The sequence below is a fragment of the Amycolatopsis sp. DSM 110486 genome, assembly GCF_019468465.1.
Classification (GTDB): Bacteria; Actinomycetota; Actinomycetes; order Mycobacteriales; family Pseudonocardiaceae; genus Amycolatopsis.
The window spans coordinates 3,720,600-3,948,290 of the sequence record NZ_CP080519.1; the positions used below are offsets into that span (position 1 = coordinate 3,720,600).

At 70.1% G+C, this 227,691-nt stretch carries 220 protein-coding genes, 4 tRNA genes and 1 pseudogene (1 of these 225 cut by a window edge); 149 read left to right on the top strand and 76 right to left on the bottom strand.

All coding sequences use genetic code 11. The features are described from left to right. Positions 1-497: 497 nt before the first annotated feature. The 9 genes from dnaA to K1T34_RS18045 all read left to right on the top strand — a co-directional run bounded on the left by dnaA (position 498) and on the right by K1T34_RS18045 (position 12,906). Positions 498-2,216: a chromosomal replication initiator protein DnaA gene (gene dnaA, locus K1T34_RS18005; RefSeq protein ID WP_220245405.1), complete on the top strand. Its 1,719-nt coding sequence runs from the start codon at positions 498-500 to the stop codon at positions 2,214-2,216. A gap of 1,048 nt (positions 2,217-3,264) precedes the next feature. Continuing rightward, positions 3,265-4,398, top strand: a complete 1,134-nt coding sequence (gene dnaN / locus K1T34_RS18010; protein ID WP_220245406.1) for a DNA polymerase III subunit beta — start codon at positions 3,265-3,267, stop codon at positions 4,396-4,398. A 47-nt stretch (positions 4,399-4,445) separates the two neighbouring features. Continuing rightward, entirely contained in the window at positions 4,446-5,336 is an 891-nt protein-coding gene (gene gnd, locus K1T34_RS18015; RefSeq protein ID WP_220245407.1) for a phosphogluconate dehydrogenase (NAD(+)-dependent, decarboxylating), read from the top strand. Positions 5,337-5,349: 13 nt separating this feature from the next. Further along, positions 5,350-6,504 (top strand): DNA replication/repair protein RecF, encoded by a 1,155-nt coding sequence (recF, locus tag K1T34_RS18020; protein ID WP_220245408.1) that lies wholly within the window; start codon positions 5,350-5,352, stop codon positions 6,502-6,504. Between the two features lie 208 nt (positions 6,505-6,712). Next, positions 6,713-7,246, top strand: a complete 534-nt coding sequence (locus K1T34_RS18025) for a DciA family protein (RefSeq protein WP_255638571.1) — start codon at positions 6,713-6,715, stop codon at positions 7,244-7,246. A 197-nt stretch (positions 7,247-7,443) separates the two neighbouring features. Further along, entirely contained in the window at positions 7,444-9,411 is a 1,968-nt protein-coding gene (gene gyrB, locus K1T34_RS18030; protein ID WP_220245410.1) for a DNA topoisomerase (ATP-hydrolyzing) subunit B, read from the top strand. Between the two features lie 48 nt (positions 9,412-9,459). Beyond that, positions 9,460-12,081, top strand: a complete 2,622-nt coding sequence (gyrA, locus tag K1T34_RS18035; protein ID WP_220245411.1) for a DNA gyrase subunit A — start codon at positions 9,460-9,462, stop codon at positions 12,079-12,081. Positions 12,082-12,116: 35 nt separating this feature from the next. Further along, positions 12,117-12,782 carry a DUF3566 domain-containing protein gene (locus tag K1T34_RS18040; RefSeq protein ID WP_220245412.1) on the top strand — a complete coding sequence of 222 codons (666 nt, stop codon included), beginning with the start codon at positions 12,117-12,119 and terminating at the stop codon, positions 12,780-12,782. 50 nt (positions 12,783-12,832) lie between these two features. Then, positions 12,833-12,906 (top strand) — tRNA-Ile (locus K1T34_RS18045). A 231-nt stretch (positions 12,907-13,137) separates the two neighbouring features. Here the strand turns inward: K1T34_RS18045 and K1T34_RS18050 are convergent. Then, positions 13,138-14,277 (bottom strand): hypothetical protein, encoded by a 1,140-nt coding sequence (locus K1T34_RS18050; protein ID WP_220245413.1) that lies wholly within the window; start codon positions 14,275-14,277, stop codon positions 13,138-13,140. A 132-nt stretch (positions 14,278-14,409) separates the two neighbouring features. On the opposite strand from K1T34_RS18050, the gene K1T34_RS18055 reads away from it, so the two are divergent. The 5 genes from K1T34_RS18055 (at position 14,410) to K1T34_RS18075 (ending at position 17,610) form a co-directional block, all read left to right on the top strand. After that, positions 14,410-15,876 (top strand): alpha/beta fold hydrolase, encoded by a 1,467-nt coding sequence (locus K1T34_RS18055; protein ID WP_220245414.1) that lies wholly within the window; start codon positions 14,410-14,412, stop codon positions 15,874-15,876. Between the two features lie 11 nt (positions 15,877-15,887). After that, positions 15,888-16,700 (top strand): serine protease, encoded by an 813-nt coding sequence (locus K1T34_RS18060; protein ID WP_220245415.1) that lies wholly within the window; start codon positions 15,888-15,890, stop codon positions 16,698-16,700. Positions 16,701-16,883: 183 nt separating this feature from the next. After that, positions 16,884-17,045, top strand: a complete 162-nt coding sequence (locus K1T34_RS18065; RefSeq protein ID WP_220245416.1) for a hypothetical protein — start codon at positions 16,884-16,886, stop codon at positions 17,043-17,045. Between the two features lie 283 nt (positions 17,046-17,328). Next, positions 17,329-17,502: a DLW-39 family protein gene (locus tag K1T34_RS18070; RefSeq protein ID WP_220245417.1), complete on the top strand. Its 174-nt coding sequence runs from the start codon at positions 17,329-17,331 to the stop codon at positions 17,500-17,502. 35 nt (positions 17,503-17,537) lie between these two features. Further along, a tRNA-Ala gene (locus tag K1T34_RS18075) sits at positions 17,538-17,610 on the top strand. Between the two features lie 453 nt (positions 17,611-18,063). On the opposite strand, the gene K1T34_RS54720 is transcribed toward K1T34_RS18075, so the two are convergent. From K1T34_RS54720 to K1T34_RS18095, 5 genes and pseudogenes are all read right to left on the bottom strand, one after another. After that, the gene (locus tag K1T34_RS54720) at positions 18,064-18,495 is read right to left on the bottom strand and encodes a hypothetical protein (protein ID WP_370643715.1); all 432 of its coding nucleotides are present in this window, start codon (positions 18,493-18,495) and stop codon (positions 18,064-18,066) included. A gap of 64 nt (positions 18,496-18,559) precedes the next feature. Further along, positions 18,560-20,185, bottom strand: a pseudogene (locus K1T34_RS54725) (alkaline phosphatase family protein); the annotation flags it as partial. Positions 20,186-20,198: 13 nt separating this feature from the next. After that, complete coding sequence (locus tag K1T34_RS18085; RefSeq protein WP_220245419.1) at positions 20,199-20,651, bottom strand: DUF2180 family protein; 453 nt, start codon at positions 20,649-20,651, stop codon at positions 20,199-20,201. 362 nt (positions 20,652-21,013) lie between these two features. Continuing rightward, the gene (locus K1T34_RS18090; RefSeq protein WP_220245420.1) at positions 21,014-21,694 is read right to left on the bottom strand and encodes a response regulator transcription factor; all 681 of its coding nucleotides are present in this window, start codon (positions 21,692-21,694) and stop codon (positions 21,014-21,016) included. Continuing rightward, on the bottom strand, positions 21,687-22,772 hold the full coding sequence (locus tag K1T34_RS18095) for a sensor histidine kinase (protein WP_220245421.1): 1,086 nt from the start codon (positions 22,770-22,772) through the stop codon (positions 21,687-21,689). The genes K1T34_RS18090 and K1T34_RS18095 overlap by 8 nt, the downstream gene beginning before the upstream one ends. A gap of 132 nt (positions 22,773-22,904) precedes the next feature. Between K1T34_RS18095 and K1T34_RS18100 the strand changes: the two genes are divergently transcribed. Then, complete coding sequence (locus K1T34_RS18100; RefSeq protein WP_220245422.1) at positions 22,905-23,606, top strand: hypothetical protein; 702 nt, start codon at positions 22,905-22,907, stop codon at positions 23,604-23,606. A 69-nt stretch (positions 23,607-23,675) separates the two neighbouring features. Here the strand turns inward: K1T34_RS18100 and K1T34_RS18105 are convergent, their stop codons facing one another. After that, entirely contained in the window at positions 23,676-24,593 is a 918-nt protein-coding gene (locus K1T34_RS18105) for a methyltransferase (protein ID WP_220247266.1), read from the bottom strand. 100 nt (positions 24,594-24,693) lie between these two features. Here K1T34_RS18105 and K1T34_RS18110 point away from each other — a divergent pair, with 100 nt between their 5' ends. Further along, complete coding sequence (locus K1T34_RS18110; protein WP_220245423.1) at positions 24,694-25,356, top strand: dihydrofolate reductase family protein; 663 nt, start codon at positions 24,694-24,696, stop codon at positions 25,354-25,356. Here the strand turns inward: K1T34_RS18110 and K1T34_RS18115 are convergent. Then, positions 25,335-26,744 carry an FAD-dependent oxidoreductase gene (locus K1T34_RS18115; protein WP_220245424.1) on the bottom strand — a complete coding sequence of 470 codons (1,410 nt, stop codon included), beginning with the start codon at positions 26,742-26,744 and terminating at the stop codon, positions 25,335-25,337. The genes K1T34_RS18110 and K1T34_RS18115 overlap by 22 nt on opposite strands. Before the next feature lie 73 nt (positions 26,745-26,817). Between K1T34_RS18115 and K1T34_RS18120 the strand changes: the two genes are divergently transcribed. Then, positions 26,818-27,450, top strand: coding sequence for a TetR/AcrR family transcriptional regulator (locus K1T34_RS18120; RefSeq protein ID WP_220245425.1), 633 nt, complete (start codon positions 26,818-26,820; stop codon positions 27,448-27,450). Here the strand turns inward: K1T34_RS18120 and K1T34_RS18125 are convergent. The 5 genes from K1T34_RS18125 to K1T34_RS18145 form a co-directional block, all read right to left on the bottom strand. Continuing rightward, on the bottom strand, positions 27,447-28,283 hold the full coding sequence (locus tag K1T34_RS18125) for a PHP domain-containing protein (protein ID WP_220245426.1): 837 nt from the start codon (positions 28,281-28,283) through the stop codon (positions 27,447-27,449). The two genes, K1T34_RS18120 and K1T34_RS18125, sit on opposite strands and share 4 nt — an antisense overlap. Positions 28,284-28,292: 9 nt before the next feature. Beyond that, positions 28,293-29,177: a hypothetical protein gene (locus tag K1T34_RS18130; protein ID WP_220245427.1), complete on the bottom strand. Its 885-nt coding sequence runs from the start codon at positions 29,175-29,177 to the stop codon at positions 28,293-28,295. Between the two features lie 251 nt (positions 29,178-29,428). After that, positions 29,429-30,070 (bottom strand): pyridoxal 5'-phosphate synthase, encoded by a 642-nt coding sequence (locus K1T34_RS18135; RefSeq protein WP_220245428.1) that lies wholly within the window; start codon positions 30,068-30,070, stop codon positions 29,429-29,431. 1 nt (position 30,071) lies between these two features. Then, a complete protein-coding gene (locus tag K1T34_RS53400; RefSeq protein ID WP_255638573.1) occupies positions 30,072-31,019 on the bottom strand; it encodes a hypothetical protein in 948 nt (315 codons plus the stop codon). A gap of 67 nt (positions 31,020-31,086) precedes the next feature. Further along, the gene (locus tag K1T34_RS18145; protein WP_220245429.1) at positions 31,087-31,509 is read right to left on the bottom strand and encodes a DoxX family protein; all 423 of its coding nucleotides are present in this window, start codon (positions 31,507-31,509) and stop codon (positions 31,087-31,089) included. 159 nt (positions 31,510-31,668) lie between these two features. On the opposite strand from K1T34_RS18145, the gene K1T34_RS18150 reads away from it, so the two are divergent. Both K1T34_RS18150 and K1T34_RS18155 read left to right on the top strand, forming a co-directional pair. Further along, a complete protein-coding gene (locus K1T34_RS18150; RefSeq protein WP_220245430.1) occupies positions 31,669-32,205 on the top strand; it encodes a DUF2020 domain-containing protein in 537 nt (178 codons plus the stop codon). A 139-nt stretch (positions 32,206-32,344) separates the two neighbouring features. Continuing rightward, positions 32,345-32,797, top strand: coding sequence for a hypothetical protein (locus tag K1T34_RS18155; RefSeq protein ID WP_220245431.1), 453 nt, complete (start codon positions 32,345-32,347; stop codon positions 32,795-32,797). Positions 32,798-32,862: 65 nt separating this feature from the next. Here K1T34_RS18155 and K1T34_RS18160 read toward each other — a convergent pair whose 3' ends face one another. After that, positions 32,863-33,486 carry a hypothetical protein gene (locus tag K1T34_RS18160; protein WP_220245432.1) on the bottom strand — a complete coding sequence of 208 codons (624 nt, stop codon included), beginning with the start codon at positions 33,484-33,486 and terminating at the stop codon, positions 32,863-32,865. 206 nt (positions 33,487-33,692) lie between these two features. On the opposite strand from K1T34_RS18160, the gene K1T34_RS18165 reads away from it, so the two are divergent. Continuing rightward, on the top strand, positions 33,693-34,217 hold the full coding sequence (locus tag K1T34_RS18165) for a peptidylprolyl isomerase (RefSeq protein WP_220245433.1): 525 nt from the start codon (positions 33,693-33,695) through the stop codon (positions 34,215-34,217). A gap of 202 nt (positions 34,218-34,419) precedes the next feature. Then, entirely contained in the window at positions 34,420-35,169 is a 750-nt protein-coding gene (locus K1T34_RS18170; RefSeq protein WP_360584514.1) for a rhomboid family intramembrane serine protease, read from the top strand. A 27-nt stretch (positions 35,170-35,196) separates the two neighbouring features. Here the strand turns inward: K1T34_RS18170 and K1T34_RS18175 are convergent, their stop codons facing one another. Continuing rightward, positions 35,197-35,616, bottom strand: a complete 420-nt coding sequence (locus K1T34_RS18175) for a PH domain-containing protein (RefSeq protein WP_255638574.1) — start codon at positions 35,614-35,616, stop codon at positions 35,197-35,199. Positions 35,617-35,686: 70 nt separating this feature from the next. Then, positions 35,687-35,953 (bottom strand): cell division protein CrgA, encoded by a 267-nt coding sequence (crgA, locus tag K1T34_RS18180; protein WP_220245435.1) that lies wholly within the window; start codon positions 35,951-35,953, stop codon positions 35,687-35,689. 664 nt (positions 35,954-36,617) lie between these two features. On the opposite strand from crgA, the gene K1T34_RS18185 reads away from it, so the two are divergent. From K1T34_RS18185 to K1T34_RS18195, 3 genes are read left to right on the top strand one after another with little or no spacing between them, the layout of a single operon-like run. Further along, positions 36,618-37,580, top strand: a complete 963-nt coding sequence (locus K1T34_RS18185) for a class E sortase (protein ID WP_220245436.1) — start codon at positions 36,618-36,620, stop codon at positions 37,578-37,580. Continuing rightward, a complete protein-coding gene (locus tag K1T34_RS18190) occupies positions 37,580-37,738 on the top strand; it encodes a hypothetical protein (RefSeq protein ID WP_220245437.1) in 159 nt (52 codons plus the stop codon). The genes K1T34_RS18185 and K1T34_RS18190 overlap by 1 nt, the downstream gene beginning before the upstream one ends. Beyond that, a complete protein-coding gene (locus K1T34_RS18195; RefSeq protein WP_220247268.1) occupies positions 37,735-38,763 on the top strand; it encodes an LLM class flavin-dependent oxidoreductase in 1,029 nt (342 codons plus the stop codon). The genes K1T34_RS18190 and K1T34_RS18195 overlap by 4 nt, the downstream gene beginning before the upstream one ends. Here the strand turns inward: K1T34_RS18195 and K1T34_RS18200 are convergent. From K1T34_RS18200 to K1T34_RS18210, 3 genes are all read right to left on the bottom strand, one after another. Beyond that, the gene (locus K1T34_RS18200; protein WP_220245438.1) at positions 38,732-39,124 is read right to left on the bottom strand and encodes an SCO5389 family protein; all 393 of its coding nucleotides are present in this window, start codon (positions 39,122-39,124) and stop codon (positions 38,732-38,734) included. The genes K1T34_RS18195 and K1T34_RS18200 overlap by 32 nt on opposite strands. Before the next feature lie 94 nt (positions 39,125-39,218). After that, positions 39,219-39,953 carry an ABC transporter permease gene (locus K1T34_RS18205; RefSeq protein ID WP_220247269.1) on the bottom strand — a complete coding sequence of 245 codons (735 nt, stop codon included), beginning with the start codon at positions 39,951-39,953 and terminating at the stop codon, positions 39,219-39,221. 5 nt (positions 39,954-39,958) lie between these two features. Continuing rightward, complete coding sequence (locus K1T34_RS18210) at positions 39,959-40,669, bottom strand: ABC transporter ATP-binding protein (RefSeq protein WP_220245439.1); 711 nt, start codon at positions 40,667-40,669, stop codon at positions 39,959-39,961. A gap of 169 nt (positions 40,670-40,838) precedes the next feature. Between K1T34_RS18210 and K1T34_RS18215 the strand changes: the two genes are divergently transcribed. Together K1T34_RS18215 and K1T34_RS18220 are read left to right on the top strand one after the other, a co-directional pair. Next, the gene (locus K1T34_RS18215; RefSeq protein WP_255638575.1) at positions 40,839-42,698 is read left to right on the top strand and encodes a histidine kinase; all 1,860 of its coding nucleotides are present in this window, start codon (positions 40,839-40,841) and stop codon (positions 42,696-42,698) included. Next, the gene (locus tag K1T34_RS18220) at positions 42,695-43,294 is read left to right on the top strand and encodes a response regulator transcription factor (RefSeq protein WP_255638772.1); all 600 of its coding nucleotides are present in this window, start codon (positions 42,695-42,697) and stop codon (positions 43,292-43,294) included. The genes K1T34_RS18215 and K1T34_RS18220 overlap by 4 nt, the downstream gene beginning before the upstream one ends. A 12-nt stretch (positions 43,295-43,306) precedes the next feature. On the opposite strand, the gene K1T34_RS18225 is transcribed toward K1T34_RS18220, so the two are convergent. Beyond that, positions 43,307-44,626 carry an FAD-dependent oxidoreductase gene (locus K1T34_RS18225; RefSeq protein WP_220247271.1) on the bottom strand — a complete coding sequence of 440 codons (1,320 nt, stop codon included), beginning with the start codon at positions 44,624-44,626 and terminating at the stop codon, positions 43,307-43,309. Between the two features lie 111 nt (positions 44,627-44,737). Here K1T34_RS18225 and K1T34_RS18230 point away from each other — a divergent pair, with 111 nt between their 5' ends. From K1T34_RS18230 to K1T34_RS18245, 4 genes are all read left to right on the top strand, one after another. Continuing rightward, positions 44,738-45,382 (top strand): aminodeoxychorismate/anthranilate synthase component II, encoded by a 645-nt coding sequence (locus K1T34_RS18230; protein ID WP_220245441.1) that lies wholly within the window; start codon positions 44,738-44,740, stop codon positions 45,380-45,382. An 8-nt stretch (positions 45,383-45,390) separates the two neighbouring features. Beyond that, positions 45,391-46,188 carry an ABC transporter ATP-binding protein gene (locus tag K1T34_RS18235; protein ID WP_220247272.1) on the top strand — a complete coding sequence of 266 codons (798 nt, stop codon included), beginning with the start codon at positions 45,391-45,393 and terminating at the stop codon, positions 46,186-46,188. Further along, on the top strand, positions 46,176-46,820 hold the full coding sequence (locus K1T34_RS18240) for a hypothetical protein (RefSeq protein ID WP_220245442.1): 645 nt from the start codon (positions 46,176-46,178) through the stop codon (positions 46,818-46,820). Before K1T34_RS18235 ends, K1T34_RS18240 begins: the two co-directional genes overlap by 13 nt. Before the next feature lie 382 nt (positions 46,821-47,202). Further along, positions 47,203-47,553 (top strand): hypothetical protein, encoded by a 351-nt coding sequence (locus tag K1T34_RS18245; RefSeq protein ID WP_220245443.1) that lies wholly within the window; start codon positions 47,203-47,205, stop codon positions 47,551-47,553. 80 nt (positions 47,554-47,633) lie between these two features. Here the strand turns inward: K1T34_RS18245 and pknB are convergent, their stop codons facing one another. From pknB to K1T34_RS18280, 7 genes are all read right to left on the bottom strand, one after another. Then, complete coding sequence (pknB, locus tag K1T34_RS18250) at positions 47,634-49,640, bottom strand: Stk1 family PASTA domain-containing Ser/Thr kinase (RefSeq protein ID WP_220245444.1); 2,007 nt, start codon at positions 49,638-49,640, stop codon at positions 47,634-47,636. Further along, a complete protein-coding gene (locus K1T34_RS18255; RefSeq protein ID WP_220245445.1) occupies positions 49,637-50,947 on the bottom strand; it encodes a serine/threonine-protein kinase in 1,311 nt (436 codons plus the stop codon). The genes pknB and K1T34_RS18255 overlap by 4 nt, the downstream gene beginning before the upstream one ends. Positions 50,948-50,950: 3 nt before the next feature. After that, positions 50,951-52,414 carry a penicillin-binding protein 2 gene (locus K1T34_RS18260; RefSeq protein WP_220245446.1) on the bottom strand — a complete coding sequence of 488 codons (1,464 nt, stop codon included), beginning with the start codon at positions 52,412-52,414 and terminating at the stop codon, positions 50,951-50,953. Further along, a complete protein-coding gene (locus tag K1T34_RS18265) occupies positions 52,411-53,904 on the bottom strand; it encodes an FtsW/RodA/SpoVE family cell cycle protein (RefSeq protein ID WP_220245447.1) in 1,494 nt (497 codons plus the stop codon). Before K1T34_RS18265 ends, K1T34_RS18260 begins: the two co-directional genes overlap by 4 nt. Then, positions 53,904-55,307, bottom strand: coding sequence for a PP2C family serine/threonine-protein phosphatase (locus tag K1T34_RS18270; RefSeq protein ID WP_220245448.1), 1,404 nt, complete (start codon positions 55,305-55,307; stop codon positions 53,904-53,906). The genes K1T34_RS18265 and K1T34_RS18270 overlap by 1 nt, the downstream gene beginning before the upstream one ends. Further along, positions 55,304-55,765, bottom strand: coding sequence for an FHA domain-containing protein (locus K1T34_RS18275; protein ID WP_037718919.1), 462 nt, complete (start codon positions 55,763-55,765; stop codon positions 55,304-55,306). Before K1T34_RS18275 ends, K1T34_RS18270 begins: the two co-directional genes overlap by 4 nt. A 101-nt stretch (positions 55,766-55,866) precedes the next feature. Beyond that, the gene (locus K1T34_RS18280; RefSeq protein ID WP_220245449.1) at positions 55,867-57,153 is read right to left on the bottom strand and encodes a DUF3662 and FHA domain-containing protein; all 1,287 of its coding nucleotides are present in this window, start codon (positions 57,151-57,153) and stop codon (positions 55,867-55,869) included. Positions 57,154-57,283: 130 nt separating this feature from the next. On the opposite strand from K1T34_RS18280, the gene K1T34_RS18285 reads away from it, so the two are divergent. The 20 genes from K1T34_RS18285 to K1T34_RS18380 all read left to right on the top strand — a co-directional run bounded on the left by K1T34_RS18285 (position 57,284) and on the right by K1T34_RS18380 (position 76,094). After that, positions 57,284-57,366, top strand: a tRNA-Leu gene (locus K1T34_RS18285). A 254-nt stretch (positions 57,367-57,620) separates the two neighbouring features. Then, positions 57,621-58,538, top strand: coding sequence for an ABC transporter ATP-binding protein (locus K1T34_RS18290; RefSeq protein ID WP_220245450.1), 918 nt, complete (start codon positions 57,621-57,623; stop codon positions 58,536-58,538). Beyond that, entirely contained in the window at positions 58,538-59,395 is an 858-nt protein-coding gene (locus K1T34_RS18295) for an ABC transporter permease (RefSeq protein ID WP_220245451.1), read from the top strand. The genes K1T34_RS18290 and K1T34_RS18295 overlap by 1 nt, the downstream gene beginning before the upstream one ends. 12 nt (positions 59,396-59,407) lie before the next feature. Then, positions 59,408-60,529 carry a sensor histidine kinase gene (locus K1T34_RS18300; RefSeq protein ID WP_220245452.1) on the top strand — a complete coding sequence of 374 codons (1,122 nt, stop codon included), beginning with the start codon at positions 59,408-59,410 and terminating at the stop codon, positions 60,527-60,529. After that, the gene (locus tag K1T34_RS18305) at positions 60,526-61,134 is read left to right on the top strand and encodes a response regulator transcription factor (RefSeq protein ID WP_220245453.1); all 609 of its coding nucleotides are present in this window, start codon (positions 60,526-60,528) and stop codon (positions 61,132-61,134) included. The genes K1T34_RS18300 and K1T34_RS18305 overlap by 4 nt, the downstream gene beginning before the upstream one ends. After that, complete coding sequence (locus K1T34_RS18310; protein WP_220245454.1) at positions 61,125-62,282, top strand: amidohydrolase; 1,158 nt, start codon at positions 61,125-61,127, stop codon at positions 62,280-62,282. The genes K1T34_RS18305 and K1T34_RS18310 overlap by 10 nt, the downstream gene beginning before the upstream one ends. A 296-nt stretch (positions 62,283-62,578) precedes the next feature. Next, a complete protein-coding gene (locus K1T34_RS18315; RefSeq protein ID WP_220245455.1) occupies positions 62,579-62,719 on the top strand; it encodes a hypothetical protein in 141 nt (46 codons plus the stop codon). 41 nt (positions 62,720-62,760) lie between these two features. Further along, positions 62,761-62,904, top strand: a complete 144-nt coding sequence (locus K1T34_RS18320; protein ID WP_220245456.1) for a thiocillin family RiPP — start codon at positions 62,761-62,763, stop codon at positions 62,902-62,904. Positions 62,905-62,945: 41 nt separating this feature from the next. Continuing rightward, entirely contained in the window at positions 62,946-63,104 is a 159-nt protein-coding gene (locus tag K1T34_RS18325) for a RiPP peptide (RefSeq protein ID WP_220245457.1), read from the top strand. A gap of 12 nt (positions 63,105-63,116) precedes the next feature. After that, the gene (locus K1T34_RS18330; protein ID WP_220245458.1) at positions 63,117-63,266 is read left to right on the top strand and encodes a thiocillin family RiPP; all 150 of its coding nucleotides are present in this window, start codon (positions 63,117-63,119) and stop codon (positions 63,264-63,266) included. Between the two features lie 29 nt (positions 63,267-63,295). Continuing rightward, on the top strand, positions 63,296-63,445 hold the full coding sequence (locus K1T34_RS18335; RefSeq protein WP_220245459.1) for a thiocillin family RiPP: 150 nt from the start codon (positions 63,296-63,298) through the stop codon (positions 63,443-63,445). A gap of 50 nt (positions 63,446-63,495) precedes the next feature. Further along, a complete protein-coding gene (locus K1T34_RS18340) occupies positions 63,496-63,639 on the top strand; it encodes a hypothetical protein (RefSeq protein ID WP_220245460.1) in 144 nt (47 codons plus the stop codon). Positions 63,640-63,758: 119 nt separating this feature from the next. Beyond that, positions 63,759-65,000, top strand: a complete 1,242-nt coding sequence (locus tag K1T34_RS18345; protein WP_220245461.1) for a cytochrome P450 — start codon at positions 63,759-63,761, stop codon at positions 64,998-65,000. Next, on the top strand, positions 64,997-67,120 hold the full coding sequence (locus K1T34_RS18350; RefSeq protein WP_220245462.1) for an ATP-binding cassette domain-containing protein: 2,124 nt from the start codon (positions 64,997-64,999) through the stop codon (positions 67,118-67,120). The genes K1T34_RS18345 and K1T34_RS18350 overlap by 4 nt, the downstream gene beginning before the upstream one ends. Further along, entirely contained in the window at positions 67,117-69,027 is a 1,911-nt protein-coding gene (locus K1T34_RS18355) for an ATP-binding cassette domain-containing protein (protein ID WP_220245463.1), read from the top strand. The genes K1T34_RS18350 and K1T34_RS18355 overlap by 4 nt, the downstream gene beginning before the upstream one ends. A 10-nt stretch (positions 69,028-69,037) precedes the next feature. After that, positions 69,038-71,371: a TOMM precursor leader peptide-binding protein gene (locus tag K1T34_RS18360; RefSeq protein WP_255638576.1), complete on the top strand. Its 2,334-nt coding sequence runs from the start codon at positions 69,038-69,040 to the stop codon at positions 71,369-71,371. Then, entirely contained in the window at positions 71,368-72,852 is a 1,485-nt protein-coding gene (locus tag K1T34_RS18365; protein WP_220245464.1) for a SagB family peptide dehydrogenase, read from the top strand. Before K1T34_RS18360 ends, K1T34_RS18365 begins: the two co-directional genes overlap by 4 nt. Positions 72,853-72,856: 4 nt before the next feature. Beyond that, on the top strand, positions 72,857-75,091 hold the full coding sequence (locus tag K1T34_RS18370; RefSeq protein ID WP_220245465.1) for a hypothetical protein: 2,235 nt from the start codon (positions 72,857-72,859) through the stop codon (positions 75,089-75,091). Continuing rightward, the gene (locus K1T34_RS18375) at positions 75,084-75,887 is read left to right on the top strand and encodes a thiopeptide-type bacteriocin biosynthesis protein (RefSeq protein WP_220245466.1); all 804 of its coding nucleotides are present in this window, start codon (positions 75,084-75,086) and stop codon (positions 75,885-75,887) included. Before K1T34_RS18370 ends, K1T34_RS18375 begins: the two co-directional genes overlap by 8 nt. Positions 75,888-75,926: 39 nt before the next feature. Then, positions 75,927-76,094 carry a hypothetical protein gene (locus K1T34_RS18380; protein WP_220245467.1) on the top strand — a complete coding sequence of 56 codons (168 nt, stop codon included), beginning with the start codon at positions 75,927-75,929 and terminating at the stop codon, positions 76,092-76,094. 138 nt (positions 76,095-76,232) lie between these two features. Here the strand turns inward: K1T34_RS18380 and K1T34_RS18385 are convergent, their stop codons facing one another. From K1T34_RS18385 to K1T34_RS18395, 3 genes are all read right to left on the bottom strand, one after another. Further along, positions 76,233-76,979 carry a trypsin-like serine protease gene (locus K1T34_RS18385; protein ID WP_220245468.1) on the bottom strand — a complete coding sequence of 249 codons (747 nt, stop codon included), beginning with the start codon at positions 76,977-76,979 and terminating at the stop codon, positions 76,233-76,235. Positions 76,980-77,126: 147 nt separating this feature from the next. Beyond that, positions 77,127-77,882, bottom strand: a complete 756-nt coding sequence (locus tag K1T34_RS18390; protein ID WP_220245469.1) for a trypsin-like serine protease — start codon at positions 77,880-77,882, stop codon at positions 77,127-77,129. A 129-nt stretch (positions 77,883-78,011) separates the two neighbouring features. Then, complete coding sequence (locus K1T34_RS18395; RefSeq protein WP_220245470.1) at positions 78,012-78,386, bottom strand: FKBP-type peptidyl-prolyl cis-trans isomerase; 375 nt, start codon at positions 78,384-78,386, stop codon at positions 78,012-78,014. Positions 78,387-78,535: 149 nt separating this feature from the next. On the opposite strand from K1T34_RS18395, the gene K1T34_RS18400 reads away from it, so the two are divergent. The 4 genes from K1T34_RS18400 (at position 78,536) to K1T34_RS18415 (ending at position 84,661) form a co-directional block, all read left to right on the top strand. After that, positions 78,536-81,757, top strand: a complete 3,222-nt coding sequence (locus K1T34_RS18400) for a penicillin acylase family protein (RefSeq protein ID WP_220245471.1) — start codon at positions 78,536-78,538, stop codon at positions 81,755-81,757. Between the two features lie 187 nt (positions 81,758-81,944). Next, positions 81,945-82,976, top strand: a complete 1,032-nt coding sequence (locus K1T34_RS18405) for a PLP-dependent aspartate aminotransferase family protein (RefSeq protein WP_220245472.1) — start codon at positions 81,945-81,947, stop codon at positions 82,974-82,976. A gap of 246 nt (positions 82,977-83,222) precedes the next feature. Beyond that, positions 83,223-83,963 (top strand): hypothetical protein, encoded by a 741-nt coding sequence (locus K1T34_RS18410; protein WP_220245473.1) that lies wholly within the window; start codon positions 83,223-83,225, stop codon positions 83,961-83,963. A gap of 104 nt (positions 83,964-84,067) precedes the next feature. After that, positions 84,068-84,661 carry a class F sortase gene (locus K1T34_RS18415; RefSeq protein WP_220247274.1) on the top strand — a complete coding sequence of 198 codons (594 nt, stop codon included), beginning with the start codon at positions 84,068-84,070 and terminating at the stop codon, positions 84,659-84,661. A 69-nt stretch (positions 84,662-84,730) separates the two neighbouring features. On the opposite strand, the gene K1T34_RS18420 is transcribed toward K1T34_RS18415, so the two are convergent. Continuing rightward, positions 84,731-85,471, bottom strand: coding sequence for a FadR/GntR family transcriptional regulator (locus tag K1T34_RS18420; RefSeq protein WP_220245474.1), 741 nt, complete (start codon positions 85,469-85,471; stop codon positions 84,731-84,733). 85 nt (positions 85,472-85,556) lie between these two features. Here K1T34_RS18420 and K1T34_RS18425 point away from each other — a divergent pair, with 85 nt between their 5' ends. Genes K1T34_RS18425 through K1T34_RS18460 form a run of 8 tightly spaced genes read left to right on the top strand, consistent with a single transcriptional unit; the run spans position 85,557 to position 93,908 of the window. Beyond that, positions 85,557-87,047 (top strand): ABC transporter substrate-binding protein, encoded by a 1,491-nt coding sequence (locus K1T34_RS18425; RefSeq protein WP_220245475.1) that lies wholly within the window; start codon positions 85,557-85,559, stop codon positions 87,045-87,047. Beyond that, a complete protein-coding gene (locus K1T34_RS18430; protein ID WP_220245476.1) occupies positions 87,044-87,988 on the top strand; it encodes an ABC transporter permease in 945 nt (314 codons plus the stop codon). Before K1T34_RS18425 ends, K1T34_RS18430 begins: the two co-directional genes overlap by 4 nt. Before the next feature lie 17 nt (positions 87,989-88,005). Next, positions 88,006-88,818 carry an ABC transporter permease gene (locus K1T34_RS18435; RefSeq protein WP_255638577.1) on the top strand — a complete coding sequence of 271 codons (813 nt, stop codon included), beginning with the start codon at positions 88,006-88,008 and terminating at the stop codon, positions 88,816-88,818. Beyond that, on the top strand, positions 88,815-89,549 hold the full coding sequence (locus tag K1T34_RS18440) for an ABC transporter ATP-binding protein (RefSeq protein ID WP_220245478.1): 735 nt from the start codon (positions 88,815-88,817) through the stop codon (positions 89,547-89,549). Before K1T34_RS18435 ends, K1T34_RS18440 begins: the two co-directional genes overlap by 4 nt. 5 nt (positions 89,550-89,554) lie before the next feature. After that, positions 89,555-90,340: an ATP-binding cassette domain-containing protein gene (locus K1T34_RS18445; protein WP_220245479.1), complete on the top strand. Its 786-nt coding sequence runs from the start codon at positions 89,555-89,557 to the stop codon at positions 90,338-90,340. Then, entirely contained in the window at positions 90,333-91,757 is a 1,425-nt protein-coding gene (locus K1T34_RS18450; RefSeq protein WP_220245480.1) for an aldehyde dehydrogenase family protein, read from the top strand. The genes K1T34_RS18445 and K1T34_RS18450 overlap by 8 nt, the downstream gene beginning before the upstream one ends. Further along, positions 91,754-92,512 carry an SDR family NAD(P)-dependent oxidoreductase gene (locus K1T34_RS18455; RefSeq protein WP_220245481.1) on the top strand — a complete coding sequence of 253 codons (759 nt, stop codon included), beginning with the start codon at positions 91,754-91,756 and terminating at the stop codon, positions 92,510-92,512. Before K1T34_RS18450 ends, K1T34_RS18455 begins: the two co-directional genes overlap by 4 nt. A gap of 13 nt (positions 92,513-92,525) precedes the next feature. Then, complete coding sequence (locus tag K1T34_RS18460; RefSeq protein ID WP_220245482.1) at positions 92,526-93,908, top strand: amidase; 1,383 nt, start codon at positions 92,526-92,528, stop codon at positions 93,906-93,908. A gap of 22 nt (positions 93,909-93,930) precedes the next feature. Here K1T34_RS18460 and K1T34_RS18465 read toward each other — a convergent pair whose 3' ends face one another. Continuing rightward, complete coding sequence (locus tag K1T34_RS18465; protein ID WP_220245483.1) at positions 93,931-94,788, bottom strand: CoA ester lyase; 858 nt, start codon at positions 94,786-94,788, stop codon at positions 93,931-93,933. A 434-nt stretch (positions 94,789-95,222) separates the two neighbouring features. Here K1T34_RS18465 and K1T34_RS18470 point away from each other — a divergent pair, with 434 nt between their 5' ends. From K1T34_RS18470 to K1T34_RS18480, 3 genes are read left to right on the top strand one after another with little or no spacing between them, the layout of a single operon-like run. After that, complete coding sequence (locus K1T34_RS18470) at positions 95,223-95,876, top strand: hypothetical protein (protein ID WP_220245484.1); 654 nt, start codon at positions 95,223-95,225, stop codon at positions 95,874-95,876. A gap of 41 nt (positions 95,877-95,917) precedes the next feature. Continuing rightward, positions 95,918-96,568: an NAD(P)H-binding protein gene (locus K1T34_RS18475; RefSeq protein ID WP_220245485.1), complete on the top strand. Its 651-nt coding sequence runs from the start codon at positions 95,918-95,920 to the stop codon at positions 96,566-96,568. A gap of 43 nt (positions 96,569-96,611) precedes the next feature. Next, complete coding sequence (locus K1T34_RS18480; protein WP_220245486.1) at positions 96,612-97,571, top strand: ribose-phosphate pyrophosphokinase; 960 nt, start codon at positions 96,612-96,614, stop codon at positions 97,569-97,571. A gap of 29 nt (positions 97,572-97,600) precedes the next feature. Here K1T34_RS18480 and K1T34_RS18485 read toward each other — a convergent pair whose 3' ends face one another. Further along, positions 97,601-98,905, bottom strand: coding sequence for a D-arabinono-1,4-lactone oxidase (locus tag K1T34_RS18485; protein WP_220245487.1), 1,305 nt, complete (start codon positions 98,903-98,905; stop codon positions 97,601-97,603). Between the two features lie 60 nt (positions 98,906-98,965). On the opposite strand from K1T34_RS18485, the gene K1T34_RS18490 reads away from it, so the two are divergent. Both K1T34_RS18490 and K1T34_RS18495 read left to right on the top strand, forming a co-directional pair. Continuing rightward, a complete protein-coding gene (locus K1T34_RS18490) occupies positions 98,966-100,195 on the top strand; it encodes an amino acid deaminase/aldolase (RefSeq protein WP_220245488.1) in 1,230 nt (409 codons plus the stop codon). An 81-nt stretch (positions 100,196-100,276) separates the two neighbouring features. Further along, positions 100,277-101,215: a MerR family transcriptional regulator gene (locus K1T34_RS18495; RefSeq protein ID WP_255638579.1), complete on the top strand. Its 939-nt coding sequence runs from the start codon at positions 100,277-100,279 to the stop codon at positions 101,213-101,215. Here K1T34_RS18495 and K1T34_RS18500 read toward each other — a convergent pair. Then, positions 101,188-101,814: a TetR/AcrR family transcriptional regulator gene (locus K1T34_RS18500; protein ID WP_220245489.1), complete on the bottom strand. Its 627-nt coding sequence runs from the start codon at positions 101,812-101,814 to the stop codon at positions 101,188-101,190. The genes K1T34_RS18495 and K1T34_RS18500 overlap by 28 nt on opposite strands. A 186-nt stretch (positions 101,815-102,000) precedes the next feature. On the opposite strand from K1T34_RS18500, the gene K1T34_RS18505 reads away from it, so the two are divergent. Both K1T34_RS18505 and K1T34_RS18510 read left to right on the top strand, forming a co-directional pair. Beyond that, entirely contained in the window at positions 102,001-103,323 is a 1,323-nt protein-coding gene (locus tag K1T34_RS18505; protein WP_220245490.1) for a GH1 family beta-glucosidase, read from the top strand. Further along, positions 103,316-104,581: an MFS transporter gene (locus K1T34_RS18510; protein ID WP_220245491.1), complete on the top strand. Its 1,266-nt coding sequence runs from the start codon at positions 103,316-103,318 to the stop codon at positions 104,579-104,581. The genes K1T34_RS18505 and K1T34_RS18510 overlap by 8 nt, the downstream gene beginning before the upstream one ends. A 346-nt stretch (positions 104,582-104,927) precedes the next feature. Here the strand turns inward: K1T34_RS18510 and K1T34_RS18515 are convergent, their stop codons facing one another. Together K1T34_RS18515 and K1T34_RS18520 are read right to left on the bottom strand one after the other, a co-directional pair. Further along, complete coding sequence (locus K1T34_RS18515; RefSeq protein WP_220245492.1) at positions 104,928-105,332, bottom strand: hypothetical protein; 405 nt, start codon at positions 105,330-105,332, stop codon at positions 104,928-104,930. 13 nt (positions 105,333-105,345) lie between these two features. After that, positions 105,346-105,690 (bottom strand): hypothetical protein, encoded by a 345-nt coding sequence (locus K1T34_RS18520; RefSeq protein ID WP_220245493.1) that lies wholly within the window; start codon positions 105,688-105,690, stop codon positions 105,346-105,348. 318 nt (positions 105,691-106,008) lie between these two features. Between K1T34_RS18520 and K1T34_RS18525 the strand changes: the two genes are divergently transcribed. Continuing rightward, entirely contained in the window at positions 106,009-107,397 is a 1,389-nt protein-coding gene (locus tag K1T34_RS18525) for a helix-turn-helix transcriptional regulator (protein ID WP_220245494.1), read from the top strand. Next, positions 107,357-108,286 carry a phosphotransferase family protein gene (locus K1T34_RS18530; protein ID WP_220245495.1) on the top strand — a complete coding sequence of 310 codons (930 nt, stop codon included), beginning with the start codon at positions 107,357-107,359 and terminating at the stop codon, positions 108,284-108,286. The genes K1T34_RS18525 and K1T34_RS18530 overlap by 41 nt, the downstream gene beginning before the upstream one ends. A 238-nt stretch (positions 108,287-108,524) precedes the next feature. Here K1T34_RS18530 and K1T34_RS18535 read toward each other — a convergent pair whose 3' ends face one another. The 4 genes from K1T34_RS18535 to K1T34_RS18550 form a co-directional block, all read right to left on the bottom strand. Further along, the gene (locus tag K1T34_RS18535; RefSeq protein WP_220245496.1) at positions 108,525-109,553 is read right to left on the bottom strand and encodes a copper resistance D family protein; all 1,029 of its coding nucleotides are present in this window, start codon (positions 109,551-109,553) and stop codon (positions 108,525-108,527) included. Next, on the bottom strand, positions 109,550-110,119 hold the full coding sequence (locus K1T34_RS18540; protein ID WP_220245497.1) for a copper resistance CopC family protein: 570 nt from the start codon (positions 110,117-110,119) through the stop codon (positions 109,550-109,552). The genes K1T34_RS18535 and K1T34_RS18540 overlap by 4 nt, the downstream gene beginning before the upstream one ends. Continuing rightward, positions 110,120-110,860 (bottom strand): YcnI family protein, encoded by a 741-nt coding sequence (locus K1T34_RS18545; protein ID WP_220245498.1) that lies wholly within the window; start codon positions 110,858-110,860, stop codon positions 110,120-110,122. 77 nt (positions 110,861-110,937) lie between these two features. After that, positions 110,938-111,441: a hypothetical protein gene (locus K1T34_RS18550; RefSeq protein WP_220247276.1), complete on the bottom strand. Its 504-nt coding sequence runs from the start codon at positions 111,439-111,441 to the stop codon at positions 110,938-110,940. Positions 111,442-111,786: 345 nt separating this feature from the next. On the opposite strand from K1T34_RS18550, the gene K1T34_RS18555 reads away from it, so the two are divergent. From K1T34_RS18555 to K1T34_RS18580, 6 genes are all read left to right on the top strand, one after another. Further along, positions 111,787-112,434, top strand: a complete 648-nt coding sequence (locus K1T34_RS18555; RefSeq protein ID WP_220245499.1) for an ABC transporter permease — start codon at positions 111,787-111,789, stop codon at positions 112,432-112,434. Continuing rightward, positions 112,427-113,614, top strand: coding sequence for an ABC transporter ATP-binding protein (locus K1T34_RS18560; RefSeq protein WP_220245500.1), 1,188 nt, complete (start codon positions 112,427-112,429; stop codon positions 113,612-113,614). Before K1T34_RS18555 ends, K1T34_RS18560 begins: the two co-directional genes overlap by 8 nt. Then, complete coding sequence (locus K1T34_RS18565) at positions 113,611-114,390, top strand: ABC transporter permease (RefSeq protein ID WP_220245501.1); 780 nt, start codon at positions 113,611-113,613, stop codon at positions 114,388-114,390. The genes K1T34_RS18560 and K1T34_RS18565 overlap by 4 nt, the downstream gene beginning before the upstream one ends. Beyond that, entirely contained in the window at positions 114,390-115,361 is a 972-nt protein-coding gene (locus K1T34_RS18570) for a glycine betaine ABC transporter substrate-binding protein (protein ID WP_220245502.1), read from the top strand. The genes K1T34_RS18565 and K1T34_RS18570 overlap by 1 nt, the downstream gene beginning before the upstream one ends. A 98-nt stretch (positions 115,362-115,459) precedes the next feature. Then, positions 115,460-116,029 carry an NADPH-dependent FMN reductase gene (locus K1T34_RS18575; RefSeq protein WP_220245503.1) on the top strand — a complete coding sequence of 190 codons (570 nt, stop codon included), beginning with the start codon at positions 115,460-115,462 and terminating at the stop codon, positions 116,027-116,029. A 22-nt stretch (positions 116,030-116,051) separates the two neighbouring features. Continuing rightward, on the top strand, positions 116,052-116,420 hold the full coding sequence (locus K1T34_RS18580) for a helix-turn-helix domain-containing protein (protein ID WP_220245504.1): 369 nt from the start codon (positions 116,052-116,054) through the stop codon (positions 116,418-116,420). 76 nt (positions 116,421-116,496) lie between these two features. Here the strand turns inward: K1T34_RS18580 and K1T34_RS18585 are convergent, their stop codons facing one another. Continuing rightward, entirely contained in the window at positions 116,497-116,961 is a 465-nt protein-coding gene (locus K1T34_RS18585; RefSeq protein ID WP_220245505.1) for a DUF6474 family protein, read from the bottom strand. Between the two features lie 115 nt (positions 116,962-117,076). Between K1T34_RS18585 and K1T34_RS18590 the strand changes: the two genes are divergently transcribed. The 6 genes from K1T34_RS18590 (at position 117,077) to K1T34_RS18615 (ending at position 122,915) form a co-directional block, all read left to right on the top strand. After that, the gene (locus K1T34_RS18590) at positions 117,077-118,765 is read left to right on the top strand and encodes a TM0106 family RecB-like putative nuclease (protein WP_220245506.1); all 1,689 of its coding nucleotides are present in this window, start codon (positions 117,077-117,079) and stop codon (positions 118,763-118,765) included. A 31-nt stretch (positions 118,766-118,796) separates the two neighbouring features. Continuing rightward, positions 118,797-119,642 (top strand): GNAT family N-acetyltransferase, encoded by an 846-nt coding sequence (locus tag K1T34_RS18595; RefSeq protein ID WP_220245507.1) that lies wholly within the window; start codon positions 118,797-118,799, stop codon positions 119,640-119,642. An 80-nt stretch (positions 119,643-119,722) separates the two neighbouring features. Continuing rightward, positions 119,723-120,241 (top strand): sigma-70 family RNA polymerase sigma factor, encoded by a 519-nt coding sequence (locus K1T34_RS18600; RefSeq protein ID WP_220245508.1) that lies wholly within the window; start codon positions 119,723-119,725, stop codon positions 120,239-120,241. Then, positions 120,238-121,365, top strand: a complete 1,128-nt coding sequence (locus tag K1T34_RS18605; protein ID WP_220245509.1) for a hypothetical protein — start codon at positions 120,238-120,240, stop codon at positions 121,363-121,365. Before K1T34_RS18600 ends, K1T34_RS18605 begins: the two co-directional genes overlap by 4 nt. Positions 121,366-121,428: 63 nt before the next feature. Then, complete coding sequence (locus K1T34_RS18610; RefSeq protein WP_360584438.1) at positions 121,429-122,073, top strand: PadR family transcriptional regulator; 645 nt, start codon at positions 121,429-121,431, stop codon at positions 122,071-122,073. Positions 122,074-122,234: 161 nt separating this feature from the next. Continuing rightward, a complete protein-coding gene (locus K1T34_RS18615) occupies positions 122,235-122,915 on the top strand; it encodes a class I SAM-dependent methyltransferase (RefSeq protein ID WP_220245510.1) in 681 nt (226 codons plus the stop codon). Positions 122,916-123,094: 179 nt separating this feature from the next. Here K1T34_RS18615 and K1T34_RS18620 read toward each other — a convergent pair whose 3' ends face one another. Continuing rightward, positions 123,095-123,853, bottom strand: a complete 759-nt coding sequence (locus tag K1T34_RS18620) for an SDR family NAD(P)-dependent oxidoreductase (RefSeq protein WP_220245511.1) — start codon at positions 123,851-123,853, stop codon at positions 123,095-123,097. A 181-nt stretch (positions 123,854-124,034) separates the two neighbouring features. Between K1T34_RS18620 and K1T34_RS18625 the strand changes: the two genes are divergently transcribed. Together K1T34_RS18625 and K1T34_RS18630 are read left to right on the top strand one after the other, a co-directional pair. Then, complete coding sequence (locus tag K1T34_RS18625) at positions 124,035-125,345, top strand: UDP-glucose/GDP-mannose dehydrogenase family protein (RefSeq protein ID WP_220245512.1); 1,311 nt, start codon at positions 124,035-124,037, stop codon at positions 125,343-125,345. Positions 125,346-125,437: 92 nt separating this feature from the next. Beyond that, positions 125,438-125,848, top strand: coding sequence for a VOC family protein (locus K1T34_RS18630; protein WP_255638580.1), 411 nt, complete (start codon positions 125,438-125,440; stop codon positions 125,846-125,848). On the opposite strand, the gene K1T34_RS18635 is transcribed toward K1T34_RS18630, so the two are convergent. Further along, positions 125,838-126,779: a DMT family transporter gene (locus K1T34_RS18635; RefSeq protein ID WP_220245513.1), complete on the bottom strand. Its 942-nt coding sequence runs from the start codon at positions 126,777-126,779 to the stop codon at positions 125,838-125,840. The two genes, K1T34_RS18630 and K1T34_RS18635, sit on opposite strands and share 11 nt — an antisense overlap. 100 nt (positions 126,780-126,879) lie before the next feature. Between K1T34_RS18635 and K1T34_RS18640 the strand changes: the two genes are divergently transcribed. From K1T34_RS18640 to K1T34_RS18650, 3 genes are read left to right on the top strand one after another with little or no spacing between them, the layout of a single operon-like run. Continuing rightward, positions 126,880-127,398 carry an RNA polymerase sigma factor gene (locus K1T34_RS18640; protein ID WP_220245514.1) on the top strand — a complete coding sequence of 173 codons (519 nt, stop codon included), beginning with the start codon at positions 126,880-126,882 and terminating at the stop codon, positions 127,396-127,398. Next, entirely contained in the window at positions 127,391-128,278 is an 888-nt protein-coding gene (locus tag K1T34_RS18645) for a VOC family protein (RefSeq protein ID WP_220245515.1), read from the top strand. Before K1T34_RS18640 ends, K1T34_RS18645 begins: the two co-directional genes overlap by 8 nt. Before the next feature lie 52 nt (positions 128,279-128,330). After that, the gene (locus tag K1T34_RS18650) at positions 128,331-128,726 is read left to right on the top strand and encodes a hypothetical protein (RefSeq protein ID WP_220245516.1); all 396 of its coding nucleotides are present in this window, start codon (positions 128,331-128,333) and stop codon (positions 128,724-128,726) included. 4 nt (positions 128,727-128,730) lie between these two features. Here K1T34_RS18650 and K1T34_RS18655 read toward each other — a convergent pair whose 3' ends face one another. Then, entirely contained in the window at positions 128,731-130,161 is a 1,431-nt protein-coding gene (locus K1T34_RS18655) for an MFS transporter (RefSeq protein ID WP_220245517.1), read from the bottom strand. A 102-nt stretch (positions 130,162-130,263) separates the two neighbouring features. Between K1T34_RS18655 and K1T34_RS18660 the strand changes: the two genes are divergently transcribed. The 3 genes from K1T34_RS18660 (at position 130,264) to K1T34_RS18670 (ending at position 132,969) form a co-directional block, all read left to right on the top strand. Then, positions 130,264-131,097, top strand: a complete 834-nt coding sequence (locus tag K1T34_RS18660) for a helix-turn-helix transcriptional regulator (protein ID WP_220245518.1) — start codon at positions 130,264-130,266, stop codon at positions 131,095-131,097. Between the two features lie 76 nt (positions 131,098-131,173). After that, the gene (locus tag K1T34_RS18665) at positions 131,174-132,301 is read left to right on the top strand and encodes a sensor histidine kinase (RefSeq protein WP_220245519.1); all 1,128 of its coding nucleotides are present in this window, start codon (positions 131,174-131,176) and stop codon (positions 132,299-132,301) included. Beyond that, positions 132,301-132,969 carry a response regulator transcription factor gene (locus tag K1T34_RS18670; RefSeq protein WP_220245520.1) on the top strand — a complete coding sequence of 223 codons (669 nt, stop codon included), beginning with the start codon at positions 132,301-132,303 and terminating at the stop codon, positions 132,967-132,969. Before K1T34_RS18665 ends, K1T34_RS18670 begins: the two co-directional genes overlap by 1 nt. Positions 132,970-133,046: 77 nt before the next feature. Here the strand turns inward: K1T34_RS18670 and K1T34_RS18675 are convergent, their stop codons facing one another. Further along, positions 133,047-134,606 (bottom strand): acyltransferase, encoded by a 1,560-nt coding sequence (locus K1T34_RS18675; RefSeq protein ID WP_220245521.1) that lies wholly within the window; start codon positions 134,604-134,606, stop codon positions 133,047-133,049. Between the two features lie 191 nt (positions 134,607-134,797). Here K1T34_RS18675 and K1T34_RS18680 point away from each other — a divergent pair, with 191 nt between their 5' ends. Continuing rightward, a complete protein-coding gene (locus K1T34_RS18680) occupies positions 134,798-135,949 on the top strand; it encodes a hypothetical protein (protein ID WP_220245522.1) in 1,152 nt (383 codons plus the stop codon). Between the two features lie 7 nt (positions 135,950-135,956). On the opposite strand, the gene K1T34_RS18685 is transcribed toward K1T34_RS18680, so the two are convergent. From K1T34_RS18685 to K1T34_RS18695, 3 genes are all read right to left on the bottom strand, one after another. Then, complete coding sequence (locus tag K1T34_RS18685) at positions 135,957-139,655, bottom strand: FkbM family methyltransferase (RefSeq protein ID WP_220245523.1); 3,699 nt, start codon at positions 139,653-139,655, stop codon at positions 135,957-135,959. Next, positions 139,648-140,850, bottom strand: coding sequence for a hypothetical protein (locus K1T34_RS18690; RefSeq protein WP_220245524.1), 1,203 nt, complete (start codon positions 140,848-140,850; stop codon positions 139,648-139,650). The genes K1T34_RS18685 and K1T34_RS18690 overlap by 8 nt, the downstream gene beginning before the upstream one ends. A gap of 135 nt (positions 140,851-140,985) precedes the next feature. Continuing rightward, a complete protein-coding gene (locus K1T34_RS18695) occupies positions 140,986-142,296 on the bottom strand; it encodes a hypothetical protein (protein WP_220245525.1) in 1,311 nt (436 codons plus the stop codon). Between the two features lie 114 nt (positions 142,297-142,410). Between K1T34_RS18695 and K1T34_RS18700 the strand changes: the two genes are divergently transcribed. The 4 genes from K1T34_RS18700 to K1T34_RS18715 all read left to right on the top strand — a co-directional run bounded on the left by K1T34_RS18700 (position 142,411) and on the right by K1T34_RS18715 (position 144,637). Beyond that, complete coding sequence (locus K1T34_RS18700) at positions 142,411-142,710, top strand: hypothetical protein (protein ID WP_220245526.1); 300 nt, start codon at positions 142,411-142,413, stop codon at positions 142,708-142,710. A 111-nt stretch (positions 142,711-142,821) separates the two neighbouring features. Beyond that, positions 142,822-143,427 (top strand): hypothetical protein, encoded by a 606-nt coding sequence (locus K1T34_RS18705; protein WP_220245527.1) that lies wholly within the window; start codon positions 142,822-142,824, stop codon positions 143,425-143,427. 213 nt (positions 143,428-143,640) lie between these two features. Beyond that, positions 143,641-144,150 carry a DUF2716 domain-containing protein gene (locus tag K1T34_RS18710; protein ID WP_220245528.1) on the top strand — a complete coding sequence of 170 codons (510 nt, stop codon included), beginning with the start codon at positions 143,641-143,643 and terminating at the stop codon, positions 144,148-144,150. Between the two features lie 85 nt (positions 144,151-144,235). After that, the gene (locus K1T34_RS18715; protein WP_220245529.1) at positions 144,236-144,637 is read left to right on the top strand and encodes an immunity 7 family protein; all 402 of its coding nucleotides are present in this window, start codon (positions 144,236-144,238) and stop codon (positions 144,635-144,637) included. A gap of 89 nt (positions 144,638-144,726) precedes the next feature. On the opposite strand, the gene K1T34_RS18720 is transcribed toward K1T34_RS18715, so the two are convergent. Together K1T34_RS18720 and K1T34_RS18725 are read right to left on the bottom strand one after the other, a co-directional pair. Continuing rightward, positions 144,727-146,199 (bottom strand): phosphocholine-specific phospholipase C, encoded by a 1,473-nt coding sequence (locus tag K1T34_RS18720; protein ID WP_220245530.1) that lies wholly within the window; start codon positions 146,197-146,199, stop codon positions 144,727-144,729. Positions 146,200-147,512: 1,313 nt separating this feature from the next. Next, positions 147,513-147,585: transfer RNA gene (locus tag K1T34_RS18725), tRNA-Gly, on the bottom strand. A gap of 219 nt (positions 147,586-147,804) precedes the next feature. Between K1T34_RS18725 and K1T34_RS18730 the strand changes: the two genes are divergently transcribed. From K1T34_RS18730 to K1T34_RS18780, 11 genes are all read left to right on the top strand, one after another. Continuing rightward, positions 147,805-149,415 (top strand): sigma-70 family RNA polymerase sigma factor, encoded by a 1,611-nt coding sequence (locus K1T34_RS18730; RefSeq protein ID WP_220245531.1) that lies wholly within the window; start codon positions 147,805-147,807, stop codon positions 149,413-149,415. A 108-nt stretch (positions 149,416-149,523) separates the two neighbouring features. Beyond that, positions 149,524-149,964 (top strand): DUF983 domain-containing protein, encoded by a 441-nt coding sequence (locus K1T34_RS18735; protein WP_220245532.1) that lies wholly within the window; start codon positions 149,524-149,526, stop codon positions 149,962-149,964. A 68-nt stretch (positions 149,965-150,032) separates the two neighbouring features. Then, on the top strand, positions 150,033-150,893 hold the full coding sequence (locus K1T34_RS18740) for an Fpg/Nei family DNA glycosylase (protein ID WP_220245533.1): 861 nt from the start codon (positions 150,033-150,035) through the stop codon (positions 150,891-150,893). Positions 150,894-151,105: 212 nt separating this feature from the next. After that, positions 151,106-152,407 carry a sensor histidine kinase gene (locus K1T34_RS18745; RefSeq protein WP_220245534.1) on the top strand — a complete coding sequence of 434 codons (1,302 nt, stop codon included), beginning with the start codon at positions 151,106-151,108 and terminating at the stop codon, positions 152,405-152,407. 18 nt (positions 152,408-152,425) lie between these two features. Next, positions 152,426-153,271: a S49 family peptidase gene (locus K1T34_RS18750; protein ID WP_220245535.1), complete on the top strand. Its 846-nt coding sequence runs from the start codon at positions 152,426-152,428 to the stop codon at positions 153,269-153,271. Positions 153,272-153,433: 162 nt separating this feature from the next. Beyond that, a complete protein-coding gene (locus K1T34_RS18755) occupies positions 153,434-154,267 on the top strand; it encodes a LytTR family DNA-binding domain-containing protein (protein ID WP_220245536.1) in 834 nt (277 codons plus the stop codon). Positions 154,268-154,277: 10 nt separating this feature from the next. Beyond that, a complete protein-coding gene (locus tag K1T34_RS18760; RefSeq protein WP_220245537.1) occupies positions 154,278-154,778 on the top strand; it encodes a hypothetical protein in 501 nt (166 codons plus the stop codon). A 69-nt stretch (positions 154,779-154,847) separates the two neighbouring features. Further along, positions 154,848-156,635 (top strand): cation acetate symporter, encoded by a 1,788-nt coding sequence (locus K1T34_RS18765; protein ID WP_220245538.1) that lies wholly within the window; start codon positions 154,848-154,850, stop codon positions 156,633-156,635. A gap of 119 nt (positions 156,636-156,754) precedes the next feature. Next, positions 156,755-157,072, top strand: a complete 318-nt coding sequence (locus tag K1T34_RS18770) for a DUF485 domain-containing protein (RefSeq protein ID WP_220245539.1) — start codon at positions 156,755-156,757, stop codon at positions 157,070-157,072. Positions 157,073-157,122: 50 nt separating this feature from the next. Then, the gene (locus K1T34_RS18775) at positions 157,123-157,473 is read left to right on the top strand and encodes a rhodanese-like domain-containing protein (protein ID WP_220245540.1); all 351 of its coding nucleotides are present in this window, start codon (positions 157,123-157,125) and stop codon (positions 157,471-157,473) included. A gap of 285 nt (positions 157,474-157,758) precedes the next feature. After that, the gene (locus tag K1T34_RS18780; RefSeq protein WP_370643723.1) at positions 157,759-158,856 is read left to right on the top strand and encodes a DUF4328 domain-containing protein; all 1,098 of its coding nucleotides are present in this window, start codon (positions 157,759-157,761) and stop codon (positions 158,854-158,856) included. 76 nt (positions 158,857-158,932) lie between these two features. Here K1T34_RS18780 and K1T34_RS18785 read toward each other — a convergent pair whose 3' ends face one another. After that, entirely contained in the window at positions 158,933-159,526 is a 594-nt protein-coding gene (locus K1T34_RS18785; RefSeq protein WP_220245541.1) for a TetR/AcrR family transcriptional regulator, read from the bottom strand. 99 nt (positions 159,527-159,625) lie between these two features. Between K1T34_RS18785 and mca the strand changes: the two genes are divergently transcribed. Next, a complete protein-coding gene (gene mca / locus K1T34_RS18790) occupies positions 159,626-160,423 on the top strand; it encodes a mycothiol conjugate amidase Mca (protein WP_220245542.1) in 798 nt (265 codons plus the stop codon). A 43-nt stretch (positions 160,424-160,466) separates the two neighbouring features. Here the strand turns inward: mca and K1T34_RS18795 are convergent, their stop codons facing one another. Continuing rightward, the gene (locus K1T34_RS18795) at positions 160,467-161,621 is read right to left on the bottom strand and encodes a cytochrome P450 (RefSeq protein ID WP_220245543.1); all 1,155 of its coding nucleotides are present in this window, start codon (positions 161,619-161,621) and stop codon (positions 160,467-160,469) included. 178 nt (positions 161,622-161,799) lie between these two features. Here K1T34_RS18795 and K1T34_RS18800 point away from each other — a divergent pair, with 178 nt between their 5' ends. The 4 genes from K1T34_RS18800 to K1T34_RS18815 all read left to right on the top strand — a co-directional run bounded on the left by K1T34_RS18800 (position 161,800) and on the right by K1T34_RS18815 (position 164,666). Then, entirely contained in the window at positions 161,800-162,675 is an 876-nt protein-coding gene (locus K1T34_RS18800; RefSeq protein ID WP_220245544.1) for a DUF5926 family protein, read from the top strand. 122 nt (positions 162,676-162,797) lie between these two features. Further along, positions 162,798-163,151: a DUF952 domain-containing protein gene (locus K1T34_RS18805; protein WP_220247280.1), complete on the top strand. Its 354-nt coding sequence runs from the start codon at positions 162,798-162,800 to the stop codon at positions 163,149-163,151. A 121-nt stretch (positions 163,152-163,272) separates the two neighbouring features. Further along, on the top strand, positions 163,273-163,842 hold the full coding sequence (locus tag K1T34_RS18810) for a SigE family RNA polymerase sigma factor (RefSeq protein WP_370643827.1): 570 nt from the start codon (positions 163,273-163,275) through the stop codon (positions 163,840-163,842). Then, entirely contained in the window at positions 163,839-164,666 is an 828-nt protein-coding gene (locus K1T34_RS18815) for a hypothetical protein (RefSeq protein WP_220245546.1), read from the top strand. The genes K1T34_RS18810 and K1T34_RS18815 overlap by 4 nt, the downstream gene beginning before the upstream one ends. A 412-nt stretch (positions 164,667-165,078) precedes the next feature. On the opposite strand, the gene K1T34_RS18820 is transcribed toward K1T34_RS18815, so the two are convergent. From K1T34_RS18820 to K1T34_RS18830, 3 genes are all read right to left on the bottom strand, one after another. After that, positions 165,079-165,630 (bottom strand): ferritin, encoded by a 552-nt coding sequence (locus tag K1T34_RS18820; protein ID WP_220245547.1) that lies wholly within the window; start codon positions 165,628-165,630, stop codon positions 165,079-165,081. 151 nt (positions 165,631-165,781) lie between these two features. Next, entirely contained in the window at positions 165,782-166,966 is a 1,185-nt protein-coding gene (locus tag K1T34_RS18825; protein WP_220247281.1) for an arginine deiminase, read from the bottom strand. Between the two features lie 51 nt (positions 166,967-167,017). Next, positions 167,018-167,842 (bottom strand): CPBP family intramembrane glutamic endopeptidase, encoded by an 825-nt coding sequence (locus tag K1T34_RS18830; protein ID WP_220245548.1) that lies wholly within the window; start codon positions 167,840-167,842, stop codon positions 167,018-167,020. 22 nt (positions 167,843-167,864) lie between these two features. On the opposite strand from K1T34_RS18830, the gene K1T34_RS18835 reads away from it, so the two are divergent. Next, the gene (locus K1T34_RS18835) at positions 167,865-168,332 is read left to right on the top strand and encodes a PPOX class F420-dependent oxidoreductase (RefSeq protein ID WP_220245549.1); all 468 of its coding nucleotides are present in this window, start codon (positions 167,865-167,867) and stop codon (positions 168,330-168,332) included. Positions 168,333-168,576: 244 nt separating this feature from the next. Here K1T34_RS18835 and K1T34_RS18840 read toward each other — a convergent pair whose 3' ends face one another. Further along, on the bottom strand, positions 168,577-169,377 hold the full coding sequence (locus K1T34_RS18840; RefSeq protein ID WP_220245550.1) for a DUF2470 domain-containing protein: 801 nt from the start codon (positions 169,375-169,377) through the stop codon (positions 168,577-168,579). A gap of 121 nt (positions 169,378-169,498) precedes the next feature. Here K1T34_RS18840 and K1T34_RS18845 point away from each other — a divergent pair, with 121 nt between their 5' ends. From K1T34_RS18845 to K1T34_RS18855, 3 genes are read left to right on the top strand one after another with little or no spacing between them, the layout of a single operon-like run. Next, positions 169,499-170,311, top strand: coding sequence for a hypothetical protein (locus K1T34_RS18845; protein WP_220245551.1), 813 nt, complete (start codon positions 169,499-169,501; stop codon positions 170,309-170,311). 9 nt (positions 170,312-170,320) lie between these two features. Beyond that, positions 170,321-171,301 (top strand): hypothetical protein, encoded by a 981-nt coding sequence (locus K1T34_RS18850; protein WP_220245552.1) that lies wholly within the window; start codon positions 170,321-170,323, stop codon positions 171,299-171,301. 12 nt (positions 171,302-171,313) lie between these two features. Next, positions 171,314-172,306: a hypothetical protein gene (locus tag K1T34_RS18855; RefSeq protein ID WP_220245553.1), complete on the top strand. Its 993-nt coding sequence runs from the start codon at positions 171,314-171,316 to the stop codon at positions 172,304-172,306. On the opposite strand, the gene K1T34_RS18860 is transcribed toward K1T34_RS18855, so the two are convergent. Beyond that, positions 172,264-173,439, bottom strand: a complete 1,176-nt coding sequence (locus K1T34_RS18860) for a homogentisate 1,2-dioxygenase (RefSeq protein WP_220245554.1) — start codon at positions 173,437-173,439, stop codon at positions 172,264-172,266. The two genes, K1T34_RS18855 and K1T34_RS18860, sit on opposite strands and share 43 nt — an antisense overlap. An 85-nt stretch (positions 173,440-173,524) precedes the next feature. Between K1T34_RS18860 and K1T34_RS18865 the strand changes: the two genes are divergently transcribed. From K1T34_RS18865 to K1T34_RS18875, 3 genes are all read left to right on the top strand, one after another. Beyond that, positions 173,525-174,379, top strand: coding sequence for a hypothetical protein (locus K1T34_RS18865; protein WP_266118434.1), 855 nt, complete (start codon positions 173,525-173,527; stop codon positions 174,377-174,379). Then, positions 174,376-175,014, top strand: a complete 639-nt coding sequence (locus tag K1T34_RS18870) for an IclR family transcriptional regulator (protein WP_220245555.1) — start codon at positions 174,376-174,378, stop codon at positions 175,012-175,014. Before K1T34_RS18865 ends, K1T34_RS18870 begins: the two co-directional genes overlap by 4 nt. A gap of 78 nt (positions 175,015-175,092) precedes the next feature. Further along, complete coding sequence (locus K1T34_RS18875) at positions 175,093-175,473, top strand: DUF6188 family protein (RefSeq protein ID WP_220245556.1); 381 nt, start codon at positions 175,093-175,095, stop codon at positions 175,471-175,473. Here K1T34_RS18875 and K1T34_RS18880 read toward each other — a convergent pair. Beyond that, positions 175,470-176,129: a DUF998 domain-containing protein gene (locus tag K1T34_RS18880; RefSeq protein WP_220245557.1), complete on the bottom strand. Its 660-nt coding sequence runs from the start codon at positions 176,127-176,129 to the stop codon at positions 175,470-175,472. The two genes, K1T34_RS18875 and K1T34_RS18880, sit on opposite strands and share 4 nt — an antisense overlap. A 119-nt stretch (positions 176,130-176,248) precedes the next feature. Continuing rightward, entirely contained in the window at positions 176,249-176,857 is a 609-nt protein-coding gene (locus tag K1T34_RS18885) for a TMEM165/GDT1 family protein (RefSeq protein WP_220245558.1), read from the bottom strand. Positions 176,858-177,030: 173 nt separating this feature from the next. Here K1T34_RS18885 and cutA point away from each other — a divergent pair, with 173 nt between their 5' ends. From cutA to K1T34_RS18915, 6 genes are all read left to right on the top strand, one after another. Then, a complete protein-coding gene (cutA, locus tag K1T34_RS18890; protein ID WP_220245559.1) occupies positions 177,031-177,351 on the top strand; it encodes a divalent-cation tolerance protein CutA in 321 nt (106 codons plus the stop codon). Between the two features lie 138 nt (positions 177,352-177,489). Beyond that, positions 177,490-178,986, top strand: coding sequence for a cytochrome ubiquinol oxidase subunit I (locus K1T34_RS18895; RefSeq protein WP_220245560.1), 1,497 nt, complete (start codon positions 177,490-177,492; stop codon positions 178,984-178,986). A gap of 129 nt (positions 178,987-179,115) precedes the next feature. Further along, positions 179,116-180,126 carry a cytochrome d ubiquinol oxidase subunit II gene (gene cydB / locus K1T34_RS18900; RefSeq protein WP_220245561.1) on the top strand — a complete coding sequence of 337 codons (1,011 nt, stop codon included), beginning with the start codon at positions 179,116-179,118 and terminating at the stop codon, positions 180,124-180,126. Continuing rightward, positions 180,123-183,755 (top strand): ATP-binding cassette domain-containing protein, encoded by a 3,633-nt coding sequence (locus K1T34_RS18905; protein WP_220245562.1) that lies wholly within the window; start codon positions 180,123-180,125, stop codon positions 183,753-183,755. The genes cydB and K1T34_RS18905 overlap by 4 nt, the downstream gene beginning before the upstream one ends. Positions 183,756-183,808: 53 nt before the next feature. Next, positions 183,809-184,951 (top strand): GAF domain-containing protein, encoded by a 1,143-nt coding sequence (locus tag K1T34_RS18910; protein ID WP_220245563.1) that lies wholly within the window; start codon positions 183,809-183,811, stop codon positions 184,949-184,951. Positions 184,952-185,318: 367 nt separating this feature from the next. After that, on the top strand, positions 185,319-187,487 hold the full coding sequence (locus tag K1T34_RS18915) for a tetratricopeptide repeat protein (protein ID WP_220245564.1): 2,169 nt from the start codon (positions 185,319-185,321) through the stop codon (positions 187,485-187,487). Here the strand turns inward: K1T34_RS18915 and K1T34_RS18920 are convergent, their stop codons facing one another. Continuing rightward, positions 187,488-188,975 (bottom strand): hypothetical protein, encoded by a 1,488-nt coding sequence (locus K1T34_RS18920; protein WP_220245565.1) that lies wholly within the window; start codon positions 188,973-188,975, stop codon positions 187,488-187,490. Positions 188,976-189,080: 105 nt separating this feature from the next. Then, positions 189,081-189,707 carry a response regulator transcription factor gene (locus K1T34_RS18925; protein WP_220245566.1) on the bottom strand — a complete coding sequence of 209 codons (627 nt, stop codon included), beginning with the start codon at positions 189,705-189,707 and terminating at the stop codon, positions 189,081-189,083. A gap of 141 nt (positions 189,708-189,848) precedes the next feature. On the opposite strand from K1T34_RS18925, the gene K1T34_RS18930 reads away from it, so the two are divergent. Continuing rightward, positions 189,849-190,148, top strand: coding sequence for a hypothetical protein (locus K1T34_RS18930; protein WP_220245567.1), 300 nt, complete (start codon positions 189,849-189,851; stop codon positions 190,146-190,148). Next, on the top strand, positions 190,148-190,285 hold the full coding sequence (locus K1T34_RS18935; protein ID WP_220245568.1) for a hypothetical protein: 138 nt from the start codon (positions 190,148-190,150) through the stop codon (positions 190,283-190,285). Before K1T34_RS18930 ends, K1T34_RS18935 begins: the two co-directional genes overlap by 1 nt. On the opposite strand, the gene K1T34_RS18940 is transcribed toward K1T34_RS18935, so the two are convergent. Continuing rightward, positions 190,286-190,606, bottom strand: coding sequence for a nucleotide pyrophosphohydrolase (locus tag K1T34_RS18940; protein ID WP_220245569.1), 321 nt, complete (start codon positions 190,604-190,606; stop codon positions 190,286-190,288). It abuts the gene before it with no gap. 123 nt (positions 190,607-190,729) lie between these two features. On the opposite strand from K1T34_RS18940, the gene K1T34_RS18945 reads away from it, so the two are divergent. The 3 genes from K1T34_RS18945 to K1T34_RS18955 all read left to right on the top strand — a co-directional run bounded on the left by K1T34_RS18945 (position 190,730) and on the right by K1T34_RS18955 (position 195,375). Continuing rightward, positions 190,730-191,740 carry a nitrate- and nitrite sensing domain-containing protein gene (locus K1T34_RS18945; RefSeq protein WP_220245570.1) on the top strand — a complete coding sequence of 337 codons (1,011 nt, stop codon included), beginning with the start codon at positions 190,730-190,732 and terminating at the stop codon, positions 191,738-191,740. 551 nt (positions 191,741-192,291) lie between these two features. Beyond that, positions 192,292-193,656 (top strand): hypothetical protein, encoded by a 1,365-nt coding sequence (locus K1T34_RS18950; RefSeq protein WP_255638581.1) that lies wholly within the window; start codon positions 192,292-192,294, stop codon positions 193,654-193,656. A gap of 150 nt (positions 193,657-193,806) precedes the next feature. Further along, the gene (locus tag K1T34_RS18955; protein WP_220245571.1) at positions 193,807-195,375 is read left to right on the top strand and encodes a hypothetical protein; all 1,569 of its coding nucleotides are present in this window, start codon (positions 193,807-193,809) and stop codon (positions 195,373-195,375) included. 271 nt (positions 195,376-195,646) lie between these two features. Here K1T34_RS18955 and K1T34_RS18960 read toward each other — a convergent pair whose 3' ends face one another. The 3 genes from K1T34_RS18960 to K1T34_RS18970 form a co-directional block, all read right to left on the bottom strand. Continuing rightward, positions 195,647-195,829, bottom strand: coding sequence for a hypothetical protein (locus K1T34_RS18960; RefSeq protein ID WP_220245572.1), 183 nt, complete (start codon positions 195,827-195,829; stop codon positions 195,647-195,649). 253 nt (positions 195,830-196,082) lie between these two features. Continuing rightward, the gene (coaA, locus tag K1T34_RS18965) at positions 196,083-197,015 is read right to left on the bottom strand and encodes a type I pantothenate kinase (RefSeq protein WP_220245573.1); all 933 of its coding nucleotides are present in this window, start codon (positions 197,013-197,015) and stop codon (positions 196,083-196,085) included. 138 nt (positions 197,016-197,153) lie between these two features. Then, positions 197,154-197,786, bottom strand: a complete 633-nt coding sequence (locus tag K1T34_RS18970) for a macro domain-containing protein (protein WP_220245574.1) — start codon at positions 197,784-197,786, stop codon at positions 197,154-197,156. A gap of 98 nt (positions 197,787-197,884) precedes the next feature. Here K1T34_RS18970 and pheA point away from each other — a divergent pair, with 98 nt between their 5' ends. After that, a complete protein-coding gene (gene pheA, locus K1T34_RS18975) occupies positions 197,885-198,790 on the top strand; it encodes a prephenate dehydratase (protein WP_220245575.1) in 906 nt (301 codons plus the stop codon). Then, positions 198,787-199,401, top strand: coding sequence for a histidine phosphatase family protein (locus tag K1T34_RS18980; protein WP_220245576.1), 615 nt, complete (start codon positions 198,787-198,789; stop codon positions 199,399-199,401). The genes pheA and K1T34_RS18980 overlap by 4 nt, the downstream gene beginning before the upstream one ends. A 145-nt stretch (positions 199,402-199,546) precedes the next feature. Here K1T34_RS18980 and tenA read toward each other — a convergent pair whose 3' ends face one another. Continuing rightward, positions 199,547-200,563 (bottom strand): thiaminase II, encoded by a 1,017-nt coding sequence (gene tenA / locus K1T34_RS54730; protein ID WP_370643729.1) that lies wholly within the window; start codon positions 200,561-200,563, stop codon positions 199,547-199,549. On the opposite strand from tenA, the gene K1T34_RS18990 reads away from it, so the two are divergent. After that, positions 200,556-200,987 carry a DUF4232 domain-containing protein gene (locus tag K1T34_RS18990; protein WP_370643730.1) on the top strand — a complete coding sequence of 144 codons (432 nt, stop codon included), beginning with the start codon at positions 200,556-200,558 and terminating at the stop codon, positions 200,985-200,987. The two genes, tenA and K1T34_RS18990, sit on opposite strands and share 8 nt — an antisense overlap. Positions 200,988-200,991: 4 nt before the next feature. On the opposite strand, the gene K1T34_RS18995 is transcribed toward K1T34_RS18990, so the two are convergent. The 3 genes from K1T34_RS18995 to K1T34_RS19005 all read right to left on the bottom strand — a co-directional run bounded on the left by K1T34_RS18995 (position 200,992) and on the right by K1T34_RS19005 (position 202,961). Continuing rightward, positions 200,992-201,477 carry a hypothetical protein gene (locus tag K1T34_RS18995; protein WP_220245579.1) on the bottom strand — a complete coding sequence of 162 codons (486 nt, stop codon included), beginning with the start codon at positions 201,475-201,477 and terminating at the stop codon, positions 200,992-200,994. A gap of 127 nt (positions 201,478-201,604) precedes the next feature. After that, on the bottom strand, positions 201,605-201,955 hold the full coding sequence (locus tag K1T34_RS19000; RefSeq protein ID WP_220245580.1) for a metallopeptidase family protein: 351 nt from the start codon (positions 201,953-201,955) through the stop codon (positions 201,605-201,607). Between the two features lies 1 nt (position 201,956). Then, entirely contained in the window at positions 201,957-202,961 is a 1,005-nt protein-coding gene (locus K1T34_RS19005; protein ID WP_220245581.1) for a septum formation family protein, read from the bottom strand. Between the two features lie 166 nt (positions 202,962-203,127). Here K1T34_RS19005 and K1T34_RS19010 point away from each other — a divergent pair, with 166 nt between their 5' ends. The 4 genes from K1T34_RS19010 to K1T34_RS19025 are packed head-to-tail and all read left to right on the top strand — an operon-like array spanning position 203,128 to position 206,307. Continuing rightward, positions 203,128-203,688: a hypothetical protein gene (locus K1T34_RS19010; RefSeq protein WP_220247284.1), complete on the top strand. Its 561-nt coding sequence runs from the start codon at positions 203,128-203,130 to the stop codon at positions 203,686-203,688. Next, entirely contained in the window at positions 203,689-204,855 is a 1,167-nt protein-coding gene (locus tag K1T34_RS19015; protein WP_220245582.1) for a glutathionylspermidine synthase family protein, read from the top strand. Positions 204,856-204,910: 55 nt separating this feature from the next. Next, positions 204,911-205,363: a DUF350 domain-containing protein gene (locus tag K1T34_RS19020; RefSeq protein WP_220245583.1), complete on the top strand. Its 453-nt coding sequence runs from the start codon at positions 204,911-204,913 to the stop codon at positions 205,361-205,363. Between the two features lie 38 nt (positions 205,364-205,401). Then, positions 205,402-206,307, top strand: coding sequence for a haloalkane dehalogenase (locus tag K1T34_RS19025; protein ID WP_220245584.1), 906 nt, complete (start codon positions 205,402-205,404; stop codon positions 206,305-206,307). A 121-nt stretch (positions 206,308-206,428) separates the two neighbouring features. Here K1T34_RS19025 and K1T34_RS19030 read toward each other — a convergent pair whose 3' ends face one another. Next, positions 206,429-207,721, bottom strand: a complete 1,293-nt coding sequence (locus tag K1T34_RS19030; protein ID WP_220247285.1) for an aspartate aminotransferase family protein — start codon at positions 207,719-207,721, stop codon at positions 206,429-206,431. A 179-nt stretch (positions 207,722-207,900) separates the two neighbouring features. Here K1T34_RS19030 and serS point away from each other — a divergent pair, with 179 nt between their 5' ends. Together serS and K1T34_RS19040 are read left to right on the top strand one after the other, a co-directional pair. After that, entirely contained in the window at positions 207,901-209,172 is a 1,272-nt protein-coding gene (serS, locus tag K1T34_RS19035) for a serine--tRNA ligase (protein ID WP_220245585.1), read from the top strand. Between the two features lie 114 nt (positions 209,173-209,286). Beyond that, entirely contained in the window at positions 209,287-210,294 is a 1,008-nt protein-coding gene (locus K1T34_RS19040) for a DUF3558 family protein (RefSeq protein ID WP_220245586.1), read from the top strand. A 22-nt stretch (positions 210,295-210,316) separates the two neighbouring features. Here the strand turns inward: K1T34_RS19040 and K1T34_RS19045 are convergent, their stop codons facing one another. From K1T34_RS19045 to K1T34_RS19060, 4 genes are all read right to left on the bottom strand, one after another. Beyond that, complete coding sequence (locus K1T34_RS19045) at positions 210,317-212,005, bottom strand: hypothetical protein (RefSeq protein WP_220245587.1); 1,689 nt, start codon at positions 212,003-212,005, stop codon at positions 210,317-210,319. 110 nt (positions 212,006-212,115) lie between these two features. After that, on the bottom strand, positions 212,116-213,300 hold the full coding sequence (gene lhgO / locus K1T34_RS19050; RefSeq protein WP_220245588.1) for an L-2-hydroxyglutarate oxidase: 1,185 nt from the start codon (positions 213,298-213,300) through the stop codon (positions 212,116-212,118). A 137-nt stretch (positions 213,301-213,437) separates the two neighbouring features. Then, positions 213,438-214,967: an MFS transporter gene (locus K1T34_RS19055; RefSeq protein WP_220245589.1), complete on the bottom strand. Its 1,530-nt coding sequence runs from the start codon at positions 214,965-214,967 to the stop codon at positions 213,438-213,440. Between the two features lie 103 nt (positions 214,968-215,070). After that, positions 215,071-218,184, bottom strand: coding sequence for a BTAD domain-containing putative transcriptional regulator (locus K1T34_RS19060; RefSeq protein WP_220245590.1), 3,114 nt, complete (start codon positions 218,182-218,184; stop codon positions 215,071-215,073). 136 nt (positions 218,185-218,320) lie between these two features. Here K1T34_RS19060 and K1T34_RS19065 point away from each other — a divergent pair, with 136 nt between their 5' ends. From K1T34_RS19065 to K1T34_RS19095, 7 genes are all read left to right on the top strand, one after another. Continuing rightward, positions 218,321-219,466 (top strand): DegT/DnrJ/EryC1/StrS aminotransferase family protein, encoded by a 1,146-nt coding sequence (locus K1T34_RS19065; protein WP_220245591.1) that lies wholly within the window; start codon positions 218,321-218,323, stop codon positions 219,464-219,466. A gap of 47 nt (positions 219,467-219,513) precedes the next feature. Continuing rightward, positions 219,514-220,443 carry an NAD-dependent epimerase/dehydratase family protein gene (locus K1T34_RS19070; protein WP_220245592.1) on the top strand — a complete coding sequence of 310 codons (930 nt, stop codon included), beginning with the start codon at positions 219,514-219,516 and terminating at the stop codon, positions 220,441-220,443. Between the two features lie 32 nt (positions 220,444-220,475). Further along, positions 220,476-221,672 (top strand): glycosyltransferase family 4 protein, encoded by a 1,197-nt coding sequence (locus K1T34_RS19075; protein WP_220245593.1) that lies wholly within the window; start codon positions 220,476-220,478, stop codon positions 221,670-221,672. After that, positions 221,659-222,273 (top strand): DapH/DapD/GlmU-related protein, encoded by a 615-nt coding sequence (locus tag K1T34_RS19080; RefSeq protein ID WP_220245594.1) that lies wholly within the window; start codon positions 221,659-221,661, stop codon positions 222,271-222,273. The genes K1T34_RS19075 and K1T34_RS19080 overlap by 14 nt, the downstream gene beginning before the upstream one ends. 72 nt (positions 222,274-222,345) lie before the next feature. Continuing rightward, positions 222,346-222,921, top strand: coding sequence for a Uma2 family endonuclease (locus tag K1T34_RS19085; RefSeq protein ID WP_220245595.1), 576 nt, complete (start codon positions 222,346-222,348; stop codon positions 222,919-222,921). Positions 222,922-222,980: 59 nt separating this feature from the next. Then, positions 222,981-223,490 carry a SigE family RNA polymerase sigma factor gene (locus K1T34_RS19090; RefSeq protein WP_220245596.1) on the top strand — a complete coding sequence of 170 codons (510 nt, stop codon included), beginning with the start codon at positions 222,981-222,983 and terminating at the stop codon, positions 223,488-223,490. Beyond that, positions 223,487-224,263, top strand: coding sequence for a hypothetical protein (locus K1T34_RS19095; RefSeq protein ID WP_220245597.1), 777 nt, complete (start codon positions 223,487-223,489; stop codon positions 224,261-224,263). Before K1T34_RS19090 ends, K1T34_RS19095 begins: the two co-directional genes overlap by 4 nt. Positions 224,264-224,297: 34 nt before the next feature. Here the strand turns inward: K1T34_RS19095 and K1T34_RS19100 are convergent, their stop codons facing one another. Then, positions 224,298-225,254, bottom strand: a complete 957-nt coding sequence (locus tag K1T34_RS19100; protein WP_220245598.1) for a Gfo/Idh/MocA family protein — start codon at positions 225,252-225,254, stop codon at positions 224,298-224,300. Next, positions 225,251-226,357, bottom strand: a complete 1,107-nt coding sequence (locus tag K1T34_RS19105) for a DegT/DnrJ/EryC1/StrS aminotransferase family protein (protein ID WP_220245599.1) — start codon at positions 226,355-226,357, stop codon at positions 225,251-225,253. The genes K1T34_RS19100 and K1T34_RS19105 overlap by 4 nt, the downstream gene beginning before the upstream one ends. A 201-nt stretch (positions 226,358-226,558) precedes the next feature. Between K1T34_RS19105 and K1T34_RS19110 the strand changes: the two genes are divergently transcribed. The 3 genes in view from K1T34_RS19110 to K1T34_RS19120 are tightly spaced (at most 10 nt apart) and all read left to right on the top strand, a layout consistent with a single transcriptional unit that may run on beyond the window. Next, positions 226,559-227,290 carry a UDP-N-acetylglucosamine acyltransferase gene (locus tag K1T34_RS19110; protein WP_220245600.1) on the top strand — a complete coding sequence of 244 codons (732 nt, stop codon included), beginning with the start codon at positions 226,559-226,561 and terminating at the stop codon, positions 227,288-227,290. 10 nt (positions 227,291-227,300) lie between these two features. Next, the gene (locus K1T34_RS19115; protein WP_220245601.1) at positions 227,301-227,546 is read left to right on the top strand and encodes an acyl carrier protein; all 246 of its coding nucleotides are present in this window, start codon (positions 227,301-227,303) and stop codon (positions 227,544-227,546) included. Further along, positions 227,539-227,691, top strand: partial view of an SDR family NAD(P)-dependent oxidoreductase gene (locus K1T34_RS19120; protein WP_220245602.1) — the 5' portion only. The gene runs 579 nt beyond the window's last position; only the first 153 of its 732 coding nucleotides appear in the window; the start codon lies at positions 227,539-227,541; the stop codon falls past the right edge of the window. The genes K1T34_RS19115 and K1T34_RS19120 overlap by 8 nt, the downstream gene beginning before the upstream one ends.

Here is a 227,691-nt window from a genome sequence, read left to right on the forward strand (position 1 = left end):
CCTCGTCACGACGAGCGACGACATACGTGGGCACGCGAAACGCACCCGTCGCTTACGGGAGACCTTACGAGGGTACGCACCCCGGTCGGGAGCCGTGTAGGCACCCCCTCCGCCACGCTCGGCGACCGGGCCGTGACCTCGCCTTCGCCCACGCCGGGACACCGAATGGCAACACGCCGTACACCGTGAAATGCTTGCGCACAATGGTGCCTTGTGGCAGCGGGCGAGGCTTGTTAGCGTGCCTCTTCCGGGTCGCCCGGTCTCGAGGCGCGCGGCGGTATCGCCACCGGGGTGTGGAGGCGCCCACGGCGAACGCCGAGCCCGCAGGTGGCGTGGCTGCGGGCAGCCGTACATTAGTGCACAGCTGTGGACAACTATGTGGATATTCGCTGTGCCCGCGCGCAGGTCGGTCCAAGATGACGTCCAGGGGAGTGTTTTGCGGGCGTGGTTGGGGTGATTCCGCCGTTCACGCCGACGAGGGGAGGGGAGCCAGACAGGTGTCCGAGCACCAGCACAATCTGGGCGTTATCTGGGAGCAGGTGGTACGGGAGCTGTCCGACGGCACCCTCTCGCCGCAGCAACGAGCCTGGATGCGGGTGACGAGGCCCATCGGCCTGCTCGACGGCACCGCCCTGCTGGCTGCCCCCAGTGACTTCGCGAAGGAAGCGATCGAACGCGCGCTGCGAGGTGCGATCACCGACGCCCTCTCCCGCCGGCTCGGCCGCGCCGTGTCGCTCGCCGTGAAGGTCGACAGCGCCGAGGCCATCGCGCCAGCGCCGCGCTACGTGCCCGCACCCCCTCAGGTGGAAAACGGGCACCCCGACAACGGGCGCATCGACAACGGGCGCCTGGAACCCGGTCACCTCGACCCCACGCACGTGGAGAACGGACGGCCCGACAACCGCCGTCTCGAGAACGGCCGCCTCGACAACGGTTCCGTCACGCAGCAGCGTCCGCCGATCGACGGCGCCTCCATGGCCGCCGCGCGCGCCGCCCGGCCCGAGCCGCCGCGCCAGCGCCCGGTGCCGCAGCCGGCCCCGCTCGAGGAGTCCGACGACCCGAACGAAGAAGTGGACGAGGAAGGCGAAGCGCTCGCCGCCGTCCACGAGATCTGGCCGACGTTCTCCGGCCAGCCGATCGCCGGGCAGCCCTACACCGCGCCCGCGCAGCCGCAGACGTCGAAGACGAAGCTCAACGAGAAGTACACCTTCGACACGTTCGTGATCGGCGCGTCCAACCGGTTCGCCCACGCGGCCGCGGTGGCCGTGGCCGAGGCGCCGGCCCGCGCGTACAACCCACTGTTCATCTGGGGTGAGTCCGGGCTCGGCAAGACGCACCTGCTGCACGCCGTGGGCCACTACGCGCAACGGCTGTTCCCCGGCATGCGCGTGCGCTACGTCTCGACCGAAGAGTTCACCAACGACTTCATCAACTCGCTGCGAGACGACCGCAAGGTCGCCTTCCAGCGGCGCTACCGCGACATCGACATCCTGCTCGTCGACGACATCCAGTTCCTGGAAGGCAAAGAAGGTACGCAGGAAGAGTTCTTCCACACCTTCAACACCCTCCACAACGCGAACAAGCAGATCGTCGTCAGCTCCGACCGCCCGCCCAAGCGCCTCGAGACGCTGGAGGACCGGCTGCGGACGCGGTTCGAGTGGGGCCTGATCACCGACATCCAGCCGCCCGAGCTCGAAACCCGCATCGCCATCCTGCGCAAGAAGGCCGCGCAGGACCGGCTGGCGGTCCCGGGCGAAGTACTGGAGTTCATCGCGTCGCGCGTGGAGGCGAACATCCGCGAACTCGAGGGCGCGCTGATCCGCGTGACCGCGTTCGCGTCGCTCAACCAGCAGGCCGTGGACACCTCGCTCGCCGAGATCGTGCTGCGCGACCTGATCCCCGACTCCCATGCACCGGAGATCACGGCGCCGACCATCATGGGCGTCACGGCGGAGTTCTTCGACGTGACGCTCGACGAACTGTGCGGGCCCGGCAAGACGAAGGCGCTCGCCACCGCGCGCCAGATCGCGATGTACCTGTGCCGCGAGCTCACGGACATGTCGCTGCCGAAGATCGGGCAGACGTTCGGCGGCCGCGACCACACGACCGTGATGCACGCGGACAAGAAGATCCGCAAGGAGATGGCCGAGCGCCGGCGCATCTACGACCAGGTGCAGGAGCTCACGTCGCGGATCAAGCAGCGGGCTCGGCAGTAGCTTCGGAGCTTCAAGGAGGGCGTCGCCTACGGGCGGCGCCCTCCTTTTTTATGGGCGACGTGACGACGTACTCACGACGGCGCTCGCGAGGCCCGCAATCCGGCACTGAGCCCCGCTGTCCGTCCACAGAGACTCGTCCACGCCGCACCCCGCGCTCGGCCCAGCACCCAAGCGAGCCCGGTTTCCCCTACCACACAAGACCTTCCACAAGGCCCCGGGTCCAACGTGGACGAAGCACCCGTACACAGGCGAAGCAGCGAAGCAAGCGGCGTGTGCCGTCGCCCACGTACGCACGCGTACGCAGCCATCCTCAAACCCATTGATACACAAGGAGTTTTCCCCACCCTGTGCGCAGTTTGTGCACAACTCCAGCAGATCCAGGAGCTGCGGCGACGCCGAATCGGTCCACATCCCGCCCACACGAAATCCACAGACTTTCCACAGGGCTGTCCACGGGGATTCCACAGGTTGCCCACACGTGATCCACAACGGGAGCCCGTCACTCTCCAGGGCGATTCGGACCCGTTTCCGCACCCACAGAACCTGGGTACAACTGCCCTCACACCTGGGGACAACCATGGGGACAACTGGCCCGAGATGTGGATGGATCGCGGCCGAGACGAAACCATCCACCGATCGCCCGAACCATCCACCGATCCACCACCAGGACTCTCCACACCCCGCCGCGCCCTCCGACCTGGGCAAACGAGCTCTGTCCACACAACCCACAGCCCCTATTACTGCTACTGCTCTTAGATCTTTTGAAAGAAAGAACAAAACAAAAACAGGCGATGGACGAAGTTGGGGACAAGCGGTCGAGCCTGTCTCCTTGTCGACAAAGTCAAGGGGAGGCCGAGGTGACGGGACCCCCGGTGACGGCCTAACGTGGATGCCTGCACCTGGTTCGTTCCTGCGCGCCGATCCCGGCACGCCGAAACGGGCCGGCCCGGTGGGGACTCGGTCGCGGCGTACTCGGCGCAGTACTCGTGAACCGCCAGCCGCCGACCCTTCACGAGCCGAGGGGCTCGGCTGTCGAAAGGATGCGCGCATGAAGATCCGCGTCGAGCGCGACGGGCTTGCCGACGCCGTCGCCTGGGTGGCCAGGAGCCTCCCGTCCCGGCCTCCGGTGCCGGTGCTGGGCGGTGTGCTGCTCGACGCGGGTGCGGACGGGGAGTCCGACGCGCTCACCGTGTCCGGGTTCGACTACGAGGTCTCCGCCACGGTGGGCGTCCCCGCGACGATCGCCGACGGTGGCCGCCTCCTGGTCTCCGGTCGCCTCCTCGCCGACATCACCAAGGCGCTGCCCGCGCAGCCGGTGGAGATCTCCGTCGACGGCGCCCGCGCCACCATCACGTGCGGCAGCGCGCGCTTCTCCCTGCCGACGATGCCCGTCGAGGACTACCCGCAGCTGCCGTCCCAGCCTGCCTTCGCGGGTGAGCTCACCGGCGACACGTTCGGCCAGGCCGTGACCCAGGTCGTCACCGCCGCAGGCAAGGACGACACGCTCCCGATGCTCACCGGCATGCGCCTGGAGATCTCGGGCGAGACCCTCACGCTCGTGGCCACCGACCGCTTCCGCCTCGCCATGCGCGAGTTCACGTGGAAGCCCGCGGAGGGCCTGGCCGACGCCGCGGTGCTCGTGCCCGCGCGCACGCTCGCCGAAGCCGCGAAGACGCTCGGCGGCGCCGGCAGCACCGTGCGCCTCGCGCTCGCCAGCGGCGAAGGCCTGCTCGGCCTCTCGGGCAACGGCCGCTACACCACCACCCGCCTCCTCGACGCGGAGTTCCCGCCCTACCGGCAGCTGCTGCCGGCGACGCACACGTCGCGCGCCGTGATCGAGGTGTCGGCGCTCGCCGAGTCGATCAAGCGTGTGTCGCTGGTCGCCGAACGCGGCACGCAGGTGCGGCTGGAGTTCGCCGACGGGTCGCTGCGGCTTTCCGCCGGCGGCGACGACGAGGGCAGCGCCGAAGAAGAGCTGCAGGTCGACTACGAAGGCGAACCGGTCACCATCGCCTTCAACCCCGGCTACCTCGTCGACGGGCTCGGCGCGCTGCACAGCGACCGCGCGGAGCTCACCTTCACCACCCCCAACCGGCCGGCGCTCATCAAGCCCGCCGACGCCGAGGGCAACGTCGTCCCCGGTTATCTCTATCTGCTGATGCCGGTCCGGCTCCCGGGCTGACCGGCGCGTCACAACCGCGGATTTTCGTTCCTACATAAGGGGATCTCATGGTTCAGCTCGGTCTCGTGGGCCTGGGCAAGATGGGCTTCAACATGCGCGAGCGGCTGCGTGCAGCCGGGCACGAGGTCGTGGGCTACGACCGCAACCCGGCCGTCGCCGACTCCGAGTCGCTCGCCGACCTGGTGTCCAAACTGGACGCGCCGCGCATCGTCTGGATCATGGTCCCCGCCGGCGAGCCGACGCGGCAGACCGTGGTGGAGCTCAGCCAGTCGCTGTCCGAGGGCGACCTCGTGATCGACGGCGGGAACTCGAAGTTCACCGACGACAAGCTGAACGCGGATCTGCTGGCGGCCAAGGGCATCGGCTACCTCGACTGCGGTGTCTCCGGTGGCGTGTGGGGCAAGGTCAACGGCTACGGCCTCATGGTCGGAGGCGCCGGCTCCGACGTCGCCCGTGCGATGCCGATCTTCGACACGCTGCGTCCGGAAGGCCCGCGTGAAGAAGGCTTCTCGCACGCCGGCGAGGTCGGCGCCGGCCACTACGCGAAGATGATCCACAACGGCATCGAGTACGGCATCATGCAGGCCTACGCCGAGGGCTTCGAGCTGCTCGAGGCCGCGCACGTCGTGAAGAACGTGCCCGAGGTGATCAAGGGCTGGCAGCGCGGCACCGTCGTGCGTTCCTGGCTGCTCGACCTGCTGGTGCGCGCGCTGGAGGAGGACCCGGAGCTCGACGACCTCGAGGGCTACGTCGAAGACTCGGGCGAGGGCCGGTGGACGCTGGAGGAGGCCGTGAACAACGCGGTGCCGGCGCCGGTGCTCTCGGCCGCGCTGTTCGCCCGGTTCTCCTCGCGGCAAAAGGACTCCGCCGCGATGCGCGCCGTCGCCGCGCTGCGCAACCAGTTCGGTGGTCACGCTGTGAAGAAGGCCGGGAGCTAGCCTCCCCCCGCTCGTGTATCTGCGACATCTCCAGGTCACCGACTTCCGGTCCTGGCCGCAAGCCGACCTCGCCCTCGAACCGGGCCCGGCCGTGCTCGTCGGTCAGAACGGCCGGGGGAAGACGAACCTGCTCGAAGCGATCGGCTACGTCGCGACCCTGGGTTCCCACCGGGTCGCGACGGACGCCCCGCTGATCCGGCACGGGTGCGAGCGCGCGCTCGTGCGCGTCGCCGTGGTCAACGACGACCGCGAGCTCACCGTCGAGCTCGAGATCACGGCGGGACGAGCCAACCGCGCCCGCGTGAACCGGGGTGCGGTCGGCAAGCCGCGTGACGTGCTCGGGATCCTGCGCACGGTGCTGTTCTCCCCGGAGGACCTGGCGCTCGTGCGTGGGGACCCGAGCGAGCGCCGCCGGTTCATGGACGAGCTGCTCGTGCTGCGCGCACCTCGGTACGCGGGCGTGCGCGCGGACTACGAGAAGGTGCTGAAGCAGCGCAACGCCCTGCTCAAGACCGCGGGCAAGCGCCGCACCGGCAAGGAGGACCCGTACGCGCTCTCGACGCTCGACGTCTGGGACGACCACCTGTCGGTAGCTGGCGCCCAGCTGCTGGCGGCGCGACTGAACCTCATCGCCGACCTCGGGCCGTACGCGGCGGAGGCCTACATGGGGGTCGCGCCGGACTCGCGGCCGGCGTCGATCGCGTACAAGTCGTCGCTCGGCGAAGCGCTGCCGCCGGGCTACGGCGTGGCCGGGGGCGAGCGGGCGGACGCGGAAGTGCTGCGCGAGCTGCTGCTCAAGGCGCTGGCCGACGTCCGGCGCAACGAGCTGGATCGCGGCATCAGCCTCGTCGGCCCGCACCGCGACGAGCTGGATCTGATCCTGGGCGAGGCGCCGGCGAAGGGGTACGCGAGCCACGGCGAGTCGTGGTCGTTCGCGCTGGCCCTGCGGCTCGGGAGCTACGAGCTCCTGCGTGGCGAAGCGGGCGAACCGGTGCTGCTGCTGGATGATGTGTTTGCCGAGCTCGACCGCAAACGGCGGGCGCGGCTCGCGGAGGTCGCCGCGGGTGCCGAGCAGGTGCTCATCACGGCGGCGGTGGACGAGGACGTGCCGTCAGAGCTGGCCGGGAGCCGGTTCGTGGTGGCGGATGGCGAGGTCAACCGTGCCTGAGCCCTCGACCCCAAGATCAAGTCGGCCACGGCGGGTGACCGCGGTCACAGACGTTACCCACCGATCTGGGGACAAACCTGTGGACAGTGTGGATAAACCCGGGAATGGGTTATCGCCGCGCGTGACGAAACGGCCTGATGAGGGCCTTGACACCCCCCGAACGGGCAATCACCCACGTGGGACGCGTGATTCAGGTACCGAGCGTGATGTGTCCGCTGGGCCGAACGGGAAGCCCTCCGGACGGGACTTGGCGCACGCCGCGCTCGAGGCCGCGAAGGCCAAGGCGAAGGAACGCGGTGCTCCGCCGAACCTGCGCCGCGGCCGGATCACGGGCGGCGGGGGCCAGAACCCGCGCCGTCGTCGCTGGTCAGGGCCCGGGGCCGACGCGCGCGACCCGCAACCGGTCGGCCGGCTCGTCTCGCGGCTGGTCTCCGACAGCGGCTGGCAGGACACGATGACCAACGCGCGCGTGTTCGGGCAGTGGGCTCGGCTCGTGGGCGAGGACGTCGCCGAACACGCCCAGCCGGTGAGCCTCAAGGACGGCGAGCTGACCGTCCGCGCGAGCTCCACGGCGTGGGCCACGCAGCTGCGGCTGCTGCAGAGCAAGCTCATCGCGAAGATCGCCGCGGGGGTCGGCAACGGCGTCGTGAAGCGCATGCGGATCCAGGGTCCGACGGCGCCGAGCTGGCGGAAAGGACCACGGGTCGTGCCGGGTCGCGGGCCTCGAGACACGTACGGCTGACTCCGGTTGCGCGTCGGCGGGTGAGTTCCCCGAGAACCGCTTGACAACCCGCGAGCTACGACCTGACTCGCCTTCGAGCGATTTCGCGGCTCTGTGACGCAGTGAGGGGTGTCCTTGCCGCATGTCAGCACGCGCGGGCAAGTACACTGGAGGAGTAGCGAGCGTCCGCTCGGGCGAGACGAGGAGAAACAACGCCGGTGACCGAGAACAAGAGCGAGTACAACGCGTCGTCCATCACCGTGCTCGAAGGCCTCGAAGCGGTCCGCAAGCGCCCCGGTATGTACATCGGCTCCACCGGTGAGCGCGGTCTCCACCACCTGGTTCAGGAGGTCGTGGACAACTCCGTGGACGAGGCGATGGCCGGCTTCGCCACCAAGGTCGACGTTACTCTCCTCGCCGACGGCGGGGTCCGGGTCGTCGACGACGGTCGCGGCATCCCGGTGGACATGCACCCCAAGGAGAAGAAGCCGACCCTCGAAGTCGTGCTCACCATCCTGCACGCGGGCGGCAAGTTCGACAGCGACTCCTACGCGGTGTCCGGCGGCCTGCACGGCGTCGGCGTCTCGGTGGTGAACGCGCTGTCGACGAGGCTGCTCGCGGAGATCAAGGTCGGCGGCCGCAGCTGGCGGCAGCTCTACACCGACCAGGTCGCCGGCCCGCTGGAGGACCTCGGCCCCGCCGAGGACACCGGCACCACGATCACCTTCTGGGCCGACTCGAACATCTTCGAGACCACGACGTACAACTTCGAGACGATCTCGCGTCGCCTGCAGGAGATGGCCTTCCTCAACAAGGGCCTCACCCTGTCGCTGCGCGACGAGCGCGTGGCCGACGAGGAGACCGAAGCAGACGCGGAGGGCAAGCAGGCCCGCGTCAAGGAGAAGGTCTACTGCTACCCCGGTGGGCTCGAGGACTTCGTCCGCCACATCAACGGCAGCAAGGACCCGATCCACGAGAGCGTGATCTCCTTCGACGCGAAGGGCGTCGGCCTCGAGGTCGAGGTCGCGATGCAGTGGAACAACGGCTTCACGCCGTCGGTGTACACGTTCGCCAACACGATCAACACCCACGAGGGCGGCACCCACGAAGAGGGCTTCCGCGCCGCGCTCACGCGCGTGGTCAACGCGTACGCGCGCGAGAAGAAGCTGCTCAAGGAGAAGGACGCGAACCTCACCGGCGATGACGTGCGCGAGGGTCTCGCCGCCATCGTCTCGATCAAGCTGTCCGAGCCGCAGTTCGAGGGCCAGACGAAGACGAAGCTGGGCAACAGCGAAGCCAAGACGTTCGTGCAGCAGCAGTCGAACGAGTGGCTGGCCGACTGGTTCGAGCGCAACCCCAACGAGGCGAAGACGATCATCAACAAGTCGATCTCCTCGGCGCAGGCGCGCATGGCCGCCCGCAAGGCGCGGGACCTGGTGCGCCGCAAGGGCGCGCTGGAGATCGGCGGCCTGCCGGGCAAGCTCAAGGACTGCCGCTCCAACGACCCGGGCGAGTGCGAGCTCTACATCGTGGAGGGCGACTCGGCCGGCGGCTCGGCCAAGGAAGGCCGCGATTCTATGTACCAGGCGATCTTGCCCATCCGGGGCAAGATCATCAATGTGGAGAAGGCGCGCATCGACCGCGTGCTCAAGAACACCGAGGTCCAGTCTCTGATCACGGCGCTGGGCACCGGCATCCACGACGACTTCGACCTCTCGAAGCTGCGCTACCACAAGATCGTGCTGATGGCCGACGCCGACGTCGACGGCCAGCACATCACCACGCTGCTGCTCACCCTGCTGTTCCGCTTCATGAGCCCGCTGATCGAGCACGGCCACGTGTTCCTTTCGCGGCCGCCGCTCTACAAGATCAAGTGGCCGCGGCAGGACCCGGAGTACGCGTACTCCGACAAGGAGCGCGACGCCGTGATCCAGGCGGGTGTCGAGGCCGGCCGCCGGCTGCCGAAGGACGACGCGATCCAGCGCTACAAGGGTCTCGGCGAGATGAACGCCGAAGAGCTGTGGGAGACCACGATGGACCCGGCCAACCGCCTGCTGGGCCAGGTCACCCTCGACGACGCCGCGCAGGCCGACGACCTGTTCTCCGTTCTCATGGGCGAGGACGTGGAGGCCCGGCGCTCGTTCATCACGCGCAACGCCAAGGACGTGCGCTTCCTGGACGTGTAGCCGTCCGCCACTCCAGCCAGCCCCGACTCTTTCCCCGAGAAGGAACCCATGACGGAAACCTTGCCGCCGGAACACGACCGCATCGAGCCGGTCGACATCCAGCAGGAGATGCAGCGTTCCTACATCGACTACGCCATGAGCGTGATCGTGGCGCGGGCGCTGCCGGATGTGCGCGACGGTCTCAAGCCGGTGCACCGGCGCGTGCTCTACTCGATGTTCGACTCCGGTTTCCGGCCGGACCGCGGGTACAACAAGTGCTCTCGCGTCGTCGGCGACGTCATGGGCAACTACCACCCGCACGGTGACTCGGCGATCTACGACGCCCTCGTGCGCCTGGCCCAGCCGTGGTCGATGCGTTACCCGCTCATCGACGGGCAGGGCAACTTCGGTTCGCCGGGCAACGACCCTGCCGCCGCCATGCGGTACACGGAGTCGCGCCTCGCGCCGCTGGCGATGCAGATGCTGGCGGACATCGAAGAGGACACCGTCGATTTCCGCGACAACTACGACGGCCGCACGCAAGAGCCCAACGTGCTGCCGGCGCGGTTCCCGAACCTGCTGGTCAACGGCAGTTCCGGCATCGCGGTCGGCATGGCGACCAACATCCCGCCGCACAACCTGCGCGAGGTCGCCGACGGCGTCGTGTGGGCGCTGGAGAACTACGAGGCGTCCGACGACGAGCTGCTGGCCGCGCTGCTCACGCGCATCAAGGGCCCGGACTTCCCGACCAAGGCGATGATCCTCGGCACCTCCGGGATCGAGGACGCGTACCGCACGGGCCGCGGTTCCGTGCGCATGCGTGCGGTCGTCGAGGTGGAGGAGGACGCGAAGGGGCGCACCACGCTCGTCGTGTCCGAGCTGCCGTACCAGGTGAACCCGGACAACCTCGTCGAGAACATCGCGCACCTGGTGCGCGACGGCAAGCTCACGGGCATCGCCGACATCGCCGACGAGTCCAACAGCCGTTCGGGCATGCGGATCGTGGTCACGCTCAAGCGCGACGCCGTGGCGAAGGTGGTGCTGAACAACCTGTTCAAGCACACCCAGCTGCAGCAGAACTTCGGCGTGAACATGCTGGCGATCGTCGACGACGTGCCGCGCACGCTGCGGCTCGACCAGATGATCCGCCACTACGTGAAGCACCAGGTCGAGGTCATCGTCAGGCGGACCAAGTTCCGCCTGCAGAAGGCCGAGGAGCGCGCGCACATCTTGCGCGGTCTGGTCAAGGCGCTGGATCTGCTCGACGAGGTCATCGCCCTGATCCGGCGTTCGCCCTCGGCCGACGAGGCGCGGCCGGCGCTGATGGAACTGCTGGACGTCGACGAGATCCAGGCCACGGCCATCCTCGACATGCAGCTGCGCCGGCTGGCCGCTCTGGAGCGTCAGCGCATCATCGACACGTTGGCCGAGATCGAGCTGGAGATCGCGGACCTCAAGGACATCCTCGCGAAGCCGGAGCGCCAGCGTTCGATCATCCGCGACGAGCTCATGGAGATCGTCGGCAAGTACGGCGACGACCGGCGCACGAAGATCATCCCGTTCGACGGCGAGGTGTCGGTCGAGGACCTCATCGCGGTCGAGGACGTGGTGGTCACCATCACGCGCACCGGCTACGCGAAGCGCACGAAGACCGACCTGTACCGCTCGCAGAAGCGCGGCGGCAAGGGCGTGCAGGGTGCCACGCTGAAGCAGGACGACATCGTGCAGCACTTCTTCGTGTGCTCCACGCACGACTGGATCCTGTTCTTCACGAACAAGGGCCGCGTCTACCGCACGAAGGCGTACGACCTGCCCGAGGCCAACCGCAACGCGCGCGGACAGCACGTGGCCAACCTGATGGCGTTCCAGCCCGACGAGCAGATCGCCCAGGTCATCGAGATCCCGAACTACGAGGTGGCGCCGTACCTGGTGCTGGCCACGCAGAAGGGGCTCGTGAAGAAGACGAAGCTCACCGACTTCGACTCCAACCGCGCGGGCGGCCTCATCGCCGTCAACCTGCGGGAAGGCGACGAGCTGGTGGGCGCCGTGCTGGCGGCGGCGGAGGACGACCTGCTGCTCGTGTCGGCCGGCGGCCAGTCGATCCGCTTCCACGCGACCGACGAGGCGCTGCGCCCGATGGGCCGCGCGACGTCCGGCGTGCTCGGCATGCGGTTCAACGACGGCGACGAGCTGCTCGGCATCAGCGTGGTCAAGCCCGACAAGTTCCTGCTGGTCGCGACGGACGGCGCGTACGCCAAGCGCACGCCGATCGAGGACTACCCGGTGCAGGGCCGCGGCGGCAAGGGTGTGCTGACCATTCAGCACGACACGAAACGTGGGAGGCTGGTGGGTGCACTCATCGTCGACGGGGACGACGAGCTGTTCGCCATCACCTCGAGCGGTGGGGTCATCCGCACGCCGGCGCGCGACGTGCGCAAGGCCGGTCGCCAGACCAAGGGCGTGCGGCTGATGAATCTGGCGGACGGCACGACTCTTCTCGCGGTCGCACGCAACGCGGACGAGGGTTCGGACGTCGCCAATGGTGGCGAGGACTCCGCGGAGACCACAGACGCTTCGGATACTTCGGAAGCTTCGGTGGACGAGGCTGTGGAGACCCCCGCCGTCGACGGCGAGGTGACCACCGCGCCCGAGGAAAGCACGGAAGAAGACGGCACGGCGCCGGAGCAGTGAGCGGCGCCCCACGCACGGGTAAGGACTGACTCTTCGTGACACCATCCGAGAAGGCAGACGGCACGTCGTCGAGCCCACCCTGGCAGCGCACCGCCAAGGACGGCGGCGGCGATTCGGAGGCGACGGTTTCGACCGGGATCGCCACCGAGGATGTGGTCTACTCGGATCATGAGCAGGACGGACCGCGCGTGAGCGAGACCGACTACCCCGCCGTGAGCGGCACGGCCGCGCCCCGGCTCTTCGGAGCCGAGGGCGCGCCCCCGGCCGCCGCCGACGTCCCCCCGGCCGGCCGCACCCGCCCCACCCCGAGCGCCCTGCGCCGCCCGGGCCGCGGCCCCCGCCGCGCGTCGCTGCAGATCAAGCGCTTCGACCCCTGGTCGGTGCTGAAGCTGTCGCTCGTCCTGGGCGTCGCCATGTTCTTCGTGTGGCTGGTCGCCGTCGGCGTGCTGTACACGGTCCTCGACGGCATGGGCGTCTGGGACAAACTGAACGGCACCTACTCGTCCCTGGTCGGCGGCGAGGGCGCCAATGCGTCCACCGAGCCCCTCATCAGCGCCGGCCGCGTGTTCGGCATCGCCGCCATCCTGGGCGCGATCAACATCGTGCTGGTCTCCGCCCTGGCCACCGTGAGCGCCTTCATCTACAACGTGTCCGCCGACCTGGCCGGCGGCCTCGAAGTCACCCTGTCGGAAAGGGAGTAACCCGGTTGCAGGGCCCCTCCGGGGGTCCTGTAAAGTTCCCTTCGTTCGACGGGCCCATAGCTCAGGTGGTTAGAGCGCTTCGCTGATAACGAAGAGGTCCCAGGTTCAAGTCCTGGTGGGCCCACCCAGTCAGCCCGGTCATGTTTGCGGAATACGCAAACGGTGACCGGGCGGTGTTGTATCTGGGGGCCGAGCCCCCAGACCCCCACGGTGCGATCGGTGACCATTCCTGCATGGGTGAGTTGACTGGCGACCTTGTGTTGAGTGGGTGAGTTCCGCTTGGTGAGCTGACTGCCTGGGTAAGTGGCGCGGTGGCCTTTCTGTGTTGGTGAGTTGCGGGCAACCTCGATGTAGGTCAGCGAGTCGGGTGGCTGCCGGTGCGCGTTGCTCCTCTGACGAGGGCGTGTGCTGCCTTGAGCGCAGCGGTGACGTTGGGGGCATCGAGCCAGGCAGGACGCAGGTACTCGTCCCAGGTCGCGATTTGCTGAGCGATTGTCAATGCCTGCCTGTCGTCGGTGCGCTGGAGTAGCTCGGCAAGCTGCAAGTACTGCCCGATTTGGCACCCGGCGGACGTCGCTGCCAGTGCAGCCGTGTTCTCCGCGACGCACTGACCACTTTGTGGGTAAAGCGCGGCGAGGCAGGCAAGTATGTATTGGATCGCGGGTGGCTCGATGGTCCATCGGGCCAGTAGGGCAGGCACCTGCTCGCCGACGACGCGATGCACGTCCTGTGTCCACTGCGCCGCAGCAGGGAAACGGCCCTGCGCTGCAGCGCGGTCGGCATCGCCGAGGAGGCCGGCCGCCCAGTAGTCTGCTGCCGTGATCAGCCACAGGTGAAGTTCGAGCCGCCGCGCCGCCGGTAGTGAGCCCGCGGCAGCCAGTTGACCGATGAACGGCAGCGCCGGAGCGGTCGCGGAGTAGCAGGTGCCCTGGTGAAGCAGGTCGTCGCCGAACAGTTCGTCAAGAACTGCGTCCCACTCACTGCTGTTCTGCCCGAGCGCGCGGATCAGCTCCGGGACGTCCTCGGCAGACCCGTGGGCGTGTGTCAGCTGCGCCCAATCGACGTCATCGAGTCCGGCCGGATCAATGACGCCGTCGACGATGCTGTCCGGGCCAAGGTCCAGCGCGCGTTTCGGCGGCGCCGGAGTGATGACCACATCGGGGACCGGTGGCCGTGCGCCTGGGTTGGTGTGCACGATCGGCCCGTCCTGGTACTGGTGCAGCATGTCCGGGTCGCACCGGCTTCCACCGCGGCGATACCCGCCGAAGTCGCGCGCCACCACCGCTGCGGCCAGCGCGTCAGCGCGCGCACGGTCGGGGACGACGAAATTGTGTGTGCCTGAGCCCGCCGACCAGCCGGCCATACCTGCTGTCTCCTTCGACGTCGGATGCGTCCCGGTACGACTGCCAGGTGTGCCCACCACCGCCGGTTCACAGTTGGGCACCTGGTCGTACAACAGCAACGCGGGCAGGGGCAGCTGGTTGTCGGCTGCCAACGAGCGAGTTCGCTCGGTGACGTGGTCGCGCTGGTGAGTGGCGCGTTTGGCGACACTGGGTGGTTAGGTCGTTACCGAACTGTCGAAGTGTGAGCACGGTGTGGGGACACGGCGTTTCTAGCGTCGTGAGCCATGGTCGAACTGAAGAAAGTCAGAGTTGCGGCGGTTGTGGTGGCGGTCGTGGCCGTCGGGGCTGGGGTGGTGGCGCCGGCGGGGGCGGCGGAAGAGGGTCTGAAGTGGGAGCCCTGCGCGAAGGTGGCGAACAACTGGAGCGATCCGGGCGACACGAAGTCCGAGTGTGCGATGTTGGCGGTGCCGATGGATTACGCGAAGCCGCAGGGGCGCAAGGTCAAGATCGCAGTGAGCAGGAGGAAGGCGGCGGATCCCGCGAAGCGGCGCGGGGTGCTCGTGGCCAGTCTCGGCGGGCCCGGGCTGGGCAACATCGAGGATCCCAAGGCGTTCAGCACCATGGGGCTCGGGGCGCTCGCCGCCGATTACGACGTGGTCGGGTTCGACATGCGGGGCACGGGATACAGCGACAAGATCGACTGTGAGTGGCAGGACGGCCCGGCCGTGCCGGTGACGGCGTCGGCGAAAGAAAAGGCGAAGGCCGGCTTCGACGCGTACACCGAGTACAACAAGCGGTGCACCGCGATCGACCCGGCGTTCGTCAAGCAGCTGACCACCACGAACAACGCCCGCGACCTGGATTCGCTGCGGGCCGCGCTCGGCGCACCGAAGATCAGCTTCTACGGTGTCTCCTACGGCACCGCCATCGGCACCGTGTACCGGTCGATGTTCGACAGCCACGTCGACCGGATGTGGCTCGATTCGGTGATGCCGCCGGTGATGGACCTGTCCGCCATGGACGGTTCGGTCGACGCGGTCGCGGAGAAGGGGTTCGGCCGGTTCGTCACGTGGCTGGCCCAGCACGATGCCGAATACCACTTCGGCACGACCGCGGATGCTGTCAACGCAGCGCTTTTCGCGCTCCGCGACCAACTCACGCAGCATCCGCGGGTCGTCGACGACACCACGGTGCTCGATCGCCAGTGGGCCACCGGCCAGTTCGCTTCGCCGCAGTCCATTTGGGATTCCGCGGCGGATGATCTCGCCACCGTTCGCGACGGCGGTGTCCCGGCGTCGGCGCACCCGGCGGCCGGCGCGCGCCAGGTCTTCGGTTTCGACGTGAATCCCCGCGGGCTGAACAGCGTGCAGTACAACGCGATGTTCTGCAACGAGGGGACCGGCGGCCGCGATTTCGAGCAGGCGTGGGGCGAGGTGCAGGCGCATCAGCGCGAGTACCCGGCGACGGGCGGCAAGTTCGAGATCGCCGCTTTCTGTGGTGGGTGGCCGTTTCCGGCGCAGCCGTGGAAGCCGGTGAAGGGGAGCAGTGCGTTCGAGGTGTCCGGGCACATCGATGAAGGGGAAACGCCGTATTCGTGGGCGGTCGACACGCAGAAGGCGGTCGGTGGCTCGCTGCTGACTGTCCTGGATGGACAGCACGGGTCGCTGGACAAGATTCCGTGTGCGGCCAAGGCGGTTGACTTCTTCCGCACCGGTCACACCGTTTCCGGTTCCTGCGCGGGAATCCGGTGAAGGGGGCTGTGATGCGCAGGCTCGGTGTGGCGGTGGTCGTGACGGCCATCGGACTGGTGCTCGCGGCGCCGCAAGCCGGGGCCGCGACCGTGGATTTCGCGGGCAGCCTCAACGTCGACGGATGCTCGGGGTCGCTGGTGCGGATGCCGACGTCGGCGGACGACGACAAAGCGTTCGTGCTGACCAACGGCCATTGCTACGAAGGCCCGGGGCCGGTGCCGGACGAGGTGCTGGTGGACAAGCCGTCGCAGCGGGTCGCGACGGTGCTCGACGCGGCCGGCAACGGCGTGGGTCTCGTGCAGGCGGTGAAGGCCGTGTACGTGACCATGACCGGCACCGATATTTCGCTGTACCAGCTGGACTTGTCCTACCGCCAGCTCGAGCGGAAGTTCCACGTGCGGCCGCTCACGGTGTCGGCGAAACGGCCGAGCACGGGCACGGACATCCGCGTGGTTTCGGGCGGGCTGAAGAAGATCTTCGCCTGCAGCGTCGACCAGCTCACCTATAGCGTGTTGGAAACGGGGTATGTGACGAAAGACGTGCTGCGCTACACGTCGGCGTGCCAGACCGGGCCGGGGTCGTCGGGCTCGCCCGTCGTCGACACCGCGACCGGCGAGGTCATCGGCATCAACAACACCAGCAACCGCGACGGCGGCCAGTGCACGGTCAACAACCCGTGCGAGATGGACCGCGACGGCGTCATCAGCGTGCACAAGGGCATCGCCTACGGCACGCAGACGTACTGGCTCACCACATGCATCACCCTCGGCAACCGGCTCGACCTCGGCCGGCCCGGTTGCCTGCTGCCCCGGCCAGCGCGGTGACGTGTGGCGCCGGGCGATGACTGCGTCCGGCGCCACACCGGGCGCGTGTGGCTGGGCGGGACAGCGTCGCGACGCCGGCCGACGGGCGCTGGGTCGAACGGCGGCCGCGGCGCGAGGGGAGCGTGAGCTGCTGCTGCGCGTGATGCCGGGGCGTCGCGGGCGCGCGTGGCCGAGGCGTATGGCGTGACCGAGGACCGGCCGGCGTGGGCCTGGCACCGGCTGGGGCAGTGGTTCGAGGTGACCCACGGCGTCGCGACCAGGCAGCCGGACCTGGTGGAGTCGGGCGCTCAAGGCGTCGCCGGACGCAAGTCAGCCCTGCCGGGAAGAGAAGGCCGGCAGGGCTGACATGTCTGCGGTCGGCGCGCGCACGGTCGCCTCTCGGCGAAAGGCACGACGCGGCTCCAGCCGAACGGTATTCCGCGAAGGCAAAGGTGTGAGCCCGGGGGACACGTTGGGCGCACCGACCAGGGTGTTCAACAGCCCACCCGCCGGAGGTATTCCGTTCGGCCTGTGACGCGGGCCGCCGATGGTTCCACGTGGAACCAGGCCCTGGAACCGCCGGATCCGGCGCTCGGAGCGTGCAGTAGCATCGTGGAGTACGGAAGCAAGCTGGAAAAGGGGGCTTCAGATGAAGAAGCTGTTGGCACTCGCAGTCGTCGCGGGCGGCGTTCTGTTCGTCGTCAAGCGCAACAAGGCTGCCAAGGCCGAGGCCGACCTCTGGCGCCAGGCGACCGCCCCCACGGGCCCGGTCTCCGCGAACGGCAGCACCCCGGCCAAGGCCGCGGACGCTTCCCGCAACTGACTCACCGCGCGGGTGACCCACGGGCACCCGCGCCCGGGGCTGTAGCTCAATTGGTAGAGCACCGCCTTTGCAAGGCGGGGGTCAGGGGTTCGATTCCCCTCAGCTCCACACTTCTGACCAGCGGCGCTGACCTCCGGACGCGCTTCCTGCGTCAACCTGGCCGCTGGTTGTATGTGCCCTGGCTCGACTGCCCGTGCTGTGATCCGGTCGAGGCCCGTGACGAACTGGAAGCCGCCCTGCGAGCGTTGCCGCACGACGCCCGTGCTGACCTGCGTCGGGTCTTGCTCCAGTCGATGACGAGTTCAGGCGAAGGACCCTGCCCGACCCGAAGGCGAGTTCGATCAGCCCCTGGCATGCGGCTGAGTGGTGGCGTCAGCGACTGCATGAACGGTAGAACGGTTACCCCTGCGTGACGACGATCGTCGTGCGGACATCCCGAGACGACCAGGTTGTTGTCCCGCCGCAACTGCAGCAGACCGGAATCGGTAAACAGGGCAGCACGCCATGTTGACTGAACCAGCCCAGGTCCCGCCGTGACCCGCGCGGGCGCGCACCGCTCGGCTATCGGGCTGTCGCCATCCGGAGGCCGGGGAAGAGGTCGCCGGCGGTCTCGTGGACGATGTCCAGGGCTTGGCCGCCGGTGAGGTCGGCGTCGGGCGGGATGTCGGGCACGGCCTGGCCGAGTTGCCTGGTCAGGGCCAGGTAGCCGTGGAAGAGGGCTGTGGCCAAGGGTGACACTGGGGCGTTGGCGGGCACGAGGCTTTCGCGGAACTCGGGTACCGGCTGGGGATGGACGTCGGGCCAGTCGTCGGGGGTGCGGGGCTCGTCGCGGCTGAGTATCGGCGCAAGGTCGGGCGCGGTCGCGTCTCGTGCGGTCAGGGGTGTGCCGAGGTTCCAGCGCTGCCGCAACGTCTGGATCACCGAGGTGTGGTGGTGTACGTCGGTGACGACGGTCCGCTGCGGGATCCAGGCCGAGATCGCGATCGCGGGCACGCGGACGCCGAGCCGGTCGAAGACAAAGCCCAGCTGCCCGGGCGGGCGGGGCCGGATCGGGCGGGGTCGCGGCCGGCGGCGGTACGTGGTCGTAGGTCCCGCCGTGCTCGTCGAACGTGACCATCAGCAGGGTGTTGAAGCAATTCGACCCGTCGGGGGACGACGACGCGCGGACGGCGTTGTAGATCTTCGCCAGCAGAGCTTCGCCGCCGAGCAGGGAGGAGGGCGCGTCGAACGCGATGCCCGGGGCGAGCGCGGAGATCGGGGGGTGCATGTCGTTGTGGCCGTGCCACAGGTTGGGCTCGATGAACGAGTACGCCGGCAGCGTCCCCTCCTGCGCGTCCTGCAGGAATCGGTCTGTGGTGACGAAGTGGGTAGCGAAGCGGTCGCGTAGGCGTGGCGCGTGGATGAGGCCGGTGAACGGGATCCGGCTCGGCGGATCGACGTAGACCCGCCACGACAGCCTGGCTGCCTCCAGCCGCTCGAACACCGTCGTGGCCGTGTTGTGCAGCGGGAAATTTCCGTATGGGGCGTTGACGACCAGGCCGGAGGAGGTCGCGGCGTGCAGGAACGACCGGTTGGCGAAGGTCTGGGTCGGTACCTCGGCGAACCAGTGGTCGAAGGTGGCGAACCCGCGGGCCAGCGCCGACACGACTGGCATCTGCTGCGGCGTGTAGCCCGTCATGATCTGCGCGTACTCATCGTAGCCGGGCTCGCGGCCCATCTCGGCCCGGAACGCGCTGATGTAGTCGGCGACGAAGCCGTCCATCGTGGGTGCACGCCCGTCTTCGGGCGCGTTGTAGGGCGCGACCATGTGCTCGGCCAGGGTTGCGCGGTTGCCGGGCGGATCGATCAGCCCGAACAGCTGGGTGTTGACGTGCTGGTACTCCTCGCCGGGGTCCGGATTCGGCGTGTCCATGGTCGGGGCCACCCCGTAGGGCACCACACCCCGCCCGTCGCCGTGCCCGGCCCACTCGGGAATCGGGTTTGACAGCTCCTTGCCACGCACCCCGTCGAACGCCGCGACCTCGCCCGGCTCGTACAGACGCCCGAGCAGATTGTCGAACGACCGGTTCTCGAACATGACCACGACCACGTGGTCAAGGACATCCCGCCGACCTGATCCAGGCATACACCACCGTACGACCGAGACTCGCCAACCACCGCCCCTTGTAAAAATCCCGGGCGAGGGCACCAACGCACCGCGAAGTCTCCGGTCACCCTCCAGCCGAGGCAGTCGGCACCGACCCCGTCGCCGGACCCCGTCGTCGCTTGACAAGTTCAGGGAAGCCAGCCATCCAGCTTCGGCTCGAACGCCCACGACCAGCCCGGCCGCGACGCCGGCACCTCCCGAACCGGCTGCGCCGACGACAACTGCACCGGCGGGCGCGCCGACGCCACAGCTACCCCGCACCCACGCGGCGCCGCCGGAACCCACGTGCCCAACAGCCAACGCCGGCGACGACCACCCGCCAGCAGCATTGGCTCGATGAAGCTCGGGACGCGTGCGCGGTCGGTGTCCGAGCCTCACCACCGCCTGGCCACGACGCGCAGTCAGGTCACTCCGTCGTCCACGGTAGCCCGATTGGCCCAGTGTCGCGGTGTTTGCGCAGGTTGCGGGCTGATCCCCGCTGGTGCCCCGGACGCCCACTTTCGCACCCATGCTGCCAACCGCGAGCAGGCCTTCCATGCATCCCAGGTCATTACCGGTCGATCGCAGTTGCCTTGTGCCGGGCGCGGGTTGGAGTGGTTCGGGGTTCGCCGCAGTGGGCGCAGGTGATCATGCGCCGGGCCTGGCGAGGTGCCACGACGCCCGGCGCCGAGGCCGGCAACGTCTGGATGGCCACGTGCACAAGGCAGGTGGCGGCGCCGCAGTGCACACAGACCCCGACGGCCGGTTCGCTCATGCCTTGTGTCGCGCAGTCAATGCAGATCATGGTTCTCCTTGAAAAAACGGCGGGAGAAGCCACGATAAGCAGGTCTCCGTCGGATAACGATGTTCTCGTTCGGGACCAGTGCGACATCACATCGCAGGTGCCGTCGGCGAGGCCGAGCACGTCGAGGTTCGCGATGCGGTCGAGCTCCTCAGCGGAGAGGGTGCGGCTACCCAGGTGGCTGCTTAGTTGATCAATGACAGCCATGGTGACTGCGAGCACGCGGCGGGCAGGGACATCAGAGCCAGTCCAGACAACCGTCGGATCCGTCTGACCAGTAACAGGCGGGCCTGAAGGGACGGACCCCCACTTTTGCAAGGCGGGGGTCAGGGGTTCGATTCCCCTCAGCTCCACGTCACTCGGGGCGAGTTGTGTTGGCGGAAAGCGCCAACCGGCTCGCTCCGTCGTGTCTGCTGGGGCGCAACCCCCAGACCCCCGCGGTGGTCACCTCGGTCAGTCATTGTGACGGCGAGTAATCTCACGATCGTAATGCGGAAGGCTGATCGCAAACCGGGCGTTATCCGGCGACGAGGTAACTCGTTCCAGGTTAGCGACCGCGAAGCGTGGTTGCGGCACCGGCGCGCTTACCGCTGTCCCGGCCACGTCGGGCCGGTGACCAAGCCGGATTCGTACGCGAGGATGACCAGTTGGGCGCGGTCGCGGGCGTGCAGTTTGGCCAGCAGCCGACCGACGTAGGTCTTGATCGTCGCCAGGGACAGGTGCAGGCGTTCGGCGAGCTCTGGGTTGGAGAGTCCTCGCGCGATCAGAGCCAGGACCTCGCGTTCCCTGGCGGTCAGCACGTCCAGTTCGCGGCTGAGCGGCGGGCCGGGCACGCCGATTCGGGTGAACTCCGCGATGAGGCGGCGGGTGACGACCGGCGCGAGCAACGCTTCCCCGGCCGCGACGGTCCGGATCGCGGCGCACAGATCGGCCGGCCGCGTGTCTTTGAGCAGAAACCCCGTGGCGCCGGCGCGCAGCGCGCCGAAAACGTGCGCGTCCAGGTCGAACATCGTCAGGATCAGCACGCGCGTGGCGGGCACCCGCTCGGCGAGAAGCCGAGTTGCCTCGATTCCGCCCATCTCGGGCATCCGCACATCCATGAGCACGACGTCGGGTCGGGTGGCGTCGGCGATCTGGACCGCCTCGGCGCCGGTGGCGGCTTCCCCGACCACCGTCATGTCGGGCTCGTTCTCGACGAGCAGCCGGAAACTGCCGCGCAGCAGTGCCTGGTCGTCGGCGATGACCACCCGGACCGGGTCAGACATCGCTGAGCTCCGCCGCTGCGTACCGCAGGCTCGCTTCGACCCGGAAACCCTTGCCGGGCAATGGCTTTGCCTCGAGTTTGCCCCCGAACAGCGCGGCGCGCTCGGTCATGCCCACGATGCCGTGGCCGCGACCCGCGGACGGGCGTGCCCGGGTGCCGTCGTCGGTGATCTCGATCCGGACGACGCCGTCGCCGGCACGCACCAGCACCTGGCACCGCGCGGGCGCCGCGTGTTTGATGACGTTCGTGATCGCTTCCTGCACGATGCGGTAGGCCGCCAGCGCGACCGGAGGGGGAAGCTCGACCGCGTCGATGCACAGATCCACGTCCACACCCGCCGGCCGAACCCGCTCCGCGAGCTGCGGCAAGTCGGCCAGACCCGCCGGCGATAGTGGCTCAGCCTCCTCGCGCAGCACGTCCAGCAGCCTGCGCATCTCGGAGAGTGCTTCGCGACTGGTCTCCTCGATGATCCGCAAGGCTTCGCGAGCCTCCTCCGGCCGGGAGTCGGCAACATGATTGGCAACGCCGGCCTTCACCGCGATCAGACCCATCCCGTGGGTGACCACGTCGTGCAGGTCGCGCGCGATGCGCAGTCGTTCCTCGATGAGGATCTGGTGCTGCCGCTGCCTGTCCAGGCGTGCCGCCTGTGCTCGATGGTCGCGCACCGCCCGGCCGATCGCCCAGGCGGCGGCCACGACCGGCACACCGAGCGCGAACCACCAGGCGGCGAAGCCGGCGATCGCTGCGCTTGCCGCGGCGACAGCGAGGAAGGTCGCCGAGTCCCGGCGGCTGAGCGCCACCAGGTAGAGCACCAGGGCAGAGCCCGCGAACGGATCCCACAGCACGCCGAGGAAGGCCGCGGCCACCGAGAGCGTCAGGGCGCAGGCCAGCGCCGCGATCGGCCATCGGCGCCGGAACACAACGGCCAGCGCGATCGTCAGTGCGACGCCAAAGGAAGCTCCCCACCGCCATCCGCCGTCTTCGCGCAGCATGTTCCCGCCGACTATGACGTCCGCCGTCACCAGCACGACCGCGAGCAGCACGTCGGTGACGCGGTTGCGCCAGCGGTGATCGCTCATCCCCGCACCGTATCCGGACACGGTGGATGGCACATCGGACCGCAACCGTCATCCCCAGGGCTGACTTCGCCGGCCGGGAACTGTCGTCAACGGGCCGATCCTCCGCGGCGAATTCGCTGACAGGGTCGCCGGATGACTCGCGAACCTCTCGAACGCTGGATCGGCGGCCCGGCGATGATCATCGGCCCGGTCCTGCTGCTCACCGGGATCCTGTTGCGCGCCCCGTTCCCGTTCTTCTTCCCACACCAGCTCACGGCCGCCGTCGAGCACCCCGCCCCGCTGACCGCCGCCTACACCTGCGTCCTCGCCGGCACGGTCTTGCTGTGGCCCGCCGTGCTCACGCTCGCCGCGCGGATCGCGGTGCGGCGGCCGGCCTGGGGTGCCTGGGGTGCCGTGCTGGTCGTGACCGGGCTTTTCGAGCGCACCTTCCACGCCGGATTCGACCAGGCCGCCATCGACCTCGCCCGGCGGCGCGGCGCGGACTTCGCCACCACCTTCATCGCGCAGGCCTACGGCGACCTGCACCTGTTCAGCTACCTGTCCTTCACGATCCTGCTCGGCTGGATCGTGCTCGCGATCGGAGCCTGGCGCAGCGGAACGCTCCACAAAGTACGGTGCCTGGCGCTGGCGGCGATGTCACTCATGCCGCTCGGCGTCCTGAAGGGCACGACCGTCATGTCGATAGTTGGAGCCATCGGATTGTGCGTCGCCCTGGTGCCCGCCGGGATCAGCCTGGTGTTTTCGGGGCCCCGGCCGAACGCCCGCACGATCAGGCTGACCATGGCTGCGATTCCCGCGGTCGGCTTGCTGGCCTATGTGAGCACGCTCGGATGAGTCGTCCCTGGCGGGCAGCCATGCCTGTGGCCGCGGGCCGTATCGCGTAGGTGGGAACCCGCGAGCACGCTACCTGCGGAATTCGAGCAGGCAGCGTTGCGAAGTCAGGTCCGCGACGGTGTCCAGCGTCAAGTCGTGGGCCGAGGCGAGGGCGCGGAACTCGTCGAGGTGGCGTTCGCGGCCGCCGAAGATGGTGAGCATGGCGAGGGCGCTTTCGGTGTTCGCCTGGCGGCCGGTGACGGGTTCGACGACGAGGATGCGGCCCGTCGGGCCGGCGGCTTCGGTGCAGCGGGCCAGGATCCGGTGGGCGTGGGCGTCGTCCCAGTCGTGGAGGATGTCGACGAGCAGGTAGGCGTCGGCGCCGGGTGGGAGTGGGTCGAAGAAGCTGCCGGCGGTGACCTGGGCGTGCAGGGAATGGGCGGCGAAGGTGCGGCGGGCGTCGGCGGCGGTCGGGGCCAGGTCGAGCAGGTGGCCGCGCAACCCGGGGTTCGCGGTGAGGATGGCGGCGAGGATGTCGCCCCGGCCGCCGCCGACGTCGACGATCGTCGAGAACCGCGACCAGTTGTAACCGGCGACGATCTGCGGGATTTGCTCGCGCATGCGGAAGGCCATCTGGCGGTCGAAGGATTCCCGCAGGTGGTCGGCCTCGGCGAGATCGGCCCAGAAGTCCTGGCCGTAGCGGCGTGGGTAGGCGGCTTCGCCCGTGGTGATGCTGTGGGCGAGCTCGACGAACGCCAACTCGGCGCGTCCGCCGGCGGTGTTCAGGTTCAGGAGGGTTTCGGTGAAGTCGTCGCGGAGGTTTTCGCCGTACGCGGTGGTGCGGTGGCCAGTGGGGGTGTGCTCGAGCACGCCGAGCGTCGTGAGGTGATCGAGCAGGAGACCGAGCGCGACGGGGTTCACTCCGAGCTCGGCGGCGAGTTCGGACGCCGGAGCGGGGTTGCGCAGGCGCGCGGGCAGGGCGAGGGTCACGGCGACGCGCAACGACATCGGCGTCGCGAGTCCGGCCAGGCGGCGCAGGGAGTTCGAATCGTCGTGGGTCACGAAGATCTACTGTGCCCGGCTGGTCAACCGAAAAAAGGGAGAGCCGATGCGTCCCCACGTGCTGCTGAGCGTCGCGACGAGTGTCGACGGGGCGATCGACGACACGACCTCCGACCGGCTGCTGCTGTCCAACGCCGAGGACTTCGACCGCGTCGACCAGGTGCGCGCGGAGTCCGACGCCATCCTGATCGGCGCGGGCACGATCCGCGCCGACAACCCGCGGCTGCTGGTCAACAGCGAGGAGCGCCGGGCCGAGCGGGTGCGCGCCGGCAAGCCCGCGTATCCGCTGAAGGTGACTGTGACGGCGTCGGGTGACGTTGACCCGGAGTGGAAGTTTTGGCACCACGGTGGGGAAAAGCTCGTCTACACCACCGAATCCGGCGCCCCGGCCGCCCGCGAACGGCTCGGTCAGCTCGCCGAAGTCGTCGCGCTCGGACCGGAGGTGGACTTCGGCGCGCTGCTCGACGATCTCGGGAGCCGTGGCATCCGGCGACTCATGGTCGAGGGCGGCGGCCAGATCCACACCGCGTTCCTCTCGCAGCGCCTGGCCGACGAGATCCACCTCGCCATCGCGCCGCTCGTGGTCGGCGCCGCCGCCGCGCCGCGGTTCCTGCTGCCCGCGTTGTACCCGGGCGGACGGATGAAACTGCTGGACACGCGGGCGATCGGCGACGTCGTGCTGATCCGCTACGCGCCCAAGGCCGGCTGAAAGGTCGCGCGCAGAGCGTCTTTCAAGGGGGTGTCACCGCGCCAGGCGACGGCGGCGTCGGGGCGGAGCAGCACGGCCGGCAACGCGGTGTCTGCCTTGGCGCGCACCAGGTTCACGCGCTCGGCCCAGCCGGCGGGCAGCTCGACGCCGCCGGTGAAATCGAGCAGGACGGCGCGCCCGTCGCGCAGTAGCTCGGCCACGCGGGTCGGTCCCTCGGCCGTCACGAGGTCCAGGTCGGGCAGTCGAGCGGGATCGTCCAGACCGGACATCATCCCGGCGAGGTAGCGGTTGGTTTCGGGCAGGCGCATGAGATCGGTGAAGATCTCGCTCAGCGCAAGCAGGTCCGGGTCCGGGTTCGGCACGGCGAGCACGCGTTGGGCCGACGTGTGGTGCAGCACGCGAGCGGCCTTCGGGTGGCGCTCGATCTGGTAGGTGTCGAGGAGGCTGTCCGCGGCTCCTCGCAGCGTCGCGGCGAGCTTCCAGCCGAGGTTGAAAGCGTCCTGCACGCCGAGGTTGAGTCCCTGCCCGCCGAGCGGCCCATGGATGTGGGCGGCGTCGCCGGCGAAGAAAACGCGGCCGTGGCGGTAGTTTTCGAGCTGGCGGGTGGCGTCGCTGAAGCGGGAGATCGTGAGGACCTCGGCCAGCGTGGTGGGTTCGCCGTAGATGGCGGTGAGCGCCTGCTGCACGGCTTCCGTGGTCATCGGCGGCTCGGCCTCGTCGGGCCTGCCGTAGGTGAAGCGGTAGTGGTCGCCGCCGGTCGGCACGAGCATGCCCCAGTGGTCGGCGGTGGTCCTGGTCATCGTGCTCATGTGGCCGGCCCGCGCGGGCACCAGCTCGGAGACGGCCGACAGGCGCACGTCGGTGAGCACAGCCCGATAGGTGCCGGGCCGGCCGGGGAACGGCAGGTCCAGCAGCTTGCGCACGGTGCTGTGCGCGCCGTCGCACGCGACGACGTACCGGGCGCGCAGGTCCTGGTCGGTGGTCACGGTGACGCCGGTGTCGTCGGCGTGGATCGCGGTGACGTCCTGGCCCCGCAGCACGCGCGCGCCGCGGGCGGTCGCCGCTGCCTCCAGCACCTCCTCGACCTTCCACTGTGGAATGCCGATCGGGTGCGGATGCCTGGTCTGCCAAGGCGTGCAGTCGAGCGGCACGGGCAGCCCGGCGAAGTGCCCGCCGACGGCGGCGCGCTCGAACTTCCGCTCGACGATCGCGTCGAGCAGGCCCCGCGCGTCGAGCAGCTCGGCGGTGCGTGGCTGGATCGTGCCGCCCTTCGTCTGCTCGATGCGTTCGGACAGCTTTTCCACCACTACGACCTCGGCGCCGCCGAGCGCCAGCTCGTGCGCCAGCGTCAACCCGGCCGGGCCCGCTCCGACCACGATCACGTCCATGAAGTGCTCCTCAGTGCAGAAGTATACTGAGTGCAATATAGCCCCGAGTGCACCAACGCGGTAGCCTGTTTTCGTGGACGAGCAGACCGGCCTGCGGGAGCGGAAGAAGCAGCGCACGCGCGAGGCGATCTCGAACGCCGCCCTCAAGCTGTTCTTCGAGCACGGCTTCGACCAGGTGTCGATCTCGCAGGTCGCGGAGGCCGCAGAGGTGTCGCGGCGGACGTTGTTCGCCTACTTCCAGGGGAAGGACGACCTCGTCCTGCACCGCATCGCCGACCACGAGCACGAGAGCGCGCGCGTGGTCCGGGCGCACCGCGAAGCCCCGCTTCCCGCGCTGCGTGAGCATTTCCTCGACGGCCTGCGCCGCCACGACCCGATCACCGGGCTCTGCGACCTTCCGCAGGTGCTGGCGCTGTACCGCCTGATCATGGGCACGTCGACGCTGTTGCCGAGCTTGTTGCGGTTCCGGGAAAGCGGGGAGCTGGCGCTGGCGGCCGAGCTCGGCGAGTCACCGGACCTGCCGCCGCTGACCGCGCGCCTGGCGGCCGCGCAGATCGTGTCCGTGCAGTGGCGGCTGTCGATGGAGAACCACCACCGCATGGCGAACGGCGTCTCCGCGACCGACGCGTACCCCGAGGCGGTCGCGGCGGCCGAACTGGGCTTCGACCTGCTGATGAACGGCCTCGGGACACTCGGCAAGAGTTAGCCGCGGCGGATCCACAGGTCGTGCGGAGTGCGGCCCGATCGGAACCCGCACGAAGCCGCCAACGCGGCGGCCTCGGCGAACGCGTGGCCGACGAGTTCGGGCGCGTGGGCGTCGCTGCCGAAGGAGAGGATCCGGCCACCTTCGGCGGCCCACCACAGGAGAACGTCGCGCGGCAGGGGGACTTTCGTGTTGAGCTCCAGGGCGCGCCCGCTGCCGGCCAATGTGCGCAGGACCGTGCGGAACTCCTCCTCGAAGTCCGCGGCGACGAAGGGTTTCGACGAAGGCCAGGTGCGCAGCGCGTAGTCGATGTGGGCCAGGATCTCGAAATCGGCCGTCGACTCCACCAGACCCAGCACCTCGCCCAGGTACGCACGCAGCGTCGCGACAGCCGGGCGGTCCGCGATCACGCTCAGCTCGTAGTGGTGCGACCCCTCCGGCAGCGAGTGCACCGACCCCAGCACCCGCTCGAAGCGGTGCGCCGTCAGCAACGCGTCCGCCTCCGGCCGGTGCCAGTGCGGCTCACTCAGCTCCACCCCCGACAGGATCCGCAGGTCCGGGAAGCGCTCGCGGCACTCCTGCACGCACGCGAGGTAACCCTCGACGTCGAGGGCCGGTGGCTCCAGCACGCCGTCGGTCCGCAGCCGCACGCGGAAGTGGTCGGGCAGGTGCGGCCGGATCGGCGGCGGGATGAGCCACGGCGTGAGGTCGGCGTGCTCCGTGAACGCCACCGACGGCAGCCCGAGCGCGAGCGCGCGCCGGCACGACTGGACCATCGACCCGGTGACGGTGTCCCACGACCACTCGGTGTGGACGTGGCTGTCCTGCGGCAGCACGCCCCCACACTACGAGTTGGCCCGCAGCACCGAAATCGCGCGAACGGTGGCGTAGCCGCGCCATTCGAGCGACGCCGCGGGGGAGAAGCTGGCGAAATCAACCGTCCAGCCGCCGTCTTCGAGCTGCTGGGACTCGAGGCGCTCGAGCTCGCCGGCGATCGCGGCCGGGTCGAGCACCTTGCGCGACGGGCCGGGGATCGGCGAGAAGTCCAGCGGCCGCAGGACCTCGTCCTCGCCGCCACCGGCGACGTGGAGGATGCCATTGGCCGGCAGGAACTTGCCGAGGTGGTCGAGGAGCTCGTCGGCCTCCGGGCGGGTGGCGTGCGCGGCGTCGAGGAAGCGGATGGCGAACGACAGCTCGATCGCGTGCGGCTGCTCTTCGACCCGGGCGATGGCGTCCAAGCAGGTCGACACGGCCGACGTGAGCCATGGGTGTTCCGCCACGGCCTTGTCGTGCGCCGCGACGCGCAGCGCCGTCGACGCGACGAAAGCCGTGCTCTGGAGGGAGAACTTCGTCGGGTCGGCGTCCGTCCAAAACGGAGCGCTCCCGGTGCGGTCCGCGACAGGGAAAGCGAACGGCAACCCGCCACCCGGCAGCGACACGGACTCCAGCCAGTCACACAGCTCCAGCGACAGCGGCGTGGTCTTCGGCGCGATGTCCTCGAACACTTCGAACGCGTGAAGCGCCCCACCCGGCTGGCTCTCCGGCGCGCGCAGGTCGGGCTCCAGGCCCCAGCCGTAGCCGCCGTCGGCGTTGCGATACGCCGCGACGGCCGACAGCACGGCCTCCGCATCACCTTCACCTTCGCCGAACAGCAGCTCGAACCGGCGGCGGTCGAGCACCCGCCCGTGCGTGGCGAGGAAGGACGCGGCAGCAGCGAGGTTCACAGTCATACGGTCACCGTCGCACGCTTCGGCGCGCGCGTCTTGAACAGTTCGGACACCGGGGGACCGCTCATGACCGAAGAGCTGATCCGCGCCCTCCTGCGCGACCAGCACCCTGACCCCGCCGCACTCACGGCCCGCCCGGTGGGAAGCCGACGTGGGCTGTTGCCGGGCGGGGCGTGTCGTGCCGGGCCGAGGGGTGCGCGGGCTGTGCCGCGGTCGGGGTCGTGGGGGCGGTGGCGGGCCTGGAGGGCGCCCGGTCAGGGCCAGAGGCGTTCGCGGGTCCAGGTGTCGTCGGCGTCGCGGAGGTAGCGGAGGCGGAGGTGGCGGCGGTCGTGGGAGGCTTGCCAGAACTCGACCGTCGTGGGGGTGACGAGGTAGCGCGTCCAGGTTTCTGGGGCGGTGTGGGGGTTTTCGGCGACCCAGTGGGCGGCGGCGTCGGCGGCTTCGACGAGTTTGGCGGGGTCCGGGAGGGGCTCGGACTGGTGGCCGATGAAGGCCTCGACGCGGGAGGCCGGTGGGCGGGCCAGGAAGTCTTCCGCCGAGACCTCCGGGGAGGCCGGGGCGACGGTGCCGCGGACGCGCACCTGGCGGCCGCGGCCAGGCCAGAAGAAGGTGAGAGCCGCGTGGGGGTTGGCGTCTAGCTGGTGGCCCTTGGGGCTTTCCGAGCTGGTGGCGATGGCCCAGGCGGACGGGGCGATGTCCTTGAGGATCACGACGCGGGCGTCGGGAAAGCCCTCGGAGTCCACTGTGGACAGGGTGACGGCGTGGGGAGCGAGGACGTGTTCGGCGGCTTCCGTGAGCCACTCGAGGAACAGGTCTTCCGGGGTTTCCGGGGCCGCCTCCAGGTCGAAGGACGGGAGTTCTTCGGGGAAGGATTGCCAGCCACGTAGGGAAACCATGTCACTGACCGTACGGTGGGCGGCCCGGTGGTGGGTAGTGCGGCGGCTGGGGGCCGGGTGGGCCGGCGGCCGGGGGTGGCGGGATCTGGGGTTGCCAGCCGGCTGGGATTTGTTGGCCGGGGAAGCCGCCGGGGCCTGGGTAGCCGGTGGTGGGACCGGTCGTGCCGGAGACCGCACCGGGATCACTCGACGCTGGGCCAGGGGCGCCATACGGAGCGGCGCCAGGGCCGTTGGCCGCAAGGCCTGACGCGCCGTACGGAGCCTCGCCAGGGCCGGTGGCCGCAGGGCCTGACGCGCCATAGCCCTCTGCGTAAGGAGTGTTGGCGCCATAACCGGCCGTGCCATAACCAGCCGTGCCAGGGCTGTTGGCGGCAGGGCCTGAGACGCCATAACCAGCCGCGCCAGGGCCGGCGTTGTGGCCGGCCTGCAGGGCCTGCCACTGCGCTTGCCATTGCAGCTGCTGGTAAGCCTCTGTCGGCTGAGGGAAGCAGAACAGCAGCTTCGCGTTCACCGAGCCCTGCACCGCCGCGCCCCAGACCTTGCCGCCGACCCAGGCGTAGGTCATGCCTGCGTACGGATCGACGGCGACCATGCGGGTCTCGCCGCCGAACTGGTTGGCGGTCTTCGCCGACGCGGCGGTGGCGGCGTCGGGGTGCACGCGTCCCACCAAGCCCGCGATCACGACGGAGGCGGCCGTCCAGCCGACGGTGCCCTGCACGTTGGCGCGCGCGTGCTGCGTGGCGAGGCCGGTGAACTGGAACAGTGTCTGCGCGTCGATCTCCGGGTAGGCGGCCGCGACGACGCAGTAGTTCATGGTGGACAACATGATCGGCTCGGTGAACAGCCCGACGGCCGCGGTCACGGGTCCGATCTGGACGGTGCTGAGCCGTCCGCCGCTGCGCTGGACGCGCTCGGCCACCACCTGCAGGTACTGATCCGGCGTGAACACTCGAACCCCCTGACCGTGACAACCGACCGCCCGGCGCCCATCGTCGCACGCCGGGCGGTCGGGGCGGTCAACCGGCGGTGACCGTGCCGGTGGCCGGGACCACGCGGGTCCGGCGGAACAAGTCGGTCAGTGCCCAGTGGCCGCCGCCGGTGAAGGCGAGCAGGAGGAAGGCCCAGGCGAAGATGGCGGCCTGCTCGCCGCCGTTCTCGATGGGAAGTACGGCCTTGCCGAAGTGCACGGTGAAGTACGCGAAGGCCATGGAGCCGGAGCAGATCACGGCGGCGACGCGCGTGCCGAGGCCCAGCGTCACGGCCGCGCCGCCGACGAGCTGGATCAGCGCGGCCCACCAGCCGGGCCACGTGCCGACGGCCGTGGCGTGGTGCCCCCAGAGGCCGAACACGGTCGAAGCACCGTGGCAGAAGAACAGGAAACCGAGCACGATGCGGAAGAGCGCGAGGACGTGGTCACGGCCTCTGTCGAAGAGTTTCACGGCTGTCGTCTCCCTGGCAGTCGGAAAATACGTGACTGCCAGGGTAGGTAAGCCAACCCTCAACTATCACCACAGTGAGTGAAAGATCCCTTACTCACTGGAACTTGAACCTTTCGCTCTTCACTCTCGTGTGACTGGACATGATTGACTGTGCGCGCTATGCGACGAATTCTCGCTCTCGCGCCCGCCCTGGCGTTGCTCGCCGGCTGCAGCGTGTCGACCCCCATCGCGGGCACCGCGCAGCCCGCGCCGCCGCCGACGACCACCAAGCACGCTGCTGAGCCCGGCCTGCCGCCAGATCCGCAGCCGGTCCGGGAAGCGAAGTGCCCGTACCTCTCGGCCGAGACGGTGCAGGACGCGAACGGCCAGCACGTGACGACCGTACGCGTGTCCGACGACGAGCCGCACCCGTCGTGCTTCTTCTATCGCCCCGACGGCGGGCTCCAGGTCACCGTGCAGGTGTACGTGGGCACGAAGGACGTCGCGACGAAACTCGTGAACCGGGCCGCGCCGGTCGACACGTCCAACCCCGCGAACGACCCCGCCGGATGGAAGGGCGGCTACCAGCCGGCCGGTGACGGAGTGGTGTACGCGGTCTCGAAGGGGGCAGCCGCCGTCATCGTGACGAGTAACCAACAGCAGAGCATCAAAGCACGCACAGTGGCCAAGAAGGCTATCGCGGCCCTGAAGCTCTGAGTAGTGGCCTCCACACGGGTGAGTGAAGTTGATCTTGTATTACCCTGTGCGGCACGCGCAGGCCCTGGAGCACTCGCGCGGGCGGGTGCCCGTCCGGCACCAGAAGCACTTCGCCATCTCTACGACAAGGACAAGATTCGTGGCTGACACCCTCAAGGAAATCCTGCTCGACTCCAGCCGTCGCCCGTCGGTCGTGACCGACCTCGAGGGCCTCGTGGACGCCGAGGTGTCCGACAAGGGCGGGGTCTCCGGCGCCGTCGTGAAGACCGGCTTCGCCGCTGTCAAGAAGATCAAGCCGGGCATCATCCCCTCGGCTGTCGACACCCTGCTGGACGACTTCGCTGGGGCCCTCGAGCCGTTCTACGGCGACTACAAGGCCAAGGGCGGCAACGACTTCGGTGCCTACCTGACCAGCCGCTCCGACGAGGCGTCCAACGCTCTGCTGGGTGTCACGGACAGCCGCGCCGACCGCAGCAGCCGCGACAGCATCAAGAAGGTCTACTCGAAGCTGCGCCCGAACGGCAAGAAGAACGTCGAGGAGGCCCTTCCCCGCCTCGGCCAGCTGATCGACAAGCACGCCGCGATGGCCTGATCAGCCTCAGTAGCAACGGAAGAGGGCCCCGGGACGGCGATCCCGGGGCCCTCTTCGCGTCTGATTCAGTTCTTCTTCTCGGCGGCCGGCGTGCTGGGCGCCTTGCCGTTGCTCGCCGGAGACGGCTTGGTCTCCGAAGCGGGCTTCGCCGGGGGAGCCGGCGGGGTGGCCTTCGGCGGCGCCGGGGCGACCGGCGGCTCCTGCTGGCGCGACTTCAGCACCACGGCCGTGCCGACGGCGACGGCACCCAGGCCGAGCAGCCACGGCCAGCGGCGGCGCTTGCGCGTGCCCTTGGCCGCCGACTTCGCCTCGACCAGCGCGGCGCGGAAGTCCTTCTTCGCGGCCTTGAAGTCCTTCTTGCCCCGGCGCTTCGACTCACCGGTGGACTTCGCGGCCTTGATCGCGGCCTTCTTCGCCTTGCGACCGGGCTTCTTCAGCTCGGCGATGCGGGCGAGGGCCTCCTTGCGAGCCGCGGCCGAGCTCTTCTTGAGCTCCTTGCGCGTCAGCTCGGTCTTCTTCGCGAGCTTCTTGCGTGCCCGGCGGCTCTGCTTGGCGAACTCCTCGGCGCCGGCTTCCGCGGCCTTCGCTGCCGAAGCCGCCCCCGCCTTGCCCGCTTCGGTGGCTCGCTTGCGCAGGCCGACCGCGCCGGACTTCACCGACTCGCCCACCGAATCTGCGGCCCGGGTCATGGCCTTCACCTCACCAATCGTTTTGATATCGCTCTGTTGCCCGTAACCTATCGTGCCCTTTTTCCCGGCGTGACGCTGTGTCTTCCCCCATTGGGAACCGGTGAAACCTCGGGAAATGCCCATCTTCCTGCGATCCTGCGTTCGGGTTGCCCCGTGGCGAGCCCCCTGAACCCCCCAAATGTGGGAAGGGATGGCACGATGGCGACGTGACTGAAAGCGCCCGCAAGGCCACCCTGCACACCAATCAGGGTGACATCCACGTGAACCTGCTCCCCGACCACGCGCCGAAGACGGTCGCGAACTTCGTGGGGCTGGCCGACGGCTCCAAGGAGTACACGCAGCCGAACGCGCAGGGCACGAACTCCGGCCCGTTCTACGACGGCTCGATCTTCCACCGGGTCATCGACGGCTTCATGCTCCAGGGCGGCGACCCGACCGGCACCGGTCGCGGCGGCCCCGGCTACAAGTTCGGCGACGAGTTCCACCCCGAGCTGCAGTTCAACAAGCCCTACCTGCTGGCGATGGCGAACGCCGGGCCCGGCACCAACGGCTCGCAGTTCTTCATCACCGTCGCACCGACGACCCACCTGAACTTCAAGCACACGATCTTCGGCGAGGTCGCGGACCAGGAGTCCCGCAACGTCGTCGACGCGATCGCGCGCGCGGCGACCGGACCGGCGGACCGCCCGCTGTCCGACATCGTCATCGAGAAGGTCACCATCGAGGCCTAGGGCCGTCCCGGGGGGATTTCGGTAGGTTGGAGTCATCGTGAACCAACCGCCGAATCCCCCCGCGTACCCTCCGCAGGCCGCGCTCCCCGGTTGCTGGTGGCATCCCAACCGCCCGACCGGCCTGAGCTGTGCGCGCTGCGGACGGCCGGCGTGCCCCGACTGCCTCCGGGAAGCCCCCGTCGGCTTCCAGTGCACCGACTGCGTGCACGCCGGCTCGCAGCAGACGCGGCAGCAGCACCGCGAGTACCAGAACTCCGGCAAGGGCACGCGAACGATCGCGGGAGCCCGGCCGACGAACTCCGTCGTCGTCACGATGACCTTGCTCGCCGTCAACGTCTTGGTCTACCTGATCACCGCGCTGCAGGCGAAGAGTCTCGACAACAGCAACTCGTCGATCGATCTCGCCGGTGCCATGCAGCCCGTCGCCGCGCTTGCCGACGGCCAGTGGTGGCGCATCGTCACGTCGGGCTTCGTGCACTTCGGGATCATCCACATCGCCGCGAACATGTTCTCGCTGTGGATGATCGGCCGAGCGTTGGAGCAGGTCTTCGGCAAAGTCCGCTACGCGGCGCTGTACTTCGTGGCGCTGCTCGGCTCTTCGGTCGCCGTGCTGCTCTTCGACAACCCGCTCCAGATCTCCGGCGGCGCCTCGGGCGCGTTGTTCGGCCTCATGGGCTGTTACGCCGTGATCGTGGTGAAGCTGAAGCTCAACCCGTCGGGGTTGCTGATCACGCTGGCGATCAACGCCTACATCACGTTCTCGATCCCCGGCATCTCGATCCTCGCCCACGTCGGTGGGCTCATCACGGGTGCGCTCGTGGCCGTCGCGCTGCTCTACGCGCCGGAGCGCGACCGGGTCCGCTGGCAGGTGATCGGCGTGTCGATCATCGCGGTGGCGCTGATCGGCCTCACGGTCTACCGCGCCGCCGCACTCTCGTCGCTGCTGGCCTAGAACCGGGAAGCCGGCGCCGAAGGCCGCCTAAAAAGCGCCACGCAGGACGGTGAGCGCGTCGAGGACGTCGCGCGGGTCTTCGCCGAGGTCGACGCGGCCGAAGATGTAGAGCTCGTCGTCGTGTTCCAGCTCGAGTGTCACACCGTCGCGGCCCAGCCGGCGGGTGGTGCGCAGCTGGACACTGGTCCCGTCCCACGGCAGGCGGTGCGCGCCGCCGAGTGTGCGGGCGACCAGGCCCTCGGCGTCGGCGGACAGCCGCGGGCGCACCACGCTCCAGTGCACCGCGAACGCCCCGATCGCCACGGTGGCGAGCCCCATCAGGACCGCGCCCTTGCCGTCGCCGAAGATCCCGTCGAGCACCGCGCCGACGAGCAGCAGGACCGTGACCAGCCAGGCCACTACCACAATGGCCGAACGGGGAGCCCACGAGGTGGGGTAGTTATCCACAGAGGTTATCCACACTGGGGATGAGTCACACCGGTGTAATTCGGTGTCAAGCCGCCATCCGGAGTAATGATCAGCGCCAGCGCATAGTCATGAGCAGGCCGACGATCATCGCCGCGAACCCGATGCCGAAGTTCCAGTTCCCGAGAGAAGTCAGGAACGAAATCTTGTCGCCGGCGATGTAGTTCACGATGAGCCACAGCAACCCGAGGAGCATGAGGCCGAACATGACGATCTTGTAGAACAGGTTTGACGGGCCCGCGGCCTTGACCTTCACCGGCGTCCGGCGATCAACGGGCGGGGTGTACGCGGTCTTCTTGCGGACCTTGGACTTCGGCATCGTGTTCCTCGCGTGCGGTTCTGGCTCTGGCTGGTGGCGGTGCCTGTTCGCGGGCATCCCGCTCGTCGGGTTGCGCAACCAGCGCCACGTGAACACGTTAACGTAAACGACGGCTCCAGAGCACCGGGCGGGAGCGGTCGGATTTCCGGACTGTGACAATAGCGCCACCGGCAGTTCCACCGGCGGTGTGAGAGGAGCTTGCGTGACGACGCAGGATTGGCCGGGTGAAGACGACCGCCGCCGCCCCTCGGGAGGGCCCGACGGCCAGCGGCGAAGCCAGCCGCCGCCCGGTGCCGATGGCGCCGCGAGACCACGCAGGCAGCCCCCGGAGGACCCCGCGCGGAGATCGCCGCAGCCTCCGCGCCGCGTCGCGGGTGACCCGGCGCGCAGGCAGGCCGACCAGCGCAGATCACCCGAACAGAGCAGGCAGCCGCGTCCCACTCAGCAGTACGGCACCGAGCCGGGGCGCCCGACGCCGGACGCCGGCGGCTCCCGACGGGGCGCGGGTGCGCCGGGAGAACGCGGCCGTCGCGCGAGCGCCCAAGGCGACTCGGGCAGGAGTGGTGGCGCGGGTGCCGAAGGGCCTGGGACGCCACCTCGCGGCACCGAGCGCCTGAACCTCCCGCCGCGCGCCGAGGGAACCTCGCCGCAAGGCACCCAGCGGATGGGCACTCCACCGCGAGGCACCGGGAGGCCGACGCAGCCGCCCCGCGACCCGCGGAGGCCCCGGCCCGTCGTGGCCGACCAGCCGACGGAGATCTTCGCCGCCGTCGAGGCCGGCGGAACCACCGCGGTGAAGGAGAAGCCCGAGCCCGCGCCGCTGGGCAAGGGCGGCGTCGCGATCCGCACGGCCGGGGAAATCCTCATCACGCTCGGCCTGGTCGTGCTGCTGTTCATGGTCTACGAGGTCTACGTGACCGACCTGTTCTCAGCGGAGAAGCAGTCGGTGGCGAGCGACCAGCTCCAGGGCGACTGGGCCCAGGACCGCACGCTGCACCCGGGCCTCGTCGACGGCAAGGCGTTCGCGCGCATCCACATCCCGGAGTTCGGCGCCGACTTCAACTTCACGATCCAGGAGGGCACCGGCGAGGACTCGCTCGCCATCGGCCCCGGCCACTACAAGGGCACGGCGCTGCCCGGCGAGCCCGGCAACTTCGGCGTCGCCGGCCACCGCGTGGGCAAGGGCGCGCCGTTCAACGATCTGGACAACCTCAGCTCGTGTGACCAGATCGTGATCGAGACGCAGACGGACTTCTACATCTACAAGGTCCTGCCCTACGACGACGAGATGTCCGGCTGGAGCAGCGGCAAGGGCGCGCAGCCGGAGTGCAAGGGCGTCTCGACGCTGCGCAACCCGAGCATCTCGGGCGGCGGCGCGTACGACCAGACGTTCGGCCGCAAGGTCGTGCTCCCGAGCCAGGGCGACGCCGTGAACCCGGTGCCGTACAAGCCGGCCGACGTCCTGCCGAAGGCGCAGGAGGCGTCGCTGCTCACGCTCACCACGTGCCACCCGCAGTTCTCCGCGAAGCAACGGCTGATCATCACGTCCGTGCTCACGCAGCAGGTGCCGAAGTCGCAGGTGTCGGACTACGGCAAGCTGCTGACCGAGATCGGCGGTGCTTCCTGATGTACGCGTGGATCTGGCGGCGCCTGCCGGGACCGTTCGCGGCGAAGCTGGCAATCGCCGTTGTGCTGGTGCTCGGCATCATCGCGCTGCTGATGTTCGTGGTGTTCCCGTGGCTCGACCCGCTGCTGCCGTTCAACGAAGTGTCGGTGGACAACTGAGGCACACCCGCTTCGGCGTCTTCCTCGTCTCCGGGCGGTTCCCGGGGCAGGAGGACGCCGAAGTGCTGCTCAGGACCGTGCGCGCGGCCGAGGCCGCCGAGGCGGCGGGGTTCGACGACGTCTGGCTCGCCGAGCACCATTTCCTGCCTTACGGCGTGTGCCCGTCGGCGATCACGCTCGCCGCGCACGTGCTCGGGCGCACGTCGCGGATCGCCGTCGGTACGGCGGTGAGCGTGCTGTCGACGACGCATCCGGTGGCGCTCGCGGAGCAGTGGTCGATGCTCGACGCGGTGTCCGGCGGCCGGCTGCGCCTCGGCGTCGGGCGCGGCGGGCCGTGGCAGGACCTGGAGGTGTTCGGCACCGGGCTCGAGCGGTACGAGAGCGGTTTCGAGGAGTCGCTGGACGTGCTGCTCCGCGCGGCTTCGGGCACCGCGTCCGCAGCCGGTGAGCAGTTCACCTTCCGCGAGGTGCCGCTGGTGCCGGCGCCGCGGCGGAAGCCGGAAGTGGTCGTGGCGGCCGGCGGGCCGAAGTCCGACGCCGTGCGCCTGGCCGCGGCACGTGGGCTCCCGATGCTGCTCGGGCTGCACGCCGGTGACGACGAGAAGGCGGCGACGGTCGAGGCGTACGGCGGCGAGGCCGCGCACGTGTCGACGGTGTTGTGCCAGGTCGGCGAGAGCCGCTCGGCGGCGGCCGATGTGGTGCGCAAGTCGTTGCCCGGCTGGCTTTCCGACGGCCTCGGCGCGCACGTCACGGTGGACGGGCGGCCCGGTCCGTCGCGTGATCCGCACGAGTACACCGAGCACCTGTGCGAGATCCACCCCGTCGGGGATCCCGAGTACTGCGTGGCGACGCTGGAAACGAGCCTCCGGCGCACCGGGGCCGCCCACGTGATCATGTTCGTGGAAGCGTCCGGTACGCCGGAGGGCACAGAGGAGAACATCGCGCGGATCGGCGCCGAGGTGCTGCCCGCGCTCAGGGTTTCAACAGCAGCGCTTAACAGTCACGCAGCTCCGGGCTCTGGTTGAGCAGCTGGCCGCGCACCGACACGAACGCGCGGTAGCGGTCACCGTCCAGTTCGGACGTCCGGAACACCGCCACCCGGTGGCAGTTCTGGAAAGCGAGCTTCACGCCGAAGTGGCGCTCGAGCCCGCCGCGGATGGCGTCGGAGGCCAGTGCGCGCAGCAGCTGCCCGCGGGCGGCCTCGCTCGGCGGCGGCGTCTCGTTGTCGGCGAAGCCGTCCGGCGCGCCGTCGGCCTCGGCGATCACGCCCGTGATCACTTCCCACGCGTACGGCAGCGACTCCCGCACGCAGGCGACGAACTCGGCGTCGGAGACCTCCCCGCGCTCGGCCTTTTCCAGCAGCGCGGGCGATACGTCCAGAGACAAGACAACCTCCATGGTGAGTGGTTCCCCCTCCTTGGCTACTCGCCCGGCCGAGGACCCCACAAGAGAAAACGGTATTCATCACCACTTCGGTGGATCACTCCCACCGGAACAGCCGCACGGCCAGCGCCGTCCCGCCCAGCGCGAACGCGGCCAGAGCGACGAACTGCAGCGGCTGAACGCCTGCGCCGACCCACGCGTCCTGCAGCGGCTGCGTGCCCGGCGGCACGTACGCGCCGATCCGCTGGATCACCTCCGGTAGCAGCGGCCGTGGCAGGTACACGCCGCCGAGGAACATGATCGGGAAGAACGCGATCATCGCCAGGGCCGACGCACCCTTGGCCGTACGCGCGACCGACGCCGCGACCAGGCCCAGCGCGAACACCGAGACCAGGCCGAGCACCAGCGTCAACGCGTACGTGAGCGGATGCCGGGGCAGCGGCACCTCGAACGCGACGCGCGCGGTCACCAGCATCAGCACCACGCCGGCGAGCGCCACCACGGCGTGGATCACGAGCTGCGCGAGCAGCAGGTGCGCCGGTGGCACCGGCGTCGTCGCGAGGCGGCGCAGCACACCCTGCTCGCGGTAAGTGGCCACCGATGCGGGGATCGCTTGGAGGCCAAGCGTCGCGAGCGAAACCACGACGAGCGAGGGGACCCACAGGTCGATGAAGCGGTAACCACCGGTCACGTCGCTTGGCTGCGACATGCCGGGGATCGAGCCGACGCCGAGCAGCAGCGCTGTGGGCAGCGCGACGCCGAACACCGCCCACAGCGGCGTGCGCAGGAAGAGCTTCGCCTCGGTGGCGACGAGCTTGGTGAAGGTATGCACGGTGCTCACTCCCGTCCGGTGAGGGTGACGAACGCGTCGTCCAAAGTGGATTTCCCCGTGGTGGCACGGAGTTCGGCCGGGGTGCCGGTCGCGATGATCCGGCCCGCGTCGAACACGGCCACACGGTCGCAGAGGCGTTCCGCCTCGTCCATGAAGTGGGTGACGAGCACGACGGTCACCCCGGCGTCGCGTACGGCGGTCACGACCTTCCACGTCTCGCGGCGCGAATGCGGGTCGAGGCCGGTGGTGAGCTCGTCGAGGATCGCGACCTGCGGGTCGCCCACCAGCGCGAGCGCGATCGACAGCCGCTGCCGCAGGCCGCCGGAGAGCTTGCCGAACGCCGCGTTCCGGTGGTCTTCGAGGCCGAGGCGCCGCAGCAACCCGCCGAGGTCGGCCGGCTTCGGGTAGAAGGCGGCGAACAGTTCCAGCGCCTCGGCCACCCGCAGCTTCTCGGGCAGTCGCGCGTCCTGCAGCTGCACGCCGACGAGCCGGCGCAGCCGCACCGCGTCCTTCGCCGGATCCAGGCCCAGCACGGAGATCGCGCCGGAATCGGGCCGGCGCAGGCCCTGCAGGCACTCGACCGTGGTGGTCTTGCCGGCGCCGTTGGTGCCGAGGATGCCGAAGATCTCGCCGCGCTCGACGGCGAACGAAACGCCGTCGACCGCGACCCGCTTGCCGTAGGTTTTCCGGAGCTCGGTGACTTCGATGAGTGGCATGCGAGAAACGCTAAAAGCGCGCGACGTCCGGCAGAATGACGCTGAAACCCCAGCTCAGGTGGGGTTTCGCTGACGCGGGGGTGGGGCTGGGCCCACCCCCGTACGGGAGCTTCGGCCAGTGCGTTCCAGGGTCCGGCTCGGTCAGACTGCGGGAAAGGGGGTGCGGCGAATGGAATCCGTGCGGCGAGCGGTGGTCCTCGCCGGCCTCGCGCTGCTGAGCTGGGCCGACGCGCTCGTGGAGCTGCTCGCCTTCCTGCTGCTCTGCGTCGGGCTCGTGTTCTTCTTCACCCCGGCGATCGACTGGGCACGCGGGCGCTCGGCGCGCACCCGGGAGCTCGTCGGCCGGTGGTGCGAGATCGAGGTCGCGACGCCGTACCGGCCGGCGCCGGCAGAGCCGGAACGCGAGCGGGACGGCTGGTACCGCGACGGCAACCAGCTCTACAAACGGGCGTGGTGGATCCGCTGGAACCGACGTTTCACGTGGATCATGGAGGACCCGGCCACCGGCCGCGAGCTCCGCTGGCAGCTGCTCAACCCGCCGTTCGCGCTGGTCACGGCCCTGCTTTCGCTCGTCACCGGTGCCCGGGCGCTGCGCTGGTACGGCCGGTGGACACGCTTCTGGCTCGGCCCGCGCCCGCCCGCCGGGCCCGTGCGCAAACGGTGGCTGCACCGGCACCTCGAGTCGTGCGGCCACCAGGTCGGGCTCCTCGCGCTGTCGCTGGTGCACCTGGGGTTCTCGGTGTGGCAGTTCGTGGTGATCATCGGCGCGGCCCCGGTCGCGGCGCCGCTCATCGTCTCGTGCCGGACGATCGCCGATACCCTGCGCCGCGAAGCCGGCAACTGGACGGGGGTGCGCATCACGCGGCCGTACCTGCCGCCGCCCCGGCTGCCGGTGCCGCGGCCGGACGGGCTCTACCAGGTCGGCAAGCAGCTGTACGACGAACCGTGGTGGCCGGTCCAGCGCGCCCGCACGCAGTGGATCCTGCGCGACCGCGCCACCTGGCGTGACCTCGCCGGCGGCGCGCTGATCCCGGTGGTCTCGCTGCTGCTGACCGTGCCCACGGTCGCCTTGCTCGGCTGGGGCCTGACGGGGCTGGTCATCCTCTGGGGCTGGCGGCCGTTCGTGTCCGCACCGGTCCAGTGGTTCCCACTACCCGAAGTCGCGACGCACCTCGGCGCGCTCGCCCAGACGCCGGTCGCGCTCGCGCTGATCGTCGCCGGCCTTGCGCCCACGACCTGGCTGGCTCGTGAGCAGGCGCGGTTCGCCCGGCTGTGGCTCGGGCCGACGGAAGCGATGCGGCTCGCGCAACGCGTGGCGCGACTGGACGAGTCGCGCACCCACGTCACGGTCGCCCAAGCCGCCGAGCTGCGCCGCATCGAACGCGACCTGCACGACGGCATCCAGTCTCGGCTCGTGGCCATGGGCCTGAAACTCGGCGCGATCGAGGCACTCATCGACAGCGACCCCGAATCGGCCAAACGGCTCGCAGCCGAGCTGCGCACGGCGTCGTCGGACGCGCTGACGGAGCTGCGGCTGCTGGTGCGCGGCATCCACCCGCCGGTGCTGTCCGAACGCGGCCTCGTCGACGCCGTGCACGCGGTCGCGCTCGACAGTCCGCTGAAGGTCGAGGTGACGGCCGACGTGCGCCGCCGCGTCGAGCAACCGGTGGAGGCGTGCGTCTACTTCGCCGTGTGCGAGCTTTTGGGCAATGCGGCGAAACATGGTGCGGTGAAACGGGTTTCGATCTCGCTGGTGTACTCCGACGGCGTGCTGCGCGTGGTCGTGACCGACGACGGCAGCGGCGGCGCCGAAGCCGCGCGCGGCTCGGGACTTCGCGGAATCGAGCGCAGGCTGGGGGCTTTCGACGGTACGTTGAACCTCAGCAGCCCACCGGGCGGACCGACCGAGGCGATCCTGGAGGTGCCGTGCCAGACAATCCCGGAACCGGCCCCGGAACCACTGGACCCGGCACCGGCCGGCCCAGAACCGTCATCGCCGAAGACCAGTACCTCCTCCGAGACGGCCTGACCCACCTGCTCACCGCGCACGGCTTCGACGTCGTCGCCGCGGTCGGCTCCGGCCCGGAACTCGCCGCGGCACTGCGGGAACACCGGCCGGACGTGTCCGTTGTGGACGTTCGCATGCCCCCGACGAACACCGACGAAGGCCTGCAGGTGGCGCTCGCGGCCCGCCGGGAGATGCCCGGCTTGCCGATTCTCGTGCTGTCGCAACATGTCGAGCAGCTCTACGCGCGCGAGCTGCTCGCCGACGGCACCGGCGCCGTCGGCTACCTGCTCAAGGACCGCGTGTTCAACGCCGAGCAGTTCGTGGACGCCGTGCGCCGCGTCGCCGCCGGTGGCACGGCCATGGACCCCGAGGTGATCGCGAAACTGGTCGCGGGCAACGTTTCCGACCCGCTCGCGGCCCTGACCCCGCGCGAACGCGAGGTGCTGGAGCTCATGGCCGAAGGCTGTTCCAACGCCGCGATCGCCGCGCGCCTGCACTTCAGCGAGGGCGCCGTCGGCAAGCACACAGCCAACCTCTTCGCGAAGCTCGGCATCGCCGCGTCCGACGACACCAACCGCCGCGTGCTGGCCGTGCTCGCCTACCTCGGTGCCGGCTGATCCCTTGAAACGCTAGTCCCTCGAGACGCGGATCATCTCGTCGCGCTCCACGACCTTGATCCGCTCCCGGCCGTGCGGCTCGCCCAGCGACTTCTCGTGCGCGTCGAGCTTGCCCCAGCCTTCCCAGGTGGTGAACGGAATCCCGCGCCCGGCGAGGAAGTCGAGGATCGCGTCGGGGGAGTCGTGCTTCGGCGACGCGAGCGTGTCGGCGTCGGCCAGCAGGCTCGCGACGGTCTCCGCCGCGTCGCCCTTCGTGTGGCCGATGAGGCCGATCGGGCCGCGCTTGATCCAGCCGGTGACGTAGACGCCGGGCAGCTGGTTGTCGTCGAGGTCCAGCACTCGCCCGGCCTGGTTCGGCACGACGCCCGCGACGTGGTCGAACGGGATCTCCGGCAGGTGCGACGACAGATAACCGACCGCGCGGTACACGGCCTGCACGTGCCAGTCGTGGAACTCGCCCGTTCCGCGCACGCCGCCTTCACCGTCGTACTCGGTCCGCTCGGTGCGCAGGCCGGTCACGCGGCCGTCCTCGCCGAGCACCTCGGCGGGCGAGTGGAAGAAGTGCAGGTGCAGCCGCTTGGGGCGCGTGCCCTCGTCGCGGATCGCCCACTCCTGCAAGGTCTTCACGACCATGTCGATCTGCTTCGACGCCCGCAGCGCCGTGATGCTGGCCTCGTCGAACTCCATGTCCTCGGGGTGCACGATCACCTCGACGTTCGGCGAGTGGTCGAGCTCGCGCAGCTCCAGTGGCGTGAACTTCGCCTGCGCCGGGCCGCGGCGGCCGAACACGTGCACGTCGGTGACCGGGCTGGCCTTCAGCCCTTCGTACACGTTGGCCGGGATGTCGGTGGTGAGCAGCTCGTCGGCCGTCTTCGCGAGGATGCGGGCGACGTCGAGCGCCACGTTGCCGACGCCGAGCACGGCAATGGACTTCGCGGCCAGTGGCCAGGTCCGGGGCACGTCGGGGTGACCGTCGTACCAGCTCACGAAGTCGGCGGCGCCGTGACTGCCGTCGAGGTCGGCGCCCGGGATGTCCAGCGGCCGGTCGGCCATCGCGCCCGTGGAGAAGATCACGGCGTCGTAGAACTCGCGCAGCTCGTCGAGCTTCAGGTCGGTGCCGTAGTCGACGTTGCCGAGCAGACGGATGTTCGGGCGGTCGAGCACCTTGTGCAGGGCGGTGACGATGCCCTTGATCCGCGGGTGGTCGGGCGCGACGCCGTAGCGGATCAACCCGAACGGCGCGGGCATGCGCTCGAACAGGTCGACCTGCACATCGGTGTCGGACTTGTCCAGGATGTCGGCGGCGTAGATACCGGCGGGGCCGGCGCCCACGACCGCTACGCGAAGGGATCGGCTCACGGTACCCACGCTAAGTTAGGGCTACCTAACTTTCACTGTGATCTGGCGTACGGTCCAGCAAATGGGACGCAGTAAGGTGGCCGCATGCGCGTACTCGTCGTCGACAACTACGACAGCTTCGTCTACAACCTGGTGCAGTACCTGGCGCAGCTCGGCGCCGAGTGCACGGTGTGGCGCAACGACGTGGTCGACCTCGAGCGGGTGCCCGAGTTCGACGCCGTGCTCGTCTCGCCCGGCCCGGGCACGCCCGAGCGCGCCGGCCAGAGCATCGAGGTCATCGCGAAGTGTGCCGAGACGCGCACGCCGATGCTGGGCGTCTGCCTCGGCCACCAGGCCCTCGGCGTGCACTTCGGCGCGACGGTGGACCGCGCGCCCGAGCTGCTGCACGGCAAGACGAGCCAGGTCCGCCACGAGGGCAAGGGCGTGCTCGCCGGCCTGCCCGACGGGTTCACCGCCACCCGCTACCACTCGCTGACCGTGCTGCCCGAGACGATCCGCGACGAGATCTTCGAGGTCACCGGCCACACCGAATCAGGTGTGGTCATGGGCATGCGTCACCGCGAGCTGCCGTTGGAGGGCGTGCAGTTCCACCCCGAGTCCGTGCTCACCGAAGGCGGGCACCGGATGCTGGCCACGTGGCTGGCCTCGACCGGCCACCCGGTCGACCCGAAGAAGGTCGACGAGCTGGAACGCGCCACGAAGGCGCTGCAGAAGGCCGCCGCTGCGTGACCATCCCGCTGATCCGGCTCGTGGGGGTCGGTAAGCGGTACGGCGGCGGCGAGCTGGTGCTCGACGGCGTCGACCTGACCGTGCCCGCCGCGTGCGTGGTCGGGATCCTCGGGGCCAACGGCTCCGGGAAGTCCACGCTGCTGCGGATCCTGGCGGGCGTTTCGCGCGCGAGTCTCGGCACGGTCGAGGGCACGCCGTCGATCGGGTACCTGCCCGACCGGTTCCCCGGCGGGCAGCGGCTGAGCGCGAAGTCGTACCTGCGGCACATGGCGCGCATGCGCGGACTTGCCGACTTGTCGACGATCGACCCGCTGCTGGAGCGGCTCGCACTGGTCGGCGGGCCCGACGCGCAGCTGCGCACGCTCTCGAAAGGCAACGCGCAGAAGGTCGGCCTCGCGCAGGCCGTACTGCCGCGGCCCGACCTGCTGATCCTCGATGAACCCTGGTCGGGTCTCGACGTCGGCACCCACGCGGTGCTCGGCGAGCTGGTGGCCGAGACGCGGGCGCGCGGCGCGAGCGTGGTGTTCACCGACCACCGGCCGGCCGTCGTGCGCGAGAACGCCGACGCCGTCTACCGCATCGAAGGCGGCCGGCTCCCGGCTGTCGACGGGGTGACCGAACCCGCCACGCGGATCGTGCTCGCGGGCACCGGCACCGACTGGACCGCCGAACCCGGCGTGCGCCACGCGATCGCCGAGGGTCCGCACGTGGTCCTGACCGTGGACGCGACGAGCGCCGACGCGGTCCTCCTGCGCGCGCTGTCGGGCGGCTGGTCCGTGCGGGAGGTGGCGCCGTGCTCGCCGTGAGCCGCTACTACCTCGCGCTGCTGGGCCATTCGCAGCGCTACCTGCCGGCGTTTCTGGCCTACCTCGCGCTGTCGGTGATCCTCTACTCCGACCCGCATTCGCCGGTGCTGCCGCTCTACGGCGTGAGCAGCGGCGCGCTGGTCGTCCTCGGCTGCTGGCTCACGATCGCGGTGCTCGACATCGAAGATCCGGTGCAGCGGCTCGTCACGCTCAGCCACGCACGCAGCCGCCTGCGCACCATCGGCGGCGCGGTGCTTGCCGTGTTCGGCTGCCTGGTGATGCTGACCGTGATCACGCTCGTGTGGTCGGCGATCAGGACGTGGCAGCTGCACTGGGATGCGTTCGGCGTCGGCCTGCTGGCCCTCCTGGCGAGCGGGCTGCTCGGGATCGCGATCGGCCTGCCGTGCTCGCGCCTGCTCGTCGGGCGCATCGGCTGGACGGTGCTCGCGGCCGTGCTCGTGCTCGGCCTGGTCCTGCTGGGCAAGTGGGTGCCATTGGTCCACCCGCTGATCACGGCGCTGACCAACGGCGCGCCCTACAGCGGCGCGCTCGTCCTCGCCGTGGCCACGTCGGTGGTCGCGCTGGGCGCCAGCGCCGGCGTCGTCGGGTGGCTGGCGGGCCGGCGGGCCTGAGCTCGGAGCGATTGACGCGTGCTCCGAGATAAATCTGCAAATTGCACAAAGCAATTTCTTGTTCGGATCTTCCGGAGATCACCCCGGGCACGCTAATGTCTTGCCTTCACCCACGCGGGTGGCACCGGCCAGCAGCAAAAAACTGCTGCGGAGAGAGCCCGCGGCGTCGGGAAACGCTCCGGCGCCGCGGGTGGGTCTACCGGTCCACCGGCATTCGTCGGCTGCACGACGCGCCCGTGCCGACGGCGGATGCCGGTGCCCGGCCGGAGCGATCGCACTGAGTCAGATGCAAATTGCAGTAAGCAATACAGGAAGGCGGTCTTCCTCCGCGTCAGCGCGTCGGTTACCCTCGCGCCGTCTGTTCACCCGTGAGGGGAGAGTCGTGACGGCTGGGATCGCCGCGATCACCGTGGCCGGCTCGGGTGACGAGCTGCACCAGCTCGCCTCCTGGCTGCGTTCAGAGGACGAGCTCCGCGACCGCGTCCGGCTGGCCGAGAGACCCGTGTCGGACGACGTGGCGGGTGACGCCGTGGTCGTGATGGTGAGCAGCCGCTCCGTGGGCACGCTGTGCCGCTCGCTGTTCGGCTGGCTGCGCAAGGGCCGCGGCGACGAACGCGTGCTGCTCAAGCTGAAGCGGTCCGGCGCCGTGGAAGAGCTGGACGTCGACTGCGGTTCGGGCAGCGACGTCGACGCGGTGCTCGCGAGCGTCCGCGGCTTTCTCGACCAGGACTGACTCGACCAGGACTGAACTTCTTCTCCGACAAAGCAAAGGGCCCGCACGGCGAACCGTGCGGGCCCTTTCGCGTCAGCTGATCACGGCCCCTTGATCGGCGGGAAGCCACCGCCAGGGAGACCGGGGTTGCCAGGGTTGTTGCCCGAGCTTGACGGGCTGCCGCCATCGTCCTGCTCCAGGATCGTGAGCGTGACGTTCTGCGTCGGCGAGATCGTCGTGCCGGCCTTCGGGTCGGTCTTGATGACCGTGTTGGGCTGGCCGACACCGAAGTGCACCGACTGGACCGTGACGTTTCCGGACCAGCCCTTGCCCTGCAGCGTCTGCGTGGCCTGGTCCTCGGTTTGCCCCGTCAGGTCCGGCATCGTGAAGCTCTGCGGGCCCTTGGAGACCGACAGCGTGATCGTCGAACCCGGAGCGACGGACCCGCCGTTCGGCTGCTGGTTGACGACCTGGTTCTTCGGGTCGTTCGAGTCCACGTCGTTGCGGTTCACCTTGAAGCCGAGACCCTCGAGCTGGCTCTTCGCGGCGCTGTAGTCCTTGCCGGTCGTGTCCGGCACCGACTTGAGGTTCACGCTGCCACCCACGACGATGTTCACCGCCGAGCCCTGCGGCGCGCTCGAGTTGGGCGTCGGGTCCTGTCGGATGACCTTGCCGACGTCGTCCTGGTTGTCGACGTTCTCGTTCGTGGTGTTGCCCAGCTTCAGCTTGGCGTCCGTCAGCAGCTGGCCGGCCTGGTCCGCCGTCTTTCCGGTCAGGTCCGGCACCTGGGACGAATTCGGCCGCGCGCCCACGTACAGCTGGATCTGCGTGGTCGTCGCGACGTTCTGGCCCTGGCCCGGGTCGATGCCGACGACCTTGTCGATCGAGTCGTCGCCGCAGGTGATGCTCTTGGGGTTGGTGCTCGGGTCCGCAGCGCCGCAGATCACGCTCTTGTTCGGGGCGAACGACGAGAAGCCCGCCGTTTGCAGCTCCGACTTCGCGACACTCGCCTGGTGGCCCATCACGTCCGGAATCGTCGCGGTGGTCGCCTCGGAACGGAACGCCCCGTTGAGCCACATGATCAGCAGGATCACGCCGGCCACGAGCAGCGCGGCGACGACCGCCAGGATCGTGCGGTTGCGGCGCTTGGCACGCGGGTCCTCGTCCGGCTCCTCGGCGTACTCCTCGTACCGCTGGGGCTGCCGGCGGTCCTGGTTCATCACCTGGGTGCGCTCGTCCTCCGACATCACCATCGGAGCGGACGGGCGCTGGCCCGAGAGCGTGCGCACGAGGTCCGAGCGCATCTCGGCGGCCGACTGGTACCGGTTGGCCGGGCCTTTCGCCAGCGCCTTGAGCACCACGGCGTCGAGCTCCGGCGTCACCGCCGGGTTCACCGACGACGGCGGGTTCGGGTCCTCCCGCACGTGCTGGTACGCCACGGCCACCGGCGAATCACCCGTGAACGGAGGCTCCCCGGTGATGAGCTCGTAGAGCACGCAGCCGGCCGCGTACACGTCGGAACGCGCATCGACGGCTTCACCGCGCGCCTGCTCCGGTGAGAGGTACTGCGCGGTGCCGATCACGGCGGCCGTCTGCGTCATCGCCGACTGGCCGTCGTGCATCGCGCGGGCGATGCCGAAGTCCATCACCTTGACGGCGCCGTTCTTCGTGATCATCACGTTGGCGGGCTTCACGTCGCGGTGCACGATGCCGTGGCGGTGGGAGAAGTCCAGCGCCGCGCAGACGTCGGCCATGACCTCCATGGCCCGCTTCTGCGACATCGGGCCCTCGGTCTTCACGATGTCGCGAAGCGTCCGGCCCTCGACGTACTCCATGACGATGTAAGGCAGGTTCCCGAAATCGGTGTTGGCCTCACCGGTGTCGTAGACCGCCACGATCGCGGGGTGGTTGAGAGCGGCCGCGTTCTGCGCCTCGCGGCGGAAGCGTTCCTGGAACTGGGGATCGCGGGCGAGGTCAGCACGCAGGACCTTGATCGCGACTTCCCGGCCGAGACGCACGTCGAGTCCGTGATGGACCTCGGACATGCCTCCGTAGCCGAGCGTCTCGCCCAGCTCGTACCGATTGGAGAGCAGTCTGGGTGTGCTCATCTCTGTGTGCCGTTCCATTCAGTCCAAGGTGTGGTCATGATGCCTTGCAGGCCCTGCTTCTCGCTCGCACCCGGTTCGGCGGGTCCGCCTGCGGTCGGTCCTTCTGCGCGGCTGGTCGGCTCGATCGGCGCCGGTCTGCCTGTGTCCACGCTTCTCGGTGTCTGTCCGTTGCCGGTGCCCACCACTTTGGCTATGACGAACGCCGCTGCCACGATCACGGCGACCACGATCACCGCGAGCAGCACCCACCAGCCCCACTGGCTCTTCCGCCGCGGCACGGGCGGGTGCCCGGGGTGCACCGAACCCGGCGACAGCGGCGGGAACCCGGGGTTGGAACCAGGACCGATGGGCACGTGGGGGAGCTCGCCGGCCTGCGGCATCCCGGGGGGCGGCGACGGCGGGACCTGGCCCGCCGCGTAGGCGGCGTTGACCAGGCCGAGCGGCGTCGGCAGGGGGTGCCCGGCGCGGACGGCCGCGACGGCGGCGGCGAACTCGCCACCGCTCGCGTAGCGCTGCCGGGGGTCCTTGACCAGCGTGGCCTCGATGACCGCGCGCGCACCCGGGGGCACGTCGGGCGGCAGCGGCGGCGGCAGGTCGCGGATGTGCATCATGGCGACGCTCACCGCGTTCTCCGAGAGGAACGGCCGGTGGCCCGAGAGGCATTCGTAGCCGCACACGGCGAGCGAGTAGACGTCGCTGGCCGGCTCGGCGTCGTGGCCCAGCGCCTGCTCGGGAGCGATGTAGTGGGCCGTGCCCATGACCATGCCCGACCGCGTGACCGGGGCGGCGTGCGCGGCCTTGGCCACACCGAAGTCGGTGATCTTCACCTGGCCGGCCGGCGTCACGAGGATGTTGCCCGGCTTCACGTCGCGGTGCACCAGGCCCTGCTCGTGCGCGGCCTGCAGCGCGGTGCCCGCCTGCTCCAGCAGGTCGAGGGTGTAGTCGGCCGAGAGCCGCCCGTGCTTGGCGAGGATGCCCGCGAGCGGGTCGCCCTCCACGAACTCCATGACCAGGTACGCGATGGGCAGCGCGTCTTCTTCTTTGCCGCCCTCGGTTCCGGCGAACGTCTCGCCGTAGTCGTGCACCGCCGCGATCCCGGCGTGGTTGAGCGACGCCGTCATCCGCGCCTCGGTCCGGAACCGGTGCAGGAACTCGGCGTCGCCGGAGAGCTCGGCCTTCAGCACCTTCACCGCGACGACCCGGTCGAGCCGGGTGTCGCTCGCCTGCCAGACCTCGCCCATCCCGCCGACGGCGATCCGGTTCGTCAGCTTGTAGCGCTCGGCCAGCAGCTGACCCGAGGACAGCATCGGCTACCCACCCCCGAGACGCGCGGCGATGGCGGCGCGGCCGATCTCGGCGGCGACGGAGCCACCGGTCGCGGCGAGCCCGCGGTTGCCACCGTTCTCGACGATGACCGACACGGCGATCTGCGGGTTGTCCGAGGGCGCGAACGCGGTGTACCACGCGTGCGGCGGGGTGTTCTTCGAGTCGGTGCCGTGCTCGGCGGTGCCGGTCTTCGACGCGATCTTCAGCGCCGGGTCCTTGCCCTTGCCCGCGGTGAAGCCCTCCGACGCGATCATCATCTGCGTGAGGATCTGGTCGTTCGAGGGCGAGAGCGCCGGCGTGCCGGTGAGCTGCTCCGGGTCCGTGTCCTCGATCGTCGAGAGGTCCGGCGCCAGGATCGACTGCACGAGTTCCGGCTTCATCGCCATGCCGCCGTTGGCGACGGTCGCGGCGAGCAGGCAGTCCTGCAGCGGCGTGAGCCGAACGTCGCGCTGGCCGATGCCGCTCTGGTAGAGCGCGCCCTGCGAGTCGAGCGCGCCGACGGTGGACGCGGCCACCTTCATCGGCACGGTGAGGTCGGTCTGGCCGATGCCGAAGTTGGCGGCCGTCGCCTTCATCTTGTCGGCGCCGAGCTGGCCCGCGAACGTCGCGAACGGCACGTTGCACGAGTGCGCCAGCGCGTCCTTGAACGTGTTGCCGGGACAGGTCTCACCGGCGTAGTTCTCGAGCGTGGTGTTGGTGCCCGGCAGCTTCACGTTGGGCGCGGTGTTGATCACGGTGTCGGGGCCGATGCCGGCCTCGAGCGCCGCCGACGCGGTGACCAGCTTGAACGTGGACCCCGGCGGGTAGGTCTCCGAGATCGCCCGGTTCAGCATCGGGTTCTTCGGGTCCTTGGAGTAGTTCGTCCAGGCGGTGTTCTGGTCCTTGCCGTGCGACGCCAGCGCGTTCGGGTCGTACGACGGCGTGGACACCATCGCGAGGATCCGGCCCGTCTTCGGCTCCATCGCCACCACGGCGCCGGTGTAGCCGTGCTGGGTCATCAGGTCGTACGCGGCCTTCTGGACCTTCGGGTCGATCGTGAGCTTCACGTTGCCGCCGCGCGGGTCGCGCCCGGTGACCATGTCCGAGAGGCGGCGCACGAACAGCCGCGGGTCGGAGCCGTTGAGCACGTCGTCCTCGGCGCGCTCGAGGCCGCCGGCGCCGTAGTTGATCGAGTAGAACCCGGTCACCGGCGCGTACATCGGGCCGTCGGTGTAGGTGCGCGTGAACTTGAACTTGTCGCTGGAGGCCTTCACGCCGGCCAGCACCACGCCGTCGGGTGTGACGATCTGACCGCGCTGGCGCGAGTACTCGTCGTAGAGCACGCGCTGGTTGCGCGAGTCGGTGCGGTAGTCGTCGGCCTTCACGACCTGGATGTAGGTGTCGTTCGCGAGCAGCAGCACGATCATCACGAGCATCGCCATGCCGACCTTGCGCAGGGGAGTGTTCACGCGGTCCTCCCGTCACCGTTCGGGCTGCCGCCGGCCGGCGGGCGCTGCACCAGCACGGTGTGCGCCTCGGCGATCGGGGCCTGGGGCTGCTGCGGTTTCGCGCGCTTGGCCGGCTTGCGCGCGGCGTCGGAGATGCGCAGCAACAAGGCGACGAGGATGTAGTTCGCGAGCAGCGACGAACCACCCTGGGACAGGAACGGTGCCGTGATACCGGTTTCCGGGATCAGCGCCGTGACGCCGCCGACGACCACGAAGATCTGCATCACCATCGTGAACGCGAGCCCGCCGCCGAGCAGCTTGCCGAACGTGTCGCGCACGGCCAGCGCGCTGCGCATGCCGCGCATCGCGATCAGCAGGTACAGCATCAGCACGGCGGCCAGGCCGATGAAGCCCAGCTCCTCGCCGATCGACGCGGTGATGAAGTCGGTGCCCGCCGCGGGCACGATGTCCGGCCGGCCCGCGCCGAGGCCCGTGCCGCCGACCCCGCCCGTGCCGAGGCCGAACAGGCCCTGCGCGAGCTGGTAGGAGCCGCCGAGCTCGTCGTAGCGCGGGCCCAGCGGGTTGAGCCAGTTCTCCACGCGCTGCTGCACGTGCGTGAAGAGGTTGTAGGCGATGATGCAGCCGCCGACGAAGAACGTAAGCCCGACGACGACCCAGATCACGCGCTCGGTCGCGACGTAGAGCATCACCAGGATGATGCTGAAGTACAGCAGCGACGTGCCGAGGTCCTTCTCGAACACCAGGATGCCGATGCTCGCCGCGGCCGCGATGAGGATCGGGCCCAGGTCGCGGGCGCGCGGCAACTCCACGCCGAGGACCTTCTTGCCCGCCACCATGAACAAGTCGCGTTTGGACACCAGGAACGACGCGAAGAAGATCATCAGCAGGATCTTCGCGAACTCACCGGGCTGGATCGAGAAGAACGGCAGCTTGAGCCAGACCTTCGCGCCGTTGACCTCGGACAGGCTCGACGGCAGCACCGCGGGCAGCGCCAGCGCGGCGATGCCGATCAGACCGAACGTGTAGCCGTAGCGCGTGAGGGTGCGGTGGTCGTTGACCACGACCAGCACGACCACGAACAGCGCCAGCGAGATGACCGTGAACAGCACCTGCTTGGTCACTTCGGGGCTGTACTCGCTGCCCCTCTGCGCGGCTTGCTCCGCCTCGGCCAGGTCGAGCCGGTGGATCATCACCAGCCCGATGCCGTTCAGCAGCGCGACGCACGGCAGCAGCACCGGGTCGGCGTACGGCGCCCACCGGCGCACGGCGAGGTGCGCGGCGGTCAGGACACCGAGGTAGGAGAGGCCGAGCCACAGGATCGAGAGCGTGAGCTCCTGCTCCTGGTTGGCCTCCACGAGCACGAGCGCGAGGGTGACGATGAACGCGGCGAACGCCAGCAGCAACAGCTCGGTGCCCCGGCGCTTGGGCAGCTCCCGGGGCGGATTGGTGGCGAACTGCGCCGACAACGGGTCGGCCAGGGGCTGACCCATCAGTTACCGCCTCCTGTCGGCGCCGTACTCGACGTCGAGCAGTCCCTCCCCGCAGGCTGGTTCGCCGACGAAGACGCACCGCTCGAAGGCGGCGGAACAGCGCTGCTCGACGACGCCGGCGGACCGCCGGGAGCCGTCGGTACGCCGGAAGTGGTGCCGGGGGTGACCGGCGGGCAGTCGGTCAGCTGCTTGCGAAGGCGCAGGAAGTCGTCGATGTACGTGCGGGCGTCGTCGAGGCTGTCGCGCTTCACGCCGTTCTGCACGGCGATGCGCGCGTCCTCCTGCAGGGCCGGCACGCGCAGCTTGTCGGTGCACAGCGTCCCCGGCGGGCACGAGCCCTGCTCGAAGGAGTGCAGCTGGATGCCGAGGATGCTGCCCGGCACCCCGCGGTAGATCACGACCTCCTGGTCGGGACCCTCTCCCACGTAGTACTGGCTGAGCACGAAGTAGCGGGTCGCGATCGCGGCCGCGGCCAGCACGATCAGCACCACGACCGCGCCGACGAGCCAGCGAAACCGCTTGCGGCGCTTGGCCTTCGGGTCCTCCTCGAACGCCTGCGGCTCGGGCCGCGGCTGAGGGGGCGGCTGCGTGAGCGCCCGGGCCCGCGCGGCCGGCGAGTCGCCCTGGTGCTGTTCGTCGCTGCCGTCGCCGGCGGCGCCGCCCACGATCGGGGCGTCGTCACCGAAGTCGACGTCGACCACGTCGGCGATGATCACGGTGACGTTGTCCGTGCCGCCGCCCTTGAGGGCGAGCTCGATCATCCGGTCCGCGCAGTCCTGCGGGTCCGGGATGCGGATGGCCTCGGACATCGTCTCGTCGGAGACCATGCCGGACAGACCGTCGGAACAGATGAGGTACCGGTCACCGGGACGCGCTTCGCGCACGGTGAGGCTCGGCTCGACCTCGTGCCCGGTGAGCGCCTTGAGCAGCAGCGAACGCTGCGGGTGCACCGCGGCCTCCTCGGCCGTGATGCGGCCCTGCTCCAGCAGCTCGTTGACGAAGCTGTCGTCGCGGGTGATCTGCGCGAACTGGCCGCCGCGCAACAGGTACGCGCGGGAGTCGCCGACGTGCGCGAGCCCCAGGCGGTTGCCCGCGAAGAGCACGGCGGTGAGCGTGGTGCCCATGCCGTCGAGATCGGGATCCTGGGAGACGAGCTCGGCGATGGCCGCGTTGCCGTTGGTCACGGCCTCGCGGAGCTGACCGAGCAGGTCGTCGCCCGGCTCGTCGTCGTCGAGCGGGGCGAGTGAGGCGATGACGACCTTGCTGGCCACCTCACCGGCCGCGTGGCCGCCCATACCGTCGGCGAGCGCGAGGAGGCGAGGGCCGGCGTACACAGAGTCCTGGTTGTTCGAACGAACCAGGCCCCGGTCGCTGCGGGCCGCGTAGCGGAGGACGAGAGTCATGGGCGAAGCTCGATCACCGTCTTGCCGATCCGGATGGGGACTCCGAGCGGGACCCGGAGGGGTGCAGTGACCTTAGCCCGGTCGAGGTAAGTCCCGTTCGTCGAGCCCAGATCTTCCACGTACCAGTCCTCCCCGCGCAGGGCGATGCGGGCGTGGCGGGTCGACGCGTAGTCGTCGTCGAGCACCAGCGTCGAGTCGTCGGCGCGGCCGATCAGGATCGGCCGGCCGTCGAGCGCGATGCGGGTACCCGCCAGCGCCCCGTGGGTCACCAGGAGCTGCTGCGGGGCCTTGCTGCCCCGCGGCTTCTTCTCCTTGTTCCGCCGGAACGAGGGCACCTGCACCCGCAGGCCGGACGCGGCGTAGAGATCAGAACGGACGACCCGCAGGGCGGCGAACACGAAGAGCCAGAGCAGCACGAGAAAGCCCACTCTGGTGAGTTGAACGACCAGCTCTGGCACTTGTTGTGTCCGCTCCCGACTCTGCCTGCAAGCCGCGGCGCGCGCGCACCGCGGATCCCCCCGCAAGACAATTCTGCGGGAACCCCGTTACCGGCCTCTGGTCAGCCCTGGGTTCGGAACACCAACGAAGAGTGACCCACCCGGATGACGTCCCCGTCGGCCAGCTGCCACGTCTGCACCGGAGTCCCGTTCACGGTCGTGCCGTTGGTGGACCCGATGTCGGCGAGCGTGGCGCTCTGGCCGTCCCAGGTGATCTCCAGGTGCCGGCGCGACACCCCCGTGTCGGGCAGGCGGAAGTCGGCGTCCTGGCCGCGGCCCACGACGTTCCCGCCCTGCTTCAGCGAGTACGTCCGGTTCGAGCCGTCGTCCAGCTGCAGGCTCGCCGCGAGCGCGCGGCCGGCCGCGGGAGCGGGCTGGCCGTAGCCGGGCTGCTGCTGGGCGTACGGGTCGGCCGGGGCCTGGCCGTAACCGGGCTGCTGCTGGGCGTACGGGTCCGCCGCCGGCGCCTGGCCGTAGCCGCCGCCCTGCTGGGGCTGGCCGTACTGGTCGTAGCCGCCCTGCTGGGGCTGGCCGTAGCCCTGGTCGTAACCGCCCTGCTGGGGCTGGCCGTAGGCGCCACCCTGCTGCGGCTGGCCGTACTGGTCGTAGCCGCCCTGCTGGGGCTGGCCGTAGCCCTGGTCGTAACCACCCTGCTGGTAGCCCTGGTCGTAGCCGGGCTGCTGGCCACCCTGTTCGTAGCCGGGCTGAGCGGCACCGCCGCCCTGCTGGGGCTGGCCGTACTGGTCGTAGCCGGGCTGCTGGCCGTAACCTTGCTGCTCGTAACCGCCCTGCTGGCCATAGCCCTGGTCGTACCCGGGCTGCTGGCCACCCTGCTGTCCGTAGCCGTACTGGCCCTGCTGGCCGTACGGGTCACCCTGGTCGTATTGGCCGTATCCGGGGGGCTGGCTCATTGCTGGGTCTCCTGCGTTGCTGGGTCGTGCCGACCGTGACGAGCCACCGGGTCCACTCGCGTGGGCGTCGGGATCGACGGACGAACGGGTCTTGAACTGTCCAGTATGCAGCGCCTCGTTGCGCTCGAGTGATACGACGACGTCACCATAGGTCTCCCAGCCGTGCTCGGCGAGGTGTTCGCCCACAGCTTGTGCGAGAACCGCAGTGACCCGCTGCTCGTCACCGGCCATCCGATCGTGGTCAGCCTGCCCCAAGGACACGATGTAGTGATTCGGGGCGAGCTGCCGACCTCCTGCCAGCTCACGAACGTTTTCCTCGCCTTCCCGCTCGAGCGCCACCGCCACTTCCTGCGTGACGACGTTGCCACCGAACATGCGCGCGAAGGTGTTCCCCACGAGGTTCTCGAGACGCCTGTCGAAGCGCTCTACCCGACCCACCTGGGGTGACCTCCTCGCACGTGTGCTTCCGCACCGATCCTATCCGGGAGAGGAAGCCTCGACACGACCCCCGCTGAAACCTGTGAAAACCCCCTGCTACGCTTTACTGGCTGTCAGAGAGAAGCAACTCGGGCGAGTGGCGGAATGGCAGACGCGCACGGTTCAGGTCCGTGTGTCCGAAAGGACGTGAGGGTTCAACTCCCTCCTCGCCCACCTTGGTCGAAGCCCCGTAGTGCTGGCGCACTGCGGGGCTTCTCCCGTTTGTCGGTCGTCATTGCTCCCGGGGGGCCGAGCCCCCCCGGACCCCCCACGGTGCGGTTGGTGCTGACCCAGCGTGGTCCAGACCCGTAGCGGTAGCGCTGAGCTGGGGAAATGATGTTTGTCATCTTTCTGGGGTGGGGAACGCATGGTGCGTTGGTGAGGTGTGCGTCTGGGGGTGGCGAGGGGGTGGGCGTCAGGGTGGGGGCATGGGTAGGGAAGCGGTTGTCGAGGTGGATGGGCTGAGGGTCGAGTACGGGTCCTTTGTCGCGGTTCACGGGTTGAGTTTCACGGTGCGGGCCGGTGAGGTCTTCGGGTTGCTGGGGACGAACGGTGCGGGCAAGACGTCGACGATGGATGTGTTGGAGGGGTACCGGAGGCCGAGCGCCGGGAGCGTGCGGGTGTTCGGGGTGGATCCGGCCAGTGAGCGCGAGAAGGTGGCGCCGCGGGTGGGGATCATGTTGCAGGAGGCGGGGTTCTTCGACGATCTGACGGTGGTCGAGTCCATTCGGGCGTGGCGGAGGTTCACGGCGGATGCGATGACGGTGGACGAGGCTGTCGAACTGGTGGATCTGGGGAAGGTCGCGGGTACGCGGGTCGGGAAGTTGTCGGGTGGGGAGCGGCGGCGGCTGGATCTGGCGTTGGCGGTGTTGGGGCGGCCGGAGTTGTTGTTCCTGGATGAGCCCACGACGGGGTTGGATCCGCAGGCGCGGCGGCGGACGTGGCACGTGCTGGAGAACATGGTCGCGGGCGGCATGGCGATCCTGCTGACCACGCACTACATGGAAGAGGCGCAGTACCTCGCGAACCGCGTGGCGATCATGGACCGCGGGCGGATCATGCGGCACGGGTCCGTGGACGAGGTGATCGGCGCGGACCACGGGTCGACGGTCACGTTCGTCAGTGAGGTGGCGGTGCCGGTCGAGCTGGCCGGGGTGTCGGAGGACGGCCGCCACTACGAGCTGAGCAGCACAGATCCACAGGCGGACCTGCACCGGCTGCTCGACTGGGCCGGCCGCGCCGGAGCGCGGATCTCGGACCTCGAGGTCCGGCGCAACTCGCTCGAAGACGTTTTCCTCAAGGTGGCCGACGAGGCCGCCCTCGCCACCACCGCGAAGGAGCGCTGATGACCGCCATCGCCCCCGCGTACGCCGGACCTCGTCGTTCACTCGGCTTCTGGCGCTACACCTGGTCGCAATTCCTGTTGTCGCAGAAGGTGCACTGGCGCGATCTCGGATTCGCGCTCACCGGTGTGCTCATTCCGCTCGGGCTCGGCATCGGATTGCCGGCGAGCCAGCACGGCAAGGGCGCCATCGCCGGCGTCGACGGCGGGGTCTACCTGCTGCCCGGGATGATGGGATTCGTTCTCGTCTGGATCGTCTACAACGTGGTGAACTCGGCGACCAGCCGACGCGGAAAACTGATTTACAAACGCCTTCGCGGCACGCCATTGCCGGACACCGCCATCATGACCGGCGAAGCGATGAGCGGATCGGTCACGAGCATCGCGCAGGTGGTCGTCCTGCTCGTTTTCGGGCTGACGTACCTGGGTGCGCCGGCTCCGGCAAACCCGCTGTTGCTGCTGGTCGGCGTGGTGCTGGGGGCGTTCACGTTCGCGTTGCTGGCGATCGGGGTGTCGGGTCTGCTGCCGACCAGCGAGGTGTCCACGTGGATCGTGACGCCATTCCTGTTCCTCATGATGTTCGCGTCCGGGATCGTTTTCCCGCTGTCCGAAATGCCGCACTTCCTTCAGGTGCCGGTGCAGTACCTGCCGTCGAGTTCGGTCGTGGAAATCCTGCGCACCGCGTATCTCGGCCGCGACTTCGCCTCGAATCCGGCGACGGCACAGTTGCCGCACCAGGTCGGATTCCTGGAGTCGTTCAGGGCGTGCGTTATGCCCCTGGGACTACTGTGTGCCTGGATCGGCGTTTCCCTCGGCCTGGGCAAGCGCTTCTTCAAGTGGGACCCGAAGCGGTCGGGCTGAGCAGGAGGAGACGTGGACCGGTGGAACCCCGGGACACTGGGCCGCGTCGTCGCGCTGCTGATCCTCGGGACCACCGCCGCGTTCACCGTCGAGGCGTTCTTCCTGTGGCTGAGCACCCACCCCCCAGTGCTCGACGTGCTCTTCGCGGTGCTGGCCGGCGCGGGTGTGCTGGCCAGCACCGGACGCATCGTCTGGGCGGTCGTGCGCCGCTCCGCCGCCCGCGGCGAGCACCTGGTGGACGTGGCGATCGCCACGAGCCTGGCGTTCGCGCTGCTGCTGGCCTTCGGGCCGGCGTGGCTGGCGCTGCCTTCCCTGGTCGCCGGTGTCTCCGCGATCAGCCTCACGGGGCTCAAGCGCTGGATCTTCCCGCTGGTCGTGCTCGTCGTCACGGCCGCTCTCGCCCTCTTGATGCAGGTGCCGGCGTACGCGGTGGCCGAGGTGCTGCTGCGGTCGCTGGTGACGATCGTGGTGCTGGCGGGGATGGGGCTGCTCGTGACCTACGCGGCCGAAGTCCACGCCAACCGCGACGAGCTGGCCCGCATGGCGGTGGTCGAGGAGCGGCTGCGGTTCGCCCGTGACCTGCACGACGTGCTCGGCCGTGGCCTGTCGGTGGTGCGATTGAAGGCCGAGCTGGGCGTGCGGCTGATGGACACCGACCACGAAGCCGCCCGCGCGCAGCTGGTGCAGATCGCGGAGCTGGCCGGCGGGTCCGTGACCGAGCTGCGCAAGGTGATCGCCGGCTACCGCCAGCCGAGCCTGGCCGAGGAGCTGCGCGGCACGTCGTCGATCCTCAGCCTCGCCGGTGTCCGCGTGGTCGCCGATCCGGTGCCCGAGGGACTGCCCGGGCCCGTCGCGGAGGCGATCGGCTCGGCCATCCGCGAAGGCGGCACCAACATCCTGCGGCACAGCGCCGCCGAGAACTGCCGCGTCGAGTTCGTGCGGGACCCCTCGTGCGTCCTCCTGCGGATCCGCAACGACCGTCCGCACGCCGGCGGCACCCGGGCCGGCCACGGCCTCACCGGCCTGGCCGAGCGGCTGGCCGCCGTGCGCGGCACGCTGGAGCACGGCGAGGTCGACGGCGATTTCGTGCTCACCGCCCGCGTGCCCCTTGACCTGCCGAGGAAGAGCTCATGACCTTGCGGATCGTGCTGGCCGAGGACCACGCCCTGCTGCGCGAATCGCTGCGCACGGTGTTCAGCCTCGCCGAGGACATCGACGTCGTGGAAGCCGTGGACAACGGCGCCGACGCGCTGGAGGCCATCCGCCGCGAGCGCCCCGACGGCGCCATGGTGGACATCGACATGCCGCGGATGTCCGGGCTCGAGGTGGCCGAGGCCGTGCGCGCCGAGGGGCTGGACTGCGGGCTGCTCGTGGTCACCAGCTACGGCAGACCCGGCTACCTGCACCGCGCGATGCGGGCCGGGGTGCGCGGGTTCGTCACCAAGAACATCTCGCCGGACGACCTGATCACCGCCGTGCGCAAGGTCTGCACGGGCGGCCGGCACGTGGACCCGGAGATCGCCGCGGACGCGCTGGCCGTCGGGGAGACGCCGCTGACCGAGCGGGAGCTGGACGTGCTGCGCCTGTCCGGCGCGGGGCTGCGGCCCGCCGAAATCGGCGCGCGGCTGTCGCTGGCCGAGGGCACAGTGCGTAACTACCTGTCGAGCACGCTGACGAAGCTGCAGGTGGACAACCGCGTGGCCGCGTACCGCGTCGCCGAGGAAGCGGGATGGCTGTGACCGACCTGCTTGAGCTGTACCGGGACCTGCACGCGCACCCCGAGCTGGCCGGCGCGGAGAAGCGGACGGCGGACGTGCTCGCGCGCGAGCTGACCGCGCTGGGGTTCACCGTGCGTAGCGGAATCGGCGGCAACGGTGTGGTCGCGGCGTTCGAAAACGGCGCCGGACCGACGGTCGCGATGCGGACCGAGCTGGACGCGTTGCCGCTCGCCGAACGCACCGGGCTGCCGTACGCGGCCGACGGTTCCGCCATGCACGCCTGCGGGCACGACCTGCACTTGACCGCCGTGGTCGGCGCCGCTCGCGAGCTCGTGGCGACGCGCGCGGAGTGGCGCGGCCGGGTCGTGGTGCTCGGGCAGCCGGCCGAGGAGACGCTCGAAGGCGCGCTGGCGATGGTGGCCGACGGGGTGCACGACGTGTTCGGCGCGCCCGATGCGTTGCTGGCGCAGCACGCGGTGCCCGGCCCGGTCGGTCGGGTGGGCCATTCGCCGGGGCAGATCACCGCGCCGTGTGCCGAGCTGGCGATCACCGTGCACGGCCGGGGTGGCCACGCGGCCGTGCCGCACCTCGCCGTGGACCCCGTCGTGCTGGCCGCGCACCTCGTGGTGCGCCTTCAGTCGGTGGTGGCGCGGGAGACGAATCCGGCCGATCCGGTCGTGGTCACCGTCGGCTCGGTGCACGCGGGCGACGCGGCGAACGTGATCCCGGACCGCGTGGAGCTCGGCGTGAGCGTGCGCGCGGCGAGCGACGGGGCGCTGGCCCGGGCGCTGGCCGCGATCGAGCGCGTGTGCCGGGCGGAGGCCGCCGCGTCCGGCGCGCCGGTGGAGCCCGAGGTCGTGACGGTGCGCTCGGCACCGGCGACCACGAACGACCGGCAGCTCGTGCTGGCCGTGCGCGCAGCGCACCTGTCGGGGCTGGGGGCGGACCGCGTCGGCTGGACGCCGCCCGTGGCCGCGGCCGAGGACTTCGGCCACCTGGCCGCTCTGCCGGACGGCGGGACTGTGCCGCTGTGTTACTGGACGCTCGGCGTCGGCACCCGCGGCACCAACCACTCACCTGACTTCGCTCCGGAGCCGGCGGCGCTCACGGACGGGTGGCGGGCTCTTGTCCTCGCCGCGCGGGCGGTACTCGCTGTAGCCGAGGAGTAGTCGCTCCGGCACCCATAGTTGATCTACCTTAAGGGAACCCTAGGAGAAGCCTAAGATAGCTGTCAGCTAACTACTCCACCTGGGTGACATCGGTGATTTTTACTCCACCTACGGCCGGATTGGGTTTAGCGTCACAGCCGTGCGAATCGCTCAGCGCGAATAGCACAAAACTGGGGAATCAAAAGCCTGGGGGGGCTTGCGTGATGAGAACTGTCATGGTTGCCGCTATCATAGTTGTGTCCATTTTATCTGGTATTTCCGCTGCTGAAGCCAGTGTCCCGGCGCCCCTGAGATGCGTGCCCAGCACGCAGTACGCGTACGTCGGCTTCGAGCTGGCGAAATGGGATTACGTCGGTGTCGACGGCGGGGAATACCGGTACCGGTACAGCTTCAACGGCTGGAATCAGGGCACTGTCACCTGCAAACCCAAGGCGTGAATTCCATTCGCTTTCTACACCTCTGAAGGGAGGTGAAGGGAATGCAGGAAAACACGACCGCCGTGGACGCGGTGGAGGAGCTGCAGGTCGAGGAGCTGGTGGAAACCACCGCGGCCGGCACCGCCTTCTGCATCGGCAGCGCGGGCTGCCCGTCCAGCGCCGGCACGGCGTCCAGCTTCGGCTGAGCAGTCCCACACCACTGATCCACAAACCCGAGGAGATCGAGATGAACGAGTTCGACAACCAGGTCGAGCAGGCGTTCGCCGACGACATCACGGTGGAGGAGCTCGGCGAGGTCGCCGGCGCCGGTACCACCAACACCGGCGGCACCATCAGCTCCACCACCTGCCCGGCGTGCATCGGCACCGCCTTCAGCTGGTCCTGAGAGGAAACGGTCATGGAAACGCAGGAAACGCAGGACTTCACCGAGGAACTGACCGTCGAAGAGCTGTCCGACGCCACCGGCGCCGGCTGGTGCGTCGGGTCGGCCGGCACGTTCGGCTGCCCCTCCAGCGCCGGCAGCTACGGCACCGTCAGCTCGCACTGACGCACTGAACTGAGCAGGGAGGAAAAGAAATGAACGAGGAAATCTTCGAGCCGGCCACGACCGAGCTCACCATCGAGCAGCTTTCCGACGCGCAGGCCGGCAGCTTCTGCCTCGGCAGCGTGGGCACCGCGGGGTGCCCGAGCTCGGCGGGCACGGTCGGCACCGCGAGCTCGAGCTGACAATCCCCCAGGACATCCGCGGCGAAACGAACCTCTGAAGGGAGGTTGTCATGGAGAACGTTACCACGCAGGCCCCACAGGTCGAGGAGCTCGTGATCGAGGAGCTCGCCGAGGCCGGTGCCGGCAACTGCTTCGGAACGGCGGGCAGCATCGGCTGCCCGGTGTGCTTCGGCACCTACGGCTGCGCCACCTGATCCCAGGTGTGTTAGGTCAGCTATTCCACCCACACCGCGTGGTCGCCGTCGAAAAATGATTCATGAATGAGCGGCGACCACGCGGTGCGGGAAAACACGTGCTCTGAAAGGACTGGGGGATGTCGGAAATCGTCCAGCGGTTGTGGCGGCACTTCGCACGCCTGGAGCCGTTCGGAATGCAGGCTCCGGATTTCTTCGCGGAGCTGGTGGAACAGGCGCCGGTGGTGCGCTTCGATGGAATGTGGGTCATTTCCGGATACGAGTTGGTGACCGGCCTGTGCACCCACCCCGGCTTCCCCATGGCGGCCCCCGTCTTCACCGACGTGGTCCACCGAGATAACCCACAGTTTGTTCGCTTCTTCGGCAGCACCATGTCGGTGCGGGCCGCCGAGGAGCACACGCGGCTACGCGGTGTGCTCACCGGGGCGTTTTCCGGCCGCCGGCTGGCCGGTCTGCGCGACCGCATCGACGACGTCGTCGCCGATCTGCTGGCCGAACCCCTGCGTCGCGGCGAGGCGGAGTTCGTCTCCGAGCTGGCGACGCCGCTGCCGGCCGCCGTCACCGCCGTGCTGCTGGGCGTGCCGCCCGCCGACCGCGACTTCGTCACGGCGCGGGCCACCGGGATGATGAGCCAGCTCGCCGCCGGTTTCCTCACCGAGTCACACCCCGAGGCGGGGACCCCGATCACCGCCGCCGAGTTCGCCGAGCTGCGCGACTACGTCGCCGGGCTGCTGGCCCGGCGCCGCGCCGAGCCGGCCGAAGACCTGATCGGGCACCTCGCCCAGGCGCAGGCGGCGGGCAAGCTGACCGCCGACGAAGCCGTGGACATGGTGCTGCTGCTGTTCATGACCGGGCTCGACACCGTCACGGCCGCGCTGGCCAACACGCTCGTCGTGCTGTCCGAGCAGCCCGACGTCGCCGCGGCCCTGGCCGCCGACCCGGGGTGCGGCGACCGCGTGTTCGCCGAGGCCATCCGCCTGCGCACGCCGGTCGCGTTCGGCTCGCGCCAGGTCGCGCACGACCTGTCCGTCGGCAAGCTCGACTTCAAAGCCGGCGACACCGTGATCCTCGCCTTCGCCGCGGCCAACCTCGACCCCCGCAAGTTCGACGCGCCGCTCGAGTTCCGCTGGGACCGGCCGATGACCGGCAACGTCGCGTTCGGCCACGGCAGTTACTACTGCCTCGGCAGCGCGCTCGCCGCGATGACCGCGCAGTCGCTGCTGACGGCGGTGCACGACCGGCTGCCGACCCCGAGCCGTCCGCTGGCCGAGCTGCCCTGGCGCGCGTCGCTCGCTTTCCCGACGCCGCGCGTGCTGCCGGTGACCTTCGCGCCCGCGCTGGCGGAAAGCGGTGCGCGGTGAGCACGCGCTACCGGTCTCGTGCCGGAGCCGAGTTCCGCCAAGTCGAGGAGTCCGACTGCGGTGCGGCCTGCCTCGGCATCCTGCTCGCCGGATTCGGCAAGTACCTGTCGTGGCCGGTCCTCTCGCAGGCCTGCGGCGGTGGCCGCGACGGCATCAGCGCCGCGACACTCGCCCGGCGCGGCCAGCAGTTCGGGCTGACGGTGAGCGCCAAGCGCGTGCGGCTGTCCGGGGCTGAGGCCGACGTCGCCACGCTGCGCGGGCTGGCCGCGCCCGGCGTGGTCTTCGTGGACAACCGGCATTTCGCGGTGCTGGAACGCGTCGGTCGCGGGGGCAAAGTGCGGCTGCACGACCCCGCGGCAGGGCGGCACACGCTGTCGATCGACGAGTTCCGCGAGCGGTTTTCGGGGCTGTACCTGGGTTTCCGGCCGGGTGCCGGGTTCGAGCCGAGTGGTGCGCCGCAGCGGGTGCTGCCGCGCGCGCTGCGTTGGCTGGGTGCCGGGCTGCCGGTGGTCCTCGGCGCGGTGGCGGCCGGGGTGGTCACGGCCGGGCTGACCGTGGTGGCCGCGTTGCTGGCCCGATCGCTGGTCACGGCGACCGCCGGGCCCGGGGCGACGTGGTGGCTGGCCGCGGTGGCCGCGGGTGTCGCGCTCGCGGGCTGGGCGCAGCAGCGGCTGGTTTCGGCCGCGTTGCTGCGCACCTCGCTGAAGCGCTCCACCGAACTGGTCGGGCACCTGCTTCGGTTGCCCGGCAGCTACTTCCACCGCCGTTTCACGGGCGGCGTCGCGGCGCGGGTGCAGATCGCCGACACGATCGCGCAGCAGCTGACCACGGTGGTGCTGCCGGTCGCGGTGAGCCTGGCGGCCGTCGTCGGGCTGCTCACGGTGCTGGCCGTGCTCGCTCCACCGGCCGCCGCGCTGCTGGCCGGGAGCACGGTGCTGACCGCGTTGTTCGTGCGGTTCGGCCGGCGGTCCGGGACCGAGCGGCAGTCGGCGCTGATGGTCGAGCAGTCGGCGCGGGACGGGCTTTCGCTCAACGTGCTGTCGGCCATCGACACGGTGAAGGCCGAAGGCAGCGGGCGCCAGGCGTTCGGCCGCTGGTCTTCGGCGCAGCGCAAGGTGCTGGCCGCGCAACGGCGGGCGGCGCTGGGCGAGCACGGGATCGGGCTGGGCGTCACGGCGTTGCACGCGCTCGGGTACGCCGCCTGTCTCGCGCTGACCGCGCTGGTCGCGCCCGGCGAGGTGATCACCGTGGCCGTGCTGGCCGGCGTGTGGCAGCTGCACGCGGGTGGGCTCGTCACGGGGCTGCACCGGATCGGCGGCCTGCGCAGCAGCTTCGCGGCGTACGACGACGTGGCCGGCGCCGAGACCGATCCGTCCGATGTGGACGAACCCGTCGCCGTCGGGCCGGGTCGGCTCACCGTGCGCGGCCTGCGCTACGGCTACGACACCAACACCGAGCCGCTGTTCGTTTCGCTCGACCTCGACGTGCCGCCCGGCGGCCGGATGACGCTGGTCGGCCCGAGTGGCTGCGGCAAGTCGACGCTGGCGAAGCTGCTGGCCGGGCTCGTGCGGCCGTGGTCGGGCGTCGCACTGGTCGACGGGCGGTGCAGCGCGGACCTGCCGCCGTCGGTGCGGCCGTTCCTGGTCGGGTACGTGCCGCAGCGGCCGGCGTTCTTCGAGGGCACCGTGCGCGAGAACCTGGAGCTCGGCACCGCGCTGCCGGACGACGCCATCGCGGCCGCGCTCGACGACGCCCAGCTCACCGAGATGATCGAGCTGCGCGGCGGCATCGACGCTGCGCAGGTCAGCCAGCAGGCCCGCAACTTCTCCGGTGGCGAACGCCAGCGGCTCGCCCTGGCCCGTGCGCTCGCCCGCAACCCACGCGTCCTCGTGCTCGACGAGGCGACCAGCGCCGTCGAAACCGCGCTGGCCGCCCGCATCGACGCCGCCCTGCGCACCCGCGGCACCACCACGGTCGTCGTGGCCCACCGCCTCTCCGAAGTCCGCGGCGACGACACGGTCGTGTTGCTCGACCACGGCGCCGTGCGCGTCTACGGCACCCACGACGACCTGCTCGCCCACTCCCGCGGCTACCGCGACATCGCGGAGGTGGCCGGATGACCACCACCTTGCCCACTGAGAAAACCCGCTCGTGGTTCGAGGAAACCGGCGCGACGGCGGCGTCGCTGCGCCAGGCCGTGGCGGGGAAGACCAAGCCGGAGACGGACGGGCCGCAACGGCTCGACGACAGTGCTCCCGCACCGGCCGCCGTCCGGCAGGCTGAGCCGGAGCCCGCCTTGCCTCGCAAGGCCACCGCCGTCCTGCCCCACGAAGGCAGCACCGGCCGCCACCTGCTGTCCTTCGCCGTTCGCGGCCAGCGGACCCGGCTCGTGGTGAGTGCCGTGGTCGGGTTGCTGGCGACCGTGTTCGGGTTCGTCGTGCCGCTGGCCGGGATGGTGCTGGCGATCGCGATCGCGGCGGACAACCGCGACGCCGTGCCGTACCTGGCCGGCGCGTTGGTCGGGCTGCTCGCGTTGCAGCTGCTGACCACCGCGGTCGTGGAGCGCGGGCTGCTGACCTTGACCGACGGGGCGCAGGACCGCCTCGAGTCGGCGATCTGGCAGCGTCTGCTGAGCCTGCCCGCGACGTTCTTCCGCGACTACCCGCTGCGTCGCCTCATGGGCTTCTCCGGCGGGGTCGGCCAGCTGCGCGGGCTGCTCGGCAGCGGCGGCCTCACGGCGGCGCTGCACGCGGTGTTCGCGCTGGTGGCGATCGCGTTGCTGGCGTTGCTGGACCCGTGGCTGGCCGTCGCGGCGGTCGGGATCTTCGGGCTCGTGCTCGGGGCGATGCTGTGGCTTTCCGTGCGCCAGCAGCGGCACGACACCGAGGTGCTGTCCGCCGTGGACGACGTGCAGGCGGCCGTGTACCCGGCGATGCTCGGCATCGACGACGTGCGGGCGTTCGGCGCTCAGTCCTATGTGGTCGGTCGGTGGAGCAAGGCGTTCCGCTCGCAGAAGCGGTCCGACGACGCCGGCCTGCGGTACGCGGAAATCGCCAGTGCGCTGGCCGTGGCCTGCTATCCGGCGCTGCTCGCGGTGCTGTTGCCGATGGCGTCGGGCCTGGGGTTCACCGGGCAGTGGACCGTGGTGATGGTCGCGATGACGCTCAACCTCACCGCCACCCGGCTGCAGAGCGCGCTCGTCGGCCTGTTCGCCATCGGGCCGGTGCACGCCCGCCTCGCGCCGGTGCTGACCACGCGGCCCGAGACGCCGGCGCGCCCGACCCCGCTGCCGGCCGCGCGCGGTGCGGTGGAGCTGTGCGACGTGAGCTTCCGCTACCCCGGCCAGACCCGTGACCTGCTCACGGACATCTCCCTGCGCATCGAGCCGGGGGAGTTCATGGCGTTGATCGGAGCGTCGGGCGCGGGCAAGTCGACGCTGCTGCGCCTCATGCTCGGCCTCGACCGGACCGAGCGCGGCAGCGTGCTGGTCGACGGCGTGGACGTGAACACGTGCGACGTCGACGAGTTGCGCACGCGGATCGGTTACGTCGCACAGGACGCGACGCTCATGCGCGGCACGCTCGCTGAGGTCATCTGCGGTGCGGCGGCCGAGGTGGATCTCGACCTCGCGCAGCGGGCGGCCGAGCAAGCGCAGCTCTGGGACGTCGTCGCGGCCCTGCCGATGGGCCTGCACACGCAGGTCACCGACGGGGAAAGCGGCCTGTCCGGCGGCCAGGTGCAACGCCTGCTGCTGGCCCGCGCCCTCGCCAAACGGCCCGCCGTGCTGCTGCTCGACGAGGCCACGAGCGCACTCGACGCCGCCGCGCAGGAGCGGGTGCGGCGCGCGGTCGACGACCTGCGGCTGACCCGGGTGGTGGTGGCCCACCGGCTCTCCACCATCCGCTCGGCCGACCGGATCGCCGTGCTGGAGCACGGCCGCATCGCCGACCTCGGCACCTTCGCCGAGCTGTCCGGCCACTCGACGGCTTTCGCCCGGCTGGTGGGCAGCGCCCGCCGGCTCGACTGAGGGGACAACCATGACGAAGAGCATCAATCGGATCACGAGGTTCAACCGGTCGCTGCGCGTGCTGACCGTGCCCGGCGACGCGGTGTACCTCACGAGCGAGCGCACGACGCAGACCCGGCTGGCCGGTGCGCTCGTCGAGCAGCTGGCCCCGCTGCTGGTCGACGGGCAGCACAGCCGCGAAAGCATCAAGCAGGCGCTGGCGGAAGCCGACCCGGCGCGCATCGACGTGGCGCTGGACCGCTTGCGCCGCAGCGGATACGTCGTGGAGGTGGACCCCGAGGTCGACCCGCGCGTCGGCGGCTACTGGGAAGCGTCCGGTGTGGACGGTGACGACGCCGTGCGCCGACTGTCCGGTGCGGACGTGCGGGTGCTGACCGCCGGCGACGTCGACGCGGCCGGGTTCACCGAGGCCCTCACGGCGCTCGGCACCGGCGTCACGACGGATCCCGAGGCGCCGGCCGGGTTCACCGTCGTCCTCACCGACGACTACCTGCGCCCCGAGCTCGCCGAGTGGGGCACGAAGTTCCACGCGGCCGGCACGCCGTGGCTGCCGGTGAAGCCGGTCGGCAGCATGATCTGGGTCGGCCCGGTCTTCGAACCCGGCGTGACCGGCTGCTACGAATGCCTGCGCGTGCGGCTGTCCAACAAGAACGTGCTGGCCAGCTACCTGCGCCAGCGCGGCGTGCTCGACAGCCCGGCGCTGGTCAACTCCGTGACCGGCACCGGCGTCACGCGGGACCTGGCGCACCGCCTCGCCGCGCTGCACGTGGGCAAGTGGCTCACCGGCGCGTTCGCCGCGGGCCGGGCCGCGATGCCGGCGCCGCCGGGCGGAGTGGCCGCGCAGTACGGCACGCCGTGGCAGTCCGAGGTCATCACGCTCGACACGGTCAGCCTCACGCAGGAGCACCACCCGTTCCAGCGCCGGCCGCAGTGCCCGCTGTGCGGGGAGCCAGACCTGCAGGCCGACCGCATGGCGGCGCCGGTGCGGCTCGAGCCGCGCCCGCGCATGGCGAGCAGCGACGGTGGTTACCGCTCTAGCCCGCCGGAACAGTTCGTGGCGCGCTACGAGCACCTGATCAGCCCCGTCACAGGCCCCATCAGCAACCTCGTGAAGGTGCCGCTGGAGGTCGAGGGCCTGCACACCTACACCGCGGGCCAGAACTTCGCGATCCCCATGGCCAACGCCAACGACCTGCGTGCCGGCCTGCGCAGCTGCAGCGCGGGCAAGGGGATGAGCGACGCGCAGGCCAAGGCGTCGGCCGTCGGCGAGGCGATCGAGCGCTACTCGGGGCTGTTCCACGGCGACGAGGCCCGCCGCACCGCGCGGCTGGCCGACCTCGACCCGGCCGAGGTCGTCCACCCCAACGCGCTGCACCTCTACAGCGACGACCAGTTCCGCGACCGCAAGGAGTGGAACTCGCGCCCGTCGCACTTCCACTGGGTCGCCGACGACCTCGACCCGCAGGCCGAGATCGAGTGGTCACCGGTGTGGTCGCTGACCGAGCAGCGCACCAAGCTGTTCCCGACCTCAGGCTTGTATTTCGCTTACCACAACCCGAAAACCCCGTTCCAGGCCGGCGCGAACTCCAACGGCTGCGCGGCGGGCACGAGCCTCGAGGACGCGATCCTGCAGGGCTTCATGGAGCTGGTGGAGCGCGACACCGTGGCGATGTGGTGGTACCACCGCCTGCGCCGCCCGGCGATCGACCTGTCGACGTTCGACGTGCCGTACTTCGCGCAGTGGCAGCAGCGCTACGACGAGCTGGAGCGCGACACCTGGGTGCTGGATCTGACCAACGACCTGGGCATTCCTTCCGTGGCCGCGGTTTCCGTGCGCCGCGACAAGCCCGCGCAGGACATCCTGTTCGCCCTCGGCGCGCACTTCGACGTGGAGGTCGCGATCGGGCGGGCGCTGTCGGAGATGAACCAGTTCCTGCCCGCCGTGATCGGGATGAAGGCCGACGGTTCGGGTTCCTACGCCTACAACGACCCGGACCAGCTGCACTGGTGGCGCAACGCGACCGTGGAGAACCAGCCGTACGTGCTCCCGGCCGAAGGCGCCTTGCGCACCCGGGCCGACTTCGAGCGCTACGAAAGCGCCGACGTGCGCGAAGACGTGCTGCGCGCCGAGCGGGCCGTGGCCGAGCGCGGGATGGAAATGCTGGTGCTGGACCAGACGCGGGTGGACATCGGCCTGCCCGTGGTGCGCGTGCTGGTGCCGGGAATGCGGCATTTCTGGCCCCGCTTCGCGCCCGGCCGGCTCTTCGACGTGCCGCGCGAACTGGGCTGGATCGATGAAACGCCGTCCGAAGACGACCTCAACCCGATTGCGATGTTCCTATGACCACGCTCGAACGCACCGCCGAACACACCGTCACCTTCCGCCGCGACGTGTCCGTGCTGACCAAGGACGACCAGGTCCTGCTCGGCCTGGCCGACCGTGCGGGTTACCGCCTGCGCGGCGTCAGCGCCCCGATGCTGGCGGCCCTGGAGCAGGTCCGCGCCGGGCTGCACACCGAGGACGAGCTGGCCGCCGAGCACCCGCAGTCGCCGGTCGCGACCGTGCTGACGAAGGTGGAACCCTTCCTGGCCACGGGTTTCCGCCTGCGCGGCGAGCGCGTGGCCGTGCTGGAGCGCACCGGCGTGACCGGGCTGCGGCCCGAGCTGCCGGAGCTGGCCGGCGCGTGGCTGCGGCTGGGTAAGTTCAGCCTTCTGCGCCGTCGCGGCGGGGAGCTGGTGGTGGAGTCGCCGCTGAGCAAGTACCGCGCGGTGCTGCTCGACGCGGCGCTGGCCGGAGCCGTGGCCGCGCTCGCCGTGGCGCAGCCTTCGTCGGAAGTGGACACCGAGTGGTGGCCCGTGGTGGCCGCGCTGGCGGGCGCGGGCTTCCTCGACGTCGGAGCCGACGGCGAGTTCCCCGTGGACTCCGACGACGTGCTGCGCCAGTGGGATGTGCACGACCTGTACTTCCACAGCCGCAGCCGCATCGGTCGCACCGACGAGGCGTTCGGCGGCCGGTTCCCCTACGTCGGCGAGATCGAGCCCCTGCCCGCGGTGGCGCCCGCGCCGGACGGACCGCGCACGGAGCTGTTCCGCCCGTCCTTCGACGCCGTGCGTGCCGCTGACCAGGGGCTGCAGGAAACGATCGAGGCCCGCCAGTCCATCCGCGCCTACGGCGAGGAGCCCATCACCGCCGAGCAGCTGGGCGAGTTCCTCTACCGCACGGCGCGCGTGCGCGGCACCTACGGCCCGCGGCCCGAGGCGCGGATGCCGTACGAGGGTTCGAGCCGCCCGTATCCCTGCGGTGGCGCGGGGTACGAGCTCGAGCTGTACGTCACCGTCCGCCGGTGCAAGGGGCTGGAGCCCGGCATCTACCACTACGACGCCGGCGATCACGTGCTGCGGCTGATCAACACCGAGGCCGAAGCGCGCGACGAGCTGCTTCGCGTGGCGACGCTGTCGACCGGCGGCCAGGCTGTGCCCGACGTGCTGGTCACCATGACGTCGCGCTTTCAGCGACTCGCGTGGAAGTACCAGTCGATCGCGTACGCGGTGACGCTCAAGCACGCCGGCGCGCTGTACCAGACCATGTACCTGGTGGCGACCGCGATGGGCCTGGCCGGCTGCGGGCTGGGGAGCGGCGACGCCGACGCGGCGGCGCGCGCGTTCGGCCTGGACTACCTGAAGGAGTCCTCGGTCGGCGAGTTCATCCTGGGCAGTGCCCCGCCCCAGCTGCCCGCCCCGGTGAGCGGCGACGGCGCGCTCGACTGGCGGGCCGGCAACGACCCGGGCTGGCAGGCCGAGGCACTCGCCGCGCGGAGGCGGTGACGTCGTGTCCGAGCTGCTCGTCTCCCGGATCTGCGGCCTGCCCGCCGGCGTGCTCGACGGTCTGCGTGCCCCGGAGACCGTCGCCCTGCTGGAGGAGGCCGAGTCCGCCGCCGCGCGCAAAACCGCGCTGGCGGAACCGGTTTGCGATGCGTTGCACGCCGTGATCGGCCGCGACGAGCTGTCGCGCGAGCAGCGGCGCGGTCTGATCCGGCTTCGTCGGAGCGTGTTCAACGAGCGCTCCGACGAAGCCGGCGTCAGGCTCGCGCGGGAAGTACTGGCCGCCGAGGAGGCGGACCGGCTCGGCGAGTGGCACCAACTGCTGGTGCGCGAGCGTGAGCTACTGGAGAAGGCGACGCGGGCGCTCGGCGCGGAGCTGGCTTCGGCGCAGCACGCCGTGGCTTCGGCCCTGCGCAGCCGGCCCGTGCTGGCCGGGCTGGCGCTGGCGAGCCCCGAGTTCGTCACGGCGTTCACCGAACGCGCTGAGCTGGGCAAACCCGGTGGCCGGCTGAGCCGCAGCGCGGTGTCGTACCTGGTGCGGACCACGTTGAAGCCGAGCCCGTTCGGTGCGTTGACGACCGTCGGCGTCGGGGACTTCGGCGGCGCAGTCGACCCTGGCGCGGGGTGCCGGCTGGTGAGTTCCTCGCGTGTCGCCGCGCGGCTCGCGTATGCGGCGCTGGAGGACGACCCGATCGTGGTGCCCAATGTGGACACTCGTCTGGTCGGCGCGGAGTGGCTGGCCGCGCTGCCCGTGCACCTGATGCGCCACGGCGTGTACTTCCGCGAGGATGAGGTCACCGCGCTGGCCGGGCCGGTGCCGCTCGACGCGCGGCCGCGGCGGTTGCGTGAGCTGGCCGCGGAGCTGGGCTGCGCCGTCGACGACGTGCGCCGGCTCGTGGACCAGGGGTTACTGCTGGTGAGCCCGCCGTGGCGGCTCGACGAACCCCGGCACTTCACCGCCTGGGGACGTCCTTCGCTGGCCGAAGCCGAGAAGGTCGTGGCCGGCAGCGCGGACGGCCGGCGCCGGGCAGACGCCGTGCTCGCGTTGCGCGGCCGGCTGCGAACCGTGCTGGCGGAACGCGATCCGGCGCGTGCCGGCTGGCTCGACGGGCTGGGTCTGGTGCACGAAACCGTCGCGCACGGCCCGGAGCCGGAGACCGCGCCGCCCGCGTGGGTGGCGGGGGAGCTCGACCGGCTCGACGGCCTGCTGGGCGCCACCGCGCGGCCGCGCGCGGGGTACTACGACCTGGTCCGGTTTTTCCTGCACCACTTCGAGCTTGGCGGCGTTGCCGACCTGGCCGAGTTCGCGTTCCGCGCGGTGCGGGACCTGGACCCGATGCTGTGGCTTTCGCGCTGCGCCGTGCCCGAACCCGACGTACGCGACATCGTCGGCCCGAGCATCGGCCGTCCGGCGCACTCGGTGTTCTGGCAGGTCGCGGGTGATTCGCTGGTGGTCAACCAGGTGCACCCGGGTTACCTCGGCGCCGTCTCGCGCTGGGCCGGCGTGCCCGGCCTGGCAGCCCGTGTCGAAGCGGCGGTGGCTTCGTTGCACGAGAAGCGTTTCCCGGGTTGCGCGGTGTACCAGGTGACCGCGCACGCCGACTGGACGGACACGCAGCGGCCGGCCGTGCGTTCGGCGCCGTGGCTGTCGTGGGGTGCCGAACGTCCGTCGGCCGGGCCAGGTGGCGTGTCGATCGACGGGTTCCGCGTGCGCCACGACCTGGCCACGGGCACGTTGGAGGTGCTCGACCCGGCCGGGCGGCCGGCCGCGTTGAGCTACCTCGGCGCCGTGCCCGCGCACCTGCTGCGCGGGGTACCGCGGGTGCTGCAGCTGCTGTCGGATCCGTGGCTGTCGCTGGGCCCGTGGGCTCCGGTGCCGGGCGCGGGTTTCCGCGAGCGCGTGACCGACGGGCGGCTGGTGCTGCGCCGTGCTCGCTGGGCGCTGCCGGCGTCGGCGCTGCCCGCCGTCGCCGGCGGACCCGATGTGGACTTCCTCCGCGCCGGCCGGATGTTCCTGGCCGAGCACGGTTTGCCCGAGCAGGTGTTCGTCCGTGGTCTGGCCGCGGGCGGGGTGCCGCAGGGGAAACCGCAGTGGCTCAGCTTCGCCCACCCCCTTGCGGCGTGGACGGCGTTGAAAGGCCTGGCCGGCGCGGGGGAGCTCGAACTCACGGAGGCGCTGCCCGCGGCCGGGGCGAGCGTCGGGCGCGTGACCGAGTTCCTGACGGTGGTGACCCATGCTTGAGACCTTGCTGCGGCCCGACTGGCGTTACTGGCGCGTGTACGTCCCGGACCTCCCGTCCGTCACGCGGCTGCTGAACGAGGTGGTGCGGCCGGTGGTCACTGAACACCCGTTGCGCCGTTGGTTTTTCCTGCAGTACATGGACATGTCGGGCCTCCAGCTGCGCGTTCGGGTTCAGGCGCAGCCGGATGCCGGTGCCGTGGTCGAAGCCGACTTGGACCGCCGCTTCGCCGAACGCGGCACGGAGGTCGTGAAGCGCTGGTACGAGCCGGAGCTGGCGAAGTTCCGCGGCCCCGACGGCGTCGAGTTCGCCGAGCGCGTGGCCCACCTGGGCAGCGACACCGCGCTGGAGTTGCTCCCCGGCCGCGCCTCCACCCACCGCATCACGCAGGCCGCGGCCCACACCGCCGCGATCGTCGAGGGCCTGCCCGCCGACCAGCAGGTGAGCTTCCTGCACCAGTACGCCTGGTACTGGTCGGGCCGCGGCGCGCGCACGGTCGCCTGGCGCCCGGCCGCGGCCACCGCCCGCCCGGACGACCCGGCCGCGGTGCGCCAGGCGGGCCGGCTGTTCGAGAACGTGACGCGCGAACTGGCCACCGACCGCGTCGGCAAGCCCCTGCGCCGCTACGCCGAGCGCTTTTGGACGGAGTACCGCGAATCGGCACGGCGAGTTTCGCCTTACCGTGCGGCATTCCAGCACGTCCACCTCATGAACAACCGGCTCGGCGCAGTTCCCGGAGAGGAGGCCCAAATCGCGCGGTTGTTGTGGGTGCGGCGATTGCGTAGCATCGGTAATTGATCGGGTAATCCGATAAAACAACAGTTGGGGAGAAATACCATGGACTCAGGCTCCAGCGGCGTTGCCGGCGGTATCGGCGACCCGGACGACGACCACCCGAACCCCGTCGGCGACGCCGTGGTCAGCGGCGTGCGCTCCGTCCTCGACAAACTCGGCCCGGCGGGCAAAAAAGCCGCCGACCAGCTGCCGAAGAAAAAGGACAAGTAAAGCCGCGATTATTCCGGCGAACGTGACCGCGCGCCGCGAGGGGAAATACGCGTGAACAATGCGGTCACGCACTGACCCGCCAACCGGCAGGGGCGCGGAGAGCGATCCTGACTGTCGCTCTCCGCGCCGGTCGGCCGGCTATTTCGTGCGAGCCGCGATCCAATCCGCGATAACGTCCACTCGCGACGTCGTTTCGACGGTCGCGTGAGGGCAGTCCGGGCCGGTCGTCTCCACGGAGATGAGCTGGCCGCCGCTGCCGGACGGGACGAAGTAGGGCGCGCCCGAGTCGTAGACGCATGCGCTGGTGGTGGGCGAGGGCGCGACGCCGCGGACGCCGACGGTGGTGCTGCCCACGGAGGCGATCTGCACGGTGCCCTGCTGCAGCTTCGAGGACGGCACGGGGTTCTTCGCCGTGTGGCTGCCCCAGCCCGCGAGGGTGAGACGCTGGCCGGCGGCCGGGATCAGGCGGTTCACGGTCAGCGGCGTGATGTTCGGGACCGCGCTGTCGAGCTGCACGAGGGCGACGTCGTTCTCCGCGGATTGCAGCACCTGCGTGGCCTTGCGGGTGACGCCCGCCTCCTTCGCTTCGTCGACCAGGCCGAGCGTGACGGTGGTCGGGTACGGCACCGGGCCGGACACGCGGTTGCGCTGCGCGTCGTGGAAGCAGTGGCCGGTCGTGAGGATCCACGTGGGCGCGACGAGGGAGCCCGAGCAGAAGCTCGTGTACGTGCTCCCGTCCGGGCGCGGGATGCTCGCCATGGTCAGCTTGGCCGTGAAGCCGTACTGGCCCGGGGCCACGTCGGTCCCGTCGGCGACGGCCAGGGCTGGGCCGGCGGTGAGGAGGGGCAGGAGGGCTGCTGCGGTGAGAGCGGCGCGGACGCGCATTCTTTCCCTTCGTCGGGCCACCGGCGGCGCGCCGATGATCGACCCTCAACGCTATCCAGCTACTTCCGGGTCAGGAATTCCCTTGTCGGGCGAAAGAAAACGGGCCCCGCGACCTGTGCGCGGAGCCCGTCTTCTGGTATCTGGGTGTCAGTGGGTCTGCGACAGCACCCAGTCGGCCACCACGTCGACGCGTGAGGTCGTCTCCAGCTGGTCGTGTGGGCAGTCGGGGCCTTCCGACTCGACCGCCACGATCCGGCCACCGTGGCCCGAAGCCACGAAGTAAGGTGCGCCCGAGTCGTAGAGGCAGGCGCTGGTGTCCGCGGCCGGCGCGACGCCGTGCACGCCGAGGGTGGTGGCCGCGACCTCGCCGACTGCCACGGTGCCCTGCTGCAGCTTCATCGACGGAGCCGCGTCCACTGAGCTCAGTGCTCCCCAGCCGGCGAGGGTGAGCTTCTGCCCGACCGTCGGCTCGGAGCGGCTCACCTTGAGCGGCGTGATCCCGCGAACCGGCTTGTCGAGTTTCGCGAGCGCGATGTCGCCTGCGCCGGCCTGGACCACGTCGGTGACCTGGCGCGTCACGCCGAGCTTGCCGCGCTGCACGGTGGTGCCGAGCAGCACCGAAGTCGGGTACGGCACCGGGCCGGAGATCGGGTTGCGGTTCACGTCGTGGAAGCAGTGGCCGGCGGTGAGGATCCACTGCGGCGCGACGAGCGCGCCCGAGCAACCGCTGTCGTAGTGCGTGCCGTCGGGCCGCGGGATGTTCGTCATCGTGAGCTTCGCGGCGAACTCGAACCGGCCCTGCGGCACGTCGGATCCGTTGGCGACGGCCGAAGCGGGTGCGACGGTGGCGAGCGCGGCCCCGAGCGTGAGCAGAGCCGCGGAAACAATCGCGCGAACGCGCATGTCACTTTCCCCCTGGTCAGTGGCACCGGTCCCGGCCGGTGATCGGCGCAGCTTAGCGATGACCGGGGTTCACTCGAAAGAGTTCGGGCAACCGGGCTGCCCGTGGAGCCGGCCCGGTTGCCCGGAGGTTCAGTTCACGCCGACGAGGTCGACGACGAAGATCAGCGTCTCGTTCGGCTTGATCACGCCGCCCGCGCCACGCTCGCCGTACGCGAGGTGCGGCGGGATCACCAGCTGGCGACGGCCGCCGATCTTCATGCCGGCCACTCCCTGGTCCCAGCCGGGGATGACCTGGCCGGCGCCGAGCGCGAAGCGCAGCGGCTCGCCGCGGTTCCAGGACGCGTCGAACTCCGCACCGGTGGAGTGCGAGACGCCGACGTAGTGGACCGTCACTGCATTGCCCGGCTGGGCCTCCGCGCCGTCACCGACGGTGAGGTCGGTGATCTCCAGTTCGGCGGGAGGGGGTCCGTCCGGGCGGTCGATTTCGGGCTTTTCCAAGGTCATGGCGCTCACCGTACCCAGCGGCGTCGCGCTGCGCCGATCGGACTAGGCCCAAAGAGGGGTTAAACGCGAATAGTCTTCACACTTCATCTACCCGTCGGTAGCGTGCGCTGGGTCACCCCTGGGGGAACCTCGTGGACGGGAGCTCCGGCATGCGACGACGCATCCGCACCCTGGCTGTTTCGGCCCTGGCCGTTGTCGCGGTGGGACTCGTGACAGCGGTCGGCGGCGCGCCACCCGCCTCGGCAGCCTTGCCCGGCAACGACTACTGCGCCGGCCAGTGCAACGACATCCTCCCGCCGGGGGAGAACGGCGGCGCGACGCTGGCGGAGATCCTCGGCAACAAGGCGTTCGGCACGCAGCCCGCGCACGCCGACGACCAGCTCGGCAAGTACGCCGACCTCGCCGGCGGCTACAAGACGCTGACCACCGACACCATCGGCAAGTTCTTCAACGACTCCTCCTTCGGCGTCCCCGCCGACCAGGTCGCGAGCACGCTCCAGCCCCGCTCCGACGTCACGATCACGCGCGACAAAGCCACCGGCGTCCCGCACATTCAGGGCACCACGCGCTCGGGCACCGAGTTCGGCGCCGGCTACGCGGCCGCGCAGGACCGCTTGTGGCTCATGGACATCATGCGCCGCGTCGGCCGCGGTCAGCTGACCTCGTACGCAGGTGGCGCGCCCGCGAACCGCGAGCTCGAGCAGTCGTTCTTCGCCGCCGCGCCCTACACCGAGGACGAGCTGCAGCAGCAGATCGAAGCGACGGCCGCCAGCGGCCCGCGCGGCAGGCAGGGCCTCGCCGACTCCCAGGCCTACGTCGACGGGATCAACAAGTACATCACCGATTCCCACAACGGCCGCTACTTCCCGGGCGAGTACGTGCTCACCGGTCACGTCGACGCGATCACCAACGCCGGCACTATCGAGCCGTTCAAGCTCACCGACCTCGTGGTGCTCGCGTCCGTGGTCGGCGCGCAGTTCGGCGCAGGCGGCGGTGGTGAGGTGCAGAACGCGATCGCGAAGCTCGCGCTGCAGGAGAAGTACGGCGTCGCCAAGGGCGAGCAGGTCTGGCAGAGCCTGCGCTCGGCCGACGACCCCGAGGCCGTGAAGACGCTGCACGACGGCCAGACCTTCGACTACGGCATGACCCCGGCGAACCCGCAGGGCTTGGCCTTGCCGGACAAGGGTTCCGTCACGCCGCAGCAGCTCGTCTACGACCAGTCGGGCTCCGCGACCACCGACTCGCCCGCGAAGGTCGACGTCAAGGCGCCGGCGGACCAGCAGGCGGCGAAAGGCATGTTCGACAACGGCGTGCTGCCCGGCGACATGCTGAGCGACAAGCACGGCATGTCCAACGCGCTCGTCGTCTCGGGTTCGAAGACCGCCAGCGGCCACCCGGTCGCCGTGTTCGGCCCGCAGACCGGGTACTTCGCGCCGCAGCTGCTCCTACTGCAGGAACTTCAGGGCCCGGGCATCAGCGCGCGCGGCGCGTCGTTCGCCGGCATCTCGATGTACGTCCTGCTCGGCCGCGGCCAGGACTACTCGTGGAGCGCCACGACGTCGGCGCAGGACATCATCGACACGTTCGCGCTCCCGCTGTGCGACCCGAGCGGCAAACCGGCCACGAAGGACTCGAACTACTACCTCTACCAGGGCCAGTGCCTGCCGATGGACACCGTGGAGCGCAAGAACACCTGGTCTCCGACGGTGGCCGACGGCACCGCCGCCGGTTCGTACACGCTGCGCAGCTACCGCACGAAGTACGGCCCGGTCGTCAGCCGCGCGACGATCGGCGGCAAGCCGGTGGCGTACGCGTCGCTGCGGTCCTCGTACTTCCACGAGGTCGATTCGCTCATCGGCTTCCAGGAGTTCAACGACCCCGACTTCATCCACTCCGCGGCCGACTTCCAGCGGGCCGCGAGCGACGTGAACTTCACCTTCAACTGGTTCTACGCCGACTCCAAGGACGTCGCCTACTTCAACTCCGGCGCCAACCCCGTCCGCAATTCCACTGTGGACCCGATGATGCCGGTGTGGGGCGACAAGGGCTACGACTGGCAGGGCTGGAACCCCGACGGCAACAAGGCGAACTACACGCCGGCCTCGCAGCACCCGCAGTCGGTCAACCAGGACTACTACGTCAGCTGGAACAACGCGCAGGCCAAGGGCTACGCCTCGGGCGGCGCCGACAAGTCGGCCGTGCACCGAGCCGACCAGCTCGACACGCGTGTGAAGGCGCTCATCAACAGCGGCACCAAGGTGACGCGCGTGAACCTCGCGCAGGCCATGGAGGACGCGGCGCTCGCCGACTTGCGGGCCGAGGAGGTCTTGCCGCTTCTGCTGCAGGTGCTCGACAAGACGCCGCTCACCGGCGCGGCGGCCGACGCCAAGGCGAAGCTGAAGACGTGGCTGCAGCACGGTCACCAGCGCGTGGAATCGGCGCCGGGCAGCAAGGCGTACAACGACGCCGACGCGATCCGGATCATGGACGCGTGGTGGCCGCTGCTCGTCACCGCGGAGTTCAAGCCCGCCCTGGGCGACGACGCGTTCACCGCGATGACGAACGTGCTGCAGGTCAACGAAAGCCCGTCCGGTTTCCAGAACGAGCTGCCGGGCAAGCACGTCGGCCAGCCGCACCAGGGTTCGTCGTATCAGCACGGCTGGTGGGGTTACGTCAGCAAGGACATCCGCACGGTGCTGGGGCAGCCCGTCGCCGGTCCGCTGGGCAGCACGTTCTGCGGCGGCGGCGACCTCACCACCTGCCGCACCGCGCTGGTCGACTCCCTCACGGCGGCCGCGGCGCAGCCCGCCACCACCGTGTACCCGGGTGACGCCGACTGCTCGGCCGGTGACCAGTGGTGCGCCGACACCGTGATCCAGCGGCCGCTCGGCGGCATCACGCACGACAAGATCAGCACGCAGAATCGGCCGACGTTCCAGCAGGTCGTGGAGTACCCGGCCCACCGCGGCGACAACGTCAGCAACCTCGCCGCGGGCAAGCCGGTGAGCGCCACGAGCGCCGAGACGGGCTTCTACAACTCGCCCGCGTCGAACGCCGTGGACGCCAACGCGAACACGCGGTGGGCCAGCGACTGGAGCGACAACCAGTCGATCACCGTCGACCTCGGTTCGGTGCAGCAGGTCGCGCGGGTGGTGCTGTCGTGGGAAGCGGCGTACGCGAAGGGCTACAAGGTGCAGCTCTCGGCCGACGGCGAGAACTGGCGTGACGCGGCCGTGGTGACCGACGGCAACGGCGGCGCGGACAACGTGTCGTTCACCCCGTCGGACGCCCGGTTCGTCCGGATGCAGGGCGTGCAGCGGGGGACCGGTTACGGCTACTCGCTGTACGAGTTCGAGGTGTACGCGCACTGAAAGACGTGGTCGGCTCGCCGGCGCGGGTGAGCCGACCGCCACATCACGGCTGCGAGGCCGTGGGCGCCATTGCCGATCCGGCCAAAAGTAGGCGCGTCCCCCGGGGCATACCGGAAGCCTGCGACGCAGGTCATAGCGCCATGGCTGTGGCCGGATCGGCAACGGTGATACAGCTACGGTGTCTTTCATGGACGATTGGACACCGCGCACGATCGCGATCGCGGCCGGGCGGCCGCACGGCCCCGGCGAGCCCCTGAACACTCCGATCGTGGCCACGAGCACGTTCGAAGCCGGCGGTGACTCCGTCTACGCGCGCTCCGACGGCACCGAGACCTGGCACGCGCTCGAAGAGGCCGTCGGTGCGCTGGAAGGCGGCCACGCCACCAGCTTCGGCTCCGGTGTCGCGACCCTGTCGGCCGTGCTGGACACGCTGCCGGTCGGCTCGTCCGTGGCGGTCCCGACGTTCAGCTACGCGGTGACGCGCGGCGCGATGCACCACGCGGAGAAAATGGGCCGCATCACCGTCACCGAGCTCGAACCCACCGACACGCAGGCGTGGCTCGACTGCGACGCCGACCTGCTGTGGCTCGAGTCGCCGACGAACCCGACGCTCGAAGTGATGGAGATCGAGACCATCGCGCGCGGCACCCGCGGCCGGGTCGTCGTGGACAACACCTTCGCGACGCCGCTGCACCAGCAGCCGCTGAAGCTGGGCGCGGACATCGTGGTGCACAGCGCGACGAAGCTCATCGGCGGTCACAGCGACCTGTTGCTGGGCATCACTGTCGCGGCCGACGAGACCATCGCGGCCGAGCTGCGCGGCGCGCGTACGCGCATCGGCTCGACGCCCGGCGCGCTCGAAGCGTGGCTCGCCTTGCGTGGCCTGCGCACGATGCCGGTGCGGCTTGCGGAGCAGACGAAAACGGCGGCACTGCTGGCTTCCCGCTTGGCGGAACACCCGGCCGTCACGAAGGTGCGTTACCCCGGGTTCGGGATGATGGTGTCGTTCGAGCTGGCCACGGCCGAAGCCGCCGACAAGGTGTGTTCCACTGTCCGGCTGATCCGCGCGGCGACGAGCCTCGGCGGCGTGGAAAGCCTGGTGGAGCGGCGTGCGTGGCTGCCGGGTGAGGAGCGTGTGCCCGCCGGTTTGCTGCGCTTCAGTGTCGGCCTGGAGGACCCGGAAGACCTCTGGCGCGACCTCGTTACCGCATTGGGCTGAACTCGGTCAACAATTCACGGAGCTTCGCCGGCGGGCCGGAAACTGTTACAGTAAAGGCACGGTTCCGCCGGCTTTCGTGTGTGAGCGCGGTGTTGAGCCACTTCATCGCCAGGGTCCGCGGGTTCGTTACCTCCATTTACGGTGCTTTTAATCACCGTCGAAAACGTTTCGTGTTCCCCCCATTTCTCCGGCAGGATCAGCGGACGCGGTGGGGGTCACCGCGCTTTCTTCCAGGGAGAACAACACGTGAAGAAGACCCTGGGCAGACTCGCGGGCGCTGTGCTCGCAGGCGCCCTGATCAGCCTCGCCGTCACGCCCTCCGCCTTCGCGCAGGACGAAAACGGCAGCACTCCGGCGACGTCGGAGACCGCCCCGGCGACCACCGACGCGCCGGTTACGGACGCACCGACGTCCGACGCGCCCACTTCGGACACGCCGAGCTCGGACGCCCCGACTTCCGAGGCGCCGTCCTCTTCGGACACCCCGCCCACCACCGGCGGGCAGCCGACCGACACCAGCCAGCCGGGCAACCCGGGCCACACCGGTGAGCCGAGCGACTCGTCGACCCCGACCACGTCGGGCTCCGAAGAGACCTCCACGCCGGAGGAGCCGCCGTACGAGGACGACATCGCTTACGGCGTCGACTTCGACGGTGGCCAGGGCCTGTTCGTGATCGCCTGCGCCGCGGGCGAGCCGACCAACGTGTCCTCGACCGACTTCGACCTGATCGAAGGCCCGCACCAGGACGAGACCGACGGCCGCTACTGGGGCTGGCTCGTGCAGCGCCACGACGGCGTGTCCTTCGACGCCGGCAACGTGACCGCGACCTGGACCTGCGGCGGCGACCAGACCGGCGACCAGCCGGTTCCGCCGGCGGGCGGCGCGGGCGCGGGCTCCGCGGGCACGACCAACGGTGACGGCAACTCGCAGGTCAAGTACGCGCCCAAGGGCGGCGTCGAGACCGGCTTCGGCGGCATGGCCGCTTGATGGCGAATACTGCGCCGATCGTTACCAATCCGACCACAGCCACGGCCGGATGGCTTCGCAGTAACGGTTACGTGCCGCGCGGGGGCCGGCCTACTTTTGGCCGGATTGGTAAGTGCGGGCAGGGCGTCGCGATCGCGGGCGCCCTGCTCCTTTCCCTGACGCTGAGCGGCTGCGGTTCGGATGCCCCGGCAACCGCCGCGAAGCCCGCGCCGGTGAGCAAGCCGGTGCCGGTGACCAAACCGTTCACCGGGCTGAGGCCGACGTCGGTGGAGATCCCGAAGATCGGCGCGAAGTCGTCACTGATCACCGTGCTGCCCAACAAGGACGGGCAGATCTCGGTGCCGTCGGTGAAGACGCCGATGCAGGCCGCGTGGTACCGCCTCTCGCCCGTGCCGGGTGAGGTCGGCCCGGCGATCGTGCTGGGGCACGTCGACGGCAACCACCAGCCGGGCATCTTCTACAAGCTCAAGGACGTCAACCCCGGCGACGAGGTCGACATCGAGCGCAGCGACGGCAAGAAGCTGAAGTTCGTGGTGGACCACAAGGACGAGGTCCCCAAGGACACCTTCCCCACGCAGGCGGTCTTCGGCAACACCGACAAGCCGCAGCTGCGGCTGATCACGTGCGGTGGCGTGTTCGACCACGCCGAGCACAGCTACAAGGACAACATCGTCGTGTACGCGAACCTCGTCTCCTGACCGTTCCCGAACGCGATCACGCAGCCCGGTGCCACCAGCGGCCGGGCTGCGGTCGTTTTCCAGGCCGGTTCAGAGCAACGGCGTGAGCAGCCCGCGCTGCTCTTCCGGCACATACTCCGCGTAGTTGTCATAAAGCGCTCGCCGCGCCAGCCGCGCCGCCAGTTCGCCGTCGGCCGCGCGCACGGCTTCCAGCACCTCGGCGTGGTGGCCCAGCCACGACTGCATCAACGCCGAACGGTCGCGGGCATGCGAGAGTTTGTCCTCGATCAGCTCCAGCACCACTCCGCGCACGACCTCGGCGCTCACCACCAGCAGCGGGTTTCGGGACGCGCGGGCGATCGTCTCGTGGAACGCCACGTCGGCCCGGCTGAACTGCGCGAACCCCTCCTGCGCGCCGGCGCGCATGGCCGCGAGCGCGGTGTCCAAAGCGGACAGATCGGCTTCGGTGCGCAGCTGCGCGGCCAGCAGGTGGGCCGAACCGTCGAGCACCATCCGGAACTGCAGCAGCTCCGCCAGCCCCACGTGGTCGGCGCGGGCGAGCCGGTGCATCGAGCGGTGCAACGCCGCCGGTGACGCGGCCAGCACCTCGGGGCCACGCGGGTCGCCGGGCCGCGACCGGATCAGCTCGGCGGCCTGCAGCACGCGCAATGCTTCCCGCACCGTCGAGCGGCCGACGCCGAACTGCGTCATGAGCTCGCGTTCGCCGGGCAGGCGCTCGCCGGGTTTGAGGCGGCCGCTGACCACGGCCTCCTCGATCTGCTCCACGATCCGCTCGTAGGCGCGGACCGGGGCCACCGGCTCGAACTTCATCCCTTGACCTCGGCGTCGTCTGGTGCCAACCTCAGGCTACTGGTCAGACCAGTGTACTTGCTTGAAGGCCGGTTCAGGAGGCTGAATGAGAGCCCGGCTCCACCTCGCGGCGCTCGCGGTGCTGCTCGCGGCGTCCGCCTGCTCGGCCGGCTCCAGCGCGAGCGTGTCGAGCGGTCCCGACACGCTGTCGGTGGGCTTCACGGCCGAGCCGGCGAACTTCGACTTCACCCACGCCGACGGCGCCGCCATCCCGCAGGCCTTGCTGTACAACGTCTACGAGGGCCTGGTGAAGCTCGACGCGCGGGGCCGGATCGTGCCGCTGCTCGCCAAGTCGTGGACCGTGAGCCCCGACCGCAAGACGTACGACTTCCAGCTGCAGCCGGGCGTGAAGTTCAGCAACGGCGCGCCGTTCACCGCGTCGGACGTGAAATTCTCGCTGCTGCGCGTGAAGACCGACTGGACGATCTCGATCAAGTCGGCCATGGACGTGGTCGACCACGTGGACGTCGTCTCGCCCGACCACGCGCGCGTGGTGCTCTCGAAACCCAGCAACGGCTGGCTGTTCAGCCTCACCAGCCGCGTCGGTGCGATGTTCAGTCCGACCGGCGTGGCCGACCTGGCGAACAAACCGGTGGGCACCGGGCCGTACGAGGTCGCGTCGCGCCGACGCGGGGATTCCATCGTGCTCAAGGAGAACCCGGCGTACTGGGGCCGCAAACCGGCGTACTCCACGGTGGTGCTCAAGTACATCGCCGACCCGACCGCGCTCAACAACGCGCTGCTCAGCAACGGCATCGACGTGATCTCCTCACTCACCTCGGCCGACTCGATCCCGCAGTTCCAGGGCGACGACCGGTTCACCGTGCTGCAGGGCACCACCAACAGCGAGGTCACGCTCGCGTTCAACAACCAGCGCGCGCCGCTGAACGACCCGCGCGTGCGCCAGGCCCTGACGTACGCGATCGACCGCAAAGCCGTGCTGGACCTCGTGTTCAACGGCCGCGGCACGCTGATCGGCAGCATGGTCCCGCCCACGGACCCGTGGTACGAGGACCTTTCCGGCGCCTACCCATACGACCCGGCGAAGGCGAAGCAGCTGCTCGCGGAAGCCGGCGTGAAGAACCTCAACCTGCGGCTGCGGATCCCGAACCTGCCGTATGCCGTGTCGGCCGCGCAGGTGGTGCAGTCGCAGTTGGCCGACGTCGGCGTGCGGACCACGATCGAACCGCTCGACTTCCCGGCGGTGTGGCTCAAGCAGGTGTTCACCGACCACGACTACGACCTGTCGATCATCCAGCACGTGGAAGCCCGCGACATCACGACGTTCGGGAAACCCACGTATTACTGGGGGTACGACAGCAAACGGGTGCAGCAGCTGCTGGCCGAGGCCGACAGCGGCACGTCGCAGCAGCAGGTCGCCGACATGAAGCAGGTCGCGCGCCAGCTGAACACGGACGCGGCCGCCGACTGGTTGTTCCTGTACCCCAACGTGATCGTGGCGAAGAACAAGGTCACTGGGTTCGCGAAGAACCAGGTCAGCGAGTCGTTCGACCTCACCGGACTGAGGCCCGCATGACGGTGAAGGTGCTTCGGCGGGTGGCGATCCTCGTGGCGAGTCTCTTCGTCGCGTCGATCGTGGTGTTCCTGTTCATGGCCGTGCTGCCGGGTGATCCGGCACAGGTCGCGCTCGGCGTCAACGCGACGCCGGCGCTGCTGGCGAAGACACGCGCGGAGTTCGGCATCGACCGCTCGCTCGTCACGCAGTACTTCAGCTGGATCGGCGGCGTGCTGCACGGCGACTTCGGCCGCTCGTACGTCACGCGTGAAGCCATCGGGCCGCAGCTGCTCGACCGGCTCGGCGTGACGTTGTGGCTGGTCGGCGCGGGCATGGTGGTGGCGCTGGTGATCGCGGTGCCGGTGGGGATGTTCGCGGCCGTGCGGCACCGCAAGCCCAGTGGGGTCACGGTTTCCGGGCTGTCGCAGATCGGCGTGGCGATCCCCGCCTTCCTCGCCGGGATCATCCTGGTGCAGATCTTCACGGTGCAGCTGCGCTGGCTGCCGAGCGGCGGATGGACGCCGCCGGACCAGGACGCGGGGCAGTTCGTGCGCGGGCTGATCCTGCCGGCGTTGTCACTCGGGTTGGTGCAGGGCGCGGTGCTCACGCGTTACGTCCGCTCGGCCGTGCTCGACACACTGGGCCAGGACTACCTGCGCACGGCACGGTCGAAGGGCCTGTTGCCGGCGCAGGCGTTGCGGCGCCACGGGTTGCGCAACGCGTCGGTGCCCGTCGTGACGGTGCTCGGCCTGCAGCTCGCGACGCTGCTGATCGGCGCGGTGGTGGTGGAGCGCGTGTTCGTGCTGCCGGGCCTGGGCAGCATGCTGCTCGACGCCGTATCGTCGCGCGATCTGCTGACGGTGCAGGGAATCGTGCTGGTGCTCGTGGCGGGGGTGCTGCTGGTGAACTTCGTCGTGGACGTGCTCTACACGGTGCTCGACCCGAGATTGCGGGGCTCGTGATGACCACGCTCACTCCTGTGCGAAACCGCAGCCTCGTGCTCGGCGCTGTGCTGGTGGCGCTCGTGGTGCTGGCCGCGCTGGTGTCGTTCGTGTGGACGCCGTACGACCCGGTGCAGGTCAACGCACCCGACAAGCTGCTGGGCTTTTCGGCCGAGCACCTGTTCGGCACCGACAAGTTCGGCCGCGACGTGTTCAGCCAGATCATGGTCGGCGCCCGCACCACGCTGTATGTCGGTGTGGTGGCGGTCGGCATCGCCGCGGTGATCGGCACGCCGCTCGGTGTGCTGGCAGGCCTGGCGCCGCGGTGGCTGGGCGAGTTCGTGATGCGCGGGAACGACCTCGTGCTCGCGTTTCCCGCGCTGCTGATGGCGATCATGTTCGGCGCGGTGTTCGGCGCCGACACGCTCACCGCGATGATCGCCATCGGCATCGCGACCATCCCGTCGTTCGCGCGGATCGCGCGGTCGGGGACGTTGCAGGTGGGCAGCAGCGAGTTCGTGCTGGCGGCGCGCGCGGCCGGGCGCTCGCGCGTGAACATCGCCGCGCGCCACGTGCTGCCGAACATCTCGGGCCTGCTGATCGTGCAGTCTTCGGTGTCGTTCGCGATCGCCGTGTTGGCCGAGGCGGCGCTGTCGTTCCTCGGCTTCGGCACGCGGCCGCCGACGCCGTCGTGGGGCCGGATGCTGCAGGAATCGCAGGAGCTGCTGACCGTCCACCCGCGGCTCGCGCTGGTGCCGGGCGTCGCGATCGCGGTGGCGGTGCTCGGGTTCAACCTGCTGGGCGACGGGCTGCGCGACCGGCTCGACCCGCGATTGGCGGCCCGGGCATGACTCTCACGGTGGAAGGCCTGCGGGTCGCCGACCTGGTGCGCGACGTGTCGTTCTCGATCGGCGCGGGCGAACGCGTCGGGCTGATCGGCGAGTCGGGGTCGGGGAAGTCGCTCACGGCGCTGTCGATCATGGGGCTGCTGCCGGACGAGCTGAGGGCGACGGGTTCGGTGCGGCTGAACGATCGCGAGCTGCTGGGCGCGTCCGAACGCGAGCTGTCGCGGTTGCGCGGCAACGGGTTGTCGATGGTGTTCCAGGAGCCGATGACGGCCCTGAACCCGGCGATGCGCGTGGGCCGGCAGGTGACGGAGCCGTTCCGCGTGCACGGCCGGCGGGGGCGTTCGGCGGAGGAACTGCTGGCGGCGGTCGGGCTGCCGGGCACCGCACGGGCGTACCCGCACCAGCTTTCGGGCGGGCAGCGGCAGCGGGTGGTGCTGGCGATGGCGCTGGCCAACGAGCCGTCGCTGCTGATCTGCGACGAGCCGACGACGGCCCTCGACGTGACGGTGCAGGCGCAGATCCTGTCGTTGATCAAGAGTTCGTTGTCCGCTGAGGCCGCGTTGCTGTTCATCACGCACGACCTGGCGGTGGTGGCGTCGGTGTGCGAGCGGGTGCTGGTGATGCTGGACGGGGAGATCGTGGAGCGCGGGTCGGCGCGGTCGGTGCTGACGGCACCGCAGCATGCGTACACGAAGGCTCTGTTGGCGGCTTCTGATCTGGAGGCTTCCCGATGAGTCCGATGATCGAGGTTCGAGATCTGACGCGGTTCTACAAGCGCCGGGATGTTCAGGCGTTGCGCGGCGTGAGTTTCGACGTCGAGGCCGGTCAGCGGTTCGGCATCGTCGGCGAGTCGGGATCCGGAAAGTCGACTTTGGTGCGGTTGCTCGCCGCACTGGATCGGCCGACGTCGGGCACGGTTTCCTTTGCCGGGCGGCGGATCGACAACCTGCCGGAGCGGAAGCTGGGGTTCCTGCGGTCGTCGATGCAGATCGTCTTCCAGGACCCGATGGGTTCGCTCGACCCGAGGATGCGGGTGCGGGACATCATTTCCGAGCCGTTGGGCCGCCGGTCGCCGGAGCGGGTGGCCTCGTTGCTGGCTGCCGTCGGCCTGCCCGCCGACGCCGCTTCGCGCTACCCGCACCAGTTCTCCGGCGGCCAGCGCCAGCGCATCTCCATCGCCCGCGCGCTGGCGCCGAACCCGAGCGTGCTGCTGGCCGACGAGCCGGTGAGCGCCCTCGACGTCTCCGTGCGCGGCCAGATCCTCGACCTGCTGGCGCGCCTGGTGGCGGAGTTCTCGCTGACGCTCGTTTTCGTCTCGCACGACCTCGGCGTGGTGCGGCACGTGTGCGACCGCGTCGCCGTGATGCGGCGCGGGGAGATCGTGGAGATCGGCGACGTCGAGGAGGTTTACGAAACGCCGCAGCACGAGTACACCCGGGAACTGCTGGCCGCCGCGCCCAACCTGCGCGCCGAGCTGGCCCGGCTGATTGGAGGGCCGAGTGGAGGGAGCGCGGAGGATGCCTGACTACCCCGAGGGACTGCCGATCGGCGCCGGTTGGGTGTCTACTTCGGACACTTCGGACGTGGTTTTCCCCTATGACGGCAGTGTGATCGGCTCGGCTCCGGTCGGCACGCCGGCGTTGGCGACGCGCGCGATCGACGAGGCGGTGGCTGTCGCGCGGGAGGTCGAGGCTCTGCCTTCGCGGACGCGTCGGCAGCTGCTGAACGACGTGGCCGCTGCTTTGCGCTCGCGCAGTGCCGAGTTCGAAGCATTGCTGGTCCGGGAAACCGGAAAACCGCTGGTCGACTGCCGGGTCGAGGTCGCGCGCACGATCGTCACCTGGGAAGCCGCGGCCGAAGAGGTGTCCCGCCTGCACGGTGAGACGGTCCCCCTGGACCTGCTCCCGTCGGGCGACGGCCTCGTCGGCTTCTGGAAACGCAAGCCGATCGGCGTTGTCGTCGGGATCGCGGGCTTCAACTACCCGGTGCTGCTGGCGTCGCACAAAATCGCGCCGGCCATCGCGGCCGGCTGTCCGGTGGTCGTGAAGCCCGCGCCGCAGACGCCCTTGGCCACGTTGTGGCTGGTCCACCTCGTCCGCTCGCTGGCGCCCATCCCGGCCATGGTGCAACTGGTCACGGGTGACGCTTCGGTCGGTTCCGCCCTGGTCACCGACCGCCGTGTCGGCGCGGTGTCGTTCACGGGCTCGGCCGCTGTCGGCCACCAGATCGCCCGTGACGCCGCCCCGACCAAGACTCTGCTGGAGTTGGGCTCGAACGCTGCTCTGGTCGTCGCTGAAGACGCAGACCTCGACGCGGCGGCTGACGCTGTGTTGAGGGGCGGCTTCTACGCCTCCGGCCAGGCCTGCATCTCGGTTCAGCGAGTTCTGGTCGTCTCTTCGGTGGCCACGGAATTCACGGCTCGGGTACTCGCTCGCCTGTCCGAAGTCGTCGTCGGCGACCCGCGCTCGGAGGCCACCCGCGTGTCCAAGCTGATCGACCCCCGCTCCACCGACCGTGTCGTCGAGTGGGTCGACAAAGGGACCGCCGCCGGAGCGCGGCTGCTGGCCGGCGGCTCTCTGCGTGACGGCGTCCTGGAACCGACGGTCTTGGCCGACGTCCCCGACGGCGTCGAATGCTGGGACGAAGAAATCTTCGGCCCCGTCGTCTGCCTCCGTACGGTGTCCGATGTGGACTCCGCCTTCGAGGCCGTCAACGCCTCGCGTTACGGCCTCCACGCCAGCGTCTACAGCCGCTCCCTCAGCACTGCCTTCCGCGCCCTCGACGAGCTCGACGTCGGCGGCGTGGTCGTGAACGAAGTCCCCGGCTTCCGCTCCGACACCATGCCCTACGGCGGCGTCAAGGACTCCGGCATCGGCCGTGAAGGCCCCCGTTTCGCCGTGGAAGAACTGACCGTGACGAGGATGGCGGTGCTACGCCCGTGAACTACGAAAACCTCTTCCGCCTGGACGGCCGCCGTATCGTGGTGCTCGGCGGCGGAAGCGGCATCGGCCGCGAAGCCGCGCGGGCGCTGGCCGCGCACGGTGCGCACGTGATCTGCGCGGACCGCGACGTTCCTGCCGCACGGGAGACCCGCGTGGCCGAGGTGTACGGGATCGATCTTCTTCAACCGGGTGCGGTCGAGCGCGCGGCCGAGGAACTGGGCGAGCTCGACGCGGTCGTGCTCACCGCCGGCGTCAACGTTCGCAAGCGGCTGCTGGACTACACCCGCGAGGAGTTCGACCGCGTCGTCGAGCTGAACCTCGGCGTCGCGTTCGAGGTGGTGCGGGCGTTCGGCGGGCCGATGGTCGCGCGCGGCCGGGGCAGCATCATCGGGTTCTCCTCGATTCGCGGCACCACCGTCGAGCCGGGCCAAGGCCCTTACTCCGCAACGAAAGCCGGCCTCGTGCAGCTCTTCCGCACCGCCGCCGCGGAGTTCGGGCCGTCGGGCGTCCGCGTGAACGCCATCGCGCCGGGCGTCGTCGAGACCCCGCTCACCGCGCAGATCAAGCAGAATCCCGGCTGGTACGACGCCTACGCCACCAAGGGCGCCCTCGGCCGCTGGGCGCGCGCCGATGAGCTGGCCGGCGCCGTGGTGTACCTCGCTTCGGACGCTTCGACGTTCGTCACGGGTTCCGTGCTCGCCGTCGACGGGGGCTGGACCGCCGTCGACGGACGTTTCGAACCACCCGCTTCGTGAATCGGAGGTAACGATGGAGCTGGCCGACCTGACCGCGGTGGACCTGGTCGCGGGCTACCGCGCAGGCACGGTGTCGCCCGTCGAGGCGACCGAAGCCATTCTCACCCGCATCGAGGCGCGCGAGCCGCAGCTGCACGCCTTGTACGCGTACGACGCAGCTTCAGCGCGCTCCGCCGCGAAGCAGTCCGAAGCTCGCTGGCACGCCGGCGAACCGCTGGGCCCGATCGACGGCGTTCCCTTGACGCTGAAGGAAAACATCGCCACCCGCGGCACGCCCGTCCCGCTCGGCACCGCCGCCACCGCCCTCACCCCGGCCGCCGCCGACGCCCCCGCCGCCGCGCGCGTCCGCGAGTCCGGCGCCGTGCTGCTCGCCAAGACGACCATGCCCGACTACGGCATGCTCACCTCCGGCCTTTCCAGCTTCCACACCGCGACCCGCAACCCGTGGGACCTCTCGCGCACCCCCGGCGGCTCCAGCGCCGGCGCCGCCGCGGCCGCCGCCGCGGGCTACGGACCCCTCCACGTCGGCACCGACATCGGCGGCTCCATCCGCCTCCCCGCCGGCTGGTGCGGCCTCGTCGGCCTGAAGCCGAGCTTCGGCCGAGTGCCGGTGGACCCGCCGTTCCTCGGCCGCGCCGCGGGCCCGCTGACCAGGACCGTCGCCGACACCGCGCTGCTGATGGGCGTCCTGTCCGCCCCTGACGCCCGCGACCACCTCAGCCTCCCACCGGCCACCCTCGACTGGACCGCGCTGGAGTCTTCGTTGCGCGGCCTCCGCGTCGGCCTCCACCTCGACCCCGGCGTCGGCCTCCCCGTCGACCCGCAGATCACCGCCGCCGTCACCGCCGCGGCAGCCCTCTTCGAATCCGCAGGCGCCGACGTCTCCCCGGTCGACCCCTTCCTCGCCCGCGAACTCCTCGACGGCCTCGACGTCTTCTGGCGCGTCCGCGCCTGGTCCGACCTGCTCGCCCTTCCCGACGACCGCCGCGCCCGCGTCCTGCCCTACATCGCCACCTGGGCCGAGGCCGCCGGTTCGGTTTCGGCCCTCGACACCTACCGCGGCTTCGCCTGCATTGACCGCATCAGCACCGCGGCGCTGGAGGCCACCGCCGCCTACGACGTCGTCCTCTCCCCGGTCTGCGCCGTCTCCGCCCCCGCCTTCGACGCCGCGTCCCCCACCAACGACCCCGCGCGCCCCTTCGAACACATCCCCTTCACGGTGCCCTACAACATGTCCGGCCAGCCCGCGATCGCCCTCAACTGCGGCTACACCACCGACGGCATCCCGATCGGCCTGCAGATCGCGGGCCCCCGCTTCGCCGACCTGGCCGTCCTGCGTGCTGCTGCCGCGTACGAAGGGCTGCGCCCAGAGCAGCACCCCTGGCCGGTCAGCTGAGGACCGACCGTCCACCTGGGATTCAGGCGCTGACCGCCGCTGCCAGCGCCAGCACCCGCTGCGCTTCCTCCACGTGGAGGTTCTCGATCATCCGCCCGTCCACCGTCACCACACCCCGCCCGGCCGCGCGGGCCTCGTCGAAGGCCGCGATCACGCGGCGCGCGTGGTCGATCTCCGCGGGGGACGGGGCGAAGATCCGGTTGCACGGCTCCAGCTGCGACGGGTGGATCAGCGTCTTGCCGTCGAAGCCGAAGTCACGGCCCTGGCGGCATTCGACCTCGAAACCCGAAGTGTCCTTCACATCGTTGTAGACGCCGTCGAGGATGACCTTGCCCGTGGCGCGGGCGGCGAGGACGGCGGTCGACAACGCGGAAAGCAGCGGCCAGCGGCCCGGGATGAAGGCGGCGTGCAACTCCTTCGCCAGGTCGTTCGTGCCCATCACCAGCACCGTCAGCCGCGACGACGCGGCGGCGATCTCCTCGGCGTGCAGGATCGCGACGGGCGTCTCGAGCATCGCCCAGATCTTCGTCTCCTCGGGCGCGCCGCCGAGCTCCAGGGCGCGCTCGATGTTGTGCACCTCGCCCGCCGAGTTCACCTTCGGCACGACCACGGCGGCGGGGCCGGCGGACGCGGCGGCCCGCAGGTCGGCGTCGTGCCATTCGGTGTCGAGGCCGTTGACGCGGATGGCGACCTCGCGCGTTCCGTAGCTCCCCAGCGCGGCGCACACCCGCTCGCGCGCGGCTTCCTTCGCGTCCGGCGCGACGGCGTCCTCGAGGTCGAGGACGAGCGCGTCGGCCGGCAGGGTCTTGGCCTTCTCGAGCGCGCGTTCGTTGGCGCCCGGCATGTAGAGCACCGATCGGCGGGGCCGGATCTGCGTCATGCTCGCTCCTCACGCGACAGAACTCGACGGAAATCGACGGTCGCCAAACCCTAATCCGGGCCGGTGTGACACCGCTGCGGCGAAGGTCACCGCCAACCGGGTGACCCCCTCCCACCTGCGACGTCCACAGTGGAACACGGCACGGTTGCGCCGAACGGCGTAACGCGCTGGACTCTTTGCCACGGTGGAGTTCCGGGCCGCGGGTAGCCGTTCATAGGCGGTCCGTAACGCCACTCACCTCCGGCTCACTCGGTTGGCCGCACGGTCGGGCTGAAGTCCGACGACCGCCTACCGACCGGTCACCGACCGCTGAGCGCCGCCGATCGCAGCCACTCGTGCAACGTGAAGACCCCGTGCCGCCGCACTGGTACTCAAGTCATGTGCCCGTTTCACAAGGCACACAGGGGTACAGGTTGTTGAAGGAGGCGGAACTCGTGGCGGCTACACCTCAGAACACCGAGCGCTCGACGGTCGCCGGTGGCGCGAAGCGCAGCCGGTCGATGCCGAGCCGGGTGGTGCCGCCGATCGAGCTCCCCGCGAGCGTCGACGAGCTGGCGCGCAAGGCCGCGGCCCTTCTGGGCTGGAACGGCATTGTGCTGCCCGAGGCGACCCTGCTCGGCCGCAAGGTCAGCATCGTCGCCCGGCTTCGCACCGACGTGCACGCGGAGCGGATCGCGATGGGTGTCGGTCCCGTCGCCGATCGCGCCACCGTCGACACCTGGACCTGGCCAGAGCTGGCTGCGACCGCACCCGCGCCGGCCGCCGAGATCATCGGCGTCCTCGCGGTCGCACGGCACTGGCGGACCGCGATGGCCTCCGCGGTTCCGTTCGCACGTTACGGCGAGGCCGCGATGGTTCTCCCATCGCCTGCCGTACTGACGGAAGACTACGTGGCGAACTGCCTGCCGCGCGCTCGCGCGTATGGGCTCGCCATCGCCGCAGCCGACCCCCACGCCCAGGTCGACCTCGACCTCGAGGGCCGCACCGAGCGCATCCTCCTCGCCGAGGACCCCGTGTCGCGCTGGGTCAACGAAATGGCCTACGACCTGCTGCTGCGCACCGCCGAAGTCCCCGCCGACGTCGACTGACCGACCTGCGCGGGCTTCGCGACCGGACTAACGTCGGAATCATGCGAGTCGTCATTGCCGGTGGACACGGTCAGATCGCCCTTCGTCTCGAGAAGCTCCTGTCCGAGCGGGGTGATCAGCCCGTCGGGATCGTGCGCAACCCCGATCACGAAGGCGACCTGCTGGCCGCCGGAGCGGTGACCGTGGTGCTCGACCTGGAGCAGTCCGATGTGGACGCCGTCGTCGAGGTGCTCCGCGGGGCCGACGCGGCGGTGTTCGCCGCGGGCGCCGGGCCGGGTAGTGGCGAGGCGCGCAAGGACACCGTCGATCGCGCGGCCGCCGCGCTGTTCGCCGAGGCGGCGCAGAGTGCGGGCGTCCGCCGGTTCATCCAGATCGGTTCCATGGGCGCCGACACTCCCGACGCGCCGGGCCTCGACCCGGTATTCCGCGCCTACCTGCACGCGAAGGCCGCCGCGGAGGAAGACCTGAAGGCCCGCGACCTCGACTGGACGATCCTGCGTCCCGGCGCGCTGACCAACGAGTCCGGCACCGGCAACGTCAAGATCGCCCCCAAAACCGGGCGCGCCGCCGTGCCGCGGGAGGACGTCGCCGCCGTGGTCGTCGCCCTGCTCGACGCACCGGCCACCGCGCGCCGCACGCTGGAGCTGATCTCCGGTGAGGACACGATCGCGGACGCGATCTCGGCGCTCTGACCTGCACCTCTAGGATTGGATCCGTACCCACCGGACCACAGAGATGGGGAATCCTTCCTTGCGGGACATCGCGGTTTTCAGCGGTAGCGCTCATCCCGAACTGGCGGCGGAGATCTGCACCCACCTCGGGGTGCCGCTGCTCCCGGTGCAAGTCGAACGCTTCGCCAACGACTGCCTCCAGGTGCAGCTGCAGGCCAACTGCCGCGAGCGCGACGTCTTCATCATCCAGCCGCTGGTGAAGCCGGTGCAAGAGCACCTGGTGGAGCTGCTGCTGATGCTCGACGCGGCGCGCGGCGCGTCGGCGGCCCGCATCTCCGTGGTGATGCCGCACTACGCGTACGCGCGCTCGGACAAGAAGGACGCGCCGCGCATCTCCATCGGCGGCCGGCTCGTGGCCGACCTCATGGTCACCGCCGGCGCCGACCGCGTGCTCGCGATGACGCTGCACTCGCCGCAGGTCCACGGCTTCTTCTCGGTGCCCGTCGACCACCTGCACGCGCTGCACGAGCTGGCCCGGCACTTCCGGCAGTACGACCTGTCCAACGCCACCGTCGTCTCGCCCGACCTGGGCAACGCGAAGGAAGCCGCGCATTTCGCGCGGCTGCTCGGCGCGCGCGTCGCGTCGGGCACGAAGCAGCGCTACGCCGACGACCGCGTGGAGATCACCTCGGTGATCGGCGACATCACCGGCCGCGACGTGATCGTGCTCGACGACGAGATCGCTCGCGGCAGCACCGTGCTGGAGCTGCTCGACCGCCTGCGAGAGCTGAAGCCGCGCACGATCCGCGTCGCCTGTACCCACGGGTTGTTCGCCGACAAGGCGATCGACCGGATCGGCAGCCAGGAAGACGTGCTGGAGATCGTCTGCACGAACACGGTGCCGGTCGCGGTCGAGGAGCGCAGCGAGAAGCTGAAGATCCTGTCGATCGCGCCGGCGATGGCCGAGGCGATGCGGCGGATCCACAATGGCGAGTCGGTCAGCTCGCTGTTCGAGCCGATCTGATCAGACCGGTTTGATCAGGCCGGTTTTGATCAGATCGAGCCGAGCACCCGGTCCAGGTAAGTGTTGGTGAACGTGCCGGCCGGGTCACACTCCTTGCGCACGCTCAGGAAATCGTCGAAGTGCGGGTAGCGCGTGCGCAGGGTGTGGGCGTCGAGGTCGTGCATTTTGCCCCAGTGCGGGCGGCCGCCGAACTGCGCGACGATCGCCTCGAAGCCCGCGAAGTACTCGCGGTAGGGCATGCCGACGAACTGGTGGATGGCGATGTAGGCCGAGTCGCGGCCGTTCGCCGTGGACAGCCAGATGTCGTCGGCCGCGGCCACGCGCACCTCGACGGGGAACATCACCGGGTTCTCGAGCCGCGGCACGAGCGCGCGCAGCTCGGCAAGCACGTCGAGCAGTGATTCACGTGGAACCGCGTATTCCGACTCCACGAACCGCACGCCGCGGTGCGTCACGAACACGCGGTGCGAGAGGTCGCTGTACTCGCGCGCCGAAAGCACCTGCGCGGCGAACCCGCCGAGCGGCTGCACGAGCTTCGGCACCGCGCGGCCGAGCCGGCAGATGCCGCCGAACGCGACGTTCTCCGTGAGCTCGTAGTCCACGAACTGGCGCAGCTTCGACAGCGGCTTGCGCTCGGTGCCCAGTGGCTGCCGGTTGTTGCGCTTGACCAGGGCGTTCTTGCCGTAGGGGAACCAGTAGAACTCGAAGTGGTCGCACGCGGCGGCGAACTCGTCGAAGCCTTCGAGCACCTGCTCCAGCGGCTCAGGCCGTTCCTGTGCGGTCAACACGAACGAGGGTTCACACTGCAGGGTGACGGTGGTGATCACGCCGAGAGCCCCGAGGCCGACGCGGGCGGCGTTGAACAGGTCCGGGCGCTCGTCGGCGGAGCAGGTGACGACGGAGCCGTCGGCGAGCACGAGCTGCAGCCCGACGATCTGAGCCGAGATGCCGCCGAAGCGCGCGCCGGTGCCGTGGGTGCCGGTGGAAATCGCGCCGGCGATGGTCTGTGCGTCGATGTCGCCGAGGTTCGTCATGGCCAGGCCGAGGCCGTCGAGTTCGGCGTTGAGCTGCTTGATCGTGGTTCCGGCGCGCACGGTCACGCGATGGGTTTCGAGGTCGGCCGTCTCGATGCCGGTCCAGCGCGTGAGGTCGAGCGCGTCGCTTTCGGCGACGGCGATGGCCGTGAAGGAGTGGCCGCTGCCCCACGGCCGCACGCGGCGGCCGGCGTCGGCGATACCGCTCACAACATCGGCGACCTCCGCCGTGCTGCGGGGCCGGTGCACCCGTTGCGGGGAGGCCTTGGCGGTGCCGGCCCAGTTGCTCCACGGAGTCATCGCGCACCTTGTCGTCGCTGAGCTGAGTGTCCTTACGGTAGTTGCTGGAACAGTAAGTGAATGAGATTCGCGTTTCAAGCGTTGTTGTCGTACCGTAAGTCCGTGACCACCTCTCCGAACGGCTACGACCTCGCGACGAAGGACCTCGATCCGCCCTTCGCGATCGTCGACCTGGACGCGTTCGACGCGAACGCCGACGACCTCGTGCGTCGTGCCGCCGGCAAGCCGATCCGGGTGGTCAGCAAGTCGGTCCGGTGCCGCTACCTGCTGGAACGCGTGCTCGGGCGTGACGGCTTCGAGGGCCTGATGTGCTACTCGCTCGCCGAGGCCGTGTGGCACGTGGAGCAGAGCACGACGCGCGACATCGTCGTGGCCTACCCGACAGCCGACTACGAGGCCCTGCGCCGCCTCGCCGCGTCGGACGAAGCGCGCGCGGCCATCACGATCATGGTGGATTCCACCGAGCACCTGGACCTCGTCGACGCCGCCCTCGGCCACGGCCACCCGGACATCCGCGTGTGCCTCGAGTTGGATGCGTCATGGCGCCCGCTGCCCGGCGTCCACGTCGGCACGCGGCGCTCGCCGGTGTTCACCGTGAAACAAGCCGTGTCCTTCGCCCGCGAAATCGCCGCGCGGCCGGGCTTCGTGCTGAAGGGCCTGATGGCGTACGAAGGCCAGATCGCCGGCCTCGGCGACGCGGCCGGCAGCGGCGTGTCCAACTCCGTGATCGGCTGGATGCAGCGCCGCTCAGCCGCCGAGATCTCGCGCCGCCGCGGCGCCGTCGTCCGCGCCGTGCGCGACATCGCCGACCTCGAGTTCGTCAACGGCGGCGGCACCGGCAGCATCGAAACGACCGGCGCGGAACCCGCCGTCACCGAAATCGCCGCCGGCTCAGGCCTCGTCGCCCCTACGCTCTTCGACGGCTACTCCCGCTTCCACCCGCGCCCCGCCGCGCTCTTCGCGCTGCCCGTCGTCCGCCGCCCGGCCCGCGATGTCGCCACCCTGTTCGCCGGCGGCTACATCGCCTCGGGCCCCGCGGGCGCCTCGCGCGTCCCCTCGCCCTACTTCCCGGCCGGTCTGAAACTCCTCGGCTTCGAAGGCGCCGGCGAGGTCCAAACCCCCGTCACCGGCCCCGCCGCCCGTGACTTGCGGCTAGGCGACCGCGTTTGGCTGCGCCACGCCAAGGCCGGCGAACTCGCCGAACGCTTCGACGCCTACCACCTCCTCCGCGGCGACCAACTGGACCGCACCGTGCCGACTTACCGCGGGGAACACAAGAACTTCGGCTGAGGCACCACCACGACCTGGAACTCGTCCCCGCACACAACCCGGAGACCTCAGCGGCCGAGTTGTCCACAGCGGACACGAGTTGTGGACAACTCCTGTGGACAAACCGAAAAGCTTGCGCCTCCCACAGGGGGAGCAGGCAGGCTGGTCTCTGTGGATGACGACGAAGTTCTCTCGATCGGCGAGCTGGCCCGGCGGTCCAGGTTGTCGGTCAAGGCGGTCCGCTACTACTCCGACCTCGGGCTGGTTCCCACGGCCGGCCGGGATTCGGCCGGGCGTCGGCGGTACAGCGCGGATGCCGTGGCGCGGCTCGGGGTGGTCCGGACCTTGAGAGCGCTCGGGGTTGGGCTGAAGACCATTCGAGCCGTCGTCGGACGAGAAGCAGAGTTGAGTGACGTCGCGGCCGGCGAGGCTGAGGCGATCGAAGCGTGGATCAAGGTGCTCCAGGCGCGGCGCGCGGTTCTGCTGGCCGTCGCGCGCAACGGGGTTGGCTGGGAGGAGATCGAGATGGTGCACGAGCTGGCCGCGATGTCGGCACAAGAGCGGCAGAACCTGATCAAGAAGTTCCTCTACGAGGTCTTCGGCGGGTTGGACGCGCGGCTGGCGGGCATCGAACGCACCCTCACCCCCGAGCTCCCCGAGGATCCCACCCCCGAACAGGTCGACGCCTGGGTCGAGCTCGCCGAGCTCACCCAAGACGCGGAGTTCCGCACCGCACTCCGCGACCTGGCCGCCGCCCAGCCCCGCACCCCAACGCCGGTCCGAGACGTCATCGCCAAGGTCGCCGGAATCAACCTCGAAGCAGACCCCCACGGGCCAGACGGCGCCGAAGCCCTCCACCACATCAACCCGACCCCGGCAGACCTGGCCCGCATCCGCCAAGCCCAAGACCCCCGCCGAGACCGCTATCTCCGGCTACTGGCCACCATCAACGGCTGGGCCGCACCAACTCCACTCAGCCCAGCCCTCGAGTGGTTTGAAAAAGCCACCCGCCATCACTCGCCGAACTTGCTCGCCAGGTAACCCTTCACCACGTGCTTCGCCTCCGCGACGATCCGCTCGTCGCCCTGCGGGTCCCGCCGGAACGCGAGCTTCAGCAGCGCGTCCGCGGTCTCGTTGGCAATGGCGATGGCGAACCGGAGCTCATCCGCCGGCCGGTCGACCTGCACCCGCAGGATGTCCACCAGCGAGTCGACGATCACGGAGTTGTTGTCGCGCTCCTCGTCGAGGAGCTGGACGTCGATGACGTCACCGAAGTGGACCTTGGAGAAGCCCGGGACCTCGCGGTGCATCCGCAGGTAGATGTCGAGCACGGAGTCGACGATGTTCCACCAGTGCTCGGGGTTGAGCTCCTTCAGCCGTTCGTTCACGGCGGCCACGAAGCGCTCGAGGTTGCGCTGCGTCAGCGCCTGGACGACGGCTCGCTTGTCGGGGAAGAACTGGTACAGCGAGCCCACCGCGACGTTCGCGCGTTTGGCGATCAGCGTGGTCGTCAGCGCGTCGTAGCCGAGCTCGTCGATGAGCTGAGCGCTGGCGTCGAGCATCTGCTCGACGCGCTTGGCGCTGCGCTGCTGCACGGGCTTGCGCCGCAGCGGAGTGGTCTCCGCCTGGGTCTCCGACACTGTCGTTCCTCGGTCTTTCTCGCTGTTCTTGCGCTCCCCGTCCCGCCGGCAGCGGCGGAACCACTCGTCTGATCTGGGACTTTAGCGCCCTTGCGGGCTTCCCCCTGGACGAGTGACTACCTAGCATATGAGAACTTTTCACGTTCACCCGACCGGGTGGCCGGATGAGAAAGGTGTGTTCCGCCGGTGGACTATCCGACCTTCCCGCCCGAATTCCTGTGGGGTGTCTCGACCTCGGCGTTCCAGATCGAAGGCGCCACGGCCGAAGCCGGCCGCGGACCGTCCATCTGGGACACCTTCACCGCGACCGACGGCAAGATCGCCCGCGGTGAGGACGCCAAGGTAGCGGCGGACCACTACCACCGCTACTCCGAAGACATCGCCCTGATGGCGGAACTCGGTGTGGGTGCCTACCGGATGTCCATCGCCTGGCCGCGCATCCAGCCGACCGGCACCGGCAAGCCGAACGCCGAAGGTCTCGCCTTCTACGACAAGCTCATCGACGACGTGTGCGCCGCCGGCATCGCGCCCGCCGTCACGCTGTACCACTGGGACACACCCCAAGCGCTCGAAGACGACGGCGGCTGGCTCAACCGCGACACTGCGCACCACTTCGCCGAGTACGCCGCCATCCTCGGCGAGCGCTTCGCCGACCGGGTGAAGCTGTGGATCCCGCTCAACGAGCCGATGGTCATGTCGATCTACGGCTACGGCATCGGCGAGTACGCGCCCGGCCAGTTCCTCCTGCTCGACGCGCTCCCGACGGCCCACCACCAGAACCTCGCCCACGGTCTCGCCACCCAGGCGCTGCGGGCCGCGGGCGCCGAGAGCATCGGCACGGCCAACAACCACTCACCCATCTGGCCCGCCGACGAAGACGAGGAGACCGAAGCCGCCAAAACCTGGCTCGACGCCCTCCTCAACCGCACCTTTGCCGATCCGGTCCTGCTCGGCACCTACCCCGAGCAGATCCACCCGCACCTGCCCGACGGCTTTGAAAAAGACCTGCCCACCATCCACCAGTCGCTCGACTTCTACGGCGTCAACTACTACGAGCCCCAAGGCGTCGCGGCACCCGGCGAGGGGAATCCCCTTCCGTTCGAGCTGCGCCCGGTCGAGGGTTACCCGGTGACCACCAACGACTCGCCGATCGTGCCCCAGGGCCTGCGCGAGTTGCTGGTGTCGTTCCAGGACCGCTACCGCGAGCACCTCCCACCCGTGTACATCACGGAAAACGGTTGCAGCTTCGCCGACGCACCCGATGAACACGGCCAGGTCCACGACCCTGAACGCATCGACTTCCTCGACGGCCACCTCCAGGCCGTGCGCGAGGCGATGAACGCCGGCGTCGATGTGCGCGGCTATTTCGTCTGGTCCCTGCTCGACAACTTCGAATGGTCGAAGGGCTACGCACCCCGCTTCGGGCTCGTGCACGTGGACTACGAGACTCAGCGCCGCACACCGAAGGACTCCTTCGCCTGGTACCGAAAGCTGGTCCGCCATGAGTGACACGACCACCAACCGGCTTCCGGAAGCGCTCGCCGAACCGCTCACACGGGTGCGGCGGGGCTGGATGAGCCTGCTGTTCTTCGCGAACATCGCGATGTGGCTCGGCATCTACGCGCCGATCCAGGTCCTCCTGCCGCAGCAGGCCGAGCTGCTCGACGCCGCGAACAAGGAGACCGTGTTCGGCGTGGTCACGGGCGTCGGCGCGGCGGTGGCGCTCGTCGCGAACCCGCTGGTCGGCCTCTTGTCCGACCGCACGGTCTCGCGCTTCGGCCGCCGCCACCCGTGGACCGTCCTGGGTGCGGTCCTCGGCGCGGCCGGGCTGCTGGTGCTGGCCGGGGCACCCAACGTCGTCGTGATGACCATCGGCTGGTGCCTGGTGCAGGCCGGGCTCAACGGCATGCTCGGCGCCACGCTCATCTGCGGCGTCGCCGATCGCGTGCCGGTCGGTCAGCGTGCGCAGGTCGGTGGCCTGATCGGCATCGCGCAGATGCTCGGCACGGTGCTCGGCGCCGTGGTGGTCGTGGTGATGCTCGACGTGGCGGGCCTGCCGCTGGGGTACGCGGTGTGCGCGGTGATCGTGCTCGGCGGGGCCGGCGCGTTCGTGTTCCGCACGCCCGACGCGCGCCTGCCCCTGGAGTTCCGGTCCAGCATGCGGTTCCGGCGGTTCCTCAAGGACCTCTGGGTGTCGCCGCGCAAGCATCCGGACTTCGCGTGGGCCTGGGGCTGTCACTTCATGATCAACCTTGGCAACGCGTTCGGCACGCTTTTCCTGCTGTTCTTCCTCAAGGACTCAGTGCACTACGCCGACCCGGAAGACGGCCTGCTGATCATGATGGGCCTCTACGGTGTGGCGCTGGTGATCGGCGCCGTGCTGGCCGGGCACTTCTCCGACAAGTCGGGCCGCCGCAAGCCGTACGTCCTGGCGTCCTCGGCCGTGATGGCGATCGCCGCGCTGCTGCTGGTGCTGTGGCAGACGTGGCCGGCGGCACTGATCGCATCGCCATTGCTGGGCATCGGGTTCGGCGTGTACATGGCCGTGGCGCTGGCGATGCTCACGCAGGTGCTGCCGGTCGCGCAGAACCGGGCGAAGGACCTCGGCGTGGTGAACATCGCCGGTTCGCTACCTCAGGTCGTGGCACCGTTGCTGACGACGCTGATCCTCAAGTTCCTCGGCGGCTACCCGGCACTTTTCGGGGCGGCGGCACTGGCGACGGTCCTCGCGGGTGTGCTCGTCACGCGAGTGAAAGCCGTCCGGTGATCAGTCCGGTGATCAGAGTGGTAATCGGGCAAACCCGATAACTCCGAAGTGGAACCGCGGGCCGGTGCCGGTCGGGGGAGGGGAGTGCAACGGCACCGGCCCGCGGAGTTTGTGGTCGTAGCCAGGGAGTTGGCCCGGCTGCGATGATCTTCAACCTAGCGGCGGATTTCGCCGTCCGCTAGAGCCTGCAGTGATAATTTTCGATTAATCGCGGTGGGGACTGGGGCAACCGGGGCTGGTTCGTCTCGCTCGGGGGGACGGACGAACCAGTCCACGGCCACGGCGAGAGTGCCGGTGCCGGTCCGACCGGGGCAGTCGGGTCCGGCGCTCGCTCGCCTGCTCGGGATCAGGCCGTGACGGCCCGGGGGTTCACCAGCGCGTGGCGGCCGGTGGTTTCGGCGGGCGTCGCGCGCCGCGCCTGGTTCGGGACGCGGCGACGGCTCGCGCTGCCCTCGTCCTGCGTGCGGGCCTGCGGGGCGAGGCCGCCGGCGACGAGGTGCTCGTGCGCCACCTGCCACACCGAGCACGGCGCCTTGCAGCGGTGCCACCGGGTGGAGCACGTGGGGCAGTCGCCGCGCTCGTCGGGCTCGTGGGCCTGCAGCATCGCCCGCCAGCCTTCGGTCAGGCGTGGCAGCTCGGAGCGGGCCACCGAGACGAGCGACTGTGCGTCGGCTCGCGTCGCCAGGTCGGACAGCATGTCGAGGCGTTCCCAGACCGCGTTGCGGAGGACCTGCCCGAGTACCTGATCCATGGAGAGCTCACCGTTACCTTTCCGCCATTTTGGCGGCTTCGTTGAGAGCGGCCCTGAGCTGGCCGAGCTGACCGGATGTCAGGCGAGCGGTCTCGCCGGGAGGCGAAACGACGACGACCTGGTCGTTTTCCACGAACACCGTCACCGCGCGCTCGCGGCTGATGAGGTCGCCGCACTGCACGCGCCACACCAGCTGTCCGCCTTCGTAGTGACGGACACCCGCGGTGCGGGGGTCGGCCACGGCGGAGGGGGTGACCGGCCGGGTCGCGGTCGCGATTCCCGGCACGCCCGGGGCGGGCCGCAAGGGCCGCATCGCGGTCCCGGCATGTCCTCCTGCGAGCGAGTCAACGAACTCCACTGGCCCTCCACCGCTCTCTCGTCCCGTGTGCACCTTGCGAGATGCACATCCGCGTCGTCGCCGGTCTCCCGGTCTTCGTCGCTCTCCGTGATCGCTACCGGTGTCCGGGCGGTGACGGAGATCTGACAACTACAGTGAAGTGAAACCGAGTGCGATAGAAGGTCGAAACCGCGTCATAGCGGTGACCGGGCGAGGTTCCACGGTAAGCGGTCAGTGGAGTTCGGCCGGGCCGATCAGACACACTGTCTGCTCGTTTCACATGCTTCTCGAGGTGTGCTTAGTCTGCTTCCGACGCCCAACGGACGGTGAGGGGTCGTTATGGACGCCAGTGCTGGCGACAAGGTTTCCGGTGGTTCCGGCGGCAGCCCGGTTCCGCCCGATGCCTGGGAACAGCAGGAAATGCGCTCTGCGCTGGCGGCCCGGGAGATCAGCGCGGTGTATCGCCTGTTGCGCAAGCACGGTGTCTCGCAGCGCCAGATCGCCGCGATGACCGGCCAGTCGCAGTCCGAGGTGTCGGAGATCCTCAAGGGACGCCAGGTCATGGCGTACGACGTGCTCACGAGAATCGCCGACGGCCTGGGTGTCCCCCGTGGATACATGGGTCTCGCGTACGACGAGACCACGGCGATACGGGTCGTCGGTTCGTCCGACGGCCGGCAGGCTGAGGAGGACGAGTCCGTGAAGCGACGGAGGTTCCTCGCGCACGCCGCCCAGGTCACGATGGGTGCGGCGGTGTTCGGTTCGGAATCCGGGACGTGGTCGGCGGCGCCGGCGCGCACGCCCGCTCCCGGGCGCATCGGGACGACCGACGTCCGCCAGGTCGAGGCGGCGACGAGGGCGCTGCGCGCGCTCGACTACCAGTACGGCGGCGGGTTCTGCCGCGACGCCGTGGTGGCGCAGCTGTCCTGGGGCCAGCAGATGCTCGAGTCCACCGCGACCGAGGTGGTGAAGCAGCGCCTGTTCGTGGCGCTCGCCGACCTGCACAGCCTCGCCGGCTGGACCTCGTTCGACACCGGCCTGATGGACTCCGCCCGCGGTCACTTCGCCAACGCGCTGGACCTGGCCAAACAGGGTGACAGCCACCCGCTCGTCGCCAACGTCCTCTACCGCATGGGCCGTGTCTACCTGCACAACGACGCCCCGAACGACGCGCTGAAGCTCTTCCAGCTCGGCCAGATCGCCGCGCAGGAGTCGGGTTCCGAGCTCGCCGTCGCGGTGCTCTGCGCCAACGAGGCCTGGGCCTACGCGATGATGGGCAACGAGGACCAGGCCACCAAGCTGCTCGGCCGCAGCAAGGACGAGTTCGCGCGCGCCGACCTCGTCAACGCCGAGTCGTGGGTGAAGTTCTTCAACGAGACCGACGTCTACGCGATGACCGGCACCGTGCACACCGTGCTGGCGCAGAAGAACTCCGAGCACACCAAGTACGCGATTCCCGCCCTGACCAGGGCCGTCGACTCCTACACCGACGACATGGCGCGCAGCAAGACGTTCATGCTCAGCGCGCTGGCCACCAACCACCTGCTCGACGGCGACCTCGACCACGGCGCCAAGGTGGGCGGCAAGGCCCTCGACTACGCCGAGAGCATCAAGTCGGAGCGCATCAAGGACCGCCTGCGCCCGCTGCAGGTGGAGGCCGAGCGTCGACGCAACAACGGTGACGCCCGTGACCTCGCCGACCGGCTCAAGATCTTCTACGCCGCCTGAGGCAGGCGGCCGGTTCACGCCCGCGAAGCTACGGGGGGCGCTGGCCGACACCTGCGCCCAGCTGGGCCTGGATCCGGCCGGCGCGCGGCTGCTGCGCTTCACCAACAACGCCGTGTACGCACTGGCTACGGCCCCCGTCGTGGTGCGGATCGTCGGCTCCACGCGGCTGCGCCACCGGGTCGGCACGGTCGTGCGGGTCGCCGAGCATTTCGCCCGCCACGGCATCCCCGCGATCCGGCTGATCGAAGGCGTCGAGCAGCCGCTGCACGTCGGGCGGCACCTGGTCACCGTGTGGCACGAGGTGCGGTCCGTCGGGCCGGCGCCGACCCCCGCCGACCTGGCCGGGCTGTTGCGCCGCGTCCACGCGTTGCCGCCACCTGCAGGCCTCGCCGAGTGGGCGCCGTTCGACGCGGTGCGCGCCCGCGTGTCCGACGCCGAGGAGCTCGCCGACGACGACCGGCGGTTCCTGCTGGATCGCTGCGCGGAGGTCGAGGCGCAGCTGGCGGAGCTGGACTTCCCGCTGGCCAGGGGCTTCGTCCACGGCGACGCGTACCCGGGCAACGTGATCCCCGGCGCGGGTGGCCCGGTGCTGTGCGACTTCGACTCCTCCTGCGTCGGCCCGCCCGAGTGGGACCTCACGCCGCTTGCCGTCGGCCGTGAGCGGTTCGGGGACCCGCCGGGCCGCTACCAGGAGTTTGCCCGCGCGTACGGCTTCGACGTCACGGCCTGGTCCGGCTTCGCCGTGCTGCGGGCCGTACGCGAGCTGAAGCTCACCACCAGTGTGCTGCCGATCCTGCGCAGCCACCCGCAGGTGCGCGCCGAGCTGCGCCGCCGTCTCGACGACCTCCGCCACGGCCGCACAGCCGCCGGCTGGTCGCGCTACCGCTGACCGGGACGAGTGGCCCGCGCCACATTCATGAGCTGCTGCACGTGCATTCGACGCCTGAAGGGGACCACTCGTCGCTTCCCCGAAGATCGCTGGCGGAGTCTTCGCGCGAGTAGAAGTTCGGTCCGGCCGATCGCCTCTAACGGAGGACTGCTACTCCCGTGGTGCAACTTGCAGCTACTTGCGGTGAGAACGAGCCGGTAACGCGCTCGGAAACACTCGGATTTCGAGCAAGTCGGCTTCAGGAAACGGCGACCGGCGCCCGCGTCAGCACGACCGCGAAGCCGAACGCCAGCCCCATCACCGTGAGCTCGAGCGTCGCCCACGACGCGATCGCCGTGCGGTTGTGGCGCACGATCTGCGGCATCAGCCGCCAGCGCAGGTTGGCGGCGAGCAGGGCGATCGCCCCGGTGCACACGATCTTCAGCAGCACCAGCTGCCCGTACGGGGTGGTGAACACGCCCGCCCAGAAGCTGATGGTGGGGTTGGCCAGGATCTCGACGGCGCCGTTGAACACGCCGGTCACCGCGGAGACGGCCAGGCACAGCGTCGCCAGCTTGGAGAACCGTGGCAGCGCGTGGGCCAACAGCGTGCGGTTCGTCGCGAGCAGCACGATCATCGCGCCGAGGCCACCGCACCAGGCGACGGCGCTCATCACGTGCAGCTCCATCGAGATCATTGTGTAGTCGTGCCATGACGAGTTCGACGCGTGGCCGGTCACCGGCAGCGGCAGGAGCGCGAACATGCCGACGCCCACGCGCACCTCGGCCGGCACCTTCTCGCCCTGGCGCAGCGCGAGGAACCCGAGCCCCGCGTGCAGCAGCGCCAGCACCGCGACGATCACGAGCGCCTTGCCCGCGCCGACTTCGGCGATGTACGCGCCGATGTCGCCCGCGGTCAGCGTGTCCTTGCCCGGCTTGTACTCCGCCGTCTGCAGGATCAGGGCGACCACCGAGCTTGCCGACCAGATCAGCGCGGCGGCGACGGCCGCCGGGCGCGCCCGCCGCATGATCGGCTCGGTGAGCTTCGGCCGGTCGTAGCCGACCATCACCGAAAGCAGGCCCAGCCCGATCGTGGCGACCGCGGCCAGGTCCATCAGCACGCGCACGATCGGGATGGCGGCCGAGACCACCTCGCTGGGCTCCACCACACCCGGCACGGGCGCGGCCGCCGTGAGCGCGACGCCGATCAGCGCGCCCAGCAGGCCCGCCGTGACCACGCAGATCAGCGTGGACCAGCGGACCGTCGAGGTGGTCTCGGCTCGTGTCACTGCTTCGTCTTGTCCTGGCTTGGCTCACGCCCGGTGCGCAGCGCCACGGTGAGCCCGATCGCGAGCAGGACCACGGCGCCGGCGATCCAGACCCAGATGGGAATGCCCGTCGAGTCGGAGGGCGAAGACGTCGCCGACGCGCCGGCGGCCGGTGCCCCGGACGCCTTGGCCGCGTCGACCTTCGCCGGTGTACCGGTGCCCGCCTTGGTCAGCGTGAACGGGATCTCGCCCGACACCGGGTGCCCGTCGGCCGACAGGATCCGGTAGCCGACCGTGTACTTGCCCGCCGGGCCGAGTGGCCGCAGCGGTGCGCTGATCACGTTGTTCTCCACGGTCACCGGGCCTTCGGCCCACTGGTTCCCGTCGGGTCCGGTCACCGCGATCTGGTTCACGTCGGCGTTCTGCACGTACTGGTCGAACGTGAGCGTGACCTTCGCCGGACCGGTGGCCAGCGACGCGCTGTCGGCCGGGTCGGAGCTGATCAGCACGTTGTGCGCCAGCGCCGGGGTGGCCGTGCCCAGCAGGGCCACCCCGGTGATCGCCAGCGCGAGGAGCGCTTTCCGCATTTACTTGCTTCCTCCGGTGTTGCCGGTGCGGCGGGAGCGCAGGACCGCGCCGCCGCCGATGCCGAGCCCGAGCGCGCCCACGACGAGGCCGGCCCCGCCGAGCCAGCGCGCCGTGGTGTCCGAAGCCGGCGTCGCCGCTTCGGCGTTGGTGGTGGAGGCCGTCATGCTCGCGTGGTCGCCGCCCTCAGCCTCGGCGGCGAGCTTGACGGTCGGCGCCGGGTGCTCCGGCTCCTCGCCGCCGGCGGGCGTCGGCTGGTTCCACGACACCACCTTGCCACCCTCGTACGTCTGGATGGCGGGGAACTCGAGCTGGTCGACGTTCGCGGGCAGCGGCCCGGCGCTGATCTGGAACTCCTCGAACTCGTTCTGCCCGATCTTGGTGCCGGGCTGCGCGGTCCAGACCACCTTGGTCACGGCCTCGGTGATCTTCGTGCCCGACGCGGTGGTCACCGGCTGCGGGAGCGGCGACTCGGTGACCTGCGCGCTCCAGCCGGGGATGGGCTTGGTGCGCACGCTGCCGATGCCGTACTCCGGCTTGATGTCCACCTCGAGCTTGATGGTGCCGAGCTTCGCGTCCTCGTTGGGAACGCGGAAGAAGATCGCACCGTAGCCGCCCTTGGCCGGCTGGTCGCCGTAGACGTTGGCGGTGACGTGGGCCGACGCGATGCCGGCGCCGAGCAGGCCGGTGATGCCGACGGTGGCGGCGAGGACACCGGCGCGCTTGAAGACGTGATGGGACACAACTGCTCCTGAACAGGGGGGTGATCCGGTGGAGAGCCTTCGGGGCTCCACCGGTAAGGGGAAAAGGGAAATCGGGTTCAGGGCAGCGCAGGTGGCCCGCGCCGGCCGCGGACTCGCCGCAGCTCGACGTCGAGGATCGCCACGGACCGCACGGGCCGCGGCGGGAGTGCCACGGCCGCGCCGGCGGGCACGGGCAGTGGCGGCGTGAGGAGCGGCAGGACCGCTCGCACCACGTGGAGCACGGTCAGCAGCAGCGCGTCCGCGCGCGCCAGCAGCAGGGCCGTGAGCAAGGTGGCGACGGCGTGCGAAGCCGTCATCGTCCAGCCGCTCGCCCAGCCGGCGGCAGCGTGGGCGTCGTGCGCGGTGTGGTCGCCGAGTGTGGTCAGCACCAGGTGCATCACCAGCTGGCCGGCGCCGAGGACGGCGACGGTCGCGAGGCGGCCGCGGGCCTTGCCCGCGAGCGCGGTGGCCGTCCAGCCGAGCAGGCCGGTGAGCAGGACCGTGAGCGCCGGGTCGGGCAGCCCGCCGTCGGCGACGCCGTGGGCGGTCACCGCGAGTGACGCCGAACTGGCCGCGAGCAGCCCGCCGCGCGCAGCGGCCAACGCGCCGCGGTGCCGGGTCCGGGTGCTCACCGAGGCAGCTTATCGGCACTCCGGCGGGTGATCGAGCACTCCCGGCCTGTGAACAGTGTCTCGGTGAACGTTCAAGTAGATGCTGGTCGCGGCGTTGCGATCAGGTGACGACCGCCCGGCCCAGCCACTCGCTTCGGTTGCCGATCATCTCAGGATGCGAAACGGTGGCCTGACCAACGGTGAGACGGGAGGTTTGGTCCGCATTCGTTCTGGGTAGTCACCCACCCGGTTGATGAGCTACTCCGAACGGGTGACGTCTGGGGCTCCTCACTAGCGGCAGGAGAACGAATACGCATGAACCTCTTCGAGTACATCTCGGACCGGTGGGACCGGCTGTGGCTGCAGGCGTACCTGCACACGAGCATGGTCGTGCAGTGCACGATCCTCGCCGCCGTACTGGGTGTCGCGATCGGCATCGCGGTGTACCGCAGTCCCATCGGCTCGGCTGTCGCCACGGCGCTGGCCAGCACGATCCTGACCGTTCCCTCCTTCGCTCTCCTCGGGCTGCTGATCCCGCTCTCGGGCCTCGGCTCCACCACCGCGGTCATCGCGCTGGTGCTCTACGGCCTGCTCCCGATCGTGCGGAACACGATCGTGGGCCTCGCCGGCGTCGATCCGGCGGTGACCGACGCGGCGCGCGGCATCGGGATGGGCCGGTTCTCCGTGCTCACCCGCGTCGAACTGCGGCTGGCGTGGCCCGCGATCCTCACCGGCATGCGCGTCGCGACGCAGATGCTGATGGGCATCGCGGTGATCGCGGCCTACGCGAAGGGCCCCGGCCTGGGTTCCGAGGTCTTCTCGGGCCTCACCAACGCGGGGAGCGCCAACTCGCTCAACCAGGCCCTCACGGGCACCGTCGGCGTCGTGATCCTCGCGCTCGTGCTCGACGCCATCTACGTCCTGATCAAGCGATTGACCGTACCGAGGGGGCTCCGTGGCTGAGCACGTTTCCGACGACCATGTCTCCGGCGCCGAGATCGAGCTGGAACACGTCACCAAGCGCTACCCGGGCACGCGCGCACCCGCCGTCGACGACTTCTCCATGATCGTGCCGGCGGGCAAGATCGTGGTCCTGGTCGGCCCGTCCGGCTGTGGCAAGACCACGACGATGCGGATGATCAATCGCCTGATCGAGCCGACGTCCGGGCGCATCACCATCGGCGGTGAAGACGCGCTGAAGCTCGACGTCGACACCCTGCGCCGCCGCATCGGCTACGCGATCCAGCAGGCCGGGCTGTTCCCGCACTTCACGGTGGCGCAGAACATCGGCGTGGTGCCGGGGCTGCTCGGCTGGGACAAGAAGAGGGTGACCGCCCGCGTCGAGGAGATGATGGACCTCGTCGGGCTCGACCCGGCCGACTTCCGCGACCGCTTCCCGCGCCAGCTCTCCGGTGGTCAGCAGCAGCGCGTCGGCGTGGCCCGCGCGCTCGCGGCCGACCCGCCGGTGCTGCTGATGGACGAGCCGTTCGGCGCGGTGGACCCCATCACGCGCGGCAACCTGCAGGACGAACTGCTGCGGCTGCAGACCGAACTCAAGAAGACGATCGTGTTCGTCACGCACGACTTCGACGAGGCTGTGAAGCTCGGCGACAAGATCGCGGTCCTCGGCAACGAGTCGAAGATCCTGCAGTACGACACCCCGGACGCGATTCTCGCCAACCCGGCCGACGACACCGTCGCCGGTTTCGTCGGTGCCGGCGCTTCGCTCAAGCAGCTGACCTTGCTGCGCGTACGCGACGTCGAGCTCCAGCAGAATGTGCTCACCACCGGCGTCGACGAGGCGCCGGCGGATGTCGCCAAGCGACTCGATGAGCAGAGCAGGCAGTTCGTCCTCGTGCTCGACGCCCGCCGCCGCCCGGTGCGCTGGGTGCACCGGCGTGAGCTTGCCGCAGCGACCTCGCTGGCCACCGCGGGCAAGCCGTTGCGCGACATCGTGAGTCTGCAGTCGACGCTGCAGGACGCGCTGGAGGCCATGCTCGCCGAGGGCGGCGGCGTGCCCGTCACCGGTCCGCGCGGCGAGTTCGCCGGCATGATCGAGCTGGACACCGTGATCAACACGATCCAGCAGCTGCGCGACGACCACGCCGACGACCACGAGACGGTCGGAGGTGTTTCGCAGTGACAGCCGTTGTCGACACTGGCTTTTCCACCGAATCCGGCTCCCGTGGTGCGGAACGCTTCCGCCTGTTCGCCCAGCCCATCGCCGTGGTCGTGCTGGTCGCGGTCACGCTCGGCTGGGTGTTCGGCACCGGCCTGACCGCCACCGAGAAGACGACACTCAACGCGACCTCGCTGCTGACCGCGTTGCGCGATCACGTCGCGATGACGCTGGTCGTGGTGGTGCTCGTGGTGCTTCTGGCCGTGCCGCTCGGGGTCATGGTCACGCGGCGGTGGGCGCGGTTCCTCGCGCCCGTCTTCCTCGCGATCGCCAACATCGGCCAGGCCGCACCCGCGCTGGGTGTGCTGGTGCTGTGGTTCATCGTCACCGGCGCGGTCGGCGGGCTGTGGGTCGCGGCGCTGCCGCTGGCGTTCTACTCGCTGCTGCCGGTGCTGCGGAACACGATGGTGGGCCTGCAGCAGGTGGACCCGGCGCTGATCGACGCCGGGCGCGGCATCGGGATGTCCTCGTCGGCCGTGCTGTGGCGCGTGGAGTTTCCGCTGGCCATCCCGCTGATCCTGGCCGGTCTGCGCACGTCGCTCGTGCTGGCCGTGGGTACGGCGACGTTCGGGATGTTCGTCAACGCCGGCGGTTTCGGCCTGCTGATCGACACCGGCTACAAGCTCAACCTCACGAAGGTGCTGATCACCGGCTCCGTGCTGGCCGTCGCGCTGGCGCTGCTGGTCGACTGGCTGGGCGCGGTGGCGGAACAGTTCTTCGGACCGAAGGGGCTGCGCTGATGAACGTCCTCAAGAAGGCGGGCGTTCTCGCGGGGGCGGCGCTGCTCGCCGGGACGCTCTCGGCGTGCGGGCTCGACCTCAACACGTCCGTGCCGTACTCGATCCAGCCCGGTTCCATCCAGCCGACGCCCGGCGTACAGGGCGTGCGCGTGGTGGTGGGCTCGAAGGACTTCACCGAGAACATCATCCTGGGCTACATGGCGGAGATGGCGCTGAGCGCCGCCGGCGCCGACGTCGTGGACCTCACCGACATCAAGGGGTCCAACTCGTCGCGCCAGGCGCTGCTCAACGGGCAGACCGACGTCACCTGGGAGTACACCGGCACCGGCTGGATCAACTACCAGGGCAACGAGCTGCCGGTGCCGGGCGGCGAGCAGGCGCAGTACGACGCGACCGCGAAGGCCGACGCCGAGAAGAACGGCGTCACGTGGCTCAAGTACTCGCCGCTCAACGACCAGTACGCATTCGCCACAACCGACGCCTACGCCAAGCAGAACAACCTCAAGTCCACCACCGACCTGGCGAACTTCCTCAAGCAGAAACCTGACCAGGCACGGTTCTGCTTGGAGACGGAGTTCACCAGCCGCCAGGACGGCTTCCCGGCGGCGGTCAAGGCGTACGGCTTCCAGAACCCGAAGATCGAGAATTTCGGCATCGGCACGATCTACTCCGCCGTGGCCAACGGCACGTGCCCGGTCGGCGAGGTGTTCACCACCGACGGTCGCATCTCGGGGCTCAACCTCCGCGTGCTGGAGGACGACAAGAAGGCGTTCCCGCAGTACAACGCCGCGGTGACGATGCGCACGGACTTCCTGAACCAGCACCCCGCGCTGCGCGGCCCGCTGGAGAAGGTGACCGCGGCGATCGACAACGCGCAGATGGTGCAGCTGTGCAAGCAGGTCGACGTCGATGGCCAGGACGCCGGCGTGGTCGCGCACCAGTGGATGATCGACAAGGGGTTCATCAAGTAAGCAGCCGGACGCGGGCCGTTCACTAAGGAATGCTAAGTTGCTCAGGAATCCTTAGTCGAGCGGCCCGCGTTTTGCCGGGCCGGGAGGAGGCGGAGGCGTTGCCGAAGCTTGAGATCATCCTGGCGAGCACGCGCCCGGGCCGGGTGGGCCTGCCGGTGGCGAAGTGGACGGAGTCCGCGGCGATCGAGCACGGCGGCTTCGACGTCGAGCTCGTGGACCTCGCCGAGGTCAACCTGCCGTTCTTCAACGAGCCGAAGCACCCGCGCCTCGGTCAGTACGAGCACCAGCACACGAAGGACTGGAGTGCGAAGGTGTCCGAAGCGGACGCGTTCGTCTTCGTGATGCCCGAGTACAACTACGGCTACAACGCCGAGCTGAAGAACGCCATCGACTACCTGCACAACGAGTGGAAGTACAAGGCCGTCGGCCTGGTCAGCTACGGCGGCGTCGCGGCAGGCACGCGTGCGGTGCAGCAGATCAAGCAGGTCGTGACGACGCTGCGCATGACCCCGGTGTTCGACGCGGTGTCGGTGCCGTTCGTGCAGCAGTTCATCAGCGACGAGGGCGAGTTCGTGCCCAACGAGATCGTGAAGACCTCGGCCAAGGCCATGTTCGACGAGCTGGTGCGGGTCACCGCGTCGCTGGCGCCGCTGCGCTCGGGCGACTGACTCCTGGCGAGGGGAACGGGCGATGGTCGAGCACAGTGAACCTCGGCACGACGGCGACGACGTCCACCAGGTCTGCACGCGCTTCCACACGGCGATCGAGCTGATCGGCACGCGCTGGACGGGCGCGATCCTGCGCGCGGTGTTCACCGGCAGCCACCGCTACGCCCAGATCAGGGCCGCGGTGCCGGGCGTCAGCGACACGATGCTCGCACAGCGGCTGCGGACGCTGGAGGAGGAGGGCCTGCTGGAACGGCAGGTCCTCGCCACCACGCCCGTGCAGGTCGAGTACCGCCTCACGGCGAAGGGCCTGGACCTCGAGCCGGTGGTCGACGCCGTGATCACCTGGTCGCACAAGTGGATCCCGCTGCCGCCGGGAACCTCGGTTTCTTGAGCGGGTTGTCTTGAACAGAGCTGTCTTCGGGGCGATCGAGCCGCTCACCACTTCGGGTGAGCGGCCCGGCTCGCGCTCAGACGCCGAGCCGGTGCAGCAGCTGTTCCTCCAGGGAGTCGAGCTCGCTCGACACCGCGCGGTGCGCGGCCTTGCGCCGGGTGGCGGGCATCCGCTCGGCCGCGCGGACCGTGGCCGACAGCTGTTCGAGCGTGCCCTGGGTGTCGGTCGCGAACTTCGCGTCGGCTTCGGTGGCCTTGCTCGACTTCCTGAGCTCGCCCAGGCCCTGTACGAGACCGGCGATCCGCGCGTGCAGCGCGGCACCGCGGCCGGAGAACTCGCCGAGCTGGTCGACGGCGACGCCGAGCTTGCGCGCCTGGTAGCGGTCGTACAGCTCCCGGGCCGCGCCCGCCGCGCGCACCGCGTACGGCGCGACCACCGGGATCACGGCCGGCCCGAGCACCTTGGCCACCGCGATCGCGTTCTTCGCCTTCTTCGGGGTGATCCGAGCTTCACCCGCGTCCTGCTTGGCCTTGCGCGCCATGGCCCACCTCCTGCTACTCGTCGTGGTCGAACTTACTGGTCCGAGTGGGGCCGGGCATGTCGGCTCGCAGCACGGAAAGGCAGTTCTGTCGGTGGGGGCGGATAAGGTGATCGTCATGGGTAACGAGGTGCTGCTCGACGCCGGAGCGGTCAGTCGCTGCCGTCGTCGTGTGCATCTGGAGCACGACCCCGCGATGCGCGACGTCCCGCTGCCGCCGCCGGATCCCACGGCGCAGCAGCGGATCGCCGACGCGACGGCGCACCGCGAGGCGATCCTGCAGCGCCTCATCGACGCGACCACCGATGCCGCGGGCTCGGATGCCATGGGCCGTGATGTGACGAGTGCCGACGCGACCTGGGCGCGCATCCCGCGTGACCTGCCCGCGGCAGATCGCGTGCGGCTCACGGAGGAAGCCTTCGCCGAGGGCACGCGGTTCATCTGGGGCCCGCTGCTGCAGGCCGACCCGGTCGGGCACCGGCGCGGCGGCGTCGACCTGCTCGTGCGCACCGCGACCGGGTACGTGCCGGTGCTCGTGGTGCGCCACCGCATCACCGACCGCGGCCAGGGCGCGCCGACCACCGGGCTGACCGACCTCGACCCGGCGCACCGCACGCCGGACGAGGCGCGCAAGGTGCGTTCGCAGCCACGCGACCAGCTGCGGCTCGCGCACCTGCGGCGGATGCTGCAGACGTACGGGCGGGCCGAGACCGGCCGCGCCGTCGGCGGCGTCATCGGGCTCGACGCCGATGTGGTCGTCTGGCACGACCTCACCGCCGGCACCTGGCCCGGCGGCCGCAGCGCGCTGGCGGAGTACGACGCGCGCTTCGCCGACCGCCTCGCCGTGGCCACCGCGGCCGCGACCGGCGGCGAACCGCTGGCCATGCCCTCGCGCGTGCTGGAGTGCCGGCGCTGCCCGTTCTGGCCGACGTGCGAGGTGCAGCTCACCGAGACCCGCGACGTCAGCCTCGTGGTGCGCGGCGAGGACGCCGGCGAGCTGCGCCGCACCGGCGTGTCCACTGTGGACAAGCTGGCCGCACTCGACCCGGCCGCCGAGGCGCCGCCGATGAACTGGACCGGCGGCACGTTCGCCGACGCGATCATGCTCGCGCGCGCGTGGCTCGCCGGCCTCACCGTGGTGCGCCGCACGCCGCAGGTCGAGGTGCCGCGCGGCGACGTCGAGGTCGACGTCGACATGGAGAGCTTCGGCGACGCCGGCGCGTACCTGTGGGGCACGCTGCTCTCGGGCGCGGACATCGGCGTCGAGCAGGGCTACCGCGCGTTCGCCACGTGGGAGCCACTGCCGACTACGGACGAAGCGCGCTCGTTCGCCGAGTTCTGGGCGTGGTTCACCGACGTGCGCGAGCGCACGCTCGCGGCCGGGCTCACGTTCCGCGCCTACTGCTACAACGCACTGGCGGAGAACCGCTGGCTGTTCGGCTCCGTCGAGCGCTTCGGCGACCACCCGGGGATCCCGACGAAGAAGGACGTGCAGTCCTTTGTGGACTCCGACGAGTGGGTGGACCTCTTCCGCAGTGTCACCGACCAGTTCCTGTGCTCGCGCGGCAAGGGTCTCAAGGTGATCGCTCCCGTCGCGGGCTTCCGGTGGCGCGACGCGGAGGCCGGCGGCGAAGCGTCGATGCGCTGGTACCGCGATGCCGTGGGCATGGACGGCGAAACTCCCGACGACACGCAGCGCGAGCGTCTCTTGCAGTACAACGAGGACGACGTGCTGGCCACGAAGGCCTTGCGCGAGTGGATGTCCGATCGGGCACAAGTCGAGGTGCCTTTCATGCTCGATCTCTGATCCGAGGGCCGGTGCGCAGTATGTTGACGCGATGATCAAGGTCGAGCCGCCTCTGGCGATCGAGGAGTGCGAGGCGGAAGCGCTGTTCGGGCTCGAGACCGGCGGTCCCGAGCCGGTGCGTTCCGCGCTCGGCATGACGGCCACGCGCCTCGGCGGTGCGGTGGTGCTGGCGGTGCGCAACGACCCGACGGACTACTGGAGCAAGGCGCTCGGCTTCGGCCGCACGGAGCCGGTCACCGCGGAGCTGATCGCCGAGGTGTGCGCGTTCTACCGCGCGGCGGGCACGCGCCGGGCCACGTTGCAGCTCGCGCCGTCGGTGATTCCGGAGGACTGGGCCGAGATCTGCGAGCGCGAAGGGCTCACGACCACGTCGTCGTGGGCCAAGCTTGTCGCCCCGGTGGAAGAAGTCGTGGCTCGCGCCGACGACGACGAGCGCAGGCCGGCCGACGAGATCCGGGTCGAGCCGGTCGAACCCGGTGACCTGTACCGGTGGGCGGCGCTGATGCTGAACGTCTTCGGCATGCCTGAGGAGCACTTCGCGGAGATGTTCGCCGCGTCGGCCGCCGAGCCGCACTGCCACCCGTTCGCCGTTTGGCTCGACGACGAGATGGTCGGCACCGCGATGATGTACCAGCACGGCGAGATCGGCCAGATGTTCGGCGGCGCGGTCGCCGAGCACGCCCGCAACCGCGGCGGGCAGACGGAGCTCCTCGCCGCCCGCGCCCGGCTCGCGGCCGACCTGGGCTGTCACCTGCTCGTCGCCGAAACCGGCGCCGAGACCGAGGGCGAGCACAACTCGTCGCTGCACAACATGCTCAACCTGGGCTTCCAGGTGGCCTACGAGCGGCCGAACTGGGTGTGGTCATCCGCCGAGTGACTCGCCGGCTCGAGTTCCGCCGCCCAGGCAACTTTCCGGTGTTCTCCGCGATCCAAGGGGGCGTCGGGTAGCGGAGGGCGGTGGGCGTGCACGGGTTCGAGGTCTTCGTCGAGCAGCACTACGACGAGCTGTTCCGCTACGCGCTCGTGCTGACCGGCGACCGCGGCGAGGCCGAGGACGTGGTGCACGACGCGCTGCTGCGGCTGGTCAAGCACGTCGGCCGCGCGGACATCGAGCACGAGCGTGCCTACGCCCGCCAGGCGTTGTTCCGCGTCTTCCTCGCTCGCCGCGACCGTCGCCGCCGGGAGCGGCTGATGCCGATCGCCGGGGCGGACGTCGAGGCCGGGGGAGACGCGTTCGCCGTGTCGGCGGGCCGGGCGGAGATGGTCGCGCTGCTGTGGCAGCTGCCCCCGCGGATGCGGGCGGTGCTGGCGGCGCGCTTCTACCTCGACCTCGGCGAGGCGGAGACCGCGCGGCTGCTGGGCTGCGGCGTCGGGACGGTGAAGTCGTCGACGGCGCGCGGGCTGGCCCGGCTGCGGGAGCTGTGGGAGGCCACGCACGAGCCGAGTCCGGCGGCGATCGGGAGGGGACAGCGTTGAGGCAGCAGGAGTTCACCGACACCGTCCGCTGGGAGCTCGGCGAGACCGCGCTGGCGCCTCCGGAGCCAGGGGACGCGGCGCGGATGGCGCGGCGGGTGCTGGGGACGCGGACCCGTCGACGGCAGCGGACGCTGGCCGGGGCCGCGGCCGCAGCCGTGGTGCTCGCGCTGGGCGCGGCGACGATCGTCACCACTCAGACCACGTCGTCGCAGGTCCAGGCCGTGCCGGTGACGCAGTGGCCCGCGCGGGGGTCGCTGGCCGGCAACGTGGACTTGATCGAGCGCGCGCGGTGGGACTGGGGTGGGCAGGCGGCCCAGGTGGTGTTCGCCGGGAGCCGGCCGGAGGTGGGCACGATCGTCGTGCTGCGCAGCCAGGAGCACGACGGCGGCGTCCGGCTGGCGTTTCTCACCGGACCGGAGCTGGCGGTTCAGGCGCAGCTGACGGTCCCGGCCGGTCGGCTCACCGCTCCGGCCTACGGCTTCGTCGCCTCCGCGCCAAACGGCGGCCCGGCCACGGGCGTCGCGGTGACCGCTCCGCAAGTCGACACGGCGGCGTTCACCTCCGGCGAGACCCAGGTGGCCGACGGCCTCGCGACCGCGGAGCTCCCGCCCACCGCGGCCGCGTGGAACACCTCCCTCGCCACGGGAAACCCGCAGCACCCCGTGTTCGGCGAGCTGAGCACCTCGGCGCACGACCCGGCGATCTCGACGGGCACCGTCGTCCGCGCCCGCGACGATGCCCAGTTCGGCATCTCCGGGGTCGATGCGAAGCCCGGCGACGTCGTGGCGACGCGGGCGGGGTTCGTCGGCGTGATCACCGAGGGCCGCGACGATTTCGCGGCCGTGAAGTCCAACCCGGGTGCGCTGTCCGAGCCGTGGGGCCTGCGCGCGACGACGGCGACCGGCGAGCCCGTCACCCTGACCGACACCGGGTCGTCAGTCGACAGCCCGGTGATCGTCACCCCCGCCGGCGCCGGCGAGCTGCACGACGGCGACCGGATCGTCCTGACCGGCTTCGGTCATTCGGCCGCCGTGGTCGCCCTCGGGACCGTCCACGCGGGGCGACTGCAGCGTGCCGTCCGCGTACCGCCGGACGGCACCGAGGTGCTTCTCATCCACCGCTGACCCTGGCGATCACCAGCCGGCTGTGCCTATACTCGTCTGCGAATACTCGTAGACGAGGAAGTGGTGACCGTGAAGCGGCGCAAGGTCGGGAACATGCTGGGGCTGGCGGTGCTGTCGGCCCTGGTCGAGCGGCCGATGCACCCCTACGAAATGGCCTCCGTGCTGCGCGAACGCGGCAAGGACGCCGACATGAAGATCAAGTGGGGCTCGCTCTACACGGTCGTCGGCAACCTCGAGAAGCACGGCTTCGTCGCGACCGTGGAGAGCGTCCGCGACGGCGCGCGGCCCGAGCGCACGATCTACCGCCTCACCGACGTCGGCCGCGCCGAGCTGGAGGACTGGGTGGCCGAGTTGCTCGGCGAGCCGGACCTCGAGCCGACGAAGTTCCAGGCCGGGCTGTCGATCATGGCTTCGCTCGGCCCGGACGAGGTGGCAGACCTGCTGACAAAACGCCTCACGGCGCTGGAAAAGCGCCTCGCTGAACGGGTTTCGGCACTGGACGCCTCGCGCGCCGAGGTGCCGCGGCTGTTCCTCGTGGAAAGCGAGTTCGAACTTGTGCTGCTGCGCGCCGAGATCGAATGGGTGCGCGGCCTGCGCGACGACCTGGCCACGAACGCGTTGCCGGGTGTCGCCGAGTGGCGGCACTACCGCGAGACCGGCGAGCTGCCGGAAGACTTGACCGCTTTCACCGAAGGCGGCCAGGAGTAGAAAGCCGGCCCCGGAGGCAGTGCTGGCACACCGCCACCGGGACCGGGGAAACCCTCGAACCGATTCCGCGGACGCGGATCCGATCCTCAGGCTGCGATCACAGGATACGGGCCCGCACTCGCCGGAGCGGTTCGGCCGACCCACCGAACTGGAGTGCAACCATGACGAACACCGAGGTCAAACGGCACCGGACCAAGCTCGTGCCGGAGATGGAGGGACCGGTCGCGCGGGCCTACGCGCGCGGTCGCGGGACGGCGCCGCAGCTGGCGTTCTACCGCTCGTCGGCGGCGGAGCTGGCCAAGCAGCTGCCCGGCGGCGCCGATGTGCTGGAGGTGGCGCCCGGGCCCGGCTTCCACGCGGTCGAGCTCGCGCGGCTCGGCTTCGCGGTCACGGGGCTGGACGTGAGCCGCACGTTCGTGTCCCTGGCGAGCCAGTACGCGCGGGAGCAAGGTGTCGCGGCGGAGTTCGTGCACGGCGACGTCGCGGCGATGCCCTTCGCGGACGGGTCCTTCGATTTCCTGATCACGCAGGCGGCGTTCAAGAACTTCGCCGACCCGGTCGACGCGCTCGACGAGATGTGGCGCGTGCTTCGGCCGGGCGGGGTGGCGCTGGTGCAGGACCTGCGCAAGACGGCCACGTCGGAAGACATCGCGGCCGAGGTGGCCGGGATGAAGCTGGGGCCCGTGGGGGCGTTCACGACAAAGTGGACACTCGGGCAGCTGCGCAAGCGCGCGTACACGCCGGAGCAGTTCGAAACGTTGGCGCGCGAAAGCCGCTTCGGTTCCTGCCACATCACCACGGACGGCATCGGACTGGAAGCGCGGCTGACGAAGGCGGCTTGAGTTCTCAGCGAGCCCATCACCCCGATCCGCAATGGTGACGACGGTCTGGACCATCTTGTCAAGGCGGGAAAGCGTGCCTTGACAAGATGGTCCAGACCGCGTTGGAGCTGGGGATCGAGGTGCCGGGCGGGGACTGGGTGCCGGGCACCTCGGGCGGTCCGCCGCGGGTGAGCGGTTTTCTACCGCGGGGCCATGCGCAGCGCGCCGTCCATGCGGACGACTTCGCCGTTGAGGTAGTCGTGGTCGATCAGCGAGAGGGCGAGCTGCGCGTACTCGTCCGGCCGCGCCAGGCGCTTCGGGAACGGCACGCCGGCGGCGAGGCTCGCGCGGAACTCGTCGCTCACGGTGGCGAGCATCGGGGTGTCGACGATGCCCGGCGCGATGGTCAGCACGCGGATGCCCTGCGACGCCAGGTCGCGCGCGGCCGGCAGGGTGAGGCCGACGACGCCGCCCTTGGACGACGAGTAAGCCACCTGGCCGATCTGGCCGTCGTAGGCCGCGACGGAGGCGGTGTTGATGATGACGCCGCGGGCGTCGTCGGTCAGCGGCTCGGTTTTGGCGATGGCCTCGGCCGCGATGGTGAGCACGTTGAAGGTGCCGATCAGGTTGATCTGCACGACCTTCGCGTACAGCGCGAGGTCGTGGCGGCCCTTCTTCGACAAGATGCGGGCCGAGGGCCCGATGCCGGCACAGTTCACGACCGTGCGCAGTGGCACGCCGGAGCCGGCCGCGGTGTCCACGGCGACCTGGACCTGGTCGGGGTCGGTGACGTCGGCCTCGACGTAGGTGATGCCGTCGACCTGCTCGGCCTTCTCGATCGACGCGGCGAGGTCGAGCGCGAAGACGCGCGCGCCCTTGGCGGCCAGCGCCTTGGCGGTGGCGCCGCCGAGGCCGGAAGCACCACCCGTGACGAGCGCTGCGGTGTCGGTGATCTGCATCTTCAGCCCTTCTCCTGCTCGTGGTGCGGCCCTGCACCGTAACGACAGGTTAACGTTCGTTCGCACCGGCGCCGGGTGTGCTGCCTCACGCGAGGGCCGTTCTTCACTTCTCGCGTGGAGTATTCGGCGTCGCCCACTTCCGTTAGCGCCCGCTTCAACTCCGAATGTCACCTTCGGCATCATGAGCGCAGCTCGGATCGTGGTGGTGGGGACGGGGTACGTCGGATTGACCACGGGGGCATGTCTCGCGAGCCTGGGGCATCGCGTCACCTGCGTGGACGTGGACGAGGCGAAGGTCTCTCGCCTCGCCGCCGGCAGAGTGGACATTCTCGAACCGGGGCTGGCCGAACTGGTCACCGGTGGCATCAAGGGTGGGCGGCTGTCGTTCGTCGTCGGCGCGCGCGAAGCCGTGCAGGAGGCGGACGGTGTCTTCCTGTGCGTGCCGACGCCGATGGGCGCCGGCGGCTCAGCGGACCTGCGCGCGGTGGAGGCGGTGACGGCCGAGATCGGCGACGTGCTGCCCGCCGGCTGCGCGCTGATCACCAAGTCGACCGTGCCCGTGGGCACGTCCAAGCGCATCCGCGCGATGCTCGGCCGCGAAGACGTGCCCATCGTGTCCAACCCGGAGTTCCTGCGGGAAGGCACCGCGGTTTCCGACTTCCTCAATCCCGACCGGATCGTGGTCGGGTCCGACACCCCCGGCGCGGCCGGCTGGGTCGGTGACCTCTACGCGGACCTCGGCGCACCCGTCGTCGTCGCGGACGCGGCGAGCGCGGAGCTCGTGAAGTACGCGGCCAACTGCTTCCTCGCGCTGAAACTGTCCTATGTGAACTCGATCGCCGAGCTGTGCGAGCGCCTCGGCGCCGACATCGACCTCGTGACCGAGGGCATGGGCTACGACCGGCGCATCGGCCGCACGTTCCTCAAGCCCGGCCCGGGCTGGGGCGGCTCGTGCCTGCCCAAGGACACCAGCGCGCTGGTGAAGGTCGCGGAGTCGGTGAACTACGACTTCCGCATGCTCACCTCGGCCATCGACGAGAACATCGCCCAGCGCGACCGCATCGTCGCGAAGATCGCCGGCGCCTGCGGCGGCACGCTCGCCGGCGCGCGGATCGGCGTGCTGGGCCTGGCGTTCAAGGCCGGCACCAACGACCTGCGCGACTCGCCCGCCCTCGCCGTCTCCTCGGTGCTCGGCGCGCTGGGCGCGGAGATCACGGCCTACGACCCGGCGGTGGACACCGGCATCGACGGCATGACCGTGGTCGACGACCCGTACCAGGTCGCGAAGGACGCCGATGCGATCGTGGTCCTCACCGAGTGGGCCGAGTTCAAGCACCTCGACTGGACGGTGATGGCCGACGCGATGGAGGGCGACGACGTCGTCGACACCCGCAACCTCCTCGACCCGCGCACGGTCATCGACGCCGGCCTCTCCTGGCAGGGCGTCGGGCGGCCGCGGGCGGCGGGGCGAAAGCGCGTGACGGTTTCCTAGTCCTGGCTTACGATCACGGACGCGGCATCGCGTGTCGGTCACCGGCTGGGTGAGACATGGAGGTGCCGGGATGCCTTCTGGAGGCATTGTTCGTGTCCGTTTCCGTTGAGCTCAACCATCTGATCGTGCCGTCCCGGGACAACCGGGAGTCCGCCGAGTTCCTCGCCCGCTTGCTGGGTCTCGAAGTGGGCGAGGAATGGGGGCCGTTCATCCCCGTCGAAACCGGCAACGGCGTCCGGCTGGACTTCGCGACGATCCCGCCGCAGGACCTTCGGCTGCAGCACTACTGTTTCCTGATCCCCGAAGACGACTTCGACGCGTTTTTCGCGCGGCTGAAGGAAACCGGCGTGACCTACCACGCCGATCCAGCCCGCAAGCAGGTCGGCGAGATCAACCACAACCACGGCGGCCGCGGGGTCTACTTCCTCGACCCGGGCGGCAACGGCGTGGAAGTGATCACGCAGCCTTACGAGCCGGACCGCAGTCGGCCGGCTAGCTGGTGACCGTCGCCGGATCCCGTACGTCCTCGGGGCTGCGGGATCCGGCCACCTGCACCAGCACCGCTCCCGCGAGCAACACGGCCGCGCCGACCAGCTGCGTCGCGCCGAGTGTTTCGCCGAGCCACCACCACGCCAGCCCCGCGGCGACCAGTGGTTCAACCAGCGCCAGTACGCTCGCCAGCGCCGAAGGCAGATCGCGCAACGCGCGCAGCCCGGCCAGGTAGGGCAGCACCGTGCCGGCCACGGCCAGCACCAGCAAGGCCAGCCACACGGGCACGTGCAGGCTCCCGAGCGTTGCCGTGGCGGTGATCGACGCCGGCGCCACTGTCCACGGTGGACTGACCGCGCCCACCACGACAGCCCCGATCGCCAGCCCGGCGGCTGTGAGCCCTACCGAGTCGTGCCGGCCCGCACCGCGTTCGCCGAGCAGGAAGTAGCCGGCCGAACACACGGCCGCGCCCACGCCGGCGGCGATGCCGAGCGCGTCGAGCCGTCCGCCCTGCCAGATCTGCGCGACGAGCGCCAGCCCGGCCACGCCGAGCGCCGTCCCGACCCACACCAGCGCCGGAAGCCGCTCGCGGCGCACCACACGGACCCACAGCGCGACCAACGCGGGCGCCAGGTTCACCAGCACCATCGCCACTCCGACCGGCACGCGGTCCACGGCCACGAAAAAACAGAGCTGCACCCCGGCCACGCCGAGCACACCGTAGCCGAGCACCAGCCACACGTCGGACCCGCGGAAGCGCAACGCCCACGGCCGCACCAGCGCGACGCCGGGCACCAGCACCACGGCCGCGAGCGCGATCCGGACCGCCGTCACCGCGGCCGGCGACCAGCCCGTGCCCATCACGGCCTTCGCCACCGGCCCGGATCCGGCGAACAGCACCCACGACGTGAGGCTCAACCCCGTCGCTCGTCCTCGCCCGGCCATGACCGCAGTGTCGCCGCCCACCGCGGGCGCCGACCAACGATTTTCCCGCGGCCCGAAATTCACCCGACGGAAAACGCGGTCCCCGGACGACGATGTGGGTGTGACGGAACCGCGGGTGAGACCGGACCCGGCTTTCGCGCTGCTCGGGCTGTACGAGTCCGCGCTGCCGGAGGTCTACGGGTACCTGCTCGCGCGCTGCGGCGACCGCGTGCTGGCCGAGGAACTGACGTCGGAGACGTTCCTGGGGGCCGTGGCCGCGTGCCGCAAGGGGGGTGCGCCGCCGGTGAGCACCGGGTGGCTGATCGGGGTGGCACGGCACAAGCTGGCCGACCACTGGCGCCGCAAGGCCCGGGAGGAACGCGGGCTGCGGCTGGTGCACGAGCCCGACGCCCACGACCCGTGGGACACCGAGCTCGACGCGTTGCGCGCACGCCAGGTGCTCGAGTCGCTCGGCGCGCACCACCGGGCCGTGCTCACGCTGCGGTACGTCGACGGCCTGCCGGTCGGCGACGTCGCCGCTTGCCTCGGCCGCACGGTGCATGCCACGGAGGCGTTGCTGACCCGCGCGAAGGCCGCGTTCCGCCACAGCTACGAGGAGAAAGGGGGCCGCGATGACTGAGCCGTTCGACGCGCTCGCACTGCCCCCGACGCCGGTCGACCCGGACCCGGCGTTCGCCAGGGAGCTGCGGGACAACCTGCGGCGCCTCATCCTGAACGGAGCCGAGATGACCACCACCGAAACCCCCGCCGACGCCGCCGTGCGCGCGCTCGCGCCGTACCTCGTCGTCACCGATGCCCGCGCCGCGCTGGACTTCTACGTCGAGGTGTTCGGCGCGCGCCGCCGCTCCGACCCGATCGTGATGGACGACGGCCGCGTCGGGCACGCCGAGCTCACCATCGGCGACAGCGTGCTGATGCTCGCGGAGGAGTTCCCCGAGCTGGGCAACGTCGTCGCGCCCGAGGGCGGGCCGCTGATCCGCGTGGAGGTGCCCGACGTCCACGAGTCGGCCCGCCGCGCCGTGGAGCTGGGCGGCGAGGTGCTGCGCCCGGTCGAGGACCGCGGGTACGGGCTCGGCGGCACGATCAAGGACCCGTACGGCCAGCGCTGGCTCGTCGCGCAGGCCGGGCAGACGGCGAAGCACGCGACGAAGCCCACCCGTCACGGCGAAGCCATGTACTTCACGTTCCAGGTGCCCGACGGCGAGGTGGCGAAGGCCTTCTACGGCGGCGTGGTCGGCTGGCAGTTCTCGCCGGGCTCCGTGCCGGACGCCTGGGGCTTCGAAGGCCCCGGCCTCCAGGGCGGTCTGTGGGGCGGACCGGGCCGGCAGGTCGGCTGGAAGCTGATGTACGCGGTGGACGACCTCGAAGCGGCTCTCACCCGCGTCCGCGATCACGGCGGCACGGCCGGTGAGGTGGAGCACCACCCGTACGGCACGACCGCCGACTGCGTCGACGACCAGGGCATCGAGTTCTGGCTCTGGGAACAGCCACACGAGTGAGAAACCCCATGACCCCGGCGGCTCCCTCGCCGCCGGGGCGCACACTCGAACCATGGCCGGGCACTGGACTCCGTGCAACGAAGCTGAGCTGACCGCGGGCTGGCGGCTGTGGCTGGAGCTGGGCTCTTGCACCTGGCCAGGCCCGGACTGGGACGGCACGCCCGCGGAGGCCGTCACCGGTCTGACGGGGTTGTTCTCGACGTGCAACGAGATCCTCGAGTCCTACCGCCGCAGTGGCGGCCCCGACAGCGCCGGGATCATCGGCCTCGTGCGCTCGATGTTCCTCGCCGCCAACTGGACCCTCGAACTCTGGCGCGACGACACGGCACCGCTGGACGCCGAACGCGCGGCGTTGCTGCACGGCGACCTCGCGGGCTTCGCGGAACACGCCGAGGCCGTCCGAATCCTGCTCGCCCGGGGCGGCGGCTGGTCGTCGCTCCCGGGCTGAGCCTTCACCGAGGATCCGGCAGCTTCCGCGCCAGCACCACCACGAGCAGCGCCACCGCGGCCAGCAGTCCCATGACCAGCACGAACGCTCCCTCATACCCCATCGAGCCCGTGCTCAAGCCCGCGAACAGGCTGCCGAACACGGCCACCCCAAGGGCCAGCGACGTCTGCTGCGTCGTGGTCATCACGCCGCCGCCGATGCCGGCGAGGTCGTGGGGCACGCGGGACAGGACGATGCGGAACAGCGTGGTCATGGCCAGGCCGTTGCCGATCCCGATGAGGACCATGGCGGGCGCCAGCTCCCACAGCGTGAGGTCCGGCCACGCCCACAGCGCCGAGCCGGCCAGCACGAGCAGGCCGAGCGCCGCGATCAGGCCGCCGGCAAGCACCACCTTCTGGCCGAAGCGAGCGACGAGATGGCTGCTGACCAGCGACGTCACGAAGTACGCCACGGCCATCGGCGTCAGCACGAGCCCCGAGCTGAGCGGGCCGAGGTGCAGGCCGTCCTGCAGGGTCACGGCGTAGATGAACATGAAGGACCCGAAGCCACAGAAGAACGGCACCGCGACAACCAGGCCGTGGCGCACGTTGGCCGTGCGCAGCAGCGCCGGCGGCAGCAGCGGCATCCCGCCGCGGGCCTCCAGCCGGGTCTCGACGCGGGCGAAGGCCAGTACCGCGAACGGGAACAGCACCAGCAGCGCGATGGTCCACCACGGCCAGCCGAGCGCGCCGCCCTCCATCAGCGGCACGAGCAGCGTCAGGAGTGAAGCGGCGAGCAGCGCTGTGCCCCAGCGGTCGACGCCGAGCGGGTTCTCCGCGCGGCTGTCGGGCACCGTGCGGCGCGCGACGAGCAGCCCGATGAGGCCGATCGGCACGTTGACCAGGAAAATCGGCCGCCAGCTCGTGCCCCACAGGTCGGCGGCAACCAGAGCGCCGCCCAGCAGCTGGCCGACAACGGTCGCGATGCCGCCCATCGCGCCGTAGGAGCCGAGCGCCCGCGAGCGGTGTTCGCCGGTGGTGCCGGCCTGGATGATCGAGAGCACCTGCGGCAGCAGCATCGCCGCCGCTGCCCCTTGCGCGGCGCGGGCGAGCACCAGCGTCAACGCGTTGGGCGCGAGGCCGCAGACCAACGAGGTCAGCGTGAACAGGGCGAGCCCCAGCAGGAACAGCCGGCGGCGACCGAACGCGTCGCCGAGCCGGCCGCCGAGGACCAGCAGCACGGCGTAGGCGATGCCGTACGCGGCCACCACCAGCTCCAACGTCGCGGTGGACGCGTGCAGATCGGTATCGATGGTGGGGAGGGCGACGTTGACGATGAAGAAGTCGATGACCGGCAGTGCCGCCCCCAGCAACACGGTGACCAGGCCGGCTGAGGTGAGCGCCGGCCTGGCGGTCACGCCGGTGGGGTGCACCGGCGCGGTGGTTGTCGTCGTCATGACTACCACGCTCCGACGCATTTGAACCTGGTACCAGGTGCGCTCTTATCCTGGTAGTCGGACTACCTGGTACCAGGCAACGCGCTGTGCTGAACTGGGCCCATGACCACCGCTGTCGAAGAACGCCTCCGCCGCGGCGAGCTCGGCGCGTTCCTGCGCAGCCGCCGCGCCCGCATCACGCCCGAGCAGGTCGGCCTGCCGCTCGGCGGCCGCCGGCGTACGCCTGGCCTGAGGCGCGAAGAGGTCGCGCAGCTCGCCGGAGTCGGGGTCACCTGGTACACGTGGCTGGAGCAGGGCCGCGACATCAACGCGTCAGAGCAGGTGCTCGGCGCGATTTCGCGGACGCTGCGCCTCGACCCGCACGAGCACTCGCACCTGTTCACCCTCGCCGGAGCGCCCGAACCGCCGGCCGCCGACGAGTGCAACGCCATCACGCCCTCGATGCGCAAGATGATGACCCAGCTCGAACCCTTCCCCGTCGCGGTCCGCAACGCGCGCTGCGACCTGCTCGGCTACAACCGCGCGTACGCGTGGCTGATGGGCGACGTCGACTCCATCCCGTTCGAGGACCGCAACACGCTGGTCCAATGCCTGCTCAACCCGGACTGGCGCAGCCGGATGCTCGACTGGGAGCAGAACACCCCGCGCGTGGTCGCGTCGTTCCGCGCGGCGATGGCCGAGCACGTGGCCGAACCGTCGTGGAAAGCGCTGGTCAAGCGGCTGAAGGCGGAGTCGCCGCTGTTCGAGCAGCTGTGGAACCGGCACGACGTGAACCCCGAGCCGATCCGCACGAAGTGCTACGACCATCCCGAGGTCGGGCTGCTGAAGTTCAACTTCACCTACCTGTACTCGGGTCGCCGCTCCGAGATCACCGTGTCCACCTACACGCCGGCCGACGAGCAGACCGCCGCGAAGCTGCCGAGCTCGTTCGACTGATACGACGCCTGACGTAGTCGTCCTGCCGCTTCCGGACGGACGCGCGAAGGCGCCGTGAGCGGTAGTTTTCTGCACCATGCAGGACTGGTGGCGGGCGCGGAACCCGTGGTTCGGACGCGTGTTCCGGACCTTCGTGGTGCTCGTGTTCACACTCGGCGCCACGAGCGCGGCCGGCCGCTGGCAGCCGGGCGCCCACCTGCTCAGCGCCGCGGGCGCCGCGTGGCTGGTCGCGACCGTGCTGACGCTGCTGGTCGCGCACCGCTACCCACTGCCGGTTTTCGTGGTCACAGCCGCGTCGGCGTACGCGTTCTACGCCTCCAGCGAGCCCAACGGACCGGTCATCCTGGTGCCGACCATCGCGTTGTTCATGCTCACCCGGCGAAGTGGTCCGGTGGTCGCGGGCTGGACCGGCGCCGGCGTGCTCGTAGCCGGGTACGCGGCGCACGTGATCGCCACGCGGTCGTTCGCGATCGCCCCTTCGGCCGGGGTGTTCGTGGTGTGGCCGGCGGCGGTGATCGGCATCGGCACCGCCGTGCGCTACCAGTTCGCGGCGCTGGCGGCGCGGCGCGAGCAGGCCGTGGAGCACCGCCACCGCCTGGCCGAGCAGGAGCGGCTGCAGATCGCGCGCGAGGTGCACGACGTCGTGGCCCACAGCCTCGCGATGATCAACGTGCAGGCCGGCGTCGCCGCCCACGTCGCCGACCGGCGACCTGAGCAGGCGAAAGAGGCGCTGCTGAACATCAAGGCGGCCAGCGCGTCGGCGCTCAACGACCTGCGTGCGACGCTCGCGGTCCTGCGTTCGGGCGAGGACAAGGCGCCCGCGCCGAGCCTTGCGCAGCTGGGCGAGCTGCTCGACCACGCGCGGTCCGCGGGCCTCGAAGTGCGGCTGCACGGCGACGCGGGCGACGTGCCCGCGCCCGTGGCCGGCGCGACCTACCGGATCCTGCAGGAGTCGCTCACCAACGTCGTCCGCCACGCCGACGGGGCGCAGCACGTGGACGTCCACCTCGACCGGCGCCCGGGCGCCCTCACGCTCACCGTCCGCGACGACGGCCGCGCCACCACCGCGCCCACGCCCGGCCACGGCCTGCGCGGGATGAACGAGCGCGCTGCCGCCCTCGGCGGCACGGTCCAGGCCGGCCTGGTCAGTGCCGCCGGGGGCGGTTTCGAAGTGCGGGCCGAGCTGCCCGTGAAGGGGGAATGATGACGATCAGCGTGGTACTGGCCGACGACCAAGCCCTGGTCCGCGCGGGTTTCCGCGTGCTGCTGGAGACGGAAGACGGCTTCGACGTCGTCGGCGAGGCCGGCGACGGCGCGCAAGCCGTGGCGCTCGCGGCCGAGCACAAGCCGGACATCGTGGTGATGGACGTCCGCATGCCCGGCACCGACGGCCTCGAAGCCACCCGCCGGATCACCGCCGACCCGGCGCTCGCCGACGTGAAGGTGCTGGTCCTGACCACTTTCGACGTCGATGAGTACGTCTACGAGGCCCTGCGCTCGGGCGCGAGCGGCTTCCTGCTCAAGGACACCGAGCCGGTGGAGCTGCTGCGCGCGCTGCGCGTCGTCGCCGCGGGCGAGGCGCTGCTGGCCCCGACCGTGACGCGCCGGCTGATCTCGGAGTTCGTCGGCCGCCCCGAGCACCGCCGCATCGACACCGCCGCAGTCAAGCAGATCACCGACCGCGAACGCGAGGTCCTCGGCCTTGTCGCCGGCGGCCTGTCCAACGACGAAATCGCCGCCCACCTGGTCATCTCCACCGCCACGGCGCGCACCCACGTCAGCCGCATCATGACGAAGATCGGCGCCCGCGACCGCGCGCAGCTCGTGGTCCTGGCATACGAATCGGGCCTCGTGACGCCGAGACGCAACTAGCCCGAAGGTGTGAGTTACGCCGTGTCGGTGAACGTCGTCCCACGTTCGGACGCCTTACCGGCAGAGCATCGCCTCACTCAGCGATGTGTTCGGCGGAAGGAGCTCCCATGGCGTGGGAGATCGTCGTGGTCGCCGCGCTGGCCGTGATCTTCCTGGTCAGACTGGTGCTGCAGCTCAAGCGGGGCTGACGGGCGCCGCCGCGGGGTGCTGTGGCGGGCGCGGGGCTCGGCCGTGCGGTCGGAGCCCGTCTCCTGCGCGAGCGGGGGCCGGGGCTGTGGTTGCGGCTGCGGTTGCGGCCGGCGAGGCGGGACGGCCCGGGTGATGACCGTCTTCTCCGCGTCAGCCGGCGGGGGCGGCGGCTTCGGGCCGGGCGGCGTCTTCGGAGGAGGCGGCTTCGGGGTGCCCTTGGGCGGCGTCGAAGGCAGGTTGCCGTTCAGCGACCCGGACACCGACCCCTTCGCCGAACCAGCCGCGTGCCGAGGCCGTTCCCCGACCTTCGGGATCTCGATCGTGATCTCGCTGTTGACCTTGATCGGCACCGGCTTTTCGCGCCGGTACGAGAGCTTGCGAGCCAGCGCGTGGCTCGGCCGCTCGACCCACCGGTAACACACCTCGACCACGCCGAACACCGCCGGGATCACGATCAGCAGCGCGATCGGCAGCGGCACCGCCGGGCGCAGCAGCTGCAGCAGCACGAACGACACCAGCATGTGCAGCAGGTAGATCGAGTAACTGCGCTCGGATACGGCGGTCCAGAACTTCCGCTGCTTGAGCTTCGGCTCCGCCATCATGCCCAGCATGAACAGCAGCACGGCGAACGCCATGGAGAGGTTGTAGGACGTGTCCACGCGGCCGACGTCGATGATGTCCGCCAGCACGTACAGCGACCACGCGCAGGCGCCGTACAGCGCGCCCGTCCACAGCGGGATCTTCTTCGCCGTGGTGGCCCAGATCGTCTGCCCGATGATCATCACCGGCAGGTAGGACACGTTCACCGCGAACAGCGACCACGACGGCCCGAGCTGCGACCGGCTCATCATCACCACGAAGATGAACGTGAGTTCCACCGCGATCGCCAGCCACACCGAGCGGCGCAGCAGCGGCAGCACGGCCATCAGCACCACGTAGAAGACGACCTCGACGATCATCGACCATGCCACCGGCACCAGCACCACCTGCGGGTAGATCAGGTAGTTCACCAGGAAGGTGTTGGTGAAGATCGTGAGCGGGTTGAGTTCCTGCGACTGCCCGGTCGACGGCGGGTGCAGGCTCACCACCAGCATCAACGCGGTGAGCAGCACCACGAACAGCATCGGCGCGTACACGCGGATCAGCCGGTTCACGGCGAACCGGCGCTGACCCTGACGCAGCGCGATGGGCGTGACGACGAAACCGCTGACCACGAAGAAGAACGGCACGGCGATCTCACCGATGCCCTGGGTGGACATGTGCATCGGATTGCTCGTCAGCGCCTCGATGAAGCTGATGTAAGGCGCGGAATCATTCTTCGCGATCACCCACGGGTGGGCGATGTGGCTGTAGAACACGAGCAGGGCGCCGAGGCCACGGCCGATGTCGATGAAGACGATGCGGGTCTTCTTCTGCACAGCAGGTGGCTGCTCAACCAGCGCGACCACCCCCGTCTACTCGTGCTGATTCCCCCGAGCAGGGTAGCGCCTTGCTCCTGGGCCGCGGACCAGTCCCCGGAATTGCCCGGGATTCGAGAAAAACCACCCGCGGCGTTCTGGCCTCGGAAGATGCCACGCGCAGGTACCATCGGGTAAGAATTTGTCCCTTTTCACCCGAGCCGTTCAGGAGTCCCGCGCGAGTGCAGTCGACCACCCTCGACGCGGATCTCGAGTCCCGTTCGGCCTTCCGGACGAGGACCCGGCCCGTCGTGAGCGCGGTCGGCCTGTATCTGCTCTTCCAGCTCCTCGCCTTCGGCGTGCTGTGGCTGATGAGCTGGAAGGCGGAAGTCTCGCCGGGCCGCTTCGTGGGCGCGTTCGACGCGAACTGGTTCATCTCGGTGGCCACGCACGGCTACGACCAGGTGCCGACGATCCTGGCGAACGGCATGCCGGGGGAGAACAGCCTGGTGTTCTTCCCGCTGTACCCGGCGCTGATCGCGGTGCTGACGTTCGTCGGCATCCCCGCCCTGCCCGCGGCCCTGGCGGTGTCGCTGCTGGCCGGCTGCGCCGCGGCGTGGGGCCTGTTCGTGCTGGGTCGCGAGTTCGCCGGCCCGCGCGTGGGGATGCTGCTGGCGGTGCTGTGGTCGCTCGGGCCGGGTTCGACGGCGTTGCGCATGGCGTACTCCGAGGCGCTGCTCGTGGCCCTCGTCGCGTGGACGCTGGTCGCCGTGTCACGCCGGAAGTGGCTGCTCGCGGGTGCGCTCGCCATCTTCGCGGGGCTTACCCGGGCGAGCGCCGGCGCGCTCGTGGCCGCGGTGGGCGTCGCGGCGATCGTCGCGATCTTCCGGCGCCAGGACGGCTGGCGGCCGTGGGTCGGAGGTCTGCTCGCGCCGTTGGGGCTGCTGGCTTACCTCACGTACGTCGGGTTTCGCACCGGCCGCGCCGACGGTTGGTTCTGGCTCCAGAACGCCTGGCAGATGCACTTCGACTTCGGTCGTTTCACGTGGATCCAAGTCCGCGAGGGGCTGACTGCGAACGGATCCAGCTGGACCAGCGTCACGGCGATCATCGTGCTCGCGGCCGTGGCACTGCTGGTGTGGACGTGGTGCACGAAGCTGCCTTTGCCGTGGCAGCTCTACGGCACGCTGACCGTGCTCATCGCGCTCGGGTCGTCGAACTACTTCCAGTCCCGCGCGCGGTTCCTGCTGCCCGCGTTCGTGCTCATGGTGCCGCTCGCGCTGGTGCTCGCTCGCCTGCCGACGAGAGTCCTCGTGGTGCTGCTGCCGGCAGGCGCGGCGATCAGCGCGTGGTACGGCTCGTTCCTCATGGCGATCGCCCACGTGGCCCCCTGAGCGGGGGTCACACAGGCGCGAGCCACAACGTCACGAACGCCTTCGCGTCGCCCTCGGCGGCCGCGATCAGCGCCGCGTCGTCGAGGGAGCGCTCGTCCGGGCCGGAGTCGCCGACGATCTTCGGTGTGTAGCCCAGCGAGCGGTAGCCCGCGAGGACCGCGGCCGGGTCGTCGCCGAGCTCCCGGATGGCGCCCGGGTCGAACTCGCAGACCACGTGAGGACGGTCGCGCCGCAGCACCTCGTCGAGCCCGGCGAGCGCGCGGTGGTCGCGGCCCTGCAGGTCGACCTTCACGAGGCCGATCCGCCGCGCCGTCACCTCCGGCAGCGAGTCGAGCCGCACGGCGGGCACCTCGATGCCCGGGCCCTCGGCGCTCACGCGGTTGTCGCCGCTGTTGCCCTCGGTGGCCTGCGTGAGGCGCACGGTGCCGGCCGAGTCCCAGGCCGCCGACTCGACGACCGTGACCAGCTCGGCGGCCGCCGGGGGCAGGTTGACGGAGACGTTCCGGCGCAGGTAAGCCGCGTTGACCGGGTCGGCCTCAACGGCGACCACGGCGGTGACGTCCGGCGTGGCCCGCAGCAGCCGCAGCGTGTGGTAGCCGACGTGGGCGCCGACGTCGAGGAACGCGCCCTCGGCCAGGCGCGCCATCAGGTCGGCCTCGCCGTCTTCCCAGGACCGGTGGAAGACGATCCACGGCAGCATGACCTCGTCGACCGGCATGAGCAGCGCGCCTACGTCGCACGGCACCACGTCGGCGCCGTGCGGCACCGGGGCGTGGGCCAGGCGGGCGGCGTCGCGCATGGCGCTCACGTCGAGCGTCACGCGCTGGATGGCCTTCTCGTCGGCGTCCAGCCGCTCGTCGCGCTGGGAGAACATCTTGTGCACCGACGTCGTGGAAGCCTCGAGGTCGGCGCCGAAGCCGCCGTAGCCCTCGGACAGCTTCGTCACGTCGGCTTCGAGGTTGCGCAGCGCCAGCTCGGTGTCCGGGGCGCGCTGACGCAGCTCACCGACGGTGTCGTCGAGCGTCTTCATGCGCTCGCCCAGCGTCTGGCTGTCGCTCCGCGCGCCTTCGGCGGCCCGGGCCGCGTCGGCGAAGCCGTGCTCAAGCGCCTCGATGCGCTCCAGCAGCCGCCGGTTGCTCTCCTCCGCGCCGGCCAGCAGCGCGCCCATCACCTTGCGCTGGTGGACGTCGTAGTGGTCGATCGCGCGCAGCACGGCCTTGCGCAGCGCGGGCGCGAGCGGCAGCCGCGACGGGGCGGCCGCCTCGGGTCGCCAGTGCAGGGCCTGCGCGGCGTCGTGCAGCGGCGTGATCGGGTGCGGCGGCGCCGGCTGGCCGGCGTGCCGGCCCGACTGCCACACGCCGTACGCGTCCTGCAGCTGCTCGCGCATCCACTTGGCGGCGGTGGCCATCGAGCGCTCGCGCAGGATGTACGCGCGCGCCGCCTGGCCGCGCTTCGCGGCTTCGGCCGGGTTGTCCGCGACCTCGCGCATCGCGGCGGCCGCGGCGTCGAGATCGGGGTCGGCCCACACGGCGTCGGCGTGGTACGGGTAGTTGTCCTTGCCCACCGGCACCAGCCGGAACGGCACGGGCCAGCCCGTCGACGCGTCGAGGAACTCCGTGGTGCTGGAGTAGTTCGTGGAGATCACCGGCATCGCGCGCGCCATCGCTTCGGCGACGGTGAGGCCGAAGCCCTCGCTGCGGTGCAGGGAGACGTAGCAGGTGCTGCGCTCGTACAGCTCGTGCAGCTCGGCCACCGACAGGTAGCGCTCCACCAGCTCGATGCGGTCGTCGCCGACCACAGCGGCACGCAGGCGCTCGGCCGCGTTCGGGTGCAGCTTCGCGTTGATCGCCTTGATGGTGAGCCGCACGTCGTCGCGGCCTTCGAACGCGCGGCGGAACGCCTCGACGGCACCCCACGGGTTCTTGCGCTCGGCCACGCTGTTGAAGTCGAACGCGAACAAGAACCGCACCGGTTCGCCCTGCTCACGCGCGGGCGGCGACGGCTCACCCGGGTCGCGCACCGGCACCGGGATGGTCTTCACCGGGATCGGCGAGTGCGCGGAGATGGCGCGGCGGCAGAACTCGCTCACCGTCCACACCTCGTCGAGCATCCCGAACGCCTCGTGCTGCCACTCGGGGAAGTCCTCGAGCTCCCAGGCCCACAGCCCGATGCGGTAGCGGCCGTTGCCGACCTCGGGGTGGTTGGTGAGGATCACGCGCGTCTGGTCCGCGTTCACCGCGAGCACGCTCAGCGGGAACCGGGGGTCGCCAACCGTCGCCGGCCGCTCGATGCCCGTGCGGTTCGACACCGCCTTCTCCTCGAGCACCGACGCCACCGGCACACCGCCGGTCTCGATGGCCTCGAGCACGATCCGGCCCATCTCGCCAAGGCCCAGCTCGGCCGTGAGGTAGCCGAGCAGGTTCACGCCGAACTCGTCGGCCGGCGGGTGGCTCGCGGGCCGCTCGCCGGGCAGCGCCCACTCGGGCAGCCCGGCCTCGCTGACGCCGGAACCGGCGCACCAGAAGCGGAAGTTGTCGGCGTCGGCGCCATACGGGTGCGGGAACGCCATTTGCAGGTCGATGCGCGACGCCCAGATCGCGTGCGTCAGCCGGTTCAGCCCGGCAGCGGCCTGCGCCTGGTCCTCGGGCGTGGCGAGCCACTCGCGCAGCGCCTGGCCGCCGTCCTCGCCGTACGCGTGCGGCGGCGCGGGCTTGTTCTTGCGCTCGGCCTTGATCCAGCCCTCGCGGAACACGCGGCGGGCGAGCTTCGGCACCTCGGTGCCGTCGCGGAAGTTCTTGAAGCCGTAGGGGATCGAGTCGAGCGTCTCGGCGTAGCCGGCTTCCCGCAGCTTCGCGCCGTACGAGTCGCAGATGGCCCGCAGGTCGTCGCTGTGCGACAGCAGCACGCGCGGCTTGCGCGCGCAGTGGAAGCTCAGCAGCCACGGCTTCTCCGGCCGGTAGCCGCTGAAGTGGAAGAAGCGCAGCTTCGCGCCGCCCGCGGTGTACGTGCCGTCGGCCTCGCGCGCGATCGGGCGCTCGTGGAGGTTCCAGTAGGCGACGTCGAAACCCGGGTCGGTGACCACGTGGTTGCGGAACAGCGAGGGCACCTGGTCCACCCACCGCTGGTCGGTGAACAGCTGCTGCTCGGGCGCCACGATCGCGTCGTGGCGCAGGCGCCCGGCCCAGAAGTCAAGGAACGCGCCCGCGCCCTGGCCGACGCCGATGAAGCCGAGGTTGAACATGCCGGTGCCCATGATCACGGCGTCGTCCGGCTCGAGGCCGTCCTGCGGCAGCGGGGTCAGGAAGTGCGGCGCGAGCACGATGTCGTGCTCGCGGGCCAGCTCCGTGACCTCAGGGATGGGGGCGAACAGCTCGATGTCCGGGTCGATGTACATCGCGACCTCGGACGTCTTCAGCAGCTCGCGCAGCAGATACGGCTTGGCCGACGTGGCGAGCTCGGTGACCGAGTACGCCGTGGCCATCCGCAGGTAGTCGGCCTCGTCGATGCCGAACGCGGCGGGGCCGACGACCTGCGTGCCGTCTTCGAGCTCGGTCACCTCGTCGCGCGGCGCGTCGATTACCGCGATCACGAAGCGGCCGCCCGGGTGCTGCGCGAGGTAGGACCGGGCCAGCACGCGCGCCGCGGGAACGTAGTTCCGCGCGACGATCGTGCAGGCCGTGGCTCCGGTGCTGCCGCGCTCAGGCATCGGCAGGCAGGGTGGTGAGCTGCTGGTTCAGCGCGGAGGAGAAGTCCGCCTTCACCGTCGACAGGTCTCCCTTGCCGGAGACGTCGATGCGGACGATCACGTTGCCGTGCGCGTAGTGGCCGCGCTCCTGGGCGGACTGGCCGTCCTTCTTGTCGATCGTGGTCGCGAAGACGCCGTCGGGCGCGGCGGTGTCGCGCTTGGCGCCGTTGGTGACCTGGATCTGCATGAGCTTGTCGGCCGCGGTCGCCGCCGCGGTCGGGCTCGATGCCTGGGTCAGCAGCAGCGTGATCTGGTCACCGTTGTCGAGGTGGTAGACCACGAACTTCGCCTTGCTCGCGCCGGCGGCCTGGTAGGCCTCGAGCTCGTCGGGGTTCAGGTAGGACAGGCTGTTGACCTCGCTGAACGACGTGATGTCGTCGTGGGTCTCGGCCTTGCCCGGCATGTTCGCGACGGCCAGGGGGTCCGGCGGCTTCGGCGCGCTGGAGGGCGCCTGCTGCGTCGGCTGGGCGGTGGGCTGCTCGTTGCCGCCCCCGCTGTCCCGGCCCCAGAGCCAGTAGGCGCCGAAGGCGATCGCGGCCAGCACGACCACGGCGCCGACGATCGCGCCGACCTTCTTGCCGCTGCCCGACTTGGGCTTCTCGGCGAAGAATTCGGGACCCTGGCGGAAGGAGTCATTGCCCGACGGGCCGAGCGGAGGCAGTTCGCCGCCGCCCCACGGCGGGCTCTGGTCGCCCTCAGGCGCGTTCCACGGCTGCTGCTGCGGGAAGCCGCCGGCCGGGGAGGCCGGCTGCTGGAACCCACCGGGCGGGGAGTACTGCGCCTGCGGCGGCTGCTGCTGGGGCTGCACGTACTCGGTGCGCGCGGGGTCGGCGTGCTGCTGCATCTGCCAGGACTGCACGGCCTGCGTGCGCTCCGCGCTCGGGTCACCGGCGGGCTGCTGCGGCGCGGCCGGGGGCTGTTGCTGCTGCTGCGGGGGCTGTTGCTGGGGCTGCTGGGGCATGCCCTGCGGCGGGCTGACCGGCGTGATGATCTGCGTCGAGTCCGCGCTCGGCGCGGCCTGCTGCGGCGCCGGCTGGTCCTGCTGGCCGACGGCCGAGGACAGCACCTGGTCGCGCCGGATCCGGTAGTCGTCCGCGGACAGCCGCCCTGACGCGAGCTCCTCGTCCAGCCGCCGCAGCTCCTCCTGCCAGGACACCAGGGCCCCCCTTATCTGTCGGCATGGCGACGATCAGTGCGCCACCGCGACCCGATGTGTGTGACGACGTGGACATTGTGCACGGCTGTGACCCCGCGCGACCCCGCGGGTCGACTTCCGTGGCCGGGGCTCGCGTCAGCGGGCGGGCAGGGCCGCCGCGACCTTCGTGCGGATCTGTTCGATCCGCGACCGGAGCACCACCGCGTCGTCGGTGAGCGGCTGCGACACGCCGATGCCGATCGCCACCGGACCGGAGGTGTACCAGAACGCGAGGACGCGCCCGGCCGGGCTGCTGCCGGAGTAGAGCAGGTCCGTCGGCGCGGGTCCGAGCGGTGTGCTGTCGAAGCCGCCGGCCGTGAGGTTCTGCTTCAGGCCCTTCACGAGCTGCGCGGCCTGCGCGGGCGACGGCGTTGGCACGGCGAGCAGGATCGTGCCGTTGTCGGTGTGCGTGGTGTCGGCGTATGCGTGGTAGACGAGCTCGGTCGCGGTGGCGGTCTTCATCAGGTCCGCGTCGGCCTGCGACACGACCTTCAGCTGTACGGCCTTGTCGAGCGACATCGTCGAGTTGTCGGGGTTCGGCGTGCCCGCCAGCGCGGGCAGCTTGTCCTCCAGCGAGGCCGACGGGTCCTGGCCGCCGGTGGCCGAGGGGATCGGTGGCGGCGAGACGGTGTCCGCGTTGTCGCTCTGGTTCGGCCGGTTGCCGATGTACCAGATCCCGCCGACGACCAGCGCCAGCACGACCAGCACCCCCAGCGACAGGAACAGCCACGTCGGCTTCTTCTTCCGCGGCGGCGCTTCCTCCCAGAGGCGGCGCAGCTCGGGCGTCTGCTGCCGCCCCAGGTCGGCCGTGTCGCCGGTGACGGGCAGGTAGCCGGTCGGGTTCGTGTCGGCCGGGCTCGGCGCGGTCGCGAACGACGGCTCGCCGTCCTTCGGGCTCCACCGCGGCTTCCGGGTCAGCGACGACCGGGGCGGCCGCTGCGGCTTGGCCTTCTTCTTTTCCTGCTTGTCTGGCTGCGGCTCCGCGGGCACGGGCTCGGTGACCTGCTGCTGGACGGGGTGCCAGACCGGCTGGGGCTGGGGTTGCTGCTGCTGGGGCTGCTGCTGGATCGCCGGGTTGGCGCTGGCCCACGTGTTCGGCGTATTCGGAGTGGTCGGCGCCCAGCCCTGCTGGGGCTGGTCCCACGACACCGGCTCGGCGTTCCATGTCCCCGCGGCCGGGCTCGGCTCCGTGACCTGGGCCGGGATCTCACCCGCGCCCGCCCGTAGCGGCGACGCCACCGGCGAGGCCGCGCCCCCGCCTGAGGCCTCCGCGAGCAGCTCCTCGCGCTTGTGCCGGTGCTCGGCGTGCCCGATCCGGCCCGCGGCCAGGTCGGAGTCCAGCCGCCGAAGCTCTTCCTGCCAGCTCATCGCCATCCTCTGCCACTGGTCGGGGCCGTAGTTTTTCATGCACCCGGACCTGCGGGGGTACCGGTTTGTCGACTCGTGATCGATTCGTCGGCGAGATCATTCCGCGCCAGTCGCGTGGCGTCCAGGGTCCAGGGCCGTCCGTAGGATCGGTGTATGTCCTCGAACCGCGGTGAGGTGCCCGCCGACGCCGCGACAGCGCGTTGGGAACGGCTCGGCGAAACGCTGGGCGCGATGGTGCGCGGTGAGACGACGGCCGGCGCCGCCAGCCGCAGCGTGCGTGAACAGTCGGAGCGGCTCGGTTCGCCCGAGGCCTTGCGTGACCTCCAGCGGTGGATCGCGATGCTCGACTCCTGGATCCCCACCGACGTCACACCCGTCAGCTTCTGCGAGGACCAGATCCTCCAACAGGCCCGTGAACTTCTTTCCGGAAACTGGCCACCCGTCACCCGTTGAGCGCCAAAAATTGTCGTACACATGTTCTAAAATTGGCCGTGTCCAGGGGAGATGCCGCTCGCGTGACGGGGCGGCATCGGCGAAGAGTTCGGACCGGAAGGCGGCTGTCCCATGGCCTACATCACCCTGCCCACGTTCGTCGGCTACAGCGCGAGCACGGGTCCCACGCGGTCGTCGTTCGTGCGGCGCCAGCGGCGGCTGTACGAGGACCCGGCGCGGGCGGCGTTCAACTACTACCGGCGGGCGGCCAACGCGGTGCGGGCCGGGCGAGCGGCGCGGCAGGACGAGGTGGCGATGCGTTCGCTGGTCCACCACGCCGACGACCGCACGCGCCCGCACTACTCGGCCATCGCCGAGGGGTGGCTGCGCTACCTGGGCCGGCGCGACCCGAAGCTGATCGAGGTCGGCCGGGCGCGCGTGCCGCTGGGGGAGCTGGAAGTGGGCCTGAGCCCGCAGCTCGGCCTGCGCAAGAGCAACGGTCAGCGGTACGCGACTTGGCTCTACTTCAAGGAGGAACCGCTCACGCGTGACGCCGCGCAGCTCGCGCTGTGGCTGCTCACCCAAGGCCTGTCCGACATCCTGCCGGGCGGCGAGGCGCTGGTCGTCGACGTGCGGCGCGCGAAGGAGTTCACACTCACGGCGCGCGACCGCGAGCGGCTGCGGCCGTGGGCGCACAGCGAGGCGTCGGCCTTCATGACCCTGTGGGACGCTGCGTGAGGTGACGATCGGTGACCGGGCGGCCCTGCTGCGCTCGGTCACCGCTCCCCAGGTCACGGCCTCGGGACACACCCACTCGGGTGACGCATTTGGCACTGGGCGGCCGTGGACTGGACAATCTCGCCCCCGGACACGAAGCTTTCGACAGTTTGAGCCGGCCGATGACTTCGAGGTCGATAAGTGAACGCAGCAGCCTGGGAGCCACTCTCAAGAGTGGCCGACGAGCCCGCTTGGTACTGGGTCTACAACAAGCTCGGCTTCTGGCCGAGCACCTTCGCGCACGACTGGCCCGGCTTCCGCGAGCCCGCGCCGTCGCGTACGTGGGATCTGTCGGCGGGTGATTTCGACCGCGCGTCGGCGGAGTTCCGGCTCGGGCCGTACGCGGTGGAAGAGCCCGACGTCGCGCGGATCGTGCTGACGGCGCTGAAGGAGAGCGTGCGCGAGGACGAGTGGTTGTGGGTGCTGCACTGGCAGCACCAGTCGTTCAAGTTCTGGCCGCACCGCATGCCCGAGGGCGCGGCGTGGCCCGTGCCCGTGTTCCCGCGCGGCGACTACCACCTGTTCCTCGCCGCGGACTTCAGCTTCGGCACGCTCGGGCACCCGTGGGAACGCACGTTGTGCGCGTTCGGCGATCGGCTGATGCCCGCCGTGGAGAAGTACGGACAGGGCGTGCTGACCAAGGTCCTGCGCCGCGACGGCCGCCCCAGCGCCTTGGCGCGCTGACCGCCCGTCCCGCCTGGGGAACCGCCCGTCTCGGCGGGCCGACCGGCGCATCGGCGCAGCTTGTGGCGCTGCTACCGTTCGCGACGTGTACGAATACCACGGCTGGGTGACCATCGCGGCGACCACGAGCGGCGACGACGACGCTGCTCTGCTGGAGCGCCTGGTCGATCGCGTCCACCGAGCCGTGCGCGACGCCGGCACACTGGACCTCGTCGACCTCCGCTGGAGCGCGGGCATGCCGATGCTGCACCTCGGCGGCCTCGACAAGCACGGCGGCGCGATCGCGCCCGAGCTGCTGGAGACATTCACGCGCGTCGGTGAGCTGGCGCCCGGCTCGTACGGGTTGCTGCACGTCTGGGACGACCAGGATCCCGACCACGACAACGAATTCCGCGTGTTCCGCATGGCGCGCGGCCTCGTGACCGAGTTCCGCGACGAGCACCTCACGCCGGTCGCCCCGACCGTGCTGGACGTGTACGAGCTGTAGAAAACGCACGAACGGCCCCTTCGCGCTTGTGGCGCGAAGGGGCCGTTCGCTTTTTCTGCCCGCGGGAGGGCGTTCTTGGTCGGACGCCGTCAGTGGTGGTGGTTCGGCGTCTGCGGGCGGCTGCCCGGCTCCTGGTGCGGCGGCTTCTGGTCCGTGCCCGGGAACACCGGGGCGGGCAGGTTCGCTGCCTCATAGCGTGAGAGCGTGAGCGGGCCCGAGGTGTCGGGCAGCGTCGGCGGCTGCGCCTTGTGGTCGTTGAAGCGGAACGCCGAGGTCATGTCACCGAAGGTCTTGCGGCGCCAGTCGGAGATGTTCGTCTCCTTCACGCCGGTGACCTGCTCGAGGAACTGCAGCGTCGACGTGTGGTCGAACGGCTCGCTGCACACCCAGCCACCCGCGGTCCAGGGCGAGATCACGATCGCCGGCACGCGGTAGCCCGCGCCGACCGGGAGGCCGTTGCCCTTGGTGCCGCCGTGGGAGGTGCCGTTCACGAACTCGTGCGGGGTGCCGGCGGGCGGGATCGGCGGGACGACGTGGTCGAAGAGGCCGTCGTTCTCGTCGTAGTTGAGGATGAACACGGTCTTGGCCCACACGTCCGGGTTGGACGCGATGGCGTCGATCTTCGAGGCGACGAACGCCGCGCCCTCGGCGGGCGTGTAGTTCGGGTGCTCCGAAGCTGTGGAGGTGCAGATGATCCACGAGACGGTGGGCAGCTTGTCGTTGCGCGCGTCGTACTCGAACTGGCCCTCGGGGCGGTGGGTCAGGCCGTTGACGGCGAGCGGCGAGTCGGCCGGCGCGTTCTTGAAGTTGGCGAAGTTCTCGAGCATGTTGCAGCCGTAGGTGTCGCTCTGCTCGTAGACCTTCCAGCTCACGCCGGCGGCCTGGAGGCGCTCCGCGTACGTGGTCCAGGTGTAGCCGCCGGTGGGGGCGGTGTTTTCGAGGATGGGGCCGCCGTTGACGCCGTCGGGGTCGACGGTGCCGGTCATCCACATCATGCGGTTGGGCCACGTCGGGCCGAGCACCGAGCAGAAGTAGGAGTCGCACACGGTGAACGACTCGGCGAGCGCGAACTGGAACGGCAGGTCGGCGCGCGTGTGGTAGCCCATCACGTACGGGCCGTTCTTGCCGTCGGCCTTGCGGTGCGCCGGGAGCCAGCTGTCCATCTTGCCGCCGTTGAGGGCGTCGTGCTGGACCTGCCAGGCGTGGGAGGTGGAGGGGATCTTCTGGGCGTTGGTGGCGTGCGTGTCGAGGTGGAACGGCAGCGCGTAGCCGGCGGGGTTCTCGGCGTCGGGCTGGTAGAACACGGACTTGCCGTTCGGCAGCTTCTGGGCGTGCGGGTCGCCGAACCCGCGAACGCCGCGCATGGTGCCGAAGTAGTGGTCGAACGACCGGTTTTCCTGCATCAGCAGCACGACGTGCTCGATGTCCTTGATCGAGCCGTGCTTGGGCGCTCCCTGCGCGAGCGCCTTCTGCACGCTGGGCGGAAGGAGCGTGGCCGCGGCAGCGGCGGCGGCAGCCCCGGCGGTGGATCCGAGAAGACGGCGACGAGTCAGTTCGGTCATGGCTGACACCCTGCAGCCACGCCGTCACCCAAAAAGGTGGTTATCTCAGAACGAGTGACTAACACATGATGAAAACAACTTCCGAACTACCCAACAACCCCGAACCGCCCCGTTCCCGCTGGTAAACGCATTAGGCCACCCGGCGGTTCCCCTCGACCCTCCGCGCTGCCTTGCCTCCCGCTAGCCCGCCCCTAACCCTCCGCTTGCCTTCGGCGCGCTCCTCGGCTGCGCACTCGGGCCTCGCCCTGCCGGAGTCGGCTCACCTGCCTGGGCGATTTGCGGGTGCCGCTGGACGCACCCCGATCATCGATTGTCACGACGGTCTGGCTCACCTTGTCAAGGCGGGAAAGCGTGCCTTGACAAGCCGATCCAGCCCGTGTGGGAGCTGCGGATCGAGATGCAGGGAGGGGCCTGGGTGCGCCCGCCGCAGCGCCGCCACCTGCGCTTGGCGAGATGGCAGTCGCCGCCGGTCAGGAGATCGCTCGGCCACTGCGCTCAGCCCGCGCGCCTGCCCGCCGCCCGCTGAGCCCACTCCGCCAGACACGTCGCCCGCACCCTCAAGGCGATTCTCTCCCCGGGACACTCCGGCCGCGCAGCGCGCCGCCCGCACCGCACCACCGCGGTTCTCTCACCGACCAACTCACCCGAGCACAACGGCTCACCCGCAACTCGCCCTGGGAGCTCGTCTCACCACTCGACTCGGCCGCGCAGCGCGGGCTCACCCGCAACTCGCCAACGCAGCTGTCTCACCACTCAACCCGGCCGCGCAGCGCGTCTCACCCGCACCTCAACAACGCAGCTGCCTCACCACTCAACTCGGCCGCGCAGCGCGGGCTCACCCGCAACTCGCCAACGCAGCTGTCCCACCACTCAACCCGGCCGCGCAGCGCGTCTCACCCGCACCTCAACAACGCAGCTGCCTCACCACTCAACTCGGCCGCGCAGCGCGGGCTCACCCGCAACTCGCCAACGCAGCTGTCCCACCACTCAACCCGGCCGCGCAGCGCGTCTCACCCGCACCTCAACAACGCAGCTGCCTCACCGCTCAACTCGGCCGCGCAGCGCGTCTCACCCGCCACTCGCCAACGCAGCTGTCTCACCACTCAACTCGGCCGCGCAGCGCAGGCTCACCCGCCACTCAACAACGCAGCTCTCTCACCACGAGCACTGCGCCCCGCGCAGTAGCTCCCCCACCTCAACCATGCAGGAATGGTCACCGATGGCACCGTGGGGGTCCGGGGGCTCGGCCCCCGGGAGATATGGCGAGGGCCACCCGGCTCGCGCTTTCCGCGAGCAGAGTGGCCCCTGGACCGAGCGGATGACGGGATTCGAACCCGCGACCCTCACCTTGGCAAGGTGATGCGCTACCAGCTGCGCTACATCCGCGTTGACCGCTTGGTGCTCGGTGTTGTCGTAACTCTATACCGAGGGATGAGAGCCACTTTCGGGGGGTCCACCTTGTCCGAGTCCGGTCTGTGACGTGCTTCGACTCGGTGCTTCGTTGTCACATCGGGCGTACAAGGGGTGACGACGGGCTTTTCGCTCCGTATGGTGTCCCCATTCGACCGAGTGGTGAGTCCTTCGGGGGAGGAGGTGCCTTGCCGGATGACCGAGCTGGGCGCGGCGCCGCCACCAGCGGCCTCGGAATCCGACGAGAAGGCACTTCTTCAGCGGCTCCGCAATGGGGAAGATGCCGCGTTCGGGGAGCTGTTCGAGCTCCACGCGGCGGCCGTGCGCAGATTGGCGCAGAGTCTTGCGTCCGACAGTTCCGAGGCCGAGGACATTACGGCCGAGACGTTCTTCCGGGTCCTGCAGGCGCTGCGGCGCGGCGCGGGCCCGCGTGACTATGTCCGCGCGTATCTCCTGACCGTCGCCCGCCGGGTGTCGTGGGAGTGGCACGGGGCGCGCCGCGACGTGCCGGTGACCGACGACGAGCTGACGTTCCGCGCCGGCGCGGGCGCCGACACCAACGCGCGCACCGCCGAGCACACGCTGATCACCAGGGCGTTCACGAGCCTGCCCGAGCGCTGGCGCACGGTGTTGTGGCAGACCGAGGTCGAGGGCGAGCAGCCCGCGATGGTCGCGCCGCACTTCGGGCTTTCGGCCAACGCGACGGCGGCGCTCGCCCGCCGCGCGCGCCAGGGGCTGCGGGCGGCGTACCTGCAGGCGCACCTTTCGGTGAACCGCGGGCCGGGGACGTGTCGTTCGGTCGTCGAGAAGATGGGCGGCTTCACAGCGGGCAGCGTCACGGGCGCCGAGGCGGAGCGGATCAAGGCGCACCTGCTGGGGTGCGCTTCCTGCCGCGCGACCCAGGACGAGCTGCGCGACGTCTGTTCGTCGCTGCGCGCGCACGCCGAGGTGATCGTGGTCGCGGTGCCCGCGCTGGTGGGCATCGGCAAGGCGGCCGGGGTGACGGGGGTTGTCACCACCGTGAAGAGCGTGCTGTTCGGCTCGAAGGTGAAGGTGGGCCTCGCGCTCGCGTCGACGGCCGCCGCGGGCGTCGCCGGGTTCACGACCGGTCCGCTCGTGTTCGGTTCGCACCCGGTGCAGGACGTCGGCCTCCAGGGTGGCGCGCCGGAGTTGGCGTTGCAGCCGCCCGCACCGCCGGCTCAGCAGCCGCCTCCGCAGGTGCAGCACGGGCCGCGCGTGGCGACCGGGCAGTTGCACGGTGCCGCGCGCCCGCAGCACCCGTCGGCCCACACCGTCGGCTCGCACCTGGGTACCAACGATGTGCCCAAGCTCCCGGCCGGGCCTGGCGCCGGGCAGTCGTCCGACGGTTCGGCCCGCGTCGACCTCCCCGTCGGCAGCCGGTCGCATTCCCCGATGTCGAGCCAGAACTCCACGGACACCACCGCCTCCACGGACTCGCGCGCCGACACCGACCCGGACCTCACGTCGGGCGCCCCGTGCGACGACCCGACGATCGACGGCCCCTTGAGCACCACGAGGACCTCGTACCCGCCGTCGTTCGTGCCGCCGCCGACGTTCACGTACGTGCCTCCGCCCGAGACCTACCTCCCGCCGACGGTCACGACCACGCCGACGCCGGGCGACACCGTCCCGGAGAAGCCCGAATCGTCCTCGAAGTCCGCTCCGACCAAGTCCACGCAGTCCGAGACCCGGTCCGAAACGGATCCGACTTCCCAAGACTCGGGAGACGTGACCCCGTCGGATGTCACCGGTTCGGCCGATTCCGATTCTCCGTCGGCTCCCTGAGCAGCGGAAACCGGGCAAACCTCGCGCCACGCTCCGTGACCACCTCGCGCTGACGGGCGCCGTCACGGTAACGTTGACCGACTCGAGCGTCGCCCGGGAGGCAACAGGATGAACCGGCTGGTACGCGGCGAAGACGGCCGCGACTGGGTGGTCCGAGCCCAGATGGAGTGGCGTGCACCCGCCACCGCGGACGATTTCGAACACGACGTGGCCGGCAGCTACACGCCGGGCATCGCCATGCTCTTGGTCACCGCTTTCTTGGCAGTGGTGCTGGTGATCTGGACGCCGGACCAGGTGCGCGTGCCGGCGTGGGTGTTCCTCGCGATCCTGCTGGTGCTGCTGTTCTTCCCGTTGCGCTGGATCCTGCGCCGGCCGTGGACGGTCGTCGCCGAGACCGAGGGCGACGTGGCGGGCGACCGGCCCTCGGAGCGCTGGGTCGGCACGATCCGGGGCATGTTCACGGTGTCGGGCGAGGTCAAGCGGATCACGAAGACGATCCAGAAGCACTCGCTGCCTGATTTCGACGGACCCCTGCACCCTGTCGAATAGGGCTGTCGAATAGGGCTGTCGAATAACGGCACCTGGCCGATTCGGGCAACGCGAGCAAGACTGGTGCCATGCCCGAGCTGCCCGAGGTCGAAGCACTCGCCCACCACCTGCGCGAACACGCCGTGGGCGCCACGGTGTTCCGCCTCGACGTCGCCTCGCTCAGCGTCCTGAAGACGGCCGTGCCGCCCTACACCGAGCTGCACGGGCGCGAAATCACCGGCGCCACCCGCCACGGCAAGCACCTCGACGTGGTCCTCGGCGACCTGCACCTCGTCGTCCACCTCGCGCGCGCCGGCTGGCTGCGCTGGTCCGACCAGCTTTCGCCCACGCCGTTGAAGCCGGGCAAGGGCCCGATCTCGCTGCGCGTGCACCTCAACGCGGCGGCCGGCCCGGGCTTCGACCTCACCGAGGCCGGTACGAAGAAGGGCCTCGCCGTCTGGATCGTCCACGACCCGAGCGAGATCCCCAGCGTTGCGCGCCTCGGCCCCGACGCGCTGTCGCTCGACGCGTCGCAGCTGCGCGAGCTCTTCGCCGGCAAGGGCACGCGGCTCAAGTGGGCGCTCACCGACCAGTCGCTCATCGCCGGCATCGGCAACGCCTACTCCGACGAGATCATGCACAAGGCCAAGCTCTCCCCGTACGCCACCGTCGGCAAGCTCGACGAGGGTGCGCTGGAGACGTTGGCCGCCGCCATCCACGACATCGAGTCCGACGCCGTGCAGCGCTCCGTCGGCCAGAAGGCCGCGATGCTCAAGGGCGAGAAGCGCTCGGGCCTGCGCGTGCACGCCCGCACAGGCCTGCCCTGCCCGGTCTGCGGCGACACCATCCGCGAGATCTCGTTCGCCGACAAGTCCTTCCAGTACTGCCCCACCTGCCAGACGGGCGGCAAACCCCTGGCCGACCGCCGGATGTCGCGGCTGCTCAAGTAACGCCGGGCCCGGGCTCCGCGAACCTCCGCACGACGGGTCCGTTCGCGCCGTGAGAGCGCTGGGCCGAACGGGAAAAACCTCTCCGCCGGCCGTCGCAGGGAGTGACCATGCGGTCCTGGCACGCCGCTCGGTAGGGTTCAACCACCCTCGGTCGTCACAACTGGACAGAAAGTGGGGAGCAAGCCTTGCACCCGGTCGGTCGAGCGCAGAGCATGGACGTCGTGTCCGCCTTTCCCCTCGCGCAGGTCGTCCCGTGGACGCTGGCCGGTGTGCTCGCGGTCATCGTCCTCGTGCTGCTCTTCAAGGTGCGCCGGCCCAAAGGCGTGATCCAGGACGCCGTGCTGCAGGCCGTGCACCGGATGTCGAAGGCCACGCCGAACCTGCGCGCCGGCCTCGACGAGGAGGCCGCCAACCGGATGACGGCCGAGCTGCTCGAAGTGCTCGACTGCCTCGCCGTGGGAATCACCGACAGTGAGGGAACGCTCCTGTCCTGGGCCGGCGAGGCCACGGACCACTACCTCGACCTCGTCGACGACATCGGCACCGCGCTGCGCAAGCACCGCCGCGCCGTCGCCGATCACAACCGCATGCCGTGCAACCACCGCGGCACCTGCAAGATGAAAACCGCCGCCATCGTGCCGATCCTGGTCGAGGGCACGGCGGAGGCCACGCTGATCGTCGTCGGGCGCACGCGCGGCAAGCTCGTGCAGATGGCCGAGGCGGTGGCGCAGTTCGTGTGCACGCAGTTCGAGCTGGCGCGCCTCGAGGAGTCGCGCAACCAGCTGAACCAGGCCGAGATCAAGGCCCTGCGTGCGCAGATCTCGCCGCATTTCGTCTACAACGCGCTGAACACGATTTCCGCGCTGATCCGCACGGACCCCGAAGAGGCGCGCGAGCTGCTTCAGGACTTCGCCGACTTCACGCGCTACTCGTTCCGCACCTCCGGCATGTACACCACGCTCGCCGAGGAGCTGCGCAACATCGATCGCTACCTCACGATCGAGAACGCCCGCTTCGGCGGCCGGCTCGAGGTGCGGATGAAGATCGCGCCCGAGGTGCTGAGCGTGGTCGTGCCGTTCCTGATCATCCAGCCACTGGTGGAAAACGCGGTGAAACACGGCCTGGCGAGCAAGCCCAGCGGCGGCTGCGTCACGGTGATCGCGCAGGACTACGGCACCGAGGCCCTGATCAGCGTCGAGGACGACGGCATCGGCATGGACCCGCGCGCCCTCACCGACCTGAAGAACGCGCACCGCACCGGCGCCCACGTCGGCCTCGGCAACATCAACCAGCGGATGCGCCAGGTCTTCGGCGAGGACTACGCGCTCACCGTCGACACCGCGCCCGGTGCCGGCATGAAGGTGACGCTGCGCGTGCCGAAGTTCAAGCTCGGCGTGCGCCCGAACATGCCCGACTACTCGGCCGACGTGCCGTCGCAGGGCGGCCCCGAGGACACCGAGGTCGAGCACAACGGTGTGAACGGATCGCGTTCGGGAATGCTGCCCGCCCACTGACATGGCTAGCCTGGCGGCATGAGCGTTACCGAGAAGCTGACGTCCCGCCTGCCCGTGCTCGGCGACCGCGTCGAGCGCAAGGACGTCGTCGCGGTGGTGAAGCTGCACGGCGTGATCACGCCTTCGCCTTCGCCGCTGGCGCGCGGCTCGATCAACCTGGCGGCCGTCGAGTCGGCGCTGACCAGGGCGTTCGGCCACGATCGGCTCAAGGCGGTGGCGCTGCTGATCAACTCGCCGGGCGGCGCGCCGACGCAGTCGGGCCTGGTCGCGGAGCGCATCCGCCAGCTGGCCGACGAGAAGAACGTGCCCGTGCTGGCCTTCGCCGAGGACGTCGCCGCGTCCGGCGGCTACTGGCTCGCGTGCGCGGCCGACGAGATCTTCGCCCACCGCACGTCGATGGTCGGCTCCATCGGCGTGATCAGCGGCGGCTTCGGGTTCACGGGCCTGCTGGAGCGCTTCGGCATCGAGCGCCGGCTGCACACGGCGGGCGCGAACAAGTCGCGCCTCGACCCGTTCAGCCCGGAGAAGCCCGAGGACGTCGAGTGGCTGAAGAAGATGCACAGCCAGCTCCACGAGCTGTTCGTCGACTGGGTCAAGGAACGCCGCGGCAGCCGGCTCGCCGACACCGAGGACCTGTTCACCGGCGACGTCTGGCTCGGACAGAAGGCGCTCGACCTCGGCCTGATCGACGGCCTCGGCTCGCTGCGCAAGATCGTCACCGAGCGGTACCCGGACGCCGAGATCTCCGTGGCGGAGCCGAAGAGGCCGCTGCTCGCCCGGCTCGGCATCGGCGCCCCCGCGGCGGCGAGCGCGGTGCTCGACGCGGTGACCACCAAGGCCGCGTGGGCCCGCTTCGGTTTGTGACCTTCGGACACCCGTGCGCGTCCGGCACTCGCCCGGTTGGCCGCACCGTCGTACGGCACCGTGCCGCGCCCGTGACCAGGAATGGGGCAAAGGGGGCGTCGGCTTTCCCCGACGGGCGGATGAGTGGGACGGGGCTGGACATTGCACTCGGCAATGGGCAGGATGCGTCTCACTGTGAGTGCTCATGAAGACACCCGGAAGCTCATCGTCTTGGCGGTGGACGACGAGCTCAACGGGCTTGACGAACTGACCCACGGCCTGAAGAACAACCCGCACATCCACCGCGTCTTCAAGGCGTCGGACGCTTCCGACGCGCTGCGGTTGTTCTCCCACGACGACCCCGAGCTCATCGCCCGGCGCGCGCAGGGCCTGCCGACGGTCGACGCTGTGTTCGCCGACATCGACATGCCCGGCCTGTCCGGCATGGAGATGTCGCGCGTGATCGCGGCGATGAACCCGTCGCCGATCCTGGTGTTCGTCACGGGCCACGCCGAGGAAGCCGTGAACGCGTTCGACCTCGGCGCCGTTGACTACGTGCTCAAGCCGTTCCAGCAGGACCGCCTCGACCGGTCCGTCTCGCGCGTGCGCGAGAAGCTGGCCGCGGCCGCCTCGCCGCCGCCCGGGCAGCGCACGGGCGAGCCGGTGAAGAACGACGACGAGGTGATCCCCGTCGAGCTCGCCGGCACCACCAAGCTCATCCCGCGCTCGTCGGTGCGCTGGGTGGAGGCCCAAGGCGACTACGCCCGGCTGTTCACCACCGAGGGCAGCCACCTGGTGCGCATCCCGCTGGCCCAGCTCGAGGAACGCTGGGAGAAGGCCGGGTTCGTGCGCATCCACCGCTCGTTCCTGGTCGCGTTGCCGCTGATCACGGAGCTGCGCATGGGCCAGGGCGGCTACCAGGTCGTGATCGGCAACGAGGAGAAGGTGCTGCCGGTCAGCCGCCGGCACACGCGGGCGCTGAAGGACCGGCTCGTCGGCTCCGGCCGCGGCGGCTGAGCCCGTGTCCGTGCCCGACGATCCGTACCACCGCCTGGCCAACGGCGTCCGCGAACCGGACCCGACGCTGGGTCGCGTGCCCGAGGACAGCGCGGTCGTGGAGCCGGTGCCGCCGGCGCCCGAGCCGCTGCGCCCGGCCGAGCCCGCGCACGAGAAGCCGAAGCGGCAGCGCGTGGTGCTGGCCGACCCGCGCCAGTCGGCGGGCCGGATGCGCGCGCGCGTCGAGCTGGAGGAGCAGACCAGCTGGGGAAAGCTGCTGGTCCGCGACCTGGTGAAGGTGCAGCTGCGCACGGCCGTGCTGCTGGCGTTGCTCGTGCTGCTGGTGCTCGGCGCGATGCCCGTGTTGTTCTACCTGCTGCCCGCCGTCGCGCGGTTCACGGTGATCGGCATCCCGATCCCGTGGCTCGTGCTCGGGCTGCTGCCGTTCCCGTTCCTGTTCGCGGTGGGCCTTTGGTACAACCGGCTCGCCGAGCGCCACGAGCGCGACTTCGTGGACATGATCGAAAACTGACCGCCTCGGACGGGAAAGCCCCGGTGGCGGGGCATCACCTGGCCGCGGGCTCGTGCGAGGATTCCAGCCGTGCAGCTGAACCCGTGGGCGTTGACCGGCATCGTGCTGGTCGCCCTCGCGACTTACTACCTCGGGTACCGCTCGTCGCGTTCGGCCACCAGCACACACGACTTCCTCGTCGCCAGGCGAACGGTCCGCTCGCGCCGCAACGCCGCGGCCATCTCGGGTGAGTACCTGTCGGCGGCGTCGTTCCTGGGCGTCGCGGGCATCGTGCTCAAGGAAGGCGCCGACGCCACCTGGTACCCGATCGGCTTCACCGCCGGCTACCTCGCGCTGATGCTGTTCGTCGCCGCGCCGCTGCGCCGCTCGGGCGCGTACACGCTGCCGGACTTCGTGGAAATGCGCCTCGGTTCGCTGGGGCTGCGCCGCTTCGCGACGGCGTTCGTGGTGTTCATCGGGATCCTTTACATGGTCCCGCAGCTGCAGGGCGCGGGGCTCACGCTCGCGTCGATCCTGCCCGTGCCCGCGTGGGTGGGCGCGGTCGTGGTCACGGTGCTGGTCGGGATCAACGTGATCGCCGGCGGCATGCGCGCGATCACGGTGGTCCAGGCCTTCCAGTACTGGCTCAAGCTGTTCGCGATCTCCGTGCCGACTTTCTTGCTGTGCATGGTGTTCTTCTCCGGCGGCGGCCCCGGCGGCGTGCGCGCGCTCGGCTCGCCCGCCCCGCCCGTGTTCCCGCAGGACACCACGGTTTCGGTGCAGACCGACGTGACGGTGAACGTCACCACCGAGACCTACTTCTACGCCGACGGCCGCATCGACGACGGCCCCGCGCGCGGCGTGGCGCGCTGGTCACCGCTGATCCCGCACACGGTCGAGAAGGGCACCACGCTCAAGTTCGCCGCGGGCACGCCAGTGCCGGTGATCAGCGACGCGCCCGCGACCAACGACGCGTGGCTGCACCCCGCGTCCGGGAAGATCACCGACCTGCTGCAGACGTACTCGCTGATCTTCGCGCTGTTCCTCGGCACCATGGGCCTGCCCCACGTGCTGGTGCGCTTCTACACCAACCCCGACGGCAAGGCCGCGCGCCGCACGACCGTCCACGTGCTGTTGCTTCTCGGGTTGTTCTACCTGTTCCCGACGATGCTGGGCGCGCTGTCGCGAATGTACGTGCCGCAGCTGCTCGTCACCGGCAACACCGACGCGGCCGTGCTGATGTTGCCGACGGCGATGGTGCCGGGGATCGCGGGCCAGGTCCTCGCGGCGATCGTGGCGGCGGGCGCGTTCGCGGCGTTCCTGTCGAGCTCGTCGGGGCTGCTGGTGAGCGTGGCCGGGGTGGTGTCCACGGACCTGCTTCCGGGGCGCGTCAAGGATTTTAAGGTGGGTACGGCCATCGTCGCGTTGTGTCCGCTCGGCCTGGCGTTCCTGCTGCGCACGGAGGACATCTCGCTGTCGATCGGGCTGACGTTCGCTTTGGCGGCCTCGACGTTCAGCCCGCTGCTGCTGCTCGGCATCTGGTGGCGCAAGCTCAGCTGGCCGGGCGCGCTGGCGGGAATGCTCGTCGGCGGCGGGCTGGTGCTGGCGGCGCTGGGCGTCGACATCGCGGCGGGCTACGCGAGTTTCGAAGCGCCTTGGTTCACGACCCAGCCGGGCCTGATCTCGGTGCCGGCGGCGTTCCTCACGACGTACGTGGTCAGCCGCCTGACCCGCTACGGGCGCCCGGAGCTGGTCAACGACATCATGCTGCGGCTGCACGCCCCCGACCCGCTCGGCCTCATGAACGACCGGGCCGTCGCGCGGTTCGGCCAGGCGGAGGACAAGGCCCGCGCGGGGCGAGGCCGGCACCGTAAGTAGGTCACTCGGCGTCACGGCCTATTCACCCGATTCGACGAGGTCGCATCAGCCTTTCCGGGGCGGAAGATCTTCGTGTTGGTCGTGTCGGTGTTTTCAGGTCGTTGTCGGGAAGGGGCGCCGTGGAACGCACCGAAGCGGACGTCGACTGGGAGCACGTGCAGGCGACACCCGAGTTCCAGCAGCTGCGCCGTCGTCGGCGCGGGTTCGTGTTCCCGATGTCGGCGACGTTCCTGGCCTGGTACCTGCTCTACGTGCTCCTCGCCGACTACGCGCACGCGTTCATGAGCGCGCACCTGTGGGGCAACATCACCGTGGGTCTGGTGCTGGGCCTGGCGCAGTTCTTGACGACGTTCGTCGTCACGGCGTTGTATGTGCGCTTCGCGAACCGCAAGCTGGATCCCCTGGCCGCAGAGCTGCGCGCCGAGTACGGGGGCTAGCGTCTGGTTCCTCACACGCGTACAACGCCTGGACATGGGAGCATGGAACTGTGGTGAGCCCCGCTGAACTGCCGACCGCCGAGGTCCGTGACCTGCCGAAGGACGGCGTGCCCCTGCTGGACGTCCGCGAGGACGACGAGTGGGCCGCCGGCCACGCGCCCGGCGCCGTGCACATCCCCCTCGGCGAGCTGCCCGCGCGGGTCGATGAGCTCGCCGAGCTCCCCGAAGACCAGCCCGTCTACGTCATCTGCCGCAGCGGCGGCCGCTCCGCCCGCGCCACAGCCTGGCTCAACGCCAGCGGCTGGGACGCGGTCAACGTCGCCGGCGGCATGGGCGCCTGGGCCCGCGAGGGCCGCCCCATGGTGAGCGAAAACGCGGGCACCGAACCCGAGGTCATCTGACGGATGCACCCAGCCCAGCCCCCCGTCCCCCCGGGATCCGCGCACCCCGCGGGTCCTCAGGGCGGCGCGGGCTGGCCCCAGTACCCGCCTTGGCAGGGTGAGTCTTCTCCCGACGGCTGGGTGCCGGGCTTTGGTGCGCCGCCGGCTGGTGGTCCTGATTCACCCGCGGGCGCCTCGGATCCGCACGCCGGCTCGCACAACGGGGTGCCTCACTCCGCGCCAGGTGGCGCTGGTCCTGCTTCTTCTCACGCGGCCGGCCCGGCTCCTGCCGGCGGGTACTCGCAGGTGGGCAGCTACCCGGCGGAGGCTGGTCCACACCCCGGCGCCTACCCAGCCGGGGCCGGTCAGCAGCCGGGATTCGCCGCGCCTGCGCAGCAAGGCGGTGCCCAGGTGCAGTACCCGCCGTTCGCTGCCGCCGCCCGACCGTTCACCGCCGCCCCGCAGGGCCAGGTGCAGCGAACCGCGCCGGAGTGCCCCTCCACTCCGCGGCAACGTCCACGCCTGAAGTGGGTCGCCTCGCCCCCACCCGGTTCGGTGATCCGGCGGCGCGCCGTGGCGACCACGCCGTACACCGGCCCCCCGTCCTACCCGGTCCCGCCGCGCTGGGGCTTCCCGAACCTCGTCTGGCGCCGCCCGACGACCGTGCCCGGCACGGCTTCCAGCGCAGTGCGCGCGATCGACCGCATCCCGGTCCTGGCGCAGAGCCTCAACACCATCCTGTGGACGTTCGTGTTCCTCGCCCTCGCCGCGGCGGGGTCGGAGATCTGGCGCTACGTCCTGCTGGTGCAGAGCCGCGACTCCGCGCTGAGCACGTCGGTGGTCGGGTTCTCCGACGCGTTCGTGGTCACCGCCGGCCTGCTCACCACGATCCTTTCGCTGCTCCCGGCGGGCCTGGCCGTGTGGTGGCTGCTCGTCGCCCGCCACGCCGCCGCCGACGAGGCCGGCGTCGAGCCCGCGCGTCCCGTGTGGCAGGTGCTCGTCGGCGTGCTCGTGCCGGTGGCGAACCTGCCCATGGCGCTGTCCGTGGTGGGCGAACTGGAACACGCCGTCCTCCGCCGCCCCCGCGACGAACGCCCCAAGCCCTCCCGCCTCGTCCTCATCTGGTGGGGCACCTGGGTGGCCAACTGGGTGCTCCTCGCGGTCACGATCATCTGGCGCCTGCGCCCGGGCGTCCAGGCGATGGCGGACAGCGTCGTCCTCGTCGCCCTCACCGACCTCACGGCCGCCGCCCTCGCGATCGCCACGGCCCTCGTCATCCGCCGCTTCTCCGACCTCCTGATGCCCATCGCCCCCGGCCGCCTGCGCAAGCTGCGCGTCCTCAAGGTCGACGGCGCTCCCGAGCCGGAGCTGCGCAACGCTCGTCCGGTCGGGGCTGCCCGCTGAGCCTCGCTGGGCCTCAGCCCCCGCGCGGGTTTGCTGCTGCGCTTGTTGTCCGACCGCCGACGTTGCCCCGTGAGCTTCAGCCGAGCGCTGGTTCGAGCTGCCCGAACGCCTTCGTCGCCGCCTCACGCACCTTGGTGACCAGATCCTCGTCGCCGGCGTAGGTGAGGTCCCAGACCTCGTCGAAGAGCAGCCGCAGCACCGAAGTCAGGTGGGCCGCCGCCGTGCGCGCGAGGATGTCGCTGCCGGGGGCCTCGCGTTCCAGCAGGGCGGCGACGAGCTGCTGCTCCCGGTCGAGATGCATCTGCGTGAGCGCGGCCATGAGCGTCACGCTGGCCCGCACCATCCCGACGAACTCGATCCCCGCGAACCCCAGCAGCGCGCTCCGCTCCTCGAGTGCCGCGAAGTACCCGTCGCGTACCGCCGCGAACGGCCGGCTCGACAGAGCCTGCTGCACCAGCTTCGCCGGCCAGTCGACGAAGTCGTTGCGGATGTCGAAGACCAGGTCCTCCTTGCGCCCGAAGTGGTTGGTCACGGTCATCTTCGCGACGCGCGCCGCCTCCGCGACCTCGGCGATCGTCACCCCCTCGAACCCTCGCGCGATGAACAGCCGCGTCGCCGCGTGCGAGATGTTCTGCCTGGTCTCAAGCTTCTTCTGTTCCCTGAGGCTCACCCGGCCAGCATACTAGGCCCGACCTAAATGTGTGCTTGACCCAGTGAATCGACGAGGCCTAATCTTAGGTCCGACCTAATAAACCTCGAAGGGACACCGATGACCCTGCGCCTGCTCGCCGTCCACGCCCATCCCGACGACGAATCCAGCAAGGGCGCCGCCACCCTCGCCCGCTACGCCGCGGAAGGCGTCGACGTCCTCGTGGCCACCTGCACCGGCGGCGAACGCGGCGATGTGCTCAACCCAGCGCTGAACACCCCGGCCATCCACAGGGACCTCCCCGCCATCCGCAGACGCGAGATGGCCGCCGCCGCGGAGATTCTCGGTGTGCGCCAACGGTTCCTGGGTCACGTCGACTCCGGCCTCGACCAGCCGTTACCCGAAGGGTGCTTCGCGAAAATGTCCATTGAGGACGCAGCCAAGCCCCTCGCGGACCTGCTCCGCGAATTCCGTCCACAGGTCGTGATCACCTACGACGAGACCGGCGGTTATCCACACCCCGACCACATCCGGACCCACGAAGTCACCCGCGCCGCCTTCGCCGCGACCGAGGACGGCGCCCCGCGCAAGCTCTACTACCAGGCCACCCTCAGCCGCGCGTGGTTCCAGGCCATGCACGACGCCACACTCGCCGCCGGCCTCGAGTCACAGATGGGCCCGGTCCTCGACGAGCTCCCGCCCGACCGCCTCCGCGCCACCACGAGGATCCGCTGCGAGCAGTACTTCGACACCCGCGACCGCGCACTCAAAGCCCACGCCAGCCAGACCGACCCGGCCCACCCGTTCTTCCACCACTCCCGCGACGTCGAACGCGCCGCCTGGCCCTGGGAGGAGTACCACCTCGTCGGCGCCACCCCGGACACCCACGAAGACGACCTCTTCGCCGGCCTCCGCTGACCCGATCGGCCAGCAAGAACCCAGCCTGATCAGCAAGAACCGGTCAAACCGTCACCGGCAACGTCCTCAGCCCCCGGATCACGAACTCCGGCCGCCTCTCCGGCTCGGCCGCCAGCCGCAACCCCGGCAGTCGCGCGGAAAGCGCCGACAACGCCGCCGCGATCTCCACCCGAGCCAACGGGGCCCCCACGCAGTAGTGGATCCCCATCCCGAAACCGAGATGCGCGTTCGGCGAGCGTCCGATGTCCAGCACATCCGGCGCGTCGAACACGCGAGGATCCCGCGCCGCCGCCCCCAGCAGCGCGCCGATCTTCGCGCCGCGCGCCACCCGATACCCGGCGATCTCCACATCCTCAGTCGCCGTGCGCTCGAACAGCTGCAGCGGCGCGTCGAACCGGATCAGTTCTTCCACAGCCGAGTCGAGCAAACTTGGGTCCGACCCAAGTCGCTCCCACTCTGACCGATAGGTCAGCAGCGCCAGCACGCCGTTGCCGATCACGTTCACCGTCGCCTCGTGCCCTGCCATCAGCAGCAGCACAGCGGTGGCCACGACCTCGTCCGGCGTGAGCTCGCTGGCCACCAGGTCGGCCACGATCCCGCCCGGCGTCCCGTTCACCACCGAGCGCAGGTACGAGACGAAGTCGGCCGCGGCCTGCTCGGCGGCCTCGCGGCCCGCTTCGGGCAGGCCGAACTCGTACATCTTCACGATGGCGTTGCTCCACGCCACCAGCCGCGGCCCGTCCTCCACCGGGATGCCGAGCAGCTCCGCGATCACGGCCACCGGCAACGGCTGCGCGAGGTGTTCCAGCAGGTCAGCGCTGCCGTCGGCCTCGATCTTGCCCGCCAGTGTGTCCACCATGGACGAAGCGAGCGCCGCAACCATCGGCTGCAGCCGTTGCACGTGGCCGCGCCCGAACTCGCCCGCGATCACGCGCCGCAGCCGCGTGTGGGCCGGCGGTTCGTTCTCCAGCAAGGAGTTGCGGTGCAGCAGGTTGAACGATGCGAACCGCTCGAGCGGCTGCGCGTCCGTCCAGATCCGGCCCAGCCCGCGGTGGCGCAGCACGGCGGCCGACGCGGCGTGCGAGACCGTGATCGCCAGGTCGAGCCCATCGTGGTGGTGCACCTCGCCCTCGGCGCGCAACGCGGCGAACGCGGGGTACGGGTCGGCGAGGAAGGCGGGATCGGAAGCGTCGAACACGAGCCGACTCTACTGTGCCGATCGTTACCAATCCGACCACAGTCACGGCCGAATGGCTTCGTAGCAACGGATACGTGCCGCGCGGGGGCCGGCCTACTTTTGGCCGGATTAGTAACCCGGACGCTTCGGGTGGCTCCCGCTTCGATAGCGTCTGGCGTCGAGCTTTGAGGAGGCTGAAGTGGGTAAAGGCGCGCGGAAGAAGGGTCCCAAGCCGGACCGCAAACCGAAGGTGCGCGACGTTTTCGTCGGCCAGCCCTTCGACGGCCTGGCCGCGGAGCCGGAGCTGATCGCGTTGCGCGAGTTCGTGCCGTCGGCCACGGCGAAGCTCACGCTCGCCGAAGGCGGCGACGTCACGCTCGGCACCGTGCTGCCCATGGCGGCCGCGGCGTTCGTCCGCTCCGACGGGCAGCGCTACCTCGGCCTGCAGGTGCAGACGCGGTCGTCGGACATCAGCCGCGACCTCGGCCGGTCACTGCGCTGGGTGCTCGACGCGAAGCCGGGCGACGTGCTGTCCGTGCCGGACACGACCACGCCGACCGACCCGGACGAGCACAACCGCCTGCAGGACCTGCTCGCGCCGGCCGCCGAGCTGGAGCTCACGCTCCACAGCGACTTCGGCTGGTGGCTGCCCGAGGACGCGGACGCGAGCGGAGACGTCGCGGTGTCCCTCGAGCGCGCCAACGCCGCCATCATGCCCACCGAGCGCCTCGGCGCCGGTGCGTACTGGGTGCTCGCCGGCGAGAAGGCGCACCTGCGCTGGGTCCGTCCCGAGTCGGAGAACCTGCTGTTGCAAGCGCTTGCGCGCCTGTCCGCGGCCGGTACCTTGGGCCTCGGCGAGGGCACGCGGTACGCGGGTTCGTTCCGCGCCCACGGCTTGCTCGTCCCGGTGTGGGACCTCGACCCCGAGGCGCACGCGCGCGAATGGGCCGAAGCCAAGGACCAGCTCGGCGCCCGTCTCGAGGAGTCGCTGAAGTCGCTCGACGCCGAGCCGCTCAACGCCACCGAGCGCCGCGCTCGCGACGGCCTCATCGGCCGCCAGCTCACCATCCGCTAGTGGACAACGCTGTGGAAGTTCGACACCGAACTTCCACAGCGTTGACCGCAGCGGTGAAGTCACACCCCGCTCACCGGGTAAACCCGTACCTCGACGTGCCCCGCGGTGGCACGATCTTCGGGGTGATCCTGCACATCTGCTCCCGCGACGAGTGGGCCGCCGTGCCCGAGGCCGGCGACTACGCCGCGCCTTCGCTCGCCGACATCGGGTTCATCCACTGCTCCGACCCCGGCACCGTCAGCCTGCCCGCGAACGCGCTCTATCGCGGCCGCACCGACCTCCTGCTGCTCGAGATCGACCCCACGCGGGTCGACGCGCGTGTGGTCTGGGAGGCCGGCGCCCCGCCGCACCCCGACGGAATCCTCTTCCCGCACATCTACGGGCCGATCCCGCGAAACGCTGTGGTCGCGGTACACGATTTCCCATCAGGCGCGGACGGTTTGTTGAAGCTGCCCGAGTCGCTCTCCGTGCGCTGAATCGCGTGGACGTTCACGGAAAGTAGTCGCGAGAGCTGGACAACCTGCGGGGGCTGCCATGCGTGTGGGGGATGACGAGGACGCGGTGCGCGGCGATCTCATCCGGGGAGGGGGCGATTTGGTGACGGCAGCGGCACCTGTCATCTCGGGGGGAGAACCGACGTGGATCCCGGACGCGCGCGCGGCGGCCGAGCCCAGGGTGTTCGCCGAGTTCGGTGACTTCGTCACAGCCAGCCTGCCCGGCTTGCTGCGCTACGGCCACGCGCTCACCGGCAACCCGCACGACGCCGCCGACCTGGTGCAGACCGTGCTCGAGAAGATCGGCTCACGCTGGTCCTACGTCCAGCAGAAGACGGGCGACCCGCTCGCGTACGTGCGGCGCTCGATGGCCAACGCGCACGTCAGCCGGTGGAGACGCACGCGTCGGGAGAACCTCGTCGCGGACCTGCCAGACACGAGCCCGTGTGCGCCGAACGACCCGTTCGAGCACGAGCCGCTGTGGCAGGCGCTGCGAAATCTGCCGCCGAGGCAACGAGCGGTGGTGGTGCTGCGTTATTACGAAGGACTGTCCGAGGCTGAGATCGCGGAAGCGCTCGGCGTCAGCCAGGGGACGGTGAAGAGCCAGGCCAGCAAGGCCATCGCTTCGTTGCGGACGAAGCTGAAGCACGGAGAAGGGAGCGAAGCGGGTTGAACGTCTCCGAGGACGAGCTCGAACAGCGGCTGCGCACGCTCTTTTCCGACGACCGGCTCGGCGTCGCGCCGCCGGCCGACGCGGCTCCGGCGATCATGGCCGGTGCGCGACGACGTCGGCAGCGGCGGAAGGTGCTGATGTCGGCGTCCGGGGCGGTGTGCGCGCTCGCGCTGGTGTCGGGTGGGCTCGTGGTGTTCAAGTTCCAGGCCACGACGGGCACGGCCGACCTCACGGCTTCACGGCTGACGGTGCCGAACGTGTCCGCTCCGCCGCCGGTCGCGCCGGTTACGGCGGCCTCACCGCCGGCGGCCGAAGATCCGCCTGTTGCCCCGCCGGTCGCGCCGTCGCACGTCTCGTCGGCTCCGCCGAACCGGCATTCACCACCGCCGGCGACGCGGGGTGACGCGCCGGACAAGGTCACGAAGGGACCGTTGCTGACGGCGGACGGTCTCGGGGTCTTGAAGCTCGGGATGACCGAGGAGCAGCTGACCGACTCGGGCCTGACGCTGACGCAGGTCAAGGAATCAGCCGGCTGCACCTACTACGACGTCGCCGGCGAGGGCGTCCCCGCCGCGACCGCCGTGGTTTCGCCGGACGCCGGCGTGGTGGTCGTGAAACCGGACGGCGCCGCCCACACGCCCGAGGGCGTCGGCGAGGGCTCGGCGAAAGAGGACGTGACCGCCGCGTACCCGGGAACATCCCAGGCCTCCGACGGGTTGGTAGCACCGACAGGCGACGAGGGCGCCTACCACTTCACCCTCGCCGACGACGGCTCCGTCTCGAGCCTCGACGTCCGCTCCGTCAACCAGACCTGCGCCGGCTGAGCCGGGCGCCGACCGAGGAACCCGGGCTATCCACAGGGGGAGAGCCCGGGTTCCTCTCTGTCCGGGCCCTTTATGCACAGCTGGCGACGGCTCGATGGGCCTGACCTAACGAGCTGCCGGCGACTGCCGCCGTTGTGGATAGGTGGGTAGGTCGAACCCAATGAACCCCGGCCCGGATGCGCGCAGAGCTGCTGGTGCTCGGGATTGGCCTGGCGTTGTGGACGGCTGGGTGGGTCGGACCTAGCGACTGAACCGGCAAGCCGACTGCCAGCGGCATGACCCCGGTGCCCCGCGCGTCTCACGTGCCGACAAAACGACGAAGCCCGGGTTGTCCACAAGGGGACAACCCGGGCTCCGCGATGGCTGGCCTGATGGTGACAGCGCCCGCTGACTGGCCGGTTGAACGGCAGCCTTACAGAGCGCCGCCCGCGACGGGGGGCATGCCGGCGTCCGCGGAGGCCGTGCCGACGGCCTCGCGGTGGAGGAACTTCTCGATCTCGTACACGTTGTCACCCGCGCGGCGCGCGACGGTGACCAGCGTGGACATCTGGGAGATCTCCTCGACCTGCTCCTTGAGGAACCACTGCGTGAACTGCTCGCTGATGTAGTCCTCTTCGGCCCGCGCGGCCTTCGCCAGCGCGGAGACGTCGGCGGCGACCTCCTTCTCCTGCTCCAGCGCGAGCTCGAGGAGCTCAAGCGGGGCGGAGAATTCGTTGCGGACGTCCTTGACGCCCGGCACCTCTACGTGGTGGTCGCGGTCGAGCATGTACTGCACCAGCGCCATCGCGTGGTTCCGCTCTTCCACGGACTGCTTGTAGAAGTGCTTCGCGAGCTGCGGCAGGTCCTCGTTGTCGAACCAGACCGCCAGCGCGATGTACTGCTGGGACGCGTGGAACTCGTTGTGGATCTGCGCCTGCAGCAGTTCGTAGAACTTCGAGCGCGGTTCTTTCTTCGTGAGGGCCATGCCAATGACGGTACGACAACTCCCGATTAATTTCCACTTTTACCTGGTGATCTCCACCCTATTAGGGTTACCATTCCTAAAGAAATACTCCCTTATTTTGGTTAGCCTTCCCTTAATTGATTCCACTCATTTAGGGAAGGCTAACTTCGCTTTATATCGTGTCCCGTACGATTGGGCACGACATGCAGCGCGGGCCGCCGCGACCTGAACCCAGTTCGGATCCGGCGATGGCGAGGACCTCGATCCCGGCGTCGGCCAGGCGTTCGTTGGTCTCGAAGTTGCGCTCGTACCCGACGACGACTCCGGGGGCCAGCGCGAGGGTGTTGTTGCCGTCGTCCCATTGCTCGCGTTCGGCGGTCACGGGGTCGAGGCCCGTGTCGATCACGCGCAGGCGGTCGATGCCCATCGCCTCGGCGGCGGCGCTCAAGAACGGCGCCGGCCCCGCGACTTTCACCCCGCCGTCGCCGGTGGGACGCACAGTGAACGCGGTGAGTGAATCGCGCGCGAGCGGGTACATCACGACGGCGTCGGCCGCGACCATCGTGCATACCGTGTCCAGGTGCATCGTCGCGCGGGTCTGCTCGATCGGCACGGCCAGCACGGTGTGCGCGAGGCCGTCGGCGAACACCGAGCGCGCGAGCGACTCCGCGCCAGCCGGCGTGGTGCGCTCGCCGACGCCGATGGCCAGCACGCCCGGGGCCAGCAGCATCACGTCGCCGCCCTCGATGGGCGCGGAGTGGGCGCCGTACGCGCGCGCCGCGTGGCGGAAGCGCGGGTGGTAGGCGTAGACGAGGTCCAGCACAGCCGTTTCGCGCCGCCGCGCGGGCATGGTCAGCGACGAGATTGCCACGCGGTCGCCGATCCACGCCGACGAGTCGCGCGTGAACAGCAGGTTCGGCAGCGGGTCGACCGCGAACTCGTGCGGGTCGCGCATCATCCGCACCAGCGACGAGCCCTCCGACGACGGCAGCTCCTCGAACGTCATGCCCGCCATCAGGACCTCGGCGAGCGTGTTCGCGTCGACGCCGCTCAGGTGCGAGCGCAGCGAATCGGCGAGGTCGGCGCCGAGGCGCAGTTCATCCACAGCCGCGTGGACGCCCGCGGTGTGCGCGCGGCTGTCCTCCAGCGCCGTGCGCAAGGTGTCCGCCAGCAGGAGCACTTCGACGCCGCGGCCGCGGAGCACTTCCGCGAACGCGTCGTGCTCTTGCTGGGCCCGGGCCACCCACGGGATGGAGTCGAAGAGGAGCTGGTCGTTGTTGCGGGGCGTCAGCCTTTTGAGCTCGTTTCCCGGCCGGTGCAGGAGAACTGCACGAAGGGGTCCGACTTCGCTGTCCACCCTGGGCGGTGCCGTCACGTCGTTCACGAGGTCGAGCCTAATGAGCGCGCGTCAGGGGAGCCAGGAAAGATGGCCTTTCAGGAGTGAATAACCGACGAAAGACACCACGTCGAAAAGGGTGTGCGCGGCGATCAGCGGCCACAGCCGGTTGGTGCGCTGCCAGATGCGGCCGAACACCAGGCCCATGACGAAGTTGCCGACGAACCCGCCGAACCCCTGGTACAAGTGGTACGAGCCGCGCAGCGCCGCGGCGCCCACGAGCGAATTGTTCTCGCGCACGCCGAGTTGCCGCAGCCGCGTGAGCAGGTAACCGATCACGAGCACTTCTTCGGCGAACGCGTTGCCGAACGCCGAGAGCGTGAGTGCTATCGGGCGCCACCACGTGTCGCCCAATGTGGACGGTTGCACCGCGAGGCTGAAGCCGAGGTGGTAGGAGAGGAAGTACAGGCCCAGCCCGGGAATCCCGATCACGGCGGCGAGGCCGAGGGTGATCAGTGCGTCGGACCCGGGGGAGCGGCGGTCGAGGCCGATGTCGCGGATCTTGAGGCCGGCGCGCCACAGCAGGTACAGGCCGAGCACGCCCCAGCTGACGAGTTGCAGCGCGTTGAGCACCTGCTGCAGCAGGTCAAGGAGGCTGGCGGCGGCCTGCGGGACGTTGAGCTGCACCTGTTGCTGCGCCAGCGGGACCGGGCGCAGCAGTGAGTCCACAAGGGACAGCAGGCTGCGTGCGCCGGAGAGGCCGAGCGTGATGCCGAAGACGAGCACCAGCTCGAACTTGACGGCCCGGCGCTCCTTCTCGTCCACGATCGGGGCGGGCGAATCGGGCGGAAGGGGCAGCAGCCAGGACCTGATGCCCGATCGCTCTGTCGTGCTCATGAGCGCACGCTACCTTCGGGGTATGCCTCGGACTATCGCCACCAACACGAAGGTCGACCGCGACGCGCTGGTCGAGTTCCTGAAGCCCCGCCACCACGCGATCCTGGTCACCACCCGCGCCGACGGGCGGCCCCAGCTCTCCCCGAACACGTGCGGCGTCGACGCGGAGGGCCGCATCGTGATCGCGACCTACCCGAAGCGGGCGAAGGCCGCGAACCTGCGGCGCTCGGCTGCCGTTTCGGTCTGTGTCCTGTCGGACGAGTGGAACGGCCCCTGGGTCCAGGTCGACGGCACCGCCGAGGTCATCGACCTGCCCGACTCCGTCGAACCGCTCGTCGACTACTTCCGCAGCATCTCCGGCGAACACCCCGACTGGGACGAGTACCGCGAAGCCATGCGCAAGCAGGGCAAGAGCCTCATCCGCATCACCATCGACCGCTGGGGCCCCATCGCCACGGGCGGCTTCCCGCCGGAACTGGCGGACGACTGAGGTTTCGCGCTTGCCGCGACCGGGCCGGCTCCACTGAGGTGGGGCCGGCCTTTGTCGTGTGTGGCCAGTTTCTGCTGGTTGGGTCGGACCCAGCCAGCGGGATGAGTTGTCCCCAGGCACAACTCATCCCCATGGGGACAGGTGCCGGGCTGTCCTCATGGGGATGAACGCGAGTTGTCCACAGGTGGATCACTCGACATGTCCTCGTGGGGATGGCCGACGAACCATCCCCACGAGGTGGGACTCAGTCGGAGCGGTGCTGCTGGCGGAGAAAGGGGCAGCCGACCAGCCGGCGGAGCTCGGCGGCCAGCTTGGGCGGGCTGTCGATCGGCTCCGAGAACGCCAGGCGCACGTCGTGGTCGCCGGTGTCGGACTCGACGCGCAGGCGCAGGCCGTAGCGGTCGAGGCCGAGCGGGCGGATGCGCCCGTGCTGCAGGCCCGGCGGCAGGTGCTGCGCGAGCTGCTCCACGACGTCCGAGTGGTCGCTCTCCAGGTGGCGCAGCCACTCGGCCTCGTAGCTGTGGAACGGATCCGGCGGCGCCGCGCTGAACATGTGCGGCCGCAGCGAGTGCGTGCCCTCCGCGTCGGCCAGGACGAGGGACGCGGGGGTGAGCCGCAGGAGCGTCAGGCCGTGGCCGACGTCCAGGAGCCGCTCGTCCGGCCGCTGCTCGGCGATCGACACGGCGCGGGCGCGCGCCGAAACCGCCGAGAGCGGCCGGAGCCACCCGGTTATCCACAGCAGGCCGCGGATGGGTTCCCGCAGCTCCACCGGGGCGTGGTCGGCGAGCTCGACCATGACGGCGAGCTCGCCGCGCTGAGTCTGCCGCGACGTGCGCACCATCGGGTGCTCGTCGGGCAGAAGGATGCTGACGCTGCCGCTGTGGTGCACGTGGTGCAGCACAGGCACCACGCGCTCGGCCTCGCAATCGGCGCGCTCGACGGTCGGCATGATCGTCGCCGGTCCGTTGCGCGTCGCGATCGTCTTGGCCCGCTCGGCGGGGTTCGGCGCGGGCGGGCGGCGGACGGATGTCGGGGCCTCGGTCACGGGTCACCTCCTACTTAGGTGAGCCTAACCTGAATTCCGGCAAGAAGGGAAGACCCGATCCGTAACGCACCCCGCGCGAGTGGCGAATAGCCGGTGATCAGTACCGCCACCCGGGGAGAACATGGTCGACAAAACGGACACCATCCGTGTCTGGGAACCGGATCCGAAGACGCCGGCCGTGAACCTGCCACGCGGCGCCGACCGCAAGCTCGTCCTCAGAGCCGTGGGCCGCACGCTCGTCGCGACGGTGATGACGCTCGGCGGGATCGCGCTGTTCTTCGCCGGCATCGGCGTCGCCGCACGGCTGCCCGACGGACGCTGGCTCCACTTCACCCTGTCCGCGGGAAGCCGCACCCAACTCGCCGGCCAGCGGCGCTTGTGGCTGATCCGCAACGGTGATCGCGCGATCGTCGTCCTGCCGGGCCCACCCGCGGCCCGCTTCGGGCACCAGAACGACGAGCCGATCGCCGGCGCCGCGGAGCTCCCGGTCGTGTTGCTCCGGCCGGTGTTCCGGAATCTGGCACTCTCCGCCGTCGCGGCCGCCCTCGCCGTCTGGACGATCGTCGGCGTCTTCGAGCACCGATCCGCCGGATGGCCCGCCGTCCTGACGGCGGCCCTTGCCGCCGGCGCCGGTGCGGCCGCCCCGCTCGTGGCGATCCTCCGAGGCCTCACCGTGCTCGGCATCCGCCGCACGCTCCGCCGCGACAGCTGGACGGAGCTACCGGCGCAGAACGACCTCGTCGAAATGCCCGACGGCCGCACCGCCCGGATCGACTGGGCCAAAGCCGGTGCGTCAACGGCCCGCAACACCGCCGCCTCGAAAACCCTCTGGATCTACGGCCACGCCCGCCCCGGCGTCCCCCGCGCCGGCACGCCCCGCTTCCCCGGGAGCGGGAACGTCCGGCTCAAGCTCGTCAAAACCCACGCCAAGTAGGAGATTCCGATGCCGAGCTGGGAACCCGATCCCACCATCCCCGCCGAGCAACTGCCGCTCTTCAGCGAGGCTTTGCCCGCCGCGCGTCGCCGAGTCGCGCGAGGCCTGGGCGTGGCCGTGGCGCTCGTGGTGGGCGCGGCCACGCTCATCGTGACCGGTCACGAAAACACTGCAAGAGCCGTGCTGCTGGCCTACCTCTTCGGCGGTTTCCTGCTTCTGCGGACTGGGCAGTTCATCGTTCTCCAGCGCACCAAGCCGAGGTACACCAAGCCTTTCGAACGAGTCGACCTCATGCCCGGCGGTGTCGAGGTGGCAGGACGTGAGATCGGTGTCCGCCTGCCGGACGGCCGCTGGTTGATCCGCCGCTCGTCCCGGAAGCAGCACGGAATCGTGACCGCTCAGCCGCGGTTGTGGGTGCTCCGCCAAGGTGACCGCGCGTCTTTTCTCGTGGTCGGCACCGGCATGATGCGAGGCCGGATCAAGGACACGCCGCCCGTCGGCGGTACGCCGCCACCCGAACCCGCGCCCGACGCTTGGGCAGCGTTCCGCCGCTCCTCGCTCGTTCGCCGGGGCGCAACGCTGATCGCGGTGCTGGCCGTGACCACGGCGCTTCTCATCTGGGTACGACTGGGCTATCCGGCCGGAGACCGGTCCTTCACGGCTGATGTGCTGGGGCTGGCGGCATTTTGCTCGGGTTTCCTGGCCCTCGTCGTCCTCCTGCAGCCGTTCAGCTCGCGGAGACCGCGGAAGTGGACCGAGCTATCGGTCGAGCCCGGCTCGGGGATCACCATCGCCGATCGCCGAATCCGAGTCGAAGGACGTGCGGTCCGGCTCGACGGTTCGTCGGCGAAGTTCGTGGTGCCGAGGTCGAACCTCGTGCTGGCGCTGGAATTCGCCTCCGGTGGCAGCCTGTGGACAACCGGCAGTCTGGTCCGGCCGCAGTTCGGGCGCAGGGCCAGCCGCATCCGCTTCCAGCTCGACGAAGCGTGACGAGGGGCCTCGATGTCCAGCTGGCAACCCGACCCCGCCCTCCCTGCCGACCAACTGCCGCTCTTCGGCGACCTGCTCAGGGCCATGCACCGCGGAGCCGTGCGGCAGCTCGCCTACGCCGTGGCGCTGTTCCTGGTCGCCGCCGTGTTCGTGGTGCGCGGTGACCAGGCGGTGCCCGAGTCGGTGCTGCTCGCCTACTTCTTCGGCGGGAACGTCGCCTTGAAAGCCGCGGCGGTGGCGAGGCAGCGTCGAATCAAGCCGCTGCTGGCCGGCGCGTTCGAGCGCGTCGAGGTGAGCGACGTCGTGATCGGCCGGGCAGTCGGCTTCGCGCTGCCGGACGGGCGCTGGGTGCGGTTCAGGGCACCGCGGCACGGGGCCGAAGTCCTCGCCCAACGCCGGGAGGCGTGGTTGCTGCACAGCGGCAACCGGGCCGCCGTGCTGGTGCCCGCGACCGACGCCGGACTCGTCCCGGCCCGGATCGGCGACAGACCACCCGGCCGCAGAGCACGCCCAGCGGAACCCGCCACGACGCCCGACGCCGCACCGCTGCAAGCCCTCCGCAAACGCCGCGAGTGGACCGACCTCGCGGGGATGGCGGTCATCTCCGCGCTCTACGTCGTCGCGTGGCTGACCTTCCCGGCAACAGACCGGCTGTTGGCCCCGCTGACGGCCGTCCTGGGCATGCTCACGGTCCTTTCGACGGCGATCGCGGCAGTGGCCTCGATCCGGCCGTCCCGCGCCCGGGAGTGGACCGAACTGGAGCTCGAGCCCGTGATCACCTTCAGGCGCGACCGGCTCAGTCTCCAAGCCCGCGCCACTCGCCCCGACGGCACCGAAGTGGCCCTTGAAGTGCCCCGCGTGTCCCTTGCCGCGGCTCTCGACATCGCCGCGACCGGAAAGCTGTGGGTCACCGGCTCGCGAGCCGGCCTGCCGGGCCAGGTCTGGACCGGCACTGTCCGCTTTCAGGACCCCGTCGGACCTCTCCCCGACCACGACCACGCGTAAGCCTCGTCCTCGGAAGCCGAAGCCGCTTCCCCGAGCTCCAGTGGCGCGAACGTATCCACCATCACCGCCGTCTCGTCGAAGAACTCCGCGCCGATCGACGCCTCCGCGGCGTCCGGCTGGGGGCCGTGTGTGAAGCCCGACGGGTGGAGCGACAGGGAGCCGATGCCGATGCCCGAGCCGCGGCGGGCTTCGTAGTTGCCGCGGACGTAGAACATGAGCTCGTCGGAGTCGACGTTCGCGTGGTTGTACGGCACGGGGATCGAGTCCTCGTGGTAGTCGACCTTGCGGGGGCAGAAGGAGCACACCACGAAGTTCGGCCCCTCGAACGTCTGGTGCACGGGCGGCGGCTGGTGCACGCGGCCGGTGATGGGCTCGAAGTCGTCGATGTTGAACGCCCACGGGTACAGGCAGCCGTCCCAGCCGACGACGTCGAAGGGGTGCGTCGCGTAGGTGTAGCGGGTCAGGCCGGCGCGGTGGCGCACGAGCACGTCGACGTCGGAACCGTCCACGAGCAGTGGCGCGACAGGTCCCCGGACGTCGCGCTCGCAGTACGGCGAGTGCTCCAGGAACTGGCCCTTCGCCGAGAGGTAGCGCTTCGGCGGGCCGATGTGCCCGCGCGCCTCCAGCACGTACAGGCGGACCTCGCCGCGCGGCACCACGCGGTAGGTGCACGACGTCGGGATCACCACGTAGTCGCCGTCCGAGGCCTCCAGCACCCCGTAGATCGTCTCGAAGACAGCCGACCCGCCCTGGACGTAGAACAGCTCGTCGCCCGCCGCGTTGCGGTACAGGGGCGAAGGGGCGGTGGCGACGACGAAGCCGATCGTCACGTCGTTGTTGCCGAACAGCCGCCGCCGGTCGGTCACGGCGTCGGCGGACGCGCCGAACTTCAGCTCGGGCGTCTTGAAGTGCCGTGGCTTCAGCGGGTGGTTGGGCACGAGGCCGCCGCGGTCTTCTGGTACGGCCACCGCGTCGACGATCGCCGTCGGCAGGCCGCGGTGGTACAGCAGCGCCGAGTCGGCGGAGAAGCCCTCGACGCCCATCAGCTCTTCGGCGTACAGGCCGCCGTCGGGCTTGCGGAAGGCCGTGTGCCGCTTGTGGGGGACCTCGCCTACTCGCCGGTAGAAGGGCATGGGTGACTCCTCTGGAGGTGTCCGCAGAACGAACAATTTTGTCCTTTTGTCGTACGCTACTAGCGTGTCATTCGTGTCAAGCGCTGTGGAACTCACGCCCCCCGGCCCCCGTGGAATTCCTCCCCTGTTCGCGCGGCTCGTCGACGACTCGGCGCTCTTTCCGCCCTCGGACGCGGCCATGCCCGAAGCCCTGCGAGCGCACTACGAGTCGCGGGCGGGTGAACACGCCGGTGTACTGGGCGTTTTCCTCTGCCAGGCCTCCCGGCTGCCGGAGCTGATCACCGAGTTGATCAAGATCAAGCCGAAGGAGCCGCTGCCCTTGTCACTGATCATCGACACCGGGCTCGGCGGCGTGCCCAAGGCCATCTCGATCGTCGAGTCGCGCAGCGAGCTGCTGTCGCTGCGGATGGTCGAGATGCCGGCGCCGTCGGACGTCGACGAGGTGTGGCTGGAGCGCGTCTCGGAGTTCGTGCCCGAGGACGTGATCCGCGTGGTCGAGCCGCGCCGCGGCGTCGGCTGGCTCGACGGCGTGCGCAAGGTGATCGAGCACGGCAGCTGGCCGAAGATCCGCTGCGGCGGGCCGGCGGGGGAGAACTTCCCCAGCGTCGACGAGGTGGCCGACTTCATGTCGGTGGTCAGCGGCGCGCCCGGCGCGTCGTTCAAGGCCACCAACAGCCTGCATCGCGCCGTCCGCCACACCGATCCGGAGTCGGGCTTCACGCACCACGGTTTCCTGAACCTGATCGTCGCTTCGGCCCGCTGCCTCTCGGGCGGCGACGTGCGCGAGGCGCTGGAGTCCACCGACGGCAAGGCGCTGGCCGACGAGGCCCGCGCGTTGTCCGAGCCGGCTGCGAAGGCCGTGCGGGAGCTCTTCGCGTCCTACGCGGCGGCGTCGTTCGCCGAGCCGGTGGCCGACCTGGGTGAGCTCGAGCTGCTGTGAGCAGGGAGGGGTCGCTGACTCTCGACCGCGGCCTGGCCCTGCTGCAGGCGGTGGCCGACGCGGGCGAGGAGGCGGCGACCATCTCCGAGCTGGCCGTGACGATCGGCGCGAGCCGCGCGGCCGTCTACCGGCTGCTGGTGCCGTTGTCCGAACGCGGCCTGATCTGGCGCGACGGCACGAAGGTGCGCCTCGGGGTCGGCCTGCTGCGGCTGGCCGGGCAGGTGCTCCCGCAGCTGCGGGAAGCGGCGCGGCCGGTGCTGCGGGAGCTGGCTGAGAAGGTCGGGGTCACGGCGCACCTCACCGTGGCCCAGGGCGACCAGGCGCAGGCCGTGGCGGTGGTGGAGCCGTCGTGGACGAGTTACCACGTCGCGTATCGCGTGGGCAGCCGTCATCCGCTCAGCGCGGGCGCGGCGGGCCGGGCGATGTCCCTGCGGCCAGGGGGCGACGGCTGGGTCGCGTCCACGGGCGAGCTGGAGGCGGGCGCGTCCGGCGTGGCCGCGCCGGTGCGCGGGGTGCCGGGGCTGCGGGCGAGCGTCGGGGTGGTGTCGTTGGAGCCGTTGGACGCCGCCGCGGTGGGTCCTCAGGTCGTCGCGGCGGCCGGAAAGCTGACCGAGGTGCTCCGAACCGACGCGTAGTGCGGCGTGGCGTGCTGGAATATGGTCTCGTGGAGCAAAGGGGGCGGCTTGCCGAGGAGCCGTCGCGGAGGTGCCCAGGTGAACGTTCCGAGTGAGCTCGTCGGTTGCGAAGTGCGCCGGACGTCGTTCGACTACCAGGTGCGCCTCTCGCTGGTCGACCAGCCGGACCCGGCCGACGAGCCGCGGGTGGACGCCGAGCTGGTGCTCGAGACGTCGTTCGTGCTGCGTGACGTCGAGGGCGTGAGCCACGAGCTGGAGCCCGGCAGCGGTGCGGCCCTGGCGCCGGTGCTCGCGCTGTTCGGCCAGCGTGTGACCGAGGTGGCGGTGCCCGAGGAAGGCACGTTGGCGGTGGTTTTCGACGGCGGCGCCGAGCTGCGCGTGGGGCCGGACCGGCAGTACGAGTCGTGGTGGCTGACCGGCCACGGCGTCGAGCCGATCCTGGTGGGTCCGGACGCCTAGCGGCGCGCGGCCGCCAGCAGCGGTCGCACCATCGTGAGCAGCAGCGCCAGGTCCACGCAGAACAGCAACCGCTCGAACAACCCCAGCGTCACTTCCTGCTGCGCGGGGCCGGTGATCAGCTCGAAGACGAACCCGCCGAGCACGATCAGCACGCTGGCCACGCTGGCGACGGCCAGGCCGCGGATCGTGCTGCGGCGCGGTTCCCACGGGCACTTCGGCGTGCCGCGGCGCGTGAGCAGCCACGCGGCGGCCGGCAGGGCCAGGAACGCGGTGATGGCGGCGCCGTTGTGGAGCTGGCCGTCGAACGTGCGGGCCTGGCCGTCGGGGTCGACGGGGACGGTCGCGCAGATCGTGAGGCCCGCGCACCACACGCCGAGCAGTACGACGACCGCGGGCGAGCGGCGGGCCTTCACCAGCCCGGCCAGCAGCGCGACGGAACCGAGTGCCAGCGCCAGGCACATCGCGCTGAACAGCGGCGCGGCCGAGCGCCCGCCGAGGTGGCCGTAGACGTACTCCGACAGCGTCTGCCACACCGGGCTGACCTGCGCTGACAGTCGCAGATGCAGGTCAGCCGCGATGGCCACCGCGAGCGCCATGCCGGCCAGCGCGAGCCGGCCGTGCACGGGGGACACGGCGGCGGGCACGGCCTTCGACATGGGGGCACTCCTCGGTGGTCATGGCGAAGGGCAAGGCTCCCCGCGTCATCGCGGATTCACCTTGCCCTCATCCACTGGTTCCGGGGAGGCTACCTCGTGTTCCTGTGAAGTCTCTGTGGTCAGCCGGCTCGGAAGGCGAGCTGGACCAGGGCGAACGCGGCGAATCCGGCGAACACGAACCCCGCGACGCGCTGGATGAGCTTCGGCCGGATGCGGCTGCGGATCTTCGCGCCGATGAACACCGCGAGCCCGGCCACGGAGACCAGCGCGACGAACGCGCCGAGCCCGACCGCGAACGGGTTGCCGAGCCGCGCGACGAGACCCGCCGTCGCGAGCTGCGACGCGTCGCCCCACTCGGCGGCGAAGAGCACGCCGAACGACGTCAGCGCGGAGCGCAGGAAGGACTTCGGCGCCGCGCCGAGGCGTGCGGCGTCGTCGGCCGCTTCGTCGGCTTCGTTGAATCCTTCGCGCAGGAGCATGAAGGCGCCGATACCGAACATCGCGGCCACGAGCAGTGAAACCACGGTTTCCGGAAGAAGAGTGAGCACGTGGCCGAACGCCGCGGCTATAACACACTGGATCGCGAATGCCGCGCACACCCCGGCGAATACCGGCCACGCGCGGAAACGCGTGGTCAGCACCAGCGTCGCGACCAGTGTCTTGTCAGGCAGTTCCACTGCCAGGACCAGGCCGAACGCGCTGATGAGAGCGATGATTGCGGGAGACATGAGCCGGTGGACACCCCTTTCACTTCAACGATAAAGGAGGTGTTCAGAAAGCCGCAAGTTGATCGGGTTTGCGAATTGCCCCGTGAGGTTTGTTGAATAGCTTCCGCTGGGGTTCCTGAATATAGTTTTCGGCATGCCTAATTCTGTTTTGCGGATGCGGTACGGTGCGGGTCATGCCTGCTGACCACGTGGTCGTGACCACCACTGTCGACAAAGAAGCGACCGCTCGGAACATCGCCACGAGTGCCGTCGAGGCGCGGCTCGCCGCCTGCGCCCAGATCGTGGGGCCGATCACGAGCGTGTACCGCTGGGAGGGCAAGGTGCGCACCGACTACGAGTGGCGCGTCGAGTGCAAGACGGCGGCCGACCGCTCGGGTGCGCTGGAGGAGTTCCTGAACGTGCGCCACACCTACGCCCTGCCGGAGATCGTGGTGACCCCGCTCGTCGGCGGGAGCCCGCGGTATCTGTCGTGGGTGGTGGAGCAGACCCGGTAGATCCCTTTCGGGTACACAGTGGACAGATGTGCCCGGGACGCCTGACGTGGGCGTTTCCCGGGTTCAGGACGTTGGTCCCTCGTTTTTCGGGACGTGTTGAACTGGTCGGTGCCGCGCGGGCGGAGTTAGCTCGGGTACGTGGATGTCCTTGAGCTAGCGCGGTGGCAGTTCGGCATCACCACCGTGTACCACTTCCTGATGGTCCCGCTGACCATCGGACTTTCGGTGCTCGTCGCGGGGATGCAGACCGCCTGGGTGCGTACGGGCAACGAGCGCTACTTCAAGATGACCAAGTTCTGGGGGAAGCTCCTGCTGGTCAACTTCGCCATGGGCGTGGTGACCGGGATCGTGCAGGAGTTCCAGTTCGGGATGACCTGGAGCGCCTACTCCCGCTTCGTCGGCGACGTGTTCGGCGCGCCGCTGGCGATGGAGGGGCTCGTCGCGTTCTTCGTGGAGTCGACTTTCCTCGGCCTGTGGATCTTCGGCTGGGACCGGCTGCCGAAACGCGTGCACCTGGCGTGTGCGTGGGCGTTTTCGCTGGCGTCGATGGCCTCGGCCTACTTCATCCTGGCCGCGAACTCGTGGATGCAGCACCCGGTGGGTGTGGAGTTCGTGAACGGCAAGCCGACGATGAACTCGATCTTCGCGGTGCTGGCCAACAACACGGCGCTGGCGGCGATCCCGCACACGCTGGCCGGGGCGTTCTCGGTGGCGGCGGCGTTCCTCGTCGGGGTGGCGGGCTGGCACTTGTGGCGGCGTCGTTCCGACTCGGACTCGGACGCCGGGGTGCACCGGGACGTCTGGCGCGCGTCGCTGCGGCTCGGTGGCTGGGTCGGGATCGCCGCGTTCGCGGTGCTGGCCATCACGGGTGACACGCAGGGCAAGCTGATGTTCCAGCAGCAGCCGATGAAGATGGCGTCGGCGGAAGCGTTGTGCCACACGGAGAAGCCGGCGAGCTTCTCGATCCTGGCGATCGGTGACGTCGCGGGGGCCAACTGTGAGGACGTGAAGACGTTCACCGTGCCGGCGCTGCTGTCGTTCCTCGCGCACAACGACTTTTCCACCGAGGTGCCGGGTGTGGAAAACCTGATCGGCCAGTATCAGGCGAAGTACGGCACCAACTATCCGAACGACCCCGACCTGGGGCCGCTGGCGGGCAAGCCGATCGACTATGTGCCCAACCTGCCGGTGACCTACTGGGGATTCCGGGCCATGATCGGCTTCGGCGCGATCGGGGCGGGGATCGGTCTGCTGGCCCTGTGGCTCACGCGCCGCGGCCGGATTCCGAGCGGGCGCTGGTTCCCGTTGCTGCTGGTCGCGGGCATCGCGACGCCGTTCATCGGCAACAGCGCCGGCTGGATCTTCACGGAGATGGGGCGTCAGCCGTTCGTGGTCGCGCCGAACCCGACGGGCGTCGAGGGCATGTGGATGTTCACGGCGCAGGCGGTGTCGAAGCTGTCGGTGGGTGAGGTGTGGACGTCGCTGATCTCGCTCACGGTGCTCTACCTGGGATTGGGCGTGGTGGAGCTGTTCCTGATGCGCAAGTACATCCGCGGTGGGGTCGAAGGGGTTCTGCCGCCGCCTGCTCACGGTGGGGAGGCGGGTTCGGATGACACGTTGTCGTTCGCTTACTGACTCGGTGGGTGCTGTTTCGTTGGGTTGGACCCAGAGTGTTCACCCGATCACTCACGAGAGTTACCCACAGCTGATCTGTGGACAACTCGATGGGTTGTGGATAACTCAGGGCGATTTTGGGGATGAGTTATGACAACGCTCCAGCTGGTGTGGTTCGGGATCATCGCGCTGTTCTGGCTCGGGTACCTGTTCCTCGAGGGCTTCGACTTCGGCGTCGGGATGCTGCTGCCCGTGCTCGGGCGCGACAACACCGAGCGGCGCGTCATGGTCAACACCATCGGGCCGGTATGGGACGGCAACGAGGTGTGGCTGATCGTCGCGGCCGGCGCCACGTTCGCCGCGTTCCCCGATTGGTACGCGACGCTGTTTTCGGGCGCTTACCTACCGTTGCTGCTCGTGCTGCTGGCGCTGATCGGGCGCGGGGTCGCGTTCGAGTACCGCGGCAAGGTCGACTCCGAACGCTGGCGGCGCACGTGGGACCGCGTGATCATGGTCGGCTCGTGGATCCCGCCGCTGGGTGTCGGGCTGCTGCTCGCGACGACCGTGCTCGGGCTGCCGCTCGACGCCGAAGGCAACCGCGTCGGCACGCCGTTCGAGGCCGTGCGGTGGGACACGCTGCTGGGCGCGCTCGCCGTGGTCGGGTTCTCGCTGGTGCACGGGGCGGCGTTCCTGGCGCTGAAGACGTCGGGCTCGATGCGGGAACGGGCGCGGGTGCTGGCGTTGCGGCTGCTGCCGGTGGCGTTGCTGCCGCTGGTCGCGTTCCTCATCGTGGTGCAGGTACGCGCTGGGCAGGTGTGGACGTTGGTCGCGCTTGTGGTCAGCGTGGTTGCCGCAATCGTCGCGTGGCTGCGGCTGCGCGCGGACCGCGACGGGCAGGCGTTCGCCGCGCTCGGCGTGGTGATCGCGGCTGCCGCGGTGACGATGTTCGGGGCGCTGTACCCGAACGTGCTGCCGTCGACGGGGGATCCGGCCAACTCGCTGACCATCGCACAGGCCGCCGCGAGCCCGTACGCGCTGAAGGTGATCACGTGGGTCGCCGCGTTCGGCGCGCCGGCTGTGCTCATCTACCAAGGTTGGACCTACTGGGTTTTCCGCAGGCGCATCGGCGTCCAGCACATCCCGGCGGTGCACGCACCGTGATCACGCTTCCCGGCCGCACCACCCTTTCCGCCCCGAGGTCCACAGTGGACCAGGTGCGGCCGGGCAAGGGGCCGCTCGGCGCGCTCTCGGCTCTCGGGCCGGCCGCGCGCCGGGCGCTGCTCCTCGTGACGGCGCTCTCGTTCGCCAACGCTGTTTTCCTTGTGGCGCAAGCGTTTCTCTTGGCCGACGTGCTCGCGTCCATCGTCTCCACAGGGATCGGGGGCCGCACCGCCCAGCTGGCCGCTCTGTTCGCGCTCGTCGCGGGCCGGGCGTTCACCGGCTGGGCGGTGCGGGTGGTCTCGGCGCGCGCCGCGGCGACGGCGCAGCAGGACCTGCGCGCCCGCGTCGTCTCCCACGCTCTGCGGCTGGGCCCGGAGTGGCTGGCCCGTCGCGGCGACGCCTCGCTGACGGAGCTCGTGACCCGCGGCTTGGACGCGCTCGACGCCTACTTCCGCGAATACTTGCCGGCCTTGGTGACGGCCGCGGTGGTCCCCCTCGCGGCCGGCGCGGCGATCCTGTGGATGGATTGGCCGTCGGCGGTGATCGTGCTGGTGACGGTGCCCTTGCTGCCGGTTTTCGCTGTGCTGGTCGGCAAGTTCACGGCCGACCGCGTGGCAGGCGCGACGGACGCCGTGCACCGGATGTCGGGGCTGCTGCTGGAATTGGTGCGTGCTCTGCCGGTGCTCACGGCGTTCCGCCGCGCGGACGCGCAGTCGGCGACCGTGGCCCGCGTCTCGGAACGCCACCGCCGCGCGACGTTGAAGACTTTGCGGGTCGCGTTCTCGTCGGCTTTCGTGCTCGAACTGGTCGCCACGTTGTCCGTGGCCCTGGTCGCGGTCGTGATCGGCGTGCGGCTGGTGTCGGGCTCGTTGCCCCTGGCCATCGGGCTCGGCGTGCTGATCCTGGTCCCCGAGTGCTACCAGCCCCTGCGCGCGGTGGGCGCGGCTTTCCACTCCAGCGAAGACGGCGTCGAGGCGGTCCGCCGCGTCACCGACGTCCTGGCCGAGCCGGCCCCGCACTTCGGCACGCGCGTTCCGCCCCGTGGACAACTCACTGTGTCCAACCTAAGCATCGCTCGCCGCGGCGGCTTCGCCCCTGCTGGCTCCTCGTTCTCCGCGCGCCGAGGCCAAACGACCTGGCTCCGCGCCCCCAGCGGCGGCGGCAAATCCACCACCCTCGCCGCCCTCCTTGGCTTCCTCCCCACCTACGACGGCACCATTACCCTCGGCGACGTCCCCCTGGCCTCGGTGGATGTGGACCGCTGGCGCGCGGATGTCGCGTGGGTGCCGCAGTCGCCGGTGTTCAGCGACGGGACCGTTCGTGAGGAGGTGACGGGCGCGGCTGGCGCTGGCCCCGGGCTCGGCGCGGCCCCGGGTTTCGTCGATTCGCCTGCAGGTGACTCCGTTGTCGGCTCGGGCGCGGTTGGGTCTGCGGTGCGTGCGGCTGGACGTGTCGGAGCCGCCCAGGTTGGCTCTGAAGAAGCCGGCGCGGTCGGTGCTGCCTCGGTCGGCGCGGCTGATGTTGTCGATGTGGTGCTGGCGGAGCTCGGGTTGTCGGGGTTGGGGGACCGGCCCGTCGGGCAGCTGTCGTTGGGGCAGCGGCAGCGTGTGGCGGTCGCGCGGGCGTTGGTGAGGGTGCGGGCGGGCGCGTGGCTGCTGTTGCTCGACGAGCCGACGGCCCACCTCGACGAGGTCAACGCCCGGCGCGTGATGGGCGCCGTCGAGCGGGCCGTGGCGGGTGGGGCGGCGGCGATCATCGCGGCGCACGAGCGGTCGGCGGCGGTGGCGGTGGCGGATGAGAAGCCGTTGTCCGGCACCACGTCCGCCAGCACGGTGGGGTCCGGTCGGCCGGTGCCGTGGCGGTTCTTGCTCGACCGTCGGCTGTTTTTCGGAGCCGTGCTGGGTGCCGTGGCGCTGTTGGCGGGCGTTGCGCTCACGGCGACTTCGGGGTGGCTGATCGCGAAGGCTTCGTTGCAGCCGCCGATCTTGACGCTGACCGTGGCGGTCGTCGGCGTGCGCGCATTCGGGCTCGGGCGCGCGGCTCTGCGCTACGCCGAACGTCTTGTCACGCACGACGCCGCGTTCCGCATCGCCGGGCGGCTGCGCGTCCGGCTGTGGGACTCGCTCGTCCGCCTCGGCCCGGCGCGCGCTTTGGCGGCCGGCGAGGGCCAGCGCCGCCTTGTCACCGACGTCGACACCATCCGCGACCTGCTGCCCCGCGTGGTCTCGCCGCCGGTCGTCGTCGGGCTTGTCGCCGTGGGCGCGATCACGGTGCAGACGGTCGTCCTTCCGTCCGCCGGCCTGCTCCTCGCCGCGGCCGTGGTGGTCGGTCTCGTCGCGCCCCGGCTGGCCCTCCTGGCCGAGCGCCACGCGACGGCCGCCCTCGCCGCCGGGCGCCGCGACGTCGCCGCGCGGGTCCTCGTGTTGTTCACCTCGGCGGCCGAGCTGATCGCTTACGGCACCGCGACCGCGCGCCGCCGTTCGCTGCTCGCGACCGACGCCCGGCTGACCGCCGCCACCCGCCGCCAAGCCTTCGGAGCCGGCGCGGCCGATGCCCTGATCGTCCTGGCCACCGGGGCCGCTGCCGTGGGCAGCACGCTGCTCGCCGCGCCGGCCGTCGCGTCCGGCCACCTGTCGGGGGTCATGGCTCCACTGCTGGCGCTGGTCCCCTTGGCCCTCGCCGAAGTCCTCTCGCTGCTGCCACCGGCCGCTACCCACTGGGACACGCTGCGCGCTGCCCGCCTCCGCCTGGGCGACCTCGACACAGCTGCCGGATCAGAGCCGGAGCTGCCCGGCGAAGCACTGCGGTCGGCTGGATTGCACCTGGCGTCCGCCTCGGCACAGGCCAACTCCGCCAGCGCGGGAGGTTTGGCGCAAGTGCGAGCCGGCGAAGAGCGGCAGCGCCTCAAGACCACGATCGCGTCGAAGCCGGCGCCGTTCGGCCGTGCTGCGCGCCCCGGGAAGGGGGTCGGCGACGCGCCCGAGCCAGGACCGAGCGCCGTGCGGCTTCGTGGCGCCGACCTCGGCTGGCCCGGTGGCGAAACCGTGCTCACCGACGTGACGCTCGACATCGAGCCCGGAACCTACGTCGCCGTGGTGGGGCCGAGCGGGGCGGGGAAGTCGACGTTGGTGGCGGCGTTGCTGGGGTTCCTGGAGCCGCGCGTGGGGGAGGTCGCGGTGCCCGGACGGGTGTCGTGGGCGCCGCAGGAGGCGATGCTGGTGTCGACGAGCGTGGCGGAGAACCTGCGGCTCGCGGATCCCCGGGCGACCGACGAGGACGTCCGCCGAGCGCTCGACCTCGCGCAATTGCCGGAGCTCGACGCGGCGACTGTCCTCGACAGCGCCGGCACCGGGCTTTCCGGTGGCCAGGCCCAGCGCGTCGCGCTGGCACGGGCGTTGCTGGCGGCGCCGGCCGCCGACCTCGTGCTGCTCGACGAGCCCACGGCGCACCTCGACGAACGGACCGCTCGCGCCCTGCGCGCCACGCTGCGTGCCGAGCTCGCCGGCCGCACCGTCGTACACGTCACCCACAGCCTCGACGAGCAGCTCGACGCCGACGTCGTCCTTGAGGTCCGCGGCGGCCAGGTGCTCGAGAAGCAAGCGGTACCGGCCGCGAGGGGTGATTGGTGACGGTCACGATTCGGGGTCAGGGCCGCAAGCACGCGCTAGGGTCGGTGTTGCTCATGGACCCGACACTTGCCGCGCGGGCGTTGTCCGCTGCCACCGAGATCACCAGCACCGCGTTGTCCGGGGACGACCCCGAGGCCGTGCTGGACACCGTCGTGATCCGCGCCGCCGAGCTGGCCGACGCCGACCTTGGCCTGGCCATGGTCAGCGCCGACGACGGGCAGGTTGTGGTCGAAGCCGCCGTTGACCCCGGCGGCGCCGGCCGCGCGCTGCAGGGCCTGACCTTGCCCGCCGACTCCGCCGCCGGCCGCGTCGCTCGCGGGGGCGAGCCGGTGGTCAGCGACAACTTCGTCGTCGACCCGCGCACCGCACCCTTCGTGCCCGACGAGCTCCGTGGCTTCGGCCCCTTCGCCGCCGCACCGTTCGGCTCCGGCGGCCGGGTCCTGGGCGCGCTCACGGTCTACCGCCTGCAGGGCCGCGAGCCGTTCTCCGCGGGGACCGTCGAGATGCTCGTGGCGTTCGCCGCACAGGCGGGCGTCGTGCTCGCGCTCGCCGAGGGCGCCAACGCACGCCACCGCGTGACGCTCTACCAAGAGCGCGAACGCATCGCCCGCGAGCTGCACGACGTGATCGTGCAACGCCTCTACGGCGCCGGCATGCAGCTCGACCGTGTGCGCCGCAACATGCGCAAGCGCTTCGCCCAAGCCGACGGCGCGCGGCTGTCCGACGCCATCGACCAGCTCGACCAGACCATCGAGGAAATCCGCGGCACCGTGCGAGCCTTGCGCTCACCCGAGCCGCGTCATGACATCGGCACACCGACCGACCTCGCCGAGTCCGCCCGCGGTGAAGTCCGCATCGCCGGCGAACTCCTCGGCTACCCGCCGACCCTCGAGCTCTCCGGCGAGTTCGCCGACATCCCCGCCGCGAGCGCCGACCACATCCGCGCGGCACTGCGCGAAGCACTGTCCAATGTGGTCCGCCACTCCGGCGCGAGCGAGACGCGCGTGTCACTGACCCGTGACCGCGACGGCGTGAAACTCCGCGTGCGCGACAACGGATCCGGCGTGCCCCAAGGCGTCGCCACCCGGGGCCTGCGTCACCTGGCCGAACGCGCCGACACCGCCGGCGGGAAGTTCTTCATCAACTCCTCACCGAGTCTCGGCACACTCGTCGCCTTCGATCTCCCTCTGGACTAGTCGCCCGTGCGCGACCGCCACCCACAGCGCGTTGATCCGGCTTCAGCCTTCACGCGTCATGTGAGCCGCTCCTTCCTCTCCGACGGGCACGTACGGCATCCCGTTCGACATCGACCAACACCCCAGCATCGCGAGTCTCCGCTCGCTTTCACCCGGTGACGAGTCTACCGGCGATCGAACACCCATTCGACTCACGATGGGGTGAATCCGAAAGATCCTTACCGAATCCTCCGTGGCCGACCGTGACGGATCCCGGTCGTCCATCGGCCACTCGGCTGGTTCTGGTGCAGACCAGCCCTTTCACGGACAGTGACGACCTTCGCGCTCGCTGCTAGCGTGGACCGCAGGACTCATGAGGGGGAGACACGTGAGCGACGACGTGCTGATCGCCGAGCTCGTCAAGCAATCCGTCGGGCTGGCGTTCACCGTCGGCAGCAAGGTCGGCGAGTACCTGTGGGGCCGCCTGACCCGCCGGCTGAGCAACGATCCCGCCGCGCTCGAGAAGGCCGTGGAGCGGCTTCTCGCCGAGAACCCCGAGGCCATCCACCAGCTCAAAGCTCTGGCCGAAGTGGACCTGACGACAACCGGGAACCCGCCGCGGATCGTCCCCCGGTCGCCGCTGTTCGTCGACCGGGTCGCGGTGTGGCAGCAGCTGAGCGGCCGCACCGGCACCGCTCTGTTGACGGGCCCGTCCGGCATCGGCAAGACCGCCGCGGCCGAGCACTTCGCGGTGCACAGCAAGTCTTCCTACCCCGACGGCGCGCTGCTGGTGAACCTCGCCGACTTCCGCGACGGCCCGGGCGGATCGCTGGGCCGCAACCGGATCAAGGCGTTCATCCTGTCCCGCCTGGGCATCGAGGTGCTCAGCACGGCCGACGACGACCTCGCCGTCCAGTACGACGAGGTGCTCCAGCCCCTGCGGCTGCTCGTGGTCTTCGACGACGTCGAAAGCGCCGAAGAGCTCAACGGTCTCGTCCCGGCGGCGCCGATGAGCCTGGTGCTGGCCCTGACGTCGGCCCCGGAAGACGACTTTCTCCTCCGCTTCGCGCCCGTCCCGCTCGGCCAGCTCGAGGACGGCGCCGACCGGCAGCTGCTCGAAGCGATCTGTTCGCAGCAGCTCGTGCACAGCGATCCCGAAGGCGCGCAGAAACTCCTGGCCCAGTGCGACCGTGTCCCCGCGGCACTGGTCGTGGCCGCGAACCGAGTGCGGTCTTTCGCCGCGGTGACGCCTCGGCCACTGGCGGCCGTCGCGACCGAGCTCGAGGGCGGCGGCTCGCTCGGACCCGTGAGCCACGCGTACGACGAGGCGCTGGCGGGGCTGTCCGACGGCGCCGCCGAGCTGTGCCGGCTGCTCACGGTGTTTCCCGGACCGAGCTTTACGAACGAAGTCGCGGTGGCGATCTCCGGGCGGCCGAAGTCCCAGGTCCCGGCGCTGCTAGCCGAACTGCACGCACAAGTGTTCGTGACCAGGGACGCGGACGGTCGGCTGCGGCTCGGCAGCCAGGCTCGCCAGGCCGTGCGCCGGACCGGGAACACGAGCGGGACCGAAGAAGCGTTCGCCCGGCTCGTCCGCTTCTACGCTTCACGCGCCGTGCAGGCCGATTTCCAGAAATCGGGCCCGGAGCGGCTGCGCCTCTACGACACGAATCTCCCTCCTGGCACCGAAATCCACGATTTCGAACGGCATGAGGTCGACTGGCTCGTGGCCGAGCTCCCGACGTACCGGGCCCTGGCCGGCGCCGCACTCGACGCCGGCTTCCACCGCGAGCTCACGCAGATCTGCGGCGCGATCGAGGTCGTCGGCCTCCACCGCGGGCTGCACCGGGACCTCGAAGCGATCCTCGACCGCGGGCTCAGGACCAACCCGGCGCCGGCGCTCGAAGCCCGGATGATCAGCATGTACGGGCGGATCCTCTCGCTGGTCGGTGAGTTCGACCGAGCGGCGCGCGCGTTCGAGCGGGCGAACGACGCCATGCTGAAACTACCGGAGCCGAACCCGGAACTTTCGGCGTCGGTGCTGGAGTTCCGTGGTCTGTTCCACCGCGAACAGGGGCAGCTCGCCGAGGCCGAGACGTGCTACCGCGCCGCGCTTGAGATCACCCGCGGCCTCAGCGCCGGCGGCGGACCGCACCGCGGCCGCGGCCTGCACGCCCGAATGCTGGCCAACGTCCTCGTCTCCCTGAAGCAGTTCCCGGAAGCGCTGGAGTTGCTGCACGAAGCCGAAAACCACACCCTCGCCAGGCACGACCGTGACCGGGCGCAGGTCTGGCTCGTGCGGGCGAAGGTGTTCGCCGAGACGCGCCGGCCGGCCGACGCGCTCGCACTGCTTCCGGAAGCGTGGCGGCTGGCCAACGGCGCCGGCAGCAACCAGTACGACCTGGAGTTCGGCGAAGCGATCGGCGACGCCGCGTGGCGCGCCGGCGGCCACGACCTCGCGCGTCAGCACTGGTCCGGCGTGTGGCAGCGGTACGAGGCGTCGCGGCACCCGCGGCGGGAACGCCTGTACCACAAGCTTTGGTACGGCTTGCCCGCGTAATCAGATCGTCCGGTCGCCGACGCGTACCCGCAGATCCGTCAACGGCAGGCGCCGCACCGTGCGCCACTGGGCCGCTGACGCCAGCAGCAGCGGATCGACGTCCGCGGTGGTGCGGAGGTCGGTGGTCACCCCGTCCGTCCACACGCGACACAAGCCGGCTGCGGTTTCGGCGAAGAGCCGGGCGTTCGGGCGACGTCGTGCGGTGTCGGCGGCCCAGCCGGCGAAGTCGCGACCCAGCTCGTGGTGGACGACGGCCGCACCCTCGAGTTCGGCGAGGGTGGCGAGTTCGGCGTGGGCGACGACGTGCTGGCCCGGCAGTGGCCCACCCAGCTGGGGGACGGCGGCGGGAAAGCGGCGAACGACCAGGTCAGCACCGTCGGCCTGGACGCTCACGCGCAGCGCGGCCGGCGTCTGGAACTCCGGTGTGGGGTCGTCGACCGGCGGAAACGCGGCGGGGCGCGCGGGTTCCGGCAGGTCCAGCAGGTCGTACAACAGCGCTCGAAGGAGCTCCGCGCACTTGCCCGGGTACTCGACAGCTTCGGCGGCCGGACCGTCGATGGGACCGTTCGTGATCGCGGCCGCCAGCTGGTCGGCGAGCGGGCGTTCGTCCAGCCGCGGCGCCCGCGCCACCAGATCAGCGAGCGGCGAACCGGCCACGACGGTGTCGGCGACCGGGCTCGCCATCACCACGGGCACACCGGCAGCTGTGGCGTACAGCGGCATCGAACCGCAGTCGGAGACCACACAGCCGGCCGATAGGACCGTCGCCTGCCAGCCACGTTGCGGGGGGATCACCGCGAGCCCACTGCGTCTCGCGGACGCCAGGACAGCGCGCACCTGCAACGCGCTGTGCGCCGACCACACGCCGGGGTGCAGCACGAGGCTCACGCGGTACTCGTCGAGCGGCAGTTCGGCCAGAAACCGGTGCGGCAGCTGCGGATCCGAGCCGATCAGCGACTGCGGTCCCCACGTCGACGCCAGCACGACGTGCGTGCGGTCCGCGGCACCCAGCACCCGCCTGAAGTGCGGCACGCGGTGGACGCTGGCCAGCATCCGGTCGTGGCACGGATCCCCGATCACGACGGCCCGCCGGCGATGTTCGGGGACGTGGCTCAGCTGGTTGCCGTGGGAGAGCCCGATCCGGAGGCGATCACCGTGCAGGCGCTCGGGGTTGAGCCCGGAGATCGTTTTCGTGCGCGGGTAGTACTTCTGGTGCCCGATCCCGTGCGGCACGAGCAGCACCGGGCACTTCAGCTCGGCCAGGTCGTCGTTCTCGCTCGCGGCGATGGCCAGGTCGAAGGTGGTCGCCAAGGCCTGGTCCCACGGCAGGACGAGCGCCTCGAGCCCGGCCAGGAACTCCGCCAGGCCCGCGCCGAACACCGCTCGCCGCCGGTCGTCGAACGTGAACACGACCTGCACGCGGTGGTCGTCTTCCAGCAGCGACAGGATGTCCAGCAGCCGCGTCACGGTGGTGGCCGTGCGCGTCACCACGAGGATCCGGCGTTCGACGCGGTAGGTCAGCCAGTGGTCATACGCCGGATCGGCGGGGACTTTCGGCCGGAACGACGGGGGGGGGGTATGCGTTTTCGGGCATCACTTGCCGCGGCGGGCGATCCAGGCGGCGGCTTGGGTGCGGCGTTGCATGCCGAGCTTGGCGAGGACCGAGGTGACGTAGTTCTTGACCGTTTTTTCGGCCAGGAAGAGGCGTTCGGCGATTTCGCGGTTGGACATGCCCTGGCCGATGAGCTCCAGGACGTCGCGCTCGCGGTCGGTGAGGGCGGCGAGGTCGTCGGTGGGCGGGTGGCGCAGTTTATCGAGCACGCGGGCCGTGGAGACGGGGTCGAGCAGGGAGTGGCCGGCGGCGACCTCGCGGACGGCGTTGACCACGTCCTGGCCACGCACCTGCTTGAGCAGATAGCCCGCCGCGCCCGCCATGATCGCGCCGACCATGGCCTCCTCGTCGTCGAAGGCGGTGAGCATGAGGCAGGCCGGCGGGTTGGGCTTGGAGCGCAGCTCGCGGCACAGGGTGATGCCGTCGCCGTCGCCGAGGCGGACGTCGACCACCGCGACGTCCGGCTCCACGTGCATCGCGACGGCCAGCGCCTCCTCGACGCCCCCGGCCTCGGCGACCACCTCGATGTCCGCCTCGTCGCCCAACAGGTCGCGCAGGCCGCGGCGGACCAGTTCGTGGTCGTCGACGAGCAGCACCTGGATCGGCATACCCCGAGGTTACGGCTTCGGGGCGGCCGTTGCCGGTGCTGGTGCCCGAGGACACGTCGGGGCGCGTTGTCGGCGGGATGGCGGCGCGGCGGAAAATCACCGGATGCACCCGATCAGGTTGCCGCGGGAAATCGTTCGGAATTGATCCGTAACGGTTCCGGCGGCACGGCGATATGCCCGACATCGCTTCGCCGGACTCTTCGGAAGGTTTTCCTGTTGGCTCGCTTTCGCCGTGTAATTGGTCCGTTCGCCCTGGTCGCGGGGCTCATCGTGGTCGCCTCTGCCGTAGCGCAGGCGGAACCGGGAAATCCGGTGGGCGCAATTCTGGAAACGTCGATATCCCCATTTGGCGAATATTCGTTCCTGGTCGCCGCGGGTGCGTTGATCGCGGCTGCTGCGTCCGCCGGGCTGGTCCTCTGCCTGCGCCACCGGCCGGCCTGATGCGGATCGTCGTGTTCGCGGCCTTGGTGGTGGCCGTCGCGGCTCTGCTGCTGGTCGCGTTCCTGCGCCCGCCCGAGACACAGCCGGCGCAGCAGGTGGTGACGACGAGCAGACCGTCGACGAGCCGCGCCGGCTGATCAGCGCTGCACGGGCGGGAAGCGGGTCTCGTTGCGGTCGACCTTCGCGTTGCCCACTTCGAGGAGGTCGATGTCCAGGGTGTCTGCGAGTTGGATCAGGTAGAGGAGGACGTCGGCGATTTCGTCGCGGACGTTGGTGGTCAGGGTCGGGTCGGACCGGTATTCGCGGGCCTCTTCTGGGGTGAGCCACTGGAAGAGGGAGATGAGCTCGCCGACTTCGCCGGAGAGGGCCATGACGAGGTTCTTCGGGTGGTGGAACGGTTCCCAGTCGCGGGCGGAGGCGAAGTCGCGGAGGCGTTGGGTGAGCGCGTCGAGAGTCACGGGAGATTGCGTACCACGGCGGTCACGGTGGGCTAACGGCCGTATGGCGGACTTGCGTTGACCCTCGCGCCGTGGTTTCCCTAGCGTGGTTGGCCGGGTTGGGGAAAAGCGGAAGGAAGGGCCGTGGAGTACCTGCGCAGGCGCGTGGTCCTGATCGCGTTCGTGCCCGGTGCGGCGCTGGTGCTGGTGGCGTTGGTGATTGGGATTTTCCTGGTGCAGCAGGCGAATCGCGTGCGCGGGCTGGCGGATGAGACGGCGCGGGCGTCGAACGACGTGACGCGAACCGTGGTGGGGTTGCAGGAGCGGCGGGGCAACGCGCTGCTCGCGGGCGACCGGCTGGCTGAGTACGTCAGCTATACGCAGCGTATCGACGACGCCCTCGCCGGCCTGCGAGAGCTCACCCGTGCGGCGCCGGATGCGGAGACGGCGTACCAGCAGAACACGGCCGTGGATCTGCTGGTGGCGACCGAAGGTTTGTACCGAGCGGATTCTCTCGCGCTGGCGGGGCTCGATGGGACCACGCGGCGGCTCTTCACGGACGCGGTGGGCGGGTACCGGACGACGCTCGCGAGCGCGGCGGGCAGGCTCACGCAGAGTGGTCGGGAGCGGTACGAAGCGCTCGTTCGCGGAGAGGACTGGAGCACGCTGACGGCGGTCGAGAACGCCTTCGCCGACGCGGCGCCGCTGCCGGTCGCGATGCCGACGTGGCGCGCGGCGACGGCGGTTGCGGGACGTGGGTTGGGGGAGCTCTTCGCGCAGCAGAACAACTTCGCGGTGCAGATGACGGTTTATCACGCTCACCGGACTCTGGGCGGGGCGCTCGCCGGCGGGGCGGCGATCGTGGTGTTCGCCGGCGTGGTGATGGCGGTGGCGATTCGGCTCGCCGACTGGCTCACGGACCCGCGGCGGCTCGCACTGGGGCGGGCAGCAGTGGCGCGGAAAGCCGCGGAGCTGCGGCAGGCCGAGGTGGAGCTTGGGATCGGGCAGGAGACGGAGTCGCGGCAACGCTCGGAACTGCGGCGGAGCACGGTGGCGCAGCAATCCCTGGAGCCCGAGCGAAGCGCGGAGCTGCGGCAACGCTCAGCGCCGCGGCACAGGGCCGCGGCAGCACGAAGCGGCGCGGCGTCCCGCTGAGCGCAGGCACGGCATAGTCCTGGGTCCGCGGCGTGGCATCCGTGCCGTGGTGACGGGGCACGCGCCGATGCCTTGGCAATGCAAGGCTGCGGCAGAGCAAGCGAGCCGGCCCGGGACGGCGTCGAACCGATCCGCACCGATCCGCATGGTGGCGCAGGGCCGGGCCGCGGCATCGAATCGAAGCGGCGCCGATCCGACCTGTGGCGAGGGTGTGCGAGGCCGGCCACGGGATGGGTCGCGATGGCGTCGGCCCGATCCGCGGTCGGGTGGCGGGATCGGCCGCGATAGCGCCCAGCCGACCCGGGGGATCGGTCGCGACGCCGCCCAACCAACCCAGGGGGCCGGTCGCGACGGCGCCGAGCCAACTCGCGGGGCCGGTCGGACGGCGCCCAACCAACCCGCGAGACAGTGCCGCACCGAGCCCCCAAACGCCGGCCCGCCAGAGCACCAAACGACGAGAACCACAGGTCACCCGCGGTGCCCGGTTGGGCCGGAAAGAGCACGCAGTTGGCCCACACGCGCGGCGAACGGCATGCGGCAGACTGGTGCGCGTGAGTGCTCCCCCGGATCTGCGGTCCTACCTGCGTACGTTGGACGCGGAAACGCTGGCCGACCTGCTGTACGCCCAGGCGCGGCGTGACCCTGAGTTACGGCATTCGCTGGAACTGCGGTGCGCCACTCAATCGGGTGAGGTGGCTGAGGCGCATCGGCTGTTGGACACGGCGGTGCAGGACGGCAACGTCGAGTACACGGCCAAGGTGGGCGCCGTGCTGGACACCTTGGAGCGGTTGCTCGACGCGGGCAGTCCGGCGGACCTGGCGCCGCTCGCGCGGCGGACCGTGGATGACATCGGTGAAGTGTTGGAGCAGTCCGGGGATCCGTTCGGTGACCTCGGGGACAAGCTGGACTTCGCCGTCGAGTTGTACGCGCGGGCGTGTGTTGCTCGGCCGCCGGACGTCGAGCAGTTGGCCGAGTGGCTGCTGGAAGTGGAGTTCGACGGGCCCGGAAGGCCGACGATCGCGCTGGCGGATTTCGCCGAGGCGTTGGGGGAAAAGGGACTTGAGCGGATCAAGTCTACTGTGGACGAAATACTGACAGCCGGGCCGACGGGGTACCGCCGGGACGTCGCGGAGCGCATGCTGGAGGAGCTCGCCGAAGTGCGCGGGGACGTGGACGCGCTGGTCGCGATCCTCTCCGCCAAGCCGCCGCGGGTGGATGTGAGCCTGAAGATCGTGCGGGTGCTGCGGGCGGCCGGGCGGCACAGCGAGGCCATCGCGCATGCGGCCCGCGCGCTCACTCCGCACAAAACGCACCAAAACCTCCACCAGAACCTCCACCAAACCCTCCCCGAGCCGGAAGACGAGACGGTCGCCTTGCGCCGCAAGGAGTTCGACGAGGCGCCGGGCAACGTCACGTACACGGCGTTGCGCGAGGCGGCCGTCGAAGCGGGCGTGTGGTCGGTGCAGCGCGTCGCGGCCCTCGCGCGGCTGAGGGAGCGCGCGGCCGACAGTGAAGAAGGCGCCGAAGAGCTCGCCCGGGCGCTGCTCGCCGAGGATCGGCCCGACGAGGCGTGGCGCGCGTGCGTGCGCTTCGGTGGGTCGCTGGCGTTGCGTGTGGAGCTGGCCGCGTCGCGCGAGGTCGCGCACCCGGCCGAGACGATTCCGGTCTACCGCAGCCAGGTCGAGCAGCTCATCGAGCAGAAGGACCCGCAGGCCTACCGCGAAGCGGCGAAGCACCTGAAGAAGCTGCGCACGCTGCACAAACGCGCCGGCACGGCGGAGGAGTTCACGGGGTACCTGGCCGACTTGGTGAACGTTCACCGGCGCAAGACGCGGCTGATCGCGGAAGTGCGCGCGGCTCGGATCGCGTTGCCGAAACCGCGTAACCTTCCGGCGCCTGACTCGTTGACCAGCTGAAACACCTCGCACGTAGCTCTTCTCCGCGACGTCGCGGTGGTCCCTCTTCGCAGCCGGCTCCCTGGCCGGTCGCGGATACCGCGCCCGGGGCCACCGCGGCCGCGCGTCCCGCGGATCCGCGCCCGCACCAGCGATGCAACGATGTTCCGCATGAGTCCGGTGAGCCGCGCCCGCAAGAAGACCCCCCAGCCCGCCACGCCCAGCGTGAACGGCCTGTTCAAGGACGTCCTCCGGGACTTCTCCGCCGTCGCGGCGGAGCCCGTCCCGTTCGACGTCGAGCTCCTCGCCTCCGAGGTGGTCGGGCAGTGGTGGGACCTCGCGATCGAGGGCGAGCCCGAGGGCGGCGAGCAGCTGGGCCTGGAGCTCATCGCGTTCGCGCAGCGCAAGATCACGCCCGGCGCGGCGGCACTGCTGGCCGCGCTGAAGGTGCTGGCCGAGACCGAGGAGGAGCGCTCGGCGGCCGCCGAGGCGCTCGCCGTGGTGCTCTCGCGCGGCATCCCCGAGCCCGAGTGGGCCGGTGAGGTCGGCCGCGTGACCGTCGGTGAGATCTGGCGGACCGGCGACGTCTACGGCGACGAGTCCTCGCTGCTGTGCACGTTCTCCCGCGGCGACGCGACGCTCGGCCTGCTGGCGCTGCTCGACTTCACCGAGCTCGGCCGCGTGCGCGACCTCGTGGTGATCGACGAGCCGCACGAAGTCCTGGCCGAGATGCGCACGCAGATCGCCGACGACGGCGAGCTCGTGGTCCTCGAGAAGGTCGAGCCGGCCGACGCGCACCGCCTGTTGCTCGACGGCATCGCCGCGACCGACGGCATGGACGAGCCCGACGTCGGCGAGGACTACACGCGCTTCCACGCCGTGGCGATGGCGTGGCTGCGGGCGTTGCCGGCGCCGTCAGCCGGCCGGGGTGTCGAGGAGTGGCCGGACGCGCGACGCGACGCGATCGTGGAGGAGTTCCTCGGGGAGGTTTCGTTCGCCGACGTCGAGGCGGCGCGGTCGGTGGCGCGGCTGCTGGTGGACCACGGGTGCCGGACGGAGCCGGCGGATCCGCTGCGCGTCGGGCCGGAGAAGCTGGCGCGGTTCCTGGAGTCGTTGCTGGGTGGGGAGTACGAGGTCGAGGACGAGGATCTCGTGCCGCCGGTGGTGCTGGCGTGGGCTTCTTGGGCCGCGGCTCGGGGCGGGTTGTCGGAGGTTGCTTCGGCTGCTCTCGTCGAAGACGTGAAGGAGTACTTGGCGGAATACCTGTCCGATGAAGATGAGTCCGAAGAGGATGAGGTTTCGGATTATCTGGACGGGACGGAATCTGCCGAAGAGGTTTTGGGGGTTGTGGAGCGGCGACGGTTTGCTGTGCCGGAGTTGTCCACGGTGATCGGGGACGAGGAGCTGACGGATTTGGATCCGTCGGACCCGGAGCAGCGGCGGATGCTGGTTATCGGTGGGCATCCGGAGTATCACGAATCGTTGGCGAATGACGAGTTCGATGGTGCTGATGGGTTGAGGCTGGCGTTGGAGACGTCGGTGGTGGATCAGCTTTGGGAGGACTCGCCTGAAGAGGTTTGGGTGGCGGCCCAGAAGTTGATCGAGAAGGGGTTGACGAGGGAAGAGGTTTTGGGGGAGTTGGTCTCTGTGCTGGAGGGGCAGCTGGAAGAGGCTGAGGATGAGGATCGGTTGGATTATGATTTGGAAGGGTATCGGGAGGCGTTGACTGCGGTTGAATAGCCGTTGTCGCGGCTCGGCGCGCGGAGCGCACCATTGCGTTGGGGGTAGCGCATGGAGCACCCCGTTTTTTAGTGTCACTACGGTCTGGACTATTTGTCAAGGCGGGAAAGAGTACCTTGACAAATAGTCCAGACCGCGTGGAAGGCGGGGATCGAGGTGCAGGGCCGGGTCTGGGTGCGCTGGTGAGTGTGTAGATCTGGTGCGGTTGTGTGGTGGGAAAAGCGAAAAGCATAAAAGAAAGCCCCGGCCGGTGTGGTTGGGGCTTTGTTGTTTATGCCGTTGGGGTTTGGCCAGGGACTGCGGGGACGGGGACGGTGGCGGCTGCGGTGGCGGCCTTGCGGCGGCGTTCGCGGATGGCTTCGTCCAGGTCGACCAGGAAGGTGCTGGCGGCCATGGCGACGAAGAGGGCCAGTCCGAGTACTGCGCCGATCCACGTGAGGACGATGGAGAACATCGGGGGCCTCCTTCCCAGGTCAGATGCGAATTTCCCTTCTGTTCAGGGTCGCTTTCACGAGGCTCGCCCGGTATCGGCCAACTGGTTACGAAGCCGCCCCCCGAACTGGCCGATCGGCCGAGGTCGGGGGGCGGAGGGTGAGGGTGTGGGGCAGGTGAGGGCTATGTGGGTGACAAAGCCGCCGACAAAGCCGCCGAACAAGCCATCGACGCGCCGAAGGACGGGCCTACCCGCAGGGCCGACCCCGAAGCCGTCAGAGCTTGCGCAGGCGCACGCGGTTGATGGAGTGGTCGGCGTCCTTGCGGAGCACCAGCGTGGCCCGAGGGCGGGTCGGTTTGATGTTCTCCATGAGGTTCGGTTCGTTGATCGTGCGCCACAGGTGGCGGGCTTCCTCACGGGCCTCGTCGTCGTCCAGGCCGGCGAAGTGGTGGAAGTGCGAAGCCGGGTCGGAGAACGCGGTGTGGCGGAGCTTGAGGAAGCGCTCGACGTACCAGCGTTCGATGTCGTCGGTGTGCGCGTCGACGTAGATGGAGAAGTCGAACAGGTCCGAGACGGTCAGGCGCGGGCCGGGCTGCAGGACGTTCAGCCCCTCGATGATGAGGATGTCCGGGCGCTCCACAACCTGTTCCTCGCCGGGCAGGATGTCGTACGCGAGGTGCGAGTACACGGGCGCCGACACGCGCTCGGCGCCGGATTTCACCTCGGTGACGAAGCGCAGCAGGGCGCGCCGGTCGTAGCTTTCCGGGAAGCCCTTGCGGTGCATGATGCCGCGGCGGGTCAGCTCGTCGCGCGAGTACAGGAACCCGTCGGTGGTCACGAGGTCCACGCGCGGGTGGTCCGGCCAGCGGGCGAGCAGCGTGCGCAGGATGCGGGCCGTGGTCGACTTGCCGACCGCGACGCTGCCGGCGACGCCGATCACGTACGGCACCTTCGTGCTGACGCACTCTTCGCCGAGGAACGTGGTGGTGGCTTCGTACAGCTGTTGCCGGGCTTTGACCTGCAGGTTGATCAGTCTCGACAGCGGCAGGTAGACGTCGGCCACCTCGGCCAGGTCGATCTGCTCGCCGAGACCCCGCAGCCGAACCAGCTCATCGGCGGTCAGGGGCAGTGGGGTCGAGCTGCGCAGCTCCCGCCACTGTTCCCGGTGAAGCTCGACGTAGGGACTGAGTTCACGGACCCGTGGCATCGCACACTCCTCGGCCGTCGCCTGCGCTGGCTCCGTACTGGGCACTACCTTGCGAGTAACGCTCCATCAACGGTAGGGCCTACCGCCCGTGAACGCGCTGTGATGTGCTGCACGCGGCCCGAACCGTTGCCTACGCGGTCACCGAGGGTTACGACGGCGGCCGAAGACTTCCACCCACGCCGCGGCCACCTGGCGCGCGCACGTGGCCGGGTCGACGCCGCCGACGCCGGTGCCCAAGCCGGGCATCGCGATGGTGTCCACGGCCTCGCGCACCGGCCCTTCCTCGAGCTTCCCGTGCTGCCACTGCAGGAACACCGCGCGCGCCGCGAGGTACGGGTGCACGGTGTCCGCGGGTAGCCGTTCGCCGGGCGCGCGCATGGTCGGCGCGCTGATCAGCCACGCCGGTTCGGCCTCGCCCGTGGGCACGATCACGGCCTCGCCGATGGGCAGTTCTCCGCCGTACGAAGCCAAGACCGCGCTGCGCACGCTCTGCTCGACACCCGGGAACGCCAGGGCGTAGACGGCGTCGATCCCGCCGCGCATCCAGCCGTAGGAGTTGGCGGGGCTCACCACGGCCTGGGCGACGACGTCCAGCACCGACCCACGGTGCACCCGGACCGTGGCGGCCTCGGTTTCGAGGCGGCCGAGGGCGTGGGTCCACGCGGCGGCGAGCGGTTCATCGACGGCGCACAACACGAGTTCCGGCGTCCGGGACGAAACCGGCGGGCCGATGTCCTCGCGCCCGGTGTGTGTGCCCGATTCGGCGGTCACGGTTCAAGCATGGCAAAAAAAGCCACCCGACGTAACCGGTTGGCGGACCGGATGTCCGAGTGAAAACCGCCACGTGTGTTGTAAGTAGCCTGGCGGTCGTGTTGCGGATCGCGTATTTCGGCCCTCAGGGCACGTTCACCGAACAGGCCGCCCGTGCGCTCGCGCCGGGCGAGGACCTGACTCCCTACGAGACCGTCCGGCTGGCGCTCACGGCCGTCCGCGAAGGCGCTGCCGACGCTGCGTGCGTACCGATCGAGAACTCCGTCGAGGGTGTCGTGCCGACGACGCTCGACGGCCTCAGCGACGGAGACCCCCTGGTCGCCGTCGCGGAGACCATCCTGCCCATCCACTTCAGCGTGCTGACGCGTCCGGGTGGCGGCGAGATCCGCACTGTTGCGAGCCACCCGCACGCCCTCGCACAGGTGCGGGAGTGGCTCGAGGCGAACCTGCCCGGCGCGACCGTGGTGGCCTCCTCGTCCACGGCGTCGGCCGCCGTCGGCGTGGTCGAGGGCACCTACGACGCGGCCGTGTCCGCGCCGGTCGCCATCGAGCACTACGCGCTGGAGGAGCTGGCCACGGGCGTCGCCGACGTCCACGACGCGCAGACGCGCTTCCTGCTGGTCCGCCGCCCCGGCGAGCTGCCCGAGCCGACAGGCGCCGACCGCACGTCGATCGTCGCGGCGGCCGTGAACCGCACCGGCACGCTGGCCGAGCTGCTCGCCGAGCTCGCGAGCCGCGGCATCAACCTCACGCGCCTCGACGCGCGCCCGACCCGCAACAACTTCGGCGAGTACCGCTTTTTCATCGACTTCGAGGGGCACGTGGCCGAGCCGCGGATCGTCGACGCGATGGCCGCGCTGCGCCGCCGCTGCCACCTGCGCTTCCTCGGCTCGCACCCGCGGGCCGACGATGTCGCCGCCACCGTCGAGGCCGGCGCAGGCAACCAGGACTTCGTCGACGCCCAGGCCTGGGTCGACGCCGTGTTGAAGGGAGAAGGCGCGTGAGACTGTTCCTCGTCCGCCACGGCCAGACCGACGGCAATGTGCGGGGCGCGCTCGACACAGCGCTGCCCGGTCCGCCGCTCACCGAGCTGGGGCAGGAGCAGGCGAAGGCGCTCGCGGGCCGGCTCGCCGCGGAGCCGATCGTGGCCGTGTACGCGTCGCAGGCAACGCGCGCGCAGCAGACGGCCGCGCCGCTGGCCGAGGTGCTCGGCCTCGAGGTGCAGGTGATCGAGGGCGTGAAGGAGGTCGACGCGGGCGACCTCGAGGGCGCCACCGACGCCGAGTCGATCCGGACCTACCTCGAGACGGCCAAACGCTGGACCGAAGGCGACCTGGACGTCGCCATCCCTGGCGGCGAGTCGGGCGCCCAGGTGCGGGCCCGCATGGTCGGCGCCGCTGACGACCTGCGGGCGAAGCACGAGCAGACCGACCCGGACGGCATCGTCGTGCTGGTCAGCCACGGCGGCGCGATCCGGCTCGGTGCGGAGTTCCTGGCCGCCAACGTGCCCGGCGACCTGGCAAGCAGTGCGCTCATCCCGAACACGGGCGTCGTGGAGCTGGAGTCTCAGCCCGACGGCTGGCGATGCCTTACCTGGGTCGACACGCCGTTGTAGCCCGGCGCTCTCTATCAGCCACCACCGCGAGATCGCGCCGGTTTCTGGACTGAGCGATGTGATCGGCCCCTTGGGTCGATCACATCGGGAGGGAAGAAATCGGCTCAAAGCGATCTCGCGCGTCTCGGCGGAGCCGAGACCAAAATTACCGCATTGCGGCAGTGGGCCAGCCTTCCTGGCGGTACGCGCTGTCCCAGAACATCCACTCGTACTCACACGCCCGGGTGAAAGCGGCGAGCATTTTTTCGCGCGTCGCCTCGCCTGCGGCGTCGGCGGCGCGGTCGAGGGCGTCGCGGCCCGTGCGGACGGTCGCTTCGAACTCGTCGCCCGCATACGTGTCGATCCACGGCCGGTACGGATTGTCGTTTTCGGGCGACTGCCGCGTGAGGATTCCGGCGCCCACGCTCTGGTACACCCAGAAGCACGGCAGCAGCGCCGCGAGGAGCTCGCCGTAGCTGCCCGTGTGGGCCGTGGCCAGCAGGAACGACGAGTACGCGACGCACGTCGGCGACGTCTCGATGTCGGCCAGATCGATCTCCGAAAGCCGGAACCACTTGAAGTAACTCTCGTGCATCTCGCGCTCGATCACGATGGCTTCGCGCGCCGCTCCGGCCAGGAAGGCGACGTCGTCGACCTCCGGCGCCTTGGCCGCCGCGGCGGCCAGCGCGCGGCCGAAGCCGACGAGGTACCGCGCGTCCTGGACCAGGTAGAACTGGAATCGCTCGCGCGACAAAGTGCCGGTCGCGAGCTCTTCGTTGAACGGGTGGACCGACATGGCGTGTTGTAGTTTCACCGTGTGTTGCCATGCCTGGTGAGAAAAGCCCGTCATGATCGCCTTCCGTCTGGTGAAGAGTTCACGATGCCGGCGCAACCCGGTGCGGAGGTCGCACGTCCACTGAACGGTGGTTACCCAGCACGGGGAGGCAACTGAGATGGTAAGCATGACAAAACCACGAATTCCCTTGGTCTTTCTTGCTGCGCTGGGCGCGTCCGGCGCCCTGCTGCTGTCGGCTTGTGGTAGCGGAACCACGCCGACCGCGAGCAACACGCCGAGTTCCGACACTTCGGCCAGCACGTCCGACACGTCGCCGGCGCCCACGGCCAGCTCGTCCGAGTCCTCTTCGGACGACAGCACGCCGGCGTCCGGCCGGCCGGTGGACAACGGCCTGTGCAAGGCCGGTGACGTCACGCTCTCCCTCGGCCAGGGCGACGCGGGTGCGGGCTCGGTCTACCGGCCGATCCTGATCAAGAACTCCAGCAGCAAGGCCTGCACGATCCAGGGCTTCCCCGGCGTCTCCTACGTGGCCGGCGACGACGGGCACCAGGTCGGCGATGCCGCGTTCCGCGAGGGGACGAAGGGCGACGCCATCAAGCTGCAGCCGGGCCAGTCGGCTGCAGCGGACGTGCAGTTCGCGCAGGCGGCGAACTTCGACCCGGCGGTGTGCAAGCCGACGTCGGTGAAGGGCCTGCGCGTGTACCTGCCGCAGGAGACGGCGTCGAAGTTCCTGCCCGACCCGGGCACGGGCTGCGCCGGCGGCAAGCTGCCGGGCTTCCAGCTCGCGGTGAAGACGGTGCGGCGGGCTTGAGGTTTTAGCCCCTGGCGCAGAGTTGTTGGACGCGGATGATGTCGTCCTGTCCGGATTGGCTGTCGAAGCGGCCGGACAGGACCATTCCGTTGACGCCGGCGAGGCTCTGCGCCAGGGGTTGGTATTGGCCGTCGAAGGCGGCTGCGGCCTGGGCCAGCTCGTAGGCCGCGGCGATGCGGTGGGCCGCGTCGTCGGCCAGGCGGGTGAAGGCGGTGGGGTCGTAGCCGCCCGTCGTGTCGGGGAGGTGGCCGGCGCGGTTGAAGGTGTCGCAGGCGGCTGCCGCGTCGACGTTCGCGCCGCCGCGCTGGCCGGAGAGGCCCCAGAGGAGGCCGGTGATCAGGATTCCGATGGCGAATCCTGCGGCGGCGGCCAGGACCAGGGGTCTTCGGGATTTTTCGGCCCGGGCCGGGTTGTCGGCGGTGTCAGTCGTGTCGGCGGCTGGGTTTTGCCGGTCGTCGTCCGGTAGGGGCGGGGTGTCGAGAGCAGTCATTCACGTCCTCCCGGCGGCCGGGTGATGTGCTATTTCAGCACCAAAACCGCCGGTGGGCACTGCTCTCGATGGAGTAGTTCGGGTGTTGAAGCTGATTCGTCATCTGGCGTCGCCGGCAAGCGTGCGCTCAGCCCCAGCCGAGTTCGTGGAGGCGGTCGTCGTCGAGGCCGAAGTGGTGGCCCAGTTCGTGCATGACGGTGATGAGGACCTGCTCGACGACCTCGGCCTCCGTGGAGCACATCCACAGGATGGGGCGGCGGTAGATGGAGATGCGGTCGGGCAGGACGCCGCCGTAGTTCGTGGTGCGGCGGGTGAGGGCGACGCCGTGGTAGAGCCCCAGGATCGTGGGGGACTCGTCGTTGAACTCTTCGACCAGGACGACGACGTTGTCCATCGCGTCGGCGAACTTGGGTGGGACCTGGTCCAAAGCCTCGGACACGAGCTCCTCGAAGCGCGCACGGGTCATCTCCACCGGCATGTCAGCGGGACCCGGTGGTGCTGGGTGGGGAGCTGCTCTGGCCGCCGCCGTTGTCGGCGGGTGGGCCGGCGGCGTCGGGCTGGCCGGCGTTGTCCTTGACGCTGCCGGTGACGGCCACGAAGCCGCTGCCGTCGCCGAGGGTGGCGGCGACCTTGCAGTTGACCTTGGTGGAGCCGGCGTCCCAGCTTTCCTGCTCGCGCAGGTCCCAGCCGAGGATGAGTTTCTTGGCGCTGAGGTCGGCCTTGCCGGTGTAGTCGTCGGCGGCCTTGTTGCACTCAGTGTCGAGCCACTTGTTCTGCTTGTCCTGGTCCGGGTAGCCGTCCTTGAACTGCGTGGCCAGGTCGAGCGTCGCGATGATCTCGTACGAGTGGGGGCGACCGCAGTCGATCGGGTCGCCGACGCCCTTGCCCGCCAGCGCCAGGCAGGTGCCAGGCGCCCACACGGCCGACTGGTCCTGCGTCTTCGCCTGGCCGGTGGTGGGCTGCAGGCCGCCGCCGGGGCCGGCCCACTGGAGGCCGCAGCGGAGCTGGCGGTCGCCGTCGGCCCACTGGTCGGCGCTGGGGCGCAGCAGGTTGGTGGTGAGCTTTCCGTACGGGTCGAGCGCGTGCCCGAGGTACGGCGTCACGTCGGCGTTGCACTTCGTCTGCGCGATCTGCTGCCACTGGTCGAGGTTCGGGAACGGCGCCTCGGCGTTGTACTGCGCGCCGATGTCGGCCAGGCCCGTCACCTCGAACAGGTGCGACTGGGTGCAGGGGACCTTGCGCACGTCGGACGCGTCCGGTGCGTTCCAGGTCAGGCAGCTGCCCGGGGGTGACTGGAACGCTTCCTGGGCCGCGGCCGACAGCTTGCCCTCACCGCCACCGGCCCCTCCCGCGAAGGAGTCCGTCCACGAGAACGCGACCGACAGCCCCAGTGCGATCACGGCGCCCAGGAACACCCCGGTCATCACCACGCGGGTGGTCAGGGTCTGCAGGGGCGAGCGGAACCGCTCGGCGTCGGGAGACATCGATACCCATGATGCCCGCGCCGCACGAGCCGTGCGCGTCCCGGGTCGTTAGTGTGGGAAGAGACTTCGCGGTGCGGGGGATTACGGAGCGCAGATGACGCAGGACGACAGCAACGGGGCCCAGCCACCCCAAGAGCCGCCAACGGAGCCGACCCAGCGCGGCTCGATGCGGTTCCAGAACGAGGGCACGACGCCGAAGGAGCCCTCGCTCGCCGAGCAGCGGGCTCGCCGGCAGGCGATCGCCGACCAGGAACGCCAGGAGGCCGAGGCCGCCGAGGCCGCGCGCAAGGCCGACCAGAAGGCCGCGACCAAGCGCAAGATCCTCATCGGCAGCGGCGTGACCGTGGGCCTGGCCGGGCTCGTGGCGACGTTCTACACGGTCGCGAAGCCGACCAACGAGACCGCCGTGTGCACGGACGCCAACGGCGTGATCCAGAACGACCAGTTCTGCGACGAGAGCTACGTCACCAGCCAGCACGGCTACCAGAGCGGCGGTTTCTGGATCATCCCGCTCGTGGGCGGTGGCTTCAACAGCTACCGCTACAACTACGGCGGCACCGGCACCGTCGGGCAGCGGGTGGCCGGCGGCACCTTCACCGCGCCGTCCGGGAACACGAACGTTTCGACGAAGTCGGGCAAATCGGTGCAACGCGGCGGTTTCGGCATCAGTGGCAAGACGGGCACGTCCGGCGGCACGGGCGGCACCGGCAAGAGCGGGGGCTCGTAGGTGTACCGGGACAGGTCCGAGCCGCGGCGCGACTGGCAGCGGATCGTCGAGGAGCAGGGCCTCGTCTACGGCACCCCGGCACGAGACGGCGCCGGCAAGGCGCGCCCGTACTGGGACGAGTCCGTGCATTACGTCTTCGACATGGACGAGGTCCTGTCGCTCGAAGCCGACGTCGAGCTGCTGCACTCCATGTGCCTGGAGGCCGTGGACAACGTCGTCACCACCGAGGGCTATCGGCGGTTCGGCATCCCGGAGTGGGTCTGGCCGCACATCGCCGAGTCGTGGAAGCGGCAGGACCCGCACGTCTACGGTCGCTTCGACCTGCGCTACGACGGCAAGTCGCCGGCCAAGCTGCTGGAGTACAACGCGGACACGCCCACCACGCTGCTCGAGGCGTCGGTGCTGCAGTGGCACTGGAAGACGACCGTCTTCGAGAACGACGACCAGTGGAACTCCATCCACGAGAAGCTCGTCGAGCGCTGGCGCGAGATCGGCGACAAGCTGCCGTCGAACGAGCTGCATTTCACGTGGTCCTCGGCCGATCCCTCCGGTGAAGACCACGTGACCACCGCATACCTGCAGGAGACGGCCGCGGAGGCCGGGCTCGACACCGTGGGGCTCTCGATCGAGGAGATCGGCTGGGACCCGGTGCTCAAGCGATTCGTGGACCTCGAAGAGGCCCAGATGTCCACGGTCGTGAAGCTCTACCCGTGGGAGTGGGTGGTCGACGAGGAGTTCGGCCGCTTCGCCGTGGAGACGATGCCGCGCACGCTGTGGGTCGAGCCGCTGTGGAAGATGCTGCTCTCGAACAAGGCGCTGCTGGCCGTGCTGTGGGAGAACTACCCCGGGCACCCGAACCTGCTGCCCGCGTTCACCGACGACCCGGGCCTGCTCACGGAGTACGTGCGCAAGCCGAAGCTGGGCCGTGAGGGCGCCAACGTGCAGATCGTGGCCACCGGCTACGAGACGCAGACCGACGGCGTCTACGGCGCCGAGGGCTACGTCTACCAGGCGTTCGACCCGCTGCCCGAGTTCGACGGCTTCCGGCCGGCGCTCGGCGCGTGGATCGTCGGGGACTCGTCCGCGGGGCTGGGGATCCGCGAGACGAGCGGGCTGGTCACCGACGACGGTGCCGCGTTCGTCCCGCACCGCATCCCCGAGTCGTGATACAACCTCCCCGCCTGATCTGCACGGTTAGCTCTGATCGTTCTGGGAGACCCCTGTGACCACGACCCTTGCGCTGTCCGACACGTTCGGCTCCGACCTCCTGCGCGGGATGGGCGCGATCCTGTTGTACGGCGTCGTCGGCCTGCTGCTGATGTTCGCCGGCTTCTGGGCGATCGACTGGACGACCCCGGGCAAGCTCTCGCAGCTCGTGCACCGCGGGCTGCCCAACGCGGTGATCGTGACCGCGTCCGGGCTGCTGTCGATGGCGTTCATCGTGGTCGTCGCGATCTTCAACTCGGCGAACGACCTCACCGAGGGCCTGATCACGTCGCTGGTCTACGGCCTGCTCGGCATCATCGTGCAGGTGATCGCCGTGCGGCTGCTCGAGTGGGCCACCCGCATCGACGTCGGCTCCACGATCGAGAGCGAGAAGTTCGCGCCGGCGAGCATCGTCGTCGCCGCCGCGCACCTCGCGCTGGGCCTCGTGGTGGCGGTCGGTATTTCCTGAGTACTGCTTTGCGGTCCGGTTCCCACTAGCGTGGAACCGTGCGACTGCTCAGGACGCCGGAAGACCGGTTCGCGGACCTGCCCGAGTTCCCCTACGAGCCGCAGTACGCGGAGCTCGCCGATCCCGACGGTGGCCTGATCAGAGTCGGGTACGTCGAGGCCGGCCCGGCCGACGGACCGCCCGTGCTGCTCCTGCACGGCGAGCCCAGCTGGTCGTATCTGTACCGCAAGATGCTGCCGGTTCTCGCCTCCGCTGGCCTGCGTGCGATCGCGCCGGACCTCGTCGGATTCGGCCGCTCGGACAAACCGGGCGACATCGTGGACCACACGTATGCGCGGCACGTGTCGTGGATGCGGGGGTTCGCCTTCGACGCGTTGGACTTGCGTCACGTGACCCTGGTCGGCCAGGACTGGGGCGGGCTGATCGGGCTGCGGCTGGTGGCGGAGAACGCCTCGCGGTTCGCCGGGGTTGTCGCGGCGAACACCGGGCTGCCGACGGGTGATCAGGACATGCCTGAGGTGTGGCACCAGTTCCGGTCGGCGGTGGAGAACGCGCAGGTGCTGGACATCGCGCGGTTCATCCAGTCGGGGTGCCGGTCTGTGTTGTCCGATTCGGTCCGCGCGGCGTACGACGCGCCGTTCCCGAACGAGATGTACAAGGCTGGGCCGCGGGCTATGCCGGGCTTGGTGCCGTATCGGCCGGACAACCCTGCTTCGGACGCGAACCGGGCGGCTTGGAAGACGTTGACGGCGCTGGATTTGCCGTTCCTGGTCGCGTTCTCCGACGGCGACCCCATCACGGGGGCGATGGGGCCGATCCTGCAGCGGACGATGCCGGGGGCTGCTGGTCGAACGCATCCGGTGATCGCGGGGGCGGGGCATTTTCTGCAGGAAGACGCGGGTGAGGAGTTGGCGGAGCAGGTGGCGCGGTTCGTGCGCGGCTGAGCAGAGGATCTGAGCAGCCCCCGTTTTCCACGCTACCGGCGAGGGACGACCGTTTCGGGTGTGAGCACCGGGAAAGCGGGCAGGTTGTCCACAGCCTGCCCGCTTGTCCACAGCCCGTGTGTCAGGAGAGTGCGGCGTGGGCGGCCGCCAGGGCGTCCACCAGGATGGCCAACCCTTCCTGAGCCTCGGCTTCCGTCAGGGTCATCGGCGGGCCCAGGCGGAGGACGTTGTTGTGCAGCCCGCCCTTGCCGATGAGGAGGCCGCGGGCGCGGGTTTCCTCCAGCATCTGCTTGGCGGCCGCCGGGTGCGGCGTCGTGGTGCCGGGCTCGACGAGTTCGATGCCGACCATCAGGCCCTTGCCGCGGACCTCGCCGATCAGGGGATTCTCAACGGCGCGCAGGCCGGACAAGAGCTGCGAACCCCGGGCCGCGCAGTTGGCCTGCAGGTCGTGGTCCTTGATGTAGTCCAGCACCGCGGTCGCGCCGGCCATGGCGACGGGGTTGCCGCCGAAGGTCGAGATGGACTGGGCGTTGATGGCGTCCACCACGTCGCCGCGGCCGACGACGCCGCCGATGGCCAGGCCGTTGCCCAGGCCCTTCGCGAAGGTCATGAGGTCGGGCACGACGTCGTGGGACTGGATGCCCCAGAAGTGCGAGCCCGTGCGACCCCAGCCGGTCTGGACCTCGTCCGAGACGAACAGGATCCCGTACGAATCCAGCACCTCCTTCATGGCCTTGAACAGCCCGTCCGGCGGGAGCGAGAAGCCGCCGACGCCCTGGATCGGCTCGGCGACCAGGCAGGCGACGTCGCCGGAGGTGGCGGTTTCGAGGATGTCGACGAGGTCGGCCACGCAGGCGTCGATGTAGGCCGCGTCGGACAGATCGCGGAACGGGCTGCGGTAGCGGTAGCCGCCGTGCACGTAGTTGACCTTCACCGGCGAAAGCGACGAAGCGGACCAGCCGCGGTTGCCCGTGATGGCGATCGTGCCGAAGGAACGGCCGTGGTACGAGTTGCGCATCGCCAGGACCTGGTTGCTGCCGCGGTACTGCGTGGCGAGCATCAGCGCGGTGTCGTTGGCTTCGCTGCCGGAGTTGGTGAAGAAGACCTTCGCGTCCGGGATGCCGGACAGCGCGGCGATCCGCTCGGCGAGCTCCACCTGCGAACGGATCAGGTACAGCGTGGAGGTGTGCAGCACGCCGGTGTCGAGCTGCTTGCGCACGGCGTCGCTGATCTCGGCGACGTCGTAGCCCATCGAGTTGGTGAGCACGCCGGCGAAGAAGTCGAGGTAGGTGCGGCCGGTGGAGTCGGTGACGCGCCGGTCCTGCGCGTGGACGATCTCGATCGGCTCGTCGTAGAACAGCGCCATCCAGGACGGCAACACCGCTCGGTGCCGGGCGAGCAGCTCGTCGGTCATGTCGTTCTCCATCCGTCTCGGCCTCCTCGGAGTATGGGCAGCGCCGGAAACGGGCGACAACGATCAGACTGCTCCGTCCTCGGACGAGGGCCGCACAGTTTGTCCGTGGACGACCAAGGGGCCGCGCAATCCCCAAACCGCTTCGAGGGACCTGCTGGCCTGCGACTACCCTTTCTTCCGTGATTGACCCCAGGACTCTGCGCGAAGACCCGGAAGCCGTGCGCGCGTCGCAGCGTGCCCGTGGTGAGGACGAAGGAGTGGTCGACAAGCTGCTCGGCTTCGACTCCCGCCGCCGCTCCGCGATCGCCAACGCCGACAAGCTGCGGGCCGAGCAGAAGTCCGTGAGCAAGCTCGTCCCGAAGGCCGCTCCCGACGAGAAGGCTTCGTTGCTCACACGCGCCAAGGACCTGTCCGCCCAGGTCAAGGCCGCCGAGGTCGAGCAGACGGAGGCGTCGGAGGAGTTCGACCAGCTCTTCCGAACCGTGCCGAACCTGGTGCACCCCGACGCGCCGGTCGGCGGCGAAGACGACTTCACCGTGCTCAAGACCGTCGGCGAGCCCACGAAGTTCGACTTCGAGCCGCGTGACCACCTGGACCTCATGGAGGGCCTCGGCGCCGTCGACATGGAGCGCGGCGCGAAGGTGTCGGGCTCGCGGTTCTACTTCCTCAGCGGCGTCGGCGCGCAGCTGCAGCTCGGGCTGCTCAACATGGCCATCGCGCAGGCGCTGGAAAACGGCTTCACGCCGATGATCACGCCGTCGCTCGTGCGCCCGGAGATCATGGCCGGTACCGGTTTCCTCGGCGCCCACGCGTCGGAGGTCTACCGCCTGCGCGACGACGACCTGTACCTCGTCGGCACCTCCGAGGTCCCGCTGGCGGGCTTCCACGCCGACGAGATCCTCGAACTCGGCGACGGCGCGCGCCGCTACGCCGGCTGGTCGTCGTGCTACCGCCGCGAGGCCGGCTCGTACGGCAAGGACACCCGCGGCATCATCCGCGTGCACCAGTTCGACAAGGTCGAGATGTTCGTCTACACGACGCCCGCCGAGGCCGAGGCCGAACACCAGCGCCTGCTCGGCTGGGAAGAGCAGATGCTCGCCAAGATCGAGGTGCCCTACCGCGTCATCGACACGGCCACCGGCGACCTCGGCACGTCCGCCCACCGCAAGTTCGACTGCGAGGCCTGGGTGCCCACGCAGGAGACCTACCGCGAGCTGACGTCCACGTCCAACTGCACCACCTTCCAGGCCCGCCGCCTGTCCGTGCGCTACCGCGGCCCCAACGGCAAGCCCCAGATCGCCGCCACCCTCAACGGCACGCTGGCCACCACGCGCTGGATCGTCGCGATCATGGAGAACCACCAGCAGTCCGACGGCTCGGTGCGCGTCCCGGAGGCCCTGCGCCCCTTCGTCGGCGGGCGTGAGGTGCTGGAGCCGAAGAAGAAGCGCTGATCGGCGGTTTTACGCGGCCGGGGCCCTGCGGGGTCCCGGCCGTCGTCGTTTCCGTGGATAGCCGGTGCCACCCCGGTGTGCCCGCTAGGGTTCGGGCGCGAGGAGGAGACGTCGATGGGGTTCAGGGGAGTGCTGGCGGCCGTGGCCGTGGCCGGTGTGGCCGTGGTGGTGGCCGGGTGCACGGTGCGGGTCGGGGGCGCCGCGGCGCCGGTGCCCGGGCAGGGGCCCGTGCAGCAGGTCGTGGACGCGTGTTCGCTGGTCGGCCGGCAGCAGGCCGATGCCCTCGGCTATCGCGCGCCCGGCAAGGGGCAGGCGGCGAGCGAGAAGCTGCGCACGCCGGCGATGTGCCTGTGGAACAGCAAGGACGACAGTGCGGCGCTGACCATCCTCACCGTCGGCTGGTCGGTGGACCAGTCGCTGGACGACTACTTGCAGGGCGCCGTCGTCAAGGCCCCGCCCTTCTCCGATGGCGGGTTCCAGTGGACGCGCTACGGATCGTTCATCCCCGGCAGTTGCGACCTCTACACCACGCTCGGCCCGAAGTCCTACGCGTTCGTGAGCGTGTCCAACCCGGACGAGACCAAGGCGTGCGACGCGGCGAAGCAGGCGGTGCCGCAGGTCGCCGCGCACCTGCCGGGTGGGCAGCCCGCGCCGCAGATCACGCCGACTGCGCCGAGCAGTGCGGCGCCGCCGAGTGGGCCGCTCGTGGGCCTGGACCCGTGCACGCTGCTGAAGCCCGACCAAGCCGCGTCGCTGCACGTGGCGCCGCAGGGTGAGAAGCAGAACTCCAGCGTCGTGCCCAACGCGGTGTTCTGCCTGTGGGACGACACCGACGGCGACCGCGGCCAGAAGGCCTTCGAGGTCTGGCTCGGCCCCGACCTGCCGATGACGCAGTGGCCCGGCATGGACGTGCCGCCGGTCTCGACCATCGACGCCGACGGTCACCACTGGTCGATCTTCGCCAACTTCAACGACTCCGGCGGCGTCAACTGCGGCGCCGGCCTGGCCGTCACGCCGACGTCGTCGATCCAGATCGTGTCCGGTTACCTCGACGACCCCTCGAAGGCGTGCGACGCCGTCAAGGCGGGAGTTCCCCTGGTTTCGGGGAACCTCCCGGCCTGAAGGTCCTGAGTGGACTGTCGCGTCAGGACACGCCGGCGGGGCGTCGCGGCCCGGCCGGGGCGGTGCGCGCCACCGGGATGTTGCGTGACGCGGGGCGGGCCGGCCGCTGGGGCGACGGGGCGCGGCGCGTCGGCTCCGAGGCGTTGGTGTCGGCGGGCGCCACCTCGATGTTCACCGCCACTTCGTCGCCGCCGATCTCGCGGGTGATCCACGCGCCGGACTCGACCATCACGCCCAGGGTCTTCACGTCGAGCGAGTTGATGCGCGAGCGGTACCAAGCGTCGTCGGCCAGCGTGCCCATGCGGCCTTCGAGCCGGGACTTCACGGCGAGGAGCCGCTTGTACAGCGTGTCGGCCAGCGCCTGGCGGTCTTCCTTGCTGGTGAGGCCGGCGCGGATGCGGTCCTCGATGCCGCGCGGCAGGCCGTTCTCGTCGGGAATCAGCATCGTGGTCCAGGCGCGCGACTTCTCGCGGTACTGCAGCTGCTGCATCAGGCCCTCGTGCGGCGCGAAGTCGGCGGCGCGGAACGCTCGCCCGGCCCAGCGGGACGCGAGGTTCGCGGCGAGCGACTGCACGCTCTTCACTCCGGTGTTGAGGCCGCGGCCCGGCCAGAAGTGCAGTGAGTTGGCGGCGTCGCCGAGCAGGAACGCGTACGTGGACGGCGCGAGCTGCGCAGTGAACTTCGGGTTCTGCTGCATGCCCAGCTTGAACGACGTGATGCCCACGATGTCGGCCATCGTCGCACCGAAGAACTTGACGCCGTCGGCGATGCGCGGCCACAGGAACGACAGCTTGTCCACCGAGGGCTTGAACACCGAGCGGTGGCGGTCGCACACGAACTTGTCGCCGTCCGGGCGCATGGTGCAGCCGAACTTGCCGATGCACGGAACCGGGCCGTTTTCGCCGTAGGCCAAGACTTCCGAGGCCTCCTCGGCGGTGAGGCGCATGTTGATGAAGCCGCCGCCGAGGGAGTTGAACAGGAAGCGGTTCTGGCACACCGTGAGCGGCACGGTGTGCTCGTCGGGCACCTTGCCCTTGATGCGGATGCCGAGCACGGTCTCGTCGAGCGGCGTGCCGCCCACGGAGTAGAGGTCGCGGCTCGACGGGCCGAACGCCTCCTTGAGGTCCTCCCGCGTCTTCGAGCGGGCGCCGTCGCAGATGGCGAGCACGTCGAGGCCGTCCCAGGACTTCGGCTGCGTGTACGGCTCGGGGATGAGCTCGATGCCGTAGAAGTCCTGCGCCATCTCCAGCAGGCAGTCTTCGATCCAGCGGACCTTGATGTTGCGCGGGCGGCCGCGGTGCGTGGGGGAGTCGGGGCCGAGCGGCCACATCTCCGAGTAGTTGCCGGCGGTGAACAGGCGGCGCCGCACGAGCATCGGCAGCTGGCCCCAGACGTTGCTCTGCAGCGTGACGACCTGCTCGCGGCGGTTGTTGCCCTCCGCCGTGCCCTGCCAGGCGATCCTGCCGTCGCGGCGCATCCAGCGGCGGTCGAACACGCGGATCTTGACCTTGTCGCCCAGCATCGAGCGCAGCGTGCACGCCAAGATCAGCCCGACCGGGCCACCGCCGGCCACGTCGACCCGCAGCGGCCGGGGCGCACCAGGGCGAGCAACCGCCTGAACCACCCGGCCCAGGTTCGCCGGGTCCTGGCCGAGGTTCGGCTTCAGGAACGTCGTGGCCGGCTCACCGAAGTGCGAGGCGTTGTGGTTCATGGCTTCCGGGACCTCCAGCGTGATCTTCCGCGTGCGGCCAACACACGGAGCGAGGAGGCCGGACGGTTCACGGAAATTTCAAAAACTTTCCGCGGACGCGTTTGCGCTGGTTACGCCGCTACCTGGTCGGCGATGTGCTTCGCGATCTCCAGCGCGCTCGTCGCCGCGGGGCTCGGGGCGTTGAGCACGTGGACCTGGTCGCGGGCGGTCTCGATGAGGAAGTCGTCCACGAGCGAGCCGTCCGCGCGCAGCGCCTGGGCCCGCACGCCGGAGCCGTGACGGACGATGTCGTCCTCCGTCACGGCGGGCACGAGCCGGGCGAGGCTCGCGGCGAATCGCTTCTTCGAGAACGAGCGCAGCACCTCTTCCAGGCCCGTCGGGAACGCGTACTTGCGCGCCAGCCGCCACGCGCCGGGGAAGCGGGCGACGTCGGCGAGGTCCTTCACGGACACGTCGGCCCAGCGGTAGCCCTCGCGGCGCAGCGCGAGCACGGCGTTGGGGCCGGCGTGCACGCTGCCGTCGAGCATGCGGGTGAGGTGCACGCCGAGGAACGGCAGCGTCGGGTTGGGCACGGGGTAGATCAGGCCGCGCACGAGGTGGCGGCGCTCGGGCTTGAGCTCGTAGTACTCGCCCCGGAAGGGCACGATGCGCGCGCTCGGCGTGACGCCGGCCAGCTCGGCCACGCGGTCGGACTGCAGGCCGGCGCAGTTCACGAGCGCGTCGGCGTGGATGACCTCCGTGCCGGTGGCGACCTCCACGCCACCGTGGGCGCCGGGGCGGATGCCGACGACCTCGGTGTCGAGCCGCAGGTCCGCGTCGGCCTCGTCGAGCAGGCGCACGAGCGAAGCGCAGACGGCCGGGAAGTCGATGATGCCCGTCGACTCCACGCGCAGCGCCCCGACGCACGCCACCTCGGGCTCGTACTCGCGCGCCTCGGCGGCGGTGACCTTCTTGGCCGGCACGCCGTTGGCCTCGGCGCGCTCGGCGAGGGTGTTCAGGGCCGGCAGTTCCGACTCGCTCGTGGCCACCACGAGCTTCCCGCACACCTCCACGGGCACGCCGTACTGCCGCGCGAAGTCCACAATGGACCGATTGCCGGCCACGGACATCCGCGCCTTGAACGAGCCCGGTTTGTAGTAGAGGCCGGCGTGGACCACGTTGGAGTTGTGGCCCGTCTGGTGGGCCGCCCAGCGGCCCTCCTTCTCGAGCACCGTGACGTCCTGCCCCCGCCGCGACAGCTCCCACGCCACGGCCAGGCCGACGATTCCGCCACCGATCACCACCACGTTACGCACGGACAGAAAGGCTACGCGACCTCGGCGTCGGTTGCGTAGCCCAAGTGGTCTGAAATGCGGTTCTTCACGCATCAGGTGACCCATTGGCGAACTCCGGTCCGAAGTGGACTTCCGCCCACCCCGGACCGGGGTCGCGGTCACTCAGCCGGGTCTTCCAGTACCTTCGGCACCCCGCGCAGCGCGACCCACGCCACGCCCGCTACCAGCACCATCAGGCCCGCGGCGCCGAGCATCGTCACCTGCAGGCCGCCGATGAACGCGTGCTGCGCGGTGTGCAGCAGTTGCGCCCCGGGACCGGCCGGGAGCTGCGCAGACACCTCCGCGGCGCCGGCCAGCGTCTCCCGAGCCGGCTCCGGGACATCCGCGGGCAGGCCCTGGCGGTAGAGCGAGCCGAGCACGCTGCCGAGCACCGCGATGCCCAGCGCGCCGCCGAGCTCCGTGGCCGTCTCGGAGATGGCCGACGCGGCGCCCGCGCGGTGCTTCGGGACGACGCCGAGCACGGTGTCCGTCGCGACGGTGAGGATCAGCGCGAGACCGATGCCGAAGACCACCATCGTCACCACGAGGTACCCATACGCGGTGCCGACGTCCGTTCGGCTGTAGAGCGCGAACCCGATCGCCGAGGACAGGCAGCCGAGCGTGACCGTGCCGGCGCGGCCGAGCGACTTGATCAGCACGGCGCCGAGGGTGCCGCCGATCAGCGCGCCGCCCATGCCCGGCAGGCCCGCCAGCCCCGACTTCAGCGGCGACCACCCGTTGACGAGCTGGAAGTACTGCGTGGAGATCACGCTCACGGCCAGCTGCGCGAACATCGCGAGCACGGTGGTCACGACCGTCGCCGAGAAGGCGCGGTTGCGGAAGAGCCGCAAGTCCATCAGCGGCTCGGCCAGGCGCGGCTGGCGCAGCACGAACGCGAGCAGGCTGCCGACGCCGAGGATCGCCGCCGCGTAGACGTCCCAGTGGTTCAGACCCTCGTACGCGATCTCCTTGATGGTGTAGACCACGCCGAGGATGCCCACGAGCGACAGCGCGACACTGACTCCGTCCAGCCGCCCGGGCACGGGATTGCGCGACTCCGGCAGCACGAAGATGCCGACGGCGATCAGCACGACGACTACGGGCACGTTGATCAGGAACACCGAACCCCACCAGAAGTGGGACAGCAGCGCGCCGCCGATGAGCGGACCGAGGCCGAACCCGAGGATCGTCAGCCCGCTCGACACGCCGATCGCCGCCGTGCGCTCCTTGCCGGTGAAGGTGTTGCGCAGGATCGACAGCGTCGACGGCATCAGCGTCGCCGCGCTCGCCCCGAGCAGGATCCGCAGCACGATCAGCAGCTCGGCACTCGGCGCATATGCCGTGGCCACCGACACGAGCCCGAACACCGCCGCTCCGACGAGCAACAGCTTCTTGCGCCCGATCCGGTCGCCGATGTTGCCCGCCGTGATGAGCAGCCCGGCCAACGCGAACCCGTACCCGTCGGCGATCCAGAGCGCCTGCGTGGTGGTCGGCCGCAGCGACTCGGACAACGCCGGGATCGCCAGGTGGAGCACCGTCATGTCGACGGCCGTAAGGATCTGCACGAGCACGCAGACGCCGATGATGGCGGCTTTGCGCGCAGGCGTCAGCGTTCTGCCCGGACTGGTGGACGCTGCGGTGATGGTCATGGTGGGCCTCCGTGGTTCGCTCCGGGCCCTCACGCTGCCGGGCCCCGCTGACGGCCCACGCACGAACGACGCACGATGGCTGACAGTGCAGGTCAGCGGGGAGTTACGGAGCGATCCCCGCCGCTGTCAACGCCTTCTGCACCGTCAACTCCCGTCCGCTGGCGTAATACCGCTCGTAACCCGGGCCCAGCTGAGCGCGGGCGCGGTCGGCCACCTCGGCGACGTCCGGTTGGCCCGCGACGTCCGTGCCGCGCGCGGCGACGGCGGCGCCGAGCAGCATGGCGGCCTCCTCCGCGTGGCCCTCCAGCAGAGCGGCGCCCGCGACGCACTCCAGGGCCGAGGCCAGCACGGTGCTGTCCTGCCACTGGTGCGCCGCCTCCACGGCCTCGCGCATGAGCGCGCGGGCTTCCGAAGCGTGGCCCGACGCGACGGCAACCCAGCCCAACGCGATCGTCGCCGCTCCGCGGACCGCGGCGACCGAGAAGGAGCCGCTGGTGCACTCCGCCAACGCGCGCTCCGCCAGTGAACGAGCCCCCGCCAAGTCGCCGTCCCGGCGCGCCAGAGCCGCCAAGCCGACGTAACCCGAAGCGCGCGTCTCCGGCATTCCGGCGCGGCGGGCCAGCGCGATCACCTTCGAATAGTCCTCGCGTGCGCCCGCGACGTCGCCGCGGCGGGTGCGGCTGTCGGCGCGGCGGCAGAGCAGGTCGGCGTAGTCGTCGGCCGCGCCGAGTTGCTGCATGAGGTCCATGGACTCGGTCATGGCGGCCATGGCCTCGTCCCAGCGGCCGCGCCAGGTGAGCAGCTGCGACAGGTGGTCGAGCGACATCGACAGCCCCCAGCGTTCGCCGAGGGCGCGGTAGCGGGACTCGCCCTCGCGCAGCTTCGTCTCGGCCTCGTCGAGGTCGCCGGTGAGCATCGCGCGCAGGCCTGTGCCCATGGGGACGAGCGCGCTGCTCCACGGGTCACCGCCGGCCATGATGTTGCTGCGGGTGAAGAGCGTCTCCTCGTCGGCGGGCGGGCCGATCACCACGCCCAGCAGGAGGCTCAGTGTCGGATGCCTTGGTGCCCAGGACATGTCTCGCGCGTAATGCTCCACTGTGGACCGGTAAGGCAGCGTCGCGTCGTGGCCCGGGGCGCCGGACATCGCATTGAGCACGCACATCAGGAACTGCTCCTCGTACCCCTCGGGAGCGACCGGACCACAGCGTTTCACGACTTCCAGCGACAGCATCGCGCCCTCGTAACGCCGGCCGCGCATCCACCAGTACGTGGCCAGCGCGGCCGTCAGCCGCAGCGCGCTGCGCTGGTCCGCGTCCGTCGACCAGCGCAGCGCGGCGACGAGGTTGTCGTACTCCGCGTCGAGCCGGTCGAGCCAGCGCAGCTGGTCGGCGGTGCGCAGCAACGGGTCGGCTTCTTCGGCCAGCTGCAGGAAGGCCGAAGCGTGCGCCGCCTCGAACCGCGCCGTTTCGCCCGCGCCCGAAAGCTTCTCCGCGCAGAACGCACGGATCGTCTCCAGCATGCGGTAGCGATCGCCCGTGGTCTCGACCAGTGATTTGTCCGCCAGACCCGGCAACAGGTCGACGGTGTCCGGCACCTCGCACACCAGCTCGGCAAGACCCAGCGTCGCCCCACCGGAAAACACGGTGAGCCGCCGCGCGAGCCGGCGTTCGTCGTCGTCCAGCAGCTCCCAGCTCCATTCGACGACGCCGCGCAGCGAACGATGCCGCGTCTCCGCCGTACGGCTGCCACGCGCGAGCAGGTGGAAGCGGTTGTCCAGCCGGGCGGCGATCTCGCCGACGGGCAGCGTCCGCACGCGCGCCGCCGCCAGCTCCAGCGCGAGCGGCAGGCCGTCGAGCGCGGCGCAGATGTGCTGGACGTCGCCGATCGTGTCCTCGTCCACGCGGAACGCCGGGTCGCTCGCGGCCGCTCGGTCGGCGAACAGCCGCACGGCCGGGAACCCCAGCGCCTCGGCCGCGGGAGTGCCCGGCGGCGGCACTGCGAGCCGCGGCACCGGCGCCAGCTGCTCACCGGTGATGCCGAGCGGCTCCCGGCTCGTCGCGAGCACACGCAGGCCGGGACACGCGGGCAGCAGGCGCGCGAGCAGCCGCGCGGCCGCGTCGACCACGTGCTCGCAGTTGTCCAGCACCAGCAACGTCGATTGGTCGCGCAACGCCGACACCAGCCGTTCCACCGGGTCCTGCACGCCCGAACCCCGCAACGGCGACGCGCCTTCGCGTAGGCCCAGCGCGCTCAGCACGGCCTGCCCGACATCATCGGCGACGTGCGGCGCCAGCTCCACGAACGCCGCCGACCCGGCATGAGCCGTCGCGACTTCCACTGCCAGCCGTGTCTTCCCGGTGCCGCCGGGACCCAGCAACGTCACCAGCCGCGCGTGCCGCAGCAGCTCACCGACTTGCCGCAGCTCGCCGTCGCGGCCGACAAAGCTGGTCAGCTGTGCGGGCAACGGCGACGACGCGGCCGCCGGCTCGCTGCGCAACGCGGCCAGATGCGCCTCGGCCAGCTCGGGCCCGGGGTCGGCGCCGAGCTCGTCGGCCAGCGTGCGGCGCGCGTCCTCGAACGCCGCCAGCGCCTCGGCCGAGCGGCCCGCCGCGTGCAGCGCGCGCACGAGCTGGGTGCGCGACCGTTCGCGCAGGGGCGCGGCGACGACCGCCGCCCGCAGCTCGTCGAGCACCTCCGCCGCGCGGCCCAGCGTGATCTCGGCGTCGATGCGGTCGCTCGCCGCGTCCGAGCGCAGCTCCTCGAGACGGGTTGCCTGCGTCGCCGCGAAGGGCGCTTCGGTCACGTCGGCGAACGCCGGTCCGCGCCACAACGCCAAAGCTTCACCGAGCAGGTCGCTGGCACGCGTGGCGTCGGCGGCCGCGAGCTCGCGCCGCCCGTCGCCCGCCAGCCGCTCGAACCGGTGCACGTCGACCTCGTCGGGCTCCACGACGAGCCGGTAGCCCGCGCCCGTGAACTCCACTGGCGCCACAGTTTTCAACGCACTGCGCAGCCGCGACACCTGTGACTGCAGCGCGTTGGCCGCGCCGTCCGGCGGCTCCTCGCCGTAGAGGCCGTCGATCAGCCGCTCCGCCGGTACGAACCGGCCCGACTCCAGCGCGAGCTGCGCCAGCAGCGCCCGCACCCGGGGACCCCCGACGACGACCGGCTCCCCCGCCGCGTCCCACGCCGTGACCGCCCCCAGAACCCCGATCCGCATGCGGCAAGACTAAGCGCTCCGCCCGCCCGTTACCGGCACGTTTCGTCCCCACGCCCGGCTCGGCGGAGTGCGTGTATATACACTTCGGGACGAGCTTGCGCAACGACTTTGGTGCGAGAAACAAACTGGAGCGGGGATGTCTGGACAACCGGCCGACCAACAGGTGCTGCTCGGGAGGCCGACAGTCGGCGAGGAGGAGCTGGCGGCGGTCGCCGAGGTGTTCCGCTCGGGCTGGCTCGCCGGCGCCGGTCCCGCGTGCCGCCGCTTCGAGGAGCGGTTCGCGCAGACCACGGGCACCGCGCACGCCCTGACCACCAGCAGCTGCGGCGCCGCGTTGTTCCTCGGCCTGAAGGTGCTCGGCGTGCGGCCGGGCGACGAGGTCATCGTCGGCGACTACACGTTCCCCGCCACCGGCCACGCCGTGCTGCAGGCCGGCGCGAAGCCCGTGTTCGCCGACATCCGGCCGGACATCTTCAGCGCCGACCCGGCCGCGATCGAAGCCCTGATCACGCCGCGCACGGTCGGCATCCTCGCCGTGGACGTCGCCGGTCTGCCGGGCGACTTCGACGAGTACCGCGCCATCGCCGACAAGCACGGCCTGTGGCTGTTCGAGGACGCCGCCTGCTCGGCCGGCGCCACGTACAAGACGCGCCCGGCCGGCAGCCTCGCCGACCTCGCCGCGTTCTCCTTCCACGGCCGCAAGGGCATCACCGCGGGCGAGGGCGGCGCGCTCGTCTCGAACCGCGAAGACCTCATCGCCCACGCGCGCAAGATGCACACCTACGGCATCGAGCCGGCCATCAGCCGCGAGGGCTCGGGCACGCTGCCGATCCCGGAGTTCCACGAGCTCGGCTGGAACTTCCGCCTGTCGGACATCCAGGCCGCGATCATGGGCGTGCAGCTCGACCGGCTGCCCGACCTGCTCGCCGCCCGCCGCTCCGTGGCCAAGCGCTACCACGAGGTGTTCGCCGACGTCGAACAGCTCACCGCGCCCGTCGAGCTGCCCGACCGCGAGCACCCTTGGCAGGCCTACCTGCTCACCGTCGCGCCTGAGGTCAGCCGCGACGCGCTGGCGTTGCGTATCCGCGAACAGGGCGTTCAGTGCAATTTCGGGACGTACGCTTCGCACCTGCAGCCGGTGTACGGCGAGCAGCAGCCGCTGCCCGTCTCCGCCGACGCGTTCCGCCGGCAGCTGGCGATCCCGATGCATGCGGAGCTGACTGAAGCCGAGGTGGACCGTGTGGTGACGACCGTGCGTGATGCCGTTCGCGCGCTCGGCTGATGACCCGAAACCGACTGAAGATCGCCGACCGAGGAGAAGCAGCCACCATGTCCGAGAAGAAGGTGTTCTTCACCGGCGGCGGTGGGTTCATCGCCGCGCACGTCATCCCGCTGCTGCTGGACGGCGGGTACACCGTCCGCATCTTCGACAACATGACCCGCGGCGACCGCGCTCGCGTGAACGAATTCGTGGCCACCGGCAAGGTCGAGCTGGTCGAGCAGGACGTGCGCTACGGCGGCGCGGTGCGCGAGGCCATCCGCGGCTGCTCGCACGTGATCCACTTCGCCACGGTCTCGATCAACAAGTCGATCGCCGACCCGCACGAGTCGATCGACATCAACATGACCGGCAACCACAACGTGTTCGCCGCGGCCGCCGACGAGGGTGTCGAGCGCCTGGTGTTCGCGTCTACCGCTTCGGTCTACGGCGAGCCCAAGCGCCTGCCGATGCACGAGGACGACGAGCTGCGCCCGCTCACGCCGTACTGCATCTCCAAGCGCGCCGGCGAGGACCTGCTGGGCTTCTACGAGCGCACCAAGGGCCTGTCGTGGAACGCGCTGCGCTTCTTCAACGTGTACGGCCCGGGCCAGAAGATCGAGGCCTACTACACGTCGGTGATCAACCACTTCATCCAGCGCCTGCGCGCCGGCCAGCCGCCGATCATCGACGGCCGCGGCGACCAGTCGATGGACTTCGTGCACGTGTCGGACCTGGCCCGTTCGGTCGTCGCCGCGCTGGAGTCGGAGCAGTCGAACCTGCCGATCAACATCGGCACCGGCGTCGACACCTCGATCGCCACGCTGGCGAAGATCCTCATCGAGGCCGTGGGCGTCGACGTGCAGCCGCAGTTCAACGAGCGTGACGTGCTCGTGTCGCGCCGGGCCGCGGACATCACGCGGGCCCGCGAGATGCTGGGCTGGGAGCCGACGATCTCGGTTGAAGAGGGCATGCGAGCCCTCGTCAGGGATTCCGAGTGAATGCCACCGCGGGCCCAGCCCAAGGACGTGCGATGCGCATCGCGGTGGTGAACAACTTCTTCCCGCCCCGTGTGGGCGGCAGCGCCCACATGTCGGCGTCGCTCGCGGGTGAGTACGCGGCGTCCGGCCACGAGGTCCTCGCGATCACGGCGGCCTACGGCGACGCGCCGGCCGACGAACAGCGCGACGGCTACCGCGTCGTGCGGCTGCCCGCGGCGAAGATGCCGCAGCTCGGCCTGTCGATCGACTTCGACATGAGCTTCGCGTCGCTCAAGCCGGGCAACTGGCGGCGGGTGTGGAAGCTGCTGGACGAGTTCAAGCCCGACGCGGTGCACCTGCACGGCCAGTTCTTCGACCTGTCGTGGCTGGCCGGGTTCTACGCGAGGCGCCACAAGCTGCCCGTGCTGCTGACCATCCACACGCTCCTGATCAGCGAGAACAAGCTGTACTCGCGCGTGTTCCGGATACTCGACGCGGTGCTGGTCAAGCCCGTGCTCTCCTACATCCGGCCGCGCTACGTCATCCTCGACAAGCTCGGCGTGGACTACTGCGTCGAGCGCTACGGCACGAGCGACGCGAACTCCGAGTACTTCCCGATCGCCGTGGACACGGGGCACTTCGAAAAGCCGGTGACCAAGGACGTGCGCACGGAGCTGGAGGTGGGCGACGCGCCGCTGATCGTCTCGCTCGGCCACGTGATCCCGCTGCGCAACCGGCTGCCGCTGATCGAGTCGCTGCCCGCGATCCTCGACCGGCACCCGGGCGTGCGCGTGGTGATCGTCGGGCGCGTCTACCACGACGCGTTCCTCAAGCGCGCCGAAGAGCTCGGCGTGGCGGAAGCCCTGGTCGTGACGGGTGCGGTGCCGAAGGAAGACGTGCCGGCGTACTTCGCCGCGGCCGACATCGTGACCCACGACCTCAACGGCGGCTGCGGCACCGCGTCGCTGGAGGCGATGCTGTCCGGCACGGCCACCATCGCGTCGGTCACGGAGGACAACTACCCGGGCATCGAGCTGCGCAACGGCGAGAACATCCTGCTCGTGCGCCCGGACGACGCCGAGGCCGTGGAGGCGACCGTGCTGTCACTGCTCGACGACCCTTCGCTGAGGGAACGGATAGCACAGCGGGAAAGCGCCATGGTCCGGGCCAATTTCGGCCTCGACGTGGTGGCCGAGGAACACCTGCGCGTGTTCACGAAGATGGTGGCGGGCGACGATGTTCTTCGATGACGACCGCAGCAACCGCCTGCGGCCGATGATCATGAACGACCTCGTTTCGCAGTACCTGAACGACGCCGAGCGGGCGGCGTTCTACGGGCTGCCTTCGACGTGCCGCGTGCGCGAGCGCGTGAAGATCATCAGCCCCGAGAACCTCACCATGGGCGAGCACTGCTGGATCGGCGAAGGCGCGGCCCTCGACGCGAGCGGCGGCCTGGAGATCGGCGAGCACACCAGCATCGGCCTCAACACGCTCATCTTCACGCACTCGAGCTGGCTCGCGAACATGACGCTGCAGAACCACTCCGGCAGCGACCTCATCGAGCGCAAACCCGTGAAGATCGGCAAGGGCTGCTTCATCGGCGGCTTGGTCGTCATCATGGCCGGCGTGACGATCGGCGACTTCGCCACCGTGCAGCCCAACTCGGTGGTGGCCAAGGACGTCCCGCCGCGCACCCTGGTCGCCGGCAACCCCGCGCGCGTGTTCCAGCGCTACGACGAGGAGTACATCCAGTCCGAAGTGGAGCGGGTGCGCGCGGAGAACGCCCGCCGCCGCGGCCTGTCGGACGACGCCTCCGGCTGGGGCTCCCCGGCCGGCGACTTCAGCGGGTAGCTTTGAGGTGCCCGGTGAACGCGGACGGTAGTCTTGATCACTGTTCCGGTCACTGAAAGTGAAGGAGTTGCCATGAGTGCCCTCGAGTGGCCTCACCACCTCCTGACCCTCGACGACTGGGCGGAACTTCCGGAGACCTCGGAGTTCCATGTCGAAGTCGTCGAAGGGGTTCTCGCTGTGTCGCCGCGCCCGCTCGTTTTTCACCAGCGTTCGATCTGGCGAGCTACGTACCTGCTGGACGAGCAGCTCGCACCAGACTTCGGTGCGGTCAATGAAGCAGAGCTGCTGCTCAACGAGGCTCCGCCTACCGTGCGTGTGCCGGATGTGCTGGTCGCTCCAGCTTCCGTACTCGACGAAAACCCAGCGCGAGTGCGTGCCGAAGATGCCCTTCTGGTCGTGGAGATCCTGCCCGAAGGCGCCAAGCGCACCGACCAGGTCACCAAGCACTTCGAGTACGCCGACGCCGGCATCGAGCACTACTGGATCATCGACCTCGACGCGCCCATCAGCATGATCACCTATCGTCTTGTCGACGGCGACTACGAGAACTTCGGCGAGCACTCCGGCAAAGTCGAGCTCGACGTCGCGGGTATGCCCGTGGTGCTGGACCTGGACGCGCTCATCGCGGGTCGCGTGCAAAAGCTCTAGCGGCGGCAACCTGACGTGCACCCAGCCGTCCCGTAGACGTGGAGATCGGGGGTTCGCGGGTGGCGCGCAGTGACGACGAGTTCGTCGAGTTCGTGCAGGCCTCGTCGAACCGGCTCACCCACGCGGCGTACCTGCTGACCGGCGACCGCCACCAGGCCGAGGACGCCGCGCAGACCGCCTTCACCCGCACTTACGCCGCCTGGTCGCGCGTGCGACGCAAGGACGCCTACGCGTACGCCCGGACCGTGCTGGTCAACCACGTGATCGACGGCTGGCGGCGCCCGCTGCGCGAGTACGCCTCCGAGGAAGTGCCGGAGCGGCCGACGAGCCAGGACGTCGCGCAGGCCGTGACGCAGCGCGAGTGGCTGACGTCCGCGCTGGCGCGGCTGACGGGCCGCGAACGGGCCGTGGTGGTGCTCAGGCACTTCTTCGACCTGCCGGAACAGGCGGTCGCCGATGAATTGGGCGTGTCGGTGGGTACCGTCAAGAGCACGAACTCGCGGGCGCTCGCGAAGCTGCGGGTGGACGCCGGGCCGGAAGACGTGCTGATCGGAGGGAGCGGGCGGTGAACGACCTCGACAAGCTGCGCTCCGCGTTGCGCGAAGAGCCCGACCAGCCGTTCGCCGCGCCCGACCTGGGCCGGATCATCACCGAGGGCCGGCGCATCCGTCGACGGCGCAGGATCGCCACGGGTGCGGGTGCGGCCGCCGCGGTGGCCGCCGTCGTCGGGATCGTGTTCGGCGCCGTCGCTCTGCGTACGCCGGCGGAGCCGACGCAGGTGCCCGTCGCCGCGCCGCCGGCCCCGGCGACCAGCGGCCCGGTCGCGTCGGACGGCGCCCTGCCGACCACCTCGCCACCGCCGACGTCGGCGATCCACCAGGTGCCGAACTCGGCGACCCAGCCCTACGGCGACGTCATCCACACCGGCATCAAGACCGCCGCCGGCGGCGAGCTCGTCTTCTACGCGACCAAGATCGACGACAACGCGGCCCTGCCCGACGTCCACTTCGGCATCATGGCCGCGGTCCAGACCAAAACCGGCTACCTGTCGCTCTACGCCAGCAACGAGATCCGCGGCGCCGATCGCTCGTTCGGCTTCCACGCCACCGCGGGCGGCATGGCAGCCAGCGGTACCTGGGTGCCCGTGTACGGCTATTTCTCCGGGCCTGCCGTGAAGATCGTCAGCACCGTGCACGGCAAGCCGGTGGTGGCGCAGACGGCGGCGTGGAGCGTGGACCCCCGCGTGGTCGTGTTCTGGTTCGACCAGCGCGAAGTGCCCGACCCCGCCGTACTGACCCCGTTGGTCGCGTACGGCAAGGACGGCACCCGCCTCACCAAATGACTCCGTCTTACCGAAAAACCGTCTTACCGAAGACCTAAGCCGCGGCCTGCGTGAGCACCTGCGCCACCACGTGGTGCGACGGCAGGATCAGGTCGCGCTCCACGGCGGCGTCGATCTTGCCCTCGAGCAGGTCCAGGAACCGGTCCAGCTGCGTGGCCAGCGGCTCGCGCGCGGTGACCAGCTCCGGGATCTCGATCACGGTCTGCTGCCGGTAACCGAGGCCGTCGGGCGTCACGGAGTCGTGCGACACGTGGCGGTAGATCGTCACGTCGCGGCGCAGCAGGTCGATCTCGATCAGCCGGTCCAGTTCGGACACGACCAGCGAACGCACCTTCTTCTGTCCCAGCCGCGAAGCCGACACCGTGGCCAGGCCGGTCGGGAACGACAGCACCGTCTCGATGGCGTCCTCCGCGCCCTCGACCGAGCTCGGGTGGAAATAGCCGGCACCCGAGGTGACGCGGGCCGGCGTGGCGCCGCCGAAGAACTGGATCGCCAGGTCGACGTCGTGCACCAGCAGGTCCCACGCGACGCCGGTCTTGATGCGCGGCGCGTACGGGCCGTGGCGGCGTGCCATGAAATGCACCGGCTCGTTGACCAGCGCCCGCGCCGTCATCACGGCTGGGTTGTAGCGCTCGAGCAGGCCGCACATCAGCGGCACGTCCTTCTGCTCGGACAGCGCCACGATCTCCTGCGACAGCTCGAAGCTGTTGCACACCGGCTTCTCGACGAGCATCGGCTTGCCCTGGCCGAGGATCTCCTGCGCGAGGTCGTAGTGCACCTCGGTGGCCGACGCGAGCACCACGGCGTCCACATCGGACAGTGAGTCGAGCTCCGGCGTCCACTGCGTCTCGTAGCGCTCGGCGACGGCGCGGCCGGCTTCCTCGCGCGGGTCGATCACGCGGACGAGGTCCACGCGCTCGTTGGCCGCCAGCACGCGCGCGTGCAGCGAGCCCATGTTGCCCGTGCCGATCAGGGCGATGCGGTGGGTCATGCGCCGAGCACCTCGCGAACCGTTTCGATGATCTTGTCGAGCTGCGCGTCGGTCAGGTGCGGGTGCACCGGCAGCGAAAGCGCCTGCGCCGCGACGGCCGTGGCCACCGGGAAGTCGTTCACGTCGGCGCCCGGGATCAGCGGGTGGCCGCGGTAGCAGTCGTAGTCGAACACGATCTTGGGGTAGTAGATCCCGTTGCCGATGCCGCGCTCGGTGAGCGAGGCGGCCAGCTCGTCGCGCGAGAGCATCGCGTGCGGGCCCACGAGCACGGTGTACTGGTGCCACACGTGCTCACGGCCCGGCAGCACCTGCGGGATGTCGAGGCCCGGCGTGCCCGCCAGCCCCTCCGACAGCCGCTTCGCGTTGGCCTGGCGGGCCGCGGTGAGCTGGTCGAGCTTCTCCAGCTGCGGGATGCCGACGGCCGCGTGCAGGTCTGTCATCCGGTAGTTGTGACCGGCCATCTCGTACTGGTAGCGGGCGCGCATGCCCTGGTTGCGCAGCACGCGCAGCTTGTCGGCCAGCACGTCGTCGTCGGTGGTGATCACGCCGCCCTCGGCGGTGGTCACGTTCTTCGTCGCGTACAGCGAGAAGCAGCCGATGCCGTACGAGCCGGCGGCGCGGCCCTCGAACGACGCGCCGACCGCCTGCGCCGAGTCCTCGATGACCTGCAGCCCGTGCTCGGCGGCGAGCGGGGCGAGCTTGCCCATGTCCGCCGTCTGGCCGTACAGGTGCACCGGCATCAGGACCTTGGTGCGGTCCGTGACGGCGGCGCCCACGGCGTCGGGGTCGATCGCGAAGTCGTCGCGCCGGATGTCGGCGAACCGGACGGTGGCGCCGGCCTCGAGGATGGCGTTCAGCGTCGCGACGAACGTGAACGGCGTGGTGATCACCTCGTCACCCGGTGCCAGGTCCAGCGCCTGCAGTGAGGCGACCAACGCGGTGGTGCCGTTGTTCACGGCGATGGCGTGCTTCGTGCCCGCGACGTGCGCGAAGGCGTCCTCGAAGCGCTTGACCATCGGCCCCTGTGCGATGGCGCCGGATCGCAGCACCTCGACGACGAGGTCTTCCGCGTCACGGACGTCGACCACGGTAATGGGGATCATCGGCAGTCTCTCTCGGCAGGCGATTTCGATGCGTCCGGTACAGTGCAGTGCGCTCAGGCCGCGAGGCCGGAGAGCCGCCGGTTCTGCGCCCGGCCGCCCTGCGTGAACGCGGGCCACACGTTACCGGGCGCCGCCGCCTGCCCCAGACCCCAGGCCGCTCGGACCCGACAGCGGTAAAACGAAACGGAACGGATCACCAGCGTGGCCAACCGAATCCACCCCACCGCGATCATCGGCGAAGGCGTCGAGCTCGGCGACGACAACGTGATCGGACCGTACACGGTGATCGTCGGCCCGACCAGGATCGGCGACGGCAACTGGATCGGCCCGCACGTGACCATCGGCACGCCGGGCGAGGACCGTGGCCGTGAACACCCCGCCGGCTGGGACACCGCACCGACCGGCGACGCGGACGCCGACGGCCACGGTGTGGTGATCGGCAGCCGCAACCGCATCCGCGAGTACGCGACCGTCCACCAGGGCACCTGGCGCACCACCACGCTCGGCAGCGACGGTTACTACCTGCGCGGCTCCCACATAGCCCACGACTGCCTGGTCGGCTCCGGCGTCACCATCGCGTCCAACGTGCTCACCGGCGGCCACTGCCACATCTGGGACGGCGCCAACCTCGGCATGGGCGCGATCCTGCACCAGAAGGTGGTGGTCGGTCCCGGCGCGATGGTCGGCATGGCCTCGGCCGTGCGGCGCGAGGTGGGCGCGTTCACGATCGCCGTGGGCAACCCGGCGCGCGTCACCGGCGTGAACGTCGTGGGCCTGTCCCGCCGAGGTCTGGACGAGGCCACGATCGAGGCACTGGGGCCGTGGCTGAAGGGCAAGGAGGGCCTCCCGGAGGATGGGCTGGCCGACCGCCTGCCCGGCGACCTCTCTACCTTGGTCAAAGCGTGGGACGCCCGCCCGCGCGACGAGCACTAGGAGCGTTGAAATGCCGGAAGTCGCCCCCAAGCTGCGCGAGGTCTTCGTAGAGGCGCTCGACCTCGACGGTGACGTGGACGTCGAGAACCTGAAGTACCGCGACATCGAGGCGTGGGACTCGGTCGGCCACATGGCGCTGGTCGCGGCCATCGAGGCCGAGTTCGACGTCGAGTTCGACACCGACCAGGTCATCGACATGTCGAGCTTCAAGGTCGCCGTGGACATGGTGACCGAGCTGAAGTCGAAGAATGACTGATCTCACCGGGCGCGTCGCGCTGGTGACCGGAGGTACGCGCGGGATCGGCCTGGCCACCGCGCGCGCCCTGGTCGAGGCCGGCGCCACGGTGGTCCTGACCGGCCGCGACGAGGCCCGCGCGAAGGAAGCCGCGGAAGCCGTCGGT

Coding starts and splice junctions, on each gene's coding strand:
- K1T34_RS18130 (WP_220245427.1), bottom strand. CDS start 29,177: ATGACTGTGAACCTCGCTGCTGCCGCGTCCTTCCTCGCCACGCACGGG.
- K1T34_RS18925 (WP_220245566.1), bottom strand. CDS start 189,707: ATGCCGATCCAGGTGCTGCTCGTCGACGACCACGAACTGGTCCGCCGC.
- K1T34_RS18845 (WP_220245551.1), top strand. CDS start 169,499: ATGGTCGACAAAACGGACACCATCCGTGTCTGGGAACCGGATCCGAAG.
- K1T34_RS18090 (WP_220245420.1), bottom strand. CDS start 21,694: ATGTCTGACCCGGTCCGGGTGGTCATCGCCGACGACCAGGCACTGCTG.
- K1T34_RS18405 (WP_220245472.1), top strand. CDS start 81,945: ATGGACGATTGGACACCGCGCACGATCGCGATCGCGGCCGGGCGGCCG.
- K1T34_RS19060 (WP_220245590.1), bottom strand. CDS start 218,184: ATGCGGATCGGGGTTCTGGGGGCGGTCACGGCGTGGGACGCGGCGGGG.
- K1T34_RS18255 (WP_220245445.1), bottom strand. CDS start 50,947: ATGCTGTCCTCGGGTCAGCTGCTGGCCGAGCGCTACAAGCTGACGAAC.
- gyrA (WP_220245411.1), top strand. CDS start 9,460: ATGACGGAAACCTTGCCGCCGGAACACGACCGCATCGAGCCGGTCGAC.
- K1T34_RS19105 (WP_220245599.1), bottom strand. CDS start 226,357: ATGATCCCCATTACCGTGGTCGACGTCCGTGACGCGGAAGACCTCGTC.
- K1T34_RS18320 (WP_220245456.1), top strand. CDS start 62,761: ATGCAGGAAAACACGACCGCCGTGGACGCGGTGGAGGAGCTGCAGGTC.
- K1T34_RS18270 (WP_220245448.1), bottom strand. CDS start 55,307: ATGACTCTCGTCCTCCGCTACGCGGCCCGCAGCGACCGGGGCCTGGTT.
- K1T34_RS18160 (WP_220245432.1), bottom strand. CDS start 33,486: ATGACCCGGGCCGCAGATTCGGTGGGCGAGTCGGTGAAGTCCGGCGCG.
- K1T34_RS18360 (WP_255638576.1), top strand. CDS start 69,038: ATGACGAAGAGCATCAATCGGATCACGAGGTTCAACCGGTCGCTGCGC.
- K1T34_RS18365 (WP_220245464.1), top strand. CDS start 71,368: ATGACCACGCTCGAACGCACCGCCGAACACACCGTCACCTTCCGCCGC.
- K1T34_RS18655 (WP_220245517.1), bottom strand. CDS start 130,161: ATGACGACGACAACCACCGCGCCGGTGCACCCCACCGGCGTGACCGCC.
- gnd (WP_220245407.1), top strand. CDS start 4,446: ATGGTTCAGCTCGGTCTCGTGGGCCTGGGCAAGATGGGCTTCAACATG.
- K1T34_RS18400 (WP_220245471.1), top strand. CDS start 78,536: ATGCGACGACGCATCCGCACCCTGGCTGTTTCGGCCCTGGCCGTTGTC.
- K1T34_RS19075 (WP_220245593.1), top strand. CDS start 220,476: ATGCGCATCGCGGTGGTGAACAACTTCTTCCCGCCCCGTGTGGGCGGC.
- K1T34_RS18480 (WP_220245486.1), top strand. CDS start 96,612: ATGGGGAATCCTTCCTTGCGGGACATCGCGGTTTTCAGCGGTAGCGCT.
- K1T34_RS18135 (WP_220245428.1), bottom strand. CDS start 30,070: ATGGTTTCCCTACGTGGCTGGCAATCCTTCCCCGAAGAACTCCCGTCC.
- K1T34_RS18695 (WP_220245525.1), bottom strand. CDS start 142,296: ATGAAAAACTACGGCCCCGACCAGTGGCAGAGGATGGCGATGAGCTGG.
- K1T34_RS18105 (WP_220247266.1), bottom strand. CDS start 24,593: ATGTCGTTGCGCGTCGCCGTGACCCTCGCCCTGCCCGCGCGCCTGCGC.
- K1T34_RS18595 (WP_220245507.1), top strand. CDS start 118,797: ATGATCAAGGTCGAGCCGCCTCTGGCGATCGAGGAGTGCGAGGCGGAA.
- K1T34_RS18185 (WP_220245436.1), top strand. CDS start 36,618: ATGGGCACTCCACCGCGAGGCACCGGGAGGCCGACGCAGCCGCCCCGC.
- K1T34_RS18850 (WP_220245552.1), top strand. CDS start 170,321: ATGCCGAGCTGGGAACCCGATCCCACCATCCCCGCCGAGCAACTGCCG.
- K1T34_RS18515 (WP_220245492.1), bottom strand. CDS start 105,332: ATGGATCAGGTACTCGGGCAGGTCCTCCGCAACGCGGTCTGGGAACGC.
- K1T34_RS18465 (WP_220245483.1), bottom strand. CDS start 94,788: ATGACGCAGATCCGGCCCCGCCGATCGGTGCTCTACATGCCGGGCGCC.
- K1T34_RS18310 (WP_220245454.1), top strand. CDS start 61,125: ATGGCTGTGACCGACCTGCTTGAGCTGTACCGGGACCTGCACGCGCAC.
- K1T34_RS18460 (WP_220245482.1), top strand. CDS start 92,526: ATGGAGCTGGCCGACCTGACCGCGGTGGACCTGGTCGCGGGCTACCGC.
- K1T34_RS18115 (WP_220245424.1), bottom strand. CDS start 26,744: ATGGACGTGATCGTGGTCGGAGCGGGCCCGGCCGGGTTGACGCTGGCG.
- K1T34_RS18590 (WP_220245506.1), top strand. CDS start 117,077: ATGGGTAACGAGGTGCTGCTCGACGCCGGAGCGGTCAGTCGCTGCCGT.
- K1T34_RS18425 (WP_220245475.1), top strand. CDS start 85,557: ATGAGAGCCCGGCTCCACCTCGCGGCGCTCGCGGTGCTGCTCGCGGCG.
- K1T34_RS18960 (WP_220245572.1), bottom strand. CDS start 195,829: ATGTTCTCCATCGTCCTCACGTGGATCGGCGCAGTACTCGGACTGGCC.
- K1T34_RS19115 (WP_220245601.1), top strand. CDS start 227,301: ATGCCGGAAGTCGCCCCCAAGCTGCGCGAGGTCTTCGTAGAGGCGCTC.
- K1T34_RS18430 (WP_220245476.1), top strand. CDS start 87,044: ATGACGGTGAAGGTGCTTCGGCGGGTGGCGATCCTCGTGGCGAGTCTC.
- K1T34_RS18210 (WP_220245439.1), bottom strand. CDS start 40,669: ATGCCACTCATCGAAGTCACCGAGCTCCGGAAAACCTACGGCAAGCGG.
- K1T34_RS18540 (WP_220245497.1), bottom strand. CDS start 110,119: ATGCGGAAAGCGCTCCTCGCGCTGGCGATCACCGGGGTGGCCCTGCTG.
- K1T34_RS18955 (WP_220245571.1), top strand. CDS start 193,807: ATGAGTCCGGTGAGCCGCGCCCGCAAGAAGACCCCCCAGCCCGCCACG.
- K1T34_RS18150 (WP_220245430.1), top strand. CDS start 31,669: ATGCGACGAATTCTCGCTCTCGCGCCCGCCCTGGCGTTGCTCGCCGGC.
- K1T34_RS18420 (WP_220245474.1), bottom strand. CDS start 85,471: ATGAAGTTCGAGCCGGTGGCCCCGGTCCGCGCCTACGAGCGGATCGTG.
- K1T34_RS18345 (WP_220245461.1), top strand. CDS start 63,759: ATGTCGGAAATCGTCCAGCGGTTGTGGCGGCACTTCGCACGCCTGGAG.
- K1T34_RS18485 (WP_220245487.1), bottom strand. CDS start 98,905: ATGACTCCGTGGAGCAACTGGGCCGGCACCGCCAAGGCCTCCCCGCAA.
- K1T34_RS18885 (WP_220245558.1), bottom strand. CDS start 176,857: ATGTCTCCCGCAATCATCGCTCTCATCAGCGCGTTCGGCCTGGTCCTG.
- K1T34_RS18570 (WP_220245502.1), top strand. CDS start 114,390: ATGAACGTCCTCAAGAAGGCGGGCGTTCTCGCGGGGGCGGCGCTGCTC.
- K1T34_RS18385 (WP_220245468.1), bottom strand. CDS start 76,979: ATGCGCGTCCGCGCCGCTCTCACCGCAGCAGCCCTCCTGCCCCTCCTC.
- K1T34_RS19100 (WP_220245598.1), bottom strand. CDS start 225,254: ATGACCCACCGCATCGCCCTGATCGGCACGGGCAACATGGGCTCGCTG.
- pknB (WP_220245444.1), bottom strand. CDS start 49,640: ATGAGCACACCCAGACTGCTCTCCAATCGGTACGAGCTGGGCGAGACG.
- K1T34_RS19005 (WP_220245581.1), bottom strand. CDS start 202,961: ATGTCTCCCGACGCCGAGCGGTTCCGCTCGCCCCTGCAGACCCTGACC.
- K1T34_RS19065 (WP_220245591.1), top strand. CDS start 218,321: ATGTCTGGACAACCGGCCGACCAACAGGTGCTGCTCGGGAGGCCGACA.
- K1T34_RS18750 (WP_220245535.1), top strand. CDS start 152,426: ATGAGCGTTACCGAGAAGCTGACGTCCCGCCTGCCCGTGCTCGGCGAC.
- K1T34_RS18305 (WP_220245453.1), top strand. CDS start 60,526: ATGACCTTGCGGATCGTGCTGGCCGAGGACCACGCCCTGCTGCGCGAA.
- K1T34_RS19080 (WP_220245594.1), top strand. CDS start 221,659: ATGTTCTTCGATGACGACCGCAGCAACCGCCTGCGGCCGATGATCATG.
- K1T34_RS18340 (WP_220245460.1), top strand. CDS start 63,496: ATGGAGAACGTTACCACGCAGGCCCCACAGGTCGAGGAGCTCGTGATC.
- K1T34_RS18645 (WP_220245515.1), top strand. CDS start 127,391: ATGACTGAGCCGTTCGACGCGCTCGCACTGCCCCCGACGCCGGTCGAC.
- K1T34_RS18615 (WP_220245510.1), top strand. CDS start 122,235: ATGACGAACACCGAGGTCAAACGGCACCGGACCAAGCTCGTGCCGGAG.
- K1T34_RS18685 (WP_220245523.1), bottom strand. CDS start 139,655: ATGCCTGAGCGCGGCAGCACCGGAGCCACGGCCTGCACGATCGTCGCG.
- K1T34_RS18055 (WP_220245414.1), top strand. CDS start 14,410: ATGGTCGAACTGAAGAAAGTCAGAGTTGCGGCGGTTGTGGTGGCGGTC.
- K1T34_RS18395 (WP_220245470.1), bottom strand. CDS start 78,386: ATGACCTTGGAAAAGCCCGAAATCGACCGCCCGGACGGACCCCCTCCC.
- K1T34_RS18730 (WP_220245531.1), top strand. CDS start 147,805: ATGACCGAGCTGGGCGCGGCGCCGCCACCAGCGGCCTCGGAATCCGAC.
- K1T34_RS18335 (WP_220245459.1), top strand. CDS start 63,296: ATGAACGAGGAAATCTTCGAGCCGGCCACGACCGAGCTCACCATCGAG.
- K1T34_RS18510 (WP_220245491.1), top strand. CDS start 103,316: ATGAGTGACACGACCACCAACCGGCTTCCGGAAGCGCTCGCCGAACCG.
- K1T34_RS19000 (WP_220245580.1), bottom strand. CDS start 201,955: ATGCCGGTGGAGATGACCCGTGCGCGCTTCGAGGAGCTCGTGTCCGAG.
- K1T34_RS18860 (WP_220245554.1), bottom strand. CDS start 173,439: ATGCCCTTCTACCGGCGAGTAGGCGAGGTCCCCCACAAGCGGCACACG.
- K1T34_RS18380 (WP_220245467.1), top strand. CDS start 75,927: ATGGACTCAGGCTCCAGCGGCGTTGCCGGCGGTATCGGCGACCCGGAC.
- K1T34_RS18215 (WP_255638575.1), top strand. CDS start 40,839: ATGGAATCCGTGCGGCGAGCGGTGGTCCTCGCCGGCCTCGCGCTGCTG.
- K1T34_RS18375 (WP_220245466.1), top strand. CDS start 75,084: ATGCTTGAGACCTTGCTGCGGCCCGACTGGCGTTACTGGCGCGTGTAC.
- K1T34_RS18290 (WP_220245450.1), top strand. CDS start 57,621: ATGGGTAGGGAAGCGGTTGTCGAGGTGGATGGGCTGAGGGTCGAGTAC.
- K1T34_RS18070 (WP_220245417.1), top strand. CDS start 17,329: ATGAAGAAGCTGTTGGCACTCGCAGTCGTCGCGGGCGGCGTTCTGTTC.
- K1T34_RS18660 (WP_220245518.1), top strand. CDS start 130,264: ATGACCACCGCTGTCGAAGAACGCCTCCGCCGCGGCGAGCTCGGCGCG.
- cutA (WP_220245559.1), top strand. CDS start 177,031: ATGCCTGCTGACCACGTGGTCGTGACCACCACTGTCGACAAAGAAGCG.
- K1T34_RS18665 (WP_220245519.1), top strand. CDS start 131,174: ATGCAGGACTGGTGGCGGGCGCGGAACCCGTGGTTCGGACGCGTGTTC.
- K1T34_RS18440 (WP_220245478.1), top strand. CDS start 88,815: ATGACTCTCACGGTGGAAGGCCTGCGGGTCGCCGACCTGGTGCGCGAC.
- K1T34_RS18325 (WP_220245457.1), top strand. CDS start 62,946: ATGAACGAGTTCGACAACCAGGTCGAGCAGGCGTTCGCCGACGACATC.
- K1T34_RS18555 (WP_220245499.1), top strand. CDS start 111,787: ATGAACCTCTTCGAGTACATCTCGGACCGGTGGGACCGGCTGTGGCTG.
- K1T34_RS18490 (WP_220245488.1), top strand. CDS start 98,966: ATGAGATTCGCGTTTCAAGCGTTGTTGTCGTACCGTAAGTCCGTGACC.
- K1T34_RS18755 (WP_220245536.1), top strand. CDS start 153,434: ATGCGTCTCACTGTGAGTGCTCATGAAGACACCCGGAAGCTCATCGTC.
- K1T34_RS18620 (WP_220245511.1), bottom strand. CDS start 123,853: ATGCAGATCACCGACACCGCAGCGCTCGTCACGGGTGGTGCTTCCGGC.
- cydB (WP_220245561.1), top strand. CDS start 179,116: ATGACAACGCTCCAGCTGGTGTGGTTCGGGATCATCGCGCTGTTCTGG.
- K1T34_RS18835 (WP_220245549.1), top strand. CDS start 167,865: ATGCCTCGGACTATCGCCACCAACACGAAGGTCGACCGCGACGCGCTG.
- K1T34_RS18475 (WP_220245485.1), top strand. CDS start 95,918: ATGCGAGTCGTCATTGCCGGTGGACACGGTCAGATCGCCCTTCGTCTC.
- K1T34_RS18855 (WP_220245553.1), top strand. CDS start 171,314: ATGTCCAGCTGGCAACCCGACCCCGCCCTCCCTGCCGACCAACTGCCG.
- K1T34_RS19045 (WP_220245587.1), bottom strand. CDS start 212,005: ATGAACCACAACGCCTCGCACTTCGGTGAGCCGGCCACGACGTTCCTG.
- K1T34_RS18720 (WP_220245530.1), bottom strand. CDS start 146,199: ATGACCGAACTGACTCGTCGCCGTCTTCTCGGATCCACCGCCGGGGCT.
- K1T34_RS18995 (WP_220245579.1), bottom strand. CDS start 201,477: ATGACTGCTCTCGACACCCCGCCCCTACCGGACGACGACCGGCAAAAC.
- mca (WP_220245542.1), top strand. CDS start 159,626: ATGACCCTGCGCCTGCTCGCCGTCCACGCCCATCCCGACGACGAATCC.
- K1T34_RS18705 (WP_220245527.1), top strand. CDS start 142,822: ATGGCCTACATCACCCTGCCCACGTTCGTCGGCTACAGCGCGAGCACG.
- K1T34_RS18910 (WP_220245563.1), top strand. CDS start 183,809: ATGGACCCGACACTTGCCGCGCGGGCGTTGTCCGCTGCCACCGAGATC.
- K1T34_RS19055 (WP_220245589.1), bottom strand. CDS start 214,967: ATGACCATCACCGCAGCGTCCACCAGTCCGGGCAGAACGCTGACGCCT.
- K1T34_RS18670 (WP_220245520.1), top strand. CDS start 132,301: ATGACGATCAGCGTGGTACTGGCCGACGACCAAGCCCTGGTCCGCGCG.
- K1T34_RS18265 (WP_220245447.1), bottom strand. CDS start 53,904: ATGGGTCAGCCCCTGGCCGACCCGTTGTCGGCGCAGTTCGCCACCAAT.
- K1T34_RS19040 (WP_220245586.1), top strand. CDS start 209,287: ATGGGGTTCAGGGGAGTGCTGGCGGCCGTGGCCGTGGCCGGTGTGGCC.
- K1T34_RS18700 (WP_220245526.1), top strand. CDS start 142,411: ATGTCCTCGAACCGCGGTGAGGTGCCCGCCGACGCCGCGACAGCGCGT.
- K1T34_RS18740 (WP_220245533.1), top strand. CDS start 150,033: ATGCCCGAGCTGCCCGAGGTCGAAGCACTCGCCCACCACCTGCGCGAA.
- K1T34_RS18650 (WP_220245516.1), top strand. CDS start 128,331: ATGGCCGGGCACTGGACTCCGTGCAACGAAGCTGAGCTGACCGCGGGC.
- K1T34_RS19085 (WP_220245595.1), top strand. CDS start 222,346: ATGAGTGCCCTCGAGTGGCCTCACCACCTCCTGACCCTCGACGACTGG.
- K1T34_RS18880 (WP_220245557.1), bottom strand. CDS start 176,129: ATGTCGAAGGCCGTGCCCGCCGCCGTGTCCCCCGTGCACGGCCGGCTC.
- K1T34_RS18450 (WP_220245480.1), top strand. CDS start 90,333: ATGCCTGACTACCCCGAGGGACTGCCGATCGGCGCCGGTTGGGTGTCT.
- K1T34_RS18585 (WP_220245505.1), bottom strand. CDS start 116,961: ATGGCGCGCAAGGCCAAGCAGGACGCGGGTGAAGCTCGGATCACCCCG.
- K1T34_RS18390 (WP_220245469.1), bottom strand. CDS start 77,882: ATGCGCGTTCGCGCGATTGTTTCCGCGGCTCTGCTCACGCTCGGGGCC.
- K1T34_RS18060 (WP_220245415.1), top strand. CDS start 15,888: ATGCGCAGGCTCGGTGTGGCGGTGGTCGTGACGGCCATCGGACTGGTG.
- K1T34_RS18580 (WP_220245504.1), top strand. CDS start 116,052: ATGGTCGAGCACAGTGAACCTCGGCACGACGGCGACGACGTCCACCAG.
- crgA (WP_220245435.1), bottom strand. CDS start 35,953: ATGCCGAAGTCCAAGGTCCGCAAGAAGACCGCGTACACCCCGCCCGTT.
- K1T34_RS18100 (WP_220245422.1), top strand. CDS start 22,905: ATGACTCGCGAACCTCTCGAACGCTGGATCGGCGGCCCGGCGATGATC.
- K1T34_RS18190 (WP_220245437.1), top strand. CDS start 37,580: ATGTACGCGTGGATCTGGCGGCGCCTGCCGGGACCGTTCGCGGCGAAG.
- K1T34_RS18935 (WP_220245568.1), top strand. CDS start 190,148: ATGCGGATCGTCGTGTTCGCGGCCTTGGTGGTGGCCGTCGCGGCTCTG.
- K1T34_RS18820 (WP_220245547.1), bottom strand. CDS start 165,630: ATGGCCCTCACGAAGAAAGAACCGCGCTCGAAGTTCTACGAACTGCTG.
- K1T34_RS18625 (WP_220245512.1), top strand. CDS start 124,035: ATGAGCGCAGCTCGGATCGTGGTGGTGGGGACGGGGTACGTCGGATTG.
- K1T34_RS19070 (WP_220245592.1), top strand. CDS start 219,514: ATGTCCGAGAAGAAGGTGTTCTTCACCGGCGGCGGTGGGTTCATCGCC.
- K1T34_RS18525 (WP_220245494.1), top strand. CDS start 106,009: ATGGACGCCAGTGCTGGCGACAAGGTTTCCGGTGGTTCCGGCGGCAGC.
- K1T34_RS18735 (WP_220245532.1), top strand. CDS start 149,524: ATGAACCGGCTGGTACGCGGCGAAGACGGCCGCGACTGGGTGGTCCGA.
- K1T34_RS18230 (WP_220245441.1), top strand. CDS start 44,738: ATGCGCGTACTCGTCGTCGACAACTACGACAGCTTCGTCTACAACCTG.
- K1T34_RS19010 (WP_220247284.1), top strand. CDS start 203,128: ATGCGGTTCCAGAACGAGGGCACGACGCCGAAGGAGCCCTCGCTCGCC.
- K1T34_RS18635 (WP_220245513.1), bottom strand. CDS start 126,779: ATGGCCGGGCGAGGACGAGCGACGGGGTTGAGCCTCACGTCGTGGGTG.
- dnaN (WP_220245406.1), top strand. CDS start 3,265: ATGAAGATCCGCGTCGAGCGCGACGGGCTTGCCGACGCCGTCGCCTGG.
- K1T34_RS18445 (WP_220245479.1), top strand. CDS start 89,555: ATGATCGAGGTTCGAGATCTGACGCGGTTCTACAAGCGCCGGGATGTT.
- K1T34_RS18830 (WP_220245548.1), bottom strand. CDS start 167,842: ATGAGCACGACAGAGCGATCGGGCATCAGGTCCTGGCTGCTGCCCCTT.
- coaA (WP_220245573.1), bottom strand. CDS start 197,015: ATGCCACGGGTCCGTGAACTCAGTCCCTACGTCGAGCTTCACCGGGAA.
- K1T34_RS18745 (WP_220245534.1), top strand. CDS start 151,106: ATGGACGTCGTGTCCGCCTTTCCCCTCGCGCAGGTCGTCCCGTGGACG.
- K1T34_RS18330 (WP_220245458.1), top strand. CDS start 63,117: ATGGAAACGCAGGAAACGCAGGACTTCACCGAGGAACTGACCGTCGAA.
- K1T34_RS18095 (WP_220245421.1), bottom strand. CDS start 22,772: ATGAGCGATCACCGCTGGCGCAACCGCGTCACCGACGTGCTGCTCGCG.
- K1T34_RS18355 (WP_220245463.1), top strand. CDS start 67,117: ATGACCACCACCTTGCCCACTGAGAAAACCCGCTCGTGGTTCGAGGAA.
- K1T34_RS18295 (WP_220245451.1), top strand. CDS start 58,538: ATGACCGCCATCGCCCCCGCGTACGCCGGACCTCGTCGTTCACTCGGC.
- K1T34_RS18110 (WP_220245423.1), top strand. CDS start 24,694: ATGCGTCCCCACGTGCTGCTGAGCGTCGCGACGAGTGTCGACGGGGCG.
- K1T34_RS19030 (WP_220247285.1), bottom strand. CDS start 207,721: ATGACCGACGAGCTGCTCGCCCGGCACCGAGCGGTGTTGCCGTCCTGG.